The following is a 230,686-nucleotide window of genomic DNA, read 5'->3' as shown; positions in this document are numbered from 1 at the left end:
TCTTCGGAGCGGACGAGGTCGCGGCCGCCCTCGATCTCGGGCGCCGCATGAACGAGTACTTCGCGGAGCACGCCGACGACCGCAGGCGCCACCCGCGGGAGGACCTGCTCACGCTGCTCGTCCAGGCCGAGGTCGACGGCGAGCGGCTGTCGTCGGTGGCGGTCGGCAACCTCGCCCAACTGCTGCTCATCGCCGGACACGTCACCACGACCATGCTGCTCGGCAACACGGTGCTCTGCCTGGACGCCCATCCGGAGTACAGGGAGGCGCTGCGGCGGGACCCGACGGGGCTGCCCGCCGTGATCGAGGAGTCGCTCCGCCTGCTCACACCCTTCCAGCTCTTCTACCGGGCCACGACGCGGGATTCCGAACTGGGCGGGCAGCGGGTGCCCGCCGGGCAGGCGCTCGCCCTGTGGGTCGGCGCGGCCAACCGCGACGAGCGTGTCTTCTTCGGCCCGGACGACTTCCGTCCCGGGCGCGACCCCAACCCCCACCTCGCCTTCGGCCGGGGCATCCACTTCTGTCTCGGGGCGCCGCTCGCACGGCTCGAAGGGCGGATCGCGCTCGGCATCCTCCTGGAGCGCTACCCGGACCTGCGGACCGACCCGGACAACCCGCCCGTGCTGATGGCGGACCCGGAGCTGACGGGCGCGCGGAAGCTGCCGCTGCTCACCGCGGGACGGCCGGGACGAACGACGGTGTGACGTCGACAGGGTCCTGATCCGGGTACGGGCGCGGGCCGTGCGACCGCCGCGGTCGCGCGGCCGGGGCTCAGCCCGCGTCGCCGCGGCGGGACTTGCGGGGCGACGACTTGCGGCGGGTGAGTTCGTCGTTCGACACGACGAACTCGATGCCCGTCGAGGGCAGCCCGATCCCCGCTGGGTGCACGCCCATGAGGGAGTGGGCGACATCGTCGAGGCCGGCGCTGTGCACAGTGAGCCGCGTGGCCTCGATCGCCGCGTCGTCGAGGGCGTCCAGGACGGCACGGAGCGCGGGCACGGAGCCGTCGCTCGGCAGGTGCAGGGCGAGCGACTCAGGGTCGGGGGTGGCGCGTTCGAAGAGGGCGACGGCTGATTCCAGGCCGCTCACGCTGGCGAATTGCAGGCGGATGAAAGTGCCGGGCAGGCCGGTGTCGACGAGGGGGCGCACCGGCGCCACGGACGCCGGTGTGTGCCCCGGTGCGCCCCGGTGCTGCTCCCGCTCCGCGTGGGCCCTGCCGGGTGCCGGCGTCACCACGAACTCGGGTTCGAGGCCGCGTAGTTGCACGGACACCGAGCAGCCGGGTGCGAGGTCGCGGGTGACCTCTCCCATGGCGGCGGACAGGGCGTTGAGCAGGGTGAGCCGGGCCGCTGTCTCCAGCGGTGCGGTGAGTCGTTGGGCGAGGGCTCGGGCTTCGTCTCCGCCCGCGTCAGCGGCGACTGCGAGCTCGTGCCGGAACTCGTCGACGTATGGCGTGAGGTCCATGACGCCATAGTGGCACATGAATAGCGCCATCGAAGCGCCACTTTGTTCTGCCGTCGCCGTCTGGCCGAATCTCTTCTCCCTGAGGCCTGCGTGTTCCTGGTTGCGGGGGCGTTGGTGCGGGCGAACTCCCGCCTCAGGGGGCTTTCGCTATCGCGAAGGGAGCGGTTCCTCTGAAGTCAAGGCCCTCTGCGGGTACTGGCTGGATTTCGCTTCGGGATCGGCGACTGCAACCTGTCCGCACCTGAATGTGGCGATGGTGCGGATGGATGGGGGCGGCCTGGTGAAGTGCTGCTTCCGGACGTCTGGGGCGAGATGTCCAGGGCGTCACCCCGTGACTCCGACGGGATCGAACGTGCGCTCGAAAGGCTTGCCCACCTGCTGTCGATTGCCTGTTGGGGGCGGTGTCGATGGGGGTGGTGGCGCGCTGGTGCCGAAAATGTGCCATGGTGGCTTGCCATGGCGCCATCATGGTGCCATCGTAGCGCTATGGATGCCACGCGCTACGTCGACGTGTTCCGGCTCGTGTTCGGGGCCCTCTCGACCCTCGCAAGCACGGCCCAAGCCCGGTCCCACGGGCCGACTTAGCCGTGCCGTCCATCCGTATGCCGCATGCCGCCGCCGCTGCTTGCCCGTCGAGTCCCGCGGCGACGCGCATCGAGACCGCCAGCGCGGCTCGCGCACTGTCCCCTGTTCCTGACTACCCGACAGGAGTCCCTTCCCCGTGGCTACCGTCCTGTACAAACTGGGCCGCTTCGCCTTCCGGCGACGCGGTTTGATGGCACTGCTCTGGGTGCTGATCTTCGGCGGGGTGGGCTACGCTGCCTCGTCCGCGCCGACGCCCCCCGTCGACACGTTCTCGATGCCGGGCACCGAGTCGCAGAAGGCCTACGACCTCCTCGAGGACAAGTTCCCCGACGCGAGCGCCGACGGCGCCACGGCCCGTGTGGTCCTCAGGGTCCCCGGCGGCGGTGACATCACCGCCGCGGGCCCGAAGGCCAAGGTCGGCGAGGTCGTCGCCGAGCTGCGCAAGGCGCCCCAGGTGGCGACCGTCGGCGACCCGTACGCGGGCAACGCCGCCGTCAGCAAGGACAAGTCCACCGTCTATGTGTCGGCCACCTACAAGGTCGTCCAGACCAAGGTGAACGACAAGGCGCACGACGCCCTGGACGAGGTGCTGGAGAACGCCCGCAAGAGCGGACTCAAGGCCGAGGCAGGCGGTGACGCCGTCAAGGTCGAGCAGTCCATGGGCGGTTCCTCCGAGGCCATCGGTATCGCCGTCTCCGCGGTCGTCCTGGTCCTGACCTTCGGCTCGATGATGGCCGCCGGCATGTCGCTGCTCACCGCGCTCGTCGGCGTCGGCGTCGGCATCGCCGGCATCACCGCGCTCGGCTCCACCGTCGGCCTGTCGTCCACGACCACGACCCTTGCCATGATGATCGGCCTCGCGGTCGGCATCGACTACGCCCTGTTCATCGTCTCCCGCTACCGCTCGGAGATCGCCGAGGGCCGAGAACGCCAGGACGCGGCCGGGCGGGCCGTGGGCACCGCGGGCACCGCCGTCGTCTTCGCCGGACTCACCGTCATCATCGCCCTGGTGGGCCTCGCCGTCGTCAACATCCCGATGCTCACGAAGATGGGCATGGCCGCGGCGGGCACCGTCGCGATCGCCGTCTTCATCGCCGTGACGCTCGTCCCCGCGCTCCTCGGCTTCGCGCCCGTCAAGGTGCTCGCCCGCAAGGACCGCGCGCTGTACAAGGGCAAGCCGCTGTCGGAGAAGAAGCAGCGCAAGGCCGAGGAGCGGGCCCGCAAGCAGCAGCAGCCGAACCTCGGTGCCCGCTGGGCGCGCTTCATCCTGCGCAACCCGGTCGCCGTCCTGCTGCTCGCCGTCGTGGGCCTCGGCGCGGTGGCCGTCCCCGCCGCCAGCATGAAGCTCGGTCTGCCCAGCGAGGGCACCATGGCGCCGGACACCACCCAGCGCAAGGCGTACGACATGATGTCGGACTCCTTCGGCAAGGGCTTCAACGGGCCGCTGATGGTGACCATCGAGGCCGAGAACGTCAAGGCCGAGGCCGAGAGCGTCCGCAAGCGCATGGAGAAGGAGCCCGGCGTCGAGTCGGTCGGGCCCGTCTCACCCAACAAGGCCAACGACACCGCCATCGTGAACGTCGTGCCCAAGACGGGCCCGGCCGAGGACGAGACCAAGGACCTGGTCAAATCCCTGCGAGGGGTGGCAAAGGACATCGAGGCCGACAAGGGCCCGGAGATCCTGCTCACCGGCCAGACGGCCATGTTCATCGACTTCTCCAAGACCCTCGACGACGCGCTTCTGCCCTACCTGGGCACGGTCGTCGGCTTGGCCTTCCTTCTGCTGATGCTGGTCTTCCGCTCGATCCTGGTGCCGCTGAAGGCGGCGCTCGGCTTCCTGCTCTCGGTGTCCGCCGCGCTCGGCGCGGTGGTGGCGGTCTTCCAGTGGGGCTGGCTCGCGGACGTCTTCGGCGTCGACCAGCCGAGCCCGATCATGAGCACGATGCCGGTCTTCATGATCGGTGTGGTCTTCGGCCTCGCGATGGACTACGAGGTGTTCCTGGTGACGCGGATGCGCGAGGCGTACGTCCACGGCGTCGAGCCGCGCGAGTCGGTCGTCACCGGCTTCCGGTACGGCGGGCGGGTGGTCACCGCGGCCGCGATCATCATGATCAGCGTCTTCTCCGGCTTCATCATGGAGGAGAACGACCTGGTCAAGATGATCGGTTTCGGTCTCGCCGTCGCCATCCTCTTCGACGCCTTCGTCGTCCGCATGACCATCGTGCCCGCTCTGTTCGCCCTGCTCGGCAAGTCCGCGTGGTGGCTGCCGAAGTGGCTCGACTGGCTGCTCCCGAACATGGACGTCGAGGGCGAGAAGCTCTCCCGGCGCCTCGCCGCCCAGCAGGAGGTGCCGCCGCGACAGCGCCAGCCCGAGCCGCAGTACCGCGGCTGAGGCACGCCTCTCCCGGGCAGCGGACCGACGTGCGCTGCCCGAGAGGGCGTTGGAAGCGGGTCGTACCGGCTCAACCGGCCGGTGCGGCCCGCTTCGTGGTGTGCGGGCGGGGGCGGGGAATTCCTGTCGTCGGCAAGCCCGGGTCCCGCGTCGGCCCGCAGAGCACGAATGCCCGGGTGCCGCGTCCGGATCGCATCGAGAAAAAGTGTGTGGTGCCACTATGGCTCGCCATGGCGCCATGGATGTGCCATGATGGCGGCATGGACCTGATGCCGTACGTGGCCAATCTCCGGCACGAACTCGCGGTCGCCACCGAAGCGGGTGACGAGGGCGCCCGTGCGTTCGCCGAGCGCCTGGCCGCGACGCCGGTGGCCGCGGTCCGGCTGAACGCGCTGTCCGACGCCACGCGGGATCTCCCGCGGATCGGTGGCGCTCCCATGGACCCCACGGATCGCTCCCGGCCTGCCGCCGCCTGACGCCCGAACCAGCCGTCCCGTCAGTGGGGACGCCCAACAGAGTCACGAGGATGGAACTGCCTTGCCTACTTTCGACACCCCTGAGCCCATCACTGCCACGCTCCAGGTCGAGCTGGGCGTCGCCCACATCACCGCCGGCGAGCGCGCCATCACCTCCGTCGAGGTGCATCCCCGCACCGAGGGAGACGAAGCCGACCTGCAGGCCGCACGGGACACCAAGGTGACCTTCAGCCGCGGCCGCCTGACGATCCGTACGCCCAAGGCCGCCGCCCGGCGTGGCGACTCCGGATCCGTCGCCATCGAGATCCGGCTGCCGAACGGCTCCCGCGTCAACGGAACCGCGGCCACCGGCGACTTCACCGGCGACGGCAGTTTCGGCGAGTGCGCGCTGACCACCCTGGACGGCGACATCCGCCTGGACCGCACCGGACCGGCGCGGCTGCGCACGGAGCGCGGCGATGTCACCGCCAAGCGCATCGACGGCATGGCCGAGATCGTCACCGGCTCCGGCCAGGTGCGCGTCGCCGAGATCGACGGCGCCGCCGAGATCAAGAACGCCAACGGCAACACCTGGATCGACCAGGTCACCGGTGCCCTGCACCTGAAGGTGGCCAACGGCAACATCTTCGTCGGCCAGGCGCACGCGGACGTCGCGTCCAAGTCCGCCAACGGCGACACCCGCATCGAGCAGGTCGCCCGCGGCCGCGTCGACCTCCAGACCCAGACGGGCGACCTGGAGGTCGGCATCAACGTGGGCACCGCCGCCTTGCTGGACGTCAACTCCCAGGCCGGCACCGTCCACAACTCACTCGGTGCCTCCGACGGCCCCGACAAGGGGGCGCAGACCGTGCGGGTGCGCGCCCGCACCGGCGCCGGCGACATCGTGATCCGCCGCGCGCAGCCCGCGTGACCGCGGCGCGGCGGACTGCCTCCGACACAGCCGAACACCGACGGAACTGAGAAGGGGCACGACCTTCCCGCTGCTCGGTCCCGACGGCGTGGAGGACCACCACCGTGCGGATCCTCGTCCACGCTGATCAGCGTGGACGAGGATCCGCACGGCCGCCCGAGCCTTCCCGGGCCGGACGCTCAGCGCCGCACCGGCCGCCCCGGCAGCGCCCCCGCCACCACCTCCCCGTCCGCCACCACCGGCGTCCCCCCGACCAGCACATGGGCGAACCCCACCGACGGCAGCGTGCTGTCGGCATACGTGGCCCGGTCGCCCACCGCCGCGAGGTCGAAGGCGACGAGGTCGGCGTCGCAGCCGACCTGGACGCGCCCCTTGTGGCGCAGCGCGGGCACCCCGGACTCCAGGACGCTCGCGGGCAGCAGCGTGGCGCGGCCGACGGCGTCGAGGAGGCCGAGGGCGCCGAGTTCACGGACGTAGCGGCGCAGCATCCTGGCGAACGTGCCCGCGGTGCGCGGGTGGGTGACCGCGGCGCCCGGCGGCAGCGGCCACGCCAGCGGGTCGGGCGCCGGTCCGGTCCAGGCCAGCGGCATCGCGTCGGAGCCGACGACCGTCGCGGGGTGCAGCAGGGCCCGGTCGATGAACGCCCGGTCGTGCGCGTCGGCCTCGTCGAGGAAGTGTAGGAGGGCGAGGGCGCCCGGGTCGGCGGCGCGCAGCTCGCGCAGCCGGTCGGTGTCGCGGATCCGCTCGCCCGTCGCCGCGAGGACCACGTCCGTGACGTCGAGCCCGGCCGCGGGCAGCAGCTCCGGCGCGAGGAACGCGGCGCCGACGGCGGTCATGCCCGCGCCGTACGGATAGGCCTCCGTGGAGACCCGGCCGCCCTCGGCCCGGGTCCGGTCCATCAGGGCGAGGACCCGGTCCGTGTGCCGCCGCGACGTCGACGTCACATGGCAGTAGTGGGCGTGCACCCCGGTCTCGCCCGCCGCCCGCGCGATCTCCTCGGCGCCGTCGACCGGAACGTCCGCGACGTGCTCGACGAGGCTCCGGGCGTGCGTGAAGGTCGGCAGGCCTGCGAGCGCGGCGACGCGGGCAACGGCCAGGTACTCCTCGGGCCGGATCCGGGGCGCGTAGCCGACGATCAGGCCGATGCCGAGGGCGCCGTCGGCGAGATCGCGGCGCAACAGCTCGATCAGCGCGTCCTCCTGGAGCCGGGTCGCCTCGCGCTGCCAGGCGGAGTCACCGAGGTGGTCCAGGGCGGCCGCGGCACCGCCGCCGTGCGGGAGCGCGCCGACGGCGGCCATCCGGGCCTGGGCCCAGGAGGCGGAGAAGCCGTAGTTGAGCGGCCGGCCCTCGGCTGCGGCCTGCCGGTAGGCCTCCGCGACGGGGGAGAGGCCGAGTTCGAGCTCCAGGGCCGTCGTCACTCCGTCGAGGGCCTGCAGACGGTGCCCGGCCACGGTGTGCGAGTGGCTGTGCAGATCGATGAAGCCCGGGGCCACGACCAGGCCCGTCACGTCGAGCGTCCGGCGGGCGGCGAGGCGCCACGGCGGCTGTGGGGAGGCCTCGGGGGCGGGGGCGGCCGGGGCCGTCGGCTGGACCGCCGAGATCGTCCCGGCGGTCACGGCCACGTCGGCGACCGCGTCGAGCCCTGTCTCCGGATCGAGGACCCGGCCCCCGCGCAGGACCAGATCGTGGAGGTGTCCGGGCGGCGCGGCGGGAGAAGTCATGGGGCCACGCTAGGGGTTCGTCCGGCGGGGCGGTGCCGGTCGCGCGGGCACGGCTGCACGGACCGGCCGCGTTTCGAGCGGGGGATGCTTCATCCGAGGACATGACGACATCAGGATGTCCGGCGCCTCGCGGTCGACCGGGAAGCCGCCGAGGGATCATGAACCAGGGATCAGGGGGCGATAATGAGCTTTCCATGCGCGACGGTTGACGAAAAGATGGCGTACGGAAGAAGTGTGGGGAAACGGCAGGTGTCCGAAACGTGGCGCGTGTCAGGACGTGCCGGGGGTACTGAGGGCTCATGCGAGTGAGCGTGCTGGATGTGGGATCGCGCACGGTGCGCCTCGTGGTGGCCGATGCCGCGGGCGGGGCGCCGCTGCCCGTGCACACCGCGAAGTGGCGGCTGCGCCTCGGCGAACGGGTCGAGCCCGGCGGGCCGCTGGACGAGGACGCCGTGCGGCACCTCGTGCGCGCCGTCGACGAGGCCGCCGCGACGGCCGAACGGTGGGGAGCCGACGAGCCGTTGGCCTTCGCGACCGCGGTCGTGCGGGACGCGCCGAACCGCCTCGACGTGCTGCACGCCGTCCGCGCGAGCACCGGCGTCAAGCTGTGCACCCTGCCCGGTGAGCTGGAGGCGGAGCTGACGTTCCTCGGCGCGCGGCGGTGGGTGGGCTGGCAGGCCGGGCCGCTCGTCCTGTTCGACATCGGCGGCGGCTCGCTGGAGGTGGCGTTCGGGCGCGGGCGCCTTCCGGACTTCGTGGCGAGCCTGCCGCTCGGGGCGAACCGGCTGACGCACGAGTTCCTGCACGACGAGGACCCGCCGTCCCCGCAGGCGCTCAAGGCGCTGCGCCGCCGGGTGCGTCACCAGCTGCGGGACGTGGCCGCGCGGATCCGCTGGGAGGGGCCGCGCTCGGCCGTCGCCACCTCGCGGACGTTCCAGCAGCTGGCCCGGCTGACCGGTGAAGTCCCGGGCCGCCACGGCCTGTTCGTGCCCCGGCGCCTGGAGCGGTCCGCGCTGCGCCGGGCCAAGGACCGGCTCGCGCTGCTGCCCGCCGCCGAACGCGCCCGGCTGCCCGGGATCTCGGCGCCACGGGCGGCCCAGAGCCTGGCCGGGGCGGTCGTCGGGCACACGGCCATGAAGCTCATGGGCGTCAAGTCGGCGGACATCTGCCCGTGGGCGGTCCGCGAGGGCATCCTGCTGCGCCACATCGAGGAGGGTGCCCAGTGGTGGGCGGGCGTGACGAGGGACCTCACCGACGGCGAGGGCCGACGGCGGACGGGGCGGGTCTCGCTGCGGGTGGCCTCGTCCTGACCCGCGCCGCCGCCCGGCGTGCGGTGCACGCTCCGGCCGTCGGCGCCGGAACGCGCACCGGGGTCAGGTCGTGCTCCCGCTGAGGTTGCCCGCGCGGGCGCCCTTGCCGGACCGCTTGGCGCCGCCGCCGTTGCCGCTCGCGCCGCCGTTGCCCTTCCCGGGACCGTGCCCGTTCGTGCCGCCCGCCGCGGGCACCGCCGCCGGACCGTCGCCGCCCGCCACCGGCTCCGGCGCACGGTCCGCCTCCCGGACGCCTGCCTCCCGGGCCCCGGCCTCCCGCGCCTGCGCCTCCGCGCGCGCCTCCGCCTTCAACCGGTCCCGCATCTGCAGGTACTTGGCGTTCATCTCGTCGACGGCGATGAACTTGTTCACCCCGCGCTCGCTGACCTTCGGCTCCTGGCGCGCCATGATGTCGTTGTCCTGCTGGTCCTGGACGTACTGCTCCATCATCAGCGAGAGCCGGAGCACCAGCGGCCGCAGCGGCTTGACCGGCACCATCCACTTGAGCAGCGGGTATTCGTAGAGCCGCATGATCGCCTGGGTGTGGTGCTCGTCGATGGGCACGAGCCAGGTCGTGACCTCGAGGAGGCCCTGGCGCACATGCGTCATGCACGGGGCCTGGTAGATGAGGTTGAAGTGCCAGGTGTTGGAGGGGTTGCCCTCCTCGCACTGGTCGAAGCTGTTGCGGATGATCGTTCCTTCGACGTCCACACGATGGTTCACGATCTTGTTGGCGGCGATGTAGCGCTCACGGCCGTCCGTCCACAGCTTCTTCCAACTGCCGTACATGAAAGTGTAGTCGATGATGTTCGCCCAGTGGTCCCGGTGCACGAACGTCACGTGGTAGAACTCGAGCAGGCTCTCGATGTAGCGCGTGTAGTGGACCGGGCGGCTGAAGGTGATGGTCTCGTACGGCCGCGGGTGCTCGGCGAGTTCATGGGGCAGCTCGATCTCCGGTAGCTGTGTGCGCTTGTCGCCCCACCACAGCCACACCAGGTCGTACTTCTCCCGCACTTCGTAGGTGTCGACCCGCAACGACGCCGGGATGCGGCCCTCGGAGCCGAGCGCGGGCACCAGCCTGCACGCCCCGTCGGTGCCGAACCGGAAGCCGTGGTACGGGCAGGCGACCGAGTTGCCCACCAGGCGGCCCTCGGAGAGGTTCGCCCCCTTGTGGGGGCAGCGCGCCGACTGGCAGACGAGCTTGCCGCGAAGGTCGCGCCAGAGCACCAGCTCCTCGCCCATGCGGCGCACGCCGGTCGGCGCGTCACGTTTGATGTCTTCGGTCCGCAGAATCGGGTACCACTGATTCGGGATCATCTGGAACTTCCTGCCTTCCTCGGGAACGTCCTGCCTTCCTCGGGCGGTCCGGCGCGCTCAGCCCTCCACGACCTCGACGACACCTGTGTCGCCGTCGACCATGACCATGTCGCCGGTGTTGATGACCTGTGTGGCGTACTTGGTGTTGACCACCGAGGGCACGTTGAACTCCCGCGACACGATGGAGCTGTGCGAGAGCATCGAGCCGATGTCGGTGACCACGCCGCCCGCGATGGCGAACAGCGGCGTCCAGGAGGCGTCGGTGTGCCGGGTCACGAGGATCTCGCCCGCCTGGAACTCGTCCGCCTGCCACACCAGGTCCTCCACGATGCGGGCCCGGCCGACGATCCGCCCCGGGCTGGAGCCGAGCCCGTCGAGCCGCGCCCCGTCCTTCACGGGCCGCACCGCGCGGGTGCCGTCGTGCTCGCCGACGAAGGTCAGCGGCGGCTCCGGCAGCCGGTTGTGGTACTCGTGCACGCGCCGCCGCTCCTCGATCGCGGCCCGCGGGAACGCCTCGCGCGCGGGCAGCCCACCGGCCAGCCAGCGGCGCACGTCCGCGAAGTCGAGGAACGCGACCTCGTCCAGGGAGTGCAGCACGCCCTCCTCGACCAGGCGCCGCCCCACCTCGTACACCACGTTCCTGACCAGCCAGATCGACGTGATCATCGACATGCGGGTGGCCTCGCGCAGCTCGCTGCACAGGGCGTACATCGAGATGACGCCCTCGATGGTCGTGCGCCGCGGCAGCGGCAGCTTCTTGAGGACCGCGCGGACGTCGCCCTCCTGGCGGGCGCGGCTGCGGCCCATGATGTCGTCGGCGGTGAAGCCGTCGGCGGCGTAGCGGCGGATCATCTGGAAGACGTAGCTCGGGTCGTCGATCCAGCGCTGATGGGTGAGCTCCATCTCCTGGCGTCCCCGGGTGCCGTTGGCACGCAGGAACGGCTCCATCTGCGACTGCCAGAACGCCTCGCCGTCGGGGTCCGCGCGCAGCCGGTCCGCGACCTCCTCCAGCGGCGCCGCCTCGATGATCTCCATGACCCGCGGCCTGGCCTTCGCGGCCTGCGCGACGCTCCAGATCTCCTGCGCCGACGCCACCGTACGCAGGCTCGACATGTCCGTCTTGATGCGGTTCTGCAGGTTGTCGCCCGCGGCGCCGAGCCACTTGGCGCACAGCTCGGTGAGGATGCCGTAGAACCCGAACGCGTTGATGTAGTACGGCATGTAGCCGACGTGGGCGTCGTGGAAGTAGTCCAGATAGCGCACGAGTTCGGCGTGCAGCTCGCGGCGGCCCATGCGGGTGAGGTCGAGGCGCCGGGCGCGGTCGAACTCGTAAAGGCGGCTTTCGGCCATGTCGCGGGCGCGGTCCTTCATCACCAGCATCTCGCCCGCCGTGGCCCGCAGCCAGTGCGTCGTCGAGAGCAGGTCCTCCAGGCCCCCGGGGAACGTCCCGAAGGGGTTCTCGTACGTGGCCAGGTCCACCTCCTCGCTGACGAAGCGGCGGGTGAAGTGGCGCTGGTCGCGGGTGGGCAGGGCCTGGCCGAGCAGATACGCGGTGTAGGAGATGTTCAGATAGACGTGGCCCTGGAAGAAGCCCATGTGCAGGCCGACATCGCCGGTGTCGCGCACGCCGAGCGCGGCCGCGCAGTCGCCGTGGACGTGGTCCTGGTAGTGCCGGGCGAAGCTCAGGCCGAGCGGGGACATCAGGCCGACGAAGATCTCCCCGATGTCCATCCGCGACCACAGGGTGCCGTGCCGCACGGCGTCCGGCTGCCGCTCCAACAGGCCCGGCAGATAGGGGCTGCGGGCGCCGTCGGAGGTCTCGGGCCGGGGCCGGGTGGTGATCGGGCGGGCCTGGAGGAGGTACAGCGTGCCGTCGTGCATCGCCCACTCGATGTCCTGCTCCGCGCCGCCGGCGTCCCGGATCTCCAGGGCGATCCGGGCGAGCGCCGCGAGCTGGTCCCGGGTCAGGCAGGGGGCGTCCCGGTCGGCGGCGTCGACCTTCGTCATGCCGATGCGGCCGGGCGCGAGCGGCGCGCACTTGGTGACCTTGTACCGCACGCGTTCCTCGACGACGTCGAGCGTACGGTCGTCCACGACGAAGAAGTCGCTCGACACCCTGCCGGACACCAGGCCCTCGCCGAGCCCGCAACAGGCCTCCACCACCAGGCGGTTCGGCCTGCCGCCGACCGGGTCGACCGTGAAGAGCACCCCGCTGACGTCGGCGGGCACCATCTCCTGCACCACGACGGCGATGGACCCCGCGGGCCCGTCTCCCGCCCGGTAGGCCGCCGCCCGGTCCGACCACAGCGAGGCCCAGCAGACCCTGACCGCGTCGAGGAGGGCCGCGTCGCCCGACACGTCGAGGACCGTGTCGTGCTGGCCCGCGAAGGACCGCTCGGCGGAGTCCTCGCGCGGCGCCGAGGAGCGCACCGCGACCCGGGGGCGGCCCAGGTCCTCGTACGCCGCGAGGATCGTGCGGGCGACCGGCTCCGGGATGTCGCGGGCCAGGACCGACTCGCGGACGGTGAGAGCGGATGCGCCGCGGGCCTCGGCGGCGCGGATCTCGGCGGCGAGGCCGCTCTCGCGCAGGAAGACGTCGAAGAGGGCGGTGGTGAGGCAGAACGCGGGCGGCACCGGAAGGCCCGCGGCGGTCAGCTCGTCGAGGCGGGCCGCCTTGCCGCCCAGCTCCTCGGGGGTGGCGGCGTGCGGGCGGCCGAGCACGGCCACGAGGCCGGTGTGCGGGGCGGGGGCAGGGGTTTCGGTGGCCTCGGCGGTGGGGCTGGAAGCGGTGGTCGCCTTCGTTGTCATGACGCGGCCTCCTCGGCGGTGGTGGGGGAGCCGGAGCGGGCCGGGGGCAGGGCGGCGGGCCCGGCCGTGGGGTTGCTGCCGACGAACGAGCGGAACGCCTGGCCGGGCAGCGGCCGGGTGGCCCGGACCGCGTCGAAGCCCGCTTCCCGCAGCTGGTCGAGCAGTTCGTCGGCCAACGGCAGCGGGCCGCCGAAACCGGCGTACTCGAACCAGAGGTTCAGCACGTCGAGGCCCAGCGGGCCACCGCCCCGGCACGAGGAGGTGAGCAGCAGGGTGCCGCCGGGGGCGAGGAAGGACCGGGCCCTCGCCAGGACCTCGGCGCGCTCCTCCCGGGGGAAGTAGTAGATGTTGTTGTGCAGCGTCACCACGTCGAACTGCGGTTGCAGGTCCAGGGTGCGCAGATCCCCGGCGCGGGTCTCGACGCGGTCGGCGAGGCCCCACTGCGCCATGTTCTTCGCGGCCTGCTCGGCGACCTCGGCCTGGAGGTCGACGGCCAGCGCCGTCAGGCGCGGGTTCAGCCCGGCCGCGTACCGGACGTAGGCGCCGCTGCCGCAGCCGACCTCCAGGAGCCGCACCGGCGCTGTGCGCGGCAGCGTCCGGCGGATCGCCTCCTCCACGAAGCCGCGCACCACCAGCGTGGAGCGGGCGATGACCAGGCCGTCCTGGTCGGAGAGTTCGAAGCGGCCGCCGTCCTTGAGCATGCGCGGGGCGTCGCGGAGCGCGGGCACATGGAAGCGCAGGAGCTCTTCGAGTGCCCCCGCGACGGCGTCGTTGCCGACCTGCGCGAGGGCCTTGGCGGTGCGGCTGCGCAGGCGGTAGCAGCCCTCGCTCCGGTCGAGCTCGCCGAGCCGCACCCCGATGTCCAGCCAGGCGCGCAGCCGCTGCCGGTCGTCGGGCCCGCTCTCCAGGTGCTCGGCCAGGCTCTCCAGGTCGCAGGGGCGCGCCGCCAGGCACCCGAGGACGCCGGAGCCCGCGGCCGCGGCGAGGAACGACGCCCGGTACAGGGGCGTGAACAGCGTACGGTTCAGGACGAGGAGCAGCGGAAGGCGGGGGTCGGCGACGATCCGCGCCATCGCGGCGAGATCCGTGAACGGCTCCTGTGCCCGGTCCTTGACGGCCCTGGCCAGCCTCAGTAGGTCCATGCGGGTTCCCTCTCCTCGGGGTGACGGGTGAGTTCGGCGCGCAGCTCACGTAGGAGCGGAAGCCGTGCGGGTCCGGTCAGGTAGAAGTGGCCGCCCGCCACCCTGCGGTGCAGCAGCGAGGCGCTGGTGTACGCCCGCCACGCCTCGACGCGGTCCGGTGGCGCCAGCGGGTCGCCCGCGGCGGAGAACGCCGTCATCGGGCAGTCGAGCGGGCGCCGCGGCCGCCAGCGGTAGCGGGCGCAGAGCGTGAGGTCGGCGCGCAGCACCGGCAGCCTGCGCTCCAGATAGGAGCCGCCCACCCGGTCGCCGGGGTCGAGGGCGCCCAGGTCGTGCACGAGGTGGCGCAGGTCGTCGTCGCCGAGCGCCTGGTCGGCGGGGCCGCCGTAGAGGTGCGGGGCCCTGCTGCCGGACACGAACAGATGGGAGGGGCCCGGCAGTTCGCGCGCCCGCAGCTCACAGGCGACCTCGTAGGCCAGGAGCGCGCCCATGCTGTGCCCGAACAGGGCGTGGTCGCCGACGTGTCCGGCCGCCACGAGCGCGTCGGTCACATCGCGGGCCAGCGGCGCCATGTCGGTGTACGGCACCTCCCCGAGCCGCAGGCCGCGCCCCGGGAGCAGCACCGGCACGACCGTCACGCCGGGGCCGAGCAGCCGCGGCCAGTCGCGGTACACGGACGGGGTGCCGCCCGCGTAGCTGAAGCAGATCAGGCGGGGGCGGGGGTCCGGTGTGCCCGGGGCGGGCCCGGCGGTGGGCTCGGTGTCGGCTCCTGGCGGGGGCCCGAAGCCGGGGCCCGCGAACCAGGCACGGACCGGTGGCTGCGGCCGTTCGGTGAGGTGCACGGCGGGGGTTCCTCTCGGGCTCGGGCTCGGGCCGGTCGGGCCGTTCGGTGCCGGTCGGGCGGGGGCGGGTCTCAGCGGGGGACGCGGGCGCGCCCCTCCGGCGAGTCGAGCCACGCGAGCGTGAGCCGCACCCCCTCCTCGAAGTCCACGTCGCCCTTGAAGCCCAGCTCGTCGCGGGCCCGGTCGACGGCGTACGACTGGTCGCGGTCGAAGAGGTGCACCGCGTGCCGGGTCAGGACCGGCCGCGACCTGATCCGCAGCGCCCCGTACAGGCCCTCCGAGACCGTCGCCACACCGCGCGCCAGCGGCGCGGGCAGGCTCAGCGAGGGCGGTTTCACGCCGAGGCCGCGGGCCAGCGCCTCGACGTACGTCCGCCATGTCGTGCGGTCGGGGTCGCGCAGGTTGTACGTGCGGCCCGCGGCGGCCTCGGACGCGCAGGCGGCGATCATCGCGTCGGCCGCGTTGGTCACGTACAGCAGCCCGGCCGGTACGTCGCCGCCCCGGATGTAGACCATCTGGCGGCTCAGGAGCAGCGTCGCGATCTCGATGACGAAGTCCTTGCTGCGCGGCCCGTACACGCTGACCGGCCGCACCACGGTCAGCGGCAGACCGGCGCGCGCGGCACTCTCGCGCACGGCCTGCTCGCCGAGGAGCTTGCTGCGGTTGTACGGCAGGCCGATGTCGCGCGGCGGCGTGTCCTCGGCGCAGGGGCGCACCGGGTAGCCGTAGACGTCGGTGGTGCTGACGTGCAGGAAACGTGCGACGGTGCCCGCGTGCCCGGCCGCCTCGACGAGGTTGCGGCTGCCGTCGACGTTGACCCGCTGGAAGTCCGCCCACGGGCCCCAGTCGGCCGACAGGCCCGCGCAGTTGTACACGTGCCGCACCCCGGCCGCCGCCCGGCGCAGGCTGTCCGGATCGCCGAGGTCCCCGACGGCCACGTCGACGTCGAGCCCGGCGAGCGCGGTGCGGTCGCTGCCCTCGCGGACCAGGACCCGGACGCGGTGGCCGCGTTCGGCGAGGCGGCGGGTGAGGTGGCCGCCGATGAAGCCGCCGGCGCCCGCCACCAGGACGTCGGGGGCAACGGAGGCGGGCCCGGGGGCGGGGGCGGGAGCGGTGCCCGGCTCGGCCCCGGTGACCGGCTTCGACTCGCGCGGCGCCGCCTCGCGGTCCGGCGCCGCCTCGCGGTCCGGCGCCGCCTCGCGGTCCGGCTCGGCCTCGTGGCCGGGCCGCGCCTCGCGGCGCGCCGCCGTCCCGTCGCGCCCCGCCGTCCGCGAGGTCCCGTTCGTCTGCTTGCGTGTCGCCATGGCGTGCCCCAACAGGTCCAGTGCGCGGTCGAGTTCGTGCTCGGTGTGGTCGGCGTTGACGAAGAAGCGCAGGCGGCACTCGTCGCGCGGCACTGCGGGGTGACCGATCGGCATCACGTTCACGCCGAGGCGGAGCAGCGCGTTGGAGAGCGCCATGGTCTCCTCCCAGCCGCCGATGACGACCGGGATCACCGCGGACGCGCGCGACACGCCGATGTCGTACCCGCGGGCGCGGGCCGTGTCGCGGAAGTGCTCGGCGAGGTGCCGCAGCCGCGCGACCCGCTCCGGCTCGTCCCGCACGACCCGCAGCGCCTCCAGGGCGGCGGCCGTGTTGGCGGGCGAGATGCCGGTGCTGAAGATGTGCAGCGGAGCGGTGAACTTCAGGTACTCGACGATCGGGCGGCGCGCCGCCACATAGCCGCCGAGGCTGCCGATCGCCTTGCTGAGCGTGCCCATCCACAGGTCGACGTCCGCGCGGTCGACGCCGAAGTACTCGCCGATGCCGCGCCCGGTGCGGCCGAGCACCCCGAGCGAGTGGGCCTCGTCGACCATCAGCATCGCGCCGTGCCGCTTCTTCACGTCGATGAACTTCGGCAGGTCGGGCAGGTCGCCGTCCTGGCTGTACGCGCCCTCGACGAGGACGAGCGCGCGGCGCGCCCCGGCCCGGCCCGAGGTGAGCAGCCGGTCGAGGGCGCGCCAGTCGTTGTGCGGGAACGGCCTGCGCCGGGCGCCGGACAGGACGCTGCCGCGCACCGCGCTGTCGTGGATCCACTCGTCGTGCAGGATCAGGTCGTCGGGGCCGAAGAGGTGCCCGATGGTCGCGACGTTCGTGGCGTGCCCGCCCGCGAACACGATCGCTGCCTCGGTGCCGAGGAACGCGGCGATCTCCGCGTCCAGCTGATGGTGCAGCGGCGTCTCTCCGAAGAGCAGCGGCGTCGCCGAGCAGGACGTGCCGTACCGGTCGACGGCGGCGCGCGCCGCCGCGCGGACCCGTGGATGGTGGGACAGCGCGAGGTAGTTGAAGGCGGCGAAGTTGAGGACGGGGCGGCCGTCCACACAGGACCGGCCGCTGTTGAACCCCTCGTGCGTGCGCCCGTACGGGTTGTCGCCGTCGGCCGTCGCCTGCCGCAGCCTGCCCCGCAGTTCGGCGTACTCGGGCCACTCCTCGAAGACCCGCTCCTGCCGCACAGCGGGCACCGTCCCTTCGGCGGGCCCCTGGGCCACGGCGGCCTCGGCGACCGGGGCCGTCCCGTCCGCCACGGGCACCGCGCCCGCGACGAGGTCGGCGAGCTGCTCCACGGTGGGGTCCTCGGGCAGCCGCTCGCGGTTGCCGTTCAGATGCCCGGGGAACCGCCGCGTCAGGGCCCGCTCCAACTCGGTGCGCATCAGCGAGTCGAACCCGAGGTCCGCGCCGAGCCGGGCGTCGCCCGGGATGTGCGCGACGGCGAACCCGCAGACACGGGACACCTGCGCGAACACCTCCTGGCGTCCGGTCCGGGGGTGGTCCGGGGGGACAGGGGGTGTCGCTCGGGGTGGGTCCATGGGCTCACGCGGTACGGACACGGGCTCGTGCGTCGCGTGGACGGGCTCTCCCGGTACGGACACGGGGCCGGGCGCATGCCCCTCCGTGGACGCGTCCGCCCCGGCGGCACGCTCTCCGCCGGACGCCGCCGCGGCCGGCGTGAACCAGTACGGCTCCCGCTCCCACATCGCGTGCGGCACCGGTACCCGCGGTGCCCGCCGCCCCGCGTCGAGCGCCGCCCAGTCCACCGTGCCGCCCGCGCAGTGCAGCCGCCCGAGGGAGGTCAGCAGGGTCTCCCAGTCGCCCGTCGCGCCGGGCACGGCCCCGCCCCGGCCCCGCCGCAGCGACGGCAGCCACAGCACGGGCCGCACGCCGGACCCGGCGTCGGGCCCGGAGCCTGCCGGAGTCGTCGCGCGCCCCAGGCCCAGCAGGGTCGGGTGCGGCCCCATCTCGACGTACGCGGTGCAGCCGAGGCGCCGCAGGGCCGTGAGGCCGCCGGCGAAGCGCACGGTGCCGAGCAGATGGTCCACGAGCGCGTCGGCGTCGATACGGCCGACGGGCTCACCGGTGGCGTCCGACACCCAGGTGACGACGGGCTCGGCGAAGCGCACGGAGCGTGCGGCCGCGCGGAGCGGCTCGGCGGCGCCCGCCATGAGCGGTGAGTGGAAGGCGCCCGAGACGGCGAGCGGCTTGACGACGACCGCGCGCTCCACGAGTTCCGCGCGGGCCCGCCCGATCTCCTGCCGGTCCCCGGAGAGCACCAGGTGGGTGGGCGTGTTGACGGCGGCCACCGCCAACGACGCGTACGAGGAGGCCACTTCGCGCACCGCCCCGGCGTCCCCGACGCAGGAGATCATCGCGCCGTCGCCCGGCTGGTCGCCCATGAGCCGTCCGCGGGTCGCGGCCAGCGTGAGGGCGTCCTCGAAGGACAGCGCCCCGGACACGCACGCGGCGGCGTACGCGCCCACGCTGTGCCCGAGCACGGCGGTGGGCCGCACCCCGAGGGACTGCCACAGCTCGGCGAGCGCGATCTCCAGGGCGACGAGGGCAGGCTGGCAGTACCGTGTGGCGCGCAGCCGTTCGGCGCCGTCCGGCGCGAACAGGACGTCGGTCAGGGGTGCGTCGAGGTGCGGCCGCAGCACGCCGTCCGCCCGGTCGATGGCGCGGGCGAACGGCTCGTGCGTGTCGTACAGGCCCTTGCCCATGCCCGGGTACTGCGTGCCCTGGCCGCTGAACAGGAACGCCGTGCGCGGCTCGGGCCCGTGGCCCGCGGTGTCGCGCACCACGGCCGTCGAGGCCTCGCCCCGGGACAGCGCGTCGAGCCCGGCGTCCAGCGCCGCCGCGGACCCGCCGACGATCACCGCCCGGTGCGTGAGCACGGCCCGGCCGGTGTGCGCGGCGCGGCACAGGTCGGCGAGGGGGGCGTCGGGGTGGGCGGCCAGGTGGGTGCGCCAGCGCGAGGCCAGGGCGGTGAGGGCGGTCGGCGTGTGGCCCGACAGGCAGAGGGCGTGCGTCGGCCGGGCGGGCGGGGCGGGCGCGGGTTCGGGGGCGGGCGGGGACTCCAGGACGACGTGCGCGTTCGCGCCGCCGAAGCCGAAGGAGCTGACGGCGGCGCGCGCCGGGCCCGCGCCGGACAGGGGCGTCAGCCGGGTCGGCACCTCCAACCCGGCGCCCTCCCAGTCGAGTCGGCGGCTGGGCGTGGTCAGGTGCAGGGTCGGCGGCACCTCGCGCTCGCGCACGACGAGCGCCGCCTTGATGAGGCCCGCGACGCCCGCGGCCGCCTCCAGGTGCCCGATGTTGGTCTTCACGGAGCCGACCAGGCAGCGGGCGCCGTCCGGGCGGCCCATGCCGTACGCGGCGGCGAGGCCCTCCCACTCGACCGGGTCGCCGAGCGGCGTGCCGGTGCCGTGCGCCTCGACGTAGTCGATCTCCTTGCCGCTCAACTCCGCCCGGACCAAAGCCTGTTCGATGACGGCGCGCTGCGCGGAACCCTTCGGTGCGGTCAGACCGTTGGCGCGGCCGCCGTGCCCGGTGGCCGAACCCCGGATCACGGCGTGCACGCGGTCGCCGTCGGCGAGGGCGGCCGACAAGGGCTTGAGCAGCACGAGGCCCGCGCCCTCACCGCGTACGTAGCCGCCCGCCGCGTCGTCGAACGTGCGGCAGCGCCCGTCCGCCGCGAGCATCCCGCCGTCCGCGAACGCCACCGAGAGGCCGGGCGTGAGCATCAGGTTCACGCCGCCCGCGAGCGCCGCCCCGCACTCGCCCCGGCGCAGGCTGTCGCACGCCAGGTGGACGGCCGTCAGGGACGAGGAGCACGCCGTGTCCAGGGCGAGGCTGGGGCCGCGCAGGTCGAGGGCGTAGGACAGCCTGTTGGCGGCGATGGCGTGCGCGTTGCCGGTCGCGCCGTGCACGTCGACCGTGTCGAGGCGGCCCATCTGGAGTTCGGCGTAGTCGTGGCTGCTGATGCCGACGAACACGCCGGTGGCGGAGCCCGCGTACGACGTCGGGTCGTGGCCCGCGTCCTCCAGGGTCGCCCAGGCCGTCTCCAGGAGCAGGCGCTGCTGCGGGTCCATGCGGACCGCCTCCCGCGCCGAAAGACCGAAGAAGCGGGCGTCGAACTCCTCGACGCCGTCGAGGAACCCGCCGAAGCCGGGCGCCGCCACGCGCGCGGCGTCCCACCGTCCGCGCGGCACCTCGGTGATCGCGTCGCGGCCGTCGCGCAGGAGCCGCCAGTAGCTGTCCGGGTCGGGCGCGCCGGGGAAGCGGCAGCCGATCCCGACGACGGCGACAGGATCGGGCCCGTCACCGGGACCCGCCGCCACCGCGGCGGGCGCCTCGGAGCGCGCCGGGGTCACCGCGGTGCCCGCCGCGCCGAGATGGGTGGCGATCGCGCGGATCGTCGGATGGTCGAAGACCACGGACGCGGGGATCTCACGGCCGGTACGGGCACTCAGCTCCGCCAGGACCGCCACGGCCTGCTTGGAGTCCAGACCGAGCGACGCGAGCGGCCTGGCCGGGTCGACGGCCGTCACGGCGAGCCCCAGGCGCTCGGCGACCCGGGCGGTCAGCCACGCCTCGACGGAGTCCGGGGCCCACGTCCCGGCGGCGGGCACCCGCTCGGCGAGCAGCCCGGTCAGCGTGTCGACCCGCGGCCGCACGAGCAGCTCCCCGACCGGGATCGGCACCCCGAGGCGCCGCTCCAGATCCCGTACGACGAGCAGCAGCCGCGGATGGTCCAGGCCGAGATCGGCGAACGTGCGGGTGGCGGCGCCGGAGACGTCGGGCACGTACGCCCGCAGGACCTCCTCGACCACCGTGCCCACCGGCTGCCCCCGCCGCCGCTCCTCCGGCGCGGCCGGGACCGGCGTGTCGCGGGTGACGCTGGCCGCCACCACCTTCAGGCCGAGGCCGACGAAGTCCGCGCGGCACGCCTGGCGTTGGATCTTGCCGCTGGTGGTCCGGTGCACCGTGGACCGCTTCAACAGGACGACGGCGTGCGGCGTCACCTCGTGCTCGTCGGCTATCGCCGAGCGCAGCCGGGCGAGCAGGCCCGGCGCGTCGGCGGCCCGGCGGCCGTCGATCTCGTACGCCACCACCAGTTGCTCCGCGCCGTCCACCTCGACGGCGAACGCGGCGCCGCAGCCCGCGCGGACGGCCGGATCGGCCTGCTCCACGGTGAGTTCGATGTCGTGGGGGTAGTGGTTGCGGCCCTGCACGATGACGACGTCCTTGGTGCGGCCGACGACGTGCAGCTGGCCGTCGCGCAGGAAGCCCAGGTCGCCGGTGCGCAGATACGGCGTGCCGGGATCTTCCTCCAGGCGGGCGCCGAAGGCTTCCTCGGTGGCCTCGGGGCGGCGCCAGTAGCCGCGCGCCACGCTGGCACCCGTCAGCCACACCTCGCCGACCGTGCCCTCGCCGGGGACGCGCCGCCGGGTCGCCGCGTCCACGACCGCCACGTCCAAGCTGTCGACGGCGGGGCCGCAGGCGACGACCCGCGTGACCCGGGCCCCGGCCGCCTTCCCGGCCCCGGTGACCTGGGTGGCTTTCCCCGCGCCGAGCGCCGCCGCGTCGAACTCCCCGACGACGGGCGGCTCGTGGGCGCGCACGCCCGTCACCATCAAGGTGGCCTCCGCCAGGCCGTAGCAGGGCAGCAGCGCGCCCCGTCGGAACCCGCACGGGGCGAACCGCTCGACGAACCGGTCCAGGGTGTCGGCGCGCACCGGTTCCGCGCCGTTCAGGGCGAGCCGCCAGTGCCGCAGGTCGAGCGCGTCGCGCTCCTCGTCGGTGATCCTGCGGACGCACGCCTCGAAGCCGAAGTTGGGGGCGACGCTGGTCGACGCCCGCGTGTCGGACAGGGCCCGCAGCCACAGCAGGGGGCGGCGCACGAACGACATCGGCGCCATCAGGTGCGCGGGGAAGCCGCCGTACAGCGGCGACAGGATGCCGCCGATCAGGCCCATGTCGTGGTACGGCGGCAGCCACGACACCATCTGCGAGTCCGCGTCGTGCGCGAGCCTGCGGTGGATGGCGGCGAGGTTGTCCAGCAGATTGCCGTGGCTGACCATCACGCCCTTGGGCGCGGACGTCGAGCCGGAGGTGTACTGGAGGAAGGCGAGGGAGTCGCCGCTGAGGTCCGGCGCCCGCCAGTCGCCCGCGGTCGCGGTGTCGGTGCCCGCGGCGCCCTCAGGACCACCCCCGTCCCCGCGCGGGCCGCCGCCTGCCGTCGTGTCCACGGCGCCCGCCGCGCCGGACACGCCACCCGTCACCAGCCACCGCAGCCCGCCGAGCCCGAGCGCGGCAAGCTCGTCCTTGCGGTCGTCCGCGAACCGCGAGAGGCCACCCGTGGTCAGCGCGTGCGTGGCCCGCGCGTCCCGGGCGATGGCGGCGAGCCGGGGCATGGTCTGGCCGAACCTGCGGGTGTCCGGGGGATACGCGGGGACGGCTATGGCGCCCGCGTACAGACAGCCGAAGAAAGCGGCGATGTAGTCGAGGCCGGGCGGGTGCAGGAGCAGCACGGGCTCGCCCGTCGCGCCCTCGCGCTGGAGCAGGGCGGCGACGTGCCGGGCGCGCAGGTCGAGGTCGAGATACGTCCAGGAGCTCTCCCCCGGGGCGGGGGCCGCGCCTCTCGCCGGGGCGTCGGCGGTGCCGAGGAAGCGGTAGGCGAGCGCGTCCGGCCGGTGCGCGGCGTGCCGGCGCAGGAGGGCGACGAGGGTCCGCGGTTCGCCGCCGCGTCCGTGGGTCTCGGTCGGGCCTTGGGTCATGTACGTCTCCGTCACTTGCCGGGCACGGCACGCGGGGAGGGTCCTGCCGCGGGCCGGGGTGTGGGCGCCGGGCCGCCGAGGCGCCGGTAGTCGGTCTTGCCGTTGGCGTTGTGCGGCAGCTCGTCCAGGCAGGTGGCCGTGCGCGGCAGCATGTAGCGCGGCAGATGGCGCGCGCAGTGCCGCTTCAGCTCGATGAGGCCGGGCCGCGGCGTCTCGCCGTTGAGGGTGAAGTACAGGGCGATGGTGGTGTCGGGGCCTTCGGTGTCGGCGACGACGGCGGCGTGCGCGATGCCGGGGTGGCGCAGGACGGCCGCCTCGATCTCGCCGAGCTCCACGCGGTGGCCCGCGAGCTTCACCATGCGGTCCTTGCGGCCCCGGTAGACCAGGGCGGCGCCGTGGCGCACGTCGTGGCTCACCAGGTCGCCGGTGGCGTGGCGGCCCTCGCGGTGTCCGGCGGCGGCGGGCCCGGCATCCCCGCGCCAGTAGCCGGGGGTGACGCAGTCGCCCTCGACGACCAGCTCACCGAAGGCGTCGGGGCCGGTGAGGGCGCGGCCGTCGGTGTCGACGACGGTCAGCTTGGCGCCGGGCAGGGGGGTGCCGATGGGGACGGGTTCGTGGCGCTCCAGGTCCTCGGGGCGCACCTGGTGGTAGGTGCAGACGTTCGTCTCCGTCGGCCCGTACAGGTTGTAGAGCGCGGTGCCCGGTGCCAACTGCTCGGACAAGGCACGCAGGTGGGGGATCGGGAACACCTCGCCCGCGAACAGGACGTACCGCAGCCCCCGCGCCGTGTCGGGGGTGAGCGCGCCCGACACCGTGAGCAGCCGCAGGACCGACGGCACCGAGTACCAGACGCTGACACCGTGGTCGCGGATCCCGGCGGCGAGCGCGCCCACGTCGCGGGCCTGCCCGTCCGGCACGATCCACAGGCCCGCGCCCGCCGACAGGGCGGTGAACAGGTCGAACGTCGACAGGTCGAAGTTGAACGAGGCGTGGCCCGCGAACACGTCGCCGGGGCCGACGTCCAGCTCCTCGCGCGCCCACCGGATGAAGCACGCCAGGTTCCGGTAGCTGATCCGCACGCCCTTGGGGGTGCCGGTCGACCCGGAGGTGTACAGGATCGCGGCGAGGTCGTCGCGGTCGAGGGGCGGCAGCAGGACGACGTGGCCCGCGGCGCCCGCGGTGAAGTCGCACCAGGTGACAGCGGGCGCGGCAGGGGCCGGGGCGGGGTCGTCCATGAGCACGACCACCCTTACCGAGTCCGGCAGTTGACGCTCCATCAGCGCGTCCAGGCGGCCGCTGTCCGTGACGAGGGCGACCGGCTCGGCGTCCCTGAGGATCGTCTCCACGCGGGCCACCGGCTGCCCGCCGTCCAGCGGGACGTACGCGCAGCCCGCTTGCAGGGCGCCGAGGATCGCCTCGGCGTAGCGCGGCTGCTTGTCCGTCCAGATCGCGACGCGGTCGCCGACCTCGGCACCGAGGCCGAGCAGTCCGGCGGCGACGGCGGCGACCTGCCCGGCGAGCTCGCCGTACGTGCGGGCGTCGGGCCCGACGAAGGCGAGCCGCGTGGACTGTTCGGCGCTCGGCGGCCACGGCTCGCGGATCAGCGCGACATCCGAGAGGTCGGCGGGGCGGGGGCCCCGCGGCGGCTTCGTCATCGCGCTCACCCCGCCTTCGGCAGGACGCCGGTCTCGCGGGCCGCGTCGACGAAGATGCCCGCGGCGCTCTCCAGGTCCTCGCGGGTGTGCTCGCAGGTGACGCTGACCCGCAGCCGCGCGTCGCCGAGCGGCACGCCGGGGAACACCACCGTCTGGCAGAACAGACCGCGGGCCCGCACGGCCCGGCCCATCTCCAGGGCCCGCCGCTCGTCGCCGATGACCAGCGGCAGGATGGCGCTCTCGGAGTGCTCCAGGTCGAAGCCCGCGTCGGACAGGAGGCCGTGCAGGAAGCGGATGTTGGACCAGAGCCGGGTGATGCGCTCCGGCTCGGACTCGATCAGGTCGAGGGAGGCGATGAGCCCGGCGGCGACCCCGGCGGGGATGCCCGCGGCGAAGACGTAGGAGTTGGCGTAGAAGCGCAGGTACTCGATGACGTCCTCGTCGCCGACGACGAAACCGCCCATGCCCGCGAGGGACTTGCTCATCGTGCCGAGTTCCAGGTCGACCTCGCCCTTGAGGCCGAAATGCTCGGCGGTGCCCGTGCCGCGCGCGCCGAGCACACCCGTCGCGTGCGCGTCGTCGACCATGACGCGGGCGCCGTACTCCTTGCCGAGCCGGACGATCTCGGGCAGGTCGCAGATGTCGCCGTGCATGCTGAACACGCCGTCCGCGACGATGAGTCTGCCCGCGGTGCGGTCGTCGCAGCGCTTGAGGATGCGCTCCAGGTCCGCCATGTCGTTGTGCTGGTAGATCTTGCGGACCGCGCCGGAGAGCCGGGCGCCGTCGACGATGCTCATGTGGTTGAGCTTGTCGACGATCAGCGTGTCGTAGCTCTTGACCAGTGCGGAGATGGTGCCGAGATTGGCCGCGTACCCGCCCGGATAGACGATGCACGCCGGGCGGCCCTTGAACGCGGCGAGGCGCCGCTCCAACTCCTTGTGCAGCATGTTCGTGCCGCCGATGAAGCGCGACCCGGTGTGCGTGGCGCCGAAGGAACGGGTGGCCTCGCAGACCGCCTCGATCACCTTCGGGTGGTTGGCGACACCCAGGTAGTTGTTGGAGGCGAACATCAGGAACTCGCGCTTGGTGCCCGTGAGTTCGTCGAGGATGAGGGCGCGGTTGCCGCAGCGGGAGTGCAGCGGCATCCCGTACCAGTACAGGTGCTCGGCCTCGCGGCCGCGCAGATAGCTCCGGAAGCTGCGGGTCTTGGCGAAGAGGTCGCCGTCGCGGCCCTCCACGAAGTCCTTCATGGAGCGGCTGTCCCAGGGGGCGGCGAGGTCCGGGGTGCTCGTGCCGGTGCTGGTGCTGGTGCTGGTGGCGGCGCCGGTGGCTGTGCGGGTGCCGGTGGCTGCGCGCGCCCCGTCGCCGCCCTCGGTCTCGCGGCACGCCCGCAACTCGGCGATCAGATCGCGCGGGGACGGCGCGGTCAGCGTGCCCGCGAGGTCGTCGGGCAGGCCGAGGTCGCGGGCGCAGTCGGCGACGATCGACACCAGGACCACCGAGTCGATGCCCAGCTCGCCCTCGAAGTCGGCGTCCAGGGGCAGTTGGTCGCGCCGGTACTGGGTGTGGTGCATGGCGGCGCGGAGGACGGCCTCCAGGACGGGGTCCTCGGGGGCGGACGCCGGCGCCGGATCGGGGGAAGGGGCCGCGGCGCCCGTCCGGCCCGCCGCCGCGAGCGCCTCCTCGACGGCTGCGGCCAGTTCGCGGATCGTGTACAGGCCGTCGGGCAGCGGCGCGGCCAACGCGAAGCGCTCCTTCACCAGGGCGAGGATCGACTCGTGGATGACGGAGTCGATGCCGAGGTCGGCCTCGAAGTGGCTCTCGGGCAGCAGGTACGACTCGTCGTACAGCGTCCGGGAAGCGATGATGTCCACGATCTCGCGCCGCACGGCGGCGCCCTCGTGGCCGTTCACGGCGGTGGTGGCGGTGGTGGCATCGGTCATCGCACGCTCTCCCCCTGGGCCCGCAGCCGCTCGACGAGTGCGGCGATCGTGTCGACGGTGCGGAAGTTCGCCGGGGAGATCTCCCGCAGCGGCACGGTGATGCGGAAGTCGCTCTGCAGGTAGTGCACGAGGTCGAAGATCCCGGCCGAGTCGATGATGTTCAGTTCGGCTATGGGCAGTTGGGCGTCGAGGCCTTCGGTGTCGCCGTCGAGCCAGACGTCGGCGATGTAGTTGATGATCGACTGCTCGGTGGTCATGGCCGCCCTACGCTCGCTCTCCGGTGGCCGACGCCGCGGGGGCGCTCGGGCTCGGCACGCGGAGCCCGTCCTCGATCAGCTGCGCCACCGCCGCGACCGTGTCGCCCGGGGTCGCCGCGTCCTCGGCGACGGCGACCTGGAACTCGGACTGGATGACGAGGAGCAGCTCGACGAGGAACAGCGAGTCCATGTCGAGTTCCTCGAACTTGGTGTCGGGGCGGATCTCCGCGCGGTCCACCTCGAACCGGTCGACCAGCAGACCGACCAGCCTGTCGTACGTCTCGCTCATGCGGTTCTCCTCAGGTGTGGTCAAGGCATGGCCAGGTCAGCACCGTCGACCCCCAGGTGAGGCCCCCGCCGAACGCGGTGAGCAGCACTCTGTCGCCCGCCCGCAGGACGCCGTCGGCGTGGGCCTGGTCCAGGGCGAGGGGGACGGACGCGGCGGCGGTGTTGCCGACGTCGGCGATGTTGCTGAAGCAGCGCGGCCGCGGGATGCCCACCTCGTCGGCCACGTGGTTGGTGATGCGCAGGTTGGCCTGGTGGCCGACCAGGTGGTCGACGTCCGCCGGGGTCCACCCGGCGCGGTCGAGCACGGCCCGCGCGGAGGCCGACATGCGCTGCACGGCGTGCCGGAAGACCTCCTTGCCGTCCATCGTGAAATAGCGGTCGGCCGCTCTCGGGGAGCGGCCCGACAGACGCTGGCGCGAGCCGCCCGCGGGCACGGTGATCAGGTCCTCGCGGCCGCCGTCGCTGCCCAGGTCGAACGGTCCGAGCGCACCCGGCTCCGCGGGTTCGCCCGCGCGCAGCACCACCGCGCCCGCGCCGTCGCCGAAGATCACCGAGGTGGCGCGGTCGTCCGGGTCGAGCAGCGTGGAGAACGTCTCCGCGCCGATCACCAGGACCCGGTCGGCGACGCCGGTGGCGATGAGTCCCGCCGCCGTGGCGAGGGCGTACACGAAGCCCGTGCACACCGCGGACACGTCGAAGGCGGCGGTCCCGGTCAGGCCGAGGCGTGCCGCGACGGCGGGAGCGGTCGCCGGGCACGGCCGGTCCGGTGTGGTGGTGGCGAGCAGCACGGCGTCGACGTCGGGAGTGCCGGACGACTTCAGGGCCTTGGCGCCCGCGCCGACCGCGAGATCGGAGGTGGCGGTGCCCGGCGCGGCGAAGTACCGCTGCCGGATCCCGGTGCGGGAGCGGATCCAGGCGTCGGAGCTGTCGAGGCGAGCGGCCAGCTCGTCGTTGCTCACGGCGGTCGGCGGCAGGCAGCCGCCGACCCCGGTGAGCACCGCGGCACGGGTCGGTGACGGTCGGCTCGGTGGGGGTGCGGTCACGCGTGCTCCTCGGTCTCCCGGACGGCAGGACGTGGGTGCGGCTACCGAGTCTCGCGGGACGGGCTGACGGGTAGCGGGCGCGCGTGCTGACGGCTCGCTGACCGCCCGCTGATCGCCTCCGGCGGCGCGGGCGCGGGCGGCCTCGCGGCCCGCGGGGTCAGCCATCGGTCAGCGTCCGGCACGGCGGCCGGTCAGGCGCGGACCGCAGACTCGACCCCAGGCGACCGGAGAGGTGGGGCGCATTCGATGAGCGCGATGCACGGCAGGCTGGTCGGTCTCCTTGTCGACCGTTTCGACGTGGACCCCGCGGAGCTCGCTCCCGGCACCACGTTCGACGACCTCGACACGGACTCGCCGCACCTGCTCGAACAGTTCCTCGTCGTCCATGCCGCACCGAGGGCGGGGCCGGCCCCCCCCGCCCCCCCCCCGGCCCCCGCCCGCCTCACCCCCACCCCGTCCGCCGCCTCCACCCCTGTCTCATGACGCGCCCCGCACCCGACCGCGGCCCGGACGACATCGCCGTCACCGGCCTCGGACTCGTCACCGCGGCGGGCATCGGCGTGGCCGACACCTGGGCCGGGGTGTGCCGGGGGCGGTCCGCGGCGGCCACCGACCCGGGGCTCGCCGGTCTTCCCGTGGACATCTCCTGCACGGTGCCCGGCTTCAGCGCCCGCCGACACGTCGGCCGGCGCAGCGCGTTGACGCAGGACCGGTTCAGTCAGCTGTCGGTCGCCGCCGCCCGCGAGGCCGTCGCGGACAGCGGGCTCGACCCGGGCACGTGGGACGGCGCCCGCGTCGGCGTCGTCGTCGGCTGCGGCCTCGGCGGCGTGGCGACCTGGGAGGCCCAGCACCGCCGCCTGCTCGACCAGGGACCGCAGACGGTGTCGGCGCTCCTGATCCCCATGCTCGTACCGAACATGGTGGCCGGGCACCTCGCCATGGACCTGGGGGCGAGCGGACCGAACCTGGTGACCGCGACGGCCTGCGCGTCCGGCGCCACCGCCATCGGCACGGCGCTGCACCTGCTGCGCGACGGCAGCTGCGACGTGGTGGTCGCGGGCGGCGGCGAGGCCGGGGTGACCCCCCTGATGGTCACCGGCTTCGCGCAGATGGGCGCGCTGTCCCGGCGGCTCGACGAACCCGCCGCCGCCTCCCGGCCGTTCGACCGGGACCGCGACGGGTTCGTCATCGGCGAGGGCAGCGGCATGCTCGTCCTGGAGCGCGCGGCGGACGCCCGGGCACGCGGCGCCGCCGTCCGGGCCCGCATCGCCGGGTACGGCGCGTCGGCCGACGCGCACCACATGACCGCGCCCGACCCCCGGGGCACCGGAGTGCTGCTCGCGCTGCGCACGGCGCTCGCGCGGGCGGGCGTCGTGCCGGACGAGGTCGACCACGTCAACGCGCACGGCACCTCGACGCCCCTGAACGACGCGGCCGAGGCGGCGGTCCTCCGCAAGTTCCTCGGCGCGGGCCCCGCGGTCACCTCCACCAAGGGGGTGCTCGGCCACACCCTGGGCGCGGCAGGCGCGATCGAGGCCGCGCTCACCGTCCTGGCCGTGCAGCACGGCACGGTGCCACCGACCGCCAACCTCCACGACCAGGACCCCGACATCGACCTGGACGTCGTCTCCGGGACCGCGCGCACCCGGAAGCTGGACGTCGCGGTCAGCAACTCCTTCGGCTTCGGCGGCCAGAACGCCGTCCTGGTGGTGACGGCGCCATGAGCCGGGGCACACACACCGCGCCCGGACCCGACGACCGCGCCGAGGCCACCCCCGTACCCCCGCTGCCGCCGAGAGCGAGGCACCCATGACCCTCACGGTCCCGCACACCGCCCTCGCGCACCTGGAGGAACAGGTCCAGGACGCGCTGCGCCGAGCCGACGACAGCGCCCTCGACGTGCTGGGCTACGGCGAGATCACCCTCGTGCTCCGGCTCCGCGCCGACGAGGGCTCCTTCGCCTGCAAACGGCTGCCCGTCTTCCCCGACCGGGACCGCTTCGAGCGCTACCGCCACTCGCTCGACGCGTATCTGCGCCGGCTCGCCGACCGGGGCCTGACCGTCGCGCCCACCGAGGTCTGGCACACGGCCGGGCCCTCCGGGCGGATCACGGCGTACTGCGTACAGCGCGAACTCCCGCCGGAGCGGCTCTGCTCCCGGCTCCTGCACACCGAGGACGAGACATGGGCGAAGACCTTCTTCGCCCGCTTCCTCGACCGCGTCTGTGCCGCCGTGCACCCGACGCTCGGCCTGGACGCCCAGGCCTCCAACTGGGTCGACGTCGACGGCGAGTTGACCTACCTCGACGTCACCACGCCGCTGATGCGCGACGACCACGGCCGGGAACTCCTCGACGTGCGGCTGTTCTTCACCTCGCTGCCGTGGATCCTGCGCGACGCCGTCCGCGTCTCCGTCGCCAAGTCGATCTTCGACAAGTTCTACGCCACGCGCGGCGTGCTCCTGGACTTCCTCGGCAACCTCCACAAGGAACGCCTCGAAGCGCTCGTCCCCGCGTTCCTGGAACAGGCCAACGCCCGTCTCGCCGAGCCGATCACGGCCGCCGACGTCGCCTCGTACTACCGCGACGACGCCCGGATGTGGGAGCTGATCCAGCGCCTCCGCGCCGCCGACCGCCTCTGGCACCGCAAGATCCGGCGCAGGCCCTACCCCTTCCTGCTGCCGCCGCCCGTGGACCGCTGACGCCAGGACAGCGCCGGGTCCGCGAGACCGGCGCCCGCTCACCCGCCCCGCGTGGAGCTGAGGAGAACACGACGATGACCACAGACCGGGCCCCGGCCCCCGGCGCCCCTGCCGCACCCGCGACCGCCACCTCCGCTTCCGCCGCCTCCACTTCCGCTGCCTCCGCCACCTCCGCTTCCCCCGCCTCCGCCGATTTCGCCGACGCCCTGCGCGAGGCGGCCCGGATCGCCGTGCTCAGCCCCTCGTCCCACAACTGCCAGCCGTGGGCGGTGGCGTGGGCCAGGAGCGAGGCGTCGCGGGCCGCCGCCGCGCGGGTGGTGGAGGGGGAGGCCGGGGCGTCCGGGGTGCCTCGGGTGGCCGACGGTCCCGGGGTCGGGCGCGGCGACGGGACAAACGAGGCGTATCAGTACCTCGTCCTCGGGCTCGACCGTGACCGGGAGCTGCGGTCGCTGCCCGCCCACGCCGTCGAGATGCTGCTCAGCTGCGGCCTGTACTGGCAGTTGTTGCTGCGGGCCCTGGAGGCGCAGGGCTGGTCGGTGGACGCCCTGCGGTTCGCCGACGGCCCGTTGGACCCGGGGGCGGTGCGCGGCGCCGAGCTGCCCGGGACCACCTGGCCCCGGTCGTGGACGGCGCTGTGCGTGGCGCGGCTGCGCGGCCGGGCGGGGGCGGGGGCCGAAGCCCGGGGCGCGGCCGGGGGCGAGGTCGGCTCCGGCGCCCAGGACGTCGGCGCGGAACTGCGTACCCTGCGCGCCGCCGCCCGCGCCCGCCGCACCAACCGCGCCCCCTACCGCCCCCAGCCCGTCCGGCCCGCCCTCCTGGACGGCCTGCTCGTCCCCTCGGGGTGCGCGGCGGCACGCGGCGCCGACGTGACCGTGCGGCATCTGACGTCCGGCGCCGACCGCGACGCGTTCGCCGACTTCGTGGCCGAGCACGGCGGCCGCGACTTCAGCCACCGCGAGGCCTGGCGCGAGACGTACGCGTTCCTGCGGGCCGACCGGGCCGAAGCCGCCGCGCGCGGGGACGGCTTCGCCCTCGACCAGCTCTTCGGGCCGCTGTCGTGGCCGAGCAGGCAGGCGCTGCGTGCCGCCCTCGCGCCCGCGACGATGCGGCTGCTCGCCCCCGTCGGCTACGACCGCTTCGTCGGCCGCCGCCTCGCCCACGGGCTCGCCCGGATGGTGCGGCCGACGCCCGCTGTGGTCGCCATGAGCTTCGACCGGACGGAGCCGACGCTCGCCGACGCCGTCAAGGGCGGAGCGCGACTGGCCGATTACTGGCTGTGCGCGACCGCGGCCGGGCTCGCCCTGCATCCCGTGAGCGTCGTACTCCAGCACGAAGATCTGCGGACGGCCTTCCAGTCGAGCCTCCGCATTCCGGGGCGCGCGTTCTTCGTGAGCCGTCTCGGCCTGCCCGTCACCGAGTTCCCGTGCTCCCCACGCCGCCCTGCCGTCGCACACCTGCGGAGGATCTGACTTTCCGGCCGCGCCGTTTCGAGCCATTCTCATGCTTCTTCCAACAACCCTCGCCCAGCGGCCAGTTGCGCCCACATAATGTTGCAGTGCGGACGGCATATTCCGCACCCGTGAGTCTGCCCGGATACGCCGTGAGAGGGGGGGCGTACGGACGGAGAAAGTGCAGATTCGAACAGCAACCGGGAACGTTTACGGGCAGCAGCGACGAGGGGTACCCGAAGGCACATGGTCGTGTCATTCAAAGGGGGGCGGCGAGATGGGGAACTGCTGCAAGGGCCACGTGCCGGAAGTCTCTCGCGGGCCGGGGAGGCCGGCCCGTGCGGGCGTGATGTCGTGACGGGCGGGACGAGAAGGGCGGGAGGGACGGTCCGGTGCGACCGGCGCGGGCGTGGCCCGCGGCCGGGCGGGACGTGGTGAGGCGGCGATCCATGAAGATCCGCGTCCTGGTGTGCTGCGACGAGTCGATCATGTCCGCGGCGATGCGTGCGCTGCTCGATCAGCAGCCCGACTTCGAGGTCCTCGGGTTCACCACCGGACGTGAATCCGCCGCGGCCGTCGCCGAGCTGACGCCCCACGTCATGATCGTGGTGGCGCCCGCGCTCGGCCTTGACGACAGCCGTGAGCTGGCCGAGCTCGCCGCCCTGACGAAGATAGTCCTGATCGCCAAGGCCGAGTCCGCGCACCGTTCCGTCGAGGCCCTGTGCGTCGGCGTCAGAGCGGTCCTCGCCCCCGACTCCTCCGCGGACGACCTGATCCACGTGCTGCGTACGGTGAGCGCGGGCGCCTCCATGGTGATGCCGGCGGCCGCCCGGCGCAGCCTCCAGGGCCTGCCCCAGCAGGGGCGTTCGTACGGGACCGGGCGCCGGGCCGCCGACCTCACGCCGCGCGAGTCCGAGGTGATCGTCCTGCTCGCCCAGGGGAAGTCCAACGCGGAAGTCGCCGAGAAACTCTCGGTGTCCCTCGCGACCGTCCGGTCCCATGTCCACCATGTGCTCCGGAAGATGGGTGTGAGCACACGCGCCCAGGCCGTCGCCATCGCCTATGAAACAGGTTTGATGGCGACAATTGGGCGGACCGCGGAATTCCGTGGCCAGGAGGGATGAACGGCTCCCGACCGGGAATGCCGACACCTCCTGATCGGGAATGCCGACACCTCCTGATTACGTATCGCAAAACTATCGCGCCCGGTATCCGAACCCCACTCGATCACCGGTCAGCTCGGCCACCACCGTGGCCATCTTCTCGAATTCGGCGACCAGTCCGCGGAATGTGTCGGACCGCATATCCCGTTCGAATTCCGTTCGGTCGGTCACTTCGATGATCTCGAAGTACTCGCCGGGCGAGGCGGCCCCGGCGTCCGTGACGCGGTGCACGGCGAACGCCACCACCCCCGGCAGCCGCGGACAGGCCGCGTAGTCGACGTCCCGGACCCAGGACTCGAACCGCTCCGGGTCCACGCCGTCGAGCAGCCGGATGCGGTGCACGATGACGGTGGTGGCGGACGCGTCGGCGCCGCCGTCCCGCGCGGTGCCGGATGGGGTGAGCGACATGGTGAGTGACATCCCGTCAGTCGGTGGGTCGGGTGGTCCCTGCGGTCGGCCGGCGGGCGCTGTCCGTACGGTCAGCGCCCGCCCCCCGTACGGCGGTTGCCGCCCAGGCCGAGTGCCCGGGCGATGTTGTTCTTCTGGATCTCGTTGGTCCCCGAGAAGATGCGGGCAGGCAGCGCGTCCCGCAGCAGCGTCTCGGCGTCGCCGCCCGAGAGGACCCCGAGCGCGCCCCGCAGCTGGACCGCGTCGAGGCCGATCCGGACGGCCGCCTCGCTGACGGCGAGCTTCGCGAGCGCGGGCGCGACCTCGTCCTCGCTGCCCCGCGCCAGGCCCCGCGCCGCCTCGCGGAGCAGCAGCCGCGCCGACTCCAGGGCCAGCGTCATGTCGACGACGCGATGACTCACCGCCTGGAAGCCGCCGATGGGCACACCGAACTGCTCCCGCTCCTTGACATGGGCGACGGTGGAATCCAGCACACGCCGCATCGCGCCGAGATACGCCGCGAACAGACAGGTGCGCTCCCACTTCATGGACCCCGCGAACACACTGGCACCCGCCCCCTCGGCCCCGAGGACATGGCTCGCGGGCACCACGCACCCGTCCAGGCGCACATCGGCCGTCGGCGAGCCGCGCAGCCCCACCTTGTCGTACGCGGGCCCGACCGTGAGCCCCGGCGTGTCCGCCTCCACGACGAACGCCGTCAGGCCGAAGAAGCCGCCGCCGGGCGCGGTCGCCGCCTGCACCACGAACACGTCCGCGACGGGCGCGTTCGTCGTGAACGCCTTGGCGCCGTCGAGGACGTAGTGGTCGCCCTCGCGCACCGCCCGCGTCCGCAGCGCGAGCGTGTCCGAACCGGCCTCCGGCTCCGTGATGGCGTGCGCCGCGATCCGCTCGCCCGAACACAGCGCGGGCAGCCACCGCCGCTTCTGCCCCTCCGTGCCGAACTCCACGATCGGCATCACCGCGGCGAACAGGTGCGCCGCGACGGAGAACGCGAAGCCGGTGTCCGGCGAGCCGTGGCCGAGCGCCTCCAGGACGGCGGCGGCCGTGACCGGGTCCAGGCCACTGCCGCCGTACGCCGTCGGCACCACGCTGCCGACGAGCCCCTGCCCGCCCGCGAGCAGCCAGCGCCGCCGGAACTCGGCGGGTGCGAACGGATCAGGTACGTCGCCGAGTTCGCGCCGCGCGAAGGCCTCGACCATGCGGCACATCTCGGCGGCGTCGGCCTGGGCGTCCGCGCCGGTGTCGGTGTCGCTGTCGGCGGATGTGCCGGCGTCGGCGCCGAAGACGAAGGTCATCGCGGTCCGGACCCTTCCTCGCGGTGCTCCTCTACGAGCACGTGGTAGTTGATGCCGCCGGTCCCGAAGGAGCTGACGGCCGCCCGCCGTGGCCTGCCCGGCGGCCGGGTCCAGGGCCTTGCCTCGGTCAGGATCTCGGCGGGGATGGCGGCGAGGCCGAGCGCCGGATTGAGCGTGCGCAGGAGCGTGTTGGGCGGCAGCGTCCCGGCCCGCAGGGCGAGGAGAGTGCGCAGCAGGCCGGCGCTGCCCGCCGCCGCGAAGGTGTGCCCGAAGAACGACTTCGCCGAGCCGATGCGCAGCGGCTCGGCCCGCGGCCCGCCCGCGTACAGGCGCGCCGCCGCGGCGATCTCGACGCGGTCGCCGACCTTGGTGCCGGTGCCGTGCGCCTCCAGGTAGTCGACGGTGCAGGGCTCGAAGTCGACCTGGGCGAAGGCCCGTTGCATGGCGCGCACCTGGCCCGCGACGTCCGGGGCGATGAGCGACTTGGCGTCGTTGGACGCGCCGACGGCACGGATCACGCCGTGCACGGTGTCGCCGTCGCGCCGCGCGTCGTCGTACCGCTTCAGGAGGAAGAGCCCGCAGCCGTCACCCGGAGTGAACCCGTCGGCTCCCGCGTCGAACGGCGCGTTCCTGCTGTGCGAGAGCAAGCCGAGCGCCGAGCACAGCACCATGTCCCGTACGTTGCAGGCCAGTTCGACGCCGCCCGCGAGAGCGTAGTCCGCCGTGCCCGAGCGTAGCGCGGCGACGGCGACGTCGAGCGCGGCGAGCGACGACGCGCAGGCCGCCTCCACCGCGAGCGGCACCGCGTCGAGTCCGTACTCGTTCGCGAGCAGCGCGGCGACGCCGCTGGCCAGACAGCCGTCGAGGAGTGCGGGCGGCAGCCCGCCCCCTACCCGGCCGGTCCGCTCCCGCAGCCGCTCCAGAAGCCGCTTTTGCCCGAGCGCGGAGAGCCCGGCGAGCGCGGGGAGCCCCACGACCGTCTCCTCCAGGCCGTCCAGGACGAGCCCGGCGTGGGCACGTCGCTCCCGCGTCGGCCCCAGCGTGCCGCCGACCGCGACCACGCCGCGCCCGCCGAGCACCTGGCGCGGCACGAACAGCTCCGCCGCGACGGCGAGCGCGAGCCGCTGCGCGCCGTCGAGCGCCGCGTACCGGGGCGGAAGGACCGCCAGGTCCTCCGGCGGCTCGTCGGGCACCGGCACGTGACCGCCCTGGTCGGTGTACGAGTGGGTGAGGCTGAGGGCGCCGGGGGAGTGGTACAGGTCCCGGTCGAGCACCGTGTCCGGCACGGGCCCGATCCGGGTCCGGCCCGAGGACACGACGCGCCAGAACCCGGCGGCGTCCGCGGCTCCGGCGAACCGCCCGCCGAGCCCGACCACCGCGACCGGCACGGCCCGCGTGGCGGCGGCCCAGGCGCGGCGGGTACGCCCCCGGGGGCCCGGGCGGTCCCCGGCTCGGGGCCCGCCCGCCGTCGGGCCGGGGTGCTCCTCCAGCACGAGGTGGCTGAACGTGCCCGTGAGGGACGCTCCTTGGACCACGGCGCGGCGTGGCACTCCGGCTCGCACACCCGTCGGCCAGGGCGCGCCCGGCTGCGGCGACCGGGGCACCGTGCCGCCCGGCTCGGCGTCAGGAACGGCTGCTTGGTCGGGATAGCGGCCCTGATGCAGGGCCAGGGCGACCTTCAGCAGGGAGGCGAGTCCCGCGTGCGCGAAGGCGCGGCCGTCGCCGGTGCCGAGACGGACGGCATCCGGCGGACGGTGGGGCGGCCCGGCCGCGGGTTCGGGGCCGGTGGGGCCGGTGGGTTCGGGGCCGGTGGGGTCAGTGGGGTCAGTGGGGTCGATGGTGGCCACGGGGGTGCTCGGGTTGCTCGTCGCCACGGGTCCGGCTAGGAAGGCCGTCGCCTCGGCCCCGGTGGGGACGGCGGAGTCCACGTACTCGACGTACTGCACCGTGCCCGGGTCAACGCCGGCCGCCCGCAGCGACGCGGTGGCCGTGCGCTGCCGCAACTCGGCGGAGCGCGACGGGCGGAAACAGCCGGGCCGCGGGTCGTGGCGCAGGGTGCAGTCGAGGATCGTGGCGTAGACGCGGTCCTGGTCGCGGACGGCGTCCGAGAGCCGCTTGAGGAGGACGGCACCGACACCTGGGGTGAGGGGGCGGGCGGACAGTGGAGGGTCGGAGGGCCGCCCCGCACCGGAGGCCTGCCCCGCACGGCGTGCTGCTCCCGCACCGCGTGCTGCTCCCGCGCCGGGCGTCACCCCCGCACCGGACCCCCGCCCCCCACCGCCCCGCCCCTTCTCGTCCAACGCCCAAGCCGCATAAGGACTCTCGTCCCGCTGCCCCGTCAGGACGAGGACCGCGTCCGAGCCCTTGGCCCGCAGTTGTTCCAGTGCGTGGGCGAGGGCCACGAACGACGTGGCCTCCGCGGACTCCACGGCGAGGGTGCGGCCGCGGAGTGTGAAGGCCGCCGCGACGCGCGCCGGGATCGTGCTGGCCATCTCGCCGACCCGGTCGTGCGGGGAGCCGCCGAGCCGTCGCGTGAGCAGCCCGCGCAGCTCGTCCCCGGCGCGGGCGGCGCTGTCCGGATCGGCACCAGCGGCGACGGCCGCGCGCGCCACCTCGCGGGCGTACCGGGGCAGTTCGACCCTCAGGGCGTTCGCGTGCTGCCGGTCGAGGGCGAAGCACAGGCCGGTGACGACGTCGGTGCGCTCGGCGGGCAGGGGCCGCGCCGGGTGGCCCGCGTCGGCCAGGCACCGGCGGGCCGTCTCCAGCATCAGCAACTGCATCCGGTTCATGGACCTGGCCTGCAGGGGCGGGATGCCGAACCGGGCGACGTCCACGACGACGTCGTCGAGCGTGCCCGGGTCGAGCGCCGCGACGCCCACGATGGCGACGGGCTCGCCGGGCCGGGCGGGGGCGGCCCCGGGCGGGGGCGGATCGGAGGTCATCACGCGGCTGCTCCTGCGGTCGGCGAACCAGATGTTTCCCATGGAGAACCGGATGTCGTACCCGGCGATGAATTCTTGTCGGGCGCGCGAGGACACACTTCTCGGCGCCGGATTTCCAGGAGTGGGGCCGCTGGTGCGGAACCGGCGTCAAGGTGTTCGCCGCGATTCACGTGGCCGCTGTGGCGGTCGAAAGGGAAAGCGCCGGATCCTGCGACAGGATTTCCGTGTGCCGCCGCTGGAGCACGATTCCGGGCTGCACCCCCAGCTCCTCGTCGAGCCGCCGCCGTGTGACATGGAACAGCTCCAGGGCCTCCGCCTGCCGCCCGGTGCGGTACAGGCCGAGCATCAGGAGCTCGCAGAAGCGCTCGCGCAGCGGGTGCTGCGCCACCAGGCGGCGCAGCTCGGCCACCGCGCGGGCGGCGTCGCCGACCGTGAGCCGGGCCCTGATCAGGTCCTCCCGGACCGTCAGACGCCGCTCGTCGAAGAGCGCGGCCGCGCCCCGGCAGCGCAGCCCGTCGCCCGCGTCGAGCAGCGCGGGCCCCCGCCACAGCTCCAGCGCGGCCTGCAGCAGCTCGATCGCGCGCTCGGGGGCCACGGACAGCGCCGCCGCGCCGCGCGTGGCGAGGTCGAGGAAGCGGTCGCCGTCGACGCAGCCGGGCGGCACGTCGAGCAGATAGCCGCCGCGCACCGCGCGCAGGACGGTCGCGCCCCGGCGGCACGGACGGTGGCCGTCGAGCACCTTGCGCAGCCGGGTGGCGTGCGCCTGGAGGGCGTTGCGGGTGTTGCCGAGCGGGCGGCCCGCCCACAGCTCGTCGGCGAGGTCCCCGTGCGCGACGGCGCGGCCCGCGTCGAGGGCGAGCGTCGCCAGCATGGCCCGCACCTTGTCGGCCTGAATTCCGTGGAGTTCCCCGTCGGCGGCCACGGACACGGGCCCCAGGACATTGATGTGCATGACGTTCCCCCCGGTGGCAGCAAACGGCATCACTGGACAGCAAAGGGCAGCACTGGCCGCTCGGAGAGAAGAGAGTGCAAGTCCCCCTTTGGCCCCCTCTTGGCCCTGTTCTTTCGACCCGGCACGAGTTTTCCAGGGGCGGTGTCCGGGTGTCATCGATCACCTGACGGGTTTTGCTCGCGAGGTCCCCGACCAATTTCCGGATATCCGTCTCAGTCATCCGTGGAGGCATCCGTGGAGGCGGGCGCCCCGGCCCTCCACGGATGACTGACGGCGACCCGCCACCAGCGGCACTGGACAGGCGATTGAACGAGCGTTTAGTCTGCTGTACATGCGTTCAATGCCCGAGGACCGCACCACCCGGGCGGTCATCAGAGACGAGGCCCTGCGCCTCTTCGCCGTGCACGGCCCCGACGTGGTCACCGTCCGGCAGATCGCCACCGCGGCCGGAGTCTCACCGGGGCTCGTGGTGCACCACTTCCGCTCCAAGGACGGCCTGCGCCAGGAGGTCGACCAGTACGTCATCACGGTCTTCGAGGGCATGCTCAGCGAGCTGACCGGCGAGAGCGGCCCGGAGCTGCTCGACGAGTCGGCGGCCGCCGCGCGTTCCCTCGGCGAGGTCTTCCTGCGCCACCTGCCGGTCGGCTCCCCACTGCCCGGCTATCTGCGCAGGCTCCTGCTGTCCGACACGGAGGCGGGCCGCGGCCTCTTCCGGCGGCTGTACGCGATGAGCAGGGAGACCCTGGACGACCTCGCCGAGTCGGGCGCCGCCGCCAGAGGCGGCGACCCGCAGGTCCGCGCCGCGCTCCTGCTGGTCAACGACCTCTCGGTGTTCCTGCTGCGTGACCAGCTCACCGGAGTGCTCGGCGTCGACCCGCTGTCGGCGGCGGGCCTGGCCCGCTGGGGCCCGGAGCTCCTGAGCATCTACGCGGGCGGGCTGAACGCGACTCCCCAAGCACAGCAAGCAGAAGGAGGCCAGGCATGACCACACGGCCCGAGCCCGCACTCACCGCCCGGGACATCCACAAGGCCTACGGCCGACATCAGGTGCTGCGCGGCGTGGACCTCAGGGTCGACCCCGGGCAGCTGGTCGCGGTGGTCGGCGAGAACGGCTCCGGCAAGTCGACGCTCCTGAAGGCGATCGCGGGCACCCTGCGCGTCGACCGCGGCGAGGTCGCCCTCAGCGGCACCCTCGGCTACTGCCCCCAGGACCCCGTCCTCAACGCCAACCTCACCGTCGATCAGCACTTGCGCTACTTCGCCGCCGCCCACCGCCTGACCGCCCTGGACCGCGCGGACGAACTGGTCCGCCTGCTCGGCTACGAGAAGTACCGCGACACCGCGGCGGGCGACCTGTCCGGCGGCACCCGCCAGAAGCTCAACCTGACGCTCGCGCTCCTGCACGACCCGGACGTCCTGCTCCTCGACGAGCCGTACCAGGGCTTCGACTGGGAGACGTACCTGCGCTTCTGGGACCTCGTCGACCAACTGCACGAGCGGGACAAGGCCGTCGTCGTCATCACCCACCTCGTCTTCGAGCAGGAGCGCTTCGACGTCCTCGCCGACCTCGTCGACGGCCGCCTGACGCCCCGTGACACGGCAGTGAAGGAGCCCAGCCATGCCGGCGCCTGACACCCTCCCGGGCACCCCGCTGTACGGCCAGTTCCCGACCGCGCTGCGGTTCTCCGTACGCGAACAGAGCCGCAACCGCCTCGCCGCGCTGCTCCTCCTGCTGTTCGTGCCGCTCTGGTATCTGCTGATGACGGCCATCGCGGGCGACAAGGACGTGGACTTCAAGCTGTACGCGACCGGCGAGATGCTGAGCGTCGGCGGCAAGCACATCACGCTGATCACCGCCGGGCTCAACGCGCTCACGATGATCTCCGGCTTCGTCGTCTTCGACGCCGTCCGCAAGGCCCTGGCCTTCGACAAGCGCCTGGCCTTCGCCGGGTTCGGCCAGTCCACCCTCGTCGGCGCCAAGATGCTCGCCATCGGCATCGTCGCGAGCACCATCGCGCTCTACACCGCGCTGGCCCTGCTGCTGTACTGGCGCCCCGGGTTCACCGGCTGGGGGACGATCCTCGCCGGGTTCGCCACCATGACCCTCACCTACGGCTCGCTCGGCCTGCTGCTCGGCGTCCTGGTCAAGAACGACCTGGAGGGCTTCTTCCTCATCATCATGGGCGGCCTCACCGACACGTTCCTGCAGAACCCGCTCGGCAACCCGGCCGCCAACAAGCCGGTCCTGCAGTACTTCCCCTCCTTCGGACCGATGCAGTTCTCCGTGGGCGGCTCGCTCGGCGACACCGTCCTGTGGCGCTATCTCGGCTTCGGCCTGATCTGGGCCGCGTCCTTCGCCGTCGTCGGCCTGATCGTGTTCCACTTCAGGACCCGGAGCCGCCGCCCCAAAGGCTGACGGCCCCGGATCCCGCCGGATCACGCCTGCTGCGCCGGGGCGCCCTGACCGGACTGACCGGACTGGCCGGACTGGCCGGACTGGCCGAGCCGCCGCAGCGACGCCACCAACTGGTCCACCTCGTCCGAGGTGTTGTACAGCGCGAACGAGGCGCGGGCCGCCGACTCCAGGCCGTAGTGCGCGAGCGCGGGCTGCGCGCAATGGTGGCCCGCGCGCACCGCGATCCCGTCCCGGTCGAGCCAGTCCGCGATCGACGCCGGATCGTGGCCCGCCATCGTGAAGGTGAGCACCGCGATCCGCTCGGCCGCCGACCCGATCACCTCCACGCCCGGCACGGTCGCCATCGCCTGCATCGCGTACGTCATGAGCTGCTGCTCGTACGCCGCCACGGCGTCCTGGTCGAAGCCCCGCAGCCAGTCGATCGCCGCCAACAGGCCGACCACACCCGAGATATGGCCCGTCCCGGCCTCCATCATGTGCGGCATCGCCGCGAACGTCGTCCGCTCGAAGCTCACCGACTCGATCATGTTGCCGCCGCCCTGCCAGGGCCGCATCTCCGCCATGGTCTCCGGCGTCGCGTACAGGGCACCGATGCCCGTCGGCGCGAACAGCTTGTGGCCGGAGAAGGCGTAGAAGTCCGCCCCCAACTCCTGGACGTCCACCGGCATGTGGGCCACCGCCTGCGCGCCGTCCACCAGGACCTTCGCGCCGTAGCGATGCGCGAGGGCCGTCATCTCGCGCACCGGCGGCACGGTGCCGAGCACGTTCGAGGCCTGGCTGACCACGACCATCTGGGTGCGCGCGGACAGCAGGTCGGCGTACGCGGCCTGGTCGATCTCGCCGTCCGGCGTCAACGGCACGGGGACGACCCGCGCCCGCGTCTCCTCGGCGATCAACTGCCAGGGGACGATGTCCGAGTGGTGCTCAAGGACGGGCACGAGGATGTCGTCCCCCGGCCCGAGGTGGGCCCGGCCCCAGCTCTGCGCCACCAGGTTGATCGCCTCGGTGGTGCCCCGCACGAACATGATCGTGTCGGGCGACGGCGCGCCCAGGAACTGGGCGACCGCGTTCCGCCCCGCCTCGTACAGCTCCGTCGCCTCGCGCGCCATGGTGTGCGCGCCGCGGTGGATGTTGGAGTTGGCCGCGCTGTAGTACGCGCTGACGGCCTCGATCACCTGCCGCGGCTTCTGCGTGGTCGCGCCGTTGTCGAGCCAGACGAGCGGATGCCCGTTGACGGTGCGGTGCAGGATCGGGACGTCCTTGCGGGCGGCTTCGGGGGAGAAGGCGCCGGGGGGCGTGGCGGTGAGACCGGAGAGGTCGGCCGGGGGCGCGGCGGGGGCGTCCGCCGGGGCGGGGGCCACCGCCCCGGGCACGCCGGTCGTGGGCACCGCCGCAGCCGTGGTCGTCGGGGGAGTCGCCGGGATCCCGGCTGCCGAGGTGGCCGTCGGCGACGGCACCTGCTCAGGGGAACGCAGCAGCGCCCTGAGGTCAGGAGTAGTCATGGTAGTTGTTCACCTCGACGTTCTGGAGCACCGCGATGGCGTCCTCGACGAGCACCGCCGTGTTGAAGTACGCCGTCATCAGGTACGAGCTGATGCCCTTCTGGTCCGTGCCCATGTTCCGCATGGACAGACCCGGTTCGACCTCGTCGGCGACCTCCGCGGGCCGCAGCCCGACCACGCCCCGGTCGGCCTCGCCCATCCGCATGAGGAGGATCTCCGTGGTGCCGACGGCCGCGCCGGAACCGTTGCCGCTCACGCCGTTGCTGAACGGCACCTTGTCCGACGGGAGCAGCGGCACGCCGCGCCAGGTGAGCAGCGGGCTGCCGAAGCGGCTGTCCGTCACCGGGGGTACTCCCCGCCGCGTACATTCACGGCCGAACGCGGCGATGGCCTTCGGGTGCGCGAGGAAGAAGCTGGGCTGCTTCCACACCTTCGAGAGCAGCTCGTCGAGGTCGTCGGGGGTCGGCGACCCGGTGCGCGTCTGCACCCGCTGCCCCGACGTCACGCTGTGGAAGAGGCCGAACTCGGGGTGGTTGAGCAGCGCCGCCTCCTGCCGCTCGCGCAGGGCCTCGATGGTGAGCAGCGCCTGCTGGCGGGTCTGGTCGACGTCGCCGCTGTAGACGTCGTGGACGCGGGTGTGGACGCGCAGGATCGTCTGCGCGAGCGTCATGTGGTACTCGCGGGGCGCGTCCTCGTAGTCGACGTAGGTGGCCGGCAGGTCGGGCTCGCCGACGTGGCCGGAGGCGAGGTCGACCGGGACCTCGGAGCCGGGGCGGGCGCCGTTGCCGGAGACGTAGGCGGTCATGGAGGTGCGGACCCGCTCGTCGCGGTCGGCGAGCGCGGCGAGGGCGCTGCGGTCGGCGCACAGGGCGGTACCGGGGGTGAGGGCCTTGACGCGGTACGGGGTCTGCTCCTCGCGGGTCCAGGCGCCGAGGTCGAAGAACTGGCCGTCGCCGATGACCTCGATCAGCTGTTCCTCGCCGTAGCGCCCGGTCACGCGCTTCTCGGCGCGGCCCTGGACGATGATCCACAGCCGCTCGGCGGGGTCGCCCTCCTGGGCGAGCACCTGCCCGGCCTCGAAGCTGACCTCGGTGAAGGCGCCCGCGAGTTCGGTCAGGCAGGACTCCTCCGCGTCCCGCAGGTACGGCAGTTCGCGCAGGTCGCCCGGTATGACGCGGGGGGAGCCGCTGTCGGTGTGGGTGCTGATGCGGTCGTCGCCGAGCACGAACGTGCGGCGCCGGTTCACGCGGTACACACCGGACTTGAGGTCCACCCAGGGCAGGGCGCGCAGCAGATAGCGGGGCGTGGTGCCGCGCATCTGCGGCGCGGTCTTGGTGGCGGTCGCGAGTTGCCGTGCGGCATCCGGAGAGAGCGACAGACGATCGTTCACGGTCATGGGAACCTCCTCGAAGACGGACAAGGGCCGATCGTCTTCATGCGGTTCCGTGACCACAAGGTGTAACTTTTCAACTACTTTTGGTACTCGGCCGGAAATAGCCGAACACTGCAACGAGCGGAACGGCGGCGGGCCCGCGTACGGCGGGCAGGAGCGCCGCTCCCTCTTGGTGCCGGTCATGCGCACTCGTCATATGCGACCGGATTTGCTCCCCTACGGGGCGTTCGCGGCCCCCCAAAACCCCCTTATACAAGGGCTTTCTGCAAGACGCCGTTCCGGGTGGGCCGATCTGCGCGGACCGGTCAGCCCGCCGCCGCGTCCCGCTGGTGCGGGATCACCACGGGAAGCTCGCCCTGCCGTACGGTCACGGTCCGGGTGGGCGCGGGGACGGGGATGCCCTCGGCGCGGTAGCGCCGGTGCAGCCGCTTGATGAACTCGTGCTTGATCCGGTACTGGTCGCTGAACTCACCCACGCCCAGGATCACCGTGAAACCGATCCGGGAGTCACCGAACGTGTGGAAGCGGATGGCGGCCTCGTGGTCGGGGACGGCCCCGGTGATGTCCTTCATCACCTCGTCGACGACCTCGACGGTGACCTGCTCGACCCGGTCGAGGTCGGCGTCGTAGCCGACGCCCGCCTGCACCATGATCGACAACTCCTGCTCGGGGCGGCTGTAGTTGGTCATGTTGGTGCCCGCGAGCTTGGCGTTGGGGATGATGACCAGGTTGTTGGAGAGGTTGCGCACCGAGGTGTTGCGCCAGTTGATGTCGACGACGTAGCCCTCCTCGCCGCTGGTCAGCTCGATGTAGTCGCCCGGCTGCACGGTTTTCGCGGCGAGGATGTGCACGCCCGCGAACAGGTTCGCGAGGGTGTCCTGGAGGGCGAGCGCGACCGCGAGACCGCCCACGCCGAGCGCGGTCAGGAGCGGCGCGATGGAGACGCCCAGCGTCTGCAGCACCACCAGACAGCCGATCGCGAGCACCACGACCCGGCTGATGTTCACGAATATGGTCGCCGAGCCGGCCACGCCGGAGCGCGACTGCGCGAGCGACTTGACGAGCCCCGCGACGATCCGGGCCGCCGTGACCGTGGCCGCCAGGATGAGCAGCGCCGACAGGACGAGGGTGACGGTACGTCCGGTACGCGGCGTCAGCGGCAGCGCGGCCGCCGCCGCGGCGATCCCGCCCGCGACCGCCGCACACGGCACGAGCGCGCGGGCGGCGTCGACGATGACGTCGTCCCCGCCCCACCGCGTACGGCTCGCCCGCTCCCCGAGCCAGCGCAGCGTCGTCCGCGACAGCAGGGCCGCGGCGAGCCCGCAGAACACCGCGATGCCGGCGACTGTCCAGTCGTGCAGAGTGAGGGCTCGGTCCATCAATACGCTCCCATGATCGGCCGGTTCGCTCCCGTGCGCGATGACACGGCCGCCCATCCTGCCCTACCCGCCGAAGCCCTCCGCACCGGCCCCCACCTGCGATCTTCGTCGGGGCGTAGGCCCCTGCGCCACGCTGTCGGCGGCTAGTCGCGCACGGCGCTCGCCGTCTCGCGCGCGGGAGGGCTGTGGGAGGCCCGGAACTCTCCGGGGGGTACGCCGTAGGCCGCGCGGAAGAGCCGGGTGAAGTGGGCCTGGCTCGCGAAGCCCCAGCGGGCGGCGATGGTCCGGATGGTGCGTCCGCTCTGCCCCGGGTCCATCAGGGCCCGATGGCACTGCTGGAGTCGCTTGCGCCGGATCAGGGCCGCGGGAGCCGTGCCCGCGGCGGCGAGGACCTGCTGGAGGTGGCGCAGGGAGATGTGGTGGGCGTCGGCGACGGTCTGCGGGGAGAGCTCCGGGTCGCCCAGGTGGTGGTGGATGAAGGACTGGACCCGGGCGAGCAGGGCCTGTTGGTGGCTCTCTGGTGGGAGGGCGTGCAGGGTGTGGAGTTCATGGGCCAGCAAGGTGACCAGCAGTTCCAGGGCGGTGTCGAGGAGGCGGATGAATTCGATGTCCCGGTAGCGGGAGCCCGCGCTGAGGGCCTCGTGCACACAGTGGATGAGGACCGCGCCGATGCCCGTGCTCCCGGGCAGTCGCCGGGCCAGCAGGGGTGCCACGTCCTGCGGTGGGAACGGCAGCAGGCTCTTGGGGAGGACGAGGCCCTCGTGGGTGCCGGTCGTGTGCCGCGCACGGAACGGCAGTGAGGAGTCGATGAGGACCACGTCACCGGCCCTGAGAAGGGTCTCCTGGCTGCCTTGGCCGACCGCGGAGACACCGGTGCGCGTGATGTCGAGCACGTACTGCTCCGGATCCGACTTGCGGACGAGCTTCTGGGTCCGCTCCGCGTGGAACGACCGCACCGTGGACGTCGTCCCCTGGAGGGTGTGCGAGCCCCGCGTCAGCGCCGTGGCCCGGAAGCCGGCCTCGTCGTCACAGCGCACGTGCGTGGGAACGACGACGCGGCTCGCCAGCTCGTGCCAGCACGCGAACCGGTCCTCCGGCGGCAGACTCTCGGTCGTGAAGGATGCCTCGATCACTCGTCCCTGCCTTCCGCCGCGGGTGGACCAGGTGGCGGGGCGTCAGGCCGTGCGCGCTGCCCCGGAAGCGCCACGATGCGTCCATGAAGCCGGAAGAGGCTTGGGTAAACCTGCAATCCCCTGGTCGGACGGCCTGGGCGGGGGTGCCCGCGCCCTCAGCCCACCAGCCGCAGCGCCCCCTTTGCCACCCCCACCCGCACGCTCTGCCCCCAGCCGAGGCCGAGGGCGTCGGACTCCATGCCGTCGCCGAAGGCCACCAGGTGGTCCGACTCGGCGGTGAGCCACAGGCGTTGGTCCGCGATCAGTTCGCCGTGTACCAGGGAGGTGCCGGTCGTGGGGGACGGCCAGGCCTCCCGTACGAACCACAGCAGGCGCGCCTCGTGCGGCTCCGGCGGGCGCGGGCCGCCCCCGGCCTGCCGCCGCAGTGACCCCAGCCAGCCGGTGGCGCCCGTGCCGGTGCCGACCACCACCCCGGAGGACGCCTGTGCCTCCGCGCCCTCGGGGGCCGCGCCGGAGCTGAGGCGGTAGCGGGCCGTCTGGTGCCCGGCGGCGCCGACGTAGATCTCGTTGAGCGCGCTCAGCCGCTGGCCGTCGTCGGTCACCGCCTCGACCATGGTGAGTTCGTCGGCCCCGGCCGCACCCGCCGCCGCGTGCGGAAGGAGCTTCGCCGCGTCCGACGCCCGGTGCCGCACCAGCACACCGGGGTTGCGCCCCGGCTCGGTGTCGACGCCCACGACGGGCTGCCCCGACAGGTACTTGGCGGCGTTGGCCACGAGCCCGTCCTGCCCCACCACGACCACCACGTCCTCCGGGCCGAACAGGAACCGGTCCAGATCGGCCCGCTCCACCCGCGCCGTCCGCCACCGGAGCGGCACCGCGGCCGCCACGTCGGCGAGCGCCCGCTGCGCCCGCCGGTGCCGCCCGGCCACCTCGTCGATCTCCCGGCCGCGCGAGGACAGGAAGAACGCGGCCTGCCCGTGCGTGCCGTGCCGGGCGATCAACTCCTCGTACTCGGTGGTGCGGTGGACGAGGACGGCGCGCGGGGCGAGCGTCATGACCGCCGTCCTTCGTCCGGGCCGTCGCCGCCGTGTGCGCCGCGACGACTGCCGCGCGCGCTCGGGTCGGCCCCGGCTCCCGCGCCCGGACCACCACCGGCACCCGCGTCCGCAGCCGCACCCTCCTCGGCGCCCGCACCAGCCCCGGCCCCCGCACCCCCACCACGCCCCAGCCTCCCCAACAGCCCCGTCACCACGTCCGGCGTCAGCGTCAGGCTCTCGATGCGCGGCACGTTCTCGGCGAGCCGTGCCGCTGCCAAGGCGTGCAGGGTCGCCGGGTCGGCGCTCGCGTGGGCCGTCAGCCAGGACCGCTGCGCAGCGGCGCGCGCCTCGCCGACGGTGCGGGCCGCCTCCGCCTCGGCCCGGGCGAGCGCCACCGTGCGGGCGGCCTCGGCCTCGGTGCGCACGGCGTCCGCGGCGGCCTTCTCCTCGGCCTCGCGGCGCGCGTTGGTGCCGCGCCTGGCCACCAACTCCTCCTCCTGGCGGGCGAGTTCGATGCGGCTTGCCAGCTCGTTCTCGGCGATGGCGCGCTCGCGCTCCACGGCCACGGCCCGGCGCTCGAACGTGGCGCTGTCCGCGTCCTGCTGGATGCGCTCGCGGGCCGGGGTGCGCAGCGCGCGCTCCACCTCGGGCTCGGGCCGGATCGCCACGACGCGCACGGCGACCACCTCGATGCCGGTGGCGGGCAGCCGCGGCTCCGCGCCGAGGCCCGTACGGACCCGGTCCCGTACCGCCGCGACGCCCTCGGCGAGCGCGGCCGAGAGCGGCATCCGGGCGAGGACGTCCAGGGCGTGCTGCTGGGCCGACTCGGTGAGCAGCGTGGACAGTTGCTCCAGGGGAGCGGACCGCCAGACCCCGGTGTCGGGGTCGACGGAGAAGTCCAGGCGGGCGGCGGCCGCCGCCGGGTCGCTGATGCGGTAGGTGACGGCGGCCTGGACCGTGACGTCCTGGAAGTCGGCGGTGCGCGCGTGGAACGCCACCGCCAACTCGCGGTCGTCCACGGGCACTTCGGACAGCGCGGCGCTCAGCGGCCGGAACCAGAAGCTGAGCCCGGGCCCGTCGTGGGCGAGCTTGCCGTTCCTGTGGTGGCGGATGTGGGCGGTCGGCGCGGACCGCAGATGACGCAGGCCCAGGCGCCGGGTGATGTCGGCCATGGTGGAACCCCTCCCGTTTTTCGTCACCCCGACGATATTGGTTCAACGTGCTTATCGTCAAGGAGACTAAAAGGGGGCGGGAGGGGTTTCGCCCTGCCCTCCCTACCGCTTCCGCCCCACCCCCGCGTACAACGGCACCTCCGTCCCGTCCCGCACCTCCGCCACGCCCAGCTCCGGGCGCCAGTCCGGCGGCCACACCAGGCCGGGCTCCAGGAGGTCGAAGCCGTCGAAGAGGCGCAGCACCTCCTCGCGGGAGCGGGGGACGAGGGTGACGCCGCCCGCCTTGTACATCTGCACGGCGCGGTCGGTGCGTTCGGTGTCCCAGTCGCCCGCCATCTGCGAAAGGACCAGGTGGCTGCCGGGCGCGAGGGCGTCGACGAGGCGGGCGACGATCTCCCGCGCCCCGTCCTCGTCGCTGACGAAGTGCAGGAGGGCGATCAGGGAGAGGGCGACCGGCTCGTCGAAGTCCAGGACGGACGCGGCGAGTTCCAGGATCCGGTCGGGCTCGCGGACGTCCGCCTGGAGGAAGGTGCTCGCGCCCGCGTCGGTCCCGGCCAGCAGCGGCTCGGCGTGCGCGAGGACGATCGGGTCGTTGTCCACGTACACGACGCGCGCGCCGGGCGCGGCGGACTGCGCGACGCGGTGCAGGTTCGGCTCGGTCGGTATGCCGCTGCCGAGGTCGAGGAACTGGCGTATTCCGGCCGTGCCCGCGAGATGGCGGGTGGCGCGCTGCATGAACCAACGGTTGTGCTGGGCGCAGTACTTGGTGCTCGCGTCCAGCGCGACCAGCTGCTGCCCGAGCTCCGCGTCCGCCGCGTAGTGGTCCGAACCGCCGAGGAACCAGTCGTAGACGCGGGCCGGGTGCGGGGTGCCGGTGTCGAGGTCTGCGGAGGCGGGCGGGACTGCGGTCATGGGGCAACTCCTCGGTCGGGGGCGGCTGTTCGGGCGGTGCGGGGCCCGGCCAGGAGACGGTAGCGGGCGGGCGTCCATGGCCGGACGGCAGGCGTCGGTGACCGTACCGGCAGGCGTCCGGGGCCGTGTCGGCATCGGGTCGGTGACCGTACGGGCAGCGGCCCTTGACCGTACGGGCGATGAGACCGTGACCGTAAGGGAATCAGCCGTGCGTGAGGGCTTCCCGGCGGCTTCGCTTTATGAAACTCTCCTACCGAATCTCGACAGGAGTTCGGCCAGGGCCCCTCAACGGGGCCGCTGTCGGGCTGCCTCACCACTTCTTCCGGGGTGCAGAACTGATGCGAAAACGGACGCGCGGCCACGACCTGGCCGCCCTGCGCCGACTCAACACCACCGTCGTCCTGCGCGCCCTGCACCGCCGCAGCCCCCAGACCCTCGCCGAACTCGCCGCGGGCACCGGCCTGTCCCGGCCCACCGTGGACGCGGCCCTGGAGGAGCTCACCGCGCAGGGGTGGGTCACCGAGGCCGACGCGGGGGAGCGGGTGCGGGGGCGCCCCGCGCGGCGGTTCCGGTTCCGGGGCGAGTCCGGGTACGTGCTCGGGGCCGACATCGGCCTGCACAAGATGGTGCTGCTCCTCACCGACCTCGGCGGCAACGTCATCGCCGTCGAACGCGCCGACGTCGACCCGGAGCTGGGCGGCGGCCCCCGCCTCGCCCTCCTCCAGGACGGCCTCGACGCCTTCCTCGACACCCACACCGTCCGCCGCGACCTCGTCCTCGCCCGCTGCGTCGGCGTGCCCGGCGTGGTGGACGCGAGCGGCCACATCACCTCCGTCGTGGTGCCCGAGTGGTCCGGCGTCGACCTCGGCCGGCTCCTCGCCGACGGCGAGAGCGGCCACACCCTCGTCGAGAACGACGTGAACCTCGCGGTGCTCGCCGAGCGCTGGCAGGGCGCAGCGACCCTCGCCGGAGACGTGGTCTGCGTCCTGACCGGGCACCGCGTCGCCTGCAGCATCACCATCGGCGGGCAGCTGCACCGCGGCGGCCGGGGCGGCGCGGGCGAACTCGGCCTGCTTCCGCTGCTCGGCATGGACAGCGCGCATGAAGCCCTCACCTGGAAGGACGGGCTGCGCGACGGCGAGTCCGAGGTGGCCGCGCTCGCCCGCGCGGCCGACGCCGAGGACCCGCGCGCCCTCGACGCCATAGCGGACTTCGCCGACCGCATCACCCCCGGCATCGCCGCCCTCGCCCTCGCCCTCGACCCCGAACTCGTCGTCCTCACCGGCGGCGCCACTCCCCTCGGCGCCCACCTCGTGCCGCTCCTGGAGGAGCGGCTGCGGCCCCTTACGCTGCACGTGCCCCGGATCGCGCTGAGTTCCCTCGGTGAGCGCGGCGTCGCCCTCGGCGCGGTGCGCAAGGCACTCGACCGCGTCGAGGAGGAACTCCTCGCCGACCCCGTCGGCTGACCGCCCGCCGGGCGCCCGTGCCCGGCAGGACCCGTTGGCCCGATCCCCGGAGACCCACCCACCCCCAACACCAGCGGAGGCGCGTGATGCGCAGGAGGACCCTCCTCTGCTCAGGCCTGGCCGCGGCGTCTGCCCCGGTGCTCGCCGCCTGCTCGGACGAGGGCGGCGGCGCCGACGGCGGCGGCCGCACCACCGTCTCGTACGGCATGTGGGACCCCGCCCAGGTCCCGGGCATGAAGAAGATCATCGCGGCGTTCGAGGAGGAGCACCCGGACATCTCGGTGCGCATCGAGCTGACCCCGTGGGCGAGCTACTGGACCACCCTGAAGACCTCGATGCGCGGCGGCACCGCCCCCGACGTGTTCTGGATGAACGCCGTCAACTTCCAGCTGTACGCGGCCCACGACGTCCTGGAGCCGCTGTCCGAGCACATCGACAACGACCGCACCCCGGTCGACCGCCACCCCGAGCAGCTCGTGCGGCTCTACTCCTACGACGGCGTCCAGTACGGCCTGCCGAAGGACTTCGACACCGTCGGCCTCTGGTACAACAAGGCCCTCTTCGACAAGGCGGGCATCAAGTACCCCGACACCACCTGGACCTGGGACGACCTGCGGGACGCCGCCGCCGAACTCACGAATCCGCGGCAGCGTGTGCACGGCTTCTGCTCCGAGATGCACCGCCAGTTCGTGCTCTACCCCGCCATCTTCGGCGCGGGTGGCCATGTGCTGCGCGACGGCCGCTCCGGGTTCGGTGACGAACGTTCCGTCGAGGGGCTGCGCTTCCTCACCGACATGATCGACCGCGGCTGGTCGCCGCCGCAGAGCGCCATGGTGGAGAGCACCGCCCGGGTGCGCTACTGGTCGGAGAAGGCGGCCATGGTGCACGACCTGTCCGCGATGGCCGGGCAGATGTACGCGGTGCCCGCCCTGAAGGACCACGGCGGGGTCACCGCGCTGCCCAGGGGCCGCGAGCGGGCCACCGTCATCCACGGCCTCGCCAACGTGATCTCCGCGAAGAGCGACAAGAAGGCCGCCGCCTGGAAGTTCGTGCACTTCATGGCGGGCCGCAGGGCCGCCGGGATCCAGGCGGAGTCCGGCGTCACGATCTCCAGCTACGCGGGCACGCAGGACGCCTGGCTGAAGTCCATGCCGGAGTTCGACCTGAGGCACTTCCTCGACATGAAGAAGTACGCCACCCCGTACCCGAGCTCGAAGAACACGGCCGTCTGGGAGAACCTCCAATACCCCCTTCTCGGCGCCGCGTTCAGCGGCAAGGGCGGGATCGAGGACGCGGCCCGCACGCTCGGGAAGCAGATGGACCGGGCCCTGAAGGAGGAGCGGAGCTGATGAGTCTCTTTCCCGCCACGGCCGCCGCGAAGGCGGCCGACCGCCGGGTGCCGAAGTCCGCGCCGAGGCCCGCGTCGCGCGGTCAGCGGGCCGCGTACGGGTTCATCGCACCGCTCGGCATCGGCTTCGCGGTCTTCTACTTCTGGCCGATGATCCAGACGTTCTACTTCAGCTTCACCGAGTTCGGCCCCTTCGGCGGCCACACCTGGACCGGCACCGACAACTACGCGCGCGTGCTGCGCGACGTCACCGTCTGGCAGGCGCTCGGCAACACCCTCATCTACTGCGGCGTCGGGCTGCTCGCGCTGCCCCTCGCCATCGTCGTGGCCGCGCTCCTCAACCGGCGCGGGCTGCGCGGCGTCGCCGTCTACCGCGCCCTGTACTTCGTGCCGTTCGTGACGCTGCCTGTCGCCGTGGGCCTGGTCTGGAACTGGCTCTACAACGGCGACTTCGGGCTTCTGAACGAGATCCTGGGATGGTTCGGGGTCGACCGGCACTACTGGGTATCCGACCCCTCCACGGCCGTGCTCGCCATCGGCGCCGTCATGGTCTGGTCGACCACCGGCTACTACTTGATCATCTTCATGGCCGGCATCAAGGCGATCCCGCGGGACTACTACGAGGCCGCGGAGCTGGACGGGGCCGGGCCGCTGCGCCGCTTCTTCACCATCACGCTGCCGCTGCTCAGCCCCACGCTGTTCTTCGCCTCCGTCATCTGCATGATCCAGTCCCTGCAGACCTTCGACCTGATCTACATCATGATGGGCGAGAAGAACCCCGCGGTCGGCGACACCCAGTCGGTCGTGGGCCTCTTCTACAAGTGGGCGTTCATCGAGAACGCCCAGGGCGCCGCGGCCGCCCTCGCCTTCCTGCTGATGCTGCTCATCGCGGGCCTCACCTATCTGCAGTTCCGGCTCCAGCGGAAGTGGGTGCACTATGGCTGACCGCCGACGCCTCGACATGGGCTCCGTGGCGACCCACCTGGTCCTGTCGCTCGGTGCCGTCGTGATGGTCTTCCCGTTCCTCTGGCAGGCCCTCACCGCGCTCAAGTCGCTCGCCGAGGTCTCCCGGGTCCCGCCCACGTTCCTGCCCGACGACTGGAACTGGTCGAGTTTCGACGAGGTCTTCACCGCCCTGCCGTTCCGCGAGATGCTCACCAACAGCGTCCTCGCGACCGCCGGGCGCACGGCCGGCCAGCTCGTGTTCTGCTCGCTCGCCGCCTACGCCTTCGCGCGCCTGCGGTTCCGCGGCCGTGACCTGCTGTTCGGGCTCTTCCTCTCCGTCCTGATGGTGCCGAGCTCGCTGCTCGTGCTGCCGCAGTACGACATCATCCAGCAGTTCGGGCTGCTCAACTCCACGCCCGCGCTGTTCCTCCCCGGCATGTTCAGCGCCTTCGGCACCTTCCTGCTGCGGCAGGCGTTCCTCGCGCTGCCCAAGGAGCTGGAGGAGGCCGCGCGCATCGACGGCGCGGGCTCCTTCCGCATCTTCTGGTCGATCATGCTGCCGCTGATCCGGCCCGCGCTCGCCGCGCTCGCCGTCATCACCGCCATGACCGCCTGGAACGACCTGCTGTGGCCCCTCGTCGTCAACACCGACCCTGAGACCATGCCGATCAGTGCGGGCCTGACCTCCCTCAAGGGGCAGTACGAGACCAACTACCCGGTGATGATGGCTGGTTCGCTGATCGCGAGCCTGCCGATGCTGCTCGTCTACGTCCTCCTGCAGCGGCACTTCGTGCAGAGCGTCGCCTTCAGCGGCTCAAAGGGCTGACGGCACCCCGACTTTCAGAAACCCGACTTTCAGAGACCCGACGTTCAGGGCCCCGACGTTCAGAGCCCGATGTTCAGAGCCCCGACGTACAGAGAAAGGCCAGATCCCCCATGCCACCGCTTCACATCGGCCTGCTCGGCGCGGGCGGCATCGCCCGCGCGCATCTGCCCGGCTGGCTGGAACTGGGCGCGCGGGTCGGCGTCCACACCCAGGACGGCTCGGCGGAGAAGCTCGCCGCCGAGTACGCGGCGCGCGGCCACGACGTCACCGCCGTGCCCACGCTTCCCGAACTCCTCGCCGACTGCCGCGCCGTCGACATCTGCACCCCCACCCCCACCCACAAGGACCTCGCCCTCGCCGCGATCGCCGCGGGACGGCACGTCGTCTGCGAGAAGCCGCTCGCGCTGACCGTCGCCGACGCCGAGGACATCGCGGCCGCCGCCGACGCGGCGGGCGTCCGCCTCCACCCGGCGCACGTGGTGCGCTACTTCCCGGCGTACGCGGCCATGCGGGACGCCGTGGTACGCGCGGAACTCGGTGCCGTCGCCGTGCTCCGCTTCACCCGGGGCGGGGCGCGGCCGCAGTGGGCGCCCTGGTTCGGGGACCCCGCCCAGTCCGGCGGCGTGATCATGGACCTGATGGTGCACGACATCGACATCGCCCGCTGGGTCGCGGGCGACGTGGTGCGCGTGCACGCCCGCACCCGGGGCGTCGAGCACGCCACGGGCGCACCGGCCGGCGTCGTCACCGCCACCGCCGTCCTCACCCACGCCTCCGGCGCCGTCAGCCACGTCAGCGGCCTGTGGGGGCTGCCCGACCAGCGGTTCCGTACGACGTTCCGGATCGCGGGCGCCGATGGGCTCCTGTGCCACGACTCCACCGCAGTGCCCGGCTTCCGCATCACCGCGCAGGGCGAGCGCGCCGCCAACGAGGGCATCCCGTCGAGCCCCATGACGGAGAGCCCCTACCTCAGCGAACTCCGCGAGTTCGCCGCGTCCTGGGACGACCCGGCGGTACGGCCGCGGGTGAGCGCCCGCGACGGTATCGAGGCCGTGCGCATCGCGCGCGCAGCCGTGGAGTCGAGCCGCACGGGCCGCGCCGTCGAACTGACCACCGCCCCGGCGGCACCACCCGGCCCGGCCCCCGCCCCGGCCGCCGCGAACGTGGAGCCCACCCGATGAAGGTCGCCGTCCTCTCCTTCGCCCACGTCCACGCGGCGGCCTATCTGACCCTGCTCCGGGACCTGCCCGGCGTGGAGGTCATCGGCAGCGATCCCGACACCGCGCTCGCCGCGCCCGGCGAGACCCGGGGCCGCGCGTTCGCCGAGGGCCACGGCGTCCGGTACGCGGAGACGTACGAGGACGCCTTCGCCTGGGGTCCTGACGCCGTGATCGTCTGCTCCGAGAACGCCCGCCACCGCCCGCTCGTCGAACTCGCCGCCGCACACCGCGTCGACGTCCTCTGCGAGAAGCCGCTCGCGACCACCGTCGCGGACGGCGAGGCCATGGTCGCCGCGTGCCGGGCGGCCGGGGTGCGGCTCGCGGTCGCCTTCCCGGTGCGGTTCAGCCCCGCGTACGCGGCCGTCAAACGAGCCGTCGCCGCCGGTGACACCGGCCGCGTCCTGACCGTGTCCGGCGCCAACAACGGCCATATGCCGACCCGCGCCCGCCGCTGGTTCGCCGACCCCGAACTCGCGGGCGGCGGCGCCCTGATGGACCACACCGTCCACATCGCCGACCTCCTCGACGACCTGTTCGCCGCCCACGCCGTGGAGGTCTACGCCCAGACCAACAACCTCCTGTACGAGGGCGAAGTGACCGCCGAGACCAGCGGCCTCGTCACCGTGGTGTACGACAACGACACCGTCGCCACCATCGACTGCTCCTGGTCCCACCCCCGCTCCCACCCCGCCTGGGGCGGCCTGGAGATGACCCTCGTCGGCGAGCACGCCACCCTGGAGATGGACGCCTTCGACCAGAAGGTCCACGGCCACAGCGAACGCCACGGCCGCGCCCTCGAACTCCCCTTCGGCGTCGACCTGGACGCGGCGATGCTCCGTGCCTTCCTGTACGGCCCCGGCCCCGACGGCATGGCCGTCGCGGACGGCGAGGGTGGGCTGCGCACACTGCGGATCGTGGCGGCGGCGTACGCGTCGGCGCGGACGGGGGCGCCGGTGGCTGTGGCCGGTACGTGAGGGCTCTCGCGGGGCGCGTCGGGCGGCGTCAGCGGATGTGCCCCGTGGGGGGCTTGGGGAGTCGCCGCTGCGGCGGGCGCGCCCCGTAGGGGCGCGGGGAACTGCGCGACCGGCCACGACGGTCCGCAGGAGAGTGACGGCCCCTGGCGGAAGCCACAGCGAAGCGCGTGGCCGAGGGCCGGGGGACAGGCCCGGGCGGGGGCAGTCGCAGGTGCGGTGGGTGCGCTCGGTTGCTGGGTGGGCGCGCCCCGTTGGGGGCGCGGGGAACTGCGCGACCAGCCACGACGGTCCGCAGGAGAGTGACGACCTCTGGCGGAAGCCACAGCGAAGCGCGTGGCCGAGGGCGGGCCCGGGCGGGGCAGTCGCAGGTGCGGTGGGTGTGGTCGGGTGCTGGGCGGAGGTGCCCCGTTGGGGGCGCGGGGAACTGCGCGACCGGCCACGACGGGCCCGCGGGCGAGCGACGACCCGTGGCGGCGGTAGCGCCGGGCACCCGGCCACAGACGTGGCCGGGCTCGTCGGCACACCTGACCGGGAGGTCACTCGCAGGCGCGGTGCACGTCGGCCTGGGCCGCGTACCTGTTCCGTTCCGGCTCGGAGAGCTCCCGCGGGCGCGTCGCGCACAGCTGCGCCGCGGTGCGTTCGGCGTCGGTGTTCCACAGCACCGCCCTGCCGTCGACGGCCGCGGAGGCGAGGCGGGTGCCGTCGGGGCTGAAGTCGAGGCCGCGCACCTGCCGGGTGTGGCCGGTGAGGGTGGCCAGTTGGCGGCGCGCGCGCAGGTCCCACAGCACGACGGCGGTGTCGGCGTTGGCCGCGGCCAGCGTACGGCCGTCGGGGCTGAACGCCACGGCGAGGCCCGAGGAGTCGCCCGTGAAGGCGGCGCGCCGGGAGCCGGACGCGGTGTCCCACAGGACGACCTTCTGGTCGAGCGCGGCGGTGGCGAGCGTACGGCCGTCGGGGCTGAACGCGAGCGCCCGCAGCGAACCGGTGTGCCCGGCCAGCGTGAGACGGCGGGTGCGCGTCGGCACGTCCCACAGCAGGGCCCTGCCGTCGTGCCCCGCCGAGGCGAGGGTCCTGCCGTCCGGGCTGAACGCCACCGCGTGGACACCCCACTTGGCCTCGGCGCCCGGCGGGCGGTCCGCCGGGGAGCGACCCCTGCGGGCGCCCTGGTGCAGCACGGCCAGGCGGGCGCGGAGCGCGAGGTCCCAGAGCATCACGGTGTCGTCGGCGCCCGCCGTCGCCACCGTCCGGCCGTCGGGGCTGAACGCGACGTCCAGGACGCGGTCGCTGTGGCCGGTGAGGCGGGCCAGCGGCCGGCCGGGGGCGGCCGTGCGCCAGAGGGTGAGGGTGTAGTCCTTGGCGCGGGGCGGGTGCACATCGGTGCCCGTGGCGGTGGCGACGGTGCGGCCGTCCGGACTGAAGGCCACCGAAGTGACCGGTCCGGTACGCCCGTCGAGCGTCGCCCTGCGGATCCCCCGGCGCAGGTCCCAGAGCACGGCGGTGCCGTCGTCGCTCGCCGTGGCCAGGGTGCGGCCGTCCGGGCTGAACACGGCCTTGTTGACCCGGTCGCGGTGGCCGGACAGGGCGGTCCGTGACGGGTCCCACAGGGTGATGGCCCCGTTCTCGCCGCTCGACGCGAGCAGCGGCCGTGACCCGGGGGCGAACGCCAGGCTGTAGACGTTCGTGCCGTGGCCCGTCAGCGTGGCGGTACGGGTGCGGCGCGCCGGGTCCCAGAGCACGACGGTGCGGTCGAGCCCGGCGGTCGCGAGGGTGCGGCCGTCCGGGCTGAACGCGAGCGCCCGGACGGCACCGGAGTGACCGGCGAGGGTGGCCGCGCGGGTGCCGCGGCCGACGTGCCACAGGATCACCGTGTGATCGCCGGACCCCGTGGCGAGGGTGCGGCCGTCCGGGCTGAAGCCGATGCCCTTGACCGCGTCCTTGTGCCCCGAGAGCTTGGCGCGCCGCTTGCCGCTCGCCGTGTCCCAGAGCATCGCCTCGCGATCCTCCCCGGCGGTGGCGACGGTGCGCCCGTCGGGGCTGAACACGACGGAGTTGACGCTGCCCGCATGCCCGCGGAGGGTGTCGCGTCTGCGGAACGCGGGGTCTAGGGGAGGCGGGCCTTGGACGGTGCGGGTGGAGCGGGTGGTGGCCGGGGCGTCGTGGCGCGGGTGGCTGGGGGCCAGGAGGTCTCGGGGAAGGGGGTTGGGGGCGGGGTGGTGGCCCGGGTCGTACTGGCCCCGGCGTTGCTGGTCCGGTGGGTGGTCGGCCGCGTGGCTCTGGGGTAGCGGGCCTAGGCCGTGCTTGTTCTGGGCCGTGTGTTCCTGGGGCGGCTGGTTTCCGGCCGGGTGGTTTCGGGCGGGACGGTCCGGCCCCGGCCGGCTGGGGGTCGTGCGGCTCCGGGGCGGAGCGGCGTGGGCAGGGTGCTCCTGGCCCTGCTCGTCGACCGCCGTGCGGGCCCGGGACGCCCGGTCCCGCGACGGTCGGTCCCGTGACGCCCGGTCCCGCGACGGTCGGTCGTCGGCCCGGCCGTCGCCCAGGCCCCACAGGGCCACCGTGCCGTCGACGCCCGCCGTGGCCAGCGTGCGTCCGTCAGGGCTGAAGGCCAGCGACTTCACCGGGCCGGTGTGGCCGTCGGCGGCCGCGAGGCGCTTGCGGGTGGCGGTGTCCCAGAGCAGTACCCGGCCGTCGTCGCCGCCGGTGGCGAAGGCGCGGCCGTCCGGGCTGAACGCCACCGTGCGCAGCCAGGTGTGATGTCCCGTCAGGACAGCCTCGCGGGTGCGCCGTCGAGGGTCCCACAGGATGATCCGGCGGTCGCGGCTGACGGAGGCGAGGGTGCCGTCGGGTGCGAACGCCACCTCGGACACGGCGTCGTCGTGGCCGGTCAGCTCGCCCTGGTGGGAGCGGAAGGTGGACATGGTCAGGAGGGCGCCGCGGGCCTCGGGCGTGGGCGCCGTGCGGTACGCCTCGACGGCGAGGAGCCCCGCGACGGCCGGACGGCTCGGCGCCAGGCTGACGGCCTGCGCGGCCAGTTGCCGGGACGTGGCCCGCTGCCGGGCGCGCTCGGCGTCCTCGCGCTGGTCGACGGCGAGCACACTGACGCCGGTGACCAGGAGCAGCAGCGCGGCGAGGCCCATCGCGGAATAGCGGACGTACCGGTTCCGGCGGGTGGCCGCACGGCGCTCGGCGTCCCGGGCCGCGAGCCCGGCGGCCAGGAACTCCCGCTCGGCGGCCGTGAAGTCGTCCTGGCCGCCCGGCACACAGAACCGCTCCTCGGCCGCGCTGAGCCGCGTGCCCCGGTACACCGCGCCGGAGTCCCGCTCCAGCTCCTCCCAGAGCGCGGCGGCCTCGGTCAGGCGCCGGTGCGCCACCAGGCGTTCGCGGTCGGCCTCGATCCAGGTGCGCAGCCGCGGCCACGCGGTGATCAGGGCCTCGTGCGCCAGGTCGACGGAACCGGCGTCCACCGTGAGCAGCCGCGCCCTGACGAGCCGGTCGAGCACCGCGTCCGTGTCCGAGCGGTCCCCGTGCTCCCCGTGGTCGAACTCGGCGCGGTCGACGGGCCTGCGGGTGTCCTGGGCGCCCTCGCCCGGGGTGATGAGCCGCAGCAGGATCCGCCGGGCCAGCTCGGCCTGGTCCTGCGTGAGCCCGCTGTGGACGCGTTCGGCGGTCTGCGCGATCGCGCCGCGCAGCCCGCCCGCGGCGAGGTGGGCGTCCAGGGTCAGAGTGCGGCCGCGGCGCCGCCGCCAGGTCTCAAGGAGGACGTGGGACAGCAGTGGCAGGCCGCCCGGCTCGTCGGCGGTCTCCTCGACGAGCCGGGCGGTGAGGGCCCGCTCGACGACGAGGCCCGCCGCGGCCGCGGGCCGGACGATGGCCGCGCGCAGCTCGGCCCGTGTCATCGGGCCGATGGGCAGGCTCGCGTCGCGCACGACCGCGGCGAGGCCGGGGTGCTCCAGACAGCGGGAGTAGAAGTCGGCCCGCGCTCCGAGGACCACCCGCAGTCGCCCGTCGCCGTCGGCGAGCAGCAGCTCGATGAACGCGGCCCGCTCCCGCGGGTCCCGGCAGAGGGTGAACACCTCCTCGAACTGGTCCACGACCACCCAGGTCTCACGCGGCCCGGGGGCAGGGACGAACAGCTTCCCGTGCTCGTGCACGGGCCGCGCCCCGGGCGTGAGGATCCGGATCGCGGCCGGCGGCTCCTCGTCGGCGCCGCGCAGCCGGGGAACGAGACCGGCCCGCAGCAGCGACGACTTGCCGCTGCCCGAGGGGCCGAGCACGATGACGTGCCGGTGTTCCCGGACGAGACGGATCAGCTCGTCGGTGAGCCGCTCGCGGCCGAAGAACCGCTCGCTGTCGTCGATCTCGAAGCGGGCCAGGCCCCGGTAGGGCGGGTCGGCCGTGTCCTCGCCCTCCTCGGGCGGCCGGGCGCTCTCCTCCCTGTGGGCCGCCCGCCGGGCCCGCTCCCACTCGGCCACGTCACCGCCGCACGCCTGCACATACGCGGCGAGCACCGCGGGCGACGGCAGCCGCTCGCCGGACGCCGCGGCGGCCAGCGTCGTCACCGAGAAGTCCGTACGCCGCGCCATCGTCCGGTACGTCGGCGTCCCCGCGCCCCGCCGCAACTCGCGCAGCGCGCACGCGAACCGCTGCACCGGACCCGCCGCCGGATCGAGCGGATTCTCCCGACTGCCCATGCAGCGCCCACCCCCATCGGCCCCGGTGCCGCGGGCCCCACCCGACCACGACGTCCCACGTCCCAAAAGCCGCTCCCCGGCCATTCCCCGACCGGCGGGGACGCGGCTGACTTTGTTCGGAGTCGCGGAACGGGGCTGCTGGACAACCCGGCGTCCGCTGGACTCGGACCCGGGTTCGACGCGTCCGGCCGACCGGCACAGGAAGGCACCGCAGCGACGAAGCGCCGGAGCGCAGAAGAGCAGAAGCGCCGGAGCAACGAGGTGCCAGGCCTACGGAATTGACCACTCCGTAGGGCCGGGGGCCGCTGAGGATCGGACCAGCGAGGGCCGGTGGTCCGGGGGATCCGCTCTACGGGGGGCGGATCCGCCGGGCGCGGAGCACCGGCCCGGGCGCGCGGCCGGGCGGCCGGGCGGCCGTCAGAGGCGACGGCCCCCGGCCGCGGGCTTCGGCGCTGTTCGGATGCCCGTCCCCGGCCCCGCTAACCCCCGAAGAGCTGCGTCCAGTACGTCCCCGCCGAACCCCCGCCCGCGAAGCCCACGCCGAGGTGGGTGAAGGCGGGCTTGAGGATGTTCGCGCGGTGGCCGGGGCTGTTCATCCAGCCCTCGACGACCTCCGCGGCCGAGCGCTGGCCGCAGGCGATGTTCTCGCCGACCGCGCGGTGCGCGCTGCCCGCGGCGGCGGCGCGGTGCCAGGGCTCGCTGCCGTCCGGCGCGGTGTGGGAGTAGAAGGCGCGGGCGATCATGTCGGCGCTGTGCGCCTGGGCGGCGGCGGTCAGACGCGGGTCGGGGGCCAGGGGCCGCAGCCCGGCCGCCGCCCGGTGGGCGTTGGTGCGGGCGAGGACGTCGGCCGCCGTCCTCGCCAGACCTTGCGGGGAGTACGGCTCGGCCCACAGCGCCGTCCAGAAGACGTCCCCGGAGCGTGCGTGCGGCACGGAGGCCACACCGACATGGCTGTAGGCGCGCTCCAGGACGGTCTGCCGGGACCGCTCGTCGCCCAGGCAGTAGTCGAGGAAGTCGGCCGGGGTGCGCGGGCCCGACACCAGATGCTCGCCGATCGCCAGGTACGTGAAGCCGCCCGCGGTGACGCGCTGGTGCAGCGAGACGCCGTCCGCGCCCTCGGAGCCGAGCTCGCCCCGGGCCGCCATCGCGGCGGCGTGCGCGCGGGCGGCCGCGGTGAGGCGGGCGTCGGACTGCACGGGCGGGACACCGGCGCGGTTCCGCGCGGAGTTCACGAGGGCGAGGAACGGGTCGGCCGCCGGGGGAGGCGGGGCGTGCGGCGCGGGGCGGCCGGGGTGGGCCGCCGCGCGGGGCGGGGGCGGGGGAACAGGGGCCCGGGGTGGCGGGGCGGGCTGCCGGGACGCGGGGACCGGGGGCTGCCGGGGCGCCGGAGCCTGAGCTGGGGCTGGGGCTGGGGCCGGAGGTGGTGTGTCATCGGTCACGTCCAGGCCGAAGTCCCTGGCCACACCGGCGAGGCCGTCCGCGTACCCCTGTCCGAGCGCGCGCAGCTTCCAGCCCGTGCCGCGGCGGTAGATCTCGGCGAGCAGGAGCACCGTCTCGTGCTGCGCGCGCGGCGGCGTGAAGCGGGCGATGGCGTCCCCGCGCACGCTGCTGACCTGGAGGGCTATCGAGGGCAGCCGCCCGAGCGCGGTGCCGGGTTCGGCGGGGCTGACGACGACGGTGACCCGGCTCGCGCCGGGGCGCAGGCGGCGGGCGTCGACCGTCACCGTGTCGCCGCTGAGGCGGGCGCCGGACGCGGCGGGCTGGTTGTAGAAGACGAAGTCGGCGTCGCCCGCGACCTTGCCGCTGTCGCCCGTGATCAGCACGGACAGGTCGAAGGGGCCGGGCACGCGGAGCGTGAGGGGGCCGTCCGGCAGGGGCAGATTGCCTCCCGCCACCAGGTCGTTCATGGGCTCCCCCTGCGCTTCGGTTCGGGCCGGACCGCCCGGGCCCCGTGACCCGGTGCGGTGACTTGGAGAACGCGCAGGCCGGGCGGCCGGGTTCCCGGGATCCACCCCGTGCGACCAGAGGCGGAGCGAGGTCCAGACCGGAGGCGGATTCGGCGACGAAACCGCCGGTATTAGCGTGGACCTTGCGCACGGCGATCCCGGGCGTGGCCGTAAACCGGACGTAATTAGACAAACAACGTCAAAGCTCTACAGGATCCGAGGTGCCCGCCCCATGCCCAGGCGTACGGAGCTGATCGAAGGACTCATGCAGCGGCACTCCCAGGTGCCGCGCGAGGCCGTCATCAAGGAGGACCTGCTGCGCGGCGGGATCGCCTTCGACGAGTCGGCGCTCAGCGACAGCGCCAACGAGGCCTCCGGCGACATCAAGCCGAAGTCGTACTTCATCTTCTCCTTCGACCACGGCACCCTGCCGGAGCTGGGGGAGGCCGCGCTGCGCCGCCCGCCGGAGGAGATCGTCCTCACCGGCGGCCCCTACGAGCTGCGCCGCACGGTGGTGTCGGTGCGGGTGAACCCGTCCTCGCCCTACCGCGTGGCCGCCGACGCCGACGGCCTGCTCGGCCTCTACCTGGACGGCCAGCGCATCTCCGACGTCGGCCTGCCCCCGATGCCGGACTACTACCGGCACAAGCTCGCGAACGGCAAGTCCGTGATGGAGGTCGCCCCGACCATCCAGTGGGGCTACCTCGTCTACCTCACGGTCTTCCGCGTCTGCCAGTACTTCGGCGCCAAGGAGGAGTGCCAGTACTGCGACATCAACCACAACTGGCGCCAGCACAAGGCCGCGGGCCGCCCCTACACGGGCGTCAAGCCCGTCGAGGAGGTCCTGGAGGCGCTGGAGATCATCGACAAGTACGACACCGCGAAGACCTCCACGGCGTACACCCTCACCGGCGGCGCGGTGACCTCGACGATCGGCGGCAAGGACGAGGCCGACTTCTACGGCCAGTACGCGAAGGCCATCGAGGAGCGCTTCCCCGGCCGCTGGATCGGCAAGGTCGTCGCGCAGGCGCTGCCCAAGGAGGACGTGCAGCGCTTCCACGACTACGGCGTGCGCATCTACCACCCCAACTACGAGGTGTGGGACCCGTATCTGTTCGAGCGCTACTGCCCCGGCAAGGAGCGCTACGTGGGCCGCGACGAGTGGCACCGCCGCATCCTGGACTCCGCCGAGGTGTTCGGGCCGCGCAACGTCATCCCGAACTTCGTCGCGGGCGTCGAGATGGCCGAGCCCTTCGGGTTCAAGACGGTCGACGAGGCCATCGACTCCACCGTCGAGGGCCTGCGCTACTTCATGGCGCACGGCATCACGCCCCGGTTCACCACCTGGTGCCCGGAGCCGACGACGCCGCTCGGCAAGGCCAACCCGCTGGGCGCGCCCCTGGAGTACCACGTGCGGCTGCTCCAGGAGTACCGCGCGACCATGGAGGAGTTCGGCCTCACCTCGCCGCCCGGATACGGCCCCGCGGGCCCCGGCAACGCGGTCTTCTCCGTGAGCAGCTTCATGGACAGCCTCCCCGCGTGACCCCCGCTCCGACGACCCAGGGCGGAGGCCCCATGAAGCAGCACGTCACCGTCGTCACCGGCGGCACCCGAGGCATCGGCGCCGCCGTCGCCCTGCGGCTCGCGCAGGACGGCCACGACGTCGCCGTCGGCTACCGCTCCGACGAGCAGGCCGCCGAGCGCACGGCTCAGGCCGTCCGTGCGACCGGCCGCCGCTGTGTCGCCGTCCGCCTGGACACCACGGACGAGAAGGACGTGGACCGGCTGTTCGAGACGGCCGCGGCCGAACTCGGCACCGTCACCGGCCTGGTGAACAACGCGGGCGTCAGCGGCCCCAACGGCCCCCTCGCCGAGGCCGACGCCGAGGGCATGCGCCGCGCCATCGACGTGAACGTCCTCGGCTATCTGCTGTGCGCCCGCCGCGCCGTCCGCGACATGACCCGCACCGGCGGCGGCGCCATCGTGAACATCTCCTCCGGCGCGGCCACCCTCGGCAGCCCCGGCCAGTACGTCCACTACGCCGCCACCAAGGCCGCGACGGACACCATGACCGTGGGCCTCGCCAAGGAGGTCGCCCCGCTCGGCATCCGCGTCAACTGCGTGGCCCCCGGCGTCATCTGGACCGAGTTCCACGAGGACCCCGAGCGCCCGGCGAAGCTCGCCCACACCATCCCCATGGGCCGCTCGGGACGGCCCGAGGAGATCTCCGGCGCCGTCGCGTGGCTCCTGTCGGACGACGCGTCGTACACGACGGGCGCGGTCCTGCGCGTCGCCGGCGGGATGTGAGGCGGTGCACCCCCTGATCGCGGGGGCCGAGCGGCTCACCGACGACGTCGTGCTGCGCCCCGCGTCCCTGGCCGACGCCGAGGTCCTGGCCCGCGCCTTCCGCCGGAGCCGCGACCACCTCAGCCCCTGGGACCCGGTCCGCCCCGAGTCCTTCTACACCACCGAGGGCCAGGCGGAGCGGCTGCGGGCCCAGGCGGAGAAGAGCGCGGTGGGCCTGGTGGCGCCGTGGCTGCTTCTGGACGAGGACGCGGGCGAGGTCGCGGGCGCCGTCACGCTCTCGCACATCGCCCCCGCCCCGCTCCTCAGCGGCAACCTGGGCTACTGGATCGACGTCACGTACGCCGGGCGCGGCCTCGCCACCGCCGCCGCGACCGCCGTCTGTCAGATCGCCGACGAGCGTCTTGGCCTGCACCGCGTGGAGGCGGGCACCCTCCTGGACAACACCGCGTCGCAGCGCGTCCTCGCCAAGTGCGGCTTCGAGGAGTACGGCCTGGCCCGCAGGTACCTGCACATCAACGGCGCCTGGCGCGACCACCGGCTGTTCCAGCGGATCCTCAACGACCGCACTCCTTGAGGGGATTTGGCATGTGAGGGTATTGGTACGTACCAATCTCGGGTGCCACACTGCCCCCAGGGCGCGGGCCCGATGGGGAGGGGTCCCCGACGGGGAGGGGTCACGGCCCGGTGGGGAGGGGCCATGTCCGTCGGCGTGCCGGAGACGGCCGAGCCGGGTTGGGCCGAGTTCGGGCGGCAGCTTCGCTGCCACCGCCGACGGGCCGGGCTGACCCAGGCGCAGCTCGGCAGGAGGGTGGGGTACCACCACACCTTCATCAGCAGGCTCGAAGGGGGGCTGCGGGAGCCGCCCTTCGGTCTGGTGTGCCGGCTCGACGTCGTCCTGGAGACCGGCGGCCGGCTCGCGGCGGCCCTCGCCGCGCCGCGCCACGTCCCCCCGGCGCCCGGCCGGAACCTCACCGCCCCCACGCTGTTCTCCCCGCTCCCCGGAGCGGACGCGCCCGGCGACGAGGCGCCCCCGGTCTTCTCCTGGTGGCCCGACCGGCTTCCGGCCGAGGGGCTCGCCTGCCCGTCGCACGGCACGGTGGGGTGCGCCGTGCCCGACCAGAGCGAGGCGGCGGTCCTCCTTAAGGGGGCGGCCGGGCCCTTCGACGGCGCGGGCGAGGCGGCCGGCGCGGAGTCCGACCTGCTGCACGGTCTCACCGCCAGTCTCGCCTGCCTGATCCGGGAGGCGTTCGTCCAGCCGACGGGCGCGTGCGCGGCGACCGTGGAACGGCTCCTGCGCGGCGTGGTGCGCTGGGCCGAGGCGGTCGACTCCGCGGGCCGCCTGCCGTACGGGCAGTTACGGCTCGCCGCGCAGTACGCCCAGGTCGCCGGGCGGCTGCGGATGGAGCAGGGGCAGAGCGGCGTCGCCATGGCCTGGTTCGGGCAGGGCCTGCGGTGGGCGGATACCGTCCAGGACGCGTCGGCCCGGGCGACGCTGCTGAGCGACGTGTGCACCCTGGTCCGGCTCGACGGCGACGTGGCGTCGACGCTCGTGTACGCGGAGGCCATCGGCGCGGTCGACGCCAAGCGGCGCTGGATGGCGCTGCTCGGGGATCTCTATCAGGCGCGGGCGTACGCGCTCCGCCAGGACGCCGCCGAGTGCGGGCGCCACATCACGTCGGCCCGGCGCAGGTTCGCGCGCCTGGACGACCGGGACCGTCTGGAGGTGCCCTGGCTCGCCGGCGCCGAGGGCGTGCTGCGCCTGGAGTCCGCGATCGGCGGCGCGCTGCGCGACCTCTCGGCGGCGACCGGTGACCGGGCCGCGGCCCGGCGGGCGATCGAGGCCACCGCACAGTCGTGCGCGCTCCTGCCACCCCTGATGCGCACCACCCGAGTGCTGCTCACCCTGCGGCTCGCGGACAGCTGGGCGTGCGCCGGTGACCCGGTCGCGGCAGTCGCCCTGGCGCAGCCGGTGCTCGCCGAGGCGATGCGCTCCCGGGAGCTGATGATCGCCGCCGAGCTGCGCGGGCTGCGGAGCAGGCTCGCCGGGCGCTGGGGCGACCTGCCGGAGGTCCGGGAGCGCAGGGAGCGGCTCGGGGACGCGTCGGGGTGAGCCGGGGCCGGCTGGTGCGGCCGGACTTGCCAGATCTTGCCAGGGTGTGCCGGGCGGCCGGAATTCATTGACCACGATCCGGCGGGGTGTGAGGGTGCCGCCAGCCCTATTTGTGTCATGTCACGGTCAGTTAAAGGCGGTACCGGGCACCGGCGTCCGCCGCGTCCGGATCCCGCCGGCTGAACAGGGCTTCCACACCTCTCACAAGGAGCCGAGATGCCCAGAAAGTCCGCAGCGGCCGGGATAACCCTGGCCCTGGTGCTCGGAGGGGTGGTGGCGCCGGCGACCTTGGCCTCGGCCTCGCCCCCGGAGGGCAGGCCGGACCCCCTCGCGAAGGCCGTCGCCGCCGCCGACCAGGCGGCGCAGAGCGGCCTCGACGCGCTCGCCAAGGGGCCCGAGGAACAGTACGACCGGCAGCAGGTCACACGCTTCGGCAAGGGCCTGTACTCCGTCGCCTACGAACGCACCTACCGGGGCCTGCCGGTGGTGGGCGGTGACGCGGTGGTCCTCGCCGACGGGAAGGGCAAGGTGCGGTCCGTCCACGCCGCCACCGACGCCCGGATCTCGGTCGGCACCAAGGCGCGGGTGCAGGCCGCGCAGGCGGTCAAGGCAAGCCGCGCGAGACTCGCGTCGGTCAAGAAGGTCGACTCCGGACGCCTGGTCGTCCGGGTCAAGGACGACACCCCCACGCTCGCCTGGGAGACCGTGCTGACCGGCAGGTCCAAGGCGGGCGACCCCAGCAAGCTGCACGTCTTCGTGAACGCCCGCACCGGCAAGGTCGTCGACACCTACGACGACGTGCGCGCGGGCACCGGACGCAGCAAGTGGAACGGCCCGAGCCCGCTGACCATCGACACGTCCCGGTCGGGCAACAACTACGTCCTGCGCGACACCACCCGCCCCGGCCTGCAGTGCTCGGACTACAGCGGCGGCCTGTTCACCAAGACCACCGACGAATGGGGCACCGGCGACCCCAAGAGCAAGGAAACCGGCTGCGTCGACGTCATGTTCGCGGCGCAGAAGCAGTGGAACATGTTCAAGGAGTGGTTCGGCCGCAACGGCCACGACGGCAACGGCCGCAGCTGGCCGGTGCGCGTGGGCCTCAACGAGCTGAACGCCTACTGGGACGGCTCCACCGTCACCATCGGCCGCAACACGGCCAACGAGTGGATCGCCGGAATGGACGTGGTCGCCCACGAGTTCGGCCACGGCCTGGACTCCAACACCCCGGGCGGGGCCAACAACGAGCGGGGCCTCGGCGAGGCCACCGGCGACATCATGGGCGCGCTGACCGAGGCGTACGCCAACCAGTCCGCGCCGTACGACACCCCTGACTTCACCGTCGGCGAGATGGTCAACCTCCAGGGCCGCGGCCCGATCCGCAACATGTACGACCCGAGCCGCATCAACAACGACCCCAACTGCTACAACTCCTCGATCCCCTCGACCGAGGAGCACAAGGCGGCCGGGCCGATGAACCACTGGTTCTATCTCCTGGCCGAGGGCTCCAACCCCGGCGGCGGCAAGCCCACCAGCCCCACCTGCAACCAGAAGACCGTGACCGGCGTGGGCATCCAGAACGCCGGCAAGATCTTCTACGGCGCCATGCTGCTCAAGACCAGCGGCATGACGTACAAGCGCTACCGCACCGCCACCCTGACCTCGGCGAAGAACCTGGACGCGAGCTGCGGCCTGTTCGAGGCCACCAAGGCGGCCTGGGACGCCATCAGCATTCCCGCCCAGAGCGGTGACCCCACCTGCACCGGGCAGCAGAACGACTTCTCCCTCGGGCTCAACCCGGCCTCGGGCCAGGTCGACCCGGGCGCCACGGCCAACGCCACGGTCAACACGACCACCGTCACCGGCAGCGCCCAGCAGATCACGCTGACCTCGTCGGGCGCCCCGACGGGTGTCGATGTCGCGTTCACCCCCGGGACCGTCACCTCCGGCTCCGACGCCACCATGAAGGTCACCGCCGCGCAGTCCGCGAAGGCAGGCACCTACCCGATCACCGTCACGGGCACAGCGGGCGCCAAGACGCACACCGCCCAGTACACGCTGACGGTCGCAGGCGGCGGCAATCCGACGCAGCCGCCGGACGTCGACGTGGCCAAGGTGCGCGAGCACCTGACCCAGTTCAACACCATCGCGTCGCAGAACGGCGGCAACCGCCGGGCCACCGGACCCGGCTACCGGGCCTCGCTCGCCTACGTCAAGGGCAAGCTCCAGGCCGCCGGTTACACCGTCACCGAGCAGACCTGCGCCTCCGGGTGCTCCGCGGGCGCGGGCAACAACCTGATCGCCGAGTGGCCGCACGGCGACGCCGACAACGTGTACATGTTCGGCGCGCACCTCGACGGCGTGTCCGCGGGACCCGGCATCAACGACAACGGCTCCGGCTCCGGCACCATCCTGGAGGCGGCGCTCTCCCTGGCGCAGAACAACCCGACCATGAAGAACCGGGTCCGCTTCGCCTGGTGGACCGACGAGGAGCAGGGCCTGAACGGCTCCGACTACTACGCCTCGTCGCTCCCCGCCACCGAGCGCGCCAAGATCAAGGCGTACTACAACTTCGACATGGTCGGCTCGACCAACGCCGGCTACTTCATCAACAACGTGAACTCCGCCGCCTCGGCGCCGATGCGGGAGTACTGGACGTCGCTCAACCTCGCCCCGCAGGAGAACGTCGAGGGCCGGGGCCGCTCCGACGACTACTCCTTCCAGCGGGTGGGCATCGCCACCTCCGGCTACGCCACCGGCGCCTCGGCCACGAAGTCCGCGGCGGAGGCCGCGAAGTGGGGCGGCACCGCGGGCCGCGCCTACGACTCCTGCTACCACTCCGCCTGCGACACCACCGCCAACATCAACGCCACCGCCCTGGACCGCAGCGCGGACGGCGTCGCGTACACGATCTGGAAGACGGCGGTGGGTGACACGCCCACCCCGGTGGACGACTTCTCGATCTCCGCCAACCCGTCCTCGGGCACCGTCGAGCCCGGCTCGTCCGCCAAGGTCACCGTCGCCACCGCCACCACGGCCGGTGCGCCGCAGAAGGTGGCCCTCACGGCTTCGGGCGCCCCGGCCGGCGTCAGCGTGTCCCTGAGCCCGGAGTCCGTGACCTCCGGCGAGTCCGCGACCGCCTCGGTCGAGGTCGCCGCGGGCACCGCCCAGGGCACCTACACCCTGACCTTCACGGGTGCGGGGAAGACCACCCACACCACCACCTACACCCTCACCGTGCCCGGCGACGGCGGCGAGACCACCTGGAAGCTGGGGGAGACCTACGCGGCCGGGGACGTGGTGACGTACGAAGGCGTCCGCTACCGCTGCGTCCAGGGGCACACCGCCTACCCGGGCTGGGAGCCCCCGAACGTCCCCGCCCTGTGGGAGGCCGTCTGAGCGTCCTGGGGAAACAGGGGTCCTGACAGCGTGAAGGGGCGGTCCACCCGGTGGACCGCCCCCTTGTCGTCCGGTGCCGAACGGGCCCGGACGCCCGGTCAGACGATGTCCTCCGCGATCTCCGCCTGCTCCTTGTCCGTGCCGTACGCCGACGGCGTGCTGTAGGAGCGCCGCGCCACGAACCACCAGACGGTGGCGAGGATCAGGACGACGGCGAGGGCGATCGACGCGTAGTTCATCGACTCGACGTTCACCGGCGACGCCTGCGGCAGGCAGAACAGGACGGTCACGAAGCCGACCCAGACCACCGCGATCCAGCCGACGGGCTTGCTCCACTTGCCGAGGTTCCACGGCCCGGGCTGGAAGCGGTCGCCCGCCCGCAGGCGAAGCAGGACCGGGATTGCGTACGCGGGCGTGATGCCGATGACGTTGATGGCCGTGACCGCGCCGTACGCCGTCTTGGAGTACAGCGAGGGCAGTGCGATGACGGCCGCGAGGCCCACCGAGAGCCACACGGCGGGCACCGGAGTCTGCGTCTTCGGGCTGACCTTGCGCCAGAGCTTCGATCCCGGCAGGGCGTTGTCACGGCTGAACGCGAACACCATGCGGCTGGCCGCGGCCGTCTCGGCGTTGCCGCAGAACAGCTGCGCCACGATCACGATGAGCATCAGGGCGGTGGCGCCGGACGTGCCGAGCCCGTCGATGAAGATCTGCGCCGGGGGCACGCCGGTCGCGCTCTCCTGGGTGCCGACGTAGTCCTGGATCGCGAAGGTGAGACCGGCGAGCAGCACGAAACCGGCGATCCAGGAGACCCAGATCGCGCGCACGATGCCCCGGGCCGCCGTCACGGAGGCGTTGGAGGTCTCCTCCGACAGGTGGGCCGACGCGTCGTACCCGGAGAACGTGTACTGGGCGAGGAGCAGGCCGATCATCGCCACGTACATCGGGCTCGACCAGCCCGTGTCGTTGACGAACTCGCCGAAGACGAACGACGGCGACTGGTGGCTGTCGGGAACGATCGCGAGGACGCCGACGATCACCGCGACACCGGTCAGGTGCCACCACACGGAGATGGAGTTGAAGAGGCTGACCAGCCGCACGTTGAAGAGGTTCAGGAGCGCGTGCAGGAGCAGGATGCACAGGAAGATGACGAACGTGGATCCGGCCGTCGGCGTGAAGTCCGTGTGCATGCTGAGCAGCGCGCCGCTGAACAGGGCCGCGCCGTAGTCGATGCCCGCGATCGCGCCGAGCAGGCCGAGCAGGTTCAGCCAGCCCGTGTACCAGCCCCAGCGGCGCCCGCCGAGCCGGTCCGCCATGTAGTAGAGCGCGCCCGACGTCGGATAGGCGCTGGTGACCTCCGCGAGGGCGAGGCCCACGAAGAGCACCATCAGACCGACGCCCGCCCAGCCCCACATCATCACGGCGGGGCCGCCGGTGCCGAGGCCGAACCCGTACAGCGTCATGCAGCCGGACAGGATGGATATGACGGAGAAGCTGATGGCGAAGTTGCCGAACCCGCCCATGCGGCGGGCCAGGACGGGCTGGTAGCCGAGCTCTCGGAGCCGTTGTTCCTCGTCCGGGAGCGCTGGCGCCGGGACGGAGCTCGACACGGTGGTGCGGGACACGGGTGAACCTCCGGGGGAAGAGCGGGGGGTACGGGGGGTGTGGGGTCTCTGTGAACGCGGGGGACGAGCGGGGGAGGGGGGAGGGTCAGCCGTGCGGGCCGGTGCCGGGGCCGCGGGCCGCGTGGTAACAGCGCGCGCGGGCCTGGACGAAGGCCTCCGCGGCCGCGTCCGCGTCACCGGGCGCGTGCGTGCGGTACGTCCACGGCACGGTCGTGTAGAAGGGGTCGAGCGCCTCGAACACCCGGACCGCGTCGTGGAACTGGTGGGCTCCCCACAGCGCGTGCGCCAGGTAGTTGAGGTCGAGCAGGGACGTCGACTCCGGCCGCGCGTGGTCGAACCACAGCTGGAGCGCCCTGAGCGCGCCGCGCGTGGCGTCCTCGCCGACCCAGTGCAGGTCGAGGGCGCGCGCGTTGCCGCCCTCGCGGCGGTAGCGCTCCACGCGCGCGTACAGCGGCAGGACGTGCAGCGCCGAGCCCGCGGGGGCCGCGGCGGACGCCCAGTGCACGAAGTTGACGGCCTCCGTCAGCGGCGCTCCGGGCCTGCGGTGGTACGCGAACTGGAGCATGCGGTGGTACGCCTCGCGGTTGCCCGGGTCGCGCTTGTCGGCCTCGGCGAGGATGTGCCAGGGGCCGGGGAAGAGCATCGGCTCCGGGGCGGCCACCCGGTGCTCGTCCCACCGCTGGCCCTCGTCGAGCTGGGCGAGGGCCAGCAGACAGATCCACGGGACGGGGTCCTCCGGCGTGGTCTGCGAGGCGACGCGGCAGGCCTCGTTGGCCTCCCGCCACAGCTCGTTGGTGTGGCGGTGGCCCGCGCGGTGCGCGCGCAGGGCGCGCTCCACCGTGACGCGGGTGTGGAGCACCGTCGCGGCGACGCTGCGCGGCTCCTCGGCGAGCCAGGCGCGCACCACGTCGGAACCGGCGACGGCCGCGGCCAGGATCTGTGTGCGCTGCGTCCACAGTCCCCAGTCGGGGGTCTCGGTCAGCAGGTTTCTGGTCGACACCCAGCGGCCTGCCTTGAGGTCCTGGAGCACGGCACGCAGGGGAGCGTCGTGACCGGCCGGGTGGTACACCGGGCGGGCTAACGGCATCGGCATGGTCCTCTGGGCTCTGGCGAGCGGGTGGGGGGTGTTCCGCGGCGGACGAAGGGGTGAACGGGAAGGTGAACGGAGAGTGGACGCGCTGTGCGTGTGGGCGACGGGTGACGACGGGGTGTACGGGTCGGTCAAGTGGTGTGTGAGTTACTGATGTTGTTCGGCGGTCAGTGTAGAGCGGAGTGTTCCGATTACCGGCCGGTCCTCGGATCTTTCTTGACCAAGTTGTGTCAACGCGGCGCGCCGATGTGAACGTTGAGTTCTGTGTTGCTCAACAACAGCACTGAATGCGGCATTTGACGCAAGCGCCGACCCTTGACGGCCCCGCGCCCGCTGTAGCAGGCTTCCGCGGTGATCACGACTGACCGCGGCCCGTGCCCCGCCGCCCGCCCGCCCCGCCGCGGAGCGCGGCGATGACCGGCCCGGTGCTCGCCGTCGACCAGGGCACCTCCGGCACCAAGGCGCTCGTCGTCTGCCCCGAGCGCGGCGTGATCGGCTCCGGCACCGCACCCGTGCGCCCCCGCCATCTGCCCGGCGGCCGTGTCGAGGTCGCGCCCGACGAGCTGCTCGCCTCCGTGCTCGACGCCGGCCGTGCGGCGCTGGCCGACGCGGGCGAGCCGGTCGCCGCCGTGGGCCTCGCCAACCAGGGTGAGACGGTGCTCGCCTGGGACCCGGAGACCGGCGAGCCGCTGACCGACGCCCTGGTGTGGCAGGACCGGCGCGCCGACGACCTGTGCGCGGAACTCGCCGAGCACGCCGACGAGTTGAAGGCGCTCACAGGACTGCCCCTCGACCCCTACTTCGCCGCCCCCAAGATGGCGTGGATACGCCGCCACCTCACCCGGCACGGCGTCGTCACGACCAGCGACGCCTGGCTGACGCACCGCCTCACCGGCGCCTTCGTCACCGACGCGGCCACCGCGGGCCGCACCCAGCTCCTCGACCTGGACTCCGCCGCCTGGTCGCCGCGCGCCCTCGACGTCTTCGGGCTCGGCGCCGAGCGGCTGCCGCGCGTCGTCGACGCCGCCGAACAGGTCGGCACCACCACGGCGTTCGGCGGTGACGTCCCGCTCACCGGGCTCCTCGTCGACCAGCAGGCGGCGCTCCTCGCCCAGGACGTCACCGAGCCCGGCAGCGCCAAGTGCACCTACGGCACCGGGGCGTTCCTGCTCGCCCAGACCGGCTCCCGCCCGCGCCGGGGCGACTCCGGGCTGGTCGCCTGCGTCGCCTGGCGCCTGGGCGGCCGCAGCAGCTACTGCCTCGACGGGCAGGTCTACACCGCCGCGTCCGCCGTGCGCTGGCTCACCGACATCGGCGTCATCGGCGGGCCTGAGGACATCGACCCGATCGGCTCCGCCGTCCCCGACACCGGCGGCGTCACCTTCGTACCCGCGCTCGCCGGGCTCGCCGCGCCCTGGTGGCGGGGCGACCTGCGCGGCTCCCTGACCGGCCTCGGCCTGGACACCACCGCCGGGCACCTGGTGCGCGCGCTGTGCGAGGGCGTCGCGGCGCAGGTCGCCGAGCTCGCCGACGCGGTGACCGCCGACCTCGGCGAGCCGCTGCGGAGCCTGCGCGTCGACGGCGGTCTGACCCGCTCGGACCTGCTCATGCAGACCCAGGCCGACCTCCTCCAACTGCCCGTCGAGGTCTCCGCACTCCCCGACGTCACGGCGCTCGGCGTGGGCGCGGTCGCCCGCCTCGGCCTCGACCCGAGCCTCACCCTGCGGGACGTCGTGCCCGACTGGCGCCCGGCCGCCGTCTACGAACCGCGCATCGGCGCCGACGAGGCCGCCGCCCGCCGCGAGGCGTTCCGCGCGCAGGTGGCGGTCCTCACCGACCGCACGCCGTCGTGAGCGGGGCCGGGGCGCCCGGGCGCGGCGGACCCGGCCGCGTCACTCGTGCCGGAACCCTGCCGCCCGCGCCGACCGCCCCGGGACCGCCCGCGGGGCGGGGGCCGACGTCGGCGTCCGCGCACGAGCCGGACGACAGCACCCCCCTCCCGTACGACAGCACCTCCCTCCCGTACGACGTCACCGTCGTCGGCGCCGGAGTCGTCGGCACCGCCATCGCCCGCGAACTGGCCCGCTACCGGCTGCGCGTCGCCGTCGTGGAGGCCGCGGACGACGTGGGCGAGGGCACGTCCAAGGCCAACACGGCGATCCTGCACACCGGGTTCGACGCGGTGCCGGGTTCCCTCGAGGCCCGCCTGGTCCGCGAGGGACAGCGGCGCCTCGCCTCGTACGCCGCCGAGTGCGGCATCCCCGTGGAGCGGGTCGGCGCGCTCCTGGTCGCCTGGGACGAGGAACAGCTCGCCGCCCTGCCCGCCCTCCGCGCCAAGGCCGAGCGCAACGGCTACGACCGGACGGTCCTCCTGGACGCCGCCGAGCTGCGCGCCCGCGAGCCGCGGCTCGGCCCCGGTGCCCTCGGCGCCCTCGCCGTGCCGGACGAGAGCGTCATCTGCCCCTGGACGACCCCCCTCGCGTACGCCACCCAGGCCGTGCGCTCCGGCGTGGACCTGCACCTGAACTGCCGCCTGACGGACGCCGGCACGGACGCGCCCGGCGACGGCCCCCGCGTCCTCACCACGAGCCGCGGCGAGCTGCGCACCCGCTACCTCGTCAACGCCGCGGGCCTGCACGCCGACACCGTCGACCGCATGCTCGGCCACGACACGTTCACCGTCACCCCGCGCCGCGGCCAGCTCCTCGTCTTCGACAAGCTCGCCCGCGACCTCGTGCGCCACATCCTGCTGCCGGTGCCGACGGCGCTCGGCAAGGGCGTCCTGGTCGCCCCGACGGTGTACGGCAACGTCCTGCTCGGTCCCACGGCGGAGGACCTGGACGACAAGCGGGCCACCGGCACCACCGCCGACGGGCTCGCCTTCCTGCGCGAGCGGGGCGCGCGCATCCTGCCCGACCTCCTGGACGAGGAGGTCACCGCCGCGTACGCGGGCCTGCGCGCGGCGACCGAGGACGACGACTACCGGATCCGCCCCTGGCCCGAGCAGCGCTACGTCACCGTCGGCGGCATCCGCTCCACCGGCCTGACCGCGTCCATGGCCATCGCCGCGCACGTCACCGGGCTGCTCGCGGACTGCGGCCTGGACCTCGGCGCGCCCCGGGACCTCGCGCCCGTCACCATGCCGAACATCGGCGAGCGCTTCCCGCGCCCTTACCAGCGGGCCGACCTGATCGCGGCGGACCCGGCGTACGGCACCCTCGTCTGCCACTGCGAGCGCGTCACCCGAGGGGAGATCCGCGACGCCCTCGCGAGCACCGTGCCGCCCGTCTCCGTCGACGGCCTGCGCCGCCGCACCCGGGCCCGCGGCGGGCGCTGCCAGGGCTTCTACTGCGGCGCCGCGGTCCGCTCACTGCTCGAAGGAAACGTCCCGCGCGCGGGACGCGACCGCGTGGAGAGGGCACGATGAGGCACGAGCGCACCGTGGACGTGCTGATCGTCGGCGCCGGACCCGCGGGCCTCGCGGCCGCCGCCGGGCTCGCGGCGGCGGGCGTGGGCCATGTCGAGGTCCTGGAGCGCGAGGAACAGGCGGGCGGCGTGCCCCGCCACTGCCACCACGGCGGCTTCGGCGCCCGCACCTTCGCCGGACTCACAGGACTTACAGGACTCACAGGACTCGCAGGTCTTACGGGTCTTGCGGGTCTCACCGGACCCGGCACGAGCGGGCCGCGGTACGCCCGCGCCCACGTCGACGCGGCCCGGCGCGCGGGCGCGCGCGTGCGCACCGGCGTCACCGCCACCGACTGGGCGGGCCCCCGCACCCTCGACACCACCTCCCCCGACGGCCTGGAACGCCTCACCGCGCGGGCCGTCGTCCTCGCCACCGGCGCCCGCGAACGCCCGCGCGCCGCGCGCCTCGTGCCCGGTGGCCGCGCCCCCGGCGTCTACACCACCGGCGAACTCCAGCAGGCCGTCCACCTGTACGGCCACCACATCGGCACCCGGGCCGTGGTCGTGGGCGCCGAGCCCGTCGCGTACGCGGCGCTCGACACGCTCCGGCGCGCGGGTGTCGCCGTGGCCGCGCAGGTGACGGCGGAGGCCCGGCACCGCGTCACGCCCTGGCGCGCCGCCGGGGCCCGGCTGTGGCACGGCGTCCCGCTGCTCACCGGCGCGGAGGTCACCGAACTCGTCGGCAGGGGACGGATTTCCGCCGTGCGGCTGCGGCATCGCGGCGGGCGTCTGGCTCAACTGCCGTGCGACACCGTTGTCTTCACGGGTGACTTCGTGCCCGACCACGAACTGGCGCGGCGGGGCGGGGTGGCGCTCGACCCGGGGACGCGGGGACCGGCGATCGACGCGGACTTCCGTACGGAGATCCCCGGCGTCTTCGCGGTCGGGAATGTGGCGCACGCCGTCGAGCCCGCCGCGGCGGTGACCGCTGAGGGGTGGCGCGCCGCGGCGTCGGTGCGCCGATATCTGCTCTCCGGTCACTGGCCGTCGGTGGTGCGCGGGGTGTGAAGACCCCCGGCGTCTTCCCGGCCGAATCACCGCGCCGGAGCTGAAGAATCGTTATTCGGCATCACGATGGAGAAAGTTGCTTCTTCAAGCGCGTTGCTGACTTGAATTGCGCGTTTGGCATTTCTGTTCAACATGTAAATGTATGCGAGTTTGATCGAATCGCATGGCGCCTGTGTCCGGTGCAGTGATCGATGGGGCGCACGACCAAGATCCGAAACAACTCTGCGTAACCCTCCAACGTATCCCAGGCCCGCGCCGCGTTGGAACCGCGTCTTTGCGCCATCAGGACAGGCCGTTGGCAAAAGCGAGCAAAGGGAGTGCGTCAAAGAGTAACGCGCGGTCATAGTGGGGAATGTCTCCCTCTCTTTACTCATGCGGCACACACGAAAAGTCCAGGCGCGGCTCGGCCAACCTGGACCGGGGGTGTAGACGTCATTCTGACCAGTAGTGAGGGGAAACGGTGGCCATTGAAAATCAGTGTTGCCAGGGGGAGAGCGTGATGTCTGTGAAAACTGTTACTCATTTGACAGGTGAGTTGTCATTCAACATCCTCGGGCCGCTCGCGGTGTGGTCGCCCGCAGGCCCCCTGCCCCTCGGACCGGCACGACAACGTGCCGTGCTGTCGACTCTGTTGCTGGCTCCGGGGCAAGTGGTGGGCGCGGAACGGCTCACCGAGGCGATCTGGCCGGCCGGACCGCCTGGCAACGTGGTGGCCAGCCTGCACAGTTACGTCTCCCATCTGCGCCGTCAGCTGGAGCCTGACTGCCCGCCCCGGGGACGCAACCGGATCCTGCGCAGGGAGCCGCACGGCTACGTCCTCGCCGTGGCGCGGGAACGCGTCGACGCCTGCCGCTTCGAGAGCCAACTGCGCGACGGCCGCAGGCTCCTGCGCGACGGCAGGTACGCGGAGGCGAGCCGTGCGCTCGCCGCCTCCCTCGCCCTGTGGCGCGGCGCGCCCCACGCCGAACTCGGCGACTACGAACCGGCCGTGCGCGAGGCGGCCCGCCTGGAAGAGCTGCGCCTCATGACCTGGGAGGCGCTCTGGGAGGCCGAGCTGGCCTGGGGCCGGGACAACGGCACCGCGGTGGCCGAACTCGCCGCGCTCAGCGCGCGCTACCCCAACCGGGAGCGGCTTGGCTGGCTCCTGATGGTCGCGCTGTGCGAGGTGGGCCGGCAGGCCGAGGCGGTGCGGGTCTACCACCGCATCCGCCGGGCCCTCGCGCAGGAGCTGGGCGTGGACCCGGGGCGGGAGCTGCGGGTGCTGTTCACCCGGATCCTCCGCGACGAGTCCGTCGGACGGATGTGCCTGCAGCACTGACGGCGCCCGCCGGGACAGGGCCGGACGTCGTCAGTTGATGCGCCGGTCCTGACCGATCCAGTACGGCTCCCTGAGCCTGCTCTTGCGCACCTTGCCGTTGCTGGTGCGGGGCAGGGCGTCCACGAAGTCCACGGACGTGGGCGCCTTGTAGCGGGCCAGGTGCCGCTTGCAGTGGGCGATCAGCTCGGCCTCGGCGGCCGCGGCCCCCTCGGCGGGCACCACCACCGCCTTCACGGTCTCGCCCCAGCGCTCGTCCGGCATCCCGATCACGGCGGCCTCGGCGACCGCCGGATGACCGAGCAGGCAGTCCTCGACCTCCACCGACGCCACGCTCTCGCCCCCGGTGACGATGACGTCCTTCAGCCGGTCGAAGAGGACGAGATGCCCCTCGTCGTCGAACTCCCCGACGTCCCCGGTGCGGAACCACCCCCCGGCCAGCGCCGCCGCGTCGGCACCCGGGTCCTGCCAGTAGCCGTCGAGCACCATGTTGGAGCGGGCCAGGACCTCGCCCCGCTCCCCGGTGCGCAGCCGCACCCCGAGCGCCGGCGCCCCCGCCCTCGTCAGGCCCCCGCTCCCCGGCGCGCCCGGCGGACGCCGGTTGAAGGTGAGCATCGTCGTCTCCGTCAGGCCGTACACCTGGTGGAACTCCCAGCCCAGCTCGTGCTCCACCTGGCAGACGAGCCGGTCGCTGACGGGCGCGCCCGCGCACACGATGCGCACGCTGCCCCGGCCGGGGACCTCGCCCTGCCAGCTCCGCGCCGCCCGCAGCACGGCGTCCCACACGGCGGGCGCCCCGAACGCGAGGGTCACGCCGTGCTCCTGGACCCGGCTGAGGATCTGGGCGCCGTCGATCCGGCGCTGCATCACCTGCTTGGCGCCGAGCCCCGCGAGCAGGAACGGCACCCCCCAGCCGTTGCAGTGGAACGTGGGCAGCGTGTGCAGATAGACGTCCCGCTCCCAGATCCGGCCGTGCACGCCGAACGTCATCGCGTTGAGCCAGATGTTGCGGTGGGTCAGGGCGACGCCCTTGGGGCGCGCGGACGTCCCCGACGTGTAGTTGAGGGTCGCGACGGCGTTCTCGTCGGGCCGCGACCACGGGCGCGGCGCCACGTCGTACCGCATGACCTGGGTCTCGGTCTGCTCGCCGAGCACGAAGCGCTTGGGCCCCTCGACCGAGCCGAGCGCGGCCTCGACGTCGGGGTCGACGAACACGACCGAGGCGTCGCACTGCCGCAGGATGTACGCGATCTCCTCGGCCGTGAGCCGGTAGTTCACCGGTACGCAGACCCGGCCGCTCGCCGGGATCGCGTAGAGCAGTTCGAGCAGCCGCGCCGAGTTGGGACTGACCACGGCGACCCGCTCGCCCACGCCGACGCCGAGCGCGTCGAGCCCCGCCTGCCAGGCCCGCACCCGCCGAAGCAGCTCGCCGTATGTCGTCGTCGGCACCGGGCGGGACGGCTGGTCCGGCTCGTCGACGAGCGCGACGCGGCCGGCGGCGGCCGACTCGGCGCGATCGAGGAAGTCGGCCATGGTGAGCGGAACGAGCATGAGACGTCCTCACGGTGGCGTCGCCCGGCACGCTGCCGGGGACTGGGGAGACGGACGACGAAGAAGGCCTGGTACGAACTCCGGGAAAGGTCTGGTGGGAGCCGCGGGAAGGGACGGGGCAGGGCCGTCCGGGCCCGCGTCACCGCGGCGCCCGCCTCATCGTGGCATCCCCCGTCCGCATCCAGAAGTCCGTCCGGGCGGGCCCCAAGTCACGTTCAAGAAACCGCCAAGTGCGGCCGGTGACGATGCAGCCGCATCGCGGACCACGAGGCCTGGAGGGCTGATGCGCGAGGAGTCGGGCTTGGCGACCACCTGGGCGGCCAGAGGGTGGGCCGAGGAGGACGGCATCGGCAGCGCGACCCTGCGCCGGCTCGTCGCCGCCTGGCCGCGCCGGGCCGCGGTCACCACGAGCCCCGACGCCGTCGACGAGGGGGCCGGGTACGACGCCGGGCTGCCGGACTACCCGCTGCGGATGGTGCCGTTCGCCGAGCACCCCCGGTTCCTCGCGGCCGCCCCCGAGCGGCGCGAGCGGGTCCTCACGGGCCTGTGGATCGGCTACAACGAACGGGTCATCGCCACCGAACACCTCATAGCGGAGCCCGCGTTCGACCTCGTCATGCGCGGCGTCTTCCCCGGCAGCGACCACCCGCTGATGCGCCAAGGGGTGCAGCAGGCCGTCGTCGACGAGAGCTTCCACACGTACATGCACATGCTCGCCATCTCCCGCACCCGGGAGCTGCGCGGCGTGCGCATGAGGCCCGAGCAGCCCGAACTCGTCACCTACCGGCGGCTGCGCGCCGTGCTCGCGGCGATGCCGGAGCAGTGGGAGCGCGACGTCGCCGTCCTGGTGTGGGGCGCGGTCGCCGAGACCTGCATCAACTCCCTGCTCGCGCTGCTCGCCAGGGACGACTCGATCCAGCCCATGCACTCCCTGATCACCACGCTGCACCTGCGGGACGAGACCGCCCACGGCTCGATCGTCATCGAGGTCGTCCGGGAGCTGTACGCCCGGATGAACGCCGGGCAGCGCGCCGCCTTGGTGCGCTGTCTGCCGCTGGCCCTGGAGGCGTTCGCCGAACAGGACCTCTCCACGCTCCGGCTCGAACTGGTCACCGCGGGCATCGAGGGCGCCGACGAGATCGTGGCCGACCTGCGCGCGACGCCGTCGGGGCGGCGGCTCGTCCGCGACTTCTCCGGCGCCCAGCGCATGGCCGAGCAGCTGGGGATCGCCGACGCGGTCGACTTCGACTTCCCCGAACGGCCCGAGTGGTCGCCCGGCGTGGGGCGGCAGCGATGAGCACCCCGGACTCCGCCCCGCACCGCCGCCACGGCGCAGAAAGGTGACCCGATGATCGTTGCCCGCCTCCATCCCGACGTGCTGCTCGACGAGCGGAGCCGACTGACCTCCGCGTGGCGCCACCGCGGCCACCGGTCGTTCCACTGCCGGGCCGGACGCCACACCCTGGTCACCTTCCCCGACCTCGCCGCCGCGTCGCCGGAGGGCCGGGAGTTCGTGGACCTGCTGCGCGCCACGAGCGCCGTCGCGTCGGTCGTCGACAGCACCGACGCGCCGCCGCTCGGCAGCCTCGCCGCCACGGGCGAGCCGAGCGCCGTGCGGGTGTCGGACGACTGCACCGTGGGCGGCGGGCGCTTCACCTGGATCGCCGGGCCGTGCGCCGTGGAGAGCGAGGCCCAGCTCCTCGGTGTGGCACGGGCGGTGCGGGAGCGGGGCGCGCACCTGCTGCGGGGCGGCGCGTTCAAGCCCCGCACCTCGCCGTACGCCTTCCAGGGCATCGGCAAGGACGGCCTCGACCTGCTCCGTGAGGCGTCCACCGAGACCGGGCTCGGCGTCGTCACGGAGGTCGTCGACGCCGCGCACGTCGAGGCCGTCGCCGAGGTCGCGCACGTCCTTCAGATCGGCGCCCGCAACGCGCAGAACTTCGCGCTGCTCCACGAAGTGGCGCTCACCGGCCGCCCCGTGCTCCTGAAGCGCGGCTTCGGCTGCACGGTCCCGGAGTGGCTGAACGGCGCCGAGTACCTGCTCGCGGCGGGCAACGGCAAGGTCCTGCTGTGCGAGCGCGGCGTCCGCGCCCACGGCGACTCGACCCGGTTCACCCTGGACATCAGCGCCGTGCCGCTGGCGAAGCGGCTCAGCCACCTCCCGGTGATCGTCGACCCCAGCCACGCCTGCGGCCGCAGCGACCTGGTGGCCCCGCTGGCCGCGGCCGCCGCTGCCGCCGGGGCCGACGGCGTCATGGTCGACGTCGACGGCGCGGGCCACACCGCCTTGTGCGACGGCGAACAGGCCATCACGCCGGACGCGTTCGGGGCGCTGGTCGAGCGGACCGGCCGGATGCTGCACAGCCTCGACCCGGCGGGGCCGGACGCGGCGCGGGCGCTGGCGGGGCGATGAGCCCTGCGTCGTCCGGGAGCGCCCCGCACCGCACGGACGCCCCGACGGGGGCGTGCCGAGCCCCGACGACGCCGAGCACGCCGCGCGCTTCGGTCACGCCGCGCGCTTCGCTCACGGCGGTCGCGCCGCTCGCGCCGACGGTGCCGATCGTGCCGACAGCGCCGGTCACACCGATCGTGCCCGCAGTGCCGGTCACACCGACGACAACGCCGCCCGGTACGACGGGGCAGGCGCCCTCCCGCAGCGCCGTCGCACCCGCTCCCGGCCGCCGTACCCCGCCAGGAAGGAAGCAATGATGGAGTGGACCGAGGGACGCGACCGGCCGCTGCGAGAGCGCGTGGCCGCCGCGCGCGACGCGGAACGGCGCCGGATCCTCCTCGACCTGATCCGCGCGCACGCCTCCGCCGCCCTCGACCGCGCCGACCAGGTGCCGCTCGACCCCGGCCGGGCCTTCGGCGCCCAAGGCATCCGGGGGCGGGCCGCGGCCCGGCTCCGGGAGCGGCTCAGCGAGGCCATGGGCGGCGGCCTCTCGGCGACCGCCCTCTTCGACCACCCGACGCCCGGGGCGCTCGCCGACCACTTGTGCGCCCTGCTGCTCGGTGAGGGCGCCGCGTCCGGGCCCGCGGCGGGGACCGGTACGCGGGCCGCGCGGAACGGCGGCGCGGCCCGTGGACCCGAGGACGAGCCGATCGCGATCGTCGGCATGGGCTGCCGACTGCCCGGCGGTGTGGCGTCGCCGGACGACCTGTGGCACCTGGTGCGCTCGGAGACCGACGCGATCTCCGAGTTCCCGACGGACCGCGGCTGGACCGTCGCGTACGACCCGGACCCCGACCACATCGGCACCACGTGCACCCGGCACGCCGGATTCCTCTACGACGCGCCCGACTTCGACGCCGGGTTCTTCGCGATCAGCCCCGGCGAGGCCGTCACCATCGACCCCCAGCACCGGCTGCTCCTGGAGACGTCCTGGGAGGCCGTCGAGCGGGCCAGGATCGACCCGTCCACGCTGCGCGGGACCAGGACAGGTGTGTTCGTCGGCATCATGTACAGCGAGTACGGCGCCCGCATCCGGCACGTGCCGCCGAGCGCCGAGGGCTACCGCGTCGTGGGCAGCATGCCCAGCGTGGCCTCCGGGCGCCTCGCCTACACCCTCGGCCTCGAAGGCCCCGCCGTCACCGTCGACACCGCCTGCTCCTCCTCGCTCGTGGCCGTGCACCTCGCCGCCCAGTCGCTGCGCGAGGGCGAGTGCACGCTCGCCGTGGCCGGCGGCGTCACCGTGATGGCCACGCCCTGGGGCTACGTCGAGTTCAGCAGGCAGCGCGGGCTCGCCCCCGACGGGCGCTGCCGGTCGTTCTCCGCCGACGCCGCAGGGAGCAGCTGGTCCGAGGGCGTCGGCGTGCTGCTCCTGGAACGGCTCAGCGACGCCGAGCGCAACGGTCATCGCGTGCTCGCCGTGGTGCGGGGCTCCGCGGTCAACCAGGACGGCGCGTCCAACGGCCTCACCGCGCCCAACGGCCCCGCCCAACAGCGCGTGATCCGGCAGGCGCTGGCGCACGCGGGCCTCGCGTCGGCGGACGTGGACTGCGTGGACGCGCACGGCGCGGGCACCCAGCTGGGGGACCCGATCGAGGCGCAGGCGCTGCTCGCCACGTACGGCAGGGACCGGCCGGACGACCGGCCGCTGTGGCTGGGCTCGCTGAAGTCCAACGTCGGCCACACCCAGGCCGCGGCCGGGGTGGCGGGCGTCATCAAGATGGTGATGGCGATGCGCCACGCCGAACTGCCGCGCAGCCTGCACATCGCCGAGCCGACGCCGCACGTGGACTGGTCGTCGGGCGGGGTCAGGCTCCTGACCGAGACCACCCCCTGGCCGAAGGTCGACCGGCCGCGCCGCACGGCGGTCTCCTCGTTCGGTGTCGGCGGTACGAACGCGCACATCATCCTGGAGCAGGCGCCGCCGGAGGGCGAGGGGGGACCGGGGGGTGCCGCGGGTGCGCCGGGCGTGGCGGGCGCAGGTGTCACTGGTCATGTGGAGCACGTCGGCCAGGTGGACCGCGCAAAGCACGCGGGGAACGCGGAGCACGCCGAACTCCCGGGACACACCGGCCATACCGGCCACGTGGGCCACGCGCAACCCGTGGCGCACTCCGGCCCCGTCGGCCCGGCGGAGCCCGACGAAGACCTCGCCGACGCGAGCCCCCGCCCCCTGCCCTGGCTCGTCTCCGGCGTCGGTGCGGCGGGCCTGCGCGCCCAGGCGCGGCGCGTGGCGGAGTTCCTGGCGTCGGACCCGGACGCGCCGGACGCGGACCTGGCGTACTCGCTGGCGCGGTCCCGGGCGGCCCTCGCGGACCGGGCCGTCGTCGTGGCCGCGGACCGGAACGGGGCCCTGGCGGGACTGGCCGCGCTCGCGGACGGCGACCACGGACCGCACACGGCCGTCGGCACGGCCACGGCACGGGACCGCGTCGCGTTCGTGTTCCCCGGGCAGGGCTCGCAGTGGCCGGGCATGGCGGCCGAACTGATGCGCACGGCATCGGTGTTCAGGGAGTCGATCGAGGCCTGCGCGGCGAGCCTCGCCCCGCACGTCGACTGGTCGCTGACGAAGGTGCTGCGGGGCGAGTCCGGCGCGCCGACCCTGGAGCGGGTCGACGTGGTGCAGCCCGCGCTGTTCGCGGTGATGGTCTCCCTCGCCGCGCTGTGGCGGTCCTGCGGCGTGGAACCGGCCGCGGTCGTGGGGCACTCGCAGGGCGAGATCGCGGCGGCGCACGTCGCGGGCGCCCTCTCCCTGGACGACGCGGCCCGCGTCGTCGCCGTGCGCAGCCGGGCCCTGCGGGTCCTCGCCGGGCGCGGCGGCATGGTCTCGGTCGTCGCCCCCGTCGACCACGTGCGCCGGAGCATCGCGCGGTGGGGCGGCGCCGTGTCCGTGGCGGCGGTCAACGGGCCGCAGTCCGTGGTGATCTCCGGTGAACCGGCGGCCCTGGACGAGGTGTTGGCGGCGTTCGACGCGGGCGGGGTGCGCGCCCGGCGGATCGACGTGGACTACGCGTCGCACTCGGCGCAGATCGACGAGATCCGCGACACCCTCCTGGCGGCCCTCTCCGGCGTCCGGCCGGGCCCCGCGACCGTACCGTTCTACTCGACGGTGTCCGGCGAGCCGGTCGACCCGACGGCCCTGGACGCCGCGTACTGGGTGCGCAACCTCCGCGAGACCGTCCAGTTCCACCGCACGGTGGAGCGGCTGCTCGACGACGGCCACAGCACGTACGTCGAGCTGAGCCCGCACCCCGTGCTCACCGTCGCCGTCGCGGAGACCGCGGAGGCGGTGGGCCCCGAGCGCGCCGGTGACGTCCTGGTCGTCGAGTCGCTGCGGCGCAACGAGGGCGATCTGGCGCGGCTGCTCACCGCGGTCGGCGAGGCCCACGTCCACGGCGTGGCCGTCGACTGGCAGGAGGCCTTCGGCGACGCCGCGCCCCGCCTCACGGACGTGCCGACGTACGCCTTCCAGCGGTCCCGCTACTGGCTCGAGGACGCGGCCGCGCCGGTGGCCGACGTGTCGACGGCCGGCCTCGACGGCGTCGACCACCCGCTGCTCGGCGCCGCCGTCCCGCTGGCGGACGGCACCGGGGGCATGCTCTGCACCGGGACGCTGTCCGCGCGGAGCCACCCGTGGCTCGCCGACCACGCCGTGGCCGACGTCCTCGTCGTACCGGGCACGGCCCTGGTGGAGGCAGCCCTGCAAGCCGGTGCGCAGGCGGGCTGCGACGTCCTCGAAGAGCTGGTCCTCCAGGCCCCGTTGATCCTGCCGGAGGAGGGCACGGTCCGCCTCCAGCTCGCCGTCGGCGGACCGGACGACTCCGGGCGGCGCGCCCTCACCCTGCACTCCAGGACGGGCGACGCCCCCGCCGACGCCCCCTGGACCCGGCACGCCGAGGGCACCCTGACACCCGGCGGCCAGCGCCCGCCGCAGCCGCCGCGGCAGTGGCCTCCGGCCGGCGCGCGGGAGATCGAACTCGACGACTGTTACCGGGAGTTGGCCAAGTCCGGGCTGCACTACGGGGGCGCGTTCCAAGGGCTGGTGCGCTGCTGGCGCGTCGACGAGGGCGGCGGCGGCGGGACGGGGGCGGGTGCTGAGGCCGGGAGGGGCGCTGAGGCGGGGGCGGGTGCTGAGGCCGGGACGCGCGCTGAGGCGGGGGCGGGCGGCGCCGCGGGTGTCGGTCCCGAGCGGGCCTCCACGGATGCGGACGCCGCCGCGGCCTGTGAGCTGTACGCCGAAGTCGAACTCCCCGTCTGCGCGGGCGGCGCCGACCGCTACGCCCTGCACCCCGCCCTCTTCGACGCCGCCCTGCACGCCGCGGCCCTCGTGGCGGCGCCCGGCTCGGCCCCCGGCGAGACCGTGACCCGGCTGCCGTTCTCCTGGAGCGGTGTGACCGTGCACGCCACCGGCGCCACCCGGCTGCGCGCCCACCTCCGCCTCACCGGGACCGGCGCCCTGTCCGTCACCGCCACGGACCCCGCGGGACACCCGGTCGTGACGGTCGAGAGCCTCGGCATGCGTCCGGTGGCCGCCGACTCCCTGCGCCGGGCCGCGGCCACCGCCGACGCCTCGCTGCTTCGCCTGGAGTGGCGGCCCGAGCCGCTGCCCGCGCCGCGCGACCCGGAACCGGCGCGCTGGGCGTGGATCGGGCCCGGGGCCACCGAGGCCGACGACGCCCTCGCGGCCCGGGGCGTGCGGTGCGCCCACCACCTCGACCCGGCGGCGCTGCGGGCCCACTTGGACACCGGCGGCGACGCCCCCGAGGTCCTCGTCCTCGCGGAACCTCCTGAGGACCCGGCGGCCGGGGACCTGGCGGCGGCGGGCAGGGGCCGCACGGCCGGCCCGGCCCCCGACACGGCCACCGCCGCCCACCACGCCGTCCACCGCGTCCTCGCCGCCCTCCAGGACTGGCTCGCCGACGAACGCCTGGCGGACACCCGCCTCGTCGTCCTCACCCGGGGCGCGGTCGCCCCGGCCACCGGCACGGCACCCGACCCCGCCCTCGCCGCGGTCTGGGGCCTCGTCGCCTCGGCGCAGTCGGAGCACCCGGGCCGCGTCCGCCTGGTCGACCTCGACGGGCTCGACGCCTCGCGGTCCGCGCTCGTCGACGCGGTGGCGGGCGACGCGGCCCAAGTCGCGGTGCGGGACGGGGCGTTGCTCGTGCCGCGGCTCGCGCGGCTGACGGCGGCGCCCGGCGGCGGCACCGGCTGGCGCACGGACGGGACGGTCCTGGTGACGGGCGGCCTCGGTACGCTGGGCCGCCTCGTGACGCGGCATCTGGTGGTGACGCACGGGGTGCGGCGCCTCGTCGTGGTGTCGCGGTCCGGCGCAGCGGGCGCGGGCGCCGCCGCGTTCGTACGGGAACTGCGCACCGAAGGCGCGGACGTCCAGGTCGTGACGGGTGACGTCGGGGACCGGGCCGTGCTTGCGGGGGCGCTGGCGTCGATCCCGGCCGAGCACCCCCTGACGGCCGTCGTGCACCTGGCCGGAGTACTGGACGACGGCCTCCTCATGGACCAGACGCCGGAACGCGTCGACCGGGTGCTGCGGCCCAAGGCGGACGGGGCCTGGCATCTGCACGAGCTGACGGCGGGCACGGACGTGGCGTTCGTCGTGTTCTCGTCCGTGTCGAGCGTCCTCGGACCCGCGGGGCAGGCCGGGTACGCGGCGGCCAACGCGTTCGTGGACGCGCTCATGGCGGCCCGCGGGGACGCCGGGCTTGCGGGCGTCTCGCTCGGCTGGGGCCTTTGGGAGTCCCGTTCGGACCTGACGGCGGGACTCGACGAGGGCGACCTGCGGCGGATGGCCAGGTCGGGCGTCAAACCGCTCGCCGACGACCAGGGGCTCGCCCTGCTCGACCTCGCCCGCGCCACCGGCGAACCCGTCGTCTTCCCGCTGCGCCTGGACACGACGGGCCTGCGCGGCGGCCCCGGCGGCGGTGACGTACCGCCCCTGCTGCGCGGACTCGCCGCCGTGCCCGTCCGCCGCGCCACCGTCGCCGCCGCCGACACCGGGGCCGAGCTGGACGGCGACGCCCTGGCCACCCGCCTCGCCCAGCTCCCCGAGGGCGAACAGGACGCCCTGCTCCTCGACCTGGTGCGCACCCACGTCGCGGCCGTCCTCGGCTACGACGACCCGCGAGCCGTCGGCGAACGGCGCCCGTTCGCCGACATCGGGTTCGACTCGCTGCGCGCCCTGCACCTGCGCAACCGCCTCGGCGGCGCCACCGCCCTGCGGCTCTCGCCCACCCTCGTCTTCGACTACCCGACGCCGCACGCCCTCGGCCAGCACCTGCGCACCCTGCTCCTCCCGGACGCGCCGCCGCCGACCGGCCCGGACGCCGCACCCGGTGCCGCGGGCGCACCCGTCCCGGACCAGGACGACGCGGTGCAGGACCGGCTCCGCTCGGCCTCCCGGGAGGAGGTCTTCGACTACATCGACAACCTGCTCGGCGAGTAGGCCGTCTCCGGCGCGCCGAACCGGAACGATCCGGTCCCGCTCGAACCTGACAAGGAACCACGCGATGCGTGCGCTGCTGATCGACAACTACGACTCCTACACCTACAACCTGTTCCAGCTCCTCGCCCGCGTGTACGGCAAGGAGCCGACCGTCCTGGTCAACGACGACCCGTCCTGGACGCACCAGGACCCGGCGGCGTTCGACTGCGTGGTGATCTCGCCGGGACCCGGCCGGCCCCAGCGCGCCACCGACCTCGGCTTCTGCCAGGGTCTCCTGGACCGCTGGCGGGACGTGCCGGTCCTCGGGGTGTGCCTGGGCCACCAGGCCATCGCCCACCACTACGGCGGGCAGGTGGTCCCCGGCGTGCCGCGGCACGGCCATCTGACCCGGGTCAGGCACGGCGGCGAGGACCTGTTCGACGGCCTGCCGCAGCACTTCACGGCCGTGCGCTACCACTCGCTGCGCGTCACCGAGCCCCTGCCGCCGGGCCTGCGCGCCACCGCCTGGGCGGAGGACGGGACCGTCATGGCGCTGCGCCACGACGAACTGCCCCGCTGGGGCCTGCAGTTCCACCCGGAGTCGGTGGCCAGCGAGTGGGGCGCCCAGCTCCTGCGGAACTTCGCGGAACTCATAGGTGGCCACTACGCCGCCCCGCCCCCCGAGTACGCCCCCTGGGCCCGCCCGCCCGAGACCGCCAAGGCGGCACGCCTTGAGCTGACCGTCGAGGCCGTCGACCGGGCCGTGGACACCGCCGCGCTGTTCGGCTCGCTGTTCTCCGGGAGCGAGCACGCCTTCTGGCTCGACAGCAGCGCCCCCGGCGTCGGCGGGGCCCGCTTCTCCTTCCTCGGCGACGACTCCGGCCCCCTCGCCGAGACCCTGACGTACCGGACCGGCGAGAACGCCGTCACGGTCCGCGACGCCACCGGCGAACACACCGAGGACGGCACCATCTTCGACGTCCTCCAGGACCGCCTGCGCGCCCGCCCGGTCGGTGCGGCGGACCTCCCCTTCGACCTCAACGGCGGCTACGTCGGCTACTTCGGGTACGAGCTGAAGGCGGAGTGCGGCAGCCCCAACGTCCACCGGGCCGAGACGCCGGACGCCGTGTGGATGTTCGCCGACCGGCTGATCGCGGTCGACCACCAGGAGGACCGCACCTACGTCCTCGCCCTCAGCGGCCCCGGCGCCGACGAGATCGCGCCCGCCCGCTCCTGGGTGACCCGGACGGCCCGGCTCGCCCGCGACCTGCCGGACACCGCCCCCGCCGCCCCCGACCCGGCCGCCGCGGCACCCGCGGACGCGGCCGTCCTCGCCCGCGCCCGCGCCGACTACGTCGACGACATCGAGGACTGCCTCAGGGAACTGCGCAGCGGCGAGAGCTACGAGATCTGCCTGACGAACCGGATGCGGCTGCCCGCCCTGCCCGACCCGCTCGACTACCACCTGCTGCTGCGGCGCCTCAACCCCGCGCCCTACAGCGCCTATCTGCGCCTCGGCGCGCTCGGCGTCGTCTGCTCGTCCCCCGAGCGGTTCCTGCGCGTCGACCGCGACGGGACCGTCGAGAGCAAGCCCATCAAGGGCACGGCGCCCCGCGGCGCGGACCCCGCGAGCGACGAGCGGCTGCGCCGGTCCCTGACCGCATCGGCCAAGACCCGCGCCGAGAACCTCATGATCGTCGACCTGCTCCGCAACGACCTGGGCCGGGTCTGCGAGGTGGGCTCCGTCGACGTGCCCGCGTACATGGTCACCGAGTCGTACGCGACCGTGCACCAGCTCGTCACCACGGTCCGCGGCCGGCTGCGGCGGGACGTGGACCCGGTCGCCTGCGTCCGCGCGTGCTTTCCCGGCGGCTCCATGACGGGCGCGCCGAAGCTGCGCACGATGGCCATCATCGATCGCCTGGAGCAGGAGGCCCGGGGCATCTACTCGGGCACCATCGGCTACTTCGGCCTGTGCGGCGGCGCGGACCTCAACATCGTGATCCGCACCGCCGTGACCTCCGGCACCGGCACGGTGATCGGCGCGGGCGGCGCGATCGTCCTCGACTCCGACCCGGCCGACGAGTTCGACGAAGTGCTGCTCAAGGGGCGGGCGTTGGTGCGGGCGCACGGTCTCTTGACGGGGGCGGCGGAGGAGGAGCCGGGTGAGGGGTGAACGGGCGGGAGCGGACAGGGGCACGGGTGTGGTGAGCGTGGTGGGAGAGGGCGCGCGGACGGTCGGTCCAGGGGTGACCCGGCTCGACGGCACCCCCGCCACCGCCGACGACCTCTCGGCCCTCGCCCTCTACAACTACGGCCACTTCACCGCCCTCCGCGTCGAGCACGGCCGCGTCCGCGGGCTCGCCCTGCATCTGCGGCGCCTCGCCGACGACTGCCGGACGCTGTTCGCCGCGGACCTCGACACCGTCGCGGTGCGGGCGGCGCTGCGGCGCGTCGCCGACCGGAGCGAGGGGCCCGTGACGGTGCGGGTGACCGTGTGCGCGCCCGAGATGAGCCTGGACTGCCCCGACACCCTCACCCCGGTCGCGCTCATCAGTACGCGTCCCGCGCCACCGGACGTAGCGCCCCCGCTGCGCCTCGCCACCGCCGCCCACGTCCGTGACCTGCCCGAGGTGAAGCACACCGCCCTGTTCGGCACGCTGCGGCTGCGCCGGGACGCCCGGCGGCGGGGCTTCGACGACGCCCTGCTGCTCGACCACGACGACCGCGTCCAGGAGGGCACCACCTTCAACGTCTGCGGCTGGGACGGGACCCGGCTCCTGTGGCCCCGCGCGAACTGCCTGCCCGGCGTCACCGCGCGCCTCCTGCGCGACGCGGCCGCCGCCGCGGGCGTACCGTCCCTCGACGCACCCGTCACGCACGACGAACTCCTCGCCCTGCGCGGCGTGTTCGCGACCAACGCGGCCTTCGGCGTGCGACCGGTCGCCGCCGTCGACGGCACGGCCGTCCCCGTGGACGGCGAACTCCTCGCGACCCTGCGGTCCCTGTACGCCGGCGTGCCCGCCGAACCCCTGTGACCCACACGCCCCGGGAGCGCCCCGGGCCCCCGCGGCCGGGCGCGACCGCGGGCGAACCCAAGATCCAAGCCGGCTCCAAGAAGGCGCCAAGAGCCACTGCACAGAATGCGGTGCGGCAGCGCACCCGCCTTTTCGCCGAGGGAAGGACCGAGTATGTCGACCGTCGCAGAGTCCGGGACGTCGTGGCAGGATCTGCCGTTCCTGGACATCACCGTGCCGGATTTCGCCTGGGACTCGCCCGAGGTGGCCGAGGCCAGGGAGCGGTCCTGGGTCGCGGGCACCCCGCTGGGACTCCTCGTCCTCAGGTACGCCGAGGCCCACAGCCTCTCCCGCGACCCGCGCCTCGTCTCCGGCTTCCGTGACGTCGTGGACCTCGTCGGACCCTCCGAGGGCCTGGTGCGCGAGTTCATGCGCGACTTCATGCAGAGCCTGGAGGGACCCGACCACCGCAGGCTGCGCGGCCTGGTCACGCACGCGTTCACGACCCGCCGCATCACCGCGCTCAGGCCCTTCATCCGTGCCACCGCGGAACGCCTCGCCGACGAGCTCGCGGCCGGGGGAGAGCGCGACTTCGTGGCCGCGTTCGCCGACCCGCTGCCCGCGGCCGTCGTCTGCGAACTGCTCGGCTTCCCGGCCGAGGACCACGCGGTCGTCGGCCGCTGGTGCAAGAACACCAACCTGGTCCTCGCCCTCGGCCCCGACCAGAGCAGGGTCGGCGAGGTCGAGGAGGGCCTCGCGGGGATGTACGACTACTTCGACACCGTGATCCAGGAGCGCAAGGCGGACCTCGGCGACGACCTGTTCTCCGACATCCTGCGCGCACAGCAGGAGGACGGCGCCCTCGACGACCGCGAGCTGCGCACGCTCATCGCGACCCTGCTCGTCGCCGGATACCAGACCACGAGTCACCAACTCGGCCACGCCATGGTCGCGTTCGCCGAGCACCCCGAGCAGTGGCCGCTGCTGCGGCAGCGGCCGGAGCTGGTCACCCAGGCGGTCGAGGAAGTGCTGCGCTGGTGCCCCACCACGACGGTCGTGGCCACCAAGTCGGCGGCCGAGGACTTCTCCGTCAACGACCTGCGCATCCAGGCAGGCACCCCCGTCTGGCTGTGCGCGCACTCGGCGCAGCGCGACCCGCTGGTGTTCAAGGGCGGCGACGCCTTCGACATCACCGTCAAACGGGAGGCGTCCCCGCTGGCCTTCGGCGGCGGCGCGCACTACTGCCTGGGGGCGGCCCTGGCCCGCGTCGAACTCGCCGAGGCCTTCGACGTGCTCGCGGCCCGCCTCGGCCCGCCCGAGGTCGCGGGCCCGATCACCTGGCGGCCCTCCACGGGCGTCTCCGGGCCCGACGTCCTGCCGCTGCGCTTCGGCGCCGCCGGCGCATGACCCCACCCGGCCCGGCGCCGGCGGCCGACCCAGGCGAGCCCGCCAGGTCCCCCCTCTTCGCGGGAAGGGCAGCACGTTCGACATGACCCACGGCACCGGCACCACCCACGGCACCGACTCCGCGCCCGACGACGACAGGACGCTGGACTACCTCAAGCGTCTCTCCGCCGAACTGGGCAGGACCCGCGAGCGCCTGCGGCTCGCCGAGGCGGCGGCCCGTGAACCCGTCGCGCTGGTGTCGATGGCCTGCCGCTTCCCCGGCGGCGTCACGTCGCCCGAGGACCTGTGGCGCCTGGTCGCCGAGGGCCGCGACGGGGTCGGCGCGCTGCCCGCCGACCGGGGCTGGGACGTCGAGGGGCTCTACCACCCGGACCCCGACCGGGTGGGGTCCTGCTACGCGCGCGAAGGCGGATTCCTCGCCGACATCGCCTCGTTCGACGCGGCCCTGTTCGAGATCAGCCCGCGCGAGAGCCTGGTGACGGACCCGCAGCAGCGGCTGCTCCTGGAAGTCTCCTGGGAGACGTTCGAGCGGGCGGGCCTCGCCCCCGCCGCGGTGCGCGGCAGCCGCACCGGCGTCTTCACCGGGATGATGGGGCAGGACTACACGGCGCGGACGCCCGGTACGCACACGGAGTACGAGGGACAGCTGGAGACCGGCCGCGCGGCGAGCGTCGCCTCCGGCCGCGTGGCCTACACCTTCGGCCTCGAAGGCCCCGCGGTCACCCTCGACACGGCCTGCTCCTCGTCCCTGGTGGCCCTGCACCTCGCCGTCCGGGCGCTGCGGAACGGGGAGTGCGACCTCGCTCTGGCCGGCGGGGTCACCCTGATGTCGAGCCCGGCGACCCTCCTGGAGTTCAGCAGGCAGCGCGTGCTCTCGCCCGACGGCCGGTGCAAGGCGTTCGCCGGACAGGCCGACGGCACGGGGCTCGCCGAGGGCGTCGGCGTGGTCCTCCTGGAGCGCCTCTCGGACGCGCGGCGGCTCGGCCATCCCGTGCTCGCCGTCGTCAGCGGCAGCGCCGTCAACCAGGACGGCGCGTCGAACGGCATGACCGCGCCCAACGGCCCCTCCCAGCAACGCGTCATCCGCGCCGCCCTCGCCGACGCCGGACTCACGGCCGCCGACGTCGACGCGGTCGAGGCGCACGGCACGGGCACCCGCCTCGGCGACCCCATCGAGGCACAGGCGATCCTCGCCACGTACGGACAGGGCCGCGACGCCGAACGCCCCCTGTGGCTCGGGTCGTTGAAGTCGAACATCGGCCACACCCAGGCCGCCGCCGGGATCGCGGGCGTCATGAAGACCGTCCTCGCGCTGCGCGCGGGCCTGCTGCCGCCGACCCTGCACGTCGACACCCCGACCCCGCACGTCGACTGGTCGTCGGACACCGTACGCCTCCTCACCGAGCCCCGCCCCTGGCCGGCCACCGGCGGCCGCCCCCGACGGGCGGGGGTGTCGTCGTTCGGCATCAGCGGGACGAACGCGCACGTCATCGTGGAGGCGGGGGACGCTGTCGCGGCGGGGGAGGAGGGCCTGGACGGCACCGTGGCCCAAGCGGCCCAAGCGGCCCAAGCGGCCCAAGCGGCCCAAGCGGCCCAAGCGGCCCCGGTGGTCGCGCCGGACCCGGCGGGCCCGTCCGCCGCCCCCGTCCCCTGGGTGCTCTCCGCAGGAACCCCCGACGCCCTCCGCGCGCAGGCGGCCCGGCTCCAGGACCACCTCACGGAGCACCCCGGCCACCGCGTGGGTGACGTCGCGTACTCCCTGGCGACCACACGCGCGCCGCTCGCGCACCGGGCCGTCGCTGTCGGCCGCCAACGCGGCGAACTGCTGCGCGCGGTCGCGGCGTTGGCTGGGGGCGAGCCCTGCGCGGACCTCGTCGAGGGGGTGGCGCGGGACCCGGGCCGGACGGTCTTCGTGTTCCCCGGCCAGGGCTCCCAGTGGACCGGCATGGCCCGGGAGCTCTGGGACACGTCCGCCGTGTTCCGCGAGCGGATGGAGGAGTGCGCGGCCGCCCTCGACCCGTACGTCGACTGGTCGCTGCACGACATGGTGCGCGGCCACGCCGACGACGGCGCCGAGGACCGCGTCGACGTCGTCCAGCCCGTCCTGTGGGCGGTCCTTGTGTCGCTGGCCGAGCTGTGGCGGTCGTACGGGGTCGAACCCGCCGCCGTCGTGGGGCACTCGCAGGGCGAGATCGCCGCGGCCTGCGTGGCGGGGGCGCTGTCCCTGGACGACGGGGCCCGGGTCGTGGCCCTGCGGTCACGGCTCGTCGCCGAACGCCTCGCCGGGGCGGGCGGCATGGTGTCCGTGACGGCCCCGGTGGCCGACGTCCGGGCGCGGCTCGCCGAGTTCGGCGACCGGCTGGCGCTCGCCGCCGTGAACGGCCCGTCGTCCGTCGTGCTGTCCGGCGACCCGAAGGCGCTCGACGCACTGGTGGCCGCCTGCGAGCGGGACGGCGTCCGCGCCCGGCGCGTCGCCGTCGACTACGCCTCGCACTCCCCGCAGGTGGAACTCCTGCGCGCCGACCTGCTCGACGTACTCGCGCCGATCCGCCCGCGCGCGGGCACGCTGCCCCTGTACTCGACGGTCACCGGCGCGGTCGTGCCGGGCACCGAACTGACCGCCGAGTACTGGTACCGCAACCTGCGCCGCACCGTCCGCCTCTCGGACGCCGTGGAGCGGCTCGCCGCGGCCGGACACGGCACGTTCGTCGAGTGCAGCCCCCACCCGGTGCTCGCCCTCGGCCTCACGTCGACGCTCGGCGGACTGGGCCGCGACGCCCTCGTGACCGGCACGCTGCACCGCGACGACGGCGGCCTCGACCGCTTCCTGCGCTCCCTGGGCGAGGTGTACGCGGGCGGCGGATCCCCGGACTGGGAGCGGGTCTTCGCCGGGACGGACGCGCGACGCGTGTCGCTGCCCACGTACGCCTTCGACCGGCAGCGCTACTGGCTCGACCCGGAACCGGCCGCCGGCGACATCGGCGCGGTCGGCCTGAGCCCGCTCGACCACCCGTGGTGGGGCGCCGCAACCGACCTGCCCGAATCCGGCGGCGCCCTCCTCACCGGACGGCTCTCCCGCGACACGCACCCCTGGCTCGGCGAGCACGCGGTCGACGACATGGTCCTGCTGCCCGGCACGGCCTTCCTCGAACTGGCCGTCCAGGCCGCCGAGCAGGTCGGCTGCGACGGCGTGGCCGAGCTGACCCTTCAGGCGCCCCTGGTCCTGCCCGCGCGCGGCGGCGTCCAGTTGCGGGCCGTCGTCGGCCCCGCCGACGCGGCCGGCGACCGCCCCCTCACCCTCCACGCACGCCCCGAGGACGCGCCCGACGGGCCCTGGACCCGGCAGGCCGACGGCACGCTCGGCGGCACCGCCCGGCACGGCGGCGACCCGCTGACGGCCTGGCCGCCGCCCGACGCCGAACCCCTGCCGGTGGAGGACGTGTACGAGGACCTGGCCGGTCTCTCCCTGCGGTACGGCCCCGGTTTCCGGGGACTGCGGGCCGCCTGGCGCCAGGACGACGAGATCTTCGCCGAGGTCGTGCTCCCGGGGGACGGCGACGCGGACGGGTTCGCGATCCACCCGGCGCTCCTGGACGCCGCGCTGCACGCGGCGGCCGCCTTCGACGGCGGGACGCGCGCGGCGGGCGACGGCGGTGGCGCGGGTGGTGGCGCGGGCCAGGCGGACGCGGGCCACGGGCCCCGCCTTCCGTTCTCCTGGTCCGGCGTACGGATCCACGCGGTCGGCGCGACCCGGCTGCGCGTCCGGATCACACCGGTCGGCCCCGACGCCGTCGCGCTTGAGGCCGCCGACGCGACCGGCGCGCCCGTCGTGTCCGTGGAGTCCCTGGCCCTGCGCCCGGTGACGCCCGACCGGCTGCGCCCGGCCGCCCCGGACCCGGCGGACTCCCTCTTCGCCGTCGACTGGGTGCCCGCCCCGGCCGCCACGTCAGGACCGCCGCGCACCTGGGCGGTCCTCGACGGCGCCGAGGCGCTCGCCCCGGTCCTCGAAGCGACCGGCGCACAGGTGCTGCGGAAGCACGAACTCGCCGCGCCCGCCGCCGCGCAGGACCTACCGGACGCGGTGCTCGCGGCACTCCCGGCACCCGCGCCCGACGACACGTGCGACCTGCCCCGGGCCACCCGGGACGCCGTCGTCGGTGCGCTGGAGTCGGTGCGGCGGTGGCTCGCCGACGACCGCGCCTCGTCCGCCCGCCTCGTGGTGCTGACCCGTGGCGCTGTCGCGGTACGCGACGACGAGACGGCCGACCCGGTGCTCGCCGCCGTGTGGGGCCTGCTGCGCTCGGCGCGGGCGGAGCACCCGGACCGGCTCGTCCTGGTCGACTGGGACGGCCAGGAGTTGTCGGCCGACGCGCTGTCCGCCGTCGTGGGCGGGGACGAGCCGGAGGTGGCGCTGCGCGGCGGGGAGGTGTTCGTACCGAGGCTCCAGCGCGTGCGGGTTCCCGACAGGGGCCCGGCCGTCGCCTTCCGGCCCGGCGGAACGGTCCTGGTGACCGGCGCGTCTGGTGTCCTCGGCGGCGTCGCGGCCCGCCATCTGGTCGAGGCGCACGGCGTACGCCACCTGCTGCTGGTGAGCCGTCGTGGCGCGGACGCGCCCGGAGCCGCCGAACTCGCGCAGGACCTGGCGGACTTGGGGGCGTCGGCGCGCTGGGCGGCCTGCGACGCGGCGGACCGCGAGGCCCTGGCGAAGGTCCTCGCCGAGGTGCCGGGGGAGCACGCCCTGAGCGGGGTGGTGCACGCGGGCGGTGTGCTGGACGACGGTGTCGTGGCGTCGCTCACGGCGGATCGGATCGACACGGTGTTCCGGCCGAAGGTCGACGCGGTGGTCACCCTGCACGAGCTGACCCGGGACGCGGACCTCTCCGCGTTCGTCGTGTTCTCCTCGGCGGCGGGCACGTTCGGCACCGCGGGCCAGGGCGGCTACGCGGCGGCCAACGCCTTCCTCGACGCCTTCGCCCGGGTCCGCCGCGCGCAGGGACTGCCCGCGCTCTCCCTGGCCTGGGGGCTGTGGGCCGAGACCAGCGCCATGACCGGCGGCATGTCGGACGCCGACCGCGACCGGCTGCGCCGCGCCGGGGTGACCGGCCTGTCCGCCGCCGAGGGCACCGCCCTGCTCGACGCGGGCCTCGCCGCCGACCTGCCCGTCGTCGTCCCGGCCCGCCTGGACCTGGCCGCCGTCCGGGCCGGGGCCGCCACCGCGGGCGTACCCGCACTGCTGCGCGCCCTGGTGCGGCCACCCGCGCGCCGTGCCGCGGCGAGCGCCGACGGCGACTCCGCCCTCGCGCGCGAACTAGCCGACCTCGCCTCGCAGGACCGTGCGACACGGGTCCTCGACGTGGTGCGGGCCCAGGCCGCCGTCGTGCTCGGCCACACCGGCCCGACCGCCGTCGAACCAGGGCGCGCCTTCAAGGAGTTGGGCTTCGACTCGCTCACCGCCGTCGAGCTGCGCAACCGGCTGACCCGGGCGACCGGACTCCGGCTGCCCGCCACGCTCGTCTTCGACCACCCGACGCCGCAGGAACTCGCCGCGCACGTCCACGGGCGGCTCACCGGCCAGGACCGGCGCGAGCGCCCCGCGGTACGCGCCCGGGTCCGGGCCGACGAGCCGATCGCCGTCGTCGGCATGGCCTGCCGGTTCCCGGGCGGCGTCGCCTCGCCCGAGGACCTGTGGCGCCTGGTGGACCGGGGCGCCGACGCCGTCTCCGCGTTCCCCGCCGACCGCGGCTGGTCCCCGGACCCCGGCGCGTTCGCGGCCGAGGGCGGATTCCTGCGGGACGCCGCGCAGTTCGACCCCGAGTTCTTCGGCATCAGCCCGCGCGAGGCGGTGGCGATGGACCCGCAGCAGCGGCTCCTCCTCGAAGTCTCCTGGGAGGCGCTGGAACGCGCGGGCCTCGACCCGACGGCCCTGCGCGGCAGCCGGGCCGGGGTGTTCGCCGGGCTGATGTACCACGACTACACGACCCGGCTCGGGACCATCACGGACGACATCGCCGGGTACCTCGGCACGGGCGGCTCCGGCAGCGTCGCCACCGGCCGCATCGCGTACACCTTCGGGTTCGAGGGACCCGCCGTCACCGTCGACACGGCCTGCTCGTCGTCGCTGGTGGCCCTGCACCTGGCCGCGCAGGCGCTGCGCGCCGGTGACTGCGACCTCGCGCTCGCGGGCGGCGTCACCGTGATGTGCTCGCCGAACGCCTTCACCGAGTTCGCCAGGCAGGGCGCGCTCGCCGCCGACGCCCGCTGCAAGCCGTTCGCCGCGGCGGCCGACGGCACGGTGTGGGGCGAGGGCGCCGGGGTCCTCCTCGTCGAGCGGCTCTCGGACGCGCGCCGCAACGGCCACCGTGTGCTCGCCGTCGTGCGCGGCTCCGCCGTCAACCAGGACGGCGCGAGCAACGGTCTGACCGCCCCCAACGGCCCCGCCCAGGAACGCGTCATCACCCAGGCCCTCGCGGGCGCCGGGATCGCGCCGTCCGACGTGGACGCCGTCGAGGCCCACGGCACCGGCACCACCCTCGGCGACCCCATCGAGGCCCAGGCGATCCTCGCCACCTACGGACAACAGCGCCCGCCGGAGCGGCCGTTGTGGCTCGGCTCCGTCAAGTCCAACCTCGGGCACACCCAGGCGGCGGCGGGTGTCGCGGGCGTCATCAAGATGGTCATGGCGCTGCGCCACGCCGTCCTGCCCCGCACCCTGCACGTGGACGCGCCCTCACCGCACGTCGACTGGGCCTCCGGCGCCGTGGAACTCCTCACCGAGTCCCGCCCCTGGCCGGACGCGGGGCGGCCCCGGCGGGCCGGCGTCTCGTCGTTCGGGATCAGCGGCACCAACGCGCACGTGGTCCTTGAGCAGGCGCCCGCGGAGGCGGGCGCGGGGGGCACGGGGGCCGGGCGTGGCGGGGCAACAGGGCGGCCCGCCGCCGACCGTGCGGTTGAGCGGTCCGCGACCGGCTCGGCGGTTGAGCGGTCCGCCACCGGCCCAGCGGCCGAGCGGCCCCCGACGGACCGGACAGCCGGGCGGCCCGCCGCCGACCGCGCGGATGCGCGGTCCCACGTCGACCGGGCGGTTGAGCGGTCGGCCACGGGCCCGGCGGCCGAGCGGCCCCCGACGGACCGCGCAGCCGAGGCGCCCGCCGCCGAGCCGGCGGATCCGCCCGCGGCGACCGCCCCCGACGGCTCGACGCCCCCCGCACAGGCCGACCCCCAAGAAGACCTCACCCCCGTGCCGTTGACCCTCTCCGCCCGCAGCGACCCCGCCCTCCGCGCCCAGGCGTCCGCCCTCCGCGAGCGGCTCCTCGCCGACCCGGCGCTCGACCCCGTCGACGTGGCCCACTCGCTCCAGACCACCCGCGCCGCCCTGGAGCACCGCGCCGTGGTCCTCGGCGGCGACCGGGACGCGCTCCTGCCCGCCCTCGCCGCCGTCGCGGAGGCCCGGGAGACGCCCGCCGCCGTCGAGGCGGTGGCCGCGGAGCCCGGCAGGACCGTCTTCGTGTTCCCCGGACAGGGCGCCCAATGGCAGGGCATGGCGGCCGGACTGTGGGACGCCGCGCCCGTCTTCCGGGCCCGTCTGACCCAGTGCGCCGACGCGCTGGCCCCGCACACCGACTGGTCCGTGGCGGACGTCGTCCGGGGCCGGGCCGCCGGGGTCGACCCCGAGCGGGTCGACGTGGTCCAGCCCGCGCTGTGGGCGGTCATGGTGTCGCTCGCGGAGCTGTGGCGGTCGTACGGCGTTCAACCCGCCGCCGTGGTGGGGCACTCGCAGGGCGAGATCGCGGCGGCCTGCGTGGCCGGAGGTCTTTCCCTCGACGACGGCGCGCGCGTCGTCGCGCTGCGCAGCCGCGCCCTGACGGCGATCGCGGGACGCGGCGGCATGGTCTCCCTGGCCCTGGGCGCCACCGAGGCCGAGGACCTCGTGGCCGCATGGGACGGGCGGCTCTCCCTCGCGGCCGTCAACGGGCCCGCGTCGGTGGTGGTGTCGGGCGGCACGGCGGTGCTCGACGACCTCCTCGCCCACTGCGAGCGCACCGGGCTCTGGGCGCGCCGCGTCCCGGTCGACTACGCCTCCCACTCGCCCCACGTCGAAGCGGTACGCGAACGGATCGCCGAGGACCTCGCGGGGATCCGGCCCCGCCCCGGCCGCGTCGCCTTCATGTCGACGCTGACGGGCACCTTCCTGGACACCGCGGGCCTCGACGGCGACTACTGGTACCGCAATCTGCGGGAGTCCGTCCGGTTCGAGCCCGCCGTACGGGAACTGCTCGCCCAGGGCTTCGGCGCCTTCGTCGAGTCCAGCCCGCACCCCATGCTCACGATGGGCCTGCGGGAGGTCCTGGCGGAGCGGCCCGGCGGGCCCGGCGTGGCCGTGGCGTCGCTCCGGCGCGACCAGGGCGGACCGGAACGCTTCCTGACCTCGGTCGCCGAGGCGTACGCCCACGGGGTCGCCGTCGACTGGTCCGCGGCCTGGACCGGCCGCACGCCGCGCGTCGTCGACCTGCCGACGTACCCCTTCCAGCGGCGCAGGTTCTGGCTCGACGCCCCCGCCGGGGCCGGTGACGTGACCGCCGCGGGCCTCGGCCGCCCCGACCACCCGCTCCTCGGCGCCCGCGTCGACCTCGCCGAATCCGCCGAGGCCCTGCTCACCGCGCGCTGGTCCCTGGACACACACCCGTGGCTCGCCGACCATGCCGTCGGCGACACCGTCGTCGTCCCCGGCACCGCCTTCGTGGAACTGGCGGCCCTCGCGGGCGCGGGGACCGGCTGCCCGCACGTCCGCGAGCTGGTCCAGGAACGGCCCCTGGTCCTCGCCGACGGCGGCGCGGCCCGGATCCAGGTGCGGGTGGCGCCGCCCGACGAGGAGGGCACGCGGACGATCAGTGTGTACGCGCGCCCCGACGGCCACGACGACACAGCCGCGCCGGACTCCTGGTCCTGCCACGCCCGCGGCGTGCTCACCGCGGCGGACACCGCGGCACCTGCCGCCCTCGACGGCGCCTGGCCGCCCCCGGGAGCCGTCGCCGTCGACCTGTCCGACTTCTACGCACGCCTGGAGGAGACCGGCCTCTCCTACGGCCCCGCCTTCCACGGCCTGCACACCGCGTGGCGCCTCGGCGACGACATCCTCGGCGAGGCCGCGCTGCCGGACGAGGGCCACGCCGAGGCGGCCCGGTACCACGCCCATCCCGCGCTCCTCGACGCGGCGCTGCACGCGTGCCTGCTCCGCACCCGGGACGGCGGCCCGGCCGGCACCGGTGGCGCGGCCATGCCGTTCGCCTGGAACGACGTCTCCCTGCACGCCCCGTGCGGCCCGGAGGTGCGCGTTCGGGTGTCCCCGGGCACGGCCGAGGGCGTGTCGGTGGTCGTGGCGGACGCCGACGGCACGCCCGCGGTGACCGTACGCTCCCTCGTCGCCCGCCCCGTCTCGCCCGAGCAACTGCGTGCGTCCGGTGGGCGGCACGACGCGATCTTCCGGCTCACGTGGACGGCGGCGCCCGCCGGATCGGCGCCGCCCGCACCGAGCACGCCGAGCACGTGGGCCGTGCTCGGGGGCGAGGACCTGGGACTGGCCCCGGACGGCGGGCACTTCGCGGACCTGCCCGCGTACCGCGCGGCGATCGAGTCCGGTGCGGCGGCGCCCGATGTCGTACTGGTGCCGCTCGGCACGGGGCTGGAGGGCGGCTCGTGCCTCCCGCAGGACGGCTCGCACGGCTCCTACGACCGCGCGTCCAGCGCGGCAGGCAGCCTGCGCACGGTGCGGGTGGCGGTGCGTTCCGCGTGCCGGGTGGCGCGTCGGGTCTGGAAGACGCTTCGCACGGTGCGGGTGGCGGTGCGTTCCGCGTGCCGGGTGGCGCGTCGGGTCTGGAAGACGCTTCGCACGGTGCGGATGACGGTGCGTTCCGCGTGCCGCGTGGCTCGTCGGGACTGGAAGACGCTTCACGCGGTCCGGGTAGCGGCCTGTCCGTCGTGCCAGGCGCCTTGCCCGGTACGGAGAACGCTTCGCACGCTTCAGGGGGCGGCTCGTCCGGCGCGGCCGGTGGCTCGCCCGGTCCGGACGACACCCCGCCCGGCCCGCAAGACGGCGCGCCCGACCCGTACCGCACCCCGCACGAGGCTGCGCGCGCACGGAAGTTGACCTGCCGTGCCCTCGACCTGCTGCGGGACTGGCTCGCCGACGACACGGGGAGCGCGGCGCGGCTCGTCCTCGTCACGCGCGGCGCCGTCGCCACCCCGGACGACGCGACCGAGGAGGACCCCGCCGCCGCGGCGGTGTGGGGCCTGGTGCGCTCGGCCCAGGCGGAGCACCCGGGCCGGTTCGTCCTGGCCGACCTCGACGGCCACCCGGAGTCCACAGCCGCGCTCGACACGGCCCTCGCCACCGCCGCAGCCATGGACGAGCCCCAACTCGCCGTCCGCGCGGGCCGGATGCTCCTGCCCCGCCTGGAACGCGCGCCACTGGCCCCGGGCGCCACCGCGGCCCTGGACACCACTGCGGCCCTGGACACCACTGCGGCTCGGGGCGCGACCGCAGCCCCGGACCCCACCGCGGCTCAGAACACGACCCCGTCCCCGGACCCCACCACGCCCCCGCCCACCGCTACCGCCACGGCCACCGCCCCGGCCACCCCCACCGCCTGGGACCCCGACGGCACCGTCCTGCTGACCGGAGCCGCCGGAACCCTCGGGCGTGCCCTCGCCCGGCACCTGGTCGTCACGCACGGCGCCCGCCGTCTGCTCCTGGTGGGCCGGCGCGGCGGCGACACCGCCGAGGCCCCGGCGCTCACCGCCGAACTGGCCGCGCACGGCGCGGAGGTGACCTGGGCGGCCTGCGACGTGGGCGACCGCGACGCGGTGGCCGCGCTCCTGACGTCGGTGCCCGCCGCGCACCCCCTCACGGCCGTCGTGCACGCGGCCGGTGTCCTCGACGACGGCGTGCTCCCGGCGCTGACCCCGGAACGGATCGACCGCGTGTTCCGGCCCAAGGCGGACGGGGCGCTCCACCTGGACGAGCTGACCCGGACGGCGCCCCTGGCCGCGTTCGTGGTGTTCTCCTCGGCCGCCGGCACCCTGGGCAGCGCGGGCCAGGCCAACTACGCCGCCGCCAACGCGTGCGTGGACGCGCTGGTGCGCCGCCGACGCCGCGCGGGACTGCCCGCCCTGGCGCTCGGCTGGGGGCTGTGGGCCGAGAGCAGCGAGCTGACGGCCGGGGTCGACCAGGCCCGCATGGCCCGCTCCGGCGTCCAGGGCCTGACGACTGCGGACGGCCTCGCCCTGTTCGACGCCGCCCGTGCCCTGGACGAACCCCTCCTCCTGCCCATGCGGCTCGACCTTGCCGCGCTCCGCGCGCGCCACGAGGCCCTTCCGCCGGTGCTGCGCGGCCTGGTGCGCGCCCCGGCGCGGCGCGGCGCCTCCGGGAACACGGGCGCGACGGCGCTGCGGCGGCGCCTGGCCGCCCTGCCCCCGGCCGAGCGGGACCGGCAACTGCTCGACGTGGTCCACGCCGAGACCGCCGCCGTCCTCGGCTACCCGAGCGCGGACGCGGTGGGGCGTGACCGGGCCTTCAAGGACCTCGGCTTCGACTCGCTGACCGCCGTCGAACTGCGCAACCGGCTCACCGCGGCGACCGGCCTGCGGCTGCCGCCGACGCTGGTGTTCGACCACCCCACACCCACGGCACTCGCCGAGCACCTCGCCGCGGAACTCGCCCCCGCCGACCCGGACTCCGACACCCGGCGCGACACCGAGCGCCAGGTCCGCGAGGCCCTCGCCGCCATCCCGCTGCCCCGCCTGCGCGACGCGGGCCTCCTCGACGCCCTCCTCGACCTCGCGGGCCGCCCGACGGGCATCGCGCCCCCACCGGACGGCGAGGGCGAAGGTGACGGCGACGGGGCCGGACCGGCGTACGGCTCGATCGACCGGATGGACGCGGAAGGCCTGCTGGCCCTGGCACTGAACACCAGCGCGTACGACGGCCACGACGACAGCGGCAACGGCCACGGCACCGGCCCGGACCCCGCCGGGCCCGCCGCGCACGCCGAGACGGAGGAGCACGATGCCGGCAGGTGACGAGAGGCTCATCGAGGCGCTGCGGGCCTCCCTCAAGGAGGTCGAGTCGCTGCGTGCCCGCACCCGCGAGCTGACGGCCGCCGCCCACGAGCCGGTGGCGATCGTGGCGACGGGCTGCCGCTTCCCCGGAGGCGTCCGCTCCGCCGAGGACCTGTGGGACCTCGTGGCCGCCGGCACCGACGCGGTCGCGGCCTTCCCCGCCGACCGCGGCTGGGACACCGAGGCGCTCTTCGACCCGGACCCCGACAGGCCCGGCACGACCTACGCCGTCGAAGGGGCCTTCCTCGACGACGCGGCGGAGTTCGACGCGGACCTGTTCGGCATCAGCCCGCGCGAGGCCGCCGCGATGGACCCCCAGCAGCGGCTGCTCCTGGAGACCGCGTGGGAGACGTTCGAGCGCGCCGGAGTCGACCCCGGCGCCCTGAAGGGCGAGCCCGTCGGCGCCTTCGTCGGCTCGGTCCTCATGACCAGCGGCGGCGGCACCGGAACCGGCGACGGCACCGAAGGACACCAGCTCACCGGCGGCGCCGCCAGCGTCCTCTCGGGCCGGCTCGCCTACACCTTCGGCCTGGAGGGCCCGGCGATCACCGTCGACACCGCGTGCTCGGCGTCCCTCGCGGCGGTGCACCTCGCCGTGCAGGCGCTGCGGCAGCGCGAGTGCACCCTGGCTCTGGCCGGTGGCGCCGCCGTGATGGCGACGCCCGGGATCTTCGTGGAGTTCAGCCGTCAGCGGGGCTTGGCGGCCGACGGCAGGTGCAAGGCGTTCGCCGCGTCGGCGGACGGTACGGGGTGGGGCGAGGGCGTGGGTCTCGTCCTGCTCGAGCGGCTGTCCGATGCGCGGCGCAACGGTCATCCGGTGCTGGCTGTCGTACGGGGCTCGGCCGTGAACCAGGACGGCGCCTCGAACGGCCTGACGGCACCCAACGGCCCGTCGCAGCAGCGCGTCATCCGGCAGGCGCTGGCGTCGGCCCGGCTCTCGGCGGATCTCGTCGACGCGGTGGAGGCGCACGGCACGGGCACGTCCCTGGGCGATCCCATCGAGGCACAGGCGCTGCTCGCCACGTACGGCCAAGAGCGCGCCCCCGACCGGCCGTTGTGGCTCGGCTCCATCAAGTCCAACATCGGGCACACCCAGGGCGCGGCGGGCATCGCCGGGCTGATCAAAATGGTCATGGCGATGCGGCACGGCGTACTCCCGCAGACCCTGCACGTCGACGCGCCCACGCCGCACGTCGACTGGTCGTCGGGCGCGGTGCGACTCCTCACCGAGCGCCGGGACTGGCCGGAGACCGGCCGACCCCGCCGCGCGGGCGTGTCCTCCTTCGGCATCAGCGGCACCAACGCCCACGTGATCCTGGAACAGGCCCCCCGACAGGACGACACCGCCCCGGCACCGGCCCCCGCCCCGCAGCCGCCCGTGCCCCTCGTCGTCTCGGCACGCGGAGAGCGGGCCCTGCGCGACCAGGCCGAGCAGCTCACCGCCCACCTCCGCTCCCGGCCCGACACCCGCCCGGCCGACGTCGGCTGGTCCCTCGCCACCTCCCGGGCCGCCCTCGACCGGCGGGCCGTGGTGTGGGCCGCCGACCGGGACGCGGCGCTGGCCGGGCTCGCGGCGCTGGCCGACGACCGCCCCGCGCCCGGCCTCGTGCGGGGCGCGGCCACGGACGGCGCGCAGGCGTTCCTCTTCGCCGGGCAGGGCAGCCAGCGCCCGGGCATGGGGCGTGAACTGGCCGCCGCCTTCCCGGTGTTCGCCGAAGCCCTCGACGCCGTCGCGGACCATCTGGACCCGCACCTCGACACGCTCCTGCGGGACGTCCTGCACGCACCCGAGGGGACGCCGACGGCCGCGCTCCTCGAGCAGACCGCGTACACCCAGCCGGGCCTCTTCGCGTACGAAGTGGCGCTGTACCGGCTCCTGACGCACTGGGGGCTCGCCCCCGGCCTGCTGCTCGGCCACTCCGTCGGCGAGCTGGCGGCCGCGCACGTCGCGGGCGTCCTGTCCCTGCCGGACGCGTGCGCGCTCGTGGCCGCGCGGGGCCGCCTCATGCAGGAGGTGCCCGGCAGCGGCGCGATGGTCGCGGTGCGGGCGACCGAGGCGGAGATCCTGCCGGACGTGACCGCCCACGCCGACGAGCTGGCCCTCGCCGCCGTCAACGGACCCGCGTCGGTCGTCGTGTCCGGCACCGAGAGCGCCGTGCTCGAACTCGCCGGACGCTGGCGGGAGAGGGGCCGCAAGACGCGCCGCCTGCGGGTCAGCCACGCCTTCCACTCCCCGCACACGGACGCGATGCTCGACGAGTTCGGCCAGGTCGCGGGCAAACTCACCTTCCACGCGCCGCGCGTACCGATCGTCTCGGACGTCACCGGCGACATCGCCACCGCGGCCGAGCTGTGCTCGCCGGAGTACTGGGTGCGGCACGCCCGGGCGACCGTCCGCTTCCACGACGGGGTGCGCCGACTCGTCGCGGCGGGCGCGCGGACGTTCGTGGAGGTCGGTCCTTCCGGGACGCTCACGGCGATGGCCCAGGACTGCCTGGCCGAGCAACCCCCGGGCACCGGAACGGTGTTGATCGCCCCGGCGCGCGCGGGACGGCCGGAGGCCGAAACGGCGCGCACGGCGGTGTCCGAGGCGTTCGCCCACGGGGCCCGCGTCGACTGGACCCCGTTCTTCGCCGGCACCGGGGCCCGCCGGGTGGACCTGCCCACGTACCCCTTCCAGCGCCGCCGCTACCCCTGGAGCGTGGCGGGCACGGCGGGCGCCGCCGCCGACGTCACCGCCGCCGGGCTCCGCGGGCTCGAACACCCCCTGCTCGGCGCCTCCTTGGACCTCGCCGACTCCCAGGAGACCGTGCTCACCGGGACCCTGTCCCGGCGGGCCGAGGCGTGGCTCGCCGACCACGTCATGCTCGGCACCGCCCTCGTGCCCGGCACCGCCGTCGTCGAGCTCGCGGTCCGCGCGGGCGCCGAGGCCGGGTGCCGCCGCCTGGTGGAGCTGACGCAGGAGGCACCGCTGATCCTGCCCGAACGGGGCGCCGTGCGCCTCCAGGTGCGGGTGGGCCCGGCGGGGGAGGAGGGCCGCCGCGCGGTGGGCGTGTTCTCGCGCGCCGAGGACGACCTGACGGAGCCGGAGGGGGCGTGGGTGTGCCACGCCCGGGGCACGCTCGCGCCCGAGGCGGCCGCCGCGCCCGCCCGTCCCGGCGAGGCCTGGCCGCCACCCGGCGCCGAACCGGTGCCGCTCGACGGGTTCTATACGCGCCTGGCCACTGCCGGTTTCGCGTACGGCCCCGCGTTCCGCGGGCTCGCGCGGGCCTGGCGGCTCGGCGACGAGGTGTTCGCCGAGGTCACCCTGCCCGGCGCCGCACGCTCCCGCACCGACGGCTACGGCCTCCATCCGGCGCTGCTCGATGCCGCACTGCACGCCGCACTCCTCACGGGGGAGGGCGAAGGGGCGACCGGGCAGGTGCGGGTGCCGTTCGCGTGGCACGACGTGTCCTTCCACGGCACGGGCACACCGACCCTGCGGGTGCGGCTCGCACCGGCCGGGACGGACGCGGTGTCCCTCGCCCTGTGGGACGAGCGCGGGGCACCGGTCGCGTCGGCCGGGTCGCTCGTCACCCGCCCCGTCTCCGTCCACCAGCTCCGGTCAGGCCGGACCCGCGACACCCTCTTCCACGTCGCATGGGCGGAGCGGTCCGCCGAGGACGGGACGGCACCCGGCCCTTCGGCCCCGGCCGCGCGCCACGCCGTCCTCGGGGACCCGGACCTCGCGGACCGGCTCGCGGCCACCGCACACGCCGACCTCGGCGCGCTCGTCGCGGCACTCGAATCCGGGGAGCCTGCACCGGAGTCGGTGATCCTGCCGTGCCGCGGCGGCGCGGCGGGTGAGACCGGAGCCGCAGGATTCGGAGGCACCGAAGGCGACGTCACCGACGCCGACGCGGCCGACGCGGCCGACGCGGCTGACGCGGCTGACGCGGCCGACGCGGCCGACGCCGAACGCGCCGAAGCGCCCGGCGCCGACCTGAGCAGCCCGGCAGACGTCGCCCGCTCCCTGGCCCTGGCCGTCCTCGACACCCTCCGGGCCTGGCTCAAGGACCCGCGCCTCGGCACCTCCCGGCTCGTCGTCCTGACCCGGGGTGCCCTGTCCGTGTCCGCCGACGAGCGCGTGGCCGACGTCGCCGCCGCCGCGATCTGGGGCCTGGTGCGCTCCGCGCAGGCCGAACACCCGGACCGGTTCGTCCTCGTCGACTCGGACGGTGAGCCCGCGTCCACGGCAGCCCTGACCGGGGCGGCGCGCGCGGACGAGCCCCAACTCGCGCTCAGGCGAGGGCAGACGCTCGTCCCGCGCCTGGCCCGCGGCGTACCGCACGGCACGCTCGTCCCGCCGACGGGCGTACGGGAATGGCGCGTCGACCTGACCGGTGGCGGCACCGTCGACGACCTGACCCTCGCCCCGAGCCCGGAGGCGGCGGCGCCGCTCGCGCCCGGCGAGGTCCGGGTCGACGTGCGCGCCGCGGGGCTCAACTTCCGGGACGTCGTCATGGCCCTCGGCATGGTGCCCGACCAGCGGGCGCTGGGCGGCGAGATCGCGGGCGTCGTCACCGAGGTGGGCCCCGACGTGGCCGGACTCGCCCCCGGCGACCGGGTGTTCGGCCTCGCCGCCGGATGCCTCGGCCCGGTCGCCGTCGTCGACCACCGGCTGCTCGCACGGATCCCCGAGGGCTGGTCGTACCCGCGGGCCGCGTCCGTCCCGGTCACGTTCCTCACCGCGTACGAGGGCCTGGTGGACCTGGCCGGCGTGCGGCCGGGGGACAAGGTGCTCGTGCACGCGGCGGCGGGCGGCGTCGGGATGGCCGCCGTCCAGCTCGCCCGGCACCTGGGGGCCGAGGTGTACGCGACGGCCGCCCCCGCCAAGTGGGACGCGGTGCGCGCCCTCGGCGTCGACGACGCGCACCTCGCCTCGTCGCGCACCACCGACTTCGAGGCACGGTTCACCGCCGCGGGCGGCGCCCGGTGCCTGGACGTCGTACTGAACTCGCTGACCGGGGACTTCGCCGACGCCTCGCTGCGGCTGCTGCGGCCCGGCGGCCGGTTCGTCGAGATGGGCAAGACCGACATCCGCGACGCCGCCGACGTCGCCGCACGGCACGACGGCGTCGCCTACCGCGCGTTCGACCTGATGGACGCCGGTGTCGAGCGCGTCGGCGAGATGCTGGCGGACATCGTCGAGCTGTTCGGGCGCGGACGGCTGCGGCCGGTGCCGGTGACGGCGTGGGACGTGCGCAGGGCGCCCGCCGCCTTCCGCTTCCTCGCCCAGGCCCGGCACGTGGGCAAGGTCGTCCTCACCATGCCGCCCGCGTGGCACCCCGACGGCACGGCGCTGGTCACCGGCGCGTCCGGGGCGCTCGGCGCGGAGGTCGCCCGGCACCTGGTGCGCACCCGAGGCGTGGCGCACCTCGTGCTCGCCGGACGCCGGGGGCCGGACGCGGAGGGCATGGCGGAGCTGGTGGCCGAGCTGACCGCGGCGGGCGCGCGGACCGTGCGGGCCGTGGCGTGCGACGTGGCCGACCGGGCCGCCGTGGCGGACCTCCTCGCGTCGGTGCCCGCCGCCCACCCGCTGACGGCCGTGGTGCACGCGGCGGGCGTGCTCGACGACGGCCTCCTGGAGACGATGACGCCGGAGCGCGTCGACACCGTGTTCCGGCCCAAGGCCGACGGCGCCTGGCACCTGCACGAACTGACGCGGGATCAGGACCTGGCCGCGTTCGTCGTCTACTCCTCCGCCGCGGGCACCGTCGGTACCACAGGGCAGTCCAACTACGCGGCGGCCAACGCCTTCCTCGACGCCCTCGCCGGACACCGCCACGCCACCGGCCTGCCCGCGACGTCCCTGGCCTGGGGCCGCTGGGCCGGACCGGGAGGGATGGCGGCGGACCTGCCGCGACCGGGACCGGCGGCGGGCCTCTCCGTCGAGGACGGCCTCGCCCTGTTCGACGAGGCGCTCGCCACCGGCCTGCCGGTGTGGGTGCCGACCCGGCTCGACCCCGGCGAACTGCGCACCGCCGCCACGAACGGCACCCTGCCCGCGCTGCTGCGCGGACTGGTGAACGCCCCCGCGGCGACGGCCGCACCGGGCGCCGCGCACGCGCTGCGCGAACGCCTCGGCTCCCTCGGCGCCGAGGACCGCGCCGCGGCCGTCCTCGAACTCGTACGCGGCCAGGTCGCCCTGGTCCTCGGCCACACGACCACCGGGAACGTGGACCCGCACCGGCCCTTCCAGGAACTCGGCTTCGACTCGCTCACCGCCGTCGAGCTGCGCAACCGCCTGGGCGCGGAGACCGGCCTGACCCTGCCCACCACGCTCGTGTTCGACCGCCCGACGCCCGCAGCGCTGAGCGAGCACGTCGAGGCCGCGCTCGTCTCCGGCCTCGGCTCGCCCGTCGACTCCGTCCTCGCCCGCCTCGACGCCCTCGCGACACACCTCGCGACGGCGCCGCTCGACGACGGCGAGCGGGACCGTGTGGCGGACCGGCTGCGCGCGCTCGCCCAGCGGTGCGGCGAGCGACCGCCCGCGCCCGGCGCGGGCGCGGAAGCACAGGACGACGGGACGACCGTCGCGGACGAACTCGACCTGGCGACCGACGACGAAGTCATCGACTTCATCAGCAAGGAGCTGGGCATCTCCTGACCCCGCGCCGCGGCCCGCGCGCGAGCGGACCACGGCGACATCGCGACGAGGTGGATGGCACATGGCGACGGACGACCGGATTCGGTACTACCTCAAGCGGGTCACCGCCGACCTGCACGAGACCCGCGGGCGGCTGCGGGAGCTTCAGGACGCCGCCGCGGAGCCGGTCGCGGTCGTCGCCATGGGCTGCCGCTTCCCCGGGGACGTCCGCTCCCCGGAGGACCTGTGGGACCTGGTCGCCTCCGGCAGGGACGCCGTCGCGCCCTTTCCCGAGGACCGCGGCTGGGACGTCGATCACCTCTACGACCCCGACCCGGACCGGCTCGGGAAGACCTACGCGCGCGAGGGCGGTTTCCTCGCCGACGTGGCGTCGTTCGACGCGGGCCTGTTCGGCGTCAGCCCGCGCGAGGCGCTGACCCTCGACCCGCAGCAGCGCCTCCTCCTGGAGGTGGCCTGGGAGACCTTCGAGCGCGCGGGCCTCGCCCCGACCCGGATGCGCGGCAGCCGCACCGGCGTCTTCGTCGGCACCAGCAGCCAGGAGTACGCGCTCCTCCTGCAGAGCGCCCGGGAGACCTTCGAGGGCTACTCGACGGGCTTCCTCGCCAGCGTCCTCTCGGGCCGGCTCGCCTACACCTTCGGCCTGGAGGGCCCGGCGATCACCGTCGACACCGCCTGCTCGGCGTCCCTCACGGCACTCCACCTGGCCGCGCAGTCCCTGCGGCAGGGCGAGTGCGCCCTGGCCCTCGCGGGCGGTGCTTCGGTCATGACGACCCCGGGGATGTTCGTGGAGTTCAGCCGTCAGCGGGGTCTGGCGGCCGACGGCAGGTGCAAGGCGTTCGCCGCGTCGGCGGACGGTACGGGGTGGGGCGAGGGTGTGGGTCTCGTGCTGCTCGAGCGGTTGTCGGACGCGCGGCGCAACGGTCATCCGGTGCTGGCTGTCGTGCGGGGCTCGGCCGTGAACCAGGACGGTGCCTCGAACGGTCTGACGGCGCCCAACGGCCCGTCGCAGCAGCGAGTGATCCGGCAGGCGCTGGCGTCGGCCCGGCTCTCGGCGGATCTGGTCGACGTGGTGGAGGCGCACGGGACGGGCACGTCGCTCGGGGATCCCATCGAGGCACAGGCGCTGCTCGCCACGTACGGTCAAGAGCGCGCCGCCTACCGGCCGTTGTGGCTGGGCTCCCTCAAGTCGAACATCGGGCACACCCAGGCGGCGGCGGGCGTCGGCGGTGTCATCAAGACGGTCATGGCGCTGCGCCGGGGCGTCCTGCCGCCCACCCTGCACGTGGACGAGCCGACCCCGCACGTCGACTGGTCGTCGGGCGCGGTGCGACTGCTCACCGAGGCCCGCGACTGGCCCCGGAGCGACGGGCCGCGACGGGCCGGAGTGTCGTCCTTCGGGATCAGCGGCACCAACGCCCATGTGATCCTGGAGCAGTCGGACGACGACACGTTCCCCGCGCCCGCGCCCCATCCGGCGCCGGTGGAGGGCACCGCCGCAGCGGCCGTCTCGGCTGCCGACGCCTCGGTGTCCGGCATCTCGACGGCCGACGCCGAGGGCACCCCCGTACCCGGCCTCGACGACCACCCCACCCCCGCGGCCCCCGCCCCGCTGCCCTGGCTGATCACCGCGCGCAGCAGCCGCGGCCTGCGCGACCAGGCGGCCCGGCTGCGGGACCACGTGCGGGCCAGGCCCGAGTTGGCCCCGGCCGACATCGGCCACTCCCTGCTGACCTCGCGCACCCACTTCGACCACCGTGCCGTCGTGCTCGCCGACGACCGGGACACCTACCTCGCGGGCCTCACCGCCGTGGCCGAGGGCAGGGGCGCGCCCGGCGTCGTGGCGGGCGTCGCGCGCGACCCGGGGAAGCCGGTGTTCGTCTTCCCCGGCCAGGGCGCCCAGTGGGAGGGCATGGCGGCGGACCTGTACCGCGACTCCGCGGTCTTCCGCGAGCGGCTGTGCGCGTGCGCCGACGCCGTGGCGCCCCACGTCGACTTCTCGCTCGTCGACGTCGTGCGCGGCGTGGACGGCGCGGCCCCGCTCGACCGCGTGGACGTCGTCCAGCCCGCGCTCTGGGCCATGATGGTCTCGCTCGCCGCCCTGTGGCGGTCCCACGGCGTGGAGCCCGGCGCCGTCGTGGGCCACTCCCAGGGCGAGATCGCCGCTGCCTGCGTCGCGGGCGCCCTGTCCCTGGAGGACGGCGCCCGGATCGTGGCACGGCGGTCCCGGCTCGTCGCCGAACGCCTGGCGGGCAGCGGGGGCATGGCGTTCCTGGCCCTGCCGCTCGACCGGGCGCGCGACCGGCTCGCGGAGTGGGGGAGCCGCCTCGGTGTCGCCGCGGCCAACGCCCCCTCGTCCGTGGTGGTGTCGGGCGACGCCGAAGCCCTCGACGAACTCCTGTACGCGGCCGAGCGGGAAGGCGTACGGGCGATCCGCGTCGCCGTCGACTACGCGTCGCACTCGGCGCAGGTCGAGACGCTGCGGGACGAACTCCTCGCCACGCTCGCCGACATCACGCCGCGCCCGGCCGACATCCCCTTCCACTCGACGGTCCTCGGCGCCGAGGTCGACACGTCCGGACTCGACGCCGCCTACTGGTACCGCAACCTGCGGGAGACGGTCCGCTTCGACCCGACCGTCAGGGAACTCCTCGCGGCCGGGCACCGTACGTATGCCGAGATGAGCCCGCACCCGGTGCTCGCGATGTCCGTGCAGGAGATCATCGAAAGCGCCGCGGGTACGGCAGGCGCATCGGACACGGCGGGCGCGGCGGGCCCCGCGGACACGGGAAGCCGGGCGAGCGGCGGAGCGCCGGGCACCGTCCTGACCTCGCTGCGGCGCGACGAAGGGCACATCGGGCGCTTCCTCACCTCCGTCGCGGAGGCCCACGTGCAGGGCGTCGGCGTGGACTGGTCGGCCCTGATCGGCCCTGCGGCCCGCCTCGTGGACCTGCCGACCCACGCCTTCCAGCGCCGTCGCTACTGGCCGGACGCGCTGCCCGGTGCCGCACCGGTCCGCGAGGCCGACGACAGCGCGGCCGCCGTGTTCCGCCGGCGCCTCGCCGAACTGCCGGACAGCGGCAAGGAACGCCTGGCCCTGGAGACGGTGTGCGAGCACGCCGCCGCCGTGCTGAACCTCGCCACCCCGGGGGACGTCGACGTCACCCGGGCCTTCACCGACCTCGGGTTCGTGTCGCTGACGGCCATGGAGCTGCGCAACCGGCTCACCACGGCGACCGGCGTCCGCCTCTCCCCGGCGGCGGTCTTCGACCACCCGACGGCCGAGAGGCTGGCCGCGCACCTGCTCACCTTCCTGACGGGCACTCAGGAGCAGGGCGGAGAACCGGTGTCGGCGGCCCCCGTCGCCGGTGAGCCGATCGCGATCGTCGCCATGGGCTGCCGCTACCCCGGCGACGTGGCCTCGCCCGAACAGCTGTGGGACCTGGTCGCCTCCGGCCGGGACGCGACCTCCGGCTTCCCGGTCAACCGGGGCTGGGACACGGCGGGCCTGTACGACCCGAACCCCGGCAGGCCCGGGTACACGTACGTCCGCAGGGGCGGATTCCTGCACGACGCCGACCGGTTCGACCCGCTCCTGTTCGGGATCAGCCCGCGCGAGGCGCTCGCGATGGACCCGCAGCAGCGGCTCCTGCTCGAAGTGGCCTGGGAGGTCCTGGAGCGGGCCGGACTCGCGCCCGACGCGGTCGGCGGCAGCCGCACCGGCGTGTTCGTGGGCGTCAGCGGCCAGGACTACCTGCCCCTGATCACCGCCGACCCGGACGGCGGCGCGGGCCACCTGATGACCGGCACCTCGACGAGCGTCGCCTCGGGCCGCATCGCGTACACCTTCGGCCTGGAGGGCCCCGCGGTCACCGTCGACACGGCTTGCTCGTCGTCCCTGGTCGCCCTGCACCTCGCCGTGCAGGCGCTGCGGCAGGGCGACTGCACGGCGGCCCTGGTGGGCGGCGCGACGATCCTCTCGACGCCGGGCGCGTTCGTCGAGTTCAGCCGCCAGGGCGCCCTCGCGGCCGACGGGCGGTGCAAGGCGTTCGCCGCCGAGGCCGACGGCACCGGCTGGGGCGAGGGCGTCGGCGTCCTCCTGGTCGAGCCGCTCTCGGTCGCCCGGCGCGCCGGACACCCCGTCCTCGCCCTGGTCCGGGCCACCGCCATCAACCAGGACGGGGCCAGCAACGGCCTGTCCGCCCCCAACGGGCTCGCCCAGCAGCGCGTGATCCGGCAGGCCCTCGCCCAGGCCGGTCTCACCGCCCGGGATGTGGACGCCGTCGAGGCCCACGGCACGGGCACCACCCTCGGCGACCCCATCGAGGCGGAGGCCCTGCTCGCCACCTACGGCCAGGGGCGGCCCGCGCACGCTCCGCTCTGGCTCGGCTCCCTCAAGTCCAACGTCGGCCACACCGCCGCCGCGGCCGGGGTCGGCGGCGTCATCAAGACGGTCCTCGCCCTGGACCGGGCGGTCCTTCCGCCCACCCTGCACGTGGACGAGCCGACCCCGCACGTGGACTGGTCGTCGGGCGCGGTGGAGGTCCTCACCGAGGCCCGCCCCTGGCCTGACACGGGCCGGGCCCGCCGCGCCGGGGTCTCGTCCTTCGGGATCAGCGGCACCAACGCGCATGTGGTCCTTGAGCAGGCGCCGGAGGAGGACGCGGCGGAAGGCGGGGGAGCGGGGGCGGACCGGGCTCCGCAGGGCGAAGGCGCGGCGCAGGAGCGGGCCTCGCAGGACGGGGACGCTGCGACGGAACACGTTTCGGAGGAGGAGGCGGCGGGCGCGGAACCCGCCCCGGAGGAAGGGGACTTGGCGCGGCACCCGGCACGCGCGGCATCGGGCGGCGACCTCCCCGTGCTGCCCTGGCCGCTGTCGGGCGGCACCGAGGAGGCACTGCGGGCGCAGGCCGCCCGGCTCCTCCGGTACGTCGAGGAGCACGCGGACCTCGTGCCGGCCGACGTCGCGCGCTCGCTGGCATCGACCCGCGCGGGCCTGGAGCACCGGGCCGTGGTCGTCGGCCGGGACCGGGACGCGCTCCTGGCGGCCCTGGCGCGGCTCGCACGGGACGAGGGCGGGCCGGACGTGGTCCGTGGCTCGGCGCGGGCGCGCGAACGGGTCGCGTTCGTGTGCACCGGCCTGATCCCGGATCCGGTTGTGGGGGAGGGCGGTGAACAGGGCCTCCTTGTCAGGGAGTTGTACGAGCGGGTGCCGGTGTTCGCGGCGGCGCTGGACGAGGCCGGTGCCGCCGTCGCGGAGCAGGTGGGCCGTCCCTGGAACGAGGTCCTGGACCCGGACGGCAGGGCGCCCGGGGGCCCGGTGCTCGCCCGTGCCGCGCGGTTCGCCGGCGAGGTCGCGCTGTTCCGGCTCCTCGCACACTGGGGAGTCGGCCCCGCCTTCCTCCTCGGCCACTCGCTGGGCGAGGTGACCGCGGCGCACTGCGCGGGCGTGCTGTCCCTGACCGACGCGGCGGCGCTCGCCGTCGCCCTCGTACGAGAGGCGCAGCGGGAGGCGGAGGACAGCGCGCGGCCCGACGCCGGGGACCTTGTCCGGCGGACCGTCAAGGACCTGACCTTCCGCCCGCCGGTGACCCCCGTCATCGCCGTCCGCACCGGCCGCCCGGTGCCGTACGAGGAGCTGTCCTCCCCGGACCACTGGGTGCGCCTCGTCCAGGAGGACGTCGCCCAGAGCGCCGACGCCGTGGACCAACTCGGATCCCAAGGGGTCGGCGCCTGCCTCCAGTTGGGCCCCGACGCCGCACTGACCGCGCTCCTCGGTCCGGAGTGCGGCACCGACCTGGGCGGGCTCCTCGCCGCGCTGGCCCGCCTGCACGTCAAGGGCGTCCCGGTGGACTGGGGCCGGATGCTCGCCGACTGCGGCGCGCGCCTCGTGGACCTGCCCACGTACGCCTTCCAGCGCGAGCGGTACTGGCCCGAGGGCACCGGACTCGCGATCGGCGCGGCCGGGCGGCCCGGCGCGGCGCGGGCGGACCAGGGGCGGCAGGTCAGGCGACGGCTCGCGGCGGCGGGCGGCGACGAGCGGCCCGGCCTGCTCGCCGACCTCGTCCGCACGCACGTCGCGGCGGTCCTGCGGCTCGCCGACCCGGACGCCCTCGACGACGAACGGCCCCTGCCCGAGCTGGGGTTCGACTCGCTGACGGCGGTGGACCTGCGCAACAGGATCGGCGCGGACACCGGGCTTCGCCTGCCCCCGGCCCTCGTCTTCCAGCACCCGACCGTCGCCGCGCTGACCAGGCACCTGGTCGCGCGGTGGGAGGCGGCACCTCCCGAGGCCGGGGCCGATGGCGAAGCCGGGTCCGGGGTCGAGGGCGAGGCCGCCGGGTCCGGGGTCGACGCCGGGGCCGACCAGGCGGACACGGGCGCGCGCCCGGGCGGCTCCGACACCGCACCCGCCGACACCGGCACCGCACGCCTCACCCTGGGCCCGCTCCTCGCCCGCGCGGGCGCGCTGGGCCGCACCGAGGAGTTCCAGGAACTGGTGCGCCACGTCGCGGGGTTCCGCCCCACCTTCGACACCGCCGATGCCCGGCTGCGGCCGCCGCACGTCCGGCTCGCGCGTGGCGCCGGCGCGCGCCTCGTCTGCTTCCCGACGTTCGCCGTCGGCGCGGGCGCGTCCCAGTACGCGCGGCTCGCCGCCGCGTCCGGGGGCGAGCACGACGTCTGGGTCCAGCCGGTGCCCGGCTTCACCTGGCAGGAGCCGCTGCCCGCTTCCGTCGACGCGCTGGCGGACCTCCTCGCGGACGGCGCCGCCGCGTGCGCCGACGGCGGTCCCGTCGTCCTGCTCGGGTACTCGGCGGGCGGCTGGATCGCCCACGCCACCGCCGCCGCCCTCGAAGCGCGCGGCACCGGCCCCGACGCCGTCGTCCTCCTCGACAGCCACTGGCCCACCAGCCCGATGCTCCCGCACCTGCACGCCCACATCGAACGGACCCGCGCCGCGGAGTTCCCGGAGGGGCGTTGGCCCGAGGAGGCCGGTGACGACGCGTACCTCACCGCGATGGCGCACTACGCCGGTCTGTTCCAGGCGTGGACCCCGACGGCGATCAGCGCGCCGACCGTGCTCGTACGGGCCTCACGGGACGTGTTCGACGACGACCCCCGGCTGCCCAAGGACCGCCGCGCACACTGGCACCTGCCGCACACCGCCGTCGACACTCCCGGCACCCACTTCTCGGTCATCCGGGAGCACAGCGAGCCCGCCCTGCGCGCGGTGGCCGACTGGCTCGCCGCCCCCGCGGGGCACCCACGGACCGCACCGAACCAGCAGCCCACCACCCCTGAAGGAGCATGATGACGTCCGACGGCGCCCACGCCGGCAAGCCCCTCGACCAGTCCCTCGACCAGAAGGTCATCGACGGGCAGTCCGGCTACTCGAAGCCGTTCCTCACCCTCTACGACCTCGTGGTCTACCGGGGCACGGCGCCCCTCCTCTGGCGCTGCCCGCCGGCGGTGTCCCGGAAGCTGTACGACAGCTCTGTCGGCGCCCGCCACATGGACATCGGCGTGGGCACCGGCTACCTGCTCCACCACGCCAAGTTCCCCGTGCCCGACCCGCGGATCACGCTCGTCGACCTCAACCGCAACTCCCTGGCCCACACGGCCCACCGGCTCCGGCGCCACCAGGTCGACACGGTGCGCGCGAACATACTCGAACCCCTGCCTGTGGCGCCGCGGTCCCACGACTCCGTCGGCATGAGCTATCTGCTGCACTGCGTCCCCGGCAGCCTGCGGGAGAAGGGGATCGCCCTGGCGCACGCCGCGGCTGTGGTCAAGCCCGGCGGTATCGTCTTCGGCACCACGGTCCTCTCGGCCGGGGTGCCGGTGTCGGGCAGGGCCCGCCGGGCGATGCGGTCACTGAACAAGCGGGGCGCGTTCCACAACGACGCCGACTCCCTCGACGACCTGCGCGCCCAGCTCGACCTGCACTTCGACCGGCACGAACTGACCGTCCACGGCTGCGTCGGTGTCTTCCGCGCCTGGACGGCCGCCTGAGATCCCCCGTACACTCCGAAACTAGCAGCGCTAATTAAACCGCTCATGTCTCGGAGCCGCCCCGTGCGCACCGTCCACTTCGCCGCCGCCCGCCGCACGCCGATCGGGCGGCTCCGCGGTGCCCTCTCCGCCGTCCGCCCGGACGACCTCGCGGCCACCGTCCTGCGCGGCCTCCTCGACGGCCTGCCGGGGCTCGACCCGGCCCGCGTCGACGAGGTCTACTGGGGCGCGGCCAACCAGGCGGGCGAGGACAACCGCAACGTCGCCCGCATGGCCGTCCTCCTCGCGGGCCTCCCGGACTCCGTCCCCGGTGCCACGGTGAACCGCCTGTGCGCCTCAGGCCTGGAGGCGGTCACCCTGGCCGCGCGCACCGTCGCGGCGGGCGACGCCGACATCGTGCTCGCGGGCGGCTCCGAGTCCATGAGCCGCGCCCCCTTCGTGCTGCCCCGCCCCGACGAGACCCTGCCGCACCGCATGGAGACCGCCGACACCCGCCTCGGCTGGCGCCTGGTCAACCCGAGGATGAAGGAGCTGCACGGGCTCCTCTCCATGGGCGAGACGGCCGAGGAGGTCGCGGCACGGCACGGCGTCTCCCGCGAGCGTCAGGACACCTTCGCCCTGCGCAGCCACCAACGCGCCGCCGCCGCCCGCAAGAACGGCCACTTCGACGCCGAACTCCTGCCCGTCACCACCCCCGACGGCACCGTCGTCGACGCGGACGAGAGCATCCGCGAGGACACCTCGTACGAGAAGCTCAGCGGGCTCCGCCCGGTGTTCCGCGCGGGCGGCACCGTCACGGCGGGCAACGCGTCGCCGATGAACGACGGCGCTGCGGGCCTGCTCCTGGTCAGCGAGGAAGCCCTGCGCGACCTGGGTCTGGAGTCCCTCGGCCGGTACGTGACGGGTGCCTCCGCCGGTGTGCACCCCGACGTGATGGGCATCGGCCCCGTGCCCGCGACGCAAAAGGCCCTGGCCCGGGCGGGCTGGAGCGTCGCCGACCTCCAGGAGGCCGAGTTCAACGAGGCGTTCGCGGCCCAGGCCCTCGCCTGCGTGGACGGCATCGGCATCGACCCGGACCTCGTCAACCCCGACGGCGGCGCCATCGCGCTCGGCCACCCCCTCGGCTGCTCCGGCGCCCGCATCCTCACCACGCTCCTGCACCGCATGCGCCGCACCGGTGCCGCCCGCGGCCTCGCCACGATGTGCGTCGGCGTGGGCCAGGGCACCGCCCTGCTCGTCGAACGGGACTGACCCCGGCCCACCCCGGCGCAAAGTGCTTGGGCATACCATCGGTTCCCAGCATGGACGCCTCCGCCGCCACCTCGGCCCTCTCCGCCCTGACCGTCTGGGAGTTCGGCGCCCTGGCCCTCGCCGCCGGGGTCGTCGGCTTCTCCAAGACCGCCGTCAGCGGCGCCAACACCATCAGCCTCGCCGTGTTCGCCGCCGTCCTCCCGGCCCGCGCGTCGACGGGCGTGCTCCTGCCGATCCTCATCGCCGGGGACGTCCTCGCCGTCCTCACCTACCGCAGACACGCCCACTGGCCCACGCTGTGGCGGCTGTTCCCCGCGGTCGCCGCGGGCGTCGTCCTCGGCACGGTGTTCCTGATGTTCGCCGACGACGCCATGATGCGTACGTCGATCGGGGCGATCCTGCTGCTCATGGCCGCCGTGACCATGTGGCGGCGCCGGTCGGCCGCGGCCGGACCCCCGGCCGACGCCGAGGGCGCGGCGGCGCGGGCCACGGCCCGGGTCGCCGCGCCCTCCTACGGCGTGCTCGGCGGCTTCACCACCATGGTCGCCAACGCGGGCGGCCCCGTCATGTCGATGTATCTGCTCTCGGCGGGCTTCAAGAAGCTGAGCTTCCTCGGCACTTCGGCGTGGTTCTTCCTCATCGTGAACACCTCCAAGGTGCCCTTCAGCGTCGGCCTCGGCCTCATCGACGGACCCTCGCTGCTGCTCGACGCGACCCTCGTCCTGTTCGTGATCCCGGGCGCCCTCATCGGCAAGGCGTGCGTGAACCGCGTCAACCAGCGGCTCTTCGAACAGCTCGTCATCGGCGCGACCGTCCTCGGCGGCCTCCAGCTCCTGCTGCGCTGACACCGCCGCGCCCTCGATACCCTCGACCCCATGCCCCACGTGCTCGTCCTCGGCGGCACCACCGAGGCCCGCCGCCTCGCCGCCGCCCTCGCCGCCCGGCCGGACACCCGGGTGACCAGCTCGCTCGCGGGTCGCGTCACCCGGCCCGCGGCGCTCGAAGGGGACGTACGCGTCGGCGGCTTCGGCGGGCCCGACGGCCTCGCGCGCTGGCTGCGCGACCACGGCGTGACCGCGCTCGTCGACGCCACCCACCCCTTCGCCACCGCGATCAGCGCGCACGCCGCGCAGGCCGCGCGGACCACCGGCGTCCCGGCACTCGCCCTGCACCGCCCCGGCTGGCGCCCAGGAACCGGCGACGACTGGCACGACGTCGCCTCCCTGCCGGACGCCGCCGCCGCGCTCCCGGCCCTCGGCCGCCGCGTCTTCCTCACCACCGGCCGCCTCGGCCTCGCCGCCTTCGCCCCGTACGACGCGCTGCACTTCCTCGTACGCTCCGTGGAGCCCCCCGAGCCGCCGCTGCCCCGCGACGTGCGGATCCTCCTCGACCGCGGCCCGTACACCGTCGACGGCGAGACGGCGCTGCTGCGCGACCACCGCGTCGACGTGCTCGTCACGAAGGACAGCGGCGGCACGGCGACGGCCGCCAAGCTCACCGCCGCCCGCGCCCTGTCCCTGCCCGTGGTGGTCGTGCGCCGCCCGGAGCCGCCGCCGGGGATGCCGGTGGTGGCCGACGTGGAGACGGCGCTCGCGCGGCTCGGGGCGTGACGGACCCGGCCCGCGCGGGAGCGCCCTACGCCAATGTCTTCGCCGCCGGACGGCCCGGCTGCCCCCGGTCGAGGGCGAGCCCGTGCGCGAGGTCCTCCGCGAGGAGCCGCTTCGCGATCGCGTCGACCGCCGCCATCAGCTTCCCGTCGCCCCCGGCCGTGTCCTCCAGGGTGCGGCCGCCGTCCTTCTCCAACTGCTCGCGCAGCCACGCCCCCCACGCGGTGCCGATCACGTCGGCCTCCCGCGCGCCCGCCGCCGTGTGCTGGAACATCGTCCCGGTGCGGCTCAGATAGCCCTCCTCGACCATGCGGTCGAACACGGGCACAAGGACCTCGGGCGGCAGTTGGCGGCGGGCCGCGATGAGGTTCAGGTTGGCGTGGCCGACCATCCGGGTGAACAGGGCGACCTGCATCACCGCCCAGGCCCCCGCCATGTCCAGGCGGGTGTCGGACCGCTGTATGACGGCGCGCGCGGTCTGTGGCCCCTTGGCGCGCAGGATGTTGCCGACGGCGAGTTCGAGGAGCCGGCCCGAGTCGCCCGACTGCGGCGACGCGAACCCCTCGCCCATGTCGGACGAGCTCATCCGCGCGCTGTCGCGCAGCTCGACCTGCTTGAGGAACAGCGCCACCACGAACCCGGCGAGCGCGACCGGCACCGTCCACAGGAACACCGTCTGGAGCGTGTCCGCGTACGCCTTGACCAGCGGCGCCGCCGCCGCGCCCGGCAGGTCGTGCAGCCCCTGCGGGCTCTGCGCGGCCTTCGCGACGGCGTCGGGCGGCGCGGCGCCCGTACGGGAGGCCTCGGCGACCCCGTCCCGGAGGTTCGGGGCGAGCGTATTGGCGTAGATCGTGCCGAACACGGCCGTCCCGAAGGAGCTGCCCAGCGTGCGGAAGAAGGTGACGCCGGACGTCGCGGTGCCGAGGTCCGCGTAGGCGACGGTGTTCTGCACGGCGATGGTGAGCACCTGCATGCACAGGCCGATCCCGGCGCCGAGCACGAACATGTACAGCGACTCCAGCCACGTACTGGTCTCGCTGCCCATCAGCGACAGCAGGAACAGGCCCAGCGCCATCACCAGGGAGCCCACGATCGGGAAGATGCGGTACGTGCCCGTCTTGCTGACCACGTTGCCGCTGAAGATGGACGCGATGAGCAGGCCGACGACCATCGGCAGCGTCCGCACGCCGGAGACCGTGGCCGAGTCCCCGTCGACGTACTGCAGATACGTCGGCAGGAACGTCATCGCGCCAAGCATCGCGAAGCCGACGATGAAGCTGAGCACGGAGCAGACCGTGAACACGGGGTTCGCGAAGAGCCGCATGGGCAGCATCGGTTCCGCCGCCCGTGTCTCCACCCAGCAGAAACCCGCGAGCGCCGCGAGCCCGCCCGCGAAGAGGCCGATGATGACGCCCGAGCCCCACGCGTACTCGTTGCCGCCCCAGCTCGTCGCCAGGATCAGGGCGCTCGCTCCGACCGCCACCAGGGCGATGCCCAGATAGTCGATGACGGGCTTCGACGCCGACTTCACCACCGGGATCGTGCGGGCCGCCGCCGCGACCACGAGGATCGCGATGGGGACGTTGACGTAGAACGCCCAGCGCCAGGTCAGATGGTCCGTGAACAGACCGCCGAGCAGCGGCCCGATGACCGTGGACACACCGAAGACCGCGCCGATCGCGCCCTGGTACTTGCCGCGCTCCCGCAGCGGGATGACGTCGGCGATCAGCGCCATCGCCGTGACCATCAGTCCGCCCGCGCCGATGCCCTGCAGCGCCCGCCAGGCGATGAGCAGCGTCATGTTCGTGGCGAGGCCGCACAGGAACGAGCCGGTGATGAAGACGATCGCCGACACCTGGAACACGATCTTGCGTCCGAACAGGTCGCCGAACTTGCCGACGAGCACCGTCGCGACCGTCTCCGCCAGGAGGTACGACGTCACGACCCACGACATGTGCTCGGCCCCGCCGAGGTCCGACACGATCGTCGGCAGCGCGGTCCCCACGATCGTCTGGTCGAGCGCGGCGAGCAGCACCCCCAGCATGATCGTCACGAACACGACATTGCGCCGGCGCTTGTCCAGGACCGGTGGCCCCTGCTCCGCCGCGGCCACGGGCTGATCGGTAGCGGTCACAGCCTCACCCTCACACCCGTGCCGGGGGTGTGCATGCGGGGCCGTCCGGTCCGGTGACGGAGCCCCGGCGGGGGCGGGTCAGCCGTCCGTGCGTCGGCGCAGCAGGTAGGTGTCCATGATCCAGCCCTTGCGGGCGCGGGCCTCGGCGCGCAGCCGCTCGATGCGCGGGGCGGCCTCCGGGAGGGGCCCGGACACCAGGATCTCGTCGGGGGTGCCGATGTAGGCGCCCCAATAGATCTCGACGTCGGTGTGGTCGGCGTACCGCTGGAAGGCCTGCCGGGCGTCCAGCATCACCACCACGTCGTCGACGCCGGCCGGGAAGCCCTCGTCGGCGAGGCGGCGGCCCGTGGTGATCTGGACGGGGCGCGCGACGCGGTTCAGGCCGGTGCGGTGGCGGGCGGCGAGGGCGGAGACGCTGCTGATGCCGGGGACGACGTCGTAGCCGAAGGCCACGGCCCCCCGCCCGAGCACCTCCTCAAGGATCCCGATCGTGCTGTCGTACAGCGCCGGGTCGCCCCACACGAGGAACGCCCCCGTCTGGTCCGGGCCCAGCTCGTCGGCGATGAGCCGTTCGTAGATGTCGGCGCGGCGGCTGCGCCAGTCGTCGACGGCGGGCGAGTAGTCCGCGCCGCCCGCCTTCCGGTCGCGCTCGGGGTCGCGGGCCTCGACGACGCGGTACGCCCCGTCCGGCCGGTGCGCGTCGAGCATGCCCCGGCGCAGCGCCACGAGGTCCGCCTTCTCCTCGCCCTTGCCGAGGATGAAGAACACGTCGGTGTCCCCGAACGCCTTGACCGCCTGCAGGGTCAGCTGATCGGGGTCGCCCGCGCCGATGCCGATGACATGAATCTTTCGCACGGGGCGAGTGTGCCGCACGGGGGTGCGGGGGCTCCCGCCGGGTGCGGGCGTGCTGCCAGGTGGGGCTCGCTGTCGGGTGCGGGATGGCTGTCGGGTGGGGCCCCGCCGCCGGGTGCGGGCGTGCTGTCAGGCGGGGACCGCTGTCGTGTGCTCAGCCCGCGGCGCCGCCCGCACCACCGTCGTCCGCCGTGCGCCCGGCGTCCGCATCGCCCGGGCTCAAGGTGGGCGCGCAGGCGGCGGCGTCCGCGAGCTGCCCGTCCCGCTCCACGCGCACCGCCAACTCCCGTGCCCACACCACCAGTTCCGGTACGCCGATCCCGTAGGGCCGCTGCCGTCCCGGCGCCTCCTCGGTCCACGCCGCGACGGCGCCCGCGCCCCGCAGCAGCAGCCGGGCCCCGCCCGTGGTGTTGCCGCGCGCGGAGTGCGTGAGCCCGACGGCGAGCTGCGCGAGCCCCTTCCACAGGCCGCGTTCCTCGTCAGGCCCCGACTTCCAGGCGTCCTCGAACACCTCGTGCGCGTGGAAGGGCCGCCCGGCGTCGAGCAGCGCCTGCGCCTCGGCGACGGTCTCGCGCGGGGTGCGCACCACGCCCTCCGGTTGCCGCTCCACCCCGTCGGACCCGTACGGCAGCGGCCGCCCGAGCCCGTCGCGCGGCCGGGCGTTCCGGGCCCGCCCCTCCGCGTCACGGTCGCGGCCGGAGCCCGCGCCGTCCGGTCCAAGTGCGCCAGTCATACGCCGATTCTCCCGCGCCCCGTCCGCGACGGCAGGCCGGGGCACACCCCTCCCGCCCACCGGGACCCATGCGCACCGGACCACCCCGCGGCGTGCGGTAGAGTTCTACCTGCGTGATCACGCGGGACACCGCGAGGAACGCAACGGGACGTGGCGCAGCTTGGTAGCGCACTTGACTGGGGGTCAAGGGGTCGCAGGTTCAAATCCTGTCGTCCCGACTCGAATGAGTCGTAACGGACAAGGCCGCATCGGATGATTCCGATGCGGCCTTGTCCGTTGTTGTCGGTTCCTCGTCTACCGGCTCAGTACGTCGTGTTCGCGCCGGACGACGGACAGCTCGCAGTGACCGTCCGCGCACGAACGCCGCAGGCGGCCGTTGGAGACGGTCTGCAGCAGCCCGATCGTCCAGCACATGGGGCATCCGCGCAGCGCGAACAGCCCGAGGGGCGCCAGCAACAGAGCGGCCATCCCCACCACGGGGACGAGCAGGACCGAGGCGGCCAGGGCGCCGAACCCCAGCGCGCCGCGCGCCAAGTGCCGGGGCAGCGACGAACTGGCGAAGCTCCTTCCGTCACTCATGGCCGCCTCCAGGGAGGGGTTCGGGATCTCCCCGCAACGCCTGGCGGACCGTCGCGCGGGCGCGATGCAGCCTCGACTTCATCGCGGCGGTGCTCAGGCCGAGCGCGCCGGCGACCATCCGTCCGCTGTGGCCCTGGACGTCCCGCAGGATCAGCACCCGCCGTTGGTCCGCGGGCAGGGCGGCGATCGCCGCCGCCACCCGGCTCGCCTCCAGGCGTCGCAGCACGTCGTCCTCGAACGACGGCACGGCGGTGTCGGGGACCGGCCCGTGGCTGCGCAGCGTCAGCCGCGCCCGCCGCAGGCACTCGTTGCGGACGATGCGGAACATCCACGACGCCAGCGCGCCGGAGGCCCGCAGCATTCCGATCTTGCGGTACAGGACGATCAGGGCTTCCTGCGCGGCGTCCTCGGCGTCCTGCGGAGTGGCGCACAACGCGTACGCGAACCGCTGTACGTGCGGGTGCGAGCCCTCCACCAGAGCGGCTGTGGCCTCGACGTCGCCGTCCTGCGCCGCCGCGATCAACTGTTCGCCGGGCCACGGGGAGTCAGCCACGCGAACGCCCCCGCTGACGCCGCACGACGAACGTGCAGGCACAGATGAGCACAGCCCCGACGATGACGGCACCAATGATCACGACAAACCTCCGGTTTCTGTGCCGACGCTGCTGTCCGCACATGCAAGAGAGGCGCGAGGACCGTAAAAGGATTCACCCCGTGGCGTCGGACAGCCGACCCGTCTCAGCGTGCCTCCTGGCACTCCGCTCCGTCAGCCGGTGGCTGCGGCAGGCCCGGCCCCGGGGCCGTCGGCCGCGAGCATGTCGCTCAACTGCCGCCAGGCCTCCGACGACTTGCGATAGGCGCCCGCCCGGTCGAGCGTCTCGGCCGCGAGCCGGTAGCTGTCCCGGGCCGCCGCCGTGTTCCCGGCCAGGGCGTGCGCGCGGGCCGCGAGCAGCTGGCACTGCCCGAGTCCGGCCAGCGGCAGCTCGGCGCCGCCGTCGCACACCTGCGTGGTGAGTTCGAGGACCCGCTCCGGCTCGCCCTCGCGGAGCGCCAGGTGCGCCTCGGCCAGCATCAGCTCGGCCATGTCGTCGTCGCGGCCGACGAGTTCCAGGGCCTGCCGGGCGCGCGCGAGCAGCCGCGCCGCGTGCCCGGTGGCGTCCTGCGAGAGGTCGTACTCCAGACGGAGCGCCGCGGACGCCCGGCACAGCCGTGCCCAGGCCGCCAGGTTCACCTCGGGGCGCAGACAGGCGAAGGCCCGTTCGTGCAGGTGGATGCCGTCCTCGGGGCGGCCGCACAGGAAGCGGGCGCTGCCCGCGGCCCAGTAGACCTGGCCGCGCAGCTGCCGGGACGGAATGTCCTCGGCCGTCTCCTGGAGGGTGTCGGCGAGACCGGCGGCGTTCTCCAGCTCACCGCTGTCGGTGTAGGAGTTGATCAGCGCCAGCATCGTGCCGACCCGTTCGTGGGCGGTGGGCGGCAGGACGCCGGTGACCGACACGGCGTGCTCGGCGGTGCGGACGGCCTCGCTGAGGCGGCCCTGGCGGCGCAGGTTCTCCGCGAACGCGGTGGCGACGCGCGCGGCGAGCCGGGGCGTCTCCTGGGACAGGGCGGTGTCGGCCAGGTCGGCGAGAACGCGGTGCTCGGCGGTGGTGTCGCCCAGCTCGCGCAGGACGTCGGCGAGTTCCCACGTGGCCTCCCAGAGCACGTACTCATCGGCGTGCCCGGTGGCGGCGGTGCCGATGCCGCGCAGCAGCTCGGCGGCGACGGTGAGCTCGCCGTCCTTGCGCAGGGAGCGGGCCTCGAGCAGCTTGCCGGCGATGTCGAGCCGGCGGCTGCGGTGCTCGCCCCCGTCCTGGGACGCGGGATGGGTGAGGGCGTCCAGCGGGACGTCGAGACTGCGCGCGAAGAAGGCGGCGATGAGTTCGTTCGGCGAACGCCGGCCGCTCTCCACCCGCGAGACGTAGCTGGCCGACACCTCGTCGCCCGCCAGTTGGGTCTGGGACAGGCCGCGCTGCACGCGCAGCATCCGCAGTCTGCGTCCGAACGCGGGCTGTTCGATCATCTTCGTCCTCAGGGATCGCCCCGGCTTGCCGGGAGGCGACAAGCGGATGCCCCCGGGCACACCGAGTGGCACCGCTCTTGGTCAAGGGCCGCAAGGAACGTGCGGCCCTGTCACCGGCTACTACGGCGGCAGAGTAGGGCGAAGGGGGGATGACTGTCGAACCGGTGCTCAGCTGTGTGGCGAACTTGCGGACTTCTTCATGCCATTGCAGGTCAACGTCCTGCCGCAAGGTGCGTGCACAGGTGGCTCGAAGCGTGACAGGGCCGTGTCCGGTGTTGTGCCTCGTGTGGCGGGCCCTGTCACGCGCATGACGGGCCCGGTCCTTCTCTCACCACGTCTGCGGACTCACCCGTGTCCGGTGGACGGGACAGATCCGGCCGCCCCGTCTCGGCCACGCGGCGGGAGCGGGCCCTGCTCGACCACTGGACGTCGGAGCGGGTGTGTCGCGCCACCGGCGAGCAGGTGTCGGTGGGGGGGGGCTGTTCTGGACCGCTCCAGGGCGGCGAACACCAGGAGTTCTGCCAGGATTTGATCGAGCCGACGGTGCCCTCTGTGAACATGGGCAGGGCGAGTGCCCGAAGACAGCGCCGAGCTCCAGTGGTTCGCCCTGGCTGCTCGACCACTGCCACGACCACGGCACGGTCTCGGGTCACATCGGCGGTCTCGACGACATCTCCGACACCAGGACTGCACGGCCTCCCCCCGATTCGACGCCAAGACGGGTGAATTCGTGTCGATGGTGGAGCGGATCGCCGCGGCACGGCCTTAAGCATGAGCGGGAACGGACCGGAACCGGCGGGAACGAACGGGGGGCACGCGATGAGTGAGGTCGAGGAGAGTGCTGTGCCGCTGTCGCCGCCGTCGGCCAACCCCGACGGGGGCTGGGGCCGCGCCAAGGTCCCGCTGCCCGCGCCCGCCCTCGACCTCGGCGCCCCGCTGCCCCAGGTCGCCCGGCCCGTCGGCACGGTCGTCCTGCGCACGCTGCTGCTCTCCGCGCAGGACCCCGCCGTGGTGCCCGCCCGCGAGGACACCCTGAGTGCCGGCGAACGCGCCCGGCTGCCCGGGGACGCGGCGGAGCGGCTGCGGTACGTGGCCGAGCGCGCCGGACTGCGACTGCTGCTCTCCTCGTGCCTGGGCGTGGCGCCGCAGGGCATAGCCGTCGACGCGGGCCCCTGCCCGCGCTGCGGCGCCGACCACGGGCGCACGGTGAGCGCGCGGGGCAGGCCGCCCCTGCACGTGGCCACCGCGGCGCACGGCGACCTCGTCGTGCTGGCGCTCGCGGCGGCGCCGGTGGGCCTCGGCCTCGCGGTGCCCGCCGGGTCCGACCGGGACGCGCTGCTGGAGGCCCGCAAACCGGCGCGGCTCGCGGCGGGTTCGGGTGCCCTCGCCCGGGGCCGGTGCGGGGAACCGAGAGCGTCCGGTGTGGCGCGGCGCGTCGAGTACGTGGACGTACCGCGGGAGGGGGAGTGCGTCGTGTCCGTCGTGTGGCAGGAGCACTCCCAGCCCTGAGGTGCGCGCGTCCGGGTGTGCCCCGACAGCGTCAGCGTGGTGGTTTGGGGCCAAGTCCCGTGGCGTATAGCCCAGATGCCGTCAAGAACCCGTCATCGGGACGCCACCCCCACGCGGCGTGCACGACCGCGGGCCGACAGGCCGGCGGTGATCAATGAAAGCCATGGCTCCGCGCACTCGGGCCCGGAGTTGTGTCATGACCCCCACAAGGAGGATTCCTATGCGTCGTCGACTCGCCGCCGTGGCCGTGAGCGCCGCTGCCCTCACCCTCGGCACCGGCCTCGCGGCCGCCCCGGCGTCCGCCGTCCCGGCGGACAAGGCGCAGGTGCTCAGCCGCTGGACGCAGACCGACGCGGGCAGCTACAACGCGTTCGTCTCGGCCCGCAACAACCAGGGCGCGTGGAGCGCGTACCGGTTCAACTGGTCCACGGACTACTGCTCCTCCTCCCCGGACAACCCGTTCGGCTTCCCGTTCCAGACGGCCTGTTCCCGGCACGACTTCGGCTACCGCAACTACAAGGAAATGGGCACCTTCAACGCCAACAAGGCCCGCGTCGACAGCGCCTTCTACGCGGACCTGAAGCGGGTCTGTGCCACCTACAGCGGCGCCAAGAAGGTCTCCTGCGACGCCCTGGCCTGGACCTACTACCAGGCCGTCGACAAGCTCGGCAAGGTCGCCCCGCAGGGCACCGTGAACGCCGCCTGACCCCGTCGGTGAGGGGCGGGCGCGCCCGCCCCTCACCAACGCCACCGGGCCCGCGTCCGCGCGCGGGCCCGGTACTCCGTGGACCATGGGGACATGGACGACCTCACCCCGATACGGGACGTGGCGGACCGCTTCGGCCTGCCGCTGTCCACGCTGCACTACTGGGAGCGGCGCGGCCTGGTGACGCCGCACCGGCGCTCCGGGCGGCGGTACTTCGACACCGAGCAGGTCTACCGCGTGGCGCTGATCCAGCTGTGGCGGGAGACCGGCCACATGTCGGTCGACGAGATCGGCACCCTGCTGCGCCGCGACGACCCCGCCGCCGACTGGCGCGGCACCGTGCACGCCCGCGTCGCCGCGCTCCAGGCCGACATCGACCGGCTCGCCGCCGCCCGCACCTACCTGGGCCACCTGCTCGCCTGCGCCCACGGCCACGACCTGGAGCGCTGCCCCGACTTCCGCGCGACCGTCCCCCTGGACACGCCCTAGTCGCGCGGCACGACGACCTCCCGGAGCAGCACGGGCCGTGCGTCCGCCGTGTCCGGCACCTCGAAGAGCGCGTCCACGGACGGGCGTTGCACGGCGTACGCCGCCACGAGCCCCGCGGTCTCCCGTTCGCCCGCGGGCAGTCCGGCGGCGGCCAGCAGGCTCCGCACCCGCACGCCGACGTCCTGCGGGTCGGCGCTCATGCGCGCACCTCCTGAGCGGTGCCGGCCGGGCCGCCCGACGCCCGCGCCGCGTACCCGGCCGGATCGGGGGCGCGCCGGTGCCAGTCGGTGCGCTCCTGGAACGCGTCCCCGACGCGCAGGACCGTCGCCTCGTCCGCCACCGGACCCGCGATCTGCAGCGACAGCGGAAGACCCGTCCCCGTCACCCCCATCGGCACCGCGAGGACGGGGTTGGCCAGCGCGTTCCAGTACGGCGTGTGCACCAGGCCGAACACGCCCGCGTGGTCCTGGTGGCCCGCGGCGTCCGCAAGCACGTCGAAGGGCGGCGCCCCGATCGACGCGGTCGGGCACACGATCACGTCCACGTCCGCGTCCGCGTCCGCGAACAGGGCGTCCACGGCCCGCTGCGCCACCGCGCGCACGCGCTGCGCCTGGACGTAGTCCGCGCCCGACACGAGCGCGCCCGCCGCGAGGAACCCGCGCGCGGCCACGCCGTAGTCGTCCCAGCGCCGGGACAGCTCAGCGCGGTGGTGGGCGAGCCCCTCGGCGGCCGCCGTCACGAGCACCGTGGTGATCAGCTCCCGCCAGTACGGCAGCCGCACCTCCACCGCGTCCGCGCCCAGGCCGGTCAGCACCGACACGGCCGCGTCGAACACGCCGGGCAGCGCTGGGTCGCCGTCGGCGGGGAAGTGGTGGGCCCACGCGACGCCGACGCGCAGCCCGGCCAGATCACCGCCGAACCAGGGCTCGGCGAACGGGACTTCGAGGCCGTCCGCGGCGCCCCGGCCGCCCTTGCCCGCCGCACCGCCACGGCGGTCCGACACCCCGCCGCCGCTGCCCGTCGTACCGCCGCCTCTTCCCGCCGTACCGCCGCCGCCCGCTCTGCCGCCGAAGAACGCCCCACCACCCCTGCCCGCCCCGCCACCGGCGGACTCCCCACCGCCGCCCCGCCCTCCGGCGATCACGCTCAGGACCGCCGCACAGTCCCGTGCCCCGCGCGCCAGCGGCCCCACCCGGTCGAGGCTGTACGCGAGCGGCACGCACCCGGCCCCCGGCACCCGCCCGAACGTCGGCAGCAGGCCGCTGACTCCGCAGAACGCGGCGGGCATCCGGATGCTCCCGCCCGTGTCGCCGCCGAGCGCGGCCGTGAAGAAGCCCGCCGCGACGCCGCTCGCCGAGCCCGAACTGGAGCCCCCGGCCCACAGGTCGGGCCGCCACGGGTTGCGCGGGAACGGGAACGGCTCGTCCTCCTCGGGGAGTCCGCAGCCGAACTCCATCGCGGTCGTCTTCCCGGTGATCACCGCGCCCGCCGCCCGCAGCCGCGCCACCACCGGGGCGTCCCGCCCGGCCCACCACGCCCGGTCGTGGACGAGGCTCTGCGCGGTGGTCGGCCCGTCGGCGACCGCGATCGTGTCCTTCACGCCGAACGGGATCCCGTGCAGCGGCCCCCGGTCGAGCCCGCGCGCCAACTCCTCGTCCGCGCGCAGGGCCGCCGCCCGCGCCCGCTCGTCGAACCGCGCCAGATACACCCCGAGCGCCCCGTCGTGCCGGTCCGCCGCCGCGATGGCCGCCTCGGTGAGGCCGACGCTGGTCACGGTGCCGGCCCGCAGCGCGAGGGCGGTCTCGGACAGGGTCAGGGGCTGGGGCATGGGTGCGCTCACGTTCCACCTCCGCGTACGCCGCCCGGGTCCGGCGGCCGGTGGTACGCCACCCTCGCTCCTCAACCCGAGTTGAACGCAAGCGTCCGGCGCGCCACCACCGGGAGACACGCGTCACCACCGGGAGACACGCGTCACCACCGGGAGACACGCGCCACCCATGGCCGGCGCCGCCATGGGGCCGCGCCGGAGTGTGGTGCCGGGCCACATGGGCGGCGCCCCGCGCCGTGCCTATGTTTCCGGCCATGACCAGCGGACCTCACCCCACGCCCGAGCCCCCGACTCCCGCCGCCCCGGGCGCCGTCGGCCTCAGCGGCCGCGTCGCCCTCGTCACCGGCGGCGGCAGCGGCATCGGCCGTGCCTGCGCCGCGGCCCTCGCGGCGGCGGGCGCCGAGCTCCACGTCGTCGACATCGACGCGGCCGCCGCCAAGGCCGTCGCGGACACCGTCGGCGGCCACGCGCACACCACCGACCTCGCCGACGCGGACGCCGTCGCCGCGCTGCCGACCGACGTGGACATCCTCGTGAACAGCGCCGGACTCCAGCACATCGCGCCCCTCACCGCGTTCCCGCCCGCCCGGTTCGCGCTGATCCAGCAGGTGATGGTCACCGCCCCGTTCCTGCTCCTGCGGCAGAGCCTGCCGCACATGTACGCCCGCGGCTGGGGCCGCGTCGTGAACATCTCCAGCGTCCACGGCCACCGCGCCAGCGCCTACAAGAGCGCCTACGTCGCCGCCAAGCACGCCCTGGAGGGCCTGAGCAAGGTCACCGCCGTCGAGGGCGCCCCGCACGGCGTGACCAGCAACTGCGTCAGCCCCGGCTACGTACGCACCCCGCTCGTGCAGGGCCAGATCCACGACCAGGCCGCCGCCCACCGCATCAGCGACGAGGCCGTCGTCGCCGACGTGCTGCTCGCCCGGTCACCGACGAAGCGCCTCATCGAACCCGAGGAGGTCGCCGCGGCCGTCCTGTGGCTGTGCGGACCCCACAGCGGCTTCGTCACCGGGGCGTCCCTGTCGATGGACGGCGGCTGGACCGCCACCTGACCGCACACCCCGCCTCCCCATGACACCCCCGCACGCCCCCGCTCATGCCTGTGCCACCCGCGAGTGAAACCCGGTGATCCCCATGGCCCGTCCCCGCAGCAGCATCGGCAAGATCGTCGGTGCCAGCCTCGTCGGCACCACCATCGAGTGGTACGACTTCTTCCTCTACGGCTCCGCCGCCGCCCTCGTCTTCAACGAGATCTTCTTCCCCACCGCCGACCCGCTCACCGGCACCCTCATCGCCTTCATCACCTACGCCATCGGCTTCCTCGCCCGTCCCCTCGGCGGCGTCGTCTTCGGGCACTTCGGCGACAAGGTCGGCCGCAAGAAACTGCTCGTGCTCAGCCTGCTCCTGATGGGCGGCGCGACTTTCGCGATGGGCCTGCTGCCCACGTACGACGCGATCGGCGTCGGCGCGCCCATCCTCCTGACCGTGCTGCGGCTCGTGCAGGGCTTCGCGCTCGGCGGGGAGTGGGGCGGCGCCGTCCTGATCGTCTCCGAGCACGGCGGCGACAAGCACCGCGGCTTCTGGGCGTCCTGGCCGCAGTCGGGCGCGCCCGGCGGCAACCTCCTGGCCACCGGTGTGCTCGCGCTGCTCGCCGCCGTGCAGTCCGAGTCCACCTTCCAGTCCTGGGGCTGGCGGGTGCCGTTCCTGCTGTCCGGCGTCCTGGTGATGGTCGGCCTGTGGATCCGCCTGTCCGTCTCCGAGTCGCCCGTCTTCCTCGAAGCGCAGGCCAGGGCCGAGGCGGCCGCCGCGCACGGGGCCAAGGAGGAGCCGCCCGTCGTGGAGGTGTTCCGCAGGAACTGGCGGGAGGTCCTCACCGCGATCGGCACCCGCTTCGGCGAGAACATCTCGTACTACGTCCTCACCTCCTTCGTGCTCGTCTACGTGACCAAACACCTCGACCTGCCCAAGAGCACCGCCCTGAACGCCGTCCTGATCGGCTCCGCCGTGCACTTCGTCACCATCCCCGCCTGGGGCGCGCTCTCGGACCGGATCGGGCGGCGCCCGGTGACGCTCATCGGGTCGGTGGGCATGGCGCTGTGGGCCTTCGCGTTCTTCGGCCTCGTCGACTCGGAGTCGTTCACGGTGATCACCGCGGCGGTGACGGTGGGGCTGCTGTTCCACGGAGCCATGTACGGGCCGCAGGCCGCGTTCATCTCCGAGATGTTCGACACCAAGGTCCGCTACTCCGGCGCCTCCATGGGCTCCCAGCTCGCCTCGATCGTCGCGGGCGCCCTCGCCCCGATCATCGCCGTGGAACTCCTCAAGGAGTACGACTCCTCCACGCCCGTCGCCCTCTATCTGTCCCTGGCCGCCGTGGTGACGACGGTGACCGTGGCCCTCGCCCGCGAGACCCGCGGCCGCGACCTGCGCACCGAGGCGGGCGACCCCCCGGCCGCAGGCCCGGTCCCGGCACGGCCCACCGCACCCGCTGCGCGTACAGAGGAGACGGCAGTACGCTCCGGCGAACCCACCTGAGCACCCGCACCGCACGTCGGAAGGCAGCCACCACCCATGGCATCCGCCCGCCCCCGCACCACCGCGCCCGAGGTGTACGGCGACACGGGGTCCGCGGCCCCCGGCGACACCGCGCCCGAGATGTACGGCAGCACCGTGGCCGACTCCCTGTGGCACCTGCTCGACCTGCTCGGGCGGCAGGCACCGGCCGAGAGCTTCGCCGGGGCCGCCGCCGCGGCCAGACAGGCGGGGGCGGGCCCGGCCGACCTTGCCCGCGTCGAGGCGGCCACCGACACCGCCCTCGGCATCCGCCGCACCCTCGACCAGCACCGGCGCCGCGAGGCCGAGCTGTCCGCCCTCTTCGACACCGCGGGCGACCTCGCCGCCCTCAGCGACCTCGACGCGGTCCTGCGCGCCATCGTGCGCCGCGCCCGGCTGCTGCTTCGCACCGACGTGGCGTACCTGACCCTCAACGCCCCCGCCGAGGGCGACACGTTCATGCGGGTCACCGACGGCTCCACGTCCGCGAAGTTCCAGCAGCTGCGGCTCGGCATGGGGGAGGGGCTCGGCGGGCTCGTCGCGCAGACCGCCCGGCCCTACGCCAGCGCCGACTACCGCGCCGACACCCGCTTCAAGCACACCGCCGTCATCGACGCGGGCGTCGGCGAGGAAGGCCTGCGCGGCATCCTCGGCGTACCGCTGCGCGTCGGCAGCCGCGTCATCGGCGTCCTGTACGCGGCCGACCGCACCCCGCGCGACTTCGCCCCCGACCAGATCGCGCTGCTCGCCTCGCTCGCCGACCACGCGGCCGTCGCCATCGACAGCGCGCGCCTCCTGGAGGAGACCCGCGCCGCCCTGGTCGAACTCAACGCGGCGACCGCCACCGCCCGCGCCCAGAGCGAGGCCATGCGGCGCGCCGCCGAGACCCACGACCGGCTCACCGACCTGGTCCTGCGCGGCGGCGACGTGTCCGACCTGGCCGCCGAGATAGCCGCGCTCCTCGACGGCGGCCTCGTCGTCCAGGACGCCGACGGCACCGAACTGGCCCGCGTCGGCGCCGACTCGGCGACCGCGCCCGCCCGAGGCGTCGCCGCGTCCCGCGGCAGCGGACACGCCGTGGCCGTCGACGGCGTCTGGGTGTCCGCCGTGCTCGCCGGGCCCGAACCGCTCGGCAGCATCGCGCTCAGCGGCCGCCCCGACCTCACCGACAGCGACCGGCGCCTGTTCGAACGCGCGGGCCTGGACACCGCGTTGCTGCTGCTCCTGCGCCGCTCCGTGGCCGAGGCCGAGGACCGGGTGCGCGGCGAACTCCTCGACGACCTGCTCACCGCCGCCCATGCCTCGGACCCGCGCCGTGCCGGACGCCTCTGCCTGCGCGCCCGCCGCCTCGGCGTCGACCTCGCGGAGCCGACCTCCGTGCTCGTCCTGACCTGCGAGGGCGACCTGCGCACCCGCCTGCTGACCGAGGCCGCCCGCCGCGCCCGCACCCTGCGCGGCCTCGCCGGACCCCAGGGCGGCCAGGTCGTCCTGCTCGTGCCCACCGCCGCGCCGGGGCCACTCGCCGAGCGCCTGGCCGCCGACCTCGGCGTGGCCGTCGGGGCGCCCGTGACGTGCGGCGCCGCCGGACCCACCGAGGGGCCCGCCCACCTGCCGGCCGTCCACGCCGAGGCGCTGCGCTGTCTGCGCGCCCTGACCGTCCTCGGCCGCACCGGCCAGGGCGCGAGCCTGTCCGACCTGGGGTTCGTCGGCGTGCTCCTCGGCGACCACACGGACGTCGACGGCATCGACGGCTACGTCCAGCGCGTCCTCGGGCCCGTCATCGACTACGACTCCCGGCGCGGCACCGAACTCGTCCGCACCCTCGACGCCTACTTCGAGGCGGGCGCGAGCCTGTCCCGCGCGAAGGACGCGCTGCACGTCCACGTCAACACCGTCGTACAGCGCCTCGACCGCACCGCACGGCTCCTGGGCCCGGACTGGAACAGTCCCGACCGGGCCCTGGAGCTTCAACTCGCCCTGCGGCTCAACCGGTTGCGCCGCCCGCCGGGGACTGGTCCGGCGTAGCGTCCCGGGTCCTGCGGCGCTGTGTGGGCACGGCGTCGAGGGTGTCGGTGCGGTATTGGAGCGACTGGAGTTCGAACAGGTGCCGGAACAGGTGCGGTCCGTCGGCGGCCGGTCCGGTGGGCGTCGATCCGGGTGCCGCGTCGGGGGGCGTGCCGGGTGCCTCCGTGTCCGGCCCGTCCGGCGCCCCTGCCGCCATCAGCGTGGCGAAGTCGCCCTGCTCGACGAGTCTGCCCTCGTCGAGGACGTAGATGACGTCGGCCTCCTTGACGCTGTGCAGGCGGTGCGTGACCAGGACGATCGTCTGGTCCGCCGACGCGAGCGCGCGGATCTTGCGGAAGGCGTCGATCTCGGCGGCGGGGTCCATGCTGCTGGTCGGCTCGTCGCAGATGAGGATGTCGGCGTCGCGGAAGTAGGCGCGGGCCAGGGCGACGCGCTGCCACTGGCCGCCGGACAGGTCGACGCCGCCCTCGTAGCCCTTCTCGCACAGGGTGTCCCAGCCGTGCGGCAGCTCGCCGAGCACGCCGTCCACGCCCGCGTAAGCGGCCGCCGCGTCGAGCCGTGTCGTGTCGTGGATGTCCTCGGGGCGGCTGATGGCGACGTTGGCGCGGGCGGTGAACGGCCACCGCTGGAAGTCCTGCAGGACCAGGGCGACATGGCCGAAGACGTCGTCGCGGCGCAGCGCGCACAGGTCGGTGCCGTCCCAGGTGATGGCGCCCGACGTGGGCAGATAGAGGCCCGCGAGGAGCTTGCTCAGGGTCGTCTTGCCCGATCCGTTGGCGCCGACCAGCGCGATCACCTGGCCCTTGCGGATGGTCAGGGACACGTTGTCGAGGGCCGGGGTCGCGCGCTCGGGGTAGCGGAAGCTCACCCGGTCGAACTCGATCACGGCGGGCGGCTCCGGCACCGGGACGCCGGCCGCGGGGATCGCGCGCTTCTTGGCCTCCTCGCGGGCGCGGATCAAGTCGTTCATGAACAGGCTCTGTTCGTAGAGGTGGTGGATGTGCGACACCATGCGGCGCAGCCCCGCCGTGCCGCTGGTCAGCGCGAGCGCGGCGGTGGCGCCGGACGCGAGCGGCAGCTGACCGTTCGTCAGGAGCAGGGCGAGGACGGCGTAGGTGCCGCCCGCCGTCAGGCCCGAGAGAGCGGACGTGGTCAGCTCGGTGCGGGCCTCCAGGTGCGCGAGGCGCGTCTGCTCGTCCGCGGCCTGCGCCGCCATCCGGTCGAACTGGTCGAGCAGGAACGGGCCCGCTCCGTGCACCCTCAGCTCCGGCGCGGCCTTCTGCGAGATGAGCAGCCGCCGCAACGCCCCTTGTTGGCGCACGTGTTCCAGCCAGATCTGCACCGACTCGTACGTGCGCCGCGCGGCCCGCACCGTGCCCCAGGCCTTGGGCACCACCACCGCGAGCAGCAGCGGAAGCAGTACCGGGTGCAGCACGGCGAGGACCCCGCTGACGGCGAGCAGCGCCATCAGGGCCTCGACGATGCCGAGGGTGTGCTCGATCAGACGGCGGGCCGCGGTCTGGCCGTGCTGTCCCGAGTCGAGGACCGCGTGGAAGTCGGAGCGCTCGATGTGCTCCATCTCCACCCGGATGACCTCCTTCATCATGGAGAGCCCCGCCACCCGCTCCACCTTCGGACCGAGGCGGCCCGCCGCCGCGAACGACACGGCGCGCAGCGTCGCCGCGAACGCGCTGGCGGCGGCCACCCACAGCAGGGACGGCAGCGCGTCGCGCACCCGGTCGGCCGTCGGGCCCGCCGCGAACAACGACACCAGGACGCGATTGGTGGCGAGCAGCCCGAACGCGGTCGCCGCGGCCTGCCCGAGCTGGGCCACCGCGACCACCACGAGCGCCACCGGGTCGGCGCTCCAGGCCAGCGTCACGGTGTGCCGGAACAGACGGGGGATCTGCCGCAGGATCGACAGGAACGACGCGTTCAGGCGGGCGAGTTCATGCGTGGTCCAGCCCCATGAGCCGCGTAACCGCCCACCGAAAAGGAGTTGTTCGGGCGGCGTCGGGGCGCCGGGGCGGCGCTTCCCGGCAGCCGGGGGAAGTGATGCCAAAGTTCCTCCCTGATCAGGGTCGTCCGTCCGGAACCTGCCCCGGACGGCTCCGTCGATCCTCACCAGAAGATCGGCACGACGGAGGACCTCGGACGAAACTTTCGGACGAATGTCTGAAAGCGTCCTGTATTGACGGGAGTTGAGGGGGCGGTCGGGCCTGTGCGAGGCAGGTGGGCGCGGGCGCCGTCCGTGCCGGGTGCGGTGCGCGCCCGCGCGGTTCAGGGGGCGCGCACGCGGGGTCGGGGAAGCGGTGTGCCCGCGCGTCTCAGGAGGGGGTGCGGGCCCGGTGGCGGCGGACCGCGTCCCGGTTGGCGCACCGCTGCGAGCAGTAGCGCTGCCGCCCGGTGCGGGAGGTGTCCGCGAAGATCGTGGTGCACTCCGCGACGGTGCACCGCCGCAGGCGGTGCATGCCACGGCCCGTCAGGTGCAGCGCCGTGCCCACCGAGATCAGCGCGAACAGCAGCGGGCCGAGCGGTTGTGCGTCGTCCCGGTAGTGCAGATGCCAGCCCGTGCCGGCGTGGTCGGTCAGCCGCGGGTGGGCGGTGGCCGCCGCCAGCATCCGGTTGAGCAGCTCGGCGCGGGCCTCGTCGTCGGCGGCGTCGACGACCTCCTCCCACGCCGTGAGCGCCTCCAGGGCGCGGTCCAGGTCCTGCGGCGAGACCGGCCGCTCCAGGGTGAGCCCGGCCGCGCGGCAGCGGTCCGCGAGTTCCGCGGCGGTCGCCGGGCGCCGGTTGGCCAGGTCCGCGGCCAGATTCACGACGTCGGCGCCGTAAGGGTTGAGGTGCATAAGACCATTACAGCAGCCTGATCGGCATGCGACGACGTACGAAGGGCCAGGGCCCGGCCGCGGGCCACCGGTATCCGTCCGCGGGAGGGGAAGGTCCAGCCGCGGGGGAGCGGGACCCATGGCGCTACCGGTGGGCCGTCCTCGCCATCGCCACCTTCACGCAGGCCGCCGCCGGCTTCTTCGTGCAGGGCATCGGCGCCCTCGGCATCTCTCTGCAACGCGACCTCGACCTCAGCACCGCCCAGCTCGGCATGCTGGTCTCCGCGTCCCAACTGGTCCCACTGGTCGGCCTGTTGGTGGCCGGTGAGCTGCTCGACCGCTACAACGAACGCTGGGTCGTCGGCATCGGGGCCTGCGTCGTGGCCGTGGCCCTCGGCGTGGGGAGCGCCGCGCCCGGCTATGTCGCCCTGCTCTGCGTCCTGTTGGTCGTCGGCGCGGGCTACAGCACCGTCCAGCCCGGTGGCAGCAAGTCGGTGGCGTCCTGGTTCGACACGTCCCGGCGCGGATTCGCGATGGGGGTGCGCCAGGCGGGCCTGCCGCTGGGCGCCGCCCTCGCCTCGGCCGTCCTTCCGCTCCTCGCGGAGGCCTACGGCTGGCGCTCGACGCTGGTGGTCGGGGGGTTCGTCGCGCTGCTCGGGGCGGGCGTCTTCATGGTCGGATACCGGCGCCCGCCGTCAGCCCTGTCCGGGCTGCCCGTGTCGTCCACGGCGTCCGCCCCCTCGGGTACGCCGTCCGCCCCCGCGCCCCCGCCGGGCGAACCGCCCGCTCCGCTCTCCGCGCGGCTCGCCGTCCGGCTGCGGCTGCTCCGCACGCCCTCCATGGTGACGATCCTGCTGTCCGGGGTGAGCCTGATCTCCGTGCAGTACGCGGTGGGCGTCCTGACGGTCCTGCATCTGCACGAGGCGGCCTCGGTCGGAGCCGGGACGGCGGCCCTGGTCCTGGTGGCCGCCCAGGGGGCGGGCGTGGCCGGCCGCGTCGCGCTCGCGGTGCGCAGCGACCGCGGCCGCTCCGGGCGGCACGGCACCGTCGCCCTCTGCATGGTCGCCGTGGTCGCCGGGATGGTGGTCCTGATGACCCCGCTGGGCCGCAACCCCGCCCTGGCCTGCGGTGTGCTGGTCTGGCTCGGCTTCTTCGGCTACGGCTGGTACGGGCCGTGGGTCGCCCATGTGACCGAGTCGGCCCCGGCGGGCCGGACCGGGTTCACCCTCGGCCTCGCCATGTCCGGCAATCAGGTCGCCATCGTCCTGATGCCGCCCGCGCTCGGCCTGCTCCGGGACCTGACCGGCAGCTTCACCGTCGTCTGGGGTCTGCTGTCCGCGCTGACGGCGGTCGCCCTGCTGGTCACCACGCGCGCCGACCGCCGCGTCCGGGGGCAGGGTCCGCCCGGCGGCCGGGTCCTGCCGGACACCGCCGGGGCCCGGCCGCGGGCTTCGTCCGCGGCCCCTCATCGCCCGGACTGACCGTCCCGCGCCTCCCGCGCCTCTTCCCGCACCTCGTCCGGTACGAGCACGACCTTGCCCGCGACCGTGCCGGACTCCGCGAGCCGCATCGCGTCGGCCGCCCGCGACAGCGGGATCCGCGCGGCGACCTGCGGTTCGAGCCTGCCCTCCGCGAGGAGCGCGAAGACCTGCCCGAGGTCGGCGCCGAGCCGGGCGCGGAAGGCGTCGAGGCGGCGGCGTCCGGCCCAGATGTTGAAGAAGTGCGCGTGCCGCGAGTTGGGCAGCGCGTTCCACAGCGCGAGGCGTGCGAAGAGCTTGAGGACGGGGGCCTTGGAGGACCCGGCGGCGTCGCGGGTGGACGCGGTGCCGTACGACACGAGCGTGCCGCCCGGGGCGAGCAGCCGGAAGGAGTCCACGACGCCTTCGCCGCCGACGTGGTCGAAGACCGCCGCCACGCCCTGCGGCGCGAGTCCGCGCAGTCGCCCGTACAGGTCCGGGTCCCGGTAGTCGACGGGCGTGACGCCGAGCGCCCGGAGCCTGTCGTGGTGGCGCCGCGAGGCCGTGCCGATCACCCTGACCCCCGCGATCCGCGCCAGCTGGACGAGGGCGGAGCCGACGCCGCCGTTCGCGCCGAGCACGACGATCGTGTCGCCCGCGTCGACCTCGGCCGTGCGGTGCAGCATCTGCCAGGCCGTGATGCCGTTGACGACCAGCGTCTCCGCGTCCGCCGACGACACGGAGTCCGGCACCTCGACGAGGTCCGCCGCCGCCACGACGACGTGGCTCGCCCAGCCGCCGGTCTTCGTCAGCGCCGCGAACCGCCGTCCGGCCAGCGCGGGGTCGACCCCCTCGCCGGTCGCCGCCACCCGGCCGACCAGGTCGTACCCCGGCACGAACGGGAACGGCGGCTGGTCGTAGTACTTCCCGCGCCGCATCTGCTGCTCCGCGAACGAGACGCCGGTGGCCTCCATCGCGAGCAGCACCTCGCCCTGGCCGGGGGCGGGAGCGGCGACGTGCCGGACCTGGAGGCCGTCGGGCTCGACGACGCCGGGCAGGACGACCTGGGTCGCGACGGTCCCGGCGGTGGCCGCCGCGGCCGCCGTCGCCGGTGCCGTGTTCTCCATGGGCTGGTTCTCGATCGTGTGGTTCTCGATCGTGTGGGTCTCGCGCATGGCTTGGCCTCTCTCGGTGGGTAATGCTTATCGCGGTGGTTAGAAGCTATAACTTGAGAATGCACCTCTGTCCGGGAGCCTGTCAAGGGCTCCTCTTGCTAGAGTTAGAGCCTCTAACAACAGTGATGGTCGAGTGACCGGGAAATACGGGAAACAGGGGAAGGGGCCACCGACATGGCAGACAAGAGCAGTACCCCTCGCCAGCGCTACCGCGACCAGGTGCGCGGCGAGATCAAGGCGGCCGCCCTGGAGCAGATCCGCGCGGGCGGCGCGCCCGCGCTCAGCCTCAACGCCGTCGCCAAGGGGCTCGGCCTCACCGGCCCCGCCCTCTACAAGTACTTCCGCAACCGCGACGACCTCCTCACGGAGCTGATCTGCGACGGCTACGACGCGGCGGCCGTCGCCATGCGCGAGGCCGCCGACCGCGCGGCCGACGCCCCGCCGCGGGAACGGCTCCTCGCCCTCGGCACGGCGCTGCGCGCATGGGCGATCGATGCGCCGCACGTCTACCAGCTCCTGGCCGGTACGCCGTCCCCCGGCTACCAGGCGCCCCCGGAGACCACCGACCGGGCCCGCGCGGTGCTCGGCCCGCTGCTCGGCGTGCTCGGGCAGGGGGACTGCGCGGGCGCCGCCCTGGAGCTGCGCGCGGAGATGCGGTTCTGGCTGAACGAGACCCCGGCCGTCGAGGAGTGGGTCAGGGCCTGGGCACCGGACGTCGACCCGGCGACCGCCCTCGCCGGCACGGTGACCGCGTGGGCCCGGCTGCACGGGATCGTCAGCCTCGAAGTGCAGGGCTTGTTCGGGGGGATGGGGCACCGCTCCGGCACGCTGCTCAAGGCCGAGATGGAGGCGCTGGCCGACGCCATGGGGCTGCCCGGGGCGGCGCGGTGACACGGACGACCTGACCGGCTCGGCGGACCGGATGGGGCCGCGCCCGGCGGGGCAGGATGGGACCGCTGTACGGAACGGTCCGCGTGGGCAGGCGGACCATCCGTGGGACCTGATAGGAACGCTCGTTTAGCGAAGGGACCACCCCTTGTAGCAGAGGGGCCACCCCTTCCAGGAAGGTGCGGCGATGGAGAACGCGACCCCCGGACAGCTCGTCGTCTCGACGGCGACGCCCGACGACTGGCGCACGGTCACCGAGTGGGCGGCGCGGGAGGGCTGGAACCCGGGTCTCGGCGACGCGGCGGCGTTCTTCGCGCAGGACCCGGAGGGGTTCTTCATCGGCCGCGTCGACGGCGAGCCGGTCTCGGCGATCTCGGTGGTCACCTACGGCCCGGCGTACGCCTTCCTCGGCTTCTACCTGGTCCGCCCCGACCTGCGCGGCCACGGCCACGGCATCGCCACCTGGCGGACCGCCCTCGCCCGCGCCGGGGACCGGGTCGTGGGCCTCGACGGCGTTCCGGCGCAGCAGGACAACTACCGCCGCTCCGGCTTCCAGCGGGAGCACGGCAGCCTGCGCTACGTCGGCCCCGTGGGCGCGCCGGGCCCGCTGCCCGCGCACATCAGGCCCGTCGCGGACGTGGGCCGCGACGCCGTCGCCGCGTACGACAGCGCCTGTTACCCCGCCGACCGCCCCCGGTTCCTCGACGTCTGGCTGACCGCGCCGGGCCACCGCGCGCTGGCGAGCGTCGTCGACGGCCGCGTCACCGGGTACGGGGTGCTGCGTCCGGGCAGGGACGCGCCGCGCGTCGGCCCGCTGTTCGCCGACACCCGCGCCGACGCCGAGGCGCTGCTCGACGCGCTCGGGGCCGAGTCCGGCGGCGTGGCCGTCGCCATGGACGTACCGGAGACGAACACGCAGGCCGTCGCGCTCGCGGAGGGGCGCGGCATGAAGCCGTCGTTCGACACGGCGCGCATGTACACGGGCCCGGTACGGGAGTTCGCGCGTGAGCGGGTCTTCGGGATCACGACGCTGGAACTCGGCTGAGCGCACGGCGGTACCCGGCCGAGTGGGGGTGGCGGCGTGGCGCCGCCACCCCCACTCGGCGCGTCCCGCTCACGTCACCGTCAGCGTGACCTTGCTCTTCGCCGTGGAGCTGTTGCCCACGTACAGGTCGAACCTGCCCTCCTCGACGAGGAATTCGCCGTGCGGGTCGTTCGTCCAGAAGCCCAGATCGGCTGCGCCGAGCCGGAAGCGGACGACGGTGGAGCGGCCCGCGCCGAGCGTGACCCGGCGGAAGCCGCGCAGCTTGCGCACCGGCTGCGTGATGCTCGCCGCGAGGTCGTGGACGTACAGCTGCACGACCTCGTCGCCCTTGCGGCGGCCGGTGTTGGAGACGGTGACCGACACCTCCAGGCTGTCGCCGTCGCGCAGGGAGCCCGCGGGGACGGAGGCGCGGCTCAGCTTCGGTGTGCCGATCTCGAACGTCGTGTAGCTGAGGCCGTGGCCGAAGGGGAACTGCGGGTCCGGCGGCAGGTCCAGGTACTTGGACGTGTACTTGTTGTCGGCGTTGTAGGGGCGGCCCGTCGACTCGTGGTTGTAGTGGATCGGGATCTGGCCGACCGTGCGCGGGAACGACACGGGCAGCTTGCCGCCCGGGTTGACCTTGCCGAAGAGGACGTCGGCGATGGCGTTCCCGGCCTCGACGCCCGGATGCCAGGCCTCCAGGACCGCCGGTGCCGACTCCAGCCAGCCGCCCATGGTCAGCGGCCGGCCGCCCACCAGGACCACCACGAACGGCTTGCCCGTCCGCGCGACCGCCTCGACGAGACGTTCCTGCGCGCCGGGCAGGCCGATGTCGCTGCGCGCCGCCGCCTCACCGCTCATCGACGGCGGCTCGCCCACGACGACGACCGTCACGTCGGCGGCCTTCGCGGCGGCCACGGCGGCCGGGACGCCACTGGTGTCCTTGCCCTCGGGGTCGACGCCGCGCGCGTACGTGACCTTCGCGTCCGGGGCCGCGCGGCGCACCGCGTCCAGGACCTTCACCGACGGGTACTTCTTCGCGGCGGCCGGGACCACCCAGGTGCCGAGCAGGTCGTCGGAGTCCCCGAACGGGCCGACGACGGCGACGGACTTGACGCCGGACTTCAGCGGAAGGACCTTGCCGCCGCTTCCGGCGCCCTCGTTCTTGAGGAGCACCATCGAGCGGGCGCCGGTCTCGCGGGCGGCCTTGCGGGTGGCGGCGGTCGGCCCGTCGATCGCGGCGTCCTCGTCGACGTACGGGTGGTCGAAGAGGCCGAGGGCGAACTTCAGCCGCAGGACGCGGGCGACCGCGTCGTCCAGGCGGCGCTCGCTGATCTTCCCGGCGCGCAGCAGCTTCCTGCCGTGCTCGCGGAGGTTGGTGCTGACCATCTCCATGTCGACGCCCGCGTTCAGCGAGAGCCGGGCGGCGGCCGCGCCGTCCTCGGCGAAGCCGTGCGCGATCAGCTCCTGGACGCCCGTCCAGTCGCTGACGACGACGCCGTCGAAGCCCCACTCCTTCTTCAGGATGCCGGTCAGGGTGTGGGAGTTGCCGTGCGCGGGGACCCCGCCGACGGTGTTGAAGGACGCCATCACCGTGGCGGCGCCCGCGTCCAGGGCGGCCTTGAACGGCGGCAGATAGAGATTGCGCAGCCGGGACTCCGACACGTCGACCGTGTTGTAGTCGCGCCCGCCCTCGGCCCCGCCGTACGCCACGAAGTGCTTGGCGCAGGCGGCGACCCGGTCCTTGGCGGTGAACTCGCCCTTGCCCGGGCCCTGGTAGCCCTCGACCTTGGCGGCGGCGAACTCGGCCGTCAGATACGGGTCCTCGCCGCAGCTCTCGGCGACGCGGCCCCAGCGCGGCTCGTGCGTGACGTCCATCATCGGCGAGAACGTCCAGTGCACACCGTTGGAGCGGGCCTCCTTCGCCGACACCTCGGCGTCGGTCCGCGTCACGTCCGGGTCGAAGCTCGCCGCCTGCGCGAGCGGGATCGGGAACGTCGTCCAGAACCCGTGGATCACGTCGAGGCCGAACAGCAGCGGGATGCCGAGCCGGGACTCCTCGACGGCGATGCGCTGAAGGGCGTTGCTGCTCTTGGCTCCGAAGATGGAGAGCACCGAACCGAGGCGGCCCGCGCGCGCCGCGTCCTCCACGTCCTTGGTCTCGCCGCCGCCCGGGCCGGTGTCCCAGGACCAGGCGAGCTGCTGGAGCTGGCCCAGCTTCTCTTCGACAGTCATACGGTCGAGAAGCCGCTGGACCTTGCCCTCGTGGGGGGTGCCGCGGTCCTCGGCGGCGGCGCCCCGGGCCGGCGCGGCGGGCGCCGCCTCGGCGATTCCGGTGTTCAGGGCACCGCCCGCGACGGCGGTGCCGCCGATCGCGGACAGCACGGTACGCCTTCGTACATCTCGCATGCGTTCGCCTTCTCACGTCAGGAACACGAGTAACCGGAGTGATGCGCTCAAGAATTGAAGCGAAAGTACGTGCCGGCTACAGGAGGGTCAAGAGGCGCGACAGGGGAGTCCGGGACATGTGAGGCGACGCTTGACCTCAAGATAACTTGAGGTTCTACGGTGCTGCACATGAGCATGGAGACCACAGCCTGGACCCAGCTGCACAGCGTCATGAACGCCGAGCAGGAACGCCGACCCTTCGCCCGCGCCACGCTGCGCCGCATCACGGCCTTCGCCGCGCCGCACCGCCGCCGCATCACCCACTTCGTCCTGCTGAGCGTCGTGACCGCGCTGCTCGCCGTGGCGACTCCCGTCCTCGCCGGGCGCGTCGTCGACGCCATCGTGTCCGGCGCCGAGTCCTCGACCGTCGTCCGCTACGCCGTGCTCATCGCCGTCATCGCGATCGCCGAGGCGGGCCTCGGACTGCTCAGCCGCTGGCTGTCGGCGAACCTGGGCGAGGGACTGATCCTGGACCTGCGCACGGCCGTCTTCGACCACGTGCAGCGCATGCCCGTCGCCTTCTTCACCCGCACCCGCACCGGCGCGCTCGTCAGCCGCCTCAACAACGACGTGATCGGCGCACAGCGGGCGTTCAGCAACACCCTCTCCGGCGTCGTGTCCAACCTCGTCACCCTCGTCCTCACTCTCGCCGTGATGCTCGCCCTGTCGTGGCAGATCACCCTGCTCGCCCTGGTCCTCCTGCCGGTGTTCGTGGTGCCCGCCCGCCGCATGGGTACCCGGATGGCCCGCCTCCAGCGGGAGGCGGCACACCACAACGCGGCCATGGGCACACGCATGACCGAGCGGTTCTCGGCGCCCGGCGCCACCCTCATCAAGCTGTTCGGCCGACCGGCGGACGAGTCCGACGAGTTCGCGGCACGGGCCCGCCGGGTGCGCGACATCGGCGTCCGCACCGCCATGGCACAGTCGGCCTTCATCACCGCCCTGACCCTGGTGTCGGCGCTCGCCCTCGCCCTGGTCTACGGACTCGGCGGGTACTTCGCCCTCGACGGCACCCTGGAGGCCGGCGCCGTCGTCTCGCTCGCGCTGCTCCTGACCCGTCTCTACGCGCCGCTGACGGCCCTCGCGGGAGCGCGCGTCGAGGTCATGAGCGCCCTGGTGAGCTTCGAGCGGGTCTTCGAAGTCCTCGACCTGAAGCCCCTCATCGACGAGAAGCCGCAGGCCCGCACCGTGCCCGAGGGGCCCGTCGCCGTCGAGTTCGACGACGTCCGCTTCGGCTACCCCTCCGCCGACAAGGTGTCCCTCGCCTCCCTGGAAGAGGTCGCCTCGCTCGACGGCCGGGGCGGCGACGAGGTGCTGCACGGCCTGTCGTTCCGCGCCGAGCCCGGCCAGACCGTCGCGCTCGTCGGCTCGTCCGGCGCGGGCAAGTCCACCATCGCGCAACTCCTTCCCCGCCTGTACGACGCCGACTCCGGAGTCGTCCGCGTCGGCGGCGAGGACGTGCGCGACCTGACGGCCGACTCGCTGCGCGACACCATCGGCATGGTCACCCAGGACGGCCACCTCTTCCACGAGTCGGTGCGCGCCAACCTGCTGCTCGCCCGGCCCGGCGCGACCGAGGACGACCTGTGGGACGTGCTGCGCCGAGCCCGCCTCGACGCCCTCGTGCGGTCGCTGCCGGACGGCCTCGACACGGTCGTCGGCGAGCGCGGCTACCGGCTCTCCGGCGGCGAGCGCCAGCGCATGACCATCGCGCGGCTCCTGCTCGCCCAGCAGCGGGTCGTGATCCTCGACGAGGCGACCGCCCACCTGGACAACACGTCCGAGGCCGCCGTGCAGGAGGCCCTCGCCGAGGCACTCTCGGACCGCACGGCCGTGGTCATCGCGCACCGCCTCTCCACCGTGCGGGCGGCCGACCAGATCCTCGTCGTCGAGGCCGGGCGGATCGTGGAGCGCGGCACGCACGACGAACTGCTCGCGGTCGACGGGCGGTACGCGGAGCTGTACCGGACGCAGTTCGCGGGGAAGGCGGACACGGCGGACACGGCGGACGCGGTGGCCGTGACCGTCTAGCGCCGCGGTGGTCTCCCACGTGCCGGCCCGAGGGCTCGACGCCCCGGGCCGGCACGCGCGTTCAGGGGGTCGCCGAACCGCCGACGTCGGCGCGGACCGTGGCGAGACGGAGCAGCGCCGCGGCGTCCCGGGCGATCTCGTTGAAGGCGTGGACGGCGGCCGCCGGGGTGGCGGCGAGCCAGGTCGGGACCCACTCCAGGGGCGGCGCGTCACGGAAGGGCACGTACACGACGTCGGGGCGGGCGAAGTAGCGCGTGACCTGGGCGCCGACCACCCAGGCCCCCTGTCCGGCGCCGATCAGGGACAGCGCCTCCTGGAGGGTGTCGAACGCGGGGCCGGGCTCGATCGGGACCCCCGACGGCGTCAACAGGGGTGTGCGTTCGGCGAGCCAGTACGGCGGCAGCGTCCGGGTCGCCTGCAGCAGGCGGACGGCCGCCAGGTCCTCCAGGGAGACCGTGTCGCGCTCGGCCAGGGGGTGCTGCGCGGGCACGGCGAGCATGCGGTGCTCGGAGAACAGGACCGGGCCGTTGACCATGCCGGGCTCCTGGTGCGGCAGGGTCACGATCAGCACGTCCACGTCGCCGTCGCGCAGTCTCGGGAAGCCGTCGGCGATCTGCAGCTCCCTGGGCTGGATCCGGGAGCCCGGGTGGCGCTGCGCGTACAGCTCGGCGGCGCGGATCGTGAGCTGTCCGACGGCGGGGCCGACGTAGCCGACGCGCAGCACGTTCGCGATGTCCCGGGCGGCGTTGACCGCCTTCCGCAGGCCGGCCTCGAGGGCGCGGTAGGGCGGCAGCAGGTCGTCGTACAGCTGCTGCCCCGCCGGAGTGAGGCGGACGTAGCGGCTGGTGCGCTCGAACAGGGGCGTCCCGATGCGGCGTTCCACCTTGCGGATGGTCTGGCTGACCCGACCGGTCGTCAGACGCAGGCGGTCGGCGGTGCGGCCGAAATGCAACTCCTCGGCCAGCGTCAGGAACGCCTCGAGCTCCACACGCTCCAGCACGGCCGCCCCCCGGTCGTTCAGTCTGGCTAAACGCTCAGGTCACTATCGCACCTTGTTCCCTCTCCCGGCGCACCGCACTGTGGTCCTGCGAGCACACCCGCCCCGGCCCCCTGACCTGGGACGGGTGGCCCCTCGCTGTCACGCACGCGGTGTCTGCCCGGGACCGGCGTGGCGTCGCACCCGTCCGGCCCGGCCGGACGCGAGCGCGACGACGACTCCGCCCCGCGCACCCCGCCGCCGTGCCCCCACCGATCGGAAGTCGCCACCACCATGACCGTCGTCGACACCCCCAGATCCGTCGCCCCTGAAGCCGACCGGGTGCCTCTGCGAAGATGGCTCGCCGTCGCCGCGATGGCCGTCGGGACCTTCGCCCTCGTCACCGTCGAATCCCTGCCCGTCGGCCTGCTGCCCTTCATCGGCGGCGCCCTCGACGTCTCCGAAGGGACGGCGGGCCTGATGGTCACCGTCCCCGGCCTGGTCGCCGCCGCCACCGCTCCGCTGCTCCCGGTGCTGATCAGGAACCTGGACCGGCGGATCGCCCTGCTCGGCCTGATCGTGCTGATGGTGGCCGCCAACGTGCTCTCGGCCCTGGCCCCCAACTTCGCGCTCCTGCTCACCTCCCGCTTCTTCGTCGGCATCAGCATCGGCGGGTTCTGGGCCCTCGCGGCCGGGCTCGCGGTACGTCTGGTGCCGGAGCGGCACATACCGCGGGCCGTCTCGATCGTCTTCGCCGGGGCCACGGCCGCCAACGTCCTCGGTGTGCCCGCGGGGACGCTGATCGGTGACCTCGGCGACTGGCGGATCGCGTTCGTGGCGGTCGCCGGGCTCGGACTGCTCGTCCTCGTCGCCCTGTTCGTCCTGCTGCCCCCGCTGCCCGCCGACCGCGCCGTACAACTGCGCACGCTGCCGCAGCAGTTCAGGAACCCCGTGGTGCGCGCCGGAGTCATCGCCACGTTCCTGCTCGTGAGCGGTCACTTCGCCGCGTTCACCTTCATCAGCCCCGTCCTCCAGGAGGTCTCCGGGATCGACGAGTCGCTGGTCGGACCGCTGCTGCTCGGCTTCGGCGTCGCGGGCATCGCGGGCAACTTCCTCGCGGGCACCGCCGCCGCGCGCGACGTCCGCGCCACCCTCGTCACCATCAGCGTCGCCCTGACCGCGATCCTCGCGGTGTTCCCCCTCGCCGGTGGCACCCCGGTCGGCGGGACGATCCTGCTGATCGCGTGGGGCCTCGCCTTCGGCGGCGTCCCCGTCGGCGTACAGACCTGGATCCTGAAGTCGGCACCGGACTCGACGGAGGCGGCCACCGCGCTCAACACCTCCGTGTTCAACCTGGCGATCGCGCTCGGCGCCCTGTTCGGCGGCATCGTCGCCGACCAGGTCACCCTCACGGGCGTGCTGCTCACCGGGGCGCTCCTCGCGGTGCCCACCACCCTGGCGGTGTGGAGCGCGCGGCGGGCCGGGCGGTCCGATGGCTGACCGGTCGCCGCTACCGCGGCACGACGTCCGGGACCACGGCCCCGGTGAGCACGGAGCCACGACGGCATCCCGAGGACGACCACGTCCGTACGGTGCGCGTGCTCCGCCGCGTGATCGCGAACGTGAGCGACCCGGAACCACTCCCCCCGTGGCACTCCGCCCGCAGTGGTTAGGGTGGGGTGCCGCCTTTACGAGAAGTACGGGAGAGGAACAGGAGAGGACCGTCATGCGACAGAACCCGGCCAGGCGCACCGCGCTGCTGGACGCCGCGATCGAGGTGCTCGCGCGCGAGGGATCCCGGGGGCTGACGCTGCGGGCCATGGACGCGGAGGCGGCGGTGCCCAAGGGCACCGCCAGCAACTACTTCCCGCACCGCGCGGAACTCCTCGCGCAGGTCATGCGGCGCATCCTGGAACGGCTCACGCCGGAGGAGGCCGCGCTCGCCGACACCATGAGCGAGAAGCCGGACTCGGCCCTCGTCGTGACGCTCCTCAAGCAGCTCCTGGAGCGGACGCGGGCCGACCGGGCCAGCCACCTCGCCCTGCTCGAACTGCGCCTGGAAGCCACCCGGCGGCCCGAACTGCACGCCGAACTCACCCGGTTCATGGCCGAGCAGCTCGAGGCCAACATCGGGTTCCACCTGGGCGCGGGCCTGCCCGGCGACCGCACCGGCGTCGTGCTGATCTACCTCGGCATGCTGGGCCTGATCGTGGACGACCTGACCGTGCCCGACCTGCTCGCGCCGTACTCGACGGACACCCTCATCGAGGAGCTGTCGCAGCGGGTCCTGCGCTGACGCGCCCCGGCGCCCGGCCTTGCCCCGTCCACCGGCGGGTGGCGGCCCGGCGCCGCCCCGATGCCGCCCCGGCGCCGCCGCTGCTCAGCCCGCCGGGCGCAGCGTGATCGCCGTGAGGACCAGGCCGTCCCGCGCCAGCCAGCGGCCCGTCAGCTCCTGCGGGAACCCCCGTTCGCGTACGGGGGGAAGGATCCGCGCGGTGAACGTGCCGCTGTCCGGGGTCTGCGACCGCTGGAAGACGACGTCGGCCTCCTCGAAGCCGAGGGGCGCGCGCAGCAGCGGATACCAGGTCTTGTAGACGCTCTCCTTGGCGCTGAACAGGGCGCGGTCCCAGCGCACCGCAGGCCACCGGGCGAGGAGGTCGCCCACGCGACGCCGCTCCTCGGGCAGCGCCACCGCCTCCAGGACGCCGTCGGGCAGCGGCTCGCCCGGGGTGGCGTCGATGCCGACCGAGCGGACGCGGGCGGTGCGGGCGACGGCCGCGCCGCGGTAGCCGTCGCAGTGCGTGATGCTGCCGACGACACCGCCGGGCCACTCCGGGCAGCCCCTGGCGTCGGGAAGGATCGACTCGGCGGGCTGCCCGAGCGCGGCCAGGGCACGGTGGGCGCAGTGGCGCCCGGTGGTGAACTCGCCGCGCCGCGACGGCACCGAACGGGCGATCAGGGCCTGCTCGTCGGGGTGCAGGACGACGCCGTCGGGGTCGCCCAAGGACTCGCAGCAGACGACGTCCGCGGGCACGATCCGCGCGAGCAGGGCGGGGGGCGCCCCGGTGGGCTGCGGCACTTCGGCGGGGAGCGGCGCTCCGGCGCGCAGCGGCGCCTCGGTGGGCAGCGGCGCTTCGGTGGGCAGCGGTCCTGCCGCGGGGTGCGGCGCCTCGGTCTCCGTACGGCCGTGCCGTGTCCCGAGAGTCATGGTGTGCCTTCCTTCTCCCGGCCTTCCGCCTCGGCCCGCGCCGGTGGGGCGGCGGTGTCTCTGGCCTGGCCGCGCCGCGGCAGATAGACCAGCAGCTCGGTGGCGATGAAGCGGATGACGAACGTCGTGAGGAGGGCCAGGGCGGTCGCGGGCAGCACCGACATGCCGACGCCGTCGACGAGCAGGGCGATCAGCGGGATGCGCAGCACCAGGTCGGCGTTGGCGAGCAGCGCGAACCGGCCGAGGCGGTCGGCCCAGTGGCGGTGGCCGCGCCGGTCGCGGAACAGCAGCAGATCGATGAGCAGGAAGTTCCACAGCACGCCGAACTGGTTGGCCACCACCTCGGCGGGCAGATAGTGCAGGCCCATGGCGGTGAGCGCGGCGAGGCCGCACAGGTTCGGCAGGAAGCCGGTCAGACCGATGAGGCCGAAGACCACCATGCGGGCGACCGGGGTGGCGGTGCGCAGCGACACCAGGTGGGCGAGGAATCGAAGGCCCTCGCGCACGGTCGACTTCGACTCGCCCGCGAACCGCTCCTGGAAGGAGAACGGCACCTCGGCGACGACGCGCGGGCGGCAGCGGATCGCCAGCTCGAGCAGGATCTTGTAGCCCAGCGGCTTGAGGATGTCGGAGTGGGCGTGCACCGTGCTGCGGCGGATCGCGAAGAAGCCGCTCATCGGGTCGCTGATGCCCCGCAGCGCCGAGCGGAACAGCGCCTTGGTGGCGAGCGTGGAGGTGCGGGACACGGCGACGCGGTAGCGGCCCGACAGCCCGGCGTGGCTGCCGCCGCCCGCGTACCGGCTGGCGACGACGAGGTCGGCGCCCGCCCGGCGTCCGGTCTCGACCAGCTCGGGCATCAGGGACGGCGGGTGCTGGAGGTCGGCGTCCATGACGACGATCCACTCGGACGCGGCGGCCTTCATGCCCTCCACCACGGCGCCGCTCAGGCCGCCCGTCGGCACCTCGCGGTGGATGACGTTCACGGGGAACGGGCAGGTGAGGGCCGCGCGTTCGATCGCGGCGGGGGTGTCGTCGGTGCTGTCGTCGACGAACAGGGCCTCGCACTCCAGGTGCGCGGGCAGCCCGGCGGCGAGGCGGGTCAGCAGTTCCTCGACGTTCCCGGCCTCGTTGAAGGTCGGGATGATCACGGTGACGGTGGTCCGGGTTCCGTCCGGGGGGAGGGCCGGGTCGAGAGCGGCGGCCACTTCCGACGCGGTGAGCTCGTCCGGGATGGCGATGCCTTCCGCCGCGGTGAGCTCGCCCGGGACGGCGATCTCGTCCGGGACGGTGAGTTCGTCCGGGGCGGCGATCTCGTCCGGGGCGGCGGCCTCTTCCCGGCCGGTGGGCCCGCGGCCTCCCGTCTCCTCGGCGTGGGGGCCGGTGACGCTCATCGGGGCACGCTCCCTTGGTGGGGTGCGTCCGCCTGCCGCGGCGTGCTCCGGGTGGTGGTGGAGCCCGCGGTGTGCATTCTCGCCATGGTCGTCCTCTACGGTCTGCGCGCCTGCGCGTCACATCGGGGTGCCCCGGTCGGCCGGGGCCGGTCGCGGGCGGTGAACCTGTCTGCTGTGCACGGGAGCCCCGGTGACCGAGCGGGGGAGACGGCCGTCGGCCGGGGGTGGCCGTCGTCCGGGAGCCGAGCCGCGTTCCGGAGGATCAGGGGTGGCGTCCGCCGTGCCCGCGCCACGGCGGCGCAGACCCTCGGTGATTCCTCCTGCCGGAGGCTATCCGCGGCCTGTGCGGCTCTCCACCCCTATCCGTCCCCTAGGGCCGGTGCAGGGCCGGTGCGGTGCGGTACGCGGCGCCGGGCACTGTCGTACTCCCGAGTTCGCTTACGCCCACGGCGAGTTGGGCTCCGCACGACCCTCACGAAAAGAGCGTTGGCCAGAAACGACGGCGTAACAATGTGACGCATCTGGCAGCGCCGACAGGTATGGACCGGGTGTGCACCAGGGGTTCCGGTTGCACAAGCGGTGTGCAGCTCCCGAAGGCGTCTGAACGCCATGAACTTCCTTGGTGAATTTTGCCGTCAAATTGCCTTTGGATTGTCTTCAGGGGACCGTTACAGGGTCTCCGCGAGAGGCTTGCCCGGATGCGAACGCCTAACGCATCCTTAACGGCCCCGGCCGGGAGAGGGGAGCCCGCGAGTGCGCCCTCAGGCCAACGGCGGTTGCGCCGCGAGGCGTTGAGCGTGACGCGCGAGGGCGGTATGAGCCCCTCCGCTTGGAGGTCGGGGGTACTGGCCGGACTGGGAGCGGGTACGAGGGGGCCGGCGGGCGGTTCCGCGGACGTGCGCGTGGCCAGGGGCGTTTCCGGACAGGGTGGCTGGATGATCACTGTGTCGTTGGTCTCGTGGCCGGTTCTTCTTCTCCTTTCTTTCAATTGGAATTCAAAGTTCCGTATGTGCGGGCGGTCTCCGGGAGGTCCACTACCACATCCAGGGCCGGAGTGGGGAGGGCTGAACGTTGCGAGTCGTGGTGGATTTGGGGGGTGGGCTCACTTCTTTCGGGGCTACCTCGTCGTCAAGTTTCAGTCATAGTTGTGTTGTTGACTGAGTGCCGCCAGAAGCACGGGAGAGGTATCAGGAATATGCCCTGGTATCCTGCGAAGCGGTTCCAGTAGTTACTTGAGAGTGCGTTATGCAAATAAGGCACCAGTGCACTTTGCGATAATTTCTTACGGGGAGGAAACCGCACAATGAGCCTGGTCGAGCGAGTCGATGAATGGGCTCTCTTGGAGGAGGTTCTGGCGAACAGCACGGAGGGGCCTTCCCGTGTTGTTGTGGTGAGAGGGCCGGTGGCCACCGGCAAGAGCGAGTTGCTGAACGGCGTCGCCGACCAGGCCGAGGCGCGAGGCCTCACGGTCCTGAGGGCGACGGGTTTACGAGCGGAGCGCAGGACCCCCATGGCCGTTTTCGGCCAACTGCTCCTGAACGCGGGCCGGGCCGAGGGGCCGCGGGACCTGCCGGAGCGGGACGGCCTGGCCCGTCCCGAGCAGGGGGAACTGCGAGAGACCAGTGCCGCGCGCGTGGAGCAGCTGCTCGACGACGCGAGGTTCACCGCCATGCTGCGCGACCCCGACTACGAACGCGAGGAGCACGTCCGCGCCCACGTCATGCGGTCGCTGACCGCGGCCCTGCACGCCTCGGCCGATGGCAGGCCCCTTGCGATCCTCGTCGACGACGTCCAGTACGCCGACATCCCGTCCCTGCAGTGCCTGCAGCACGTCATGCGGGAACTGCGGGCCAAGCCCCTGGTGATCGTGCTCGGCCTGCGCACCGGACCGCGCGCCGAACGCCCCATGTTCAGCGCCGAACTGCTTCGCCACCCCCGGCTGACCCAGCTGCGCCTCGCCACCCTCGGCGAGCGGGCGACGGCCGAGATGCTGCGCGAGCACCTGGACGAGGCGACCGCTCGCCGCCTCGCCCCCGACGTCCACCGCGTCAGCGGCGGCAACCCCCTGCTGATCCGGGCCCTGACCCACGACATCCTCGCCCACCGTCCCCCCACCGACCCCTCCCTGTCCGCCCTGCACGCCCTCACCGTCGGCGACGCCTACCGCCAGTCCGTGCTCAGCTGCCTGCACCGGGGTGAGGACTCCGTGCTCGCGGTCGCCCGGGGCCTGGCGATCCTGGACGACGCCGCGTCCGACACGATCCTCGCCGGACTGCTCGAACTCGACCACGAGACCGTCACGCTCAGCCGCCGCGCCCTGGAGTCCGCGGGCCTCGCCGAGGCGGGAACGTTTCGGCATCCGCTGGCGAGAACCGCCGTCCTCGACGACCTCACCCGCGACGACCGGATCGACCTGCACCGCCGCGCCGCCGACCTGCTGCGCCGCGGCGGCGCCGAACCGCCCGTCGTCGCCCGGCACATCGTCGCCGCCGGCGAGGTCACCGACGAGGAGTCCCTCGACGTGCTGTGGGAGACGGCCACCCGCGCCCGCCGCGACGAGGACGTCTCCCTCGCCATCGCCTGCCTCCAGCTCGCCGACCAGGCCTGCCCGCGCGGCGCCCGGCGCAGCGAGATCCTGGCCGAACTGACGCGCTGCGTCTGGCGGGTGCGACCGTCCACCGTCGGCCCCCATCTGCGCGCGCTGCGCTCCGCGTTCGACGAGGGCTGGCTCGCCGAGCAGGCCGTGCCCGCGCTCCTCGCGGGCCTGCTCTGGCAGGGCCGGTTCGACGAGGCCGCGGAGATCGCCCGCAAGTGCCAGGGCGCGTACGAAGGGACGTCCGCCGTCTCGGCGTACCTCGGCGCCGGTGCCGTACGCACCACCTACCCGGTCCTGCGCGAACGCGTCGGCCCCGACAACTGGCCTGCCCCGCACGGCAACGCGGACGCCGTGACCGGACGCGGCAGCGACCCCCGCAGCCGGGCGGGCGCCGCCCTGAACACGGTGCTCACCCGCGGCGTCGACCCGCACGCCGCCGACCTCGCCGATGCCGTGCTGCAGGGCACCCCGCTGAACGACGCCAACCTGGAGGCGCTGACCTGCTCGCTCAACGTCCTCATCTACTCCGACCGGCTCACGCGCGCCGCGCACTGGTGCGACGCGCTCCTTCGCGAGGCCACCAAGCTCGGCGGCCCGGGCTGGCAGGCACCCCTCTCCGCGGTCCGGGCGAAGATCGCACTGCGCCAGGGCAACGCCGGGGACGCCGTGCGCTACGCCGTCAACGCGCTCGCGTGGATGACACCGCTCGGCTGGGGCGTCGGCATCGGCTCGGTCCTCGCCACCCTGGTGTCCGCGCACACCGCGATGGGTCAGTACGACCAGGCCATGACCTATCTCGACCACCACGTCCCGGACGGCCTGCCGGAGACGCGCTACGGCCTGGAGCTGATCCACGCCCGCGGCCAGCTGTACGCGGCCACCGGCCGGGTCCGGCCCGCCCTCGACGACTTCCTCACCTGCGGGGAGCTGATGACGCGCTGGGGCATCGACCAGCCCGCGCTCATCCCGTGGCGGTCCGCCGCCGCGGAGATGCACCTGCGCACCGGTGGGGAGGCCGAGGCCGACCGGCTCGTCAAGGAGCAGCTGTCCAAGTGCGGCCCGGGGCAGTCGCGCACCCGCGCGCTGACCCTGCGGGTGCTCGCGGAGGTCGCCGGACTGCGGCGCCACCACCACGCGCTGCACGAGGCGATCGAGGAACTGGAGGAGTGCGAGGACCGGCTCGAACTGGTGCGGGTCCTCGGGGCGCTCAGCCGCTCCCACCACGCCCTGGGCGAGCTGGGCCAGGCGCGCATGATGGCGCGGCGGGCCTGGCGGATCGCGCGCGACGCCCAGGCCGAGGCGCTGTGCGAGCAGCTGCTGCCGTACGGCGACGGCGACGTCCCCGCGGTCGAGCGGCCGACGGGCAACGGTGAGAGCTGCCCCTCGGAGGAACTGACCGACGCGGAACGGCGCGTGGCCTCACTGGCGTCCTTCGGGCACAGCAACCGGGAGATAGCACGGAAACTGTTCATCACGGTCAGCACGGTCGAGCAGCATCTGACGCGGGTCTATCGGAAGTTGAACGTGTCCCGCCGCAAGGATCTGCCGCACGATCTGCTCGCCGACACGGCGTGCTGACATCCCCTGACAGGGCGTGCACAAGAGGCGCCCGATCACGGTCCGGCGCGGGATGACAACGTTGTGCTGATGGTTCTCCACGGTCAACGATCCGCTGGGGAGACGGAGTTGAGTGTCCGATGACCTGGGGAGGCGTGGAGAACCGGAGGGAGGGGCGGCCGCCCGGAGCGTGACCGGCGGCGCCCTGCCGGATTCGGTCAGTGAGCGGCCGACCGGCAGTCGAGGCACATCTCGCCGTCGTGGACCGCGAAGGCGCGGTCCGCCACGGCGTGGGCGATCTGCCAGGAGCGGGTGGAGAACACCACGGTCCCGGTGGACGCCGTGTAGCGGCTCAGGACCCGACAGATGATCTTCTCCGACGTGCTGTCCAGCTCGTCCAGAAGATGACAGAGCAACAGCAACTTCGGTACGTGCAACAGCGCGCACCCCAGGGCGGTGCGCGAGCGCTGCCCCGGGGAGAGCCCGGACACGGGCACCCGCTCGACGGCCCGCAGCCCGAGGGCGTCCGTTAAGTCCGCCGTGCGCTGTGTGGCCGTCTCCGCGGAGAGCCCCTTGTGTCTGCCCGCGGCCACCAGCGCTTCGTGGACCATCACTTCGGGCAGCGGCATGCCCACGGACACGACACCGACGAGCCGTCGCACGGCCGTCGGATCTGCGCGCGGGTCGAGGCCGTGGACCGACACGGCACGGCCGGGTCTGTCGTCGCACAGCAGCCGCGCGAGGAAGCGGTCCGCCGACTCGTCGTCGGAGACCGCGGCCACGCAGCTGTGCGGCTCGATCCGCAGGACGCGCTCCCGGCCCCCCGAACCGCTCGCGCACGCCCCCGATCCGCCGTCCGCCGCGTGCCGTACCTCCAGGGCCATGGGCTCCGGCCGGGCTCCGCCGGGCGCGGTGCCCGGCCGGTGATCATGCACCGCGAACCTTCGGCCGTCCGACCCTCGATGCATGAAGCCTCTCCTTCATTGCGAATGTTGCACAGTTGGGTACGCGGGGACTCTCTGGGGGTGCGTGGTGCGGACACCATAGATCATTCCAAGGCGTCTCCTGACTTTCGTACAGTCTTCAGGATCGAGGCCTGGCTACTAAAGTACTCAGTGCGTGTCGCGTGTCTTTTTCGGCCCCGTCATCGTGGTGGCCGTGGTGCCCCTGGGGTGCCGGGTGCGTGAACGTAGGAGGCGTAAGGGGATGTTGAGGGGTTTCTCCGCCCCCGGGCGCCGTCGTCATAATCAAGGGCACCGTCAGACGCGCCGTGTATCGGAGGCGATTCGCGAGCCCGACGGCCCCGTGGGGCAAGGCTCGGCCGCGTACGTCGCAGACCGTTCTCCTGCTGCCGCAGCCCGGCTCACCGCGGCCGTCTGAACGTACCGCCGGGCCGGCCTCCACCACGGTCAGAGGAGTATCCGTTGGTTGCCCTCAACGGCAGTTCGCGTCCCGGCGCGGCAGAATCCATCACCATGCTGGGCCCGGACTTTCCCTTCGCCTACGACGAATGGCTGTCCAGCGCCCACGGCCTCGGTGAAATACCGGAAGCGGAGTTCGGGACACCGGTCGCCGTGATCGGGGCCGGGATATCGGGTCTCGTCGCCGCCTATGAGCTGCTCCGCCTGGGGCTGCGGCCCGTGGTGTACGAAACGGGACAGATGGGCGGCCGCATGCGCTCCGCCGCCTTCGACAGCCATCCCGACGCCGTGGCCGAGCTCGGCGCCATGCGCTTCCCCGCCTCCGCGCTCGCCCTGCGCCACTACCTGGACCTGGTCGGCCTTCAGACCCGGCCCTTCCCCAACCCGCTGACCGCCGCGAGCGGCAGCACCGTCGTCGCCCTGGGCGGCGACCGGCACTACGCCCGGCGGGCCGGCGAACTCCCCGACATCTACCAGGAAGTCGGCATGGCCTGGGACAAGACGCTCCAGGAGCACGCCGAGCTGTTCGCCATGGACGACGCGATCCGCCGCCGGGACACCGCCGCCATCAAGGCCATCTGGAACCCGCTGGTGCGCGCCCTGGACGACCAGTCCTTCTACGGCTTCATCGCGAACTCGCCCTCCTTCCAGTCCTTCAAGTACCGGGAGATCTTCGGCCAGGTCGGCTTCGGCGCCGGCGGCTGGGACACCGACTTCCCCAACTCGATGCTGGAGATCCTGCGGGTCGTCTACACCGGCGCCGAGGACGACCACCGGCTCGTCGTCGGCGGCTCCCAGCAACTGCCCCTGCGCCTGTGGTCGCACGCCCCCGACGACGCGGCCCACTGGCCCGCGGGCACGTCCCTGGAGTCCCTGCACCGTGGCGGCCCCCGCGGCGGTGCCGCCCGCATCGAGCGCACCTCGCGCGGCATCACCGTGCACGAGCACGGCGGCGGCTCCCGGGCCTTCCCCGCGGCCGTCTTCACCCCGCACAAGCGGACCCTGGTCACCAACGTCCGCTGCGACCAGGCGCTCCTTCCCACGTCGGTGTGGACGGCCGTGGAGCGCAGCCACTACATGGGCTCCTCCAAGCTGTTCGTGCTCGTGGACCGCCCGTTCTGGCGCGAACGCGACCCGCGCACCGGCCGGGACGTGATGAGCACGACCCTCACCGACCGGATGCCGCGCGGCGTCTACCTCTTCGACGAGGGCCCCGACCGCCCCGGCGTGATGTGCCTGTCGTACACCTGGAACGACGACTCCCTGAAGATGGCGCCGCTGACCCCCGAGGAGCGCCTGGACGGTGTCCTCGACGTGCTCGCCGACATCTACCCCGGCGTCGACATCCGCTCCCGCGTCATCGCGCCTCCGCGCACGGTGACCTGGGAGACCGACCCGCACTTCCAGGGCGCCTTCAAGGCCAACCTGCCGGGCCACTACCGCTACCAGCGGCGCCTGTTCACCCACTTCATGCAGCAGGAGCTGACGCCACGTCAGCGCGGCTTCTTCCTCGCCGGCGACGACGTCTCCTGGACGGCGGGCTTCGCCGAGGGCGCCGTGACGACGGGCCTCAACGCGGTCTGGGGCGTGCAGCGCCATCTCGGCGGCGCCACCATGCCGTTGAACCCCGGACCCGGTGACCTGTTCGCGGAGCTGGCGCCGGTCGACCTGCCCGAGGACTGACCGGGCGACAGCCCGGCGCGGGACAGAGGAAGGGCCCCGGAGCGCATCCGCTCCGGGGCCCTTCCGCCGGTCCTCCCGCATCCGCCTGCCGCGAAGCCGCCTACGTCTGCGCGCGCTTGAGGAACCCGCGGATGCCGATGGACGCGAACAGCGTGATCGACCCGACGAGCACGATGAGCGTGATCGGCAGCGGTACGTGCTCCACGTTCGGGGACGTCACGGCCCGCATGCCCTCACTGGCGTACGACAGCGGATTGGCGCCGCAGATGACCTGGAACCAGCGCACCTCGTCCAGGGCGACCAGCGGGAACTGCGTCGAGCCCGTGAACAGCAGCGGCATCAGGACCAGCGTGAACATCACGTCCACCTTGTCGCTGCTCACTGACGTACCGAGGCACAGCCCGATGGAGGCACCCGCGAGCGCGCCGAGCCCGGCGATGCCGAGCGCGGGGACGGTCTTGCTGATCGGCCACGACAGATCGAGCAGGACCATGCCGACGGGGGTCATCATCAGCGACGCCACGAACCCGTACAGCGCGCCGAACAGAATCTTCTCGACGGCCACCAGGCTCAGCGAGATCGGCGAAAGAAGCCGGTCCTCGATCTCACGCGTGTACGAGAAGTCCACGACGAGCGGCAGCGCCGTGTTCTGCATGCCGCCGAGGAATCCGTTCAGGGCGAGCACGCCGGGCAGCAGCACCGAGCTGTAGTCGCCGTCCACATAGCCCGCGTCGCTCAGCAGCACACCGAACACGAAGAGTGTGAAGAACGGCTGGATGATGGCCTGGCCGATGAACGTGGGGAACTGGCGCAGGGCGACAAACACGTCGCGCCACATGATGGCGCCGAACGTGTGCAACTGCCGCGAGGCCGGTGCGGCCGTGGCCGACGTAGTCATCGCAGATTCTTTCCGGTGAGGTGGAGAAAGACGTCTTCCAGGGACACCTTTCCGACGCCGACGTCCGTCACCCGGAAGTCCGGGCCGGTCAGCGCCGCGAGCGCCGGCTGGAGCGCCGCCACCGGCTCGGTGTCCGTATAGATGCGGAACCGGAAACCGCCGTCCGCGGGCGGGTTCTCCGGGTCCACCTCGTCGACCTGACGCACCCCGGGCAGGTCGGAGAGCAGCTTCACCACGGGCGCGGGCCCCTGCGGCGACTCCACCGTCAGGGCGAGCGTCGAGTGCGCGGGCAGCAGTTTGCCGAGGCCGTCCGGGGTGTCCAGGGCGAGCAGGGTGCCGCGGTCGACGATGCCGACGCGGTCGCACAGCTTGGCGGCCTCGTCCATGTCGTGGGTGGTGACGACCACCGTCACGCCGCGCTCGGCGAGTTCGGCGACCCGCTCGTGCACGAACAGGCGCGCCTGCGGGTCGAGTCCGGTCGCGGGCTCGTCGAGGAACAGCACGTTCGGCCGGTGGATCAGGGCGCGGGCGATCATCACGCGCTGCACCTGCCCGCCCGACATGTCGTCGACCTTGGACTTGCGGTAGTCCGACAGGCCCATCTGGTCGAGGAGTTCATCGGCGCGCTGCCGTCGCTCGGCCCGCGGGATGCCGTGGTACGTGGCGTGGAACAGCAGGTTCTGCCGCACCGAGAGCGACCGGTCGAGGTTGTTGCGCTGCGGCACCACCGCGAGCACGCGTTTCGCCTCTCTCGGCCGCGCGACCACGTCGACACCGTCGATCACGACGCTGCCCGAAGTCGGCCGCACCCGGGTGGTCATCATCCCCACCGTGGTGCTTTTCCCCGCGCCATTGGGGCCGAGCAGTCCGAACACCTCGCCCCGATACACATCGAAGCTCAGGCCGTCGACCACGCGGCGTGCGTTGGACGCGTACTGTTTCACCAGATTCTCAACCCGGACAGCGTTTTCCACGATCCTGACCCTAGGGCCGGGCGTGAATCCCGAACACCCCTATATCCGCCCGGTACCCGGGCGCCATAGGGGCAGCTTAGGGGTAGGGGCGGCGAAGGTCGCGCTGTTAGCCTGCACAGGTATTGTGGGCAAATCTGTCTGAAGTCGGTTCGGGAATACCGGTGTTCCTCGGGAAACCTCGGGAAACCAGGGATCCGTGCGGCCGCAGGAATCCACAGCGTATCGGGGAATCGTCGAGGATTCCCGGTCCATGGATTCCGCGGGCCCGTCGCGCCGTCGATTCAGAGAATTGCCCGGAGTGCAGTCAGGGATTTGTTGAAAGCCATCATGGCCGGTGCTACGGAGTGGAACAATGAGCGACTTCGAGGAATTCGCAGCCCATTCTCACCCGGAGGCCCGGCCTCACCCGGAAACCCCTTCTCCGCTGGAAGGCAAGCTGGAAGGCCGGCCGGAGGACCAGCCGGAAGAACTGCGCGCCACTCTCGACGGCCGCCCGCGCGCGGAACAGGAGCGGCGGCTGCGTACCGTGGTCGCCGAGCAGGTCGCCGCGGTCCTCGGCGGCGCGGACGGCACCCGCACGCCCGGCGACCTCTCCCGCCCCTTCCTCGACCTCGGCCTCGACTCCCTGACCGCCGTGGAGCTGCACCGCCGACTCCAGCGGGCCACCGGCCTCAAGCTGCCCGTCACCGCCGTCTTCGACTACCCGAGCGCCGACAGTCTCGCCCGCCATCTGCGCGCCGAACTCTTCGAGAGCGCCGACGTGGGCTACGTGCCCGCCGCTGCCCGCCGCGCCGACGACGAGCCCGTCGCCATCGTCGCCATGAGCTGCCGTCTGCCCGGCGGCGTCGAGACCCCCGACGAGCTGTGGCAGCTGGTCGCCGACGGCACCGACGCGATCTCCGGCTTCCCCGCCGACCGCGGCTGGGACCTCGACGCCCTGTACGACACCGACCCCGACCGGCCCGGCACCAGCTACGTCCGCGAGGGCGGCTTCCTGCACGACGCGGGCGAGTTCGACGCGGACTTCTTCGGCCTCTCGCCCCGCGAGGCCCTCGCGACCGACCCGCAGCAGCGCCTCCTCCTGGAGACGTCCTGGGAGGCCCTGGAGCGCGCGGGCATCGACCCCGCCGCCCTGCGCGACTCCGGCACCGGCGTCTTCGTCGGCGCCGAGACCCAGGAGTACGGCCCCCGCCTCAGCGACGCGGGCGACGGCCTGGAGGGCTACCTCGTCACGGGCACCGCCGCGAGCGTCGCCTCCGGCCGCATCGCCTACACCCTCGGCCTGCAGGGTCCGACCATGACGGTCGACACGGCCTGCTCGTCGTCCCTTGTCGCCCTGCACCTGGCCGTGCAGGCGCTGCGGCAGGGCGAGTGCGCCCTCGCCCTCGCGGGCGGCGTCGTCGTCATGGCCTCACCGGGCTCCTTCCTCGCCTTCAGCCGTCAGCGCGGCCTCGCTCCCGACGGCCGCTGCAAGCCCTTCGCCGAGGCCGCGGACGGCACGGCGTGGGGCGAGGGCGTGGGCATGCTCGTCCTGGAGCGCTTGTCCGACGCCCGCCGCAACGGCCACAAGGTCCTCGCCGTCGTACGGGGCTCGGCCGTGAACCAGGACGGTGCGAGCAACGGCCTGACCGCCCCCAACGGCCCCGCTCAGCAGCGCGTGATCCGTGCCGCCCTCGCCGACGCGGGCCTCACGCCCGCCGACGTCGACGCCGTCGAGGCCCACGGCACCGGCACCACCCTCGGCGACCCCATCGAGGCGCAGGCCCTCATCGCCACCTACGGCAAGGACCGCCCCGAGGGCCCCGACGGCCGGGAACCGCTGTGGCTGGGCTCGCTGAAGTCCAACGTGGGCCACACCCAGGCCGCCGCGGGCGTCGCCGGTGTCATCAAGATGGTCCAGGCGATCGACCGCGGCCTGCTCCCGAAGACCCTGAACGTCGACGAGCCGAGCACGCACGTCGACTGGTCCGCGGGGGCCGTGGAACTCCTGACCGAGGCGCGGGCCTGGCCCGAGCGGGCCGACGGGGCGCCCCGGCGCGCGGGTGTGTCGTCGTTCGGGATGAGCGGGACGAACGCGCACCTCATCGTGGAGCAGGCTCCGGTGGAGGAGCGGGCGGAGGCTTCGGCTGTGGAGCCGGTGGGTGCCCCCATCGACGCTCCGGCGGGGGAGGAACTGTCGGCGGGGGAGTCCGGGGGCGCGCCGGGGGGTGAGCCCTTCGTGGGCGCCGCGCCCGCCCTCGTACCCGATGACGTGTTCGCGTTCGCCGCCGACACCGCCTCCGGCTTCACCCCCACCGGCCCCGACGTCACCCCTGCCACCCCTGGCGTCATCCCCGGCCTTGTCCCCGTCTCCCTCTCGGCGAAGACCGAGCCCGCCCTGAGGGCGCAGGCCGCCCGCCTGCGCGCGCATCTGCTGGCGCGGCCCGGCCTCGAAGTGGACGACGTCGCCTGGTCGTTGGCGGTGGCGCGGTCGCGGTTCGAGCACCGGGGTGTCGTCCTCGGCGGCGACCGGGAGGAGCTGCTTGCCGGGCTCGATGCGCTGGCGCAGGGTGACACGACCGCCCGGAACGTGGTCGCGGGCCGGGCGCAGGGCGGCACGGTCCGGCCGGTGTTCGTCTTCCCCGGGCAGGGCTCGCAGTGGGCCGGGATGGCCCGTGAACTCCTCGACTCCAGCCCGGTGTTCGCCGACCGCATGGGCGAGTGCGCCGACGCGCTCGGCCCGTTCGTGGACTGGGACCTGTTCGAGGAGCTGAGCGGGGACAACTTCGACCGGGTGGACGTGGTCCAGCCGGTCCTGTTCGCCGTGATGGTGTCCCTCGCCGCCGTGTGGCGGGCGTCGGGCGTCGAGCCCGCCGCCGTCGTCGGGCACAGCCAGGGCGAGATCGCCGCCGCGTGCGTCGCGGGCGCGCTGTCCCTGGAGGACGCGGCCTGGGTGGTCGCGCTGCGCAGCCAGGCCATCCTCGAACTCTCCGGGCTCGGCGGCATGGTCTCCGTACCCCTGCCCGAGCAGCAGGTCCGCGCCATGCTCGCCCCGTGGGGCGACGACCTGTCCGTGGCCGCGGTCAACGGCCCCTCGCACGTGGTGGTCTCCGGCACCACGGGCGCCCTGGAGGAACTGGTCGCGAGCTGCCTGGCCCGTGACATCCGCGCCCGCACCATCCCCGTCGACTACGCCTCCCACTCCGCCCACGTCGAAGCCATCGAGGAGCACCTCGCACGGGTCCTCGCGCCCGTCGCGCCCCGCTCGCCCGACGTGCCGCTGTACTCCACGCTCACCGGCGACTGGCTGACCGACGACACCCTCATGGACGCGGACTACTGGTACCGCAACCTGCGCCACACCGTCCTCTTCGAGCACGCCACGCGCGGCCTCCTCGCCGAGGGCCACACCCTGTTCCTGGAGATGAGCCCGCACCCGGTCCTCACCGTCCCGGTCCAGGCCGTCATCGACGCCGCCGACACCCCGGCCGCCACCCTCGGGTCGCTGCGCCGCGACGAGGGCGGCGCGGACCGCCTGTTCGCCTCCGTCGCCGAGGCCCACGCCCTCGGCGCCGAGCTGGACTGGCACGCCCTGCTGCCCGGCGAGCACACCGTCGTCGACCTGCCCACGTACCCCTTCCAGCGCCGCCACTACTGGCTGACCGAGGAGCGCGCGTCCGGCGCCACGGCGCCCGCCGCCGCGGACGAGGCCGAGGCCCGCTTCTGGGAGGCCGTCGAGCGCGAGGACGTCGACCAGCTCACGTCCACGCTCGGAGACGTCGCCGAGGGCGCGCTCAGCGAGGTCCTGCCCGGCCTGTCCGCGTGGCGGCGCGGGCGCCGCGAGCGTGCCGTCATCGACAGCTGGCGCTACCGGATCGCCTGGCAGCCCCTGCCCGCAGGCCAGTTGCCCTCCCCCCGCCTCTCCGGGCGCTGGCTGGTCGTCCTGCCCGAGAGCGCGGCGGACCACCCGTGGGCGACCGGGGCCGTCGAGGCCCTGGCACGCTCCGGGGCGGCGCCGGTCGAGCTGCGCGTCGCCGCGGGCGAGGCGACGCGGGAGCTGCTGGCCGAGCGGCTGCGGGAGGCGGCCGGGGGTGGGGCGGCCGGGGTCGCCGCTGCGGGGCGCGGTGGTTCCGCGTCGGGCGGGGGTACGCGGCCCGAGGGCGCCGAAGCCGCCGAGCCGACCTCCGACGGAGCCGAGCCGACCTCCGACGGAGTCGAGCCGAGCGCCGACAGTGCCGAGTCGAGCCCCGAAGCACCCCTCGACAGCCTCACCCCCACCACCCCCCTCACCGGAGTCCTCTCCCTCCTCGGCCTCGACGAGTCCCCCCTGACCGGGCACGAGGCCGTGCCCGCCGGGCTCGCCGCCACCCTGGCCCTCCTCCAGGCCCTCGGCGACACCGGCACCGAGGCCCGCCTGTGGGCCCTCACGGAGGGTGCCGTCTCCACGGGCCGCAGCGACCGCCTCGACCACCCCGCGCAGGCCCACCTGTGGGGACTCGGCCGGACCGCCGCGCTCGAACACCCCGACCGCTGGGGCGGACTCGTCGACGTACCACGCTCCTGCGACACCCGGGCCGGTGCCCGCCTCACCGCGATCCTCACCGCGGCCACCGCCGGGCCCCGCGCGGACGCCCCCGGCACCGCCGTGGAGGACCAGCTCGCGGTGCGCGGCTCCGGCGTCTTCGTGCGCCGCCTCCTCCGCGGCGAGGCGGCGGGCGCCGACCTGACCCGTGATACGCCGTGGACGCCCCGCGGCACCGTCCTGGTCACGGGCGGCACGGGCGCGCTCGGCGGGCACGTCGCCCGCTGGCTCGCAGGCGCGGGCGCCGACCACCTGATCCTCACGAGCAGGCGAGGCCTCGACGCGCCCGGCGCGGCCGAACTCCGCGCCGAACTGGAGGAGTCGGGCGCACGCGTGACCGTGGCGGCCTGCGACGCGGCCGACCGGGACGCGCTCGCGCGGGTCCTGGCCGAGATTCCCGCCGACGCGCCCCTCACGGCCGTCGTGCACACGGCCGGAGTCCTGGACGACGGGACCGTCGACGGCCTCACCCCCGGACGCCTCGACGGCGTGCTGCGCCCGAAGTCCCCGGCGGCCGCCCACCTGCACGACCTCACCCGGGACCTGGACCTGGACGCGTTCGTCCTGTACTCGTCGGCATCCGGCGCCCTCGGCAACGCGGGCCAGGCGAACTACGCCGCCGCCAACGCCTACTTGGACGCCCTCGCCGAACAGCGCCGCGCCGACGGCCTGCCCGCCACCTCCGTCGCGTGGGGCACGTGGGACGGCGCCGGGCTCGCCGACACCGCCGTGCGCGCCGAGCGGACCCGGCGCGACGGCATGCCGCCGATGCCGCCCGAGCGTGCCGTCGCCGCCCTGCGGGACGCCGTCGGGCGCGGCGACGCGAGCGTCGTCATCGCCGCCGTCGACTGGGACACCTTCCTGCCCGGCTTCGTCGCGGCCCGCCCCAACCCCCTCTTCACCGCGATCCCCGAGGTGCGGGAGCGGACCGCCGCCCCGGCGGACGACACCCCCGACACCAGCGGCCGCACCGTCACCGGACCCGACTGGATACGCCGGCTCGCCCCCCTCCCCGCGGCGGAGCGCGACGCGGCCCTCGTCACCTTCGTCCGCGCCCAGGCCGCCGCCGTGCTCGGGCACTCCGCGCCCGAGGCCATCGACCCGGGCCGCGCGTTCCGCGATCTCGGCTTCGACTCCCTCACCGCCGTGGAACTGCGCAACCGCGTCCAGGCGGCCACGGGTCTGCGCCTGCCCGCCTCCCTCGTCTTCGACTACCCCAACTCCCTCGTACTCGCCGCCTACTTGGCCGAGGAGACCTTCGGGTCCGAGACGGCCGGGGCCGCCACGGAGCCCCGCACCGCCTCCGCCGACACCACCTCCACGGACAGCGACCCCATCGCCATAGTGGCGATGAGCTGCCGCTTCCCCGGCGGTGTGCGCGGCCCCGAGGACCTGTGGCGCCTGGTCGCCGAGGGCCGCGACGCCATGGGCGAGTTCCCGGGCGACCGCGGCTGGGACCTCGCCGACCTCTACGACCCGGACCCCGACCGCGCGGGCAAGACGTACGTCCGCGAGGGCGGCTTCCTTTCCGGCGCGGGCGAGTTCGACGCGGACTTCTTCGGCATCTCGCCGCGCGAGGCCCTCGCCATGGACCCGCAGCAGCGCCATCTCCTGGAGACGTCATGGGAGTTGTTCGAGCGCGCGGGCATCGACCCGACGACCCTGCGCGGCACCCGCGCGGGCGTCTTCGTCGGCTCCAACGGCGACGACTACATCTCCCGCATGGCCGCCGTCCCCCAGGACATCGAGAGCCACGTCCTCACCGGCAACGCGGTGAGCGTCATGTCCGGCCGCCTGTCGTACGCCTTCGGCCTCGAAGGCCCGGCGGTGACCGTCGACACGGCCTGCTCGGCGTCCCTCGTGGCGCTGCATCTCGCGGCGCAGGCGCTGCGCCAGGGCGAGTGCGACATGGCCCTCGCGGGCGGCGTGACCGTCATGTCGTCCCCCGACACCTTCGTGCAGTTCAGCCGCCAGCGCGGCCTCGCCACGGACGGCCGCTGCAAGGCGTTCGCGGAGGCCGCCGACGGCACGGGCTGGGGCGAGGGCGTCGGCCTGCTGCTCCTGGAGCGTCTTTCGGACGCCCGCCGCAACGGCCACGAAGTGCTCGCGGTCGTGCGTGGCTCCGCCGTCAACCAGGACGGTGCCAGCAACGGCCTGACCGCCCCCAACGGACCCTCCCAACAGCGAGTCATCCGGGCCGCGTTGGAGAGCGCCGGTCTCTCGGCCGGTGACGTCGACGCCGTCGAGGCGCACGGCACGGGCACGACGCTCGGTGACCCGATCGAGGCCCAGGCGCTCCTCGCCACCTACGGGCAGACGCGGCCGGAGGGTCCGGACGGGCGCGAGCCGCTGTGGCTGGGCTCCGTCAAGTCCAACATCGGGCACACCCAGGCCGCCGCCGGTGTCGCGGGCGTCATCAAGATGGTCATGGCGATGCGGGAAGGCGTGCTGCCCCCGACCCTGCACGTGGACGAGCCCAGCTCCCACGTGGACTGGTCGGCGGGCGCCGTCGAGCTCCTGACGGAGGCCCGGGAGTGGCCGGGCCGCGCAGGCGGCGCGCCGCGCCGCGCGGGCGTGTCGTCGTTCGGCGTGAGCGGCACCAACGCCCACGTGATCGTCGAGCAGGCCCAGCCGGTCGAGCCCGCCGAGGCGGCCGACCCCGTCGGTGACACGCCGCCGACCGTGGCCGTGGTGCCGTGGGTGGTGTCGGCGCGCGGCGCGGAGGCGCTGCGGGCCCAGGCGGACAACCTGCGCGAGCACCTGGCCGGGTGCGAGGACCTCGACGCCGTCGACGTGGGCTGGTCGCTGCTGTCGGGGCGTGCCCTGCACGAGCACCGGGCGGTCGTCTTCGGGCGGGAGCGGGAGGAGTTCCTGGCCGGTCTCGGCGCGGTCGCCTCCGGCGGTCCGGGGGTCGTGACCGGCTCGGTGGTCGAGGGTCGCCTCGGGGTCCTCTTCACGGGCCAGGGCAGTCAGCGGGTCGGGATGGGCAAGGAGTTGTACGAGGCGTTCCCGGTGTTCGCGGATGCGCTGGACGAGGTGTGTGCGCACCTGGATGGGCTGCTGGAGCGTTCTGTCCAGTCGGTGATGTTCGGTGCGGACGCCGAGCTGCTGGAGCGGACTGAGTACGCGCAGCCCGCCCTGTTCGCCTTCGAGGTGGCTCTGTTCCGTCTGGTCGAGTCCTTCGGTGTGCGGCCGGAGATCTTGGGCGGGCATTCGATCGGTGAGCTGACGGCCGCGTACATCGCGGGGCTGTGGTCGCTGGAGGACGCGGCTCAACTGGTCGCCGCGCGCGGCCGGTTGATGCAGTCGCTCCCGGCGGGCGGCGCGATGCTGGCGGTGCAGGCCGCGGAGGCCGACGTACTGCCCCTCCTTGAGGGCTTGTCCGAGAAGGTGGGCGTCGCTGCGGTGAACGGTCCTTCGCAGGTCGTGCTCTCCGGCGACCGCACGGCCCTGGAGGGCCTGGAGGAGAAGCTTCGCGGTGAGGGCCGCAAGGTGCGGTGGCTGAAGGTGTCGCACGCTTTCCACTCGCCGCTGATGGACCCCATCCTGGACGAGTTCCGCGCGGTCGCGCGGGGACTCGCGTACCAGGACCCGAAGTTGCCCGTCGTCTCCAACGTCACGGGTGAACTCGCGGAAGCACACCAGCTCAAGGACCCCGACTACTGGGTCCGGCACATCCGCGAGGCCGTCCGCTTCCACGACGGACTCGGGGCCCTCACCGCGCAAGGCGTGTCGACCGTCCTCGAGCTGGGCCCGGACTCGGTGCTCACGGCGATGGCCCACGACACGATCACCGAGCCGGGCGCCCAGGCAGGGCTCGTCGCGGCGGTGCGCAAGGACCGCCCGGAACCGGCCACGTTCCTCGCCGCCCTCGCCCAACTGCACGCGCGCGGCTGCGACGTCGACTGGACGCCGTTCTACGCCCCGGTCGAGGCGCGCCGCCGCGTCGACCTGCCCACGTACGCCTTCCAGCGCGACCACTACTGGCTCGACCTGTCCGCGACCGCCGCGGCCGTCGCCCGTCGCGGTGACCTGGGCGTCGACGAGGTGGAGGCACGGTTCTGGGAGGCCGTGGAGCGTGGCGACCTGGAGTCGCTGAGCGCCGAGCTGGGCGCGGAGGGCGCGGCCGACGGCGTGGGCGCCCTCCGCGAGGTGCTTCCGGTGCTCTCGTCCTGGCGGCGGCAGCGGCGCGAGGCCTCCACGGTCGGGCGGTGGCTCTACCAGGAGTCGTGGAAGCCGCTGACCGGCCTCGCCCCGGCGGCCTTCGACGGTACGTGGTGGGTGGTCGCCCCGGCGGACGACGACGCGTACCCGTGGATCGCCGCCGCGAGCGCGGGCCTCGAAGCCCGCGGCGCGCGCGTGGCCCGGATCGCGGTCCGCCCCGAGGAGACACGCCGTGACATTCTCGGTGCCAAGCTCCGCGAACTCCTCGACGTACAGGTCGACTCGGGCACCGGCCGCCCCCAGGGCGTGCTCTGCCTGCTGGCCCTCGACGCGTCCGAGGGATCGGCGCACCCGACCGTCACCACCGGCCTCGAAGGCGTCCTCGCCCTCCTCCAGGCCCTGGGCGACATCGACGTGGCGGCACCCCTGTGGGCCGCCACCAGCGGCGCCGTGAGCACCGGCCGCTCGGACCGCCCGACGGCTCCCGCACAGGCCCCCGTGTGGGGCATGGGCCGCGTCGCCGCCCTGGAACAGCCCCAGCTCTGGGGCGGCCTCGTCGACCTGCCCGAACACGCCGACGAGCGGTCCCGGCTCCGGCTCGCCGACGCCCTGGCCGCCGCGTCGGCCTCGGGTGAGGACCAGGTGGCGGTGCGCGGCTCCGGCGTGTTCGCGCGCAGGCTGGTGCGGGTGCCCTCGGGCGCTGCCGCGCTCGGCGAGTCGTCGGTGGGGGAGTGGTCGGCCGGTGGCGGCACGGTGTTGATCACGGGTGGTACGGGTGCGCTGGGTGGTCATGTGGCGCGGTGGGCGGTGCGTGCGGGTGCCGGTCATGTGCTGTTGACGAGCCGTCGTGGTCTGGACGCTCCGGGTGCCGTCGATCTGCGGACGGAGTTGGAGGGGTTGGGTGTACGGGTGACGGTCGCTGCGTGTGACGCGGCGGACCGGGAGGCGCTCGCGCGGGTCTTGGGCGAGATTCCGGACGATGTGCCGTTGACCGGTGTGTTCCACACGGCGGGCGTCCTCGACGACGGAGTCCTCGACAGCCTCACGGCCGACCGGTTCGCCACCGTGTTCCGCCCCAAGGCCCAAGCGGCCCTGAACCTCCACGAGTTGACGCACGACGACGACCGGCTGACGGCGTTCGTGCTGTTCTCGTCCGTCGCGGGCTCCATGGGCATCGGCGGCCAGGGCAACTACGCCGCGGCCAACGCCTTCCTGGACGCCTTCGCCCACCACCGCAGGTCGCTCGGCCTGCCCGCGCTCTCCCTCGCGTGGGGCCCGTGGGCCGGCGGCGGCATGGCCGTCGACGGCGGCGTCGTGGAGCAGCGCGTACGGGACAGCGGCATGCCCGCGATGGACCCGGACCTGGCCGTCGCCGCGATGGCCACCGCCCTCGCGGCACGATCCGACACGCACACGGGGACGAGCCCCGCAGCGGTCACGCTCGCCGACGTCGACTGGGACGTCTGCGCGCCCACCTACGCCCTGGCGCGCCCCAACCACCTGTTCGACCAGCTCACGCGGCCCGACAGCCCGGCGGAGCCCTCGACGGCAGGCGCCCGGGGCGCCACCGCGACCACTCCCTCCGCCACGCTCGCGGAACGCCTCGCCGCGCTCCCGGCCGCGGAACGGGACCGGGAGCTCCTGGACCTCGTACGCGAGCGCGTGGCGACCGTCCTCGGCTACCCCGCGACCAAGGCCGTCAACGCCACCCGCCCCTTCAAGGACCTCGGTTTCGACTCGCTGACCGCCGTCGAACTGCGCAACCTCATCGGCGCGGCCTGCGGACTCCACCTCTCGGCGACACTGATCTTCGACCACCCCACCCCCGAGGCCCTCGCCGCGCACCTGCGCGACGCACTCCTCGGCGACCTCGCTCCGCACGGCGACGGCAACCCCGCGCCCACCACGGCCCGGGCGGGCGCGGTGGACGGCGACCCCATCGCGATCGTCGCGATGAGCTGCCGCTTCCCCGGCGGCGTACGGTCACCCGAAGACCTGTGGCGGCTCATCGGCGACGGCGGGGACGCCATCGGCGACATGCCGGACGACCGGGGCTGGAACGTCGACGCGCTGTACCACCCGGACCCCGACCACGCCGGGACGAGCTACGTCCGCGAGGGCGGATTCCTCCACGACATGGCCGACTTCGACGCCGACTTCTTCGGCATCTCCCCACGCGAGGCCCTCGCCATGGACCCGCAGCAGCGGCTCCTCCTGGAGACCGCCTGGGAGGCCTTCGAGCGTGCGGGCATCGACCCGGCGACCCTGCGCGGCAGCCGCACCGGCGTCTTCTCCGGCACCAACGGCCAGGACTACGAAGACGTCCTGCGCACGGCCCCCGACCGCGGCGAGGGCTACCTCGGCACGGGCAACGCGGCCAGCGTCGTCTCGGGCCGCCTGTCGTACGCCTTCGGCCTGGAGGGCCCCGCGGTCACCGTCGACACGGCCTGCTCGTCCTCGCTGGTCGCGCTGCACCTGGCCGCCCAGGCGCTGCGGCAGGGCGAGTGCGACATGGCGCTCGCGGGCGGCGTGACGGTCATGTCGACGCCGGACACGTTCGTGGAGTTCAGCCGTCAGCGCGGTCTCGCCACGGACGGCCGCTGCAAGGCGTTCGCGGACGCGGCGGACGGCACGGGCTGGGGTGAGGGCGTCGGCCTGCTGCTCCTGGAGCGTCTTTCGGACGCGCGGCGCAACGGGCATGAGGTGCTTGCGGTCGTGCGTGGCTCGGCCGTCAACCAGGACGGTGCCAGCAACGGCCTGACGGCTCCGAACGGGCCGTCCTCGCCACGTACGGCAAGGAGCGGTCGGCCGACCGGCCCCTGTGGCTGGGCTCCATCAAGTCCAACATCGGGCACACCCAGGCAGCCGCCGGTGTCGCGGGCGTCATCAAGATGGTCATGGCGATGCAGGAGGGCGTGCTTCCGCAGACCCTGCACGTGGACGAGCCGAGCTCCCATGTGGACTGGTCGGCGGGCGCGGTCGAGCTGTTGACGGAGGCCCGGGAGTGGGCCGAGCGGGACGGCGACGCGCCGCGTCGCGCGGGTGTCTCGTCGTTCGGCGTGAGCGGGACGAACGCCCACGTGATCGTGGAGCAGGCCCACGCGGTCGAGCCCGCCGACGCGGCTGCTCCGGTGGCAGCGCCGACGCACGCCTTGCCCTGGCTGGTGTCGGGCCGCAGCGCGGACGCCCTGCGGACCCAGGCCGAACGGCTGCGGGACCACGTGGCCGGACGCGAGGGCCTTGAGCCTCTCGGCGTGGGCTGGTCGCTGCTCTCGGGGCGTGCGGTGCACGAGCACCGGGCGGTTGTGTTCGGGCGGGAGCGGGAGGAGTTCCTGACCGGTCTTGGCGCGGTGGCCTCCGGCGGTCCCGGGGCCGTGACCGGTTCCGTGGTCGACGGCCGCCTCGGGGTCGTCTTCACGGGGCAGGGCAGTCAGCGGGTCGGTATGGGGCGTGAGTTGTACGAGGCGTTCCCGGTGTTCGCGGATGCGCTGGACGAGGTGTGCGCGCACCTGGACGGGCTGCTTGAGCGTCCGTTGAAGGACGTCATGTTCGGCACGGACGCGGAGGCCCTGGCGCAGACCGGGTACGCGCAGCCCGCGCTGTTCGCCGTCGAGGTGGCCCTGTTCCGTCTGGCCGAGTCCTTCGGGGTGCGTCCGGAGATCGTGGGCGGGCACTCCATCGGTGAGCTGGCTGCCGCGTACGTGGCCGGACTCTGGTCTTTGGAGGACGCGGCTCAACTGGTCGTCGCGCGCGGCAGGTTGATGCAGTCGCTGCCCGAGGGCGGGGGCATGCTCGCGGTGCGAAGCTTCGGGGCGAGGGCCGCAAGGTCCGCTGGCTGAAGGTGTCCCACGCCTTCCACTCACCCCTCATGGACCCGATCCTGGCGGACTTCCGCAAGGTCGCCGAGGGACTGACGTACCGGGAACGGCGCACGACACGGTCACCGACCCGGACGCGCAGGCCGGTCTCGTCGCGGCGGTGCGCAAGGACCGCCCGGAGCCGGACACGTTCCTGGCGGCGCTGGCGCGCCTGCACGTGCGCGGAGTCGAGGTCGACTGGGCGCCCCTGTACGCCCCGGCCGCGTCGCGGCGCCGCGTCGACCTGCCCACGTACGCCTTCCAGAGGCGGCGCTACTGGCCGAGCGCGGCCGTGCGCGGCGCGGGCGATGTGTCGGCCACGGGGCTGGTGTCGGCCGAACACCCGTTGCTGGGGGCCGCAGTTCCGCTGGTGGACTCCGGTGGCCATCTGCTGGCGGGCCGCCTTTCGGTGGCCACGCATCCGTGGCTGGCGGACCACGCTGTGGGCGGGCGGGTGCTGCTGCCCGGGACCGCCTTCGTGGAGCTGGCCGTGCGGGCCGGTGACGAGGTGGGCTGCGGGACGCTGGAGGAGCTGACGCTGGCGGCTCCGCTGGTGCTTGCGGAGCGCGGCGCCGTGCAGGTGCAGGTCAGTGTCGGCGCGGTGGACGAGGACGGGCGTGCCCCGGTGAGCGTCCACTCGCGCGACGAGGGCGACCCCGACGGCCCGTGGACCCGGCACGCGGCCGGATACCTGTCCGCAGAGGCCGACGAGTCCGAGCCCGAGGGCCTGGCCGAGTGGCCGCCGCGCGACGCGGAGCCGATCGACGACGCGGCCGGGCTCTACGACCGCCTCGCCGAGACGGGCTACGGCTACGGCCCGGTGTTCCAGGGGCTGCGCGCGGCCTGGCGGCGCGGCGACGAGGTGTTCGCCGAGGTCGCCCTGCCCGAGGAGTCGGACGCCGAGGCCTTCACCCTGCACCCGGCACTCCTGGACGCCGCGCTGCACGCCACCCTGCTGCTGCCCAAGGCACAGGACGGCGACGACGAACGCCAGGGCCTCGGGCTGCCCTTCGCCTGGAGCGGCGTACGTCTGCACCAGGCAGGCGCCGCCACGGTCCGCGTACGCCTGCGCGGCGCCGGAGCCGACGCCGTGACGCTGACGCTCGCCGACCAGGCGGGACAGGTGGTCGCCACCGTCGACTCGCTGGTGTCACGTCCGGTTTCGGACGAGCAGCTCCGCGGCGGTCGCGCGGTCGGCGACTCGCTGTTCCACGTCGAGTGGAAGCGGCAGGCCGGGACCACGGCCGCCGCGGAAGTGCCGCTGGCTCTCCTCGGGGACACGGCGGCGGTGCCCGGCGCGCGGGTCTTCGCGGACCTCGCCGCCCTGGGCGCGGCACTCGGGGCGGGAGAGGAGCTTCCCGCGGCGGTGCTGTGGCGCGCGGGCGGCACGCCGGCCGGGGACGCCGGGCTCGGAGCGCCCAAGGCCGTCTCCGCGACGCTGGCCGACGCCCTCGCCGTGGTGCGGGGCTGGCTCGCCGACGAGCGGTTCGAGGACGCGCGGCTCGTCGTCGTGACGCGCGGCGCGGTGCCCGCCGGGGGCACCGACGCGGACGTCGACCCCGCGGGGGCGGCGATCTGGGGCCTCGTGCGGTCGGCTCAGGTGGAGCATCCGGGGAGGTTCGTCCTCGTGGACGCGACCGTCGACGCGGGCACGAGGACGAGCACGGGTACGGGTACGGACTCGGGTGCGCAGGCGGGTGCGGACGGCGGTGTCTTCACGGGCGCCGGTCCGGTGACCGCTGCGACCCTCGCCGCCGTCCTCGCTTCGGGTGAGCCCGAGGTGGCGGTGCGGGACGGCGGGGTGTGGGTGCCGCGACTGGCCCGGGTCGCCGCAGCGGCCGAGGAAGCAGCTGCTCCGGACGCGGAGGTGGCCGCTCCGTTCGGCGCGGGCACCGTCCTCGTCACGGGTGCCTTCGGCGGACTGGGGCGCGTCGTGACGCGGCACCTGGCCGAGCGCCACGGCGTACGGGATCTGCTCCTGGTCTCCCGCAGGGGCGCCGCGGCCCCGGGCGCCGACGAACTGTGCGCGGAACTGGCGGAGACGGGCGCGCGGGTCAACGTGGCCGCGTGCGACGTGGCCGACCGGGAGGCACTGGGCGCCCTCCTCGCGGAGGCGGGCGGTGGTCTTTCGGCGGTCGTGCACGTCGCGGGCGTACTGGACGACGGCGTCGTCACGTCGCTGACGCCGGAGCGCCTGGACACGGTCCTGCGTCCGAAGGTGGACGCGGCCCTCAACCTGCACGAGCTGACGGCCGGCCTGGACCTGTCGGCGTTCGTCCTGTTCTCCTCCGCCGCGGGCGTGCTCGGCAGCCCGGGGCAGGGGAACTACGCGGCCGCCAACAGCGTCCTGGACGCCCTCGCGGTCCTGCGCCGCAGCCAGGGCCTCCCGGCGGTCTCCCTCGCCTGGGGCCTGTGGGCGCAGGAGAGCGACATGACGGGCAAGCTGGCCGGGGCGGACCTGGGACGCATGGCACGGGGCGGCGTGGCCGCGCTGTCCACGGAGGAGGGCCTCACCCTCCTCGACGCCGCCGTGACCCTGACGTCCGTCTCACCGGCCCCCGCCACGCCGACCCCCGCACCGCCGCGTGCCGCCGCCGTCCCCGCGGTCCTCGTACCGCTGCGCCTGGACACCGCGTCCCTGCGGGCCTCGGCCGGACCCGACGGCGTCCAGCCCGTGTTCGCGGACCTGGTGCCCGCGCAGCCCCGCCGCGTCGACAGGGCGCTCGCGCGCTCCGGGAACCCGGCCGAGCCGAACGGCACCGGACCCGCCCTCGTCCGGGAATTGGCGGGACTTTCCCCCGAGGAGCGGGAACGGGCTCTGCTCGACGCCGTGCGGGGTAATGTGGCGACGGTGCTCGGGCATTCCGGGCCCGCGGCAATAGGTGCCACCCGTGGATTCCTGGAATTGGGCGTCGACTCGCTCACCGCGGTGGAACTCCGGAATCGGCTGAACTCCCTTTCAGGACTCCGCCTGCCCGCAACGCTGATCTTCGACTACCCGTCGCCCGCGGCACTCGCCTCCTATCTGGACGAGAGCCTGCCGAGCGGTACGGAGCCTGCCGACGCGGTCGCGGGCGCGCGGCCGGGCGGGGTGATCGCCGAGCTGGCCGGTCTGGAAGCGGCGCTGGCCGGGGGCGTCCTGGCCGGGGACGAGCGGACCGCCGTGCGCGGCAGGCTGCGGGCGCTGCTCGGCAGGCTCGACGACGCCGAGCCGGGCGGGACCGCGGGTCCTGACATCGCGGACCAGCTCGAGGACGCCGACGACGATGACATGTTTGACTTCATCGACAACGAACTCGGCGTCTCCTGAAAGTAATTCCCAGAAATTCCTCAAGGGGTCCATAGGGGGAGGGTAGGGGTTGTTGCCCCTGCCCTCCCGCCGATGTGATGGGGTCGGCCCTCTGCGTTGAAGGAGTCGCACCGAAATGGCGAACGAGCAGAAACTCCGCGAGTACCTCAAGCGAGTTACCGCGGATCTGCATCAGACCCGGCAGCGTCTACAGGACGCCGAGTCGGTGAGCCGGGAGCCCATCGCCATCGTCGCGATGAGCTGCCGCTACCCCGGCGGCGTGAGCGGCCCGGAAGACCTCTGGCAGCTCGTCGCCGAGGGCGGGGACGCGATCTCCCCCTTCCCCGACGACCGGGGCTGGGACGCGGACCTCCACGACCCCGACCCGACCCGCGCGGGCAAGAGCTACGCCCGCGAGGGCGGATTCCTGCACGACGCCGCCGAGTTCGACCCCGCCTTCTTCGGCATCTCGCCGCGCGAGGCCCTCGCCATCGACCCGCAGCAGCGCCTCCTCCTGGAATCCACCTGGGAGGCCTTCGAGCGGGCGGGCGTCGACCCGCTGTCCGTGCGGGGCTCGAAGACCGGTGTGTTCGTCGGCGTCATGTACGGCGACTACGGCAACCGCATCCTCAGCAGCCCCGAGGGCCTGGAGGAGTTCGAGGGCTACCTCGGCAACGGCAGCGCGGGCAGCATCGCCTCAGGACGCGTCTCGTACACCTTCGGCCTCGAAGGTCCCGCCGTCACCATCGACACGGCCTGCTCGTCCTCGCTCGTCGCCCTGCACCTCGCCGCGCAGGCGCTGCGCCAGGGCGAGTGCTCGCTGGCCCTCGCGGGCGGTGTGACGGTGATGTCGACCCCGGACACGTTCGTGGAGTTCAGCCGTCAGCGCGGTCTCGCCGCCGACGGCCGCTGCAAGGCGTTCGCGGAGGCCGCCGACGGCACGGGCTGGGGCGAGGGCGTCGGCCTGCTCCTCCTGGAGCGTCTTTCCGACGCCCGCCGCAACGGCCACAAGGTCCTCGCCGTCGTCCGCGGCACCGCCGTCAACCAGGACGGCGCGAGCAGCGGACTCACCGCCCCCAACGGCCCCGCACAGCAGCGCGTCATCCGCGCCGCCCTGGCGAACGCGGGCCTCACGCCCGCCGACGTCGACGCGGTCGAGGCACACGGCACTGGCACGACCCTCGGCGACCCCATCGAGGCCCAGGCCCTCCTCGCCACGTACGGCCAGGACCGCCCCGAAGCCACCACTGGCGGCACCGCGCCCCTGTGGCTCGGCTCGGTGAAGTCGAACCTCGGCCACACCCAGGCCGCCGCCGGAGTCGCGGGCGTCATCAAGATGGTCATGGCCATGCGCCACCGGACCCTGCCCCGCACCCTCCACGTGGACGCGCCGAGCTCCCATGTGGACTGGTCGGCGGGCGCCGTCGAGCTGTTGACGGAGGCTCGGGAGTGGGCCGAGCGGGACGGCGGCGCTCCGCGCCGCGCGGGCGTGTCGTCGTTCGGCGTCAGCGGGACCAACGCACATGTGATCGTGGAGCAGGCGTCGCCGGAGGAACCCGAGTCGGCCGCGTCGGACGGAGAGGCGCCGTCCACGGCCGGGGTGCCGTGGGTGGTGTCGGGTCGCAGCGCGGAGGCGCTGCGGGCGCAGGCCGAGCGGCTGCGGGAGCACGTCGCCGGGCACGCGGACCTGGAGCCCGTCGACGTGGGCTGGTCGCTGCTTTCGGGGCGCGCCCTGCACGAGCACCGGGCGGTCGTCTTCGGGCACGAGCGGGACGCGTTCCTGGCCGGTCTCGGCGCTGTTGCCTCCGGCGGTCCGGGGGTCGTGACCGGTTCCGTGGTCGAGGGCCGCCTCGGGGTCGTCTTCACCGGCCAGGGCAGTCAGCGGGTCGGTATGGGCCGGGAGTTGTACGAGGCGTTCCCGGTGTTCGCGGACGCGCTGGACGAGGTGTGTGCGCACCTGGATGGGCTGCTGGAACGCCCCCTGAAGGACGTCATGTTCGGCACGGACGCGGAGCTGTTGGAGCGGACCGAGTACGCGCAGCCCGCCCTGTTCGCCGTCGAGGTGGCGCTGTTCCGCCTCGCCGAGTCCTTCGGGGTGCGGCCCGAGGTGGTCGGTGGGCACTCCATCGGTGAGCTTGCCGCCGCGTACGTCGCCGGACTGTGGTCCCTGGAGGACGCCGCTCAACTGGTCGTCGCGCGCGGCAGGTTGATGCAGTCGCTGCCCGAGGGCGGGGCCATGCTGGCGGTGCAGGCCGCCGAGGCGGACGTACTGCCGCTGCTGGCCGACCTGGAGGGCCGCGTCGGACTGGCTGCCGTCAGAAGCTTCGGGGCGAGGGCCGCAAGGTCCGCTGGCTGAAGGTGTCCCACGCCTTCCACTCACCCCTCATGGACCCGATCCTGGCGGACTTCCGCAAGGTGGCCGGGAACCTGACGTACCAGACCCCGAAGCTGCCGGTCGTCTCCAACGTCACGGGTGGTCTGGCGGGTGCGGACGAGCTGAAGGACCCGGAGTACTGGGTCCGGCACATCCGCGAGGCCGTGCGCTTCCACGACGGTCTGACCGCTCTCACTGGCTTCGGCGTCTCGACGCTGCTCGAACTCGGCCCGGACGCCGTCCTGACGGCCATGGCGCACGACACCGTCACCGCCCCGGCCGCCCAGGCGGGCCTCGTCGCGGCGGTGCGCAAGGACCGCCCCGAGCCCGACACCTTCCTCGCCGCCCTCGCCCACCTGCACGTGCGCGGCACCACCGTCGACTGGTCCCGCTTCTTCGAGCCCGCCGCGGCACGCCGTCGCGTCGACCTGCCCACGTACGCCTTCCAGCGCCAGCACCTCTGGCTCAACCCCCTGGAGCAGGCGCCGAGCGCCGCCGGGGACGGGTTCGACCCGGCGGACGCGGGCTTCTGGAAGGCCGTGGAGGACGAGGACCTCGCGGCCCTGACCGGAGCCCTTGACGTCGACGAGGAGGCGCCGCTGCGGTCCGTGCTGCCCGCGCTGACGGCCTGGCGGCGGCAGCGGCACGAGCAGTCCGAGCTGGACCGCTGGCAGTACCGCGTCACGTGGAAGCCCCTCGCCAAGCAGGCGCGGGCCGGGCTCACGGGCACCTGGCTGGTCGTCGCCCGCGCCGGTGCGACGGAGGAGCCGTGGCTCGACGCCTCCGTGCGCGCCCTGGAGCAGGCCGGGGCGCGGGCACGGGTCCTGCGCGTGGACACGCCGGACGCCGACCGCGACTGGCTGCGGGCGCAGGTGACCGACGCCCTCGCGGACCACGGCGACGACGCCGGGAGCGGCACGGCCGTGACGGGAGTCCTCTCCCTCCTGGCGTGCGCACCGGCCGGCGTGCTCCCGAGCCTCGCGCTCGCGCAGGCCCTCGGCGACGCCGAGGTGGCCGCGCCGCTGTGGGTGGCGACGCGGGGCGCGGTCTCCGTCGGCGCCTCGGACTCCGTGGCCGACGCCGACGGCGCCGCCGTGTGGGGCCTGGGCCGGGTCGTCGCCCTCGAACACCCGGAGCGCTGGGGCGGTCTGGTCGACCTGCCCGAGAACGCCGACGCGCGCGCGATGTCCCGGCTCACCCAGGTCCTCGGGGCCTCCTCGGGTGAGGACCAGGTGGCCGTGCGCGGCTCGGGCGTGTTCGTGCGCAGGCTGACGCGCGCGGGCTCCGCTGACGCGGCGCTCGGTGAGGCGTCGGCGGGGGAGTGGTCGCCTGGTGGCGGCACGGTGTTGATCACGGGTGGCACGGGTGCGCTGGGTGGTCACGTGGCGCGGTGGGCGGTGCGTGCGGGTGCCGGTCATGTGCTGCTGACGAGCCGTCGTGGGCTCGATGCGCCGGGTGCGCCGGAACTCCTCAGCGAGTTGGAGGGGTTGGGCGTACGCGTGACGGTCGCGGCGTGTGACGCCGCGGACCGGGAGGCGTTGGCTCGGGTCCTGGGCGAGATCCCGGACGATGTGCCGCTCACCTCGGTGTTCCACACGGCGGGCGTCCTCGACGACGGAGTCCTCGACAGCCTCACGCCCGACCGGATGGCCACCGTGTTCCGCGCCAAGGTGGATGCGGCCCGGAACCTGGACGAGCTGACCCGCGACACCGATCTGTCGGCCTTCGTCCTCTTCTCCTCCCTCACCGGGACCGTGGGCGCGCCCGGCCAGGGCAACTACGCCGCGGCGAACGCCTTCCTGGACGCCCTCGCCGAACAGCGCAGCGCCACCGGACTGCCCGCGCTCTCCCTCGCGTGGGGCCCGTGGGCCGGGAGCGGCATGGCCGCCGACGAAGGATCCGACGAGCGGATGCGCCAGGCGGGGCTGCCCGTCATGGAACCGGCGCGCGCCGTCGAAGTGCTGCGCCGGGCGCTGGACGACCACGCCCGAGGACGCGGCGCCGCCGCCCTCGTCGTCGCCGACATCGTCTGGGACCGGTTCGCCGACGGCTTCACGGCCACCCGGCGCAGCACCCTCTTCGACGATCTGCCGGAGACGGCGGCCGCCCGCACAGAGCGGCCCGCCGGTCCCGGCGACGGTGAAGCCGCCTCCCTCAAGGACCAGTTGGCGGCCCTGTCGCGCGAGGACGCCGAGCGGACCCTGCTCGACCTGGTACGGAACCAGGCCGCCACGGTGCTCGGGCACGGCGGCACGCAGGCGGTGCCCGGCGACAGCGCGTTCAAGGGGCTCGGCTTCGACTCGCTCACCTCGGTGGAGTTCCGCAACCGCCTCGGCGCCGCGACCGGCCTCACCCTGCCGGCCACCCTCGTCTTCGACCACCCCTCGCCGAGGTCCGTCGCCGACTACCTCTCCGGCCTCCTCCTCACCGGCACCGGTAACGGCAACGGCTCCGGCTCCGGCTCCGGCTCCGACGCCACCCCTTCCGCCGCGGTCGCGACCACCGGCCCGGCCGACGACGAGCCCATCGCCATCGTGTCGATGAGCTGCCGCTTCCCCGGCGGCGTGCGCGATCCGGAAGACCTGTGGCGGCTCGTCGCCGACGGCGTCGACGCCCTCGGCGAGTTCCCCGCCGACCGTGGCTGGGACACCGGGGCGCTGTACGACCCCGACCCGGCGACGCCCGGCTCCAGCTACGCCCGGCAGGGCGGATTCCTGCCGGACGCGGGCGGGTTCGACGCCGACTTCTTCGGGATCTCCCCGCGCGAGGCCCTCGCCATGGACCCGCAGCAGCGGCTCCTCCTGGAGACCGCGTGGGAACTGTTCGAGCGCGCCGGAATCGCACCCCCCAGCCTGCACGGCAGCCGCACCGGCGTGTTCGCGGGCACCAACGGCCAGGACTACCTGGACCTCCTCAAGGACGCCCCCGAAGGCGCCGAGGGGTACATCGGCACGGGCAACGCCGCCAGCGTCGTCTCCGGCCGCCTCTCGTACGCCTTCGGCTTCGAAGGCCCCGCCATGACCGTCGACACCGCGTGCTCCTCCGCCCTCGTCGCGCTGCACCTCGCCGCGCAGGCGCTGCGACAGGGCGAGTGCGACATGGCGCTCGCCGGCGGCGTCACGGTGATGTCCACGCCCAGCGCGTTCATCGAGTTCAGCCGCCAGCGCGGCCTCGCCGCGGACGGCCGCTGCAAGGCGTTCGCGGAGGCCGCGGACGGCACGGGCTGGGGTGAGGGTGTCGGCCTGCTGCTCCTGGAGCGGCTGTCGGACGCGCGGCGCAACGGGCACGAAGTGCTTGCGGTCGTACGGGGCTCTGCCGTGAACCAGGACGGCGCGTCCAACGGCCTGACGGCGCCGAACGGTCCTTCCCAACAGCGGGTGATCCGGGCCGCGTTGGAGAGCGCCGGTCTCTCGGCCGGTGAGGTGGACGCGGTCGAGGCGCACGGCACGGGCACCACGCTCGGCGACCCCATCGAGGCGCAGGCACTCCTCGCCACGTACGGGCAGGACCGCCCGGCCGAACAGCCCCTGTGGCTCGGCTCGGTGAAGTCCAACATCGGGCACACGCAGGCCGCCGCCGGTGTCGCGGGCGTCATCAAGATGGTGATGGCCATGCGCCACGGGGTGCTGCCCCGGACGCTGCACGTGGACGAGCCGAGCACGCATGTGGACTGGTCGGCGGGCGCGGTCGAGCTGTTGACGGAGGCCCGGGAGTGGGCCGAGCGGGACGGTGGCGCGCCGCGTCGGGCCGCGGTCTCGTCGTTCGGCGTCAGCGGGACGAACGCCCATGTGATCGTGGAGGAGGTGCCGTCGGCGGAGTCCGCCGGGCCCGCCGCCGAGGTCGCCCCGGCGACGGCTGTGCCGTGGCTGGTGTCGGCGCGCAGCGCGGAGGCCCTGCGCGCCCAGGCCGGGCGGCTCGCCGAGCACCTCACCGGCCGTGCTGGGACGGAGCCCGCCGACGTGGCGTGCGCGCACCTGGACGGGCTGCTGGAACGCCCGCTCAAGGACGTCATGTTCGGCACGGACGCGGAGCTCCTTGAGCGGACCGAGTACGCGCAGCCCGCGCTCTTCGCCGTCGAGGTGGCCCTGTTCCGTCTGGTCGAGTCCTTCGGTGTGCGGCCGGAAATCGTGGGCGGGCATTCGATCGGTGAGCTGACGGCCGCGTATGTGGCGGGGTTGTGGTCCTTGGAGGACGCGGCCCGACTGGTCGCCGCGCGTGGGCGGTTGATGCAGGCGCTGCCCGAGGGTGGGGCCATGTTGGCGGTGCAGGCCGCCGAGGCGGACGTGCTGCCCCTCCTGGTGGGTCTGGAGGACCGTGCGGGTGTGGCGGCGGTGAACGGTCCTTCGCAGGTGGTGCTCTCCGGTGAGCGCACGGTTCTGGAGGGCCTGGAGGAGACCCTTCGGGGCGAGGACCGCAAGGTGCGGTGGCTGAAGGTGTCGCACGCCTTCCACTCACCCCTCATGGACCCGGCCCTGGACGAGTTCCGCAAGGTTGCCGAGGGACTGTCGTACGAGACTCCGAAGCTGCCTGTGGTCTCGAACGTCACCGGTGAACTGGCGGGCGCGGACCAGCTCATGGATCCGGATTACTGGGTCCGGCACATCCGTGAGGCCGTCCGTTTCCACGACGGGCTGGCCGCTCTGACCGGCTTCGGCGCGACCACTGTGCTCGAACTGGGCCCGGACGCCGTCCTGACGGCGATGGCATACGACACGATCACCGACCCGGCCGCGCAGGCCGGTCTCGTCGCCGCCGCCCGCAAGGACCGCCCCGGGCCCGACACGTTCCTCACCGCCCTCGCTCACCTCCACGTGCGCGGCATCGACGTCGACTGGACGCCGCTGTACGCCCCCGTCGCGTCCCGCGCCCGCGTCGACCTGCCCACGTACGCCTTCCAGCACCGGACCTACTGGCCGGAGCCGAAGAACTCGGGTGCGTCGGCCGAGGACCGGAGCGGTGGGGTGGACGCCGAGTTCTGGGAGGTCGTGCAGCGCGAGGACCTGGAAGGTCTGGCCGAGACGCTGGAGCTGGACCAGGAGGCCTCGCTCAAGTCCGTCCTGCCCGCGCTCGCGACCTGGCGACGGCGGCAGCAGGAACAGCACGAGGTGGAGGCCCTGCGCTACCGGGTCACCTGGAAGCCGCTGTCGGGCGACCAGGCGGTGGGCGCCGGTCCGGCGTTCGGCGGGACCTGGGCGCTGGTCGTACCGGCCGGTGCGGTCGGGCACCCCTGGAGCGCGGCCGCCGAAGAAGCGCTCGTCGCCGCGGGTGCGGACGTCCGGCGCGTCGTCGTGGGCGACGAAGCCGTCGACCGTACGGCGGTGGCGCGGCTTCTCCGGGAGTCCGGTGAGGGTACGGCGGGCTCCGACGGCGGTGGCTCTGCCCTGGCGGGTGTGCTGTCGCTGCTCGCCCTGGACGAGCGGCCGTACGGCCACGCCGCAACCGGCGACGACGGCACGCACGACCAGCCGGGGCCCGACGCCCCCGCCCTGACGTGGGGCATGGCCGCGACCCTCGCGCTCACGCAGGCCGTCGTCGACACCGAGGCCGGCGGCAGGCTGTGGATCGCGACGTCCGGTGCCGTGTCCGTCGGCGACGCCGATCCCGTACGCAGCGTCACGCAGGCGCAGGCGTGGGGATTCGGCCGTGTCGTGGGCCTCGAGCACCCGGACGTGTGGGGCGGCCTCATCGACCTCGCGGAGGCGACGGGCAGCACCGGCACCACGGGCGTCGAGGAGACGGCGGACGCCACCAGCGTCACGGGCATCCGCGGGACCACGGAAGGCACAGTCTCCGGGCACACCGAAGCCACCGCCCGCGCCCGCGACCTCCTCACCACCCTCCTCACCCGCACCGCATCCCCCGGCTTCACCGAGGACCAACTCGCCGTCCGCCCCTCGGGCGTGCACGTGCGTCGCCTCGCGCGGGCACCCCGGAGCACCGCATCGGCCACCCCGTGGCGGCCGCGCGGCACCGTCCTCGTCACCGGCGGCACCGGCGCCCTCGGCGCGCACGTCGCACGCTGGTGCGCGGGCGGCGGCGCCCAGCACCTCGTCCTCACCAGCAGGCGCGGCCCGGACGCGCCCGGAGCCGCCGAACTCCGCGCCGAACTGGAGGACCTGGGCGCCAAGGTCACCGTCGCGGCCTGCGACGTGGCCGACCGCGACGCCCTCGCCGGGCTCCTCGCCGCGATCCCCGCCGACGCGCCGCTCAGCGCCGTCGTGCACGCGGCGGGCCTCGGCCAGGACCTGATGATCGACGACACCCGGCCCGAGGACTTCGCGGAGATCGTCGCCGCGAAGACCGCGGGCGCGGCGCACCTCGACGACCTGCTCGGCGACACGCCGCTCGACGCCTTCGTGCTGTTCTCGTCCATCGCCGGAGTGTGGGGCAGCGGCGGCCAGGCCGCATACGCCGCCGCCAACGCCTTCCTCGACGGCCTCGCCGAGCGCCGCCGAGCCCAGGGGCGGGCCGTGACGTCGGTGGCGTGGGGGCCGTGGGGCGGTTCGGGCATGGCGGGCGACGACGCCGCCGCCGCGCACCTGCGCAAGCGCGGGCTTCCCGTCCTGCGGCCCGAGTCGGCGATCGCGGCCCTGCGGCACGCGCTCGACCGGCGCGACCCGCTCGTCACCGTCGCCGACGTCGACTGGGAACGGTTCGCCCCGGCCTTCACCGTGCGGCGGCCAAGCCCGCTGCTCGACGACCTGCCGGAGGCCCGCCGCGCCCTCGACACCGCGTCCGGCTCCCCGGGCGCGGCCGACTCCGGCGGAGCCGCCGACGCGGCGGCCGCCCTGCGCGACCAGCTGGTCGGCGCGGCGCCCGCCGAGCGCGAGCGGACCGTCCTGAAGCTGGTGCGCACGGAAGTCGCCGCCGTACTCGGCCACACCGGCACGGAGGCCGTCCGCGAGGACCGCGCGTTCAAGGACTTCGGCTTCGACTCCCTGACCGCCGTGGAACTGCGCACCCGCCTGAACGCCGCGACCGGCCTGAGCCTGCCCAGCACCCTCGTCTTCGACCACCCGACCCCCGGCGAGCTCGCCCTGGAGCTCCTCGCCGAACTCCTGCCCGACGCCGGCGTCCCGGGTGCCGCCGAGGACGACGGGAGCGGGGCCGACGACCCGGCCGACGCCGAGGCCCGCCGGGCCCTGACGGCCGTCCCGATCGCCCGCATCCGCGAGGCGGGCCTCCTGGACGCCCTCCTGAGCCTGGCGGCCGCGGACACGGGAACGGGCGCGGCACCGGCCGATGACGACGACGCGGACGACGCGATCGACGCGATGGACGTGGCCAACCTGATCCAGCTGGCCTTGGACAACAGTGACTCCTGACCCAGTACGAGACGCCGCCCGCGCCCCGGCACCGGGCGCCGCCCGAGCGGCGGCGCGGTACCGGGCGCGGGACGCGGCGCAAGACGCGGCACGAGCCGCCGAACGACACACAGTGCGAGCCGCGGCGCGAGCCCACGCAGCACGAACGGACGCAGCACGGATGTGGAGCCGGACATGACGAGGCCTTCGGACACGGTCGTTGAAGCGCTGCGCGCGTCTCTGAAGGAGACCGAGCGGCTGCGACGGCAGAACCAGCAGCTCGCGGCGGCCTCCAGGGAGCCGATCGCGATCGTCGGCATGAGCTGCCGCTTCCCCGGCGGTGTGCGCGGCCCCGAGGACCTGTGGCGGCTCGTCGCCGACGGCGCCGACGCCATCGGCGAACTCCCCGAAGGACGCGGCTGGGACATCGAGTCCCTCTACGACCCCGACCCCGACAAGCAGGGCACCTTCTACGCCCGGCACGGCGGCTTCCTGCACGACGCGGGCGCCTTCGACCCGGCCTTCTTCGGCATCTCGCCGCGCGAGGCCCTCGCCATGGACCCGCAGCAGAGGCTCCTCCTGGAGACCGCCTGGGAGGCCTTCGAGCGTGCGGGCATCGACCCGGCGACCCTGCGCGGCACCCGCGCGGGCGTGTTCGTCGGCTCCGGCTACCAGGGTTACGGCGAGGGCGTCCGCAACGCCCCCGAAGGCGTCGAGGGCCACCTCCTCACCGGCAACACCACCAGCGTCATGTCCGGCCGCCTCTCCTACGTCCTCGGCCTCCAGGGCCCGGCGGTCACCGTCGACACGGCCTGCTCGTCGTCCCTGGTGGCCCTGCACCTCGCGGCGCAGGCGCTGCGGCAGGGCGAGTGCACCATGGCCCTCGCGGGCGGCGTGACCGTCATGTCGTCGCCCGAGACGTTCGTCGAGTTCAGCCGTCAGCGCGGCCTCGCCGCCGACGGCCGCTGCAAGGCGTTCGCCGACGCGGCCGACGGCACGGGCTGGGGCGAGGGCGTGGGCATGCTCCTCGTCGAGCGCCTGTCCGACGCCCGCCGCCACGGCCACAAGGTCCTCGCGGTCGTCCGCGGCTCCGCCGTGAACCAGGACGGCGCGAGCAACGGCCTGACCGCCCCCAACGGCCCCTCCCAGCGTCGCGTCATCCGCGCCGCCCTCGCCAACGCGGGGCTCGCGGCGGCCGACGTCGACGCCGTCGAGGCGCACGGCACGGGCACCACCCTCGGCGACCCCATCGAGGCCCAGGCGCTGCTCGCCACGTACGGCAAGGAGCACTCCGAGCACCAGCCCCTGTGGCTGGGCTCGTTGAAGTCCAACATCGGGCACACCCAAGCCGCCGCCGGTGTCGCCGGTGTCATCAAGATGGTCATGGCGCTGCGCGCGGGCGTGCTGCCCAAGACCCTGCACGTGGACGCCCCGACCTCCGAGGTCGACTGGTCGGCGGGCACGGTCGAACTCCTCACCGAGTCCCGCGAGTGGCCCGAGCGGGAGCCCGGGCTGCCCCGGCGCGCGGGCGTCTCCTCCTTCGGCATGAGCGGTACGAACGCGCACGTCATCGTGGAGCAGGCGCCGCGCGATGAGGTGGAGTCCGGCGAGGCCGGGGAGGCTGCCACACCTTCCGCCTCCCCCGTGGTGTCGGGTGTCGTCCCGGTGGCGCTGTCGGCGAAGTCGCCGGAGGCGTTGCGGGCGCAGGCGGGGCAGGTGCGGGATCTCCTGCTCGCGCAGCCCGGCCTCGAACCGGGCGACGTCGCTTGGTCGTTGGCCGTGGCGCGGTCGCGGTTCGAGCACCGGGGTGTCGTCCTCGGTGGCGATCGGGACGAGGTCCTTTCCGGGCTTGAGGCGCTGGCTCAGGGCGACGCGACGGCCGCGCGGGTGCTCACCGGCCGGGCGTTGGGCGCCAAGGGCACGGTGCGTCCGGTGTTCGTGTTTCCGGGGCAGGGGTCGCAGTGGGCGGGGCTGGCTCGTGAGCTGCTGGATTCCAGTCCGGTGTTCGCCGAACGTATGCGGGAGTGCAGTGAGGCACTTTCAGATTTCACCAATTGGAATCTGTTCGCTGAACTGAGTGGGGACAACTTCGACCGGGTGGATGTCGTCCAGCCGGTGCTGTTCGCGGTGATGGTGTCGCTGGCTGAGACCTGGCGGGCTGCGGGCGTTCAGCCTGCGGCTGTCGTGGGTCACAGCCAGGGCGAGATCGCGGCCGCGTGCGTCGCGGGCGCCCTCAGCCTCCGTGACGCGGCCCGCGTGGTCGCGCTGCGCAGCCAGGCCATTCGCGAGTTGTCGGGCAAGGGCGGGATGGTCTCCGTACCGTTGCCCGAGGCGGAGGTGCGTGAGCTGATCGTGGCCTGGAACGGTCGGATCGAGCTTGCTGCCGTGAACGGCCCGGCTCAGGTGGTGGTTTCCGGTGAGCCGGAGGCGTTGGAGGAGCTGGTCGCGCAGTGCGTGGCTCAGGACATCCGGGCGCGGACGATCCCGGTGGACTACGCCTCGCATTCCTCCTACGTGGAGCAGATCGAGGAGCAGATAGCGGAGGCGCTGGCCGGGGTGACCCCGCAGGCTGCTGAGGTTCCGTTGTTCTCGACGCTGACGGGGGAGTGGCTGGACGCTCGGCTCCCTGCGCCGTGACGAGGGCGGCGCCGACCGCCTCGCGGCCTCCCTCGCCGAAGCCCACGCCCACGGCACGGAGCTGGACTGGAACGCCCTCTACCCCGGCGCCCGCACCACCGTCGACCTCCCCACGTACCCCTTCCAGCACCAGCACTACTGGCTGCACGCGGACCTCACGGCGGGCGATGTCACCGCTGCGGGGCTCGGTGACACGCGGCACCCGCTGCTGGGGGCCGCGGTGCCGCTGGCGGGCGGGGACGGGCATCTGCTCACGGGGCGGCTCTCGCTGCGCACGCACCCGTGGCTGGCCGATCACGCCGTGGCGGGTGTCGTGCTGCTGCCCGCGACGGCGTTCGTGGAGCTGGCGACGCGCGCGGGCGACCAGGTGGGCTGCGACCTGGTCGAAGAGCTGACCATGGAGTCGCCGCTGGTCGTCCCGGAGACGGGCGGCGTACAACTGCAGCTGACCGTGGGGGACGCCGACGCCTCCGGGCGGCGGTCGCTCAGCTTCCACTCCCGGCCGGAGACCGGCGCGGACACGGACGGCGCGGAGCCGGAGCCGTGGACCCGGCACGCCACCGGCGTCCTCGCCGTCGGCGGCGCGGCCACCGACGCCGCCGGGTTCGACCTCGCGCAGTGGCCGCCGCACGGCGCCGAGAAGGTCGCGATCGACGGCCTGTACGAGGAGTTCGCCGCGGCGGACGTCCAGTACGGCCCGGCGTTCCAGGGGCTGCGCGGAGTCTGGCGGCTCGGCGACGAGGTGTTCGCCGAGGTGAGCGTCCCCGAGGAACGCCGTGACGAGGCCGGACGGTACGGCCTGCACCCCGTGCTTCTCGACGCCGCGCTCCAGGCGGCACATCTCGCGCAGGGCCCCGCCGACGGGGACGAGGGCGGCGCGCCCCGGCTGCCGTTCTCGTGGAGCGACGTGGCGCTGTACGCCGACGGGGCGAAGTCCCTGCGCGTACGCCTCTCCCGCTCGGGCAGCGGCGGCGACACCGTCTCCGTGCTGCTCGCCGACGACTCCGGCGCCCCGGTCGCACGCGTCGGCTCGCTGGTGTCCCGGGCCGTCGACGTCCGGCAGGGTCTCGCCGCCCGCCGGACCCGGGTGGCCCACCTGTACCGCGTCAACTGGGTGCGGCCCGCGGCCGTCGACCCGGCCCGGGCGGAAGCCGCCACGGCCGCCCCCTGGGCCGTGCTCGGCACCGACGCCGCCGAACTGGCCCGCCTCCTGGGCGCGGACGGCGTCGACGTCACCGCGTACCCGGCACTCGCCGACCTCACCGCGGCGGTCGCCGCGGGCACCGCGTCCGCGCCCGGCGTCGTCGTCGCAGTCGGAGCGACAGCCACAGCCGCAGGCACCGCGGCCGACGCCGACACGGACGCCGAATCCGTGCACGCCGCCGCCCGCGACGCCCTCGCCCTCGTCCAGGAGTGGCTGTCCGCGGCCGACGGCGACGCCTTCGCCGACGCGCGCCTCGTCGTCCTGACGCGCGGCGCCGCCGCCGTCACCGACGACGAGCCGCTGCCCGGCCTCGCGCACTCCGCCGTCCTCGGACTGCTGCGTTCCGCGCAGTCCGAGGAGCCGGGCCGGTTCGTGCTCGCCGACGTGGACGGCACCCCCGAGTCGCTGCGCGCGCTGCCCGCCGCGTACGCGCAGGGCGAGCCCGAGTGCGCGATCCGCGCCGGAGCCGTACTCGTGCCCCGCCTCACCCGCGACCTCGGCGCACCCACAGGAGACCTCGAGGCCCCGGCGGCCCCCGTCCTGGACCCGCAGGGCACCGCCCTGGTCACCGGCGCCCCCGGCGGCCTCGGCGGTCTCGTCGCCCGGCACCTCGTCGCCGCGCACGGCATCCGGCACCTGCTGTTCCTCGGCCGCCGAGGCCCCGAAGCGCCGGGCGCGGCCGAACTCGCCGCGGACGTTGAGGAGTCCGGCGCCACCATCGACGTCGTCGCCTGCGACGCCGCCGACCGGGACGCCCTCGCCGATGCCCTGGCCCGGGTCTCCGCCGAGCGCCCCCTCACCGCGGTCGTGCACACCGCGGGCGTCTTCGACGACGGCATCACCTCATCGCTCACCGCCGAACAGCTCGACCGCGTCCTGCGGCCCAAGGCCGACGCCGCCCTCAACCTGCGCGCCCTCACCCGGGACGCCGACCTCGCCGCGCTCGTCCTGTTCTCCTCCGTCGCGGGCGTCCTCGGCGGCGCCGGACAGGGCAACTACGCGGCGGGCAACACCTTCCTCGACGCCTACGCGCGCCACCTGCGCGGCCAGGGCGTGCCCGCCACCTCCCTCGCCTGGGGCCTGTGGGCCGAACGCGGCGGCATGGCCGGGCAGATCACCGCCGACGACCTCGACCGGATGACCCGCTCCGGCGTCGCACCCCTCAGCGCCGAACAGGGCCTCGGCCTGCTCGACACCGCACTCGGCCTGGGCGCCGCCGCCCTCGTCCCCGTGCACCTCGACACCGCGGCCCTGCGCACCGCGCACGGCCGGAACCTGCCGCCGCTGCTCAGCGGCCTCGTGCAGGGCACCGCCCGGCGCGCCGTCGCGGGCCAGGACACGTCCGGCGGCGACGCACCGGCGCTCGTGCGGCGCCTGCGCGGGCTGCCCGACGGCGAGCGGGAGCGGGCTCTCCTCGACCACGTGCGCGGCCAGGCCGCCGCTGTCCTCGGCTACTCCTCCGGCGACCAGGTCGACACCGAGCGGGCCTTCCGCGACCTGGGCTTCGACTCCCTGACCGCCGTCGAACTGCGCAACCGCCTGGGCGAGGCGACCGGACTGCGCCTGCCCGCCACCCTCGTCTTCGACTACGCGAGCCCCCTCGCCCTAGCCCGCCACCTCAAGTCCGAACTGACGGGCGCCGACACGGACGCCCCCGCGGCCTCGGCCGCGCCGGTCGCGGCGGTCACCGACGAGCCCATCGCCATCGTCGCGATGAGCTGCCGCTTCCCCGGCGGCGTCGCCAGCCCCGAGGACCTGTGGCGGCTCGTCGGCGAGGGCGCCGACGCCACCTCCGGGCTGCCCGAGGGCCGCGGCTGGGACACCGCGTCCCTCTACGACCCCGACCCCGACCACCAGGGCACCACGTACTCGCGCGGCGGCGGCTTCCTGCACGACGCGGGCGAGTTCGACGCCCCGTTCTTCGGCATCTCGCCCCGCGAGGCCCTCGCCATGGACCCGCAGCAGCGGCTCCTCCTGGAGACCTCCTGGGAGGCGTTCGAGCGCGCCGGGATCGATCCGGCCACGCTGCGCGGCAGCGCGGGCGGCGTCTTCGTCGGCGCCTCCTCGCAGGGCTACGGCGAGAGCGTGCGCGTCATCCCGGACGGCCTCGAAGGCCACCTGATGACCGGCAACTCCACCAGCGTCATCTCCGGCCGCATCGCGTACTCCTTCGGCCTGGAGGGCCCGGCCGTCACTGTCGACACGGCCTGCTCCTCCTCCCTCGTCGCCCTGCACCTGGCCGCGCAGTCCCTGCGGCAGGGCGAGTGCGACCTCGCCCTCGCGGGCGGCGCCACCGTCATGGCCAACGCCGACACACTCGTCGCCTTCAGCCGTCAGCGCGGCCTCGCCGCCGACGGCCGCTGCAAGCCCTTCGCCGAGGGCGCCGACGGCTTCGGCGTCGGCGAGGGCGTCGGCGTGCTCGTCCTGGAGCGTCTGTCCGACGCGCGGCGGAACGGCCACCAGGTACTGGCGGTCGTGCGGGGTTCGGCGATCAACCAGGACGGCGCGTCCAACGGCCTGACCGCCCCGAACGGTCCGTCGCAGCAGCGCGTCATCCGCGCCGCCCTCACCGGCGCCGGACTCACCGGCGCCGACGTCGATGCCGTCGAGGCCCACGGCACCGGCACCTCACTGGGCGACCCCATCGAGGCCCAGGCCCTCATCGCGACGTACGGCAAGGACCGCCCCGACGACCAGGAGCCCCTGTGGCTGGGCTCCGTGAAGTCCAACATCGGGCACGCCCAGGCGGCCGCGGGCGTCGCGGGCGTCATGAAGATGGTCATGGCGATGCGGCACGGCATCCTGCCGAGGACGCTGCACGCCGAGGCGCCGACGACCGAGGTCGACTGGTCCGCGGGGACCGTCGAGCTGTTGACCGAGGCGCGCGAATGGACCGCGCGGGAGGTGGGACGGCCGCGCCGCGCGGGCGTGTCCTCCTTCGGCATGAGCGGCACCAACGCGCACGTGATCGTGGAGCAGGCACCGGTGGAGGAACGACTGCCCGCCGACCCCGGCGACGGCCCCGTCACGACCGGCACGCCGTCGGCCGTCCCGGGCCTGATCCCGCTGGCCCTGTCGGCGAAGAGCGAAGGCGCCCTGCGGGCGCAGGCGGAACGGCTGCGCGGACGGCTCCTCGCCGACGCCACGATCGGCTCGTCCGACGACGGCATCGGCCTGGCCGACGTCGGCTGGTCCCTGACCGTCGCCCGGTCGCGGTTCGAGCACCGGGGCGTCGTCCTCGGCCGGACCCGGGACGAACTCCTCACTGGACTCGCCGAGCTGGCCCAGGGCGACGCGACCGCCGCGCATGTCGTGGCGGGGCGTGCACAGGGCGGCGCAGGGCGTGCGGTGTTCGTGTTTCCGGGGCAGGGGGCGCAGTGGGTGGGGATGGCGCGCCAACTCCTGGACGAGTCGCCGGTGTTCGCGGAGCGGATGCGGGAGTGCGGGGACGCGCTCGCGGAGTTCGTGGAGTGGGATCTGCTGGAGGAGCTGGGCGGGGACAACTTCGATCGGGTGGATGTGGTCCAGCCGGTGTTGTTCGCGGTGATGGTGTCGCTGGCGGCGACCTGGCGGGCGGCGGGTGTGGAGCCTGCGGCTGTGGTGGGTCACAGCCAGGGTGAGATCGCTGCGGCTTGTGTGGCGGGTGCGCTGTCGCTGCGGGATGCGGCTCGTGTGGTGGCGCTGCGGAGCCTGGCGATCCGGGAGTTGTCGGGCAAGGGCGGGATGGTGTCCGTGCCGCTGCCCGAGGCGGAGGTGCGTGAGCTGATCGGCGCGTGGGACGGCCGGATCGAGCTGGCCGCTGTCAACGGCCCTGCTCAGGTGGTTGTCTCTGGTGAGCCGGAGGCGCTGGAGGCCCTGGTCGCTCAGTGCGTCGCGCAGGACATCCGCGCGCGCACGATCCCCGTGGACTACGCCTCGCATTCCTCGTACGTGGAGCAGATCGAGCAGCAGATAGCCGAAGCGCTGGCCGGGGTGTCTCCGCAGGTCGCCGAGGTTCCGTTGTTCTCGACCCTCACGGGGGAGTGGCTGAACGCCAACACCCCGATGGACGCGGGCTATTGGTACAGGAACCTGCGCCAGACGGTCCTCTTCGAGCACGCCACCCGCGGCCTCCTCGCCGAGGGCCACACCCTCTTCCTGGAGATGAGCCCGCACCCGGTCCTCACCGTCCCCGTCCAGGCCACCATCGAAGCCGCCGGGCGCGAGGAGACCGCCGCGGCCCTCGGTTCCCTGCGCCGTGACGAGGGCGGAGCCGACCGCTTCGCCGCGTCCCTCGCCGAAGCGCACGTGCGGGGCGCGGAGTTGGACTGGAAGGCGCTCTTCCCGGGTGCCGGAACCGTCGTCGACCTGCCGACCTATGCCTTCCAGCGCCAGCACTACTGGCTGACGGACGACGGGGTGCCCGACGGCACGCCGCTGTCGGCCGTGGCCGACGTGGAGGCGAAGTTCTGGGAGGCCGTGGAGCGCGAGGACCTGGCGGAGCTGGCGGCCGAGCTGGAGATGGCGGACGAGAACGCCGCCGAGCTGGGCGCCATCCTGCCCGTCCTGTCGTCGTGGCGGCGGCAGCGGCGCGAGCGGTCCACCCTCGACGGCTGGCGCTACCGGGTCACGTGGAAGCCCCTGGCCGGCGGCGCCCTGGCGGCCTCCGGGCTCTCCGGACGCTGGCTCCTCGTGCAGTCGCCGGGCAGTGAGCTGCACCCGTGGGCGGCGGGCGTGCGCGACGCGCTGGCGCTTGCCGGTGCTGAAGTCGTTGAACTAGACCTGTCTGCACAGGAGTTGACGCGCGAGACCCTGGCGGAGCGGCTGCGGGACAGGGTCGGGGTGGGCCTCGCCGGTGTGGTGTCGCTGCTCGGGTTCGACGAGTCCCCGCAGGACGGCCGCGAGGCCGTGTCCGTCGGGCTCGCCGGCACCGTCGCCCTCGCGCAGGCCCTCGGCGACGCCGGGATCGGCGCGCGGATGTGGGCGGTCACCAGCGGAGCCGTCACCACGGGCCGCGGGGACCGGGACGTGAGCCCGGTCGCGGCGCAGCTGTGGGGCCTCGGCCGGGTCGTGGCCCTGGAGCACCCGGACCGGTGGGGCGGGCTCATCGACCTCCCGCGGGCGTTCGGCACGCGTGCCGCCGCGCGGTTCGCCGCGATCGTGGCGGGCGCGGGCGACGAGGACCAGCTCGCGGTGCGCGACACGGGCGTCTTCGTACGCCGCTTCGCGCACGCGCCCCTGGAGGCGGCCCCGGGCGCCGACACGGAGCCGGAGTGGTCGCCGCGCGGCACCGCGCTGGTCACCGGCGGCACGGGAGCGATCGGCGGGCACGTCGCGCGCTGGCTGGCCCGTGAGGGCGTCGAGCACCTCGTCCTCACCAGCCGCCGTGGTTCGGACGCGCCCGGAGCCGACGAACTCCGCGCCGAACTGGAGGAGCTGGGTGCCGAAGTCACCGTCGCCGCCTGCGACATCGCGGACTGGGACGCCGTGTCGGGGCTCCTCGACGACCTGGCCGCCGAGGGCCGCACCCTGCGCTCCGTGTTCCACGCCGCGGGCGTCGGCCAGGAGCAGCCCCTCGCGGAGATGACCGCCGCCGACATCGCCGACGTCCTGGAGGCGAAGGTCGCGGGCGCCGCCCACCTGGACGCGCTCCTCGACACCGGGGCCCTCGACGCCTTCGTGCTGTTCTCGTCCAACGCGGGCGTGTGGGGCAGCGGCAGCCAGGGCGCCTACGCCGCCGCCAACGCCCACCTCGACGCCCTCGCCGAGGCCCGGCGCGCCCGCGGCCTCACCGCGACGTCCGTGGCGTGGGGCCTGTGGGGCGGCGGCAGCGGCATGGCCGGCGAGGACGCCGAAGAAGCGCTGCGCCGACTCGGCGTGACGGCGATGGCGCCCGAGCGCGCGGTCGCGGCGCTCGCCGAGGCCGTCGCGTACGACGAGACGTTCGTGGCCGTCGCCGACGTGGACTGGGAGCGGTTCGCGCCCGCCTTCACGTCGGTGCGCCCGAGCCCCTTCGTCGAGGACCTGCCGGAGGTCCGGCGCGCGCTCACCGGACCCGAGACGGCCACCGCGCCGGGTACGCAGGCCACCCCGACCGGCTCCGAGTGGGCCCAGCGGCTCGCCGCACTGCCCGCCCCCGAGCAGGAGCGGTCGGCCCTCGACCTGGTCCGCGCGCAGGCCGCAGCCGTCCTCGGCTACCCGGGCCCGGAAGCCGTCGAACCGGGCCGTGCCTTCCGCGAGTTGGGCTTCGACTCGCTCACGGCCGTCGAGGTGCGCAACCGCCTCGCCGCCGCGACGCCGCTACCCCGGCGGCGCCACCAGCCCCGACGCCCTGTGGCGCCTGGTCTCCGACGGCACCGACGCCATCTCCGTCTTCCCCGCCGACCGCGGCTGGGAGAACTCCGGCGCGGCCGCGTACAAGGCGGAGGGCGGCTTCCTCTACGACGCCGCCGAGTTCGACGCCGCGTTCTTCGGCATCTCCCCGCGCGAGGCCCTGTCGATCGACCCCCAGCAGCGCCTCCTCCTGGAGTCCTCCTGGGAGCTGTTCGAGCGCGCGGGCATCGCGCCCACCTCCGTGCGGGGCGACCAGACCGGCGTCTTCATCGGCTCCGGCTACCAGGGATACGGCGACGGCGTGGAGCCCCCGGAGGGCGTCGAGGGCTACCTCCTCACCGGCAACGCCGGAGCAGTCGTCTCCGGCCGCCTGTCGTACGCGTTCGGCCTGGAAGGCCCGGCGGTCACCGTCGACACCGCCTGCTCGTCCTCGCTTGTCGCCCTGCACCTGGCCGCCCAGGCGCTGCGCCAGGGTGAGTGCGACATGGCGCTGGCGGGCGGCGTGACCGTCATGTCGACGCCCACCGCCTTCGACGAGTTCAGCAAGCAGCAGGGCCTCGCCGCCGACGGCCGCTGCAAGCCCTTCGCGGAAGCGGCGGACGGCACCGGCTGGGGCGAGGGCGTCGGCCTGCTCCTCCTGGAGCGTCTTTCCGACGCGCGCCGCAACGGCCACGAAGTCCTCGCGGTCATGCGGGGCTCTGCCGTCAACCAGGACGGCGCCAGCAACGGCCTCACGGCCCCCAACGGTCCGTCTCAGCAGCGCGTGATCCGCGCCGCCCTCGCCAACGCGGGCCTCACGGCCGGTGAGGTCGACGCGGTCGAGGCCCACGGCACGGGCACCACGCTCGGCGACCCCATCGAGGCCCAGGCGCTCCTCGCCACGTACGGGCAGGACCGCCCCGCCGAGCAGCCCCTGTGGCTCGGCTCCATCAAGTCCAACATCGGCCACACCCAGGCCGCTTCGGGCGTCGCCGGAGTCATCAAGATGGTCATGGCGATGCGCGAAGGCGTCCTGCCCCGCACCCTGCACGTGGACGAGCGCAGCTCCCACGTCGGGTCGCAGCGCCGAGGCGCTGCGGGCGCAGGCCGAGCGGCTGCGGGAGCACGTCGCCGGGAGCGAGGGCCTTGAGCCCGCCGGTGTGGGCTGGTCCCTGCTGTCCGGGCGGGCCGCGCTTGAGCACCGGGCCGTTGTGCTCGGTGAGGGGCGCGAGGAGTTCCTGGGCGGGCTCGGGGCGATTGCCGCCGGTGGTCCGGGTGTGGTGTCCGGTTCGGTGGTCGAGGGCCGCCTCGGGGTGGTGTTCACCGGTCAGGGCAGTCAGCGGGTCGGGATGGGACGTGAGCTGTACGAGACGTTCCCGGTGTTCGCCGATGCGCTGGACGAGGTGTGCGCGCACCTGGATGCGTTGCTGGACCAGCCTCTGAAGGACGTCATGTTCGGCACGGACACCGAGCTGTTGGAGCGGACGGAGTACGCGCAGCCCGCGCTGTTCGCGGTGGAGGTGGCCCTGTTCCGTCTGGCCGAGTCCTTCGGGGTGCGCCCCGAGGTCGTCGGCGGGCACTCCATCGGTGAGCTGGCCGCCGCCTACGTCGCCGGACTCTGGTCCCTCGAAGACGCGGCTCAACTCGTCGCCGCACGCGGCCGGTTGATGCAGGCCCTTCCGGCGGGCGGCGCCATGCTCGCGGTGCAGGCCGCCGAGGCCGACGTACTGCCGCTCCTTGCCGGTCTGGAGGACCGTGCGGGCGTGGCGGCGGTCAACGGGCCTTCCCAGGTGGTGCTTTCCGGTGACCGCACGGTCCTGGAAGGCTTGGAGGAGACCCTGCGTGGCGAAGGCCGCAAGGTGCGCTGGCTGAAGGTCTCCCACGCGTTCCACTCGCCCCTCATGGACCCGGCTCTGGAGGACTTCCGCAAGGTCGCGCAGACGCTGACGTACCAGGACACCACCCTGCCGGTCGTCTCGAACCTGACCGGTCGGCTCGCCACCGCCGACGAGCTGACGGACCCCGGCTACTGGGTCCGCCACATCCGTGAGGCCGTCCGCTTCCACGACGGCCTGACCGCCCTCACCGACTCCGGTGTCTCGACGCTCCTCGAACTGGGCCCGGACTCGGTGCTCACGGCGATGGCGCACGACACGATCACCGACCCGGTCGCGCAGGCGGGCCTCGTCGCGGCGGTGCGCAAGGACCGCCCCGAGCCCGACACCTTCCTCACCGCCCTCGCGCAGCTGCACGTGCGCGGCGCCGACGTCGACTGGGCGCCGCTGTACGCGCGGGCCGAGGCCCGGCGCCGCGTCGAGCTGCCCACGTACGCCTTCCAGCGCGAGCGCTACTGGCTGGAGGCGGCCCCGACGACCGGAGCCCGTGGCGGCGGGGTCGGCGTCGACGAGGTCGAGGCGCGCTTCTGGGAAGCCGTGGAGCGCGAGGACCTGGAGTCGCTGAGCGCCGAACTGGGCGCGGAGGGCGAGACCAGTGGCGTGGCCGCGCTGGGGGAGGTGCTTCCGGTGCTCTCGTCGTGGCGGCGGCAGCGGCGCGAGACGTCCGCGCTCGACGCCTGGCGCTACCGCGTCTCCTGGCAGCCGCTGGGGCACGCCTCCACGCCGAGGCTCGACGGCGCGTGGCTGCTCGTCGTGCCGGACCGCGGCGCGGACGCCGCCTGGACGGCGGCCGTCGAGGACACGCTCGGCGGCCACGGAGCCGACGTACGGACCGTCCTCGTCGACACCGAAGGGGCCGCCGACCGCGCGGAGTTCGCCGAGCGGCTGCGCAAGGAAGCGGACGCCGCGGGCGGTCGACTCGCCGGTGTGCTCTCGCTGTTGGCCGTCGACGAGTCGGAACATGCCGTACGTGGCGGGGTGAGCCGCGGCCTCGCCGCGACCCTCACCCTCGTGCAGGCCCTGCACGCCGCCGACCTGGGCGCGCCGCTCTGGCTCGGCAGCCGGGCCGCGCACGGCGTGAGCGGCACCGACCCGCTGACCGGTCACGCGCAGGCCTCCCTGTGGGGCCTCGGGCGTGTCGTGGCCGTGGAGTACCCGAAGCTGTGGGGCGGCCTGGTCGACCTGCCCGAGGCGGCCGACGCGCGGGAGCTCGCCGGGCTCGCCGACGCCCTCGACGGCACCTTCGCCGGTGAGGACCAGCTGGCCGTGCGCGGCAACGGCGTGTTCGCGCGCCGCCTCGTGCGCGGGCGGACCGGGGACGCCCCCGACGGGCGGCCCGCGTGGACACCGCACGGCACCGCGCTCGTCACCGGCGGCACCGGAGCCGTCGGCGGCCACATCGCGCGCTGGCTCGCCGCCCACGGCGCCCAGCACCTCGTCCTCACCAGCAGGCGCGGCCCGGACGCGCCCGGAGCCGCCGAACTCCGCGCCGAACTGGAGGAGTCGGGCGCCGAGGTCACCGTCGTCGCCTGCGACGCCGCCGACCGGGACGCCCTCGCACGCGTCCTGGCCGACATCCCCGCGCACGCGCCGCTCACCTCCGTGTTCCACACCGCGGGCGTCCTCGACGACGGTGTCATCGACGGGATGGACGCACAGCGCCTCGCCACCGTCTTCCGGGCGAAGGTGCGGTCCGCGCTGCACCTGCACGAGCTGACGGCCGGACTCGACCTGTCGGCGTTCGTGCTCTTCTCCTCCTTCGCCGCCCTCTCCGGCGGCACCGGACAAGGCGGGTACGCCGCGGCCAACGCGACCCTCGACGCCCTCGCCGAGCACCGCAGGGCGCAGGGCCTCCCGGCGACCTCCATCGCCTGGGGAGCCTGGGCCGGGGGCGGCATGGCCACCGACACGCCGGCCGCCGAACGGCTGCGGGGCGGCGCCGTACCGCCCATGGAGCCCCGCCTCGCCGTCGCCGCGCTGCGCCGGGCCCTCGGCCACGACGAAGCCGCCGCGGTGATCGCCGACGTCGACTGGGACCAGTACCTCGCGGGCGGCCCGGGCATCGCCCCGAACCCGCTCTTCGCCGACCTGCCCGAGGCCCGCGCACTGCGGGAGCGCACCGCCGGATCCGGCGGCGACGCGGGCGAAAGCACCGGCACGGACCTCGCCCGGCAACTCGCCGCGCTGTCCGGGCCGGAGCGCGACCGGTTCCTGGAGGACCTGGTACGCACCCACGCGGCGGCCGTACTCGGCTACCGCGGCCCCGAGCAGGTCGAACCCGCCCGTGCCTTCCGCGAGCTCGGCTTCGACTCCCTCACCGCCGTCGAACTGCGCAACGCGCTCGGCACCGCCACCGGCCTGCCCCTGCCCACCACCCTCGTCTTCGACCACCCCACCCCCGTCGCGCTCGCCGGCTACCTCAAGGCAGAACTGCGCACCGACGGGGCCGACCCGGCGGCTCTCCTGACCCAGCTCGACACCCTGGAGCTCGGCCTCGCCGAGAGCGCGCCGTCGGACACCGAGCTCGCCACCATCGCCGAACGCCTCCGGGTGCTGCTCGACCGGTGCGCCCCCGGCCAGGACGGCGAGGAGGACGCCGAGGTCGCGAGCGAGCTGGAGTCCGCGACGGACGACGAGATGTTCGACTTCATCAGCAAGGAGTTCGGGATCTCATGACGTGCCGCCCGCACCCGGGCCCGTAGGGGCACGCCGCCCCCGCGCCCGCCCCGGGGCTCCGCTTCGCCCCTCTCCTCACCCCACGACTCTCCCCTCTCCGAACTGTCTCTAGGAGCTAGGCCAGATGGTGAACGACGACAAAATCCGCCGCCTTCTCAAGCAGGTGACGGCGGATCTGCACACGACTCGTCGGAGAGTGCGCGAACTCGAGTCCAAGGACGCGGAGCCCGTCGCGATCATCGCGATGAGCTGCCGCTTCCCCGGCGGCGCGAGCACCCCCGAGGAGCTGTGGCGCCTCGTCAGGGACGGCGTGGACACGGTGTCCGCCTTCCCCGCCAACCGCGGCTGGGACGTGGCCGGGCTCTACCACCCCGACCCCGACCACCAGGGCACCACCTACGCCCGCGAGGGCGGCTTCGTGTACGCCGCCGACGAGTTCGACGCGGGCTTCTTCGGCATCTCGCCGCGCGAGGCCCGCGCCATGGACCCGCAGCAGCGGCTCCTCCTGGAGACCGCCTGGGAAGCCGTCGAACGCGCGGGCATCGACCCGCTGAGCCTGCGCGGCAGCCGCACCGGCGTGTTCACCGGCACCAACGGCCAGGACTACACGGCCGTCGTCGCCGAGGCCGCCGACAGCACCGAGGGCTACTCGGGCACCGGCAACACCGCCGCCGTCGTCTCCGGCCGCCTCTCCTACAGCCTGGGCCTGGAGGGCCCGGCCGTCACCGTCGACACGGCCTGCTCGTCGTCCCTCGTCGCCCTGCACCTCGCGGCGCAGGCGCTGCGCCAGGGCGAGTGCGGGCTCGCCCTCGCGGGCGGTGTGTCCCTGATGTCGACACCCACCGCCTTCGTGGAGTTCAGCCGCCAGCGCGGCATGGCGGCCGACGGCCGCTGCAAGGCCTTCGCCGAGGCAGCCGACGGCACCGGCTGGGGCGAGGGCGTCGGCCTGCTCCTCCTGGAGCGCCTGTCCGACGCCCGCCGCAACGGCCACGAAGTCCTCGCCGTCGTCCGCGGCTCCGCCGTCAACCAGGACGGCGCCAGCAACGGCCTGACCGCCCCCAACGGCCCCGCCCAGCAACGCGTCATCCGCGCCGCCCTCGCCAACGCGGGCCTCACCGCCGGTGACGTCGACGCCGTCGAGGCCCACGGCACCGGCACCACCCTCGGCGACCCCATCGAGGCGCAGGCGCTCCTCGCCACCTACGGGCAGGGGCGGCCGCGCACCCGACCGCTGTGGCTCGGCTCCGTCAAGTCCAACGTCGGGCACACCCAGGCCGCCGCGGGCGCCGCCGGTGTCATCAAGATGGTCATGGCGATGCGCCACGGCCTCCTGCCGCAGACCCTGCACGTCGACCAGCCGTCGTCGCACGTCGACTGGACCGCCGGAGCGGTCGAGCTGCTCACCGAGCCCCGCGACTGGCCAGGACGCGAGGACGCGCCGCGCCGCGCGGGCGTCTCCTCGTTCGGCGTCAGCGGCACCAACGCCCACGTCATCGTCGAGGAAGCCCCCGCCGACGTACCGCAGGAGCAGGCACAGGACGCTCCCGGCCGACCGGACGACACAGCCGCCGAGACCACCCCGGCCCCCGGCACCGACCCCCTGGCCGCCGTCGGCCCCACGCCCTGGCCCCTCTCCGGCCGCACCGCGAAGGCGCTGCGCGCCCAGGCCGCCCGGCTGCGCGAGCGACTGCTCGACCGCACCGAACTCGCCGACGACCGCGCCGCGCGCGCCGACATCGGCTGGACCCTGGCCACCGGCCGCTCCGCCTTCGAACACCGGGCCGTCCTCCTCGGCGAGGACCGCGACCAGCTGCTGCACGCCCTTCAAGCCCTCGCCTCCGAAGGCCCCGCCGCCCCCGGCACGGTCACCGGCCAGGTCACCGAGGGCCGCCTCGGCATCGTCTTCACCGGCCAGGGCAGCCAGCGCATCGGCATGGGGCGTGAGCTGTACGAGACGTTCCCCGCCTTCGCCACGGCCCTGGACGAGGTGTGCGCGCACCTCGCCCCGCACCTCGACCGGCCCCTGAAGGACGTCATGTTCGGCACCGACGCCGAGCTGTTGGAGCAGACGGGGTACACGCAGCCCGCCCTGTTCGCCGTCGAGGTCGCGCTGTTCCGCCTCGCCGAGTCCTTCGGGGTGCGCCCCGAGATCCTGGGCGGCCACTCCATCGGCGAACTCGCCGCCGCCCACGTCGCCGGGCTCTGGTCCCTCGCCGACGCCGCCCGACTGGTCGCCGCGCGCGGCCGGTTGATGCAGGCCCTGCCCCGGGGCGGCGCCATGCTCGCCGTGCAGGCGTCCGAGACCGACGTCGCCCCGCTGCTCGCCGAGGTCGCCGAGTGGGCGGGCCTCGCCGCCGTCAACGGCCCCGCCCAGGTGGTGCTGTCCGGCGACCGCGGCGTCCTGGAGGATCTCGCGGGACAGCTGCGCGCCGACGGCCGCAAGACCCGCTGGCTCAAGGTCAGCCACGCCTTCCACTCGCCCCTGATGGCCCCGATGCTCGACGAGTTCCGGCAGATCGCCCGGGGACTCGACTACCAGGACCCGACGCTCCCGGTCGTGTCGAACGTGACCGGGCGCCTCGCCACCGCCGACGAGCTGAAGGACCCCGAGTACTGGGTGCGGCACGTCCGCGAGGCCGTCCGCTTCCACGACGGCCTGACCGCCCTCACCGGCTTCGGCGTCACCACCCTGCTCGAACTCGGCCCCGACGCCGTCCTCACGGCGATGGCCCACGACACCCTCACCGGCCCCGACGCCCAGGCGGGACTCGTGGCCGCGCTGCGCCGCGACCGGCCCGAACCCGACACCTTCCTGACCGCTCTCGCCCGGCTGCACGTGCGCGGCACAGACGTCGACTGGACCCCGCGGTACGCCCCGACGCGCGCCCGGCGCCGCGTCGACCTGCCCACGTACGCCTTCCAGCACCAGCGGTACTGGCTCGACACCACCGCGCCGACCACCGCGGCCCCCACCCACGGGACCGCCCTGCCCGACGACGCCGAGGCCCGCTTCTGGGAGGCCGTCGAGCACGAGGACCTCGCGGAGCTGACCGGTGCCCTCGACGTGCCCGACGACGCCCCGCTGACCGAGGTCCTGCCCGCCCTCACGGCCTGGCGCCGCCGTCGGCGGTCCACGTCCACGCTGGACAGCTGGCGCTACCGCGTGACCTGGAACCCGCTGCCGCCCCGGCAGGGCGGTGACACCCCTGCCCTCACCGGCGGCTGGGCCCTGCTCGTCCCCGACGAGCACGCCGACCACCCCTGGAGCGGTGCGGCCGAGCGGGCCCTCGCCGCGGGCGGCGCCCGCGTCACGGTGGTGCGCGTCCCCGCCGTCGCCGCCACCGACCGGGCGGCCCTCACCGCACTCCTGGGGCAGCGTGAGGCGGCCGGGTGGGACGGCGTCCTCTCGCTCCTCGCCCTCGCCGCCGAGTCCGGCACCGGCACGGCAGCGGGCCCTGACACGGCATCGGGGCATGACACGGCATCGAGCCCCGGTACGGAATCGGCCCTCGGTACGGAATCGGCGCCGACCGCCGCCCTGCGCACGGCCGTTCTGCTCCAGGCGCTCGGCGACACCGGCAGCACCGCCACCGTCTGGGCCGCGACCCGCGGCGCGGTGGCGACGACGCCGTCCGAGCCCGCCGGTGACCCGGCGCAGGCGACCGTCTGGGGCCTCGGCCGCGTCGCCGCCCTCGAATACCCGCAGTCCTGGGGCGGCCTCGTCGACCTCCCCGAGACCGCCGACACCACGGCGGTCACCCACCTCACCCAGGCACTCGCCTCGTCGGCGGGAGCGTCGGGCCCGGCAGGCTCGTCGGACTGGTCCGGCGAGGACCAGCTCGCGGTGCGCGCCTCCGGCGTCTTCGCGCGGCGCCTGGTCCGCGCGCCCCTGGGCGACGCGGCGCCGGGCGCGGAGTGGTCCGCCGCCGGCGGCACGGTCCTCGTCACCGGCGGCACGGGCGCCCTGGGCGGCCATGTCGCGCGCTGGCTCGCCCGCGCGGGCGCCGGGCACCTGCTCCTGACGAGCCGTCGCGGCCTCGACGCGCCGGGCGCACGGGAACTCCGTACCGAACTGGAGGAGTCGGGCGTCCGCGTGACGGTCGCGGCGTGCGACGTCGCCGACCGCGCGGCGCTCGCGGCGCTGCTCGCCGACCTGCCCGACGACGCGCCGCTGACCGGCGTGTTCCACACGGCGGGCGTCCTCGACGACGGCGTCATCGACGGTCTCACCGAGGACCGGATGGCCGCCGTCTTCCGCGCGAAGGTGGCGTCCGCCCGGCACCTGGACGAGCTGACCCGCGCCGCGGACCTGTCGGCGTTCGTCCTGTTCTCCTCGCTCGCCGGTGTCGTCGGCGGCGCGGGCCAGGGCAGCTACGCCGCCGCCAACGCGGCCCTCGACGCCCTCGCCGAGGCCCGGCGCTCCGCCGGACACGCGGCGACCTCCGTCGCCTGGGGCCCCTGGGACGGCGGCGGCATGGCGGCCGAGGGCGCGGCCGCCGAGCGGCTGCGGCACGGCGTGATGCCGCCCATGGACCCCGACCTCGCGATCACCGCCCTGCACCAGGCACTCGGCGGCCACCAGGCGCTCGCCGTCGTCGCGGACGTCGACTGGGCCCAGTACGCGCCCGGCATCACCGCCGCCCGGCCGAGCCGCCTCTTCACGGACATCCCCGAGGCCCACTCGGCCCTCGCGGACCGCACCGGCGGTGCCGACACAGCCGCTGTCCCCGCGAACGCGCTCGCCGACCGCCTCGCCGCCCTGACCCCCGCCGACCGCGAGGCCGCGCTCCTGGACCTGGTGCGCCGGCAGGCCGCCGACGTCCTCGGCCACGCGAGCGCGGACGACGTGCACGTCACGCGCGCCTTCCGCGAACTCGGCTTCGACTCGCTCACGGCCGTCGAGCTGCGCAACCTCATCGGCGCCGCCACCGGCCTCCGGCTGCCGACGACGCTGGTCTTCGACTACCCGACGGCGACCGCGCTCGCCGCCCATCTGCACACCGAACTCTTCGGCGACGAGAGCGCGACCCCGCTGCCCGCACCCACCGGCGCCGCCGTGGACGACGAACCCCTCGCCATCATCGGCATGAGCTGCCGCTTCCCGGGCGGTGTGCGCAGCCCCGAGGATCTGTGGCGTCTGGTCGCCGACGGTGTCGACGCCATCGCCGACTTCCCCGCCGACCGCGGCTGGGACACCGAAGGGCTCTTCCACTCCGACGCCGAGCGCGCCGGCACCTCGTACGTCCGCGAAGGCGGATTCCTCTACGACGCCGGGCAGTTCGACGCCAAGTTCTTCGGCATCAACCCGCGCGAGGCCCTCGCGATGGACCCGCAGCAGCGCCTTCTCCTGGAGACGTCCTGGGAGGCGTTCGAGCGCGCCGGGATCGACCCGGCGACGCTCGGCGGCAGCCAGATCGGCGTGTTCGCGGGCACCAACGGTCAGGACTACACCGCGGGCGTCGACCACGTCCCCGACGAGGTCGAGGGCTACCTCGGCATCGGCAACGCCGCGAGCGTCGCGTCGGGCCGCATCTCGTACACCTTCGGCCTCGAAGGCCCCGCGGTGACGGTGGACACGGCCTGCTCGTCGTCCCTGGTCGCGCTGCACCTGGCCGCGCAGGCGATCCGCCAGGGCGAGTGCACGATGGCCCTCGCGGGCGGCGTCTCGGTGATGTCGACCCCGGCGACCTTCGTGGAGTTCAGCCGTCAGCGCGGCCTCGCCACGGACGGCCGCTGCAAGGCGTTCGCGGACGCGGCGGACGGCACGGGCTGGGGCGAGGGCGTGGGCATGCTTCTCGTGGAGCGCCTGTCCGACGCCCGCCGCAACGGTCACCGCGTGCTCGCCGTCGTGCGCGGCTCCGCCTCGCCACGTACGGCAAGGAGCGGTCGGCCGACCGGCCCCTGTGGCTGGGCTCCATCAAGTCCAACATCGGGCACACCCAGGCAGCCGCCGGTGTCGCCGGTGTCATGAAGATGGTCATGGCGATGCGGCACGGCGTGCTGCCCAAGACCCTGCACGTGGACGCCCCCTCCACCGAGGTGGACTGGTCGGCGGGAGCCGTCGAGCTCCTGACGGGCGCACGCGACTGGCCGCAAGGCGCCGACAGGTCACCCCGGCGCGCGGGCGTCTCGGCGTTCGGGGTGAGCGGCACCAACGCCCACGTGATCGTGGAGCAGGCACCGGCGGACGCCCCGGCCGAGCCGGACGAGCCCTCCGGCCACGCCGGACCGCCCACCTGCGTGACCCCCCTCGCTCTCTCCGCGAAGACCCCGGAGGCACTGCGGGAGCAGGCCGGACGGCTCCATGAGCACCTGCTGGCCCAGGACGGGCCGGGCGTCGCCGACCTAGGCTGGTCCCTGGCCGTGGCGCGGTCGCGGTTCGAGCACCGGGGTGTCGTCCTCGGGCGGGACCGGGGCGAGCTGCTCGCCGGTCTTGAGCGCCTTGCGCGCGGCGAAGGCACGACCGCACGCGGCGAAGGCACGATCGCGCGGGCCGACGGCGTGACCGCCGGGCATGCCGTGGTCGGGCAGGCGCAGGGCGGCACGGCACGCCCGGTGTTCGTGTTCCCCGGGCAGGGGGCGGAGTGGGCCGGGACGGCCCGCCGACTCCTCGACGAGTCGCCGGTGTTCGCGGACCGGATGCGCGAGTGCGCCGACGCGCTCTCGGAGTTCGTCGACTGGGACCTCTTCGACGAGCTGGGCGGGGGCAACTTCGACCGGGTGGACGTGGCCCAGCCGGTCCTGTTCGCCGTGATGGTGTCCCTGGCGGCCGTGTGGCAGGCGTCCGGTGTCGAGCCCGCCGCCGTCGTCGGCCACGGCCCCGGTGAGATCGCCGCCGCGTGCGTCGCGGGCGTGCTCTCGCTCGCGGACGCGGCCCGCGTCGTCGCCCTGCGCGCCCTCGCGATCCGTGAACTGCCGGTCCAGGGCGGCCTGGTGTCCCTGCCGCTGCCCGAGCAGGGCGTACGCGAGCTGATCGCGGCCTGGGACGGCCGGATCGAGCTCGCCGCGGTGAACGGCCCCGCGGAGACCGTCGTCTCGGGCACGACCGAGGCCCTGGACGAGCTGGTGGCCCAGTGCGCCGCCGAGGGTGTCCTGGCCGATGTCCTCGCGGTGGGCCACGGCGCGCACTCCGCGCAGGTCGAGGCCGTCGAGGCGCACCTGGCGCAGGTGCTCGCCCCCGTGGTGTCCCGCCCGGCCGACGTGTCGGTGTACTCCTCGCTGACGGGGGAGAGGCTGGACGCGGGCACCCCGATGGACGCCGGGTACTGGTACCGGAACCTGCGGCACACCGTCCGGTTCGAGCAGGCTGTCCGCGCCCTGCTCGCCGAGGGCCACGGACTGTTCGTGGAGATCAGCCCCCACCCCGTCCTCACCACCGCCGTCCGTGCCACCGCCGACGCCACCGGCACGCCGGCCGTCGCACTCGGCTCCCTGCACCGGGACGAGGGCGGCGCCCACCGCCTCATGACCGCCGTCGGCGAAGCCCACGCGCACGGCGCCGAGCTGGACTGGAAGGCGCTCTACCCGGGCGCCCGCACCATCGTCGACCTGCCTACGTACGCCTTCCAGCACGAGCACTTCTGGCTCGTCGACGGGCGCACTCCCGCCGGCACGCCGGGCGTCCCGGCCGACGAGGTGGAGGCGCGGTTCTGGGAGGCCGTGGAGCGCGAGGACCTGGCGGGGCTCGCGGCCGAGCTGGACGTGGCGGAGGGTTCCGCCGCCGAGCTCGGCGCTGTCCTGCCGGTCCTGTCGTCGTGGCGGCGGCAGAAGCGTGAGCGGTCCACCGTGGACAGCTGGCGCTACCGCGTCACGTGGAAGCCGCTGGCGGGCGGGGCCCTTCCCGGGGCCGCCCTCACGGGACGCTGGCTGGTCGTCGTACCGGAAGAGGCCGCCGCGCACCCGTGGACCACGGGTGTCACCGACGCGCTGGCGCAGGCCGGTGCGGAGGTCGCCGAAATGCGTGTCGGCGGCGCCGAGTTGACGCGGGATGCGCTGACCGCGCGCTTGCTTGAGCACGTGCCCGGCACCTCCGAGGCGTCCGGTGCCCACGACGGCGCGGCGGCCGGACTCGCCGGTGTCGTCTCCCTCCTCGCCCTCACCGAGGACCCGCACCCGGCGCACCCCGAACTGACCCTCGGCCTCGCGGGCACCCTGGCGCTCGTCCAGGCCCTCGGGGACGCCGAGGTCGACGCGAAGCTGTGGGCGGTCTCCAGCGGAGCCGTCTCCACCGGCCGCAGCGACCGGCTCACGAGCGCCCCGCAGGCCCAACTGTGGGGCCTGGGACGGGTCGTGGCCCTGGAGCACCCGGAGCGCTGGGGCGGTCTCGTCGACCTGCCGCAGACCCCGGACACGCGCACCGCGACGCGCCTCGCCACCGCCCTGGCGTGCATCCCCGCCGACGGGGCGGCGGACGGCGGCGGCGTCGAGGACCAGATCGCCGTGCGCGGCTCGGGCATCTTCGTCCGCCGTCTCGCACACGCCCCGCTGGCCACCGACCCGGCACGGGACTGGACGCCGTGCGGCACCGCGCTGATCACAGGCGGCACGGGCGCGCTCGGCGCGCACGTCGCCCGCTGGCTCGCCCGCGAGGGCGCCGACCACCTCGTCCTGACCAGCAGGCGCGGACTCGACGCGCCCGGCGCCGCCGAACTCAAGGCGGAACTGGAGGAGTTGGGAGCCGCAGTCACCGTCGCGGCCTGCGATGTCGCCGAACGCGACGCCGTCGCCGCGCTCCTCGGCGAACTGGCGGCGGCCGGGCGGAGCCCGCGTGCCGTCTTCCACGCCGCCGGGGTGAGCCCCGCCGTCGCCCTCGCCGACACCGCGCCCGCGGACCTCGCCCACGCGCTGGCCGCCAAGGCCGAGGGCGCCGCCCACCTCGACGCGCTCCTCGCCGACGCGGACCTCGACGCCTTCGTCCTGTTCTCCTCCATCGCCGCCGTCTGGGGCAGCGGCGGCCAGGCCGGATACGCCGCAGCCAACGCCTTCCTCGACGCGCTCGCCGAGCGCCGCCGCGCCCGCGGCCTGAGCGCCACCTCCGTGGCCTGGGGAGCCTGGGGCGGCAGCGGCATGGCGGCCACCGCCGAGGCCGAGGAGCACCTGCGCCGCCGCGGCGTCGCGCTCCTCGCGCCCGACCTGGCCGTCGGCGCGCTCGCCCAGGCACTCGCGTCCGACGAGACGTGCCTGACCGTGGCGGACGTCGACTGGGAGCGGTTCGCGCCCACCTTCACCGCCGCCCGCCCGAGCACCTTCCTCGGCGGCCTGCCCGCGCTGCGGCCACGGCCGCAGCGGACGACGGCCACCCCCGCGGGCGAGAGCGGACCGGTCTCGGAGTGGGCCGCCCGCCTCACCGGACTCCCCGAGCCCGAGCGGCAGCGCCTGGTCCTCGACCTCGTGCGAGCCGAGGCGGCGGCAGCCCTCGGCTACGGCGGCGCCGAAGCCGTCGAACCCACCCGCGCCTTCCGCGAGCTGGGCTTCGACTCGCTGACCGCCGTCGAACTCCGCAACCGCCTCACCGCGGCCACCGACATCCAGCTGCCCGCGACGGCCGTCTTCGACCACCCGTCGCCCGAGGTCCTCGCCCGCCACCTGCTCGTCGAGCTGTCCGGCGGCACCCCCGCCGCGACAGCGGCCCCCGTCCCGGCGGCGACCTCCGCCGACGTGGCCGACGACCCCATCGCCATCGTGTCCATGAGCTGCCGCTTCCCGGGCGGCGCCACCACCCCCGAGGGGCTGTGGCAGCTGCTCGTCGACGGCACCGACGCCATCTCCGTCTTCCCCGCCGACCGCGGCTGGGACCTCGACGGCGCCGCGCGCTACAAGCCCGAGGGCGGCTTCGTCTACGACGCCTCCGAGTTCGACGCCGGACTCTTCGGCATCTCCCCGCGCGAAGCCCTCGCCATGGACCCGCAGCAGCGGCTCCTCCTGGAGACCACCTGGGAACTCTTCGAACGCATCGGCATCGCCCCCAAGTCCCTGCGCTCCACCTCGACCGGTGTGTTCGTCGGCTCCGGCTTCCAGGGGTACGCGACCGGACTCGACAGCGTCCCCGAAGGCGTCGAGGGACACCTCATGACCGGCACGTCCGGCAGTGTCATCTCCGGCCGCCTCTCCTACGCCTTCGGCCTCGAAGGCCCCGCGGTGACCGTGGACACGGCCTGCTCGTCGTCGCTGGTGGCCCTGCACCTCGCGGCGCAGGCCCTGCGCCAGGGCGAGTGCGACCTCGCCCTCGCGGGCGGTGTCACCGTCATGGCGACGGCGGGCGCCTTCGACGAGTTCAGCCGCCAGGGCGGCCTCGCGGGCGACGGCCGCTGCAAGCCCTATGCGGAAGCGGCCGACGGCACGGGCTGGGGAGAGGGCGCGGGTCTGCTGCTCCTGGAGCGCCTGTCCGACGCCCGCCGCAACGGCCACGAAGTCCTCGCGGTGGTCCGCGGCTCCGCGGTCAACCAGGACGGCGCGTCCAACGGCCTGACCGCCCCGAACGGTCCCTCCCAGCAGCGCGTCATCACCCAGGCCCTCGCCAACGCCCGCCTCGCGCCCGAACAGATCGACGCCGTCGAGGGCCACGGCACCGGCACGACCCTGGGCGACCCGATCGAGGCGCAGGCCCTGATCGCCACCTACGGCAAGGAGCGCCCGGCCGACCGGCCGCTGCTCCTCGGCTCCGTGAAGTCCAACATCGGCCACACGCAGGCCGCCGCCGGTGTCGCGGGCGTCATCAAGATGGTCATGGCCATGCGCCACGGCATGCTCCCGCAGACCCTCCACGTCGACCGGCCGAGCACCCACGTCGACTGGTCCGCCGGGACCGTGGAACTGCTCGACCGCGCCCGCGAGTGGCCCGACCGGGACGGCGCGCCGCGCCGCGCCGGCGTCTCGTCCTTCGGCGTCAGCGGCACCAACGCCCACGTCGTCGTGGAACAGGCCCCCCGCCGCAGGCCCACCACTCCTGAGGGCCCCGGTGAGGTGCACGCCACCCGCACCGCCGTCCCCTGGCAGCTCTCGGCCCGCAGCGCCGACGCCCTCCGCGCCCAGGCCGCCCGCCTGCGCGAACGCCTCGTCTCCGACCCGGCCCTCGCCGCCGACCGCGCCGGACTCGCCGACGCGGGCTGGTCCCTGGCCACGGGCCGCTCCCCCCTCGAACACCGCGCCGTGGTCTTCGGCCGCGACCGCGACGACTTCCTGACCGGCCTGGACGCACTGTCCTCCGGCGGCCACGGACCGGGCGTCGTGTCCGGTGCGGTGGTGGAGGGCCGTCTCGGGGTGGTGTTCACCGGTCAGGGCAGCCAGCGGATCGGGATGGGGCGTGAGCTGTACGAGGCGTTCCCGGTGTTCGCGGACGCGCTGGACGAGGTGTGTGCGCACCTGGATGGGCTGCTGGAACGCCCGCTCAAGGACGTCATGTTCGGTGCGGATGCGGAGCTGTTGGAGCGGACCGGGTACGCGCAGCCCGCGCTGTTCGCCGTCGCTCCGGTGAGCGGGCCGCGCTGGAGGGTCTGGAGGAGAAGCTGCGGGGTGAGGGTCGCAAGGTGCGGTGGCTGAAGGTGTCGCACGCCTTCCACTCGCCGCTCATGGACCCGGTCCTGGAGGACTTCCGGGCGGTCGCCGAGAAGCTGACGTATCGCCGAGAAGCTGACGTATCAGGACACCGCTCTGCCGGTGGTCTCGAACCTGACCGGACAGCTCGCCACCACGGAGGAGTTGAAGGACCCGGGTTACTGGATCCGTCACATCCGCGAGGCCGTCCGCTTCCACGACGGGCTCGCCACCCTCAGCGGCCAGGGAGTCTCCACCCTCCTGGAGCTGGGCCCGGACGCTGTCCTGACGGCGATGGCGCACGACACGATCACCGACCCGGACGCGCAGGCGGGCCTCGTCGGCGCGCTGCGCAAGGACCGCCCCGAGCCGGACACGTTCCTGGCCGCGCTCGCCAAGGTCCAGGTGCGCGGTGCGGAGGCCGACTGGGCTCCGCTGTACGCACCGGCCGAGGCGCGGCGCCGCGTGGACCTGCCCACGTACGCCTTCCAGCACGAGCACTACTGGCTGGAGGCGGCGTCGGACACGGCGGGCGTGGCCGGTTCCGGTGCGGTGGACGAGGTCGAGTCGCGGTTCTGGGAGACAGTGGAGAGCGCGGACCTCGCCGAGTTGGCCAAGACCCTGGAGGTGCCGGACGACGCCCCGCTCGCCGAGGTCCTGCCCGCGCTGACCGCCTGGCGGAAGCAGCGGCGCGAGACCTTCACTCTCGACAAGTGGAACTACCGCGAGTCGTGGACGCCGCTCACCGAGTCTGCGGTGGGGAAGCTGACGGGCAGCTGGCTCGTCGTCGTACCGGAGAGCCGGACGGACGGCGGGACGGAAGGCGGGACGGACGGTGGGACGGACGGTCAGGCCGACGGGCGGCCGGGCAGCGCCGCCGACGCCTCGTGGCGCGCCGCCGTGGCCGCCCTCATGGCCGAGCACGACGTGCGCCTCGTGACGGTGGAGGTGCCCGCGCACGCCACCACCCGGGACGCGCTCGCCGGACCCCTGCGCGCCGCACTCGGTACGGCTGCCGACGTGACCGCCTACGACGGTGTGCTGTCGCTGCTCGCCGCCGACCGCCTCGAAACCGACGCGGGCGCGGCCGGTGACGGCGTGACAGGTGACGGCGTGACAGGTGACGGCGGGACCGGTGCCGTACCGGCGGAGGTCGCGTCCACCCTGGCCCTGATCCAGGCCCTCGGCGACACCGGCGTCGACGCACCCCTGTGGTGCGCCACCCGCGACGCCGTCGCCGTCGGCCACGCCGACGTGCGGACCGCGCCCGGCCGCAGTGCCCTGTGGGGCCTCGGCCGCGTCGCCGCGCTGGAGTATCCGGAGCGCTGGGGCGGTCTGGTCGACCTGCCCGAGACCGCCGACACGGCAGCCCTGTCCCGGCTCGGCCGCGTCCTCGGCGGCGCCTGGGCCGGCGAGGACCAGGTCGCGGTGCGCGGCTCCGGCGCCTTCGGGCGCCGCGTGGTGCGCGCGCCGTACGACGGTGAACCGGCCGCCGCGTGGGCGCCGCACGGCACCGTGCTCGTCACCGGCGGCACCGGCGCCCTCGGCGGCCACGTGGCCCGCTGGCTCGCCCGCGAGGGCGCCGAACACCTCGTCCTGACCAGCAGGCGCGGCCCCGACGCGCCGGGCGCGGCCGAACTCCGCGCCGAACTGGAGGCGTCGGGCATCCGCGTCACCGTCGCGGCCTGCGACGCCGCCGACCGGGACGCCCTCGCGGGCCTCCTCGCGGACATCCCCGCCGACGCGCCGCTGACCGGCGTGTTCCACGCGGCCGGTGTCCTCGACGACGGCGTACTCGACGCGATGACGCCCGAGCGGCTCGCGACCGTCTTCCGCGCGAAGACGGAGTCGGCCCGCAACCTGGACGAGCTGACGGCCGGTCTCGACCTGTCGGCGTTCGTCCTGTTCTCCTCCTTCGCCGGTGTGGCCGGCGGCGCGGGACAGGGCAGCTACGCCGCCGCCAACGCCTACCTCGACGGGCTCGCCCACGCCCGCCGCGCCCGGGGCCTGACCGCCACCTCGGTGGCCTGGGGCCCGTGGGCGGGCAGCGGCATGGCCGCCGGGGGAGTGGCCGCGGAACGGCTGCGCGGCGGGGCGCTCCCGCCCCTGGAGCCGGAGCGCGCCGTCGTCGCCCTCCAGCGCCTCCTCGGCCAGGACCACACCGCCGTCCTCGTCGCCGACGTCGACTGGCGGCAGTACGCACCCGCGTTCACCGCGGTCCGGCCCAGCAGGCTCTACGCCGAACTGCCGGAAGCGGAAGCGGCACGGTCCGCCACCGCCGACACCGCGACCGGCCTCGGCGGACCCGCCGCCGGACAGGGCGGCCCGGACCTGACCGAGCGCCTCGCGGCACTGCCCCGGCCCGACCAGGACCGGCTGCTCCTCGACCTGGTCTGCGAGCAGGTCGCCGCCGTCCTCGGCTACAGCGGCGCGGCCGCCGTCGAACCCACCCGCGCCTTCCGCGAGCTGGGCTTCGACTCCCTGACCGCCGTCGAACTCCGCAACCGCGTCAACGCCCTCACCGGCCTCGTCCTGCCCGCCACCGTGGTCTTCGACCACCCGACCCCCACGGCCCTCACCGACTGCCTGCGCACCGAACTCGCCCCGGACGCCGCCGACCCCGCCCTGCTGCTGCTCGGCGACCTCGACCGGCTCGAAGGCAGCCTCGCCGCGGCCGGATCCGCCGACGAGATCACCCGCACCAAGGTCGCGGTGCGCCTCCAGGCGGCACTCGACCGCTGGAAGAGCACAGCCAGCGGCGCGGGCGCGCAAGCGGGCGCCGGAACAGCGACCGCCACCGACGCCCCTGACGTCGGCGAACAACTCGCCGCCGCCAGCGACGACGAGATGCTCGAATTCATCAAGAAGCAACTCGGCAGGGGCTGACAATCACCCGCTGACAACCACCCAGAGATAAACCGCGTCTTCGTCGAAGGATGGACAAGGAGCGCTCGTCAAGGTAATTAATTGAACCGACAGCCCCTACCCACCCCCTTTGCTCATGCACTCGCCCCCGGCCTCATTTCGAGGCAATCCCGTAGGGGCGAGTAGGGGGAGGGTAGGGGTTGTTGGTCGTATGGGGCCCCCATAGCGTCATCGAGAAAACGGCTGCGGACAGGTCCGTTGTATGCCAGAGGGTGCGGCACACGTCCTGAACAGGTGACATTTGATGGCGAATGAAGAGACGCTGCGCGACTATCTCAAGTGGGTTTCGGCGGACCTGCATCAGACGCAGCAACGTCTGAAGGACATCGAGGCCGCTGCTCAGGAGCCCATCGCGATCACAGCGATGAGCTGCCGCTTCCCCGGCGGCGTGGGCGGCCCCGAAGATCTGTGGCGACTCCTTTCCGAAGGCCGGGACGCCATTTCAGGCCTCCCCACGGACCGTAACTGGGACCTCGAATCCCTCTACGACCCGGACGCCGCCGGAAAGCAGGGAACGACTTCCACGGCACACGGCGGTTTCCTGACCGGCGTCGCCGAATTCGACGCCGCTTTCTTCGGCATCTCGCCGCGCGAGGCCCTCGCCATGGACCCGCAGCAGCGGCTCCTCCTGGAAACCGCGTGGGAGGCCCTGGAACGCGCGGGGATCGACCCGGCGACGGTACGCGGCAGCCGCACCGGCGTATTCGTCGGCACCAATGGACAGGACTACGCCCCGCTCCTCTTCGAAGCCGAGGAGGACGTCGAGGGCTATGTCAGCACCGGCAACGCCGCCGCCGTGGAGTCCGGCCGCATCGCCTACACCCTCGGCCTCGAAGGCCCCGCCCTCACCGTCGACACGGCCTGCTCCTCCTCCCTCGTGGCCCTGCACCTCGCCGTGCAGGCACTGCGCCAGGGCGAGTGCGGCATGGCCCTCGTCGCGGGCGTCACCGTCATCTCGACCCCCGGCGTCTTCACCGAGTTCAGCCGCCAGCAGGGCCTCGCCGCCGACGGCCGCTGCAAGGCGTTCGCCGACGCGGCGGACGGCACCGGCTGGGGCGAGGGCGTCGGCATGCTCCTCGTCGAGCGTCTCTCCGACGCCCGCCGCGCGGGCCGCCAGGTCCTCGCCGTCGTCCGCGGCTCCGCCGTCAACCAGGACGGCGCCAGCAACGGCCTGACCGCCCCCAACGGCCCGTCCCAGCAGCGCGTCATCATGCAGGCCCTCGCCAACGCCCGCCTCACCGCGGCGGACATCGACGCCGTCGAGGCCCACGGCACGGGCACGACGCTGGGCGACCCCATCGAGGCCCAAGCCCTCATCGCCACCTACGGCCAGGAACGCCCGGAGACCGGCGAACCCCTGTGGCTGGGCTCCATCAAGTCCAACATCGGCCACACCCAGGCCGCCGCCGGCGTCGCGGGCATCATCAAGATGGTCATGGCGATGCGCGCGGGTGTCCTGCCCCAGACCCTGCACGTCGACGAGCCCACGTCCCAGGTGAACTGGTCCGCCGGCGCTGTCGCCGTCCTGACCGAGGCCCGCGCATGGGCCGAGCGGGACGGCGGCGCACCGCGCCGCGCGGGCATCTCGTCCTTCGGCGTGAGCGGTACGAACGCACACGTCATCGTGGAGCAGGCGCCGGGCGACGAGACGGATCCCGCCGAAGCCGAGGCCGACGTCACGCCGACCACTTCGGCCGTGCTCGCGGGTGTCGTGCCGCTGGCCCTCTCGGGCAAGACCGAGGACGCGGTACGGGCCCAGGCCGAACGGATCCGCGAGCTGCTGCTTGCGTCCGACGGTCTTGAACTGGGTGATGTGGCCTGGTCGCTGGCGACCACCCGGTCGCGGTTCGACCAGCGGGGCGTCGTCCTCGGGCGGGACCGGGACGAGCTCCTCGCCGGGCTCGAGACGCTGGCTCAGGACGGCCCGGAGGCGCGGCACGTCGTCAGCGGGCGGGTGCTGGGTGGTGCGGTGCGTCCGGTGTTCGTGTTTCCGGGGCAGGGGTCGCAGTGGGCCGGTATGGCTCGTGAACTGATCGAGTCCAGCCCGGTGTTCGCGGAGCGGATGCGGGAGTGCGCGGACGCGCTGTCGGAGTTCGTGGACTGGGACCTGCTGGAGGCGCTGGGCGGGGAGCGGTTCGACCGGGTGGATGTGGTCCAGCCGGTGTTGTTCGCCGTGATGGTGTCGCTGGCGGCGACCTGGCAGGCGGCCGGTGTTCAGCCTGCGGCCGTGGTGGGTCACAGCCAGGGCGAGATCGCCGCCGCGTGCGTCGCGGGCGCGCTGTCGCTGCGGGATGCCGCCCGTGTGGTGGCGCTGCGGAGCCTCGCCATCCGTGAGTTGTCCGGCAAGGGCGGCATGGTGTCCGTACCGCTGCCGGAGCAGGAAGTACGTGAGCTGATCGAGGCCTGGGACGGCCGCATCGAGCTGGCCGCCGTCAACGGGCCCGCCCAGGTCGTGGTCTCCGGCGAGCCGGACGCGCTGGAGGAACTGGTTGCCCAGTGTGTCTCCCAGGACGTCCGGGCGCGCGCAATTCCGGTGGACTACGCCTCGCACTCCTCCTACGTGGAGCAGATCGAGCAGCAGATAGCCGAGGCGCTGTCCGGGGTGGACCCGCAGGTCGCTGAGGTTCCGCTGTTCTCGACGCTGACGGGGGAGTGGCTGGACGCCAACACCCCGATGGACGCGGGGTATTGGTACCGCAACCTCCGCCAGACGGTCCTCTTCGAGCACGCCACCCGCGGCCTCCTCGCCGAAGGCCACGGCCTGTTCCTGGAGATGAGCCCCCACCCGGTCCTCACCGTCCCCGTCCAGGCGACGATTGACGCGACCGACAGCCAGGCCGTCACCCTCGGCTCCCTGCGCCGTGACGAGGGCGGCGCCGACCGCCTCGCGGCCTCCCTCGCAGAAGCCCACGCCCACGGCGCCGAACTCGACTGGAACGCCCTCTTCCCCGGCGCCCGCACCACCGTCGACCTCCCCACCTACCCCTTCCAGCGCGAGCGCTACTGGCCGAAGGCCGCGCCCGCCGGAGCCGGTGACGTGGTGTTCGCGGGGCTGCGTGCCGCCGGGCACCCGCTGCTCGGGGCCGCCGTGGCGCTCGCGGACGCGGACGGGTACCTGTTCACCGGGCGCCTTGCGACGCAGACGCACCCGTGGCTCGCGGACCACGCGGTCGACGGGAGGATCCTGCTGCCCGGCACGGCCTACGTCGAACTCGCCCTGCGCGCGGGCGACGAGGTCGGCTGTGGCCACCTCGAAGAGCTGACCCTGGAAGCGCCCCTCGTCGTCCCGGAGCAGGGCGGCATCCAGCTGCAGATCTCCGTGGGCGGCCCGGACGGCACCGGTCGGCGCGAGCTGAGCCTGTTCGCGCGCCCCCAGGACGACACCGACGACACCCCCTGGACGCGCCACTTCACCGGCAGCCTGCTGCCGACCGCCCCCGCGGACGCCGCCACCGAGGCCGCCGACCTGTCCGCGTGGCCGCCCGCCGGGGCCGAGCGCGTCGACGTGTCCGACCTGTACGAGCGCCTCACGGCCAACGGGCACGGCTACGGCCCCCTCTTCCAGGGCCTGCGCGCCGCCTGGCGGCAGGGCGACGACGTGTACGCGGAGATCGACCTGCCGCAGGAGGCGCACGCCGACACGGAGTCCTTCGGGCTGCACCCGGCGCTCTTCGACGCCGCCCTGCACGCCATCGGGCTCGGTGACTTCATCACCCGCACCGACCGCGCGCACCTGCCGTTCGTCTGGTCCGGCGTCACCCTGCACGCCACCGGCGCCACCACGCTCCGCGTGCGCGTCGCCGCCGCCGGAGCGGACACTGTCACGCTGCTCGCCGCCGACGCCACCGGGCAGCCGGTCGTCTCCGTCGCGTCGCTCGCGCTGCGCGCCCTGTCCGAGGAGCACCTGACCGGTTCGGTGCGGCGCGACGCGCTGTTCCAGGTGGAGTGGACGACCCTCGACACCCCGGCGGACACGGCCACACAGCTCGCCTCGGCGGCGGTCCTCGGCGACGGCACCCCGGACGCCGACGGCGCCCTGCCCTTCGTACGCCACACCCACGCGGACCTGGAGGCCCTGACCGCCGCGCTCGACGACGGCGCCGAGCCGCCCGCGACGCTGTTCCTGCCCCTCCTGACGGCCGCCGAGGGTGGCCGCGCGACCGAACTGGGCGCTCTGCGGCCCCAGTTGGAGAGCGCCCTTGAGGTCGTGCAGGGCTGGCTCGGGGAGGAGCGGTTCGAGGAGTCCCGGCTCGTCGTGGTGACGCGTGGCGCGGTCGCCGTCGCCGACCCGGACCCCGTGGCCGCCGCCGTGTGGGGCCTGCTGCGTTCGGCGCAGTCCGAGCACCCTGGCCGCTTCGTCCTCCTGGACCTGGACGAGGAGGCCGCCGGCGGTGCGGGCGAGGGGCTGGTCGCCGCCGCCCTCGCGACGGACGAGCCCGAGGTGGCGCTCCGCGACGGCACCCCTCGCGCGCCGCGCCTGACCCGCGTACCCCTCACGGAGACCGGGACCGACTCCGCGCTCACTGCCGAGGCCGACTCCGCGCCCACCGGCACCTGGGGCGAGGGCACCGTCCTCGTCACCGGCGGCACCGGCACCCTGGGCGGCCTCGTGGCCCGCCACCTCGCCGCCCGCCACGGCGTCCGCGACCTGCTCCTCGTCTCCCGGCGCGGCGACGCCGCCCCCGGCGCCGCCGAACTCCGCGCGGACCTGGAGGAGTCGGGCGCCCGCGTGCGCCTCGCCGCCTGCGACACGGCCGACCGCACCGCACTCGCCGCCCTCCTGGACGAGGTCGGCGCCGACCTGTCCGCCGTCGTGCACGTCGCCGGAGCCCTCGACGACGGCGTCGTCACCGCCCTGACGCCCGAGCGCCTGGACACCGTCCTGCGCCCCAAGGCCGACGCGGCCCTGAACCTGCACGAGCTGACGGCCGGCCTGGACCTCTCGGCGTTCGTCCTGTTCTCCTCCGCCGCCGGTGTCTTCGGCACCCCCGGCCAGGCGAACTACGCGGCCGCCAACGCCTACCTCGACGCGCTCGCCCGGCGCCGCCGTGCCCAGGGCCTCCCGGCGACCTCCCTCGCCTGGGGCCTGTGGGCCGAGGCCAGCGAGATGACCGCCCACCTCGGCGCGGGCGAACTCGACCGCAGGACCCGCGCCGGAGCGGCCCCCCTCACCTCCGAGGAGGGCCTGGACCTCTTCGACGCCGCACACACGGCGAACCACCCCCTGACCGTCCCGGTCCGCCTCGACCTCGCGGGCCTGCGCGCCCAGGCCGCCGCCGGAAGCGGCGTCCCGCCGCTCCTGCGCACCCTGGTCCGCGCACCCCAGCGACGCACCGCCGCGGCCGCGGACCGGCAGGAGGGCTCCGCCCTCGCCCAGCGCCTGGCCGCGCTCCCGGAGACGGACCGCGAGCAGGAAGTCCTCACGCTCGTACGCGGCCACGCAGCCGCCGTCCTCGGCTACCCGTCGGCCGACGCCATCGCGCCCGACCGCGCCTTCCGCGAAGTCGGCTTCGACTCGCTCACCGCCGTCGAACTGCGCAACCGCCTCACCGCCGCGACCGGCCTGCGCCTGCCCGCCACCCTCGCCTTCGACTACCCGGCCGCCACCGTCCTGGCCCGCCACATCCTCGAAGAGGTCCTCGGCACCGACACCACGGCCCTCACGCGGGGCGCGGCACGGCCGGTGAAGGCCTCGGCCCCGGCCGACGACGACCCGATCGTGATCGTGTCGATGAGCTGCCGCTACCCCGGCGGCGTCGCCACCCCCGAAGACCTGTGGCGCCTCACCGCTGACGGCGTCGACGCCATCGGCGACCTGCCCGGCGACCGCGGCTGGGACGTCGACGCGCTCTACGACCCCGACCCGGACCGCGCGGGCTCCTTCTACACGCGCGAAGGCGGCTTCCTCTACGACGCCGCCGACTTCGACCCGGCCTTCTTCGGCATCTCCCCGCGCGAGGGCCTGTCCATCGACCCGCAGCAGCGGCTCCTCCTGGAGACCACCTGGGAGGCGTTCGAGCGCGCGGGCATCGACCCGGCCGCCGCGCGCGGCAGCTCCACCGGCGTCTTCGTCGGCGTCATGTACAACGACTACGCCACGCACCTCCTGAGCGCCCCCGGCGGCCTCGACGACCTGGAGGGGTATGTCGGCAACGGCAGCGCCGCGAGCGTCGCCTCCGGCCGCATCTCGTACTCCTTCGGCCTCGAAGGCCCCGCCGTCACCGTCGACACGGCCTGCTCGTCGTCGCTCGTGGCCCTGCACCTCGCCGCGCAGGCGCTGCGGCAGGGCGAGTGCGACATGGCCCTCGCGGGCGGCGTCGCCGTCATGTCGACCCCCGGCACGTTCATCGAGTTCAGCCGTCAGCGCGGCCTCGCCGCCGACGGCCGCTGCAAGTCCTTCGCGGCCGCCGCCGACGGCACCGGCTGGGGCGAGGGCGTCGGCGTCCTCCTCCTGGAGCGCCTGTCCGACGCCCGCCGCAAGGGCCACCGCGTGCTCGCGGTCGTCCGCGGCTCCGCCGTCAACCAGGACGGCGCGTCCAACGGCCTGACCGCCCCCAACGGCCCCGCCCAGCAGCGCGTCATCCGCGCCGCCCTCGCCAACGCGGGCCTCACGACCACGGACGTGGACGCCGTCGAGGCCCACGGCACCGGCACCACGCTCGGCGACCCCATCGAGGCGCAGGCCCTCATCGCCACCTACGGCAAGGAGCGCCCCGCCGACCGGCCCCTGTGGCTCGGCTCGCTGAAGTCGAACATCGGGCACACGCAGGCCGCCGCCGGTGTCGCCGGTGTCATCAAGATGGTCATGGCGATGCGCGCGGGCGTCCTGCCGCAGACCCTGCACGTCGACGAGCCGACCCCCGAGGTGGACTGGTCGGCGGGCGCCGTCGAACTCCTCACCGAGTCCCGCGAGTGGGCCGAGCGGGACGGCGGCGCGCCGCGCCGCGCGGGCGTGTCGTCGTTCGGCGTCAGCGGCACGAACGCGCACGTCATCGTGGAACAGGCCCCGACGGCCGACGAGCCGGTCCGCCCGGACGAGCCGTCCGGCGACACCCAGCCGCTCCTCGCCGCCGTACCCCTGGCCCTGTCGGCGAAGACCCCCGAGGCGCTGCGCGCGCAGGCCGCCCGGCTGCGGGACCGGCTCCTGACGGACACCGGCCTGCGCCTGGACGACGTCGTCTGGTCGCTGGCGACGGCACGGTCCCGGTTCGAGCACCGGGGCGCCGTCGTCGGACGCGACCGGCAGGACGTCCTCACGGGCCTCGAGCGCCTCGCCGAAGGCGACCTCACGGCCGCCGGTGTCGTCACGGGGCGTGCCGAGAGCGCCGGGCGCGCGGTGTTCGTGTTCCCGGGGCAGGGGTCGCAGTGGGCCGGGATGGCTCGTGAACTGCTCGACTCCAGTCCGGTGTTCGCGGAGCGGATGCGGGAGTGCGGTGACGCGCTGGCGGAGTTCGTGGAGTGGGAGCTTTTTGAGGAGTTGAGCGGGGACCACTTCGATCAGGTCGATGTGGTGCAGCCGGTGTTGTTCGCGGTGATGGTGTCGCTGGCCGAGGTGTGGCGTGCGGCTGGTGTGGAGCCTGCTGCTGTGGTGGGTCACAGTCAGGGTGAGATCGCGGCTGCTTGCGTCGCGGGTGCCCTCGGCCTGCGTGACGCCGCCCGCGTCGTGGCCCTGCGCAGCCAGGCGATCCGGGAGCTGTCGGGCAAGGGCGGGATGGTGTCCGTGCCGCTGCCCGAGGCCGAGGTGCGTGAGCTGATCACCGCCTGGGACGACCGCGTCTCGGTCGCGGCCGTCAACGGCCCCGCCCAGGTGGTCGTTTCGGGCGAGCCCGACGCGCTGGAGGAACTGGTCGCGCAGTGCGTGGCTCAGGACGTTCGCGCCCGCACGATCCCTGTGGACTACGCCTCGCACTCCGCGTACGTGGAGCAGATCGAGGAGCGGATCGCCAAGGCGCTGGCCGGGGTGACCCCGAAGGCTGCTGAGGTTCCGTTGTTCTCGACGCTGACGGGGGAGTGGCTGGACTCCAACACCCCTATGGACGCCGGGTATTGGTACCGCAACCTGCGCCAGACAGTCCTCTTCGAGCACGCCACCCGCGGCCTCCTTGCCGAGGGGCACACCCTGTTCGTCGAGATGAGCCCGCACCCGGTCCTCACCGTCCCGGTGCAGGCGACGATCGACGCGACCGACAGCCAGGCCGTGACTCTCGGCTCTCTCCGCCGCGACGAGGGCGGCGCCGACCGCCTGGCGGCCTCCCTCGCAGAAGCTCACGTCCACGGTGCCGAACTCGACTGGCAGGCCCTCGTCCCCGGCGCCCGCGTGATCGCGGACCTGCCGACGTACGCCTTCCAGCGCCAGCACTACTGGCCCGACTTCGCCGTCCCCGAGGACGCGGCGGCGCCGGCCGTGGACGAGGTGGAGTCCCGGTTCTGGGACGCGGTGGAGCGCGAGGACCTGGAGCGGCTGGCCGCCGAGCTGGAGGTGGCGGACGGCTCCGCCGCCGGGCTCGGCGAGGTCCTTCCCGTCCTCTCGTCCTGGCGGCGGCAGCGCCGTGAGCGCTCGACCGTCGACGGCTGGCGCTACCGGGTCACCTGGAAGCCGCTGACCGGCACCGCCCTGCCGACGTCCGGGCTCTCCGGCCGCTGGCTGGTCGTCCTGCCGGAGCACGCGGCGGAGCAGCCGTGGGCCGCGGGCACCGCCGAGGCCCTGGAGCGCGCCGGTGCGGAGGTCGTCCAACTCTGCCTTACGCGCGACGAGTTGACGCGCGAAGCGCTGACCGTTCGGCTCGCGGATGCCGCCGCCGGTGAGCTATCCGGCGTGGTCTCACTGCTCGGCCTCGACGAGACCGCGCACGCCGAGCACTCCGGTGTGCCGGTCGGTCTGGCCGGGACCGTGGCGCTCGTGCAGGCCCTCGGCGACGCGGGTGTCGGCGCGCGGCTGTGGACGGTCACCCGGGGCGCGGTGTCGACCGGCCGCAGCGACCAGGTGGAGAACCCGGCGCAGGCGCAGCTGTGGGGTCTGGGCCGGGTCGTGGCCCTGGAGTACCCGGACCGCTGGGGCGGCCTGATCGACGTCCCGTCGGCGTACGGCACCCGCGCGGGCGCGCGCTTCACGGCGGCCCTCGCCGGGGAGCACGAGGACCAGCTCGCGGTACGCGGCTCCGGTGTCCTCGTACGCCGTCTGGTGCGGGCCGGGACGGCCGACGCGGCGGAGAAGTGGTCGCCGCGCGGCACGGCGCTGGTCACCGGCGGTACGGGTGCGGTCGGCGGGCACGTCGCGCGCTGGCTGGCCCGGGAAGGCGTCGAGCACCTGGTGCTCACCAGCCGTCGTGGCCCGGACGCGCCCGGCGCCGTCGAACTCCGCGCCGAGCTGGAGGAGTTGGGCGCTGACGTCACCGTCGCCGCCTGCGACATCGCCGACCGCGACGCGGTCGCCACGCTCCTGGACGGCCTGGCCGCCGAGGGCCGCACGCTGCGCTCCGTGTTCCACGCGGCGGGCGTCGGCCAGACGCAGCCCCTGGACGGCATGACCGCGACGGACATCGCGGAGGTCTTCGGCGCGAAGACGGCCGGTGCCACGCTCTTGGACGAACTGATCGACGGCGACGGCCTGGACGCGTTCGTGCTGTTCTCGTCC

General features: G+C 74.3%; 104 protein-coding genes, 1 tRNA gene and 7 pseudogenes (1 of these 112 cut by a window edge). 66 read left to right on the top strand and 46 right to left on the bottom strand.

Annotated elements, in window-relative coordinates; all coding sequences use genetic code 11:
- Positions 1 to 704, top strand: partial view of a cytochrome P450 gene (locus OO63_RS26305; protein ID WP_234311063.1) — the 3' portion only. Its footprint begins 568 nt before the window's first position; 704 of the gene's 1,272 nt are visible here — the last part of the coding sequence; the start codon falls outside the window, past its left edge; its stop codon occupies positions 702 to 704.
- A 513-nt stretch (positions 705 to 1,217) separates the two neighbouring features.
- On the opposite strand, the pseudogene OO63_RS26300 reads toward OO63_RS26305, so the two are convergent.
- Positions 1,218 to 1,464, bottom strand: a pseudogene (locus OO63_RS26300) (hypothetical protein); the annotation flags it as partial.
- Between the two features lie 721 nt (positions 1,465 to 2,185).
- On the opposite strand from OO63_RS26300, the gene OO63_RS26295 reads away from it, so the two are divergent.
- The 3 genes from OO63_RS26295 (at position 2,186) to OO63_RS26285 (ending at position 5,827) form a co-directional block, all read left to right on the top strand.
- Positions 2,186 to 4,441, top strand: coding sequence for an MMPL family transporter (locus tag OO63_RS26295; protein WP_051811209.1), 2,256 nt, complete (start codon positions 2,186 to 2,188; stop codon positions 4,439 to 4,441).
- A 260-nt stretch (positions 4,442 to 4,701) separates the two neighbouring features.
- Positions 4,702 to 4,917, top strand: coding sequence for a hypothetical protein (locus OO63_RS26290; protein ID WP_030357096.1), 216 nt, complete (start codon positions 4,702 to 4,704; stop codon positions 4,915 to 4,917).
- Between the two features lie 61 nt (positions 4,918 to 4,978).
- The gene (locus OO63_RS26285; protein WP_030357097.1) at positions 4,979 to 5,827 is read left to right on the top strand and encodes a DUF4097 family beta strand repeat-containing protein; all 849 of its coding nucleotides are present in this window, start codon (positions 4,979 to 4,981) and stop codon (positions 5,825 to 5,827) included.
- 179 nt (positions 5,828 to 6,006) lie between these two features.
- Here OO63_RS26285 and OO63_RS26280 read toward each other — a convergent pair whose 3' ends face one another.
- Complete coding sequence (locus OO63_RS26280; protein WP_030357098.1) at positions 6,007 to 7,548, bottom strand: amidohydrolase family protein; 1,542 nt, start codon at positions 7,546 to 7,548, stop codon at positions 6,007 to 6,009.
- A 299-nt stretch (positions 7,549 to 7,847) separates the two neighbouring features.
- Here OO63_RS26280 and OO63_RS26275 point away from each other — a divergent pair, with 299 nt between their 5' ends.
- On the top strand, positions 7,848 to 8,858 hold the full coding sequence (locus tag OO63_RS26275) for a Ppx/GppA family phosphatase (protein ID WP_030357099.1): 1,011 nt from the start codon (positions 7,848 to 7,850) through the stop codon (positions 8,856 to 8,858).
- A 63-nt stretch (positions 8,859 to 8,921) separates the two neighbouring features.
- Here the strand turns inward: OO63_RS26275 and OO63_RS26270 are convergent, their stop codons facing one another.
- From OO63_RS26270 to OO63_RS26225, 10 genes are all read right to left on the bottom strand, one after another.
- On the bottom strand, positions 8,922 to 10,175 hold the full coding sequence (locus OO63_RS26270) for an aromatic ring-hydroxylating oxygenase subunit alpha (RefSeq protein ID WP_030357100.1): 1,254 nt from the start codon (positions 10,173 to 10,175) through the stop codon (positions 8,922 to 8,924).
- A 57-nt stretch (positions 10,176 to 10,232) separates the two neighbouring features.
- On the bottom strand, positions 10,233 to 12,983 hold the full coding sequence (gene redH / locus OO63_RS26265) for an undecylprodigiosin ligase RedH (protein WP_030357101.1): 2,751 nt from the start codon (positions 12,981 to 12,983) through the stop codon (positions 10,233 to 10,235).
- The gene (locus tag OO63_RS26260) at positions 12,980 to 14,125 is read right to left on the bottom strand and encodes an SAM-dependent methyltransferase (RefSeq protein WP_030357102.1); all 1,146 of its coding nucleotides are present in this window, start codon (positions 14,123 to 14,125) and stop codon (positions 12,980 to 12,982) included. Before OO63_RS26260 ends, redH begins: the two co-directional genes overlap by 4 nt.
- Positions 14,113 to 14,964 carry a thioesterase II family protein gene (locus tag OO63_RS26255; RefSeq protein WP_031192576.1) on the bottom strand — a complete coding sequence of 284 codons (852 nt, stop codon included), beginning with the start codon at positions 14,962 to 14,964 and terminating at the stop codon, positions 14,113 to 14,115. The genes OO63_RS26260 and OO63_RS26255 overlap by 13 nt, the downstream gene beginning before the upstream one ends.
- Positions 14,965 to 15,035: 71 nt before the next feature.
- Positions 15,036 to 23,051 (bottom strand): type I polyketide synthase, encoded by an 8,016-nt coding sequence (locus OO63_RS42465; RefSeq protein ID WP_030357104.1) that lies wholly within the window; start codon positions 23,049 to 23,051, stop codon positions 15,036 to 15,038.
- A gap of 11 nt (positions 23,052 to 23,062) precedes the next feature.
- Positions 23,063 to 24,706: an amino acid adenylation domain-containing protein gene (locus tag OO63_RS26245; RefSeq protein WP_051811221.1), complete on the bottom strand. Its 1,644-nt coding sequence runs from the start codon at positions 24,704 to 24,706 to the stop codon at positions 23,063 to 23,065.
- A gap of 5 nt (positions 24,707 to 24,711) precedes the next feature.
- On the bottom strand, positions 24,712 to 26,649 hold the full coding sequence (locus tag OO63_RS26240) for an aminotransferase class I/II-fold pyridoxal phosphate-dependent enzyme (protein WP_030357106.1): 1,938 nt from the start codon (positions 26,647 to 26,649) through the stop codon (positions 24,712 to 24,714).
- Positions 26,646 to 26,906, bottom strand: coding sequence for an acyl carrier protein (locus OO63_RS26235; RefSeq protein ID WP_030357107.1), 261 nt, complete (start codon positions 26,904 to 26,906; stop codon positions 26,646 to 26,648). The genes OO63_RS26240 and OO63_RS26235 overlap by 4 nt, the downstream gene beginning before the upstream one ends.
- 7 nt (positions 26,907 to 26,913) lie before the next feature.
- Positions 26,914 to 27,195 carry an acyl carrier protein gene (locus tag OO63_RS26230; protein WP_030357108.1) on the bottom strand — a complete coding sequence of 94 codons (282 nt, stop codon included), beginning with the start codon at positions 27,193 to 27,195 and terminating at the stop codon, positions 26,914 to 26,916.
- Between the two features lie 10 nt (positions 27,196 to 27,205).
- Positions 27,206 to 28,237: a beta-ketoacyl-ACP synthase III gene (locus OO63_RS26225; protein ID WP_030357109.1), complete on the bottom strand. Its 1,032-nt coding sequence runs from the start codon at positions 28,235 to 28,237 to the stop codon at positions 27,206 to 27,208.
- A 246-nt stretch (positions 28,238 to 28,483) separates the two neighbouring features.
- On the opposite strand from OO63_RS26225, the gene OO63_RS45585 reads away from it, so the two are divergent.
- The 5 genes from OO63_RS45585 to OO63_RS26200 all read left to right on the top strand — a co-directional run bounded on the left by OO63_RS45585 (position 28,484) and on the right by OO63_RS26200 (position 33,509).
- Positions 28,484 to 28,720 (top strand): hypothetical protein, encoded by a 237-nt coding sequence (locus OO63_RS45585; protein WP_051811208.1) that lies wholly within the window; start codon positions 28,484 to 28,486, stop codon positions 28,718 to 28,720.
- Complete coding sequence (locus OO63_RS26215) at positions 28,717 to 29,961, top strand: beta-ketoacyl-[acyl-carrier-protein] synthase family protein (protein WP_030357111.1); 1,245 nt, start codon at positions 28,717 to 28,719, stop codon at positions 29,959 to 29,961. Before OO63_RS45585 ends, OO63_RS26215 begins: the two co-directional genes overlap by 4 nt.
- Before the next feature lie 85 nt (positions 29,962 to 30,046).
- Positions 30,047 to 30,937 carry a DUF6206 family protein gene (locus tag OO63_RS26210; RefSeq protein WP_030357112.1) on the top strand — a complete coding sequence of 297 codons (891 nt, stop codon included), beginning with the start codon at positions 30,047 to 30,049 and terminating at the stop codon, positions 30,935 to 30,937.
- Between the two features lie 74 nt (positions 30,938 to 31,011).
- Positions 31,012 to 32,406 carry a nitroreductase family protein gene (locus OO63_RS26205; protein ID WP_051811207.1) on the top strand — a complete coding sequence of 465 codons (1,395 nt, stop codon included), beginning with the start codon at positions 31,012 to 31,014 and terminating at the stop codon, positions 32,404 to 32,406.
- A gap of 428 nt (positions 32,407 to 32,834) precedes the next feature.
- Complete coding sequence (locus OO63_RS26200; RefSeq protein WP_030357114.1) at positions 32,835 to 33,509, top strand: response regulator transcription factor; 675 nt, start codon at positions 32,835 to 32,837, stop codon at positions 33,507 to 33,509.
- Between the two features lie 72 nt (positions 33,510 to 33,581).
- On the opposite strand, the gene OO63_RS26195 is transcribed toward OO63_RS26200, so the two are convergent.
- The 4 genes from OO63_RS26195 to OO63_RS26180 all read right to left on the bottom strand — a co-directional run bounded on the left by OO63_RS26195 (position 33,582) and on the right by OO63_RS26180 (position 39,145).
- The gene (locus OO63_RS26195; RefSeq protein ID WP_051811220.1) at positions 33,582 to 33,956 is read right to left on the bottom strand and encodes a RedY protein; all 375 of its coding nucleotides are present in this window, start codon (positions 33,954 to 33,956) and stop codon (positions 33,582 to 33,584) included.
- Positions 33,957 to 34,027: 71 nt separating this feature from the next.
- A complete protein-coding gene (gene redW, locus OO63_RS26190) occupies positions 34,028 to 35,251 on the bottom strand; it encodes an L-prolyl-[peptidyl-carrier protein] dehydrogenase (RefSeq protein ID WP_078619366.1) in 1,224 nt (407 codons plus the stop codon).
- Positions 35,248 to 38,235, bottom strand: a complete 2,988-nt coding sequence (locus OO63_RS26185; protein WP_078619375.1) for a polyketide synthase — start codon at positions 38,233 to 38,235, stop codon at positions 35,248 to 35,250. The genes redW and OO63_RS26185 overlap by 4 nt, the downstream gene beginning before the upstream one ends.
- 124 nt (positions 38,236 to 38,359) lie before the next feature.
- Positions 38,360 to 39,145: an AfsR/SARP family transcriptional regulator gene (locus OO63_RS26180; RefSeq protein WP_030357118.1), complete on the bottom strand. Its 786-nt coding sequence runs from the start codon at positions 39,143 to 39,145 to the stop codon at positions 38,360 to 38,362.
- Positions 39,146 to 39,476: 331 nt separating this feature from the next.
- Between OO63_RS26180 and OO63_RS26175 the strand changes: the two genes are divergently transcribed.
- Genes OO63_RS26175 through OO63_RS26165 form a run of 3 tightly spaced genes read left to right on the top strand, consistent with a single transcriptional unit; the run spans position 39,477 to position 41,561 of the window.
- Complete coding sequence (locus OO63_RS26175) at positions 39,477 to 40,130, top strand: TetR/AcrR family transcriptional regulator (protein WP_030357119.1); 654 nt, start codon at positions 39,477 to 39,479, stop codon at positions 40,128 to 40,130.
- Positions 40,127 to 40,777 carry an ABC transporter ATP-binding protein gene (locus OO63_RS26170; RefSeq protein WP_030357120.1) on the top strand — a complete coding sequence of 217 codons (651 nt, stop codon included), beginning with the start codon at positions 40,127 to 40,129 and terminating at the stop codon, positions 40,775 to 40,777. Before OO63_RS26175 ends, OO63_RS26170 begins: the two co-directional genes overlap by 4 nt.
- Positions 40,764 to 41,561: a hypothetical protein gene (locus tag OO63_RS26165; RefSeq protein WP_030357121.1), complete on the top strand. Its 798-nt coding sequence runs from the start codon at positions 40,764 to 40,766 to the stop codon at positions 41,559 to 41,561. The genes OO63_RS26170 and OO63_RS26165 overlap by 14 nt, the downstream gene beginning before the upstream one ends.
- Before the next feature lie 20 nt (positions 41,562 to 41,581).
- Here the strand turns inward: OO63_RS26165 and OO63_RS26160 are convergent, their stop codons facing one another.
- The 7 genes and pseudogenes from OO63_RS26160 to OO63_RS26130 all read right to left on the bottom strand — a co-directional run bounded on the left by OO63_RS26160 (position 41,582) and on the right by OO63_RS26130 (position 50,089).
- Positions 41,582 to 43,063: a cysteine desulfurase gene (locus tag OO63_RS26160; protein WP_051811205.1), complete on the bottom strand. Its 1,482-nt coding sequence runs from the start codon at positions 43,061 to 43,063 to the stop codon at positions 41,582 to 41,584.
- On the bottom strand, positions 43,050 to 44,459 hold the full coding sequence (locus OO63_RS26155; protein WP_030357123.1) for a family 2B encapsulin nanocompartment shell protein: 1,410 nt from the start codon (positions 44,457 to 44,459) through the stop codon (positions 43,050 to 43,052). The genes OO63_RS26160 and OO63_RS26155 overlap by 14 nt, the downstream gene beginning before the upstream one ends.
- Positions 44,460 to 44,761: 302 nt before the next feature.
- Positions 44,762 to 45,835 (bottom strand): mechanosensitive ion channel family protein, encoded by a 1,074-nt coding sequence (locus OO63_RS26150; RefSeq protein WP_030357124.1) that lies wholly within the window; start codon positions 45,833 to 45,835, stop codon positions 44,762 to 44,764.
- 143 nt (positions 45,836 to 45,978) lie between these two features.
- On the bottom strand, positions 45,979 to 46,968 hold the full coding sequence (locus OO63_RS26145) for a helix-turn-helix domain-containing protein (protein WP_051811204.1): 990 nt from the start codon (positions 46,966 to 46,968) through the stop codon (positions 45,979 to 45,981).
- A 155-nt stretch (positions 46,969 to 47,123) separates the two neighbouring features.
- Positions 47,124 to 48,023, bottom strand: a complete 900-nt coding sequence (locus OO63_RS26140) for an NAD(+)/NADH kinase (RefSeq protein WP_030357126.1) — start codon at positions 48,021 to 48,023, stop codon at positions 47,124 to 47,126.
- Positions 48,024 to 48,169: 146 nt separating this feature from the next.
- Positions 48,170 to 49,177 (bottom strand): annotated as a pseudogene (locus OO63_RS26135) (SPFH domain-containing protein); the annotation flags it as partial.
- A 102-nt stretch (positions 49,178 to 49,279) separates the two neighbouring features.
- On the bottom strand, positions 49,280 to 50,089 hold the full coding sequence (locus tag OO63_RS26130) for an SAM-dependent methyltransferase (protein ID WP_030357128.1): 810 nt from the start codon (positions 50,087 to 50,089) through the stop codon (positions 49,280 to 49,282).
- A 338-nt stretch (positions 50,090 to 50,427) separates the two neighbouring features.
- On the opposite strand from OO63_RS26130, the gene OO63_RS26125 reads away from it, so the two are divergent.
- The 6 genes from OO63_RS26125 (at position 50,428) to OO63_RS26100 (ending at position 56,868) form a co-directional block, all read left to right on the top strand.
- Positions 50,428 to 51,555 carry an ROK family transcriptional regulator gene (locus OO63_RS26125; protein ID WP_030357129.1) on the top strand — a complete coding sequence of 376 codons (1,128 nt, stop codon included), beginning with the start codon at positions 50,428 to 50,430 and terminating at the stop codon, positions 51,553 to 51,555.
- Positions 51,556 to 51,641: 86 nt separating this feature from the next.
- A complete protein-coding gene (locus OO63_RS26120) occupies positions 51,642 to 52,904 on the top strand; it encodes an ABC transporter substrate-binding protein (protein WP_030357130.1) in 1,263 nt (420 codons plus the stop codon).
- On the top strand, positions 52,904 to 53,848 hold the full coding sequence (locus OO63_RS26115) for a carbohydrate ABC transporter permease (protein WP_030357131.1): 945 nt from the start codon (positions 52,904 to 52,906) through the stop codon (positions 53,846 to 53,848). Before OO63_RS26120 ends, OO63_RS26115 begins: the two co-directional genes overlap by 1 nt.
- Positions 53,841 to 54,674, top strand: coding sequence for a carbohydrate ABC transporter permease (locus OO63_RS26110; protein ID WP_030357132.1), 834 nt, complete (start codon positions 53,841 to 53,843; stop codon positions 54,672 to 54,674). Before OO63_RS26115 ends, OO63_RS26110 begins: the two co-directional genes overlap by 8 nt.
- A gap of 110 nt (positions 54,675 to 54,784) precedes the next feature.
- Positions 54,785 to 55,855, top strand: coding sequence for a Gfo/Idh/MocA family protein (locus OO63_RS26105; protein ID WP_063750458.1), 1,071 nt, complete (start codon positions 54,785 to 54,787; stop codon positions 55,853 to 55,855).
- Positions 55,852 to 56,868 (top strand): Gfo/Idh/MocA family protein, encoded by a 1,017-nt coding sequence (locus tag OO63_RS26100; protein ID WP_030357134.1) that lies wholly within the window; start codon positions 55,852 to 55,854, stop codon positions 56,866 to 56,868. The genes OO63_RS26105 and OO63_RS26100 overlap by 4 nt, the downstream gene beginning before the upstream one ends.
- Positions 56,869 to 57,404: 536 nt before the next feature.
- Here the strand turns inward: OO63_RS26100 and OO63_RS47415 are convergent.
- Positions 57,405 to 61,553, bottom strand: coding sequence for an nSTAND1 domain-containing NTPase (locus OO63_RS47415; RefSeq protein WP_158798887.1), 4,149 nt, complete (start codon positions 61,551 to 61,553; stop codon positions 57,405 to 57,407).
- Between the two features lie 479 nt (positions 61,554 to 62,032).
- Complete coding sequence (locus tag OO63_RS26090) at positions 62,033 to 63,460, bottom strand: CAP domain-containing protein (protein WP_030357136.1); 1,428 nt, start codon at positions 63,458 to 63,460, stop codon at positions 62,033 to 62,035.
- Between the two features lie 271 nt (positions 63,461 to 63,731).
- Between OO63_RS26090 and OO63_RS26085 the strand changes: the two genes are divergently transcribed.
- The 5 genes from OO63_RS26085 to OO63_RS26065 all read left to right on the top strand — a co-directional run bounded on the left by OO63_RS26085 (position 63,732) and on the right by OO63_RS26065 (position 71,315).
- Positions 63,732 to 65,042, top strand: coding sequence for a radical SAM protein (locus OO63_RS26085; protein WP_030357137.1), 1,311 nt, complete (start codon positions 63,732 to 63,734; stop codon positions 65,040 to 65,042).
- A 32-nt stretch (positions 65,043 to 65,074) separates the two neighbouring features.
- Entirely contained in the window at positions 65,075 to 65,806 is a 732-nt protein-coding gene (locus OO63_RS26080) for an SDR family NAD(P)-dependent oxidoreductase (RefSeq protein ID WP_030357138.1), read from the top strand.
- Between the two features lie 13 nt (positions 65,807 to 65,819).
- Entirely contained in the window at positions 65,820 to 66,380 is a 561-nt protein-coding gene (locus tag OO63_RS26075) for a GNAT family N-acetyltransferase (protein ID WP_397622258.1), read from the top strand.
- 123 nt (positions 66,381 to 66,503) lie between these two features.
- Positions 66,504 to 67,916, top strand: a complete 1,413-nt coding sequence (locus OO63_RS26070) for a helix-turn-helix domain-containing protein (RefSeq protein ID WP_063750457.1) — start codon at positions 66,504 to 66,506, stop codon at positions 67,914 to 67,916.
- A gap of 216 nt (positions 67,917 to 68,132) precedes the next feature.
- Positions 68,133 to 71,315 carry a M20/M25/M40 family metallo-hydrolase gene (locus OO63_RS26065; RefSeq protein WP_030357141.1) on the top strand — a complete coding sequence of 1,061 codons (3,183 nt, stop codon included), beginning with the start codon at positions 68,133 to 68,135 and terminating at the stop codon, positions 71,313 to 71,315.
- Between the two features lie 98 nt (positions 71,316 to 71,413).
- Here the strand turns inward: OO63_RS26065 and OO63_RS26060 are convergent, their stop codons facing one another.
- Together OO63_RS26060 and OO63_RS26055 are read right to left on the bottom strand one after the other, a co-directional pair.
- Positions 71,414 to 72,940, bottom strand: coding sequence for an amino acid permease (locus OO63_RS26060; RefSeq protein WP_199819452.1), 1,527 nt, complete (start codon positions 72,938 to 72,940; stop codon positions 71,414 to 71,416).
- Between the two features lie 85 nt (positions 72,941 to 73,025).
- Complete coding sequence (locus OO63_RS26055; protein ID WP_030357143.1) at positions 73,026 to 74,033, bottom strand: hypothetical protein; 1,008 nt, start codon at positions 74,031 to 74,033, stop codon at positions 73,026 to 73,028.
- A 410-nt stretch (positions 74,034 to 74,443) separates the two neighbouring features.
- Here OO63_RS26055 and OO63_RS26050 point away from each other — a divergent pair, with 410 nt between their 5' ends.
- The 4 genes and pseudogenes from OO63_RS26050 (at position 74,444) to OO63_RS26035 (ending at position 79,824) form a co-directional block, all read left to right on the top strand.
- Positions 74,444 to 75,883, top strand: a complete 1,440-nt coding sequence (locus tag OO63_RS26050; protein ID WP_030357144.1) for an FGGY family carbohydrate kinase — start codon at positions 74,444 to 74,446, stop codon at positions 75,881 to 75,883.
- On the top strand, positions 75,880 to 77,457 hold the full coding sequence (locus OO63_RS26045) for an FAD-dependent oxidoreductase (RefSeq protein WP_234311064.1): 1,578 nt from the start codon (positions 75,880 to 75,882) through the stop codon (positions 77,455 to 77,457). The genes OO63_RS26050 and OO63_RS26045 overlap by 4 nt, the downstream gene beginning before the upstream one ends.
- Positions 77,454 to 78,485: pseudogene (locus OO63_RS26040) on the top strand (NAD(P)/FAD-dependent oxidoreductase); the annotation flags it as partial. The gene OO63_RS26045 and the pseudogene OO63_RS26040, both read left to right, overlap by 4 nt.
- Positions 78,486 to 79,005: 520 nt before the next feature.
- A complete protein-coding gene (locus OO63_RS26035) occupies positions 79,006 to 79,824 on the top strand; it encodes an AfsR/SARP family transcriptional regulator (RefSeq protein WP_078619364.1) in 819 nt (272 codons plus the stop codon).
- Positions 79,825 to 79,854: 30 nt separating this feature from the next.
- On the opposite strand, the gene OO63_RS26030 is transcribed toward OO63_RS26035, so the two are convergent.
- Entirely contained in the window at positions 79,855 to 81,372 is a 1,518-nt protein-coding gene (locus OO63_RS26030) for an AMP-binding protein (protein ID WP_030357148.1), read from the bottom strand.
- A gap of 283 nt (positions 81,373 to 81,655) precedes the next feature.
- Between OO63_RS26030 and OO63_RS26025 the strand changes: the two genes are divergently transcribed.
- From OO63_RS26025 to OO63_RS25950, 14 genes are all read left to right on the top strand, one after another.
- Positions 81,656 to 82,669 carry a 4-aminobenzoate N-oxygenase gene (locus tag OO63_RS26025; RefSeq protein ID WP_051811201.1) on the top strand — a complete coding sequence of 338 codons (1,014 nt, stop codon included), beginning with the start codon at positions 81,656 to 81,658 and terminating at the stop codon, positions 82,667 to 82,669.
- 51 nt (positions 82,670 to 82,720) lie between these two features.
- Complete coding sequence (gene aroF, locus OO63_RS26020; RefSeq protein ID WP_051811200.1) at positions 82,721 to 83,785, top strand: 3-deoxy-7-phosphoheptulonate synthase; 1,065 nt, start codon at positions 82,721 to 82,723, stop codon at positions 83,783 to 83,785.
- A 514-nt stretch (positions 83,786 to 84,299) separates the two neighbouring features.
- Positions 84,300 to 90,281: a type I polyketide synthase gene (locus OO63_RS41585; RefSeq protein WP_428835932.1), complete on the top strand. Its 5,982-nt coding sequence runs from the start codon at positions 84,300 to 84,302 to the stop codon at positions 90,279 to 90,281.
- A 64-nt stretch (positions 90,282 to 90,345) separates the two neighbouring features.
- A complete protein-coding gene (gene pabB, locus OO63_RS26005) occupies positions 90,346 to 92,436 on the top strand; it encodes an aminodeoxychorismate synthase component I (protein ID WP_030357152.1) in 2,091 nt (696 codons plus the stop codon).
- A 31-nt stretch (positions 92,437 to 92,467) separates the two neighbouring features.
- On the top strand, positions 92,468 to 93,298 hold the full coding sequence (locus tag OO63_RS26000; protein ID WP_234311066.1) for an aminotransferase class IV: 831 nt from the start codon (positions 92,468 to 92,470) through the stop codon (positions 93,296 to 93,298).
- Between the two features lie 153 nt (positions 93,299 to 93,451).
- Positions 93,452 to 94,684, top strand: a complete 1,233-nt coding sequence (locus OO63_RS25995; protein ID WP_030357154.1) for a cytochrome P450 — start codon at positions 93,452 to 93,454, stop codon at positions 94,682 to 94,684.
- A gap of 82 nt (positions 94,685 to 94,766) precedes the next feature.
- On the top strand, positions 94,767 to 104,828 hold the full coding sequence (locus tag OO63_RS42455) for a type I polyketide synthase (protein WP_051811198.1): 10,062 nt from the start codon (positions 94,767 to 94,769) through the stop codon (positions 104,826 to 104,828).
- Positions 104,825 to 106,759, top strand: a complete 1,935-nt coding sequence (locus OO63_RS43855; RefSeq protein WP_346009338.1) for a type I polyketide synthase — start codon at positions 104,825 to 104,827, stop codon at positions 106,757 to 106,759. The genes OO63_RS42455 and OO63_RS43855 overlap by 4 nt, the downstream gene beginning before the upstream one ends.
- Positions 106,760 to 106,769: 10 nt before the next feature.
- On the top strand, positions 106,770 to 113,447 hold the full coding sequence (locus OO63_RS46960) for a type I polyketide synthase (protein WP_397622257.1): 6,678 nt from the start codon (positions 106,770 to 106,772) through the stop codon (positions 113,445 to 113,447).
- Positions 113,448 to 113,508: 61 nt separating this feature from the next.
- On the top strand, positions 113,509 to 120,756 hold the full coding sequence (locus tag OO63_RS45575; protein WP_051811196.1) for a type I polyketide synthase: 7,248 nt from the start codon (positions 113,509 to 113,511) through the stop codon (positions 120,754 to 120,756).
- Positions 120,753 to 121,457 (top strand): class I SAM-dependent methyltransferase, encoded by a 705-nt coding sequence (locus OO63_RS25965; protein WP_234311067.1) that lies wholly within the window; start codon positions 120,753 to 120,755, stop codon positions 121,455 to 121,457. The genes OO63_RS45575 and OO63_RS25965 overlap by 4 nt, the downstream gene beginning before the upstream one ends.
- Positions 121,458 to 121,520: 63 nt before the next feature.
- Positions 121,521 to 122,708 carry a thiolase family protein gene (locus OO63_RS25960; protein ID WP_030357159.1) on the top strand — a complete coding sequence of 396 codons (1,188 nt, stop codon included), beginning with the start codon at positions 121,521 to 121,523 and terminating at the stop codon, positions 122,706 to 122,708.
- Positions 122,709 to 122,758: 50 nt separating this feature from the next.
- A complete protein-coding gene (locus tag OO63_RS25955; protein WP_051811195.1) occupies positions 122,759 to 123,553 on the top strand; it encodes a sulfite exporter TauE/SafE family protein in 795 nt (264 codons plus the stop codon).
- Positions 123,554 to 123,583: 30 nt separating this feature from the next.
- A complete protein-coding gene (locus OO63_RS25950; RefSeq protein WP_030357161.1) occupies positions 123,584 to 124,318 on the top strand; it encodes a cobalt-precorrin-6A reductase in 735 nt (244 codons plus the stop codon).
- A gap of 25 nt (positions 124,319 to 124,343) precedes the next feature.
- Here OO63_RS25950 and OO63_RS25945 read toward each other — a convergent pair whose 3' ends face one another.
- The 3 genes from OO63_RS25945 to OO63_RS25935 all read right to left on the bottom strand — a co-directional run bounded on the left by OO63_RS25945 (position 124,344) and on the right by OO63_RS25935 (position 128,034).
- On the bottom strand, positions 124,344 to 126,449 hold the full coding sequence (locus OO63_RS25945) for an MDR family MFS transporter (protein WP_031192566.1): 2,106 nt from the start codon (positions 126,447 to 126,449) through the stop codon (positions 124,344 to 124,346).
- Positions 126,450 to 126,527: 78 nt separating this feature from the next.
- Complete coding sequence (cobF, locus tag OO63_RS25940) at positions 126,528 to 127,304, bottom strand: precorrin-6A synthase (deacetylating) (RefSeq protein WP_030357163.1); 777 nt, start codon at positions 127,302 to 127,304, stop codon at positions 126,528 to 126,530.
- Positions 127,305 to 127,455: 151 nt separating this feature from the next.
- Positions 127,456 to 128,034 (bottom strand): DUF309 domain-containing protein, encoded by a 579-nt coding sequence (locus OO63_RS25935; RefSeq protein ID WP_030357164.1) that lies wholly within the window; start codon positions 128,032 to 128,034, stop codon positions 127,456 to 127,458.
- 144 nt (positions 128,035 to 128,178) lie between these two features.
- Here OO63_RS25935 and OO63_RS25930 point away from each other — a divergent pair.
- Positions 128,179 to 128,252 (top strand) — tRNA-Pro (locus OO63_RS25930).
- 76 nt (positions 128,253 to 128,328) lie between these two features.
- Here OO63_RS25930 and OO63_RS25925 read toward each other — a convergent pair.
- The 3 genes from OO63_RS25925 to OO63_RS25915 all read right to left on the bottom strand — a co-directional run bounded on the left by OO63_RS25925 (position 128,329) and on the right by OO63_RS25915 (position 130,672).
- On the bottom strand, positions 128,329 to 128,613 hold the full coding sequence (locus OO63_RS25925) for a hypothetical protein (protein WP_030357165.1): 285 nt from the start codon (positions 128,611 to 128,613) through the stop codon (positions 128,329 to 128,331).
- Positions 128,606 to 129,166: an RNA polymerase sigma factor gene (locus tag OO63_RS25920; RefSeq protein WP_030357166.1), complete on the bottom strand. Its 561-nt coding sequence runs from the start codon at positions 129,164 to 129,166 to the stop codon at positions 128,606 to 128,608. The genes OO63_RS25925 and OO63_RS25920 overlap by 8 nt, the downstream gene beginning before the upstream one ends.
- Before the next feature lie 213 nt (positions 129,167 to 129,379).
- The gene (locus OO63_RS25915) at positions 129,380 to 130,672 is read right to left on the bottom strand and encodes a helix-turn-helix domain-containing protein (RefSeq protein WP_030357167.1); all 1,293 of its coding nucleotides are present in this window, start codon (positions 130,670 to 130,672) and stop codon (positions 129,380 to 129,382) included.
- Positions 130,673 to 131,491: 819 nt separating this feature from the next.
- Here OO63_RS25915 and OO63_RS42450 point away from each other — a divergent pair.
- The 3 genes from OO63_RS42450 (at position 131,492) to OO63_RS25900 (ending at position 133,376) form a co-directional block, all read left to right on the top strand.
- Positions 131,492 to 132,181, top strand: coding sequence for a hypothetical protein (locus OO63_RS42450; protein ID WP_157854051.1), 690 nt, complete (start codon positions 131,492 to 131,494; stop codon positions 132,179 to 132,181).
- Positions 132,182 to 132,401: 220 nt separating this feature from the next.
- Positions 132,402 to 132,887: a phospholipase gene (locus OO63_RS25905; RefSeq protein ID WP_030357169.1), complete on the top strand. Its 486-nt coding sequence runs from the start codon at positions 132,402 to 132,404 to the stop codon at positions 132,885 to 132,887.
- A 93-nt stretch (positions 132,888 to 132,980) separates the two neighbouring features.
- A complete protein-coding gene (locus OO63_RS25900; protein ID WP_030357170.1) occupies positions 132,981 to 133,376 on the top strand; it encodes a MerR family transcriptional regulator in 396 nt (131 codons plus the stop codon).
- Here OO63_RS25900 and OO63_RS25895 read toward each other — a convergent pair.
- Positions 133,373 to 133,576: a hypothetical protein gene (locus OO63_RS25895; RefSeq protein ID WP_030357171.1), complete on the bottom strand. Its 204-nt coding sequence runs from the start codon at positions 133,574 to 133,576 to the stop codon at positions 133,373 to 133,375. The genes OO63_RS25900 and OO63_RS25895 overlap by 4 nt on opposite strands.
- Positions 133,573 to 135,216: an amidase gene (locus OO63_RS46385; RefSeq protein WP_199819454.1), complete on the bottom strand. Its 1,644-nt coding sequence runs from the start codon at positions 135,214 to 135,216 to the stop codon at positions 133,573 to 133,575. The genes OO63_RS25895 and OO63_RS46385 overlap by 4 nt, the downstream gene beginning before the upstream one ends.
- A gap of 242 nt (positions 135,217 to 135,458) precedes the next feature.
- On the opposite strand from OO63_RS46385, the gene OO63_RS25885 reads away from it, so the two are divergent.
- From OO63_RS25885 to OO63_RS25875, 3 genes are all read left to right on the top strand, one after another.
- Positions 135,459 to 136,259: a 3-hydroxybutyrate dehydrogenase gene (locus OO63_RS25885; RefSeq protein WP_030357173.1), complete on the top strand. Its 801-nt coding sequence runs from the start codon at positions 135,459 to 135,461 to the stop codon at positions 136,257 to 136,259.
- A gap of 82 nt (positions 136,260 to 136,341) precedes the next feature.
- Entirely contained in the window at positions 136,342 to 137,742 is a 1,401-nt protein-coding gene (locus tag OO63_RS25880) for an MFS transporter (protein WP_030357174.1), read from the top strand.
- Positions 137,743 to 137,862: 120 nt separating this feature from the next.
- Positions 137,863 to 139,785, top strand: a complete 1,923-nt coding sequence (locus tag OO63_RS25875; protein ID WP_030357175.1) for a helix-turn-helix domain-containing protein — start codon at positions 137,863 to 137,865, stop codon at positions 139,783 to 139,785.
- On the opposite strand, the gene OO63_RS25870 is transcribed toward OO63_RS25875, so the two are convergent.
- The gene (locus tag OO63_RS25870) at positions 139,745 to 141,847 is read right to left on the bottom strand and encodes an ABC transporter ATP-binding protein (RefSeq protein ID WP_157854050.1); all 2,103 of its coding nucleotides are present in this window, start codon (positions 141,845 to 141,847) and stop codon (positions 139,745 to 139,747) included. The two genes, OO63_RS25875 and OO63_RS25870, sit on opposite strands and share 41 nt — an antisense overlap.
- Before the next feature lie 265 nt (positions 141,848 to 142,112).
- Positions 142,113 to 142,634, bottom strand: a complete 522-nt coding sequence (locus tag OO63_RS25865) for a CGNR zinc finger domain-containing protein (RefSeq protein ID WP_030357177.1) — start codon at positions 142,632 to 142,634, stop codon at positions 142,113 to 142,115.
- Positions 142,635 to 142,660: 26 nt separating this feature from the next.
- On the opposite strand from OO63_RS25865, the gene OO63_RS25860 reads away from it, so the two are divergent.
- Complete coding sequence (locus OO63_RS25860; protein ID WP_078619361.1) at positions 142,661 to 144,094, top strand: MFS transporter; 1,434 nt, start codon at positions 142,661 to 142,663, stop codon at positions 144,092 to 144,094.
- On the opposite strand, the gene OO63_RS25855 is transcribed toward OO63_RS25860, so the two are convergent.
- On the bottom strand, positions 144,079 to 145,197 hold the full coding sequence (locus tag OO63_RS25855) for a medium chain dehydrogenase/reductase family protein (RefSeq protein WP_051811219.1): 1,119 nt from the start codon (positions 145,195 to 145,197) through the stop codon (positions 144,079 to 144,081). The genes OO63_RS25860 and OO63_RS25855 overlap by 16 nt on opposite strands.
- Positions 145,198 to 145,419: 222 nt before the next feature.
- Here OO63_RS25855 and OO63_RS25850 point away from each other — a divergent pair, with 222 nt between their 5' ends.
- Together OO63_RS25850 and OO63_RS25845 are read left to right on the top strand one after the other, a co-directional pair.
- On the top strand, positions 145,420 to 146,136 hold the full coding sequence (locus OO63_RS25850; protein ID WP_030357180.1) for a TetR/AcrR family transcriptional regulator: 717 nt from the start codon (positions 145,420 to 145,422) through the stop codon (positions 146,134 to 146,136).
- A gap of 184 nt (positions 146,137 to 146,320) precedes the next feature.
- Complete coding sequence (locus OO63_RS25845) at positions 146,321 to 147,178, top strand: GNAT family N-acetyltransferase (protein WP_030357181.1); 858 nt, start codon at positions 146,321 to 146,323, stop codon at positions 147,176 to 147,178.
- Positions 147,179 to 147,247: 69 nt separating this feature from the next.
- Here the strand turns inward: OO63_RS25845 and OO63_RS25840 are convergent, their stop codons facing one another.
- The gene (locus OO63_RS25840) at positions 147,248 to 149,566 is read right to left on the bottom strand and encodes a glycoside hydrolase family 3 N-terminal domain-containing protein (protein ID WP_030357182.1); all 2,319 of its coding nucleotides are present in this window, start codon (positions 149,564 to 149,566) and stop codon (positions 147,248 to 147,250) included.
- 168 nt (positions 149,567 to 149,734) lie between these two features.
- Between OO63_RS25840 and OO63_RS25835 the strand changes: the two genes are divergently transcribed.
- Positions 149,735 to 151,639: an ABC transporter ATP-binding protein gene (locus OO63_RS25835; RefSeq protein WP_030357183.1), complete on the top strand. Its 1,905-nt coding sequence runs from the start codon at positions 149,735 to 149,737 to the stop codon at positions 151,637 to 151,639.
- A 61-nt stretch (positions 151,640 to 151,700) separates the two neighbouring features.
- On the opposite strand, the gene OO63_RS25830 is transcribed toward OO63_RS25835, so the two are convergent.
- Positions 151,701 to 152,639, bottom strand: coding sequence for a LysR family transcriptional regulator (locus OO63_RS25830; protein WP_051811193.1), 939 nt, complete (start codon positions 152,637 to 152,639; stop codon positions 151,701 to 151,703).
- A gap of 270 nt (positions 152,640 to 152,909) precedes the next feature.
- Between OO63_RS25830 and OO63_RS25825 the strand changes: the two genes are divergently transcribed.
- Both OO63_RS25825 and OO63_RS25820 read left to right on the top strand, forming a co-directional pair.
- Positions 152,910 to 154,115, top strand: coding sequence for an MFS transporter (locus OO63_RS25825; protein WP_030357185.1), 1,206 nt, complete (start codon positions 152,910 to 152,912; stop codon positions 154,113 to 154,115).
- Between the two features lie 226 nt (positions 154,116 to 154,341).
- Positions 154,342 to 154,911, top strand: a complete 570-nt coding sequence (locus OO63_RS25820; protein WP_030357187.1) for a TetR/AcrR family transcriptional regulator — start codon at positions 154,342 to 154,344, stop codon at positions 154,909 to 154,911.
- 84 nt (positions 154,912 to 154,995) lie between these two features.
- Here OO63_RS25820 and OO63_RS25815 read toward each other — a convergent pair whose 3' ends face one another.
- Together OO63_RS25815 and OO63_RS25810 are read right to left on the bottom strand one after the other, a co-directional pair.
- Entirely contained in the window at positions 154,996 to 155,823 is an 828-nt protein-coding gene (locus OO63_RS25815; RefSeq protein ID WP_199819455.1) for a 4'-phosphopantetheinyl transferase superfamily protein, read from the bottom strand.
- Positions 155,820 to 157,214, bottom strand: a complete 1,395-nt coding sequence (locus OO63_RS25810) for a glycosyltransferase (protein ID WP_078619360.1) — start codon at positions 157,212 to 157,214, stop codon at positions 155,820 to 155,822. The genes OO63_RS25815 and OO63_RS25810 overlap by 4 nt, the downstream gene beginning before the upstream one ends.
- Before the next feature lie 1,303 nt (positions 157,215 to 158,517).
- On the opposite strand from OO63_RS25810, the gene OO63_RS25805 reads away from it, so the two are divergent.
- Positions 158,518 to 161,388 (top strand): helix-turn-helix transcriptional regulator, encoded by a 2,871-nt coding sequence (locus OO63_RS25805; RefSeq protein WP_030357190.1) that lies wholly within the window; start codon positions 158,518 to 158,520, stop codon positions 161,386 to 161,388.
- 197 nt (positions 161,389 to 161,585) lie between these two features.
- On the opposite strand, the gene OO63_RS42445 is transcribed toward OO63_RS25805, so the two are convergent.
- Positions 161,586 to 162,335 (bottom strand): P-loop NTPase family protein, encoded by a 750-nt coding sequence (locus tag OO63_RS42445; RefSeq protein WP_157854049.1) that lies wholly within the window; start codon positions 162,333 to 162,335, stop codon positions 161,586 to 161,588.
- A gap of 507 nt (positions 162,336 to 162,842) precedes the next feature.
- On the opposite strand from OO63_RS42445, the gene OO63_RS25795 reads away from it, so the two are divergent.
- The gene (locus OO63_RS25795; RefSeq protein WP_030357192.1) at positions 162,843 to 164,471 is read left to right on the top strand and encodes a flavin monoamine oxidase family protein; all 1,629 of its coding nucleotides are present in this window, start codon (positions 162,843 to 162,845) and stop codon (positions 164,469 to 164,471) included.
- A gap of 100 nt (positions 164,472 to 164,571) precedes the next feature.
- On the opposite strand, the gene OO63_RS25790 is transcribed toward OO63_RS25795, so the two are convergent.
- Together OO63_RS25790 and OO63_RS25785 are read right to left on the bottom strand one after the other, a co-directional pair.
- Complete coding sequence (locus OO63_RS25790; RefSeq protein ID WP_030357193.1) at positions 164,572 to 165,369, bottom strand: ABC transporter permease; 798 nt, start codon at positions 165,367 to 165,369, stop codon at positions 164,572 to 164,574.
- Positions 165,366 to 166,313, bottom strand: coding sequence for an ABC transporter ATP-binding protein (locus tag OO63_RS25785; RefSeq protein WP_199819456.1), 948 nt, complete (start codon positions 166,311 to 166,313; stop codon positions 165,366 to 165,368). Before OO63_RS25785 ends, OO63_RS25790 begins: the two co-directional genes overlap by 4 nt.
- A 499-nt stretch (positions 166,314 to 166,812) precedes the next feature.
- Between OO63_RS25785 and OO63_RS46955 the strand changes: the two are divergent.
- The 9 genes and pseudogenes from OO63_RS46955 to OO63_RS25750 form a co-directional block, all read left to right on the top strand.
- Positions 166,813 to 177,693: pseudogene (locus OO63_RS46955) on the top strand (type I polyketide synthase); the annotation flags it as partial.
- A gap of 194 nt (positions 177,694 to 177,887) precedes the next feature.
- A pseudogene (locus tag OO63_RS46950) lies at positions 177,888 to 177,947 on the top strand (hypothetical protein); the annotation flags it as partial.
- An 18-nt stretch (positions 177,948 to 177,965) separates the two neighbouring features.
- Positions 177,966 to 178,907 carry an acyltransferase domain-containing protein gene (locus OO63_RS46945; RefSeq protein WP_248782217.1) on the top strand — a complete coding sequence of 314 codons (942 nt, stop codon included), beginning with the start codon at positions 177,966 to 177,968 and terminating at the stop codon, positions 178,905 to 178,907.
- A 139-nt stretch (positions 178,908 to 179,046) separates the two neighbouring features.
- The gene (locus OO63_RS46940; RefSeq protein WP_051811189.1) at positions 179,047 to 182,235 is read left to right on the top strand and encodes a type I polyketide synthase; all 3,189 of its coding nucleotides are present in this window, start codon (positions 179,047 to 179,049) and stop codon (positions 182,233 to 182,235) included.
- 115 nt (positions 182,236 to 182,350) lie between these two features.
- The gene (locus tag OO63_RS46935; RefSeq protein WP_051811188.1) at positions 182,351 to 184,570 is read left to right on the top strand and encodes a type I polyketide synthase; all 2,220 of its coding nucleotides are present in this window, start codon (positions 182,351 to 182,353) and stop codon (positions 184,568 to 184,570) included.
- A gap of 2 nt (positions 184,571 to 184,572) precedes the next feature.
- Positions 184,573 to 191,913 carry a type I polyketide synthase gene (locus OO63_RS41560; protein ID WP_051811187.1) on the top strand — a complete coding sequence of 2,447 codons (7,341 nt, stop codon included), beginning with the start codon at positions 184,573 to 184,575 and terminating at the stop codon, positions 191,911 to 191,913.
- Between the two features lie 174 nt (positions 191,914 to 192,087).
- A pseudogene (locus OO63_RS46930) lies at positions 192,088 to 206,595 on the top strand (type I polyketide synthase).
- Between the two features lie 127 nt (positions 206,596 to 206,722).
- Positions 206,723 to 220,728, top strand: a pseudogene (locus OO63_RS47795) (type I polyketide synthase); the annotation flags it as partial.
- Positions 220,729 to 221,296: 568 nt separating this feature from the next.
- Positions 221,297 to 230,686, top strand: a 9,390-nt coding sequence (locus OO63_RS25750) for a type I polyketide synthase (protein ID WP_030363632.1), incomplete at its 3' end; no start/stop codon positions are given.

This window comes from Streptomyces alboflavus (assembly GCF_000716675.1).
GTDB lineage: Bacteria > Actinomycetota > Actinomycetes > Streptomycetales > Streptomycetaceae > Streptomyces > Streptomyces alboflavus.
Note: the sequence above shows the minus strand (reverse complement) of the source record. Positions and strands in the feature narration are given on the sequence as shown.

Excerpts from the sequence above, each read along its gene's own strand:
- OO63_RS26115 (WP_030357131.1), top strand. The coding sequence starts at position 52,904 with ATGAGTCTCTTTCCCGCCACGGCCGCCGCGAAGGCGGCCGACCGCCGG.
- OO63_RS25825 (WP_030357185.1), top strand. The coding sequence starts at position 152,910 with ATGACCGTCGTCGACACCCCCAGATCCGTCGCCCCTGAAGCCGACCGG.
- OO63_RS25895 (WP_030357171.1), bottom strand. The coding sequence starts at position 133,576 with ATGAGCGCCGACCCGCAGGACGTCGGCGTGCGGGTGCGGAGCCTGCTG.
- OO63_RS25840 (WP_030357182.1), bottom strand. The coding sequence starts at position 149,566 with ATGCGAGATGTACGAAGGCGTACCGTGCTGTCCGCGATCGGCGGCACC.
- OO63_RS26205 (WP_051811207.1), top strand. The coding sequence starts at position 31,012 with ATGACCACAGACCGGGCCCCGGCCCCCGGCGCCCCTGCCGCACCCGCG.
- OO63_RS25885 (WP_030357173.1), top strand. The coding sequence starts at position 135,459 with ATGACCAGCGGACCTCACCCCACGCCCGAGCCCCCGACTCCCGCCGCC.
- OO63_RS25790 (WP_030357193.1), bottom strand. The coding sequence starts at position 165,369 with ATGACTACGTCGGCCACGGCCGCACCGGCCTCGCGGCAGTTGCACACG.
- OO63_RS26280 (WP_030357098.1), bottom strand. The coding sequence starts at position 7,548 with ATGACTTCTCCCGCCGCGCCGCCCGGACACCTCCACGATCTGGTCCTG.
- redH (WP_030357101.1), bottom strand. The coding sequence starts at position 12,983 with ATGACAACGAAGGCGACCACCGCTTCCAGCCCCACCGCCGAGGCCACC.
- OO63_RS45575 (WP_051811196.1), top strand. The coding sequence starts at position 113,509 with ATGGCGACGGACGACCGGATTCGGTACTACCTCAAGCGGGTCACCGCC.
- OO63_RS26230 (WP_030357108.1), bottom strand. The coding sequence starts at position 27,195 with ATGAGCGAGACGTACGACAGGCTGGTCGGTCTGCTGGTCGACCGGTTC.
- OO63_RS26080 (WP_030357138.1), top strand. The coding sequence starts at position 65,075 with ATGAAGCAGCACGTCACCGTCGTCACCGGCGGCACCCGAGGCATCGGC.
- OO63_RS26160 (WP_051811205.1), bottom strand. The coding sequence starts at position 43,063 with ATGACTACTCCTGACCTCAGGGCGCTGCTGCGTTCCCCTGAGCAGGTG.
- OO63_RS26050 (WP_030357144.1), top strand. The coding sequence starts at position 74,444 with ATGACCGGCCCGGTGCTCGCCGTCGACCAGGGCACCTCCGGCACCAAG.
- OO63_RS26245 (WP_051811221.1), bottom strand. The coding sequence starts at position 24,706 with ATGACGAAGCCGCCGCGGGGCCCCCGCCCCGCCGACCTCTCGGATGTC.
- OO63_RS26030 (WP_030357148.1), bottom strand. The coding sequence starts at position 81,372 with ATGCTCGTTCCGCTCACCATGGCCGACTTCCTCGATCGCGCCGAGTCG.
- OO63_RS25795 (WP_030357192.1), top strand. The coding sequence starts at position 162,843 with ATGCTGGGCCCGGACTTTCCCTTCGCCTACGACGAATGGCTGTCCAGC.
- OO63_RS46945 (WP_248782217.1), top strand. The coding sequence starts at position 177,966 with ATGGCGATGCAGGAGGGCGTGCTTCCGCAGACCCTGCACGTGGACGAG.
- OO63_RS42445 (WP_157854049.1), bottom strand. The coding sequence starts at position 162,335 with ATGCATCGAGGGTCGGACGGCCGAAGGTTCGCGGTGCATGATCACCGG.
- OO63_RS26090 (WP_030357136.1), bottom strand. The coding sequence starts at position 63,460 with ATGAACGACCTGGTGGCGGGAGGCAATCTGCCCCTGCCGGACGGCCCC.
- OO63_RS25915 (WP_030357167.1), bottom strand. The coding sequence starts at position 130,672 with ATGATCGAACAGCCCGCGTTCGGACGCAGACTGCGGATGCTGCGCGTG.
- OO63_RS25835 (WP_030357183.1), top strand. The coding sequence starts at position 149,735 with ATGAGCATGGAGACCACAGCCTGGACCCAGCTGCACAGCGTCATGAAC.
- OO63_RS26105 (WP_063750458.1), top strand. The coding sequence starts at position 54,785 with ATGCCACCGCTTCACATCGGCCTGCTCGGCGCGGGCGGCATCGCCCGC.
- aroF (WP_051811200.1), top strand. The coding sequence starts at position 82,721 with ATGATCGTTGCCCGCCTCCATCCCGACGTGCTGCTCGACGAGCGGAGC.
- OO63_RS26155 (WP_030357123.1), bottom strand. The coding sequence starts at position 44,459 with ATGACCGTGAACGATCGTCTGTCGCTCTCTCCGGATGCCGCACGGCAA.
- OO63_RS26055 (WP_030357143.1), bottom strand. The coding sequence starts at position 74,033 with ATGCCGATGCCGTTAGCCCGCCCGGTGTACCACCCGGCCGGTCACGAC.
- OO63_RS26175 (WP_030357119.1), top strand. The coding sequence starts at position 39,477 with ATGCGTTCAATGCCCGAGGACCGCACCACCCGGGCGGTCATCAGAGAC.
- OO63_RS26120 (WP_030357130.1), top strand. The coding sequence starts at position 51,642 with ATGCGCAGGAGGACCCTCCTCTGCTCAGGCCTGGCCGCGGCGTCTGCC.
- OO63_RS26210 (WP_030357112.1), top strand. The coding sequence starts at position 30,047 with ATGACCCTCACGGTCCCGCACACCGCCCTCGCGCACCTGGAGGAACAG.
- OO63_RS26215 (WP_030357111.1), top strand. The coding sequence starts at position 28,717 with ATGACGCGCCCCGCACCCGACCGCGGCCCGGACGACATCGCCGTCACC.
- OO63_RS25905 (WP_030357169.1), top strand. The coding sequence starts at position 132,402 with ATGCGTCGTCGACTCGCCGCCGTGGCCGTGAGCGCCGCTGCCCTCACC.
- OO63_RS25860 (WP_078619361.1), top strand. The coding sequence starts at position 142,661 with ATGCGACGACGTACGAAGGGCCAGGGCCCGGCCGCGGGCCACCGGTAT.
- OO63_RS26100 (WP_030357134.1), top strand. The coding sequence starts at position 55,852 with ATGAAGGTCGCCGTCCTCTCCTTCGCCCACGTCCACGCGGCGGCCTAT.
- OO63_RS25955 (WP_051811195.1), top strand. The coding sequence starts at position 122,759 with ATGGACGCCTCCGCCGCCACCTCGGCCCTCTCCGCCCTGACCGTCTGG.
- OO63_RS25900 (WP_030357170.1), top strand. The coding sequence starts at position 132,981 with ATGGACGACCTCACCCCGATACGGGACGTGGCGGACCGCTTCGGCCTG.
- OO63_RS25995 (WP_030357154.1), top strand. The coding sequence starts at position 93,452 with ATGTCGACCGTCGCAGAGTCCGGGACGTCGTGGCAGGATCTGCCGTTC.
- OO63_RS45585 (WP_051811208.1), top strand. The coding sequence starts at position 28,484 with ATGAGCGCGATGCACGGCAGGCTGGTCGGTCTCCTTGTCGACCGTTTC.
- OO63_RS26260 (WP_030357102.1), bottom strand. The coding sequence starts at position 14,125 with ATGGACCTACTGAGGCTGGCCAGGGCCGTCAAGGACCGGGCACAGGAG.
- OO63_RS26070 (WP_063750457.1), top strand. The coding sequence starts at position 66,504 with ATGTCCGTCGGCGTGCCGGAGACGGCCGAGCCGGGTTGGGCCGAGTTC.
- OO63_RS26235 (WP_030357107.1), bottom strand. The coding sequence starts at position 26,906 with ATGACCACCGAGCAGTCGATCATCAACTACATCGCCGACGTCTGGCTC.
- OO63_RS42450 (WP_157854051.1), top strand. The coding sequence starts at position 131,492 with ATGAGTGAGGTCGAGGAGAGTGCTGTGCCGCTGTCGCCGCCGTCGGCC.
- OO63_RS26270 (WP_030357100.1), bottom strand. The coding sequence starts at position 10,175 with ATGATCCCGAATCAGTGGTACCCGATTCTGCGGACCGAAGACATCAAA.
- OO63_RS26085 (WP_030357137.1), top strand. The coding sequence starts at position 63,732 with ATGCCCAGGCGTACGGAGCTGATCGAAGGACTCATGCAGCGGCACTCC.
- OO63_RS42465 (WP_030357104.1), bottom strand. The coding sequence starts at position 23,051 with ATGACCCAAGGCCCGACCGAGACCCACGGACGCGGCGGCGAACCGCGG.
- OO63_RS26290 (WP_030357096.1), top strand. The coding sequence starts at position 4,702 with ATGGACCTGATGCCGTACGTGGCCAATCTCCGGCACGAACTCGCGGTC.
- redW (WP_078619366.1), bottom strand. The coding sequence starts at position 35,251 with ATGACCTTCGTCTTCGGCGCCGACGCCGGCACATCCGCCGACAGCGAC.
- OO63_RS26200 (WP_030357114.1), top strand. The coding sequence starts at position 32,835 with ATGAAGATCCGCGTCCTGGTGTGCTGCGACGAGTCGATCATGTCCGCG.
- OO63_RS25880 (WP_030357174.1), top strand. The coding sequence starts at position 136,342 with ATGGCCCGTCCCCGCAGCAGCATCGGCAAGATCGTCGGTGCCAGCCTC.
- OO63_RS47415 (WP_158798887.1), bottom strand. The coding sequence starts at position 61,553 with ATGGGCAGTCGGGAGAATCCGCTCGATCCGGCGGCGGGTCCGGTGCAG.
- OO63_RS25865 (WP_030357177.1), bottom strand. The coding sequence starts at position 142,634 with ATGCACCTCAACCCTTACGGCGCCGACGTCGTGAATCTGGCCGCGGAC.
- OO63_RS26180 (WP_030357118.1), bottom strand. The coding sequence starts at position 39,145 with ATGCACATCAATGTCCTGGGGCCCGTGTCCGTGGCCGCCGACGGGGAA.
- OO63_RS25820 (WP_030357187.1), top strand. The coding sequence starts at position 154,342 with ATGCGACAGAACCCGGCCAGGCGCACCGCGCTGCTGGACGCCGCGATC.
- OO63_RS26165 (WP_030357121.1), top strand. The coding sequence starts at position 40,764 with ATGCCGGCGCCTGACACCCTCCCGGGCACCCCGCTGTACGGCCAGTTC.
- OO63_RS42455 (WP_051811198.1), top strand. The coding sequence starts at position 94,767 with ATGACCCACGGCACCGGCACCACCCACGGCACCGACTCCGCGCCCGAC.
- OO63_RS26150 (WP_030357124.1), bottom strand. The coding sequence starts at position 45,835 with ATGGACCGAGCCCTCACTCTGCACGACTGGACAGTCGCCGGCATCGCG.
- OO63_RS26035 (WP_078619364.1), top strand. The coding sequence starts at position 79,006 with ATGTCTGTGAAAACTGTTACTCATTTGACAGGTGAGTTGTCATTCAAC.
- OO63_RS26025 (WP_051811201.1), top strand. The coding sequence starts at position 81,656 with ATGCGCGAGGAGTCGGGCTTGGCGACCACCTGGGCGGCCAGAGGGTGG.
- OO63_RS25965 (WP_234311067.1), top strand. The coding sequence starts at position 120,753 with ATGATGACGTCCGACGGCGCCCACGCCGGCAAGCCCCTCGACCAGTCC.
- OO63_RS26065 (WP_030357141.1), top strand. The coding sequence starts at position 68,133 with ATGCCCAGAAAGTCCGCAGCGGCCGGGATAACCCTGGCCCTGGTGCTC.
- OO63_RS26170 (WP_030357120.1), top strand. The coding sequence starts at position 40,127 with ATGACCACACGGCCCGAGCCCGCACTCACCGCCCGGGACATCCACAAG.
- OO63_RS25950 (WP_030357161.1), top strand. The coding sequence starts at position 123,584 with ATGCCCCACGTGCTCGTCCTCGGCGGCACCACCGAGGCCCGCCGCCTC.
- OO63_RS26240 (WP_030357106.1), bottom strand. The coding sequence starts at position 26,649 with ATGACCGATGCCACCACCGCCACCACCGCCGTGAACGGCCACGAGGGC.
- OO63_RS26195 (WP_051811220.1), bottom strand. The coding sequence starts at position 33,956 with ATGTCGCTCACCCCATCCGGCACCGCGCGGGACGGCGGCGCCGACGCG.
- OO63_RS26130 (WP_030357128.1), bottom strand. The coding sequence starts at position 50,089 with ATGACCGCAGTCCCGCCCGCCTCCGCAGACCTCGACACCGGCACCCCG.
- OO63_RS26110 (WP_030357132.1), top strand. The coding sequence starts at position 53,841 with ATGGCTGACCGCCGACGCCTCGACATGGGCTCCGTGGCGACCCACCTG.
- OO63_RS25845 (WP_030357181.1), top strand. The coding sequence starts at position 146,321 with ATGGAGAACGCGACCCCCGGACAGCTCGTCGTCTCGACGGCGACGCCC.
- OO63_RS26125 (WP_030357129.1), top strand. The coding sequence starts at position 50,428 with ATGCGAAAACGGACGCGCGGCCACGACCTGGCCGCCCTGCGCCGACTC.
- OO63_RS25935 (WP_030357164.1), bottom strand. The coding sequence starts at position 128,034 with ATGACTGGCGCACTTGGACCGGACGGCGCGGGCTCCGGCCGCGACCGT.
- OO63_RS25810 (WP_078619360.1), bottom strand. The coding sequence starts at position 157,214 with ATGAGCGTCACCGGCCCCCACGCCGAGGAGACGGGAGGCCGCGGGCCC.
- OO63_RS41585 (WP_428835932.1), top strand. The coding sequence starts at position 84,300 with ATGGGCGGCGGCCTCTCGGCGACCGCCCTCTTCGACCACCCGACGCCC.
- OO63_RS26275 (WP_030357099.1), top strand. The coding sequence starts at position 7,848 with ATGCGAGTGAGCGTGCTGGATGTGGGATCGCGCACGGTGCGCCTCGTG.
- OO63_RS46935 (WP_051811188.1), top strand. The coding sequence starts at position 182,351 with ATGGCGAACGAGCAGAAACTCCGCGAGTACCTCAAGCGAGTTACCGCG.
- OO63_RS26185 (WP_078619375.1), bottom strand. The coding sequence starts at position 38,235 with ATGGGAAACATCTGGTTCGCCGACCGCAGGAGCAGCCGCGTGATGACC.
- OO63_RS25850 (WP_030357180.1), top strand. The coding sequence starts at position 145,420 with ATGGCAGACAAGAGCAGTACCCCTCGCCAGCGCTACCGCGACCAGGTG.
- OO63_RS25925 (WP_030357165.1), bottom strand. The coding sequence starts at position 128,613 with ATGAGTGACGGAAGGAGCTTCGCCAGTTCGTCGCTGCCCCGGCACTTG.
- OO63_RS26140 (WP_030357126.1), bottom strand. The coding sequence starts at position 48,023 with ATGACGCTCGCCCCGCGCGCCGTCCTCGTCCACCGCACCACCGAGTAC.
- OO63_RS25805 (WP_030357190.1), top strand. The coding sequence starts at position 158,518 with ATGAGCCTGGTCGAGCGAGTCGATGAATGGGCTCTCTTGGAGGAGGTT.
- pabB (WP_030357152.1), top strand. The coding sequence starts at position 90,346 with ATGCGTGCGCTGCTGATCGACAACTACGACTCCTACACCTACAACCTG.
- OO63_RS25815 (WP_199819455.1), bottom strand. The coding sequence starts at position 155,823 with ATGACTCTCGGGACACGGCACGGCCGTACGGAGACCGAGGCGCCGCAC.
- OO63_RS25855 (WP_051811219.1), bottom strand. The coding sequence starts at position 145,197 with ATGGAGAACACGGCACCGGCGACGGCGGCCGCGGCGGCCACCGCCGGG.
- OO63_RS25875 (WP_030357175.1), top strand. The coding sequence starts at position 137,863 with ATGTACGGCAGCACCGTGGCCGACTCCCTGTGGCACCTGCTCGACCTG.